Source organism: Tepidisphaeraceae bacterium, assembly GCA_035998445.1.
Lineage (GTDB): Bacteria > Planctomycetota > Phycisphaerae > Tepidisphaerales > Tepidisphaeraceae > DASYHQ01.
This window is the reverse complement of sequence record DASYHQ010000052.1, coordinates 1-230,686: the sequence shown is the minus strand read 5'-3', so window position 1 is coordinate 230,686 and position 230,686 is coordinate 1. Positions and strand designations below refer to the sequence as shown.

At 64.3% G+C, this 230,686-nt stretch carries 184 protein-coding genes and 30 tRNA genes (1 of these 214 cut by a window edge); 72 read left to right on the top strand and 142 right to left on the bottom strand.

Going from position 1 to position 230,686, the window contains the following annotated elements:
- On the top strand, positions 1-255 hold the 3' portion of the coding sequence (locus VGN72_20705; GenBank protein ID HEV7301770.1) for a response regulator. 129 nt of this gene lie to the left of the window's left edge; the window shows 255 of its 384 coding nt (coding positions 130-384); the start codon falls outside the window, past its left edge; the stop codon is at positions 253-255.
- A gap of 476 nt (positions 256-731) precedes the next feature.
- On the opposite strand, the gene VGN72_20700 is transcribed toward VGN72_20705, so the two are convergent.
- From VGN72_20700 to VGN72_20685, 4 genes are all read right to left on the bottom strand, one after another.
- Entirely contained in the window at positions 732-2,519 is a 1,788-nt protein-coding gene (locus VGN72_20700; protein ID HEV7301769.1) for an iron ABC transporter permease, read from the bottom strand.
- Positions 2,520-2,563: 44 nt separating this feature from the next.
- Positions 2,564-4,150: an extracellular solute-binding protein gene (locus tag VGN72_20695; GenBank protein ID HEV7301768.1), complete on the bottom strand. Its 1,587-nt coding sequence runs from the start codon at positions 4,148-4,150 to the stop codon at positions 2,564-2,566.
- A gap of 35 nt (positions 4,151-4,185) precedes the next feature.
- Positions 4,186-5,250, bottom strand: coding sequence for an ABC transporter ATP-binding protein (locus tag VGN72_20690; GenBank protein ID HEV7301767.1), 1,065 nt, complete (start codon positions 5,248-5,250; stop codon positions 4,186-4,188).
- Positions 5,251-5,426: 176 nt separating this feature from the next.
- Complete coding sequence (locus VGN72_20685) at positions 5,427-7,343, bottom strand: tetratricopeptide repeat protein (protein HEV7301766.1); 1,917 nt, start codon at positions 7,341-7,343, stop codon at positions 5,427-5,429.
- 155 nt (positions 7,344-7,498) lie between these two features.
- Between VGN72_20685 and VGN72_20680 the strand changes: the two genes are divergently transcribed.
- Genes VGN72_20680 through VGN72_20670 form a run of 3 tightly spaced genes read left to right on the top strand, consistent with a single transcriptional unit; the run spans position 7,499 to position 10,960 of the window.
- Complete coding sequence (locus tag VGN72_20680) at positions 7,499-8,950, top strand: CHASE3 domain-containing protein (protein HEV7301765.1); 1,452 nt, start codon at positions 7,499-7,501, stop codon at positions 8,948-8,950.
- 3 nt (positions 8,951-8,953) lie between these two features.
- The gene (locus VGN72_20675) at positions 8,954-9,415 is read left to right on the top strand and encodes a response regulator (GenBank protein HEV7301764.1); all 462 of its coding nucleotides are present in this window, start codon (positions 8,954-8,956) and stop codon (positions 9,413-9,415) included.
- A 9-nt stretch (positions 9,416-9,424) separates the two neighbouring features.
- Positions 9,425-10,960, top strand: coding sequence for a response regulator (locus VGN72_20670; GenBank protein HEV7301763.1), 1,536 nt, complete (start codon positions 9,425-9,427; stop codon positions 10,958-10,960).
- Between the two features lie 195 nt (positions 10,961-11,155).
- Here the strand turns inward: VGN72_20670 and VGN72_20665 are convergent, their stop codons facing one another.
- Positions 11,156-12,433, bottom strand: coding sequence for an MFS transporter (locus VGN72_20665; protein ID HEV7301762.1), 1,278 nt, complete (start codon positions 12,431-12,433; stop codon positions 11,156-11,158).
- Between the two features lie 231 nt (positions 12,434-12,664).
- Here VGN72_20665 and VGN72_20660 point away from each other — a divergent pair, with 231 nt between their 5' ends.
- Positions 12,665-13,492, top strand: a complete 828-nt coding sequence (locus VGN72_20660; protein HEV7301761.1) for an ankyrin repeat domain-containing protein — start codon at positions 12,665-12,667, stop codon at positions 13,490-13,492.
- An 88-nt stretch (positions 13,493-13,580) separates the two neighbouring features.
- On the opposite strand, the gene VGN72_20655 is transcribed toward VGN72_20660, so the two are convergent.
- Positions 13,581-16,739 carry a hypothetical protein gene (locus VGN72_20655; protein ID HEV7301760.1) on the bottom strand — a complete coding sequence of 1,053 codons (3,159 nt, stop codon included), beginning with the start codon at positions 16,737-16,739 and terminating at the stop codon, positions 13,581-13,583.
- Positions 16,740-16,903: 164 nt separating this feature from the next.
- The gene (locus tag VGN72_20650; protein ID HEV7301759.1) at positions 16,904-17,899 is read right to left on the bottom strand and encodes a KpsF/GutQ family sugar-phosphate isomerase; all 996 of its coding nucleotides are present in this window, start codon (positions 17,897-17,899) and stop codon (positions 16,904-16,906) included.
- Positions 17,900-18,049: 150 nt separating this feature from the next.
- On the opposite strand from VGN72_20650, the gene VGN72_20645 reads away from it, so the two are divergent.
- From VGN72_20645 to VGN72_20635, 3 genes are all read left to right on the top strand, one after another.
- Positions 18,050-18,916, top strand: coding sequence for a segregation/condensation protein A (locus VGN72_20645; GenBank protein ID HEV7301758.1), 867 nt, complete (start codon positions 18,050-18,052; stop codon positions 18,914-18,916).
- A 208-nt stretch (positions 18,917-19,124) separates the two neighbouring features.
- Positions 19,125-20,510 (top strand): DNA recombination protein RmuC, encoded by a 1,386-nt coding sequence (rmuC, locus tag VGN72_20640; GenBank protein HEV7301757.1) that lies wholly within the window; start codon positions 19,125-19,127, stop codon positions 20,508-20,510.
- Between the two features lie 430 nt (positions 20,511-20,940).
- Positions 20,941-22,815 carry a penicillin-binding protein 2 gene (locus tag VGN72_20635; GenBank protein HEV7301756.1) on the top strand — a complete coding sequence of 625 codons (1,875 nt, stop codon included), beginning with the start codon at positions 20,941-20,943 and terminating at the stop codon, positions 22,813-22,815.
- 105 nt (positions 22,816-22,920) lie between these two features.
- Here VGN72_20635 and queA read toward each other — a convergent pair whose 3' ends face one another.
- Positions 22,921-23,964 carry a tRNA preQ1(34) S-adenosylmethionine ribosyltransferase-isomerase QueA gene (gene queA / locus VGN72_20630; protein HEV7301755.1) on the bottom strand — a complete coding sequence of 348 codons (1,044 nt, stop codon included), beginning with the start codon at positions 23,962-23,964 and terminating at the stop codon, positions 22,921-22,923.
- A gap of 202 nt (positions 23,965-24,166) precedes the next feature.
- Here queA and VGN72_20625 point away from each other — a divergent pair, with 202 nt between their 5' ends.
- Together VGN72_20625 and VGN72_20620 are read left to right on the top strand one after the other, a co-directional pair.
- Entirely contained in the window at positions 24,167-24,658 is a 492-nt protein-coding gene (locus VGN72_20625) for a hypothetical protein (protein ID HEV7301754.1), read from the top strand.
- A gap of 44 nt (positions 24,659-24,702) precedes the next feature.
- On the top strand, positions 24,703-24,921 hold the full coding sequence (locus VGN72_20620; protein HEV7301753.1) for a hypothetical protein: 219 nt from the start codon (positions 24,703-24,705) through the stop codon (positions 24,919-24,921).
- 91 nt (positions 24,922-25,012) lie between these two features.
- Here VGN72_20620 and VGN72_20615 read toward each other — a convergent pair whose 3' ends face one another.
- From VGN72_20615 to VGN72_20605, 3 genes are all read right to left on the bottom strand, one after another.
- The gene (locus VGN72_20615) at positions 25,013-25,918 is read right to left on the bottom strand and encodes a tyrosine recombinase (GenBank protein HEV7301752.1); all 906 of its coding nucleotides are present in this window, start codon (positions 25,916-25,918) and stop codon (positions 25,013-25,015) included.
- Positions 25,869-26,132: a hypothetical protein gene (locus tag VGN72_20610; protein ID HEV7301751.1), complete on the bottom strand. Its 264-nt coding sequence runs from the start codon at positions 26,130-26,132 to the stop codon at positions 25,869-25,871. Before VGN72_20610 ends, VGN72_20615 begins: the two co-directional genes overlap by 50 nt.
- Positions 26,133-26,416: 284 nt before the next feature.
- The gene (locus VGN72_20605) at positions 26,417-28,057 is read right to left on the bottom strand and encodes a ribulokinase (protein ID HEV7301750.1); all 1,641 of its coding nucleotides are present in this window, start codon (positions 28,055-28,057) and stop codon (positions 26,417-26,419) included.
- Between the two features lie 72 nt (positions 28,058-28,129).
- Between VGN72_20605 and trmB the strand changes: the two genes are divergently transcribed.
- Positions 28,130-28,759, top strand: coding sequence for a tRNA (guanosine(46)-N7)-methyltransferase TrmB (gene trmB, locus VGN72_20600; GenBank protein HEV7301749.1), 630 nt, complete (start codon positions 28,130-28,132; stop codon positions 28,757-28,759).
- Here the strand turns inward: trmB and VGN72_20595 are convergent.
- The 5 genes from VGN72_20595 to VGN72_20575 form a co-directional block, all read right to left on the bottom strand.
- Positions 28,756-29,148: a type II toxin-antitoxin system VapC family toxin gene (locus VGN72_20595; protein ID HEV7301748.1), complete on the bottom strand. Its 393-nt coding sequence runs from the start codon at positions 29,146-29,148 to the stop codon at positions 28,756-28,758. The two genes, trmB and VGN72_20595, sit on opposite strands and share 4 nt — an antisense overlap.
- Positions 29,133-29,360 (bottom strand): hypothetical protein, encoded by a 228-nt coding sequence (locus VGN72_20590; GenBank protein HEV7301747.1) that lies wholly within the window; start codon positions 29,358-29,360, stop codon positions 29,133-29,135. Before VGN72_20590 ends, VGN72_20595 begins: the two co-directional genes overlap by 16 nt.
- 34 nt (positions 29,361-29,394) lie before the next feature.
- Positions 29,395-29,517, bottom strand: coding sequence for a hypothetical protein (locus VGN72_20585; GenBank protein HEV7301746.1), 123 nt, complete (start codon positions 29,515-29,517; stop codon positions 29,395-29,397).
- Positions 29,514-30,731: a gephyrin-like molybdotransferase Glp gene (glp, locus tag VGN72_20580; GenBank protein HEV7301745.1), complete on the bottom strand. Its 1,218-nt coding sequence runs from the start codon at positions 30,729-30,731 to the stop codon at positions 29,514-29,516. Before glp ends, VGN72_20585 begins: the two co-directional genes overlap by 4 nt.
- An 87-nt stretch (positions 30,732-30,818) precedes the next feature.
- Positions 30,819-32,021, bottom strand: coding sequence for a Gfo/Idh/MocA family oxidoreductase (locus VGN72_20575; GenBank protein ID HEV7301744.1), 1,203 nt, complete (start codon positions 32,019-32,021; stop codon positions 30,819-30,821).
- Positions 32,022-32,373: 352 nt separating this feature from the next.
- Between VGN72_20575 and VGN72_20570 the strand changes: the two genes are divergently transcribed.
- The gene (locus VGN72_20570; protein HEV7301743.1) at positions 32,374-35,319 is read left to right on the top strand and encodes a hypothetical protein; all 2,946 of its coding nucleotides are present in this window, start codon (positions 32,374-32,376) and stop codon (positions 35,317-35,319) included.
- Here VGN72_20570 and VGN72_20565 read toward each other — a convergent pair.
- Complete coding sequence (locus tag VGN72_20565; GenBank protein ID HEV7301742.1) at positions 35,303-37,216, bottom strand: transketolase C-terminal domain-containing protein; 1,914 nt, start codon at positions 37,214-37,216, stop codon at positions 35,303-35,305. The genes VGN72_20570 and VGN72_20565 overlap by 17 nt on opposite strands.
- A gap of 137 nt (positions 37,217-37,353) precedes the next feature.
- On the opposite strand from VGN72_20565, the gene VGN72_20560 reads away from it, so the two are divergent.
- The 6 genes from VGN72_20560 to VGN72_20535 all read left to right on the top strand — a co-directional run bounded on the left by VGN72_20560 (position 37,354) and on the right by VGN72_20535 (position 43,826).
- On the top strand, positions 37,354-38,217 hold the full coding sequence (locus tag VGN72_20560) for an MBL fold metallo-hydrolase (protein HEV7301741.1): 864 nt from the start codon (positions 37,354-37,356) through the stop codon (positions 38,215-38,217).
- Positions 38,218-38,535: 318 nt separating this feature from the next.
- The gene (locus tag VGN72_20555) at positions 38,536-39,006 is read left to right on the top strand and encodes a Rieske 2Fe-2S domain-containing protein (GenBank protein ID HEV7301740.1); all 471 of its coding nucleotides are present in this window, start codon (positions 38,536-38,538) and stop codon (positions 39,004-39,006) included.
- A 25-nt stretch (positions 39,007-39,031) separates the two neighbouring features.
- Positions 39,032-40,126, top strand: a complete 1,095-nt coding sequence (locus VGN72_20550; protein ID HEV7301739.1) for an amidohydrolase family protein — start codon at positions 39,032-39,034, stop codon at positions 40,124-40,126.
- Between the two features lie 825 nt (positions 40,127-40,951).
- Positions 40,952-41,845 (top strand): formyltetrahydrofolate deformylase, encoded by an 894-nt coding sequence (locus VGN72_20545; GenBank protein ID HEV7301738.1) that lies wholly within the window; start codon positions 40,952-40,954, stop codon positions 41,843-41,845.
- Positions 41,842-42,657, top strand: coding sequence for a lipopolysaccharide kinase InaA family protein (locus tag VGN72_20540; GenBank protein ID HEV7301737.1), 816 nt, complete (start codon positions 41,842-41,844; stop codon positions 42,655-42,657). Before VGN72_20545 ends, VGN72_20540 begins: the two co-directional genes overlap by 4 nt.
- A gap of 5 nt (positions 42,658-42,662) precedes the next feature.
- Positions 42,663-43,826 (top strand): glycosyltransferase family 4 protein, encoded by a 1,164-nt coding sequence (locus VGN72_20535; GenBank protein HEV7301736.1) that lies wholly within the window; start codon positions 42,663-42,665, stop codon positions 43,824-43,826.
- A 210-nt stretch (positions 43,827-44,036) separates the two neighbouring features.
- Here the strand turns inward: VGN72_20535 and VGN72_20530 are convergent, their stop codons facing one another.
- Positions 44,037-45,272, bottom strand: a complete 1,236-nt coding sequence (locus tag VGN72_20530) for a putative sugar nucleotidyl transferase (GenBank protein HEV7301735.1) — start codon at positions 45,270-45,272, stop codon at positions 44,037-44,039.
- A gap of 226 nt (positions 45,273-45,498) precedes the next feature.
- Complete coding sequence (locus tag VGN72_20525; protein ID HEV7301734.1) at positions 45,499-46,416, bottom strand: 2-dehydropantoate 2-reductase; 918 nt, start codon at positions 46,414-46,416, stop codon at positions 45,499-45,501.
- Positions 46,417-46,502: 86 nt separating this feature from the next.
- Here VGN72_20525 and VGN72_20520 point away from each other — a divergent pair, with 86 nt between their 5' ends.
- Positions 46,503-47,576 carry a PA0069 family radical SAM protein gene (locus VGN72_20520; GenBank protein ID HEV7301733.1) on the top strand — a complete coding sequence of 358 codons (1,074 nt, stop codon included), beginning with the start codon at positions 46,503-46,505 and terminating at the stop codon, positions 47,574-47,576.
- A gap of 357 nt (positions 47,577-47,933) precedes the next feature.
- Positions 47,934-48,623, top strand: coding sequence for a DUF2293 domain-containing protein (locus tag VGN72_20515; GenBank protein HEV7301732.1), 690 nt, complete (start codon positions 47,934-47,936; stop codon positions 48,621-48,623).
- Between the two features lie 627 nt (positions 48,624-49,250).
- Here VGN72_20515 and VGN72_20510 read toward each other — a convergent pair.
- Positions 49,251-50,087 (bottom strand): transglutaminase family protein, encoded by an 837-nt coding sequence (locus VGN72_20510; protein HEV7301731.1) that lies wholly within the window; start codon positions 50,085-50,087, stop codon positions 49,251-49,253.
- 205 nt (positions 50,088-50,292) lie between these two features.
- Between VGN72_20510 and VGN72_20505 the strand changes: the two genes are divergently transcribed.
- The 3 genes from VGN72_20505 (at position 50,293) to VGN72_20495 (ending at position 52,969) form a co-directional block, all read left to right on the top strand.
- Entirely contained in the window at positions 50,293-51,141 is an 849-nt protein-coding gene (locus VGN72_20505) for a hypothetical protein (GenBank protein ID HEV7301730.1), read from the top strand.
- 54 nt (positions 51,142-51,195) lie between these two features.
- Positions 51,196-52,305, top strand: coding sequence for a peptide chain release factor 1 (gene prfA, locus VGN72_20500; protein HEV7301729.1), 1,110 nt, complete (start codon positions 51,196-51,198; stop codon positions 52,303-52,305).
- 274 nt (positions 52,306-52,579) lie between these two features.
- Positions 52,580-52,969: a hypothetical protein gene (locus VGN72_20495; GenBank protein ID HEV7301728.1), complete on the top strand. Its 390-nt coding sequence runs from the start codon at positions 52,580-52,582 to the stop codon at positions 52,967-52,969.
- A 221-nt stretch (positions 52,970-53,190) separates the two neighbouring features.
- Here the strand turns inward: VGN72_20495 and VGN72_20490 are convergent, their stop codons facing one another.
- From VGN72_20490 to VGN72_20460, 7 genes are all read right to left on the bottom strand, one after another.
- Positions 53,191-53,460 (bottom strand): hypothetical protein, encoded by a 270-nt coding sequence (locus VGN72_20490; GenBank protein HEV7301727.1) that lies wholly within the window; start codon positions 53,458-53,460, stop codon positions 53,191-53,193.
- A 94-nt stretch (positions 53,461-53,554) separates the two neighbouring features.
- Positions 53,555-54,028, bottom strand: a complete 474-nt coding sequence (locus VGN72_20485) for a hypothetical protein (GenBank protein ID HEV7301726.1) — start codon at positions 54,026-54,028, stop codon at positions 53,555-53,557.
- A gap of 317 nt (positions 54,029-54,345) precedes the next feature.
- The gene (locus VGN72_20480) at positions 54,346-55,425 is read right to left on the bottom strand and encodes a tRNA-dihydrouridine synthase (GenBank protein ID HEV7301725.1); all 1,080 of its coding nucleotides are present in this window, start codon (positions 55,423-55,425) and stop codon (positions 54,346-54,348) included.
- A tRNA-Thr gene (locus VGN72_20475) sits at positions 55,420-55,492 on the bottom strand. Before VGN72_20475 ends, VGN72_20480 begins: the two co-directional genes overlap by 6 nt.
- A 71-nt stretch (positions 55,493-55,563) precedes the next feature.
- Positions 55,564-56,031 carry a GreA/GreB family elongation factor gene (locus VGN72_20470; protein ID HEV7301724.1) on the bottom strand — a complete coding sequence of 156 codons (468 nt, stop codon included), beginning with the start codon at positions 56,029-56,031 and terminating at the stop codon, positions 55,564-55,566.
- A 164-nt stretch (positions 56,032-56,195) separates the two neighbouring features.
- The gene (locus tag VGN72_20465; protein HEV7301723.1) at positions 56,196-56,396 is read right to left on the bottom strand and encodes a hypothetical protein; all 201 of its coding nucleotides are present in this window, start codon (positions 56,394-56,396) and stop codon (positions 56,196-56,198) included.
- Positions 56,397-56,572: 176 nt separating this feature from the next.
- A complete protein-coding gene (locus tag VGN72_20460; GenBank protein HEV7301722.1) occupies positions 56,573-57,400 on the bottom strand; it encodes a phytanoyl-CoA dioxygenase family protein in 828 nt (275 codons plus the stop codon).
- A gap of 92 nt (positions 57,401-57,492) precedes the next feature.
- Here VGN72_20460 and VGN72_20455 point away from each other — a divergent pair, with 92 nt between their 5' ends.
- On the top strand, positions 57,493-58,326 hold the full coding sequence (locus VGN72_20455) for a helix-turn-helix domain-containing protein (GenBank protein HEV7301721.1): 834 nt from the start codon (positions 57,493-57,495) through the stop codon (positions 58,324-58,326).
- Between the two features lie 148 nt (positions 58,327-58,474).
- Positions 58,475-58,870: an ATP synthase F1 subunit epsilon gene (gene atpC, locus VGN72_20450; GenBank protein HEV7301720.1), complete on the top strand. Its 396-nt coding sequence runs from the start codon at positions 58,475-58,477 to the stop codon at positions 58,868-58,870.
- Positions 58,871-59,056: 186 nt separating this feature from the next.
- Here atpC and VGN72_20445 read toward each other — a convergent pair whose 3' ends face one another.
- A complete protein-coding gene (locus VGN72_20445; protein ID HEV7301719.1) occupies positions 59,057-59,926 on the bottom strand; it encodes a hypothetical protein in 870 nt (289 codons plus the stop codon).
- Between the two features lie 479 nt (positions 59,927-60,405).
- Here VGN72_20445 and VGN72_20440 point away from each other — a divergent pair, with 479 nt between their 5' ends.
- The 3 genes from VGN72_20440 to VGN72_20430 all read left to right on the top strand — a co-directional run bounded on the left by VGN72_20440 (position 60,406) and on the right by VGN72_20430 (position 62,029).
- Positions 60,406-61,062 carry a hypothetical protein gene (locus VGN72_20440; protein ID HEV7301718.1) on the top strand — a complete coding sequence of 219 codons (657 nt, stop codon included), beginning with the start codon at positions 60,406-60,408 and terminating at the stop codon, positions 61,060-61,062.
- Positions 61,063-61,273: 211 nt separating this feature from the next.
- Positions 61,274-61,579, top strand: a complete 306-nt coding sequence (locus VGN72_20435) for a hypothetical protein (protein ID HEV7301717.1) — start codon at positions 61,274-61,276, stop codon at positions 61,577-61,579.
- A gap of 69 nt (positions 61,580-61,648) precedes the next feature.
- Positions 61,649-62,029 (top strand): hypothetical protein, encoded by a 381-nt coding sequence (locus VGN72_20430; GenBank protein ID HEV7301716.1) that lies wholly within the window; start codon positions 61,649-61,651, stop codon positions 62,027-62,029.
- Between the two features lie 667 nt (positions 62,030-62,696).
- Here the strand turns inward: VGN72_20430 and VGN72_20425 are convergent.
- From VGN72_20425 to VGN72_20410, 4 genes are all read right to left on the bottom strand, one after another.
- Positions 62,697-63,620, bottom strand: coding sequence for a branched-chain amino acid ABC transporter permease (locus VGN72_20425; GenBank protein ID HEV7301715.1), 924 nt, complete (start codon positions 63,618-63,620; stop codon positions 62,697-62,699).
- A gap of 184 nt (positions 63,621-63,804) precedes the next feature.
- On the bottom strand, positions 63,805-64,926 hold the full coding sequence (locus VGN72_20420) for an ABC transporter substrate-binding protein (GenBank protein HEV7301714.1): 1,122 nt from the start codon (positions 64,924-64,926) through the stop codon (positions 63,805-63,807).
- An 84-nt stretch (positions 64,927-65,010) separates the two neighbouring features.
- The gene (locus tag VGN72_20415) at positions 65,011-66,123 is read right to left on the bottom strand and encodes a M24 family metallopeptidase (GenBank protein HEV7301713.1); all 1,113 of its coding nucleotides are present in this window, start codon (positions 66,121-66,123) and stop codon (positions 65,011-65,013) included.
- Positions 66,124-66,132: 9 nt separating this feature from the next.
- Entirely contained in the window at positions 66,133-67,383 is a 1,251-nt protein-coding gene (locus VGN72_20410) for a hypothetical protein (protein HEV7301712.1), read from the bottom strand.
- Positions 67,384-67,534: 151 nt separating this feature from the next.
- On the opposite strand from VGN72_20410, the gene VGN72_20405 reads away from it, so the two are divergent.
- Positions 67,535-68,674 (top strand): hypothetical protein, encoded by a 1,140-nt coding sequence (locus VGN72_20405; GenBank protein ID HEV7301711.1) that lies wholly within the window; start codon positions 67,535-67,537, stop codon positions 68,672-68,674.
- An 85-nt stretch (positions 68,675-68,759) separates the two neighbouring features.
- On the opposite strand, the gene VGN72_20400 is transcribed toward VGN72_20405, so the two are convergent.
- The 4 genes from VGN72_20400 to VGN72_20385 form a co-directional block, all read right to left on the bottom strand.
- Positions 68,760-71,045 (bottom strand): O-antigen ligase family protein, encoded by a 2,286-nt coding sequence (locus VGN72_20400; protein ID HEV7301710.1) that lies wholly within the window; start codon positions 71,043-71,045, stop codon positions 68,760-68,762.
- Positions 71,046-71,276: 231 nt separating this feature from the next.
- Positions 71,277-72,764, bottom strand: coding sequence for a branched-chain amino acid ABC transporter permease (locus VGN72_20395; protein HEV7301709.1), 1,488 nt, complete (start codon positions 72,762-72,764; stop codon positions 71,277-71,279).
- A 250-nt stretch (positions 72,765-73,014) separates the two neighbouring features.
- On the bottom strand, positions 73,015-73,458 hold the full coding sequence (locus tag VGN72_20390) for an FKBP-type peptidyl-prolyl cis-trans isomerase (GenBank protein ID HEV7301708.1): 444 nt from the start codon (positions 73,456-73,458) through the stop codon (positions 73,015-73,017).
- A gap of 196 nt (positions 73,459-73,654) precedes the next feature.
- The gene (locus tag VGN72_20385; protein ID HEV7301707.1) at positions 73,655-75,355 is read right to left on the bottom strand and encodes a response regulator; all 1,701 of its coding nucleotides are present in this window, start codon (positions 75,353-75,355) and stop codon (positions 73,655-73,657) included.
- Positions 75,356-75,699: 344 nt separating this feature from the next.
- Between VGN72_20385 and VGN72_20380 the strand changes: the two genes are divergently transcribed.
- Positions 75,700-76,623, top strand: coding sequence for an NAD(P)H-binding protein (locus tag VGN72_20380; GenBank protein ID HEV7301706.1), 924 nt, complete (start codon positions 75,700-75,702; stop codon positions 76,621-76,623).
- Positions 76,624-76,659: 36 nt separating this feature from the next.
- The gene (locus VGN72_20375; GenBank protein HEV7301705.1) at positions 76,660-77,685 is read left to right on the top strand and encodes a site-2 protease family protein; all 1,026 of its coding nucleotides are present in this window, start codon (positions 76,660-76,662) and stop codon (positions 77,683-77,685) included.
- Between the two features lie 212 nt (positions 77,686-77,897).
- Here VGN72_20375 and VGN72_20370 read toward each other — a convergent pair whose 3' ends face one another.
- The 7 genes from VGN72_20370 to VGN72_20340 form a co-directional block, all read right to left on the bottom strand.
- Positions 77,898-79,673: a SulP family inorganic anion transporter gene (locus VGN72_20370; GenBank protein ID HEV7301704.1), complete on the bottom strand. Its 1,776-nt coding sequence runs from the start codon at positions 79,671-79,673 to the stop codon at positions 77,898-77,900.
- A gap of 148 nt (positions 79,674-79,821) precedes the next feature.
- Positions 79,822-81,399, bottom strand: a complete 1,578-nt coding sequence (locus VGN72_20365; GenBank protein ID HEV7301703.1) for a sulfatase-like hydrolase/transferase — start codon at positions 81,397-81,399, stop codon at positions 79,822-79,824.
- Positions 81,400-81,467: 68 nt separating this feature from the next.
- Positions 81,468-82,928: an anaerobic sulfatase maturase gene (locus tag VGN72_20360; GenBank protein HEV7301702.1), complete on the bottom strand. Its 1,461-nt coding sequence runs from the start codon at positions 82,926-82,928 to the stop codon at positions 81,468-81,470.
- Between the two features lie 200 nt (positions 82,929-83,128).
- On the bottom strand, positions 83,129-85,252 hold the full coding sequence (locus VGN72_20355) for an autotransporter-associated beta strand repeat-containing protein (protein HEV7301701.1): 2,124 nt from the start codon (positions 85,250-85,252) through the stop codon (positions 83,129-83,131).
- Positions 85,253-85,703: 451 nt separating this feature from the next.
- A complete protein-coding gene (locus VGN72_20350) occupies positions 85,704-87,863 on the bottom strand; it encodes a molybdopterin cofactor-binding domain-containing protein (GenBank protein HEV7301700.1) in 2,160 nt (719 codons plus the stop codon).
- The gene (locus tag VGN72_20345; protein ID HEV7301699.1) at positions 87,860-88,372 is read right to left on the bottom strand and encodes a (2Fe-2S)-binding protein; all 513 of its coding nucleotides are present in this window, start codon (positions 88,370-88,372) and stop codon (positions 87,860-87,862) included. The genes VGN72_20350 and VGN72_20345 overlap by 4 nt, the downstream gene beginning before the upstream one ends.
- Positions 88,373-88,529: 157 nt before the next feature.
- Complete coding sequence (locus VGN72_20340; GenBank protein ID HEV7301698.1) at positions 88,530-91,496, bottom strand: PAS domain-containing protein; 2,967 nt, start codon at positions 91,494-91,496, stop codon at positions 88,530-88,532.
- A gap of 348 nt (positions 91,497-91,844) precedes the next feature.
- On the opposite strand from VGN72_20340, the gene VGN72_20335 reads away from it, so the two are divergent.
- The 8 genes from VGN72_20335 (at position 91,845) to VGN72_20300 (ending at position 106,800) form a co-directional block, all read left to right on the top strand.
- Positions 91,845-91,917 (top strand) — tRNA-Glu (locus VGN72_20335).
- A gap of 79 nt (positions 91,918-91,996) precedes the next feature.
- A complete protein-coding gene (locus VGN72_20330) occupies positions 91,997-92,173 on the top strand; it encodes a hypothetical protein (GenBank protein ID HEV7301697.1) in 177 nt (58 codons plus the stop codon).
- An 811-nt stretch (positions 92,174-92,984) separates the two neighbouring features.
- The gene (locus VGN72_20325) at positions 92,985-95,759 is read left to right on the top strand and encodes a hypothetical protein (protein ID HEV7301696.1); all 2,775 of its coding nucleotides are present in this window, start codon (positions 92,985-92,987) and stop codon (positions 95,757-95,759) included.
- Positions 95,760-95,815: 56 nt separating this feature from the next.
- Complete coding sequence (locus VGN72_20320) at positions 95,816-98,161, top strand: hypothetical protein (protein ID HEV7301695.1); 2,346 nt, start codon at positions 95,816-95,818, stop codon at positions 98,159-98,161.
- A gap of 76 nt (positions 98,162-98,237) precedes the next feature.
- A complete protein-coding gene (locus VGN72_20315; protein ID HEV7301694.1) occupies positions 98,238-100,745 on the top strand; it encodes a hypothetical protein in 2,508 nt (835 codons plus the stop codon).
- Between the two features lie 126 nt (positions 100,746-100,871).
- Positions 100,872-103,364 carry an alpha-L-rhamnosidase C-terminal domain-containing protein gene (locus VGN72_20310; GenBank protein ID HEV7301693.1) on the top strand — a complete coding sequence of 831 codons (2,493 nt, stop codon included), beginning with the start codon at positions 100,872-100,874 and terminating at the stop codon, positions 103,362-103,364.
- 68 nt (positions 103,365-103,432) lie between these two features.
- Complete coding sequence (locus VGN72_20305) at positions 103,433-105,601, top strand: hypothetical protein (GenBank protein HEV7301692.1); 2,169 nt, start codon at positions 103,433-103,435, stop codon at positions 105,599-105,601.
- Between the two features lie 425 nt (positions 105,602-106,026).
- Positions 106,027-106,800 (top strand): prepilin-type N-terminal cleavage/methylation domain-containing protein, encoded by a 774-nt coding sequence (locus tag VGN72_20300; protein HEV7301691.1) that lies wholly within the window; start codon positions 106,027-106,029, stop codon positions 106,798-106,800.
- Positions 106,801-107,150: 350 nt separating this feature from the next.
- Here the strand turns inward: VGN72_20300 and VGN72_20295 are convergent, their stop codons facing one another.
- Positions 107,151-108,473: a hypothetical protein gene (locus VGN72_20295; protein HEV7301690.1), complete on the bottom strand. Its 1,323-nt coding sequence runs from the start codon at positions 108,471-108,473 to the stop codon at positions 107,151-107,153.
- Between the two features lie 369 nt (positions 108,474-108,842).
- Here VGN72_20295 and VGN72_20290 point away from each other — a divergent pair, with 369 nt between their 5' ends.
- Complete coding sequence (locus tag VGN72_20290) at positions 108,843-110,330, top strand: hypothetical protein (GenBank protein ID HEV7301689.1); 1,488 nt, start codon at positions 108,843-108,845, stop codon at positions 110,328-110,330.
- Between the two features lie 201 nt (positions 110,331-110,531).
- On the opposite strand, the gene VGN72_20285 is transcribed toward VGN72_20290, so the two are convergent.
- Together VGN72_20285 and VGN72_20280 are read right to left on the bottom strand one after the other, a co-directional pair.
- Positions 110,532-110,876, bottom strand: coding sequence for a hypothetical protein (locus tag VGN72_20285; GenBank protein ID HEV7301688.1), 345 nt, complete (start codon positions 110,874-110,876; stop codon positions 110,532-110,534).
- A 45-nt stretch (positions 110,877-110,921) separates the two neighbouring features.
- The gene (locus tag VGN72_20280) at positions 110,922-111,515 is read right to left on the bottom strand and encodes a PEP-CTERM sorting domain-containing protein (GenBank protein HEV7301687.1); all 594 of its coding nucleotides are present in this window, start codon (positions 111,513-111,515) and stop codon (positions 110,922-110,924) included.
- 168 nt (positions 111,516-111,683) lie between these two features.
- On the opposite strand from VGN72_20280, the gene VGN72_20275 reads away from it, so the two are divergent.
- Positions 111,684-112,829, top strand: a complete 1,146-nt coding sequence (locus VGN72_20275; GenBank protein ID HEV7301686.1) for a substrate-binding domain-containing protein — start codon at positions 111,684-111,686, stop codon at positions 112,827-112,829.
- Positions 112,830-112,924: 95 nt separating this feature from the next.
- Here the strand turns inward: VGN72_20275 and VGN72_20270 are convergent, their stop codons facing one another.
- Complete coding sequence (locus VGN72_20270) at positions 112,925-117,295, bottom strand: hypothetical protein (GenBank protein ID HEV7301685.1); 4,371 nt, start codon at positions 117,293-117,295, stop codon at positions 112,925-112,927.
- A 393-nt stretch (positions 117,296-117,688) separates the two neighbouring features.
- Here VGN72_20270 and VGN72_20265 point away from each other — a divergent pair, with 393 nt between their 5' ends.
- Entirely contained in the window at positions 117,689-119,818 is a 2,130-nt protein-coding gene (locus VGN72_20265) for a hypothetical protein (protein ID HEV7301684.1), read from the top strand.
- A gap of 274 nt (positions 119,819-120,092) precedes the next feature.
- Positions 120,093-120,983: a helix-turn-helix domain-containing protein gene (locus VGN72_20260; protein ID HEV7301683.1), complete on the top strand. Its 891-nt coding sequence runs from the start codon at positions 120,093-120,095 to the stop codon at positions 120,981-120,983.
- A gap of 121 nt (positions 120,984-121,104) precedes the next feature.
- On the opposite strand, the gene VGN72_20255 is transcribed toward VGN72_20260, so the two are convergent.
- From VGN72_20255 to VGN72_20095, 33 genes are all read right to left on the bottom strand, one after another.
- Positions 121,105-121,926, bottom strand: coding sequence for a phytanoyl-CoA dioxygenase family protein (locus VGN72_20255; GenBank protein HEV7301682.1), 822 nt, complete (start codon positions 121,924-121,926; stop codon positions 121,105-121,107).
- 279 nt (positions 121,927-122,205) lie between these two features.
- Entirely contained in the window at positions 122,206-122,874 is a 669-nt protein-coding gene (locus VGN72_20250) for a ThiF family adenylyltransferase (protein HEV7301681.1), read from the bottom strand.
- A 9-nt stretch (positions 122,875-122,883) separates the two neighbouring features.
- Positions 122,884-123,267 (bottom strand): Mov34/MPN/PAD-1 family protein, encoded by a 384-nt coding sequence (locus VGN72_20245; GenBank protein HEV7301680.1) that lies wholly within the window; start codon positions 123,265-123,267, stop codon positions 122,884-122,886.
- Positions 123,268-123,275: 8 nt separating this feature from the next.
- Positions 123,276-124,148 (bottom strand): hypothetical protein, encoded by an 873-nt coding sequence (locus VGN72_20240; protein HEV7301679.1) that lies wholly within the window; start codon positions 124,146-124,148, stop codon positions 123,276-123,278.
- Positions 124,145-124,858 (bottom strand): hypothetical protein, encoded by a 714-nt coding sequence (locus VGN72_20235; GenBank protein HEV7301678.1) that lies wholly within the window; start codon positions 124,856-124,858, stop codon positions 124,145-124,147. Before VGN72_20235 ends, VGN72_20240 begins: the two co-directional genes overlap by 4 nt.
- 69 nt (positions 124,859-124,927) lie before the next feature.
- Positions 124,928-126,592, bottom strand: coding sequence for a hypothetical protein (locus VGN72_20230; protein HEV7301677.1), 1,665 nt, complete (start codon positions 126,590-126,592; stop codon positions 124,928-124,930).
- A gap of 846 nt (positions 126,593-127,438) precedes the next feature.
- Positions 127,439-127,669 (bottom strand): hypothetical protein, encoded by a 231-nt coding sequence (locus VGN72_20225; GenBank protein ID HEV7301676.1) that lies wholly within the window; start codon positions 127,667-127,669, stop codon positions 127,439-127,441.
- A gap of 29 nt (positions 127,670-127,698) precedes the next feature.
- Positions 127,699-127,770, bottom strand: a tRNA-His gene (locus VGN72_20220).
- Positions 127,771-127,811: 41 nt separating this feature from the next.
- A tRNA-Cys gene (locus VGN72_20215) sits at positions 127,812-127,884 on the bottom strand.
- A gap of 18 nt (positions 127,885-127,902) precedes the next feature.
- Positions 127,903-127,974 (bottom strand) — tRNA-Trp (locus VGN72_20210).
- An 8-nt stretch (positions 127,975-127,982) separates the two neighbouring features.
- Positions 127,983-128,066: transfer RNA gene (locus VGN72_20205), tRNA-Tyr, on the bottom strand.
- A gap of 21 nt (positions 128,067-128,087) precedes the next feature.
- Positions 128,088-128,161: transfer RNA gene (locus VGN72_20200), tRNA-Pro, on the bottom strand.
- Positions 128,162-128,257: 96 nt separating this feature from the next.
- Positions 128,258-128,330: transfer RNA gene (locus tag VGN72_20195), tRNA-Asn, on the bottom strand.
- A 20-nt stretch (positions 128,331-128,350) separates the two neighbouring features.
- Positions 128,351-128,422, bottom strand: a tRNA-Gln gene (locus VGN72_20190).
- A 47-nt stretch (positions 128,423-128,469) separates the two neighbouring features.
- Positions 128,470-128,542 (bottom strand) — tRNA-Gln (locus VGN72_20185).
- 106 nt (positions 128,543-128,648) lie between these two features.
- Positions 128,649-128,721 (bottom strand) — tRNA-Met (locus VGN72_20180).
- 26 nt (positions 128,722-128,747) lie between these two features.
- Positions 128,748-128,820 (bottom strand) — tRNA-Thr (locus VGN72_20175).
- Positions 128,821-128,825: 5 nt separating this feature from the next.
- Positions 128,826-128,896: transfer RNA gene (locus VGN72_20170), tRNA-Gly, on the bottom strand.
- Positions 128,897-129,005: 109 nt separating this feature from the next.
- Positions 129,006-129,079: transfer RNA gene (locus tag VGN72_20165), tRNA-Phe, on the bottom strand.
- A gap of 115 nt (positions 129,080-129,194) precedes the next feature.
- A tRNA-Asp gene (locus VGN72_20160) sits at positions 129,195-129,265 on the bottom strand.
- A 40-nt stretch (positions 129,266-129,305) separates the two neighbouring features.
- Positions 129,306-129,394 (bottom strand) — tRNA-Ser (locus VGN72_20155).
- 27 nt (positions 129,395-129,421) lie between these two features.
- Positions 129,422-129,507, bottom strand: a tRNA-Ser gene (locus VGN72_20150).
- A 53-nt stretch (positions 129,508-129,560) separates the two neighbouring features.
- Positions 129,561-129,634, bottom strand: a tRNA-Leu gene (locus tag VGN72_20145).
- Between the two features lie 12 nt (positions 129,635-129,646).
- Positions 129,647-129,720, bottom strand: a tRNA-Leu gene (locus VGN72_20140).
- Positions 129,721-129,730: 10 nt separating this feature from the next.
- A tRNA-Ala gene (locus tag VGN72_20135) sits at positions 129,731-129,802 on the bottom strand.
- 14 nt (positions 129,803-129,816) lie between these two features.
- Positions 129,817-129,889: transfer RNA gene (locus VGN72_20130), tRNA-Arg, on the bottom strand.
- A gap of 23 nt (positions 129,890-129,912) precedes the next feature.
- A tRNA-Leu gene (locus VGN72_20125) sits at positions 129,913-129,987 on the bottom strand.
- A 21-nt stretch (positions 129,988-130,008) separates the two neighbouring features.
- Positions 130,009-130,082 (bottom strand) — tRNA-Lys (locus VGN72_20120).
- Positions 130,083-130,145: 63 nt separating this feature from the next.
- A tRNA-Lys gene (locus tag VGN72_20115) sits at positions 130,146-130,217 on the bottom strand.
- 34 nt (positions 130,218-130,251) lie between these two features.
- A tRNA-Arg gene (locus tag VGN72_20110) sits at positions 130,252-130,324 on the bottom strand.
- Positions 130,325-130,359: 35 nt separating this feature from the next.
- Positions 130,360-130,431: transfer RNA gene (locus VGN72_20105), tRNA-Ile, on the bottom strand.
- 32 nt (positions 130,432-130,463) lie between these two features.
- Positions 130,464-130,536 (bottom strand) — tRNA-Val (locus VGN72_20100).
- Between the two features lie 595 nt (positions 130,537-131,131).
- On the bottom strand, positions 131,132-132,589 hold the full coding sequence (locus VGN72_20095) for a hypothetical protein (GenBank protein HEV7301675.1): 1,458 nt from the start codon (positions 132,587-132,589) through the stop codon (positions 131,132-131,134).
- Between the two features lie 161 nt (positions 132,590-132,750).
- On the opposite strand from VGN72_20095, the gene VGN72_20090 reads away from it, so the two are divergent.
- The gene (locus VGN72_20090; GenBank protein ID HEV7301674.1) at positions 132,751-133,530 is read left to right on the top strand and encodes a DUF6065 family protein; all 780 of its coding nucleotides are present in this window, start codon (positions 132,751-132,753) and stop codon (positions 133,528-133,530) included.
- Positions 133,531-133,539: 9 nt separating this feature from the next.
- Here VGN72_20090 and VGN72_20085 read toward each other — a convergent pair whose 3' ends face one another.
- The 3 genes from VGN72_20085 to VGN72_20075 all read right to left on the bottom strand — a co-directional run bounded on the left by VGN72_20085 (position 133,540) and on the right by VGN72_20075 (position 137,226).
- Complete coding sequence (locus VGN72_20085) at positions 133,540-134,028, bottom strand: hypothetical protein (protein ID HEV7301673.1); 489 nt, start codon at positions 134,026-134,028, stop codon at positions 133,540-133,542.
- Positions 134,029-134,171: 143 nt separating this feature from the next.
- Complete coding sequence (gene pheT / locus VGN72_20080; GenBank protein HEV7301672.1) at positions 134,172-136,196, bottom strand: phenylalanine--tRNA ligase subunit beta; 2,025 nt, start codon at positions 136,194-136,196, stop codon at positions 134,172-134,174.
- A 763-nt stretch (positions 136,197-136,959) separates the two neighbouring features.
- Positions 136,960-137,226 carry a hypothetical protein gene (locus VGN72_20075; GenBank protein HEV7301671.1) on the bottom strand — a complete coding sequence of 89 codons (267 nt, stop codon included), beginning with the start codon at positions 137,224-137,226 and terminating at the stop codon, positions 136,960-136,962.
- A 467-nt stretch (positions 137,227-137,693) separates the two neighbouring features.
- Between VGN72_20075 and VGN72_20070 the strand changes: the two genes are divergently transcribed.
- Positions 137,694-138,488 (top strand): hypothetical protein, encoded by a 795-nt coding sequence (locus VGN72_20070; GenBank protein ID HEV7301670.1) that lies wholly within the window; start codon positions 137,694-137,696, stop codon positions 138,486-138,488.
- A gap of 527 nt (positions 138,489-139,015) precedes the next feature.
- On the top strand, positions 139,016-139,879 hold the full coding sequence (dapA, locus tag VGN72_20065; protein HEV7301669.1) for a 4-hydroxy-tetrahydrodipicolinate synthase: 864 nt from the start codon (positions 139,016-139,018) through the stop codon (positions 139,877-139,879).
- Between the two features lie 46 nt (positions 139,880-139,925).
- Here dapA and VGN72_20060 read toward each other — a convergent pair whose 3' ends face one another.
- The 4 genes from VGN72_20060 to hisD form a co-directional block, all read right to left on the bottom strand.
- Positions 139,926-140,453 carry a hypothetical protein gene (locus tag VGN72_20060; GenBank protein ID HEV7301668.1) on the bottom strand — a complete coding sequence of 176 codons (528 nt, stop codon included), beginning with the start codon at positions 140,451-140,453 and terminating at the stop codon, positions 139,926-139,928.
- Between the two features lie 26 nt (positions 140,454-140,479).
- Entirely contained in the window at positions 140,480-141,079 is a 600-nt protein-coding gene (gene hisB, locus VGN72_20055; GenBank protein ID HEV7301667.1) for an imidazoleglycerol-phosphate dehydratase HisB, read from the bottom strand.
- A 44-nt stretch (positions 141,080-141,123) separates the two neighbouring features.
- On the bottom strand, positions 141,124-142,197 hold the full coding sequence (gene hisC, locus VGN72_20050) for a histidinol-phosphate transaminase (GenBank protein ID HEV7301666.1): 1,074 nt from the start codon (positions 142,195-142,197) through the stop codon (positions 141,124-141,126).
- Positions 142,198-142,660: 463 nt separating this feature from the next.
- The gene (gene hisD / locus VGN72_20045) at positions 142,661-143,989 is read right to left on the bottom strand and encodes a histidinol dehydrogenase (GenBank protein HEV7301665.1); all 1,329 of its coding nucleotides are present in this window, start codon (positions 143,987-143,989) and stop codon (positions 142,661-142,663) included.
- Between the two features lie 81 nt (positions 143,990-144,070).
- Here hisD and VGN72_20040 point away from each other — a divergent pair, with 81 nt between their 5' ends.
- From VGN72_20040 to VGN72_20025, 4 genes are all read left to right on the top strand, one after another.
- Complete coding sequence (locus VGN72_20040) at positions 144,071-144,868, top strand: hypothetical protein (protein HEV7301664.1); 798 nt, start codon at positions 144,071-144,073, stop codon at positions 144,866-144,868.
- Positions 144,865-145,101 carry a Trm112 family protein gene (locus VGN72_20035; protein HEV7301663.1) on the top strand — a complete coding sequence of 79 codons (237 nt, stop codon included), beginning with the start codon at positions 144,865-144,867 and terminating at the stop codon, positions 145,099-145,101. Before VGN72_20040 ends, VGN72_20035 begins: the two co-directional genes overlap by 4 nt.
- A 193-nt stretch (positions 145,102-145,294) precedes the next feature.
- The gene (locus VGN72_20030) at positions 145,295-146,008 is read left to right on the top strand and encodes an RsmE family RNA methyltransferase (GenBank protein ID HEV7301662.1); all 714 of its coding nucleotides are present in this window, start codon (positions 145,295-145,297) and stop codon (positions 146,006-146,008) included.
- A gap of 289 nt (positions 146,009-146,297) precedes the next feature.
- Positions 146,298-147,011 carry a hypothetical protein gene (locus tag VGN72_20025; GenBank protein HEV7301661.1) on the top strand — a complete coding sequence of 238 codons (714 nt, stop codon included), beginning with the start codon at positions 146,298-146,300 and terminating at the stop codon, positions 147,009-147,011.
- A gap of 321 nt (positions 147,012-147,332) precedes the next feature.
- Here VGN72_20025 and rplT read toward each other — a convergent pair whose 3' ends face one another.
- The 3 genes from rplT to VGN72_20010 form a co-directional block, all read right to left on the bottom strand.
- Positions 147,333-147,713 carry a 50S ribosomal protein L20 gene (gene rplT / locus VGN72_20020; protein HEV7301660.1) on the bottom strand — a complete coding sequence of 127 codons (381 nt, stop codon included), beginning with the start codon at positions 147,711-147,713 and terminating at the stop codon, positions 147,333-147,335.
- A 211-nt stretch (positions 147,714-147,924) separates the two neighbouring features.
- The gene (locus VGN72_20015) at positions 147,925-148,191 is read right to left on the bottom strand and encodes a bL35 family ribosomal protein (protein HEV7301659.1); all 267 of its coding nucleotides are present in this window, start codon (positions 148,189-148,191) and stop codon (positions 147,925-147,927) included.
- A 452-nt stretch (positions 148,192-148,643) separates the two neighbouring features.
- Positions 148,644-149,102, bottom strand: a complete 459-nt coding sequence (locus tag VGN72_20010) for an ANTAR domain-containing protein (protein HEV7301658.1) — start codon at positions 149,100-149,102, stop codon at positions 148,644-148,646.
- 567 nt (positions 149,103-149,669) lie between these two features.
- Here VGN72_20010 and VGN72_20005 point away from each other — a divergent pair.
- The gene (locus VGN72_20005; protein ID HEV7301657.1) at positions 149,670-151,553 is read left to right on the top strand and encodes a HEAT repeat domain-containing protein; all 1,884 of its coding nucleotides are present in this window, start codon (positions 149,670-149,672) and stop codon (positions 151,551-151,553) included.
- A 179-nt stretch (positions 151,554-151,732) separates the two neighbouring features.
- On the opposite strand, the gene VGN72_20000 is transcribed toward VGN72_20005, so the two are convergent.
- Positions 151,733-152,008, bottom strand: a complete 276-nt coding sequence (locus VGN72_20000; protein ID HEV7301656.1) for a NifU N-terminal domain-containing protein — start codon at positions 152,006-152,008, stop codon at positions 151,733-151,735.
- A 266-nt stretch (positions 152,009-152,274) separates the two neighbouring features.
- On the opposite strand from VGN72_20000, the gene VGN72_19995 reads away from it, so the two are divergent.
- Positions 152,275-154,212 carry a glycosyltransferase family 39 protein gene (locus VGN72_19995; GenBank protein ID HEV7301655.1) on the top strand — a complete coding sequence of 646 codons (1,938 nt, stop codon included), beginning with the start codon at positions 152,275-152,277 and terminating at the stop codon, positions 154,210-154,212.
- A gap of 570 nt (positions 154,213-154,782) precedes the next feature.
- Here VGN72_19995 and VGN72_19990 read toward each other — a convergent pair.
- From VGN72_19990 to VGN72_19980, 3 genes are read right to left on the bottom strand one after another with little or no spacing between them, the layout of a single operon-like run.
- Positions 154,783-159,825 carry a hypothetical protein gene (locus tag VGN72_19990; protein ID HEV7301654.1) on the bottom strand — a complete coding sequence of 1,681 codons (5,043 nt, stop codon included), beginning with the start codon at positions 159,823-159,825 and terminating at the stop codon, positions 154,783-154,785.
- Complete coding sequence (locus VGN72_19985) at positions 159,818-161,632, bottom strand: hypothetical protein (GenBank protein HEV7301653.1); 1,815 nt, start codon at positions 161,630-161,632, stop codon at positions 159,818-159,820. The genes VGN72_19990 and VGN72_19985 overlap by 8 nt, the downstream gene beginning before the upstream one ends.
- Positions 161,625-165,692, bottom strand: a complete 4,068-nt coding sequence (locus VGN72_19980) for an NERD domain-containing protein kinase family protein (protein ID HEV7301652.1) — start codon at positions 165,690-165,692, stop codon at positions 161,625-161,627. Before VGN72_19980 ends, VGN72_19985 begins: the two co-directional genes overlap by 8 nt.
- A 623-nt stretch (positions 165,693-166,315) precedes the next feature.
- On the opposite strand from VGN72_19980, the gene VGN72_19975 reads away from it, so the two are divergent.
- Genes VGN72_19975 through VGN72_19965 form a run of 3 tightly spaced genes read left to right on the top strand, consistent with a single transcriptional unit; the run spans position 166,316 to position 170,820 of the window.
- The gene (locus VGN72_19975) at positions 166,316-166,975 is read left to right on the top strand and encodes a MerR family transcriptional regulator (GenBank protein HEV7301651.1); all 660 of its coding nucleotides are present in this window, start codon (positions 166,316-166,318) and stop codon (positions 166,973-166,975) included.
- 15 nt (positions 166,976-166,990) lie between these two features.
- The gene (locus VGN72_19970) at positions 166,991-170,146 is read left to right on the top strand and encodes an N-6 DNA methylase (GenBank protein HEV7301650.1); all 3,156 of its coding nucleotides are present in this window, start codon (positions 166,991-166,993) and stop codon (positions 170,144-170,146) included.
- Positions 170,143-170,820, top strand: coding sequence for a hypothetical protein (locus VGN72_19965; protein ID HEV7301649.1), 678 nt, complete (start codon positions 170,143-170,145; stop codon positions 170,818-170,820). Before VGN72_19970 ends, VGN72_19965 begins: the two co-directional genes overlap by 4 nt.
- Before the next feature lie 1,266 nt (positions 170,821-172,086).
- Here the strand turns inward: VGN72_19965 and VGN72_19960 are convergent.
- Complete coding sequence (locus tag VGN72_19960) at positions 172,087-172,752, bottom strand: hypothetical protein (GenBank protein ID HEV7301648.1); 666 nt, start codon at positions 172,750-172,752, stop codon at positions 172,087-172,089.
- Positions 172,715-173,833 carry a hypothetical protein gene (locus VGN72_19955; protein ID HEV7301647.1) on the bottom strand — a complete coding sequence of 373 codons (1,119 nt, stop codon included), beginning with the start codon at positions 173,831-173,833 and terminating at the stop codon, positions 172,715-172,717. The genes VGN72_19960 and VGN72_19955 overlap by 38 nt, the downstream gene beginning before the upstream one ends.
- Before the next feature lie 185 nt (positions 173,834-174,018).
- On the opposite strand from VGN72_19955, the gene VGN72_19950 reads away from it, so the two are divergent.
- Both VGN72_19950 and VGN72_19945 read left to right on the top strand, forming a co-directional pair.
- Positions 174,019-177,504 carry a DNA methyltransferase gene (locus VGN72_19950; protein ID HEV7301646.1) on the top strand — a complete coding sequence of 1,162 codons (3,486 nt, stop codon included), beginning with the start codon at positions 174,019-174,021 and terminating at the stop codon, positions 177,502-177,504.
- 6 nt (positions 177,505-177,510) lie between these two features.
- Positions 177,511-178,134 carry a DUF433 domain-containing protein gene (locus VGN72_19945; protein HEV7301645.1) on the top strand — a complete coding sequence of 208 codons (624 nt, stop codon included), beginning with the start codon at positions 177,511-177,513 and terminating at the stop codon, positions 178,132-178,134.
- 589 nt (positions 178,135-178,723) lie between these two features.
- Here the strand turns inward: VGN72_19945 and VGN72_19940 are convergent.
- Together VGN72_19940 and VGN72_19935 are read right to left on the bottom strand one after the other, a co-directional pair.
- Entirely contained in the window at positions 178,724-179,632 is a 909-nt protein-coding gene (locus VGN72_19940) for a nuclease-related domain-containing protein (GenBank protein HEV7301644.1), read from the bottom strand.
- A gap of 259 nt (positions 179,633-179,891) precedes the next feature.
- The gene (locus VGN72_19935; protein HEV7301643.1) at positions 179,892-180,137 is read right to left on the bottom strand and encodes a hypothetical protein; all 246 of its coding nucleotides are present in this window, start codon (positions 180,135-180,137) and stop codon (positions 179,892-179,894) included.
- Positions 180,138-180,234: 97 nt separating this feature from the next.
- On the opposite strand from VGN72_19935, the gene VGN72_19930 reads away from it, so the two are divergent.
- From VGN72_19930 to VGN72_19920, 3 genes are read left to right on the top strand one after another with little or no spacing between them, the layout of a single operon-like run.
- Positions 180,235-180,747, top strand: coding sequence for a hypothetical protein (locus VGN72_19930; protein HEV7301642.1), 513 nt, complete (start codon positions 180,235-180,237; stop codon positions 180,745-180,747).
- A gap of 12 nt (positions 180,748-180,759) precedes the next feature.
- Entirely contained in the window at positions 180,760-181,095 is a 336-nt protein-coding gene (locus VGN72_19925) for a hypothetical protein (GenBank protein HEV7301641.1), read from the top strand.
- A gap of 8 nt (positions 181,096-181,103) precedes the next feature.
- The gene (locus VGN72_19920) at positions 181,104-181,718 is read left to right on the top strand and encodes a hypothetical protein (protein ID HEV7301640.1); all 615 of its coding nucleotides are present in this window, start codon (positions 181,104-181,106) and stop codon (positions 181,716-181,718) included.
- 229 nt (positions 181,719-181,947) lie between these two features.
- Here the strand turns inward: VGN72_19920 and VGN72_19915 are convergent, their stop codons facing one another.
- Positions 181,948-182,187, bottom strand: a complete 240-nt coding sequence (locus tag VGN72_19915; protein HEV7301639.1) for a helix-turn-helix transcriptional regulator — start codon at positions 182,185-182,187, stop codon at positions 181,948-181,950.
- 299 nt (positions 182,188-182,486) lie between these two features.
- Here VGN72_19915 and VGN72_19910 point away from each other — a divergent pair, with 299 nt between their 5' ends.
- Entirely contained in the window at positions 182,487-183,749 is a 1,263-nt protein-coding gene (locus VGN72_19910; protein HEV7301638.1) for a hypothetical protein, read from the top strand.
- Positions 183,740-184,732, top strand: a complete 993-nt coding sequence (locus tag VGN72_19905) for a hypothetical protein (GenBank protein HEV7301637.1) — start codon at positions 183,740-183,742, stop codon at positions 184,730-184,732. Before VGN72_19910 ends, VGN72_19905 begins: the two co-directional genes overlap by 10 nt.
- A 455-nt stretch (positions 184,733-185,187) precedes the next feature.
- Here the strand turns inward: VGN72_19905 and VGN72_19900 are convergent, their stop codons facing one another.
- From VGN72_19900 to VGN72_19890, 3 genes are all read right to left on the bottom strand, one after another.
- The gene (locus VGN72_19900) at positions 185,188-185,967 is read right to left on the bottom strand and encodes a hypothetical protein (protein ID HEV7301636.1); all 780 of its coding nucleotides are present in this window, start codon (positions 185,965-185,967) and stop codon (positions 185,188-185,190) included.
- Between the two features lie 600 nt (positions 185,968-186,567).
- Positions 186,568-188,004, bottom strand: a complete 1,437-nt coding sequence (locus tag VGN72_19895; GenBank protein ID HEV7301635.1) for a site-specific integrase — start codon at positions 188,002-188,004, stop codon at positions 186,568-186,570.
- A 138-nt stretch (positions 188,005-188,142) separates the two neighbouring features.
- A tRNA-Arg gene (locus tag VGN72_19890) sits at positions 188,143-188,216 on the bottom strand.
- Positions 188,217-188,340: 124 nt separating this feature from the next.
- On the opposite strand from VGN72_19890, the gene VGN72_19885 reads away from it, so the two are divergent.
- Positions 188,341-189,717 (top strand): hypothetical protein, encoded by a 1,377-nt coding sequence (locus VGN72_19885; protein ID HEV7301634.1) that lies wholly within the window; start codon positions 188,341-188,343, stop codon positions 189,715-189,717.
- On the opposite strand, the gene VGN72_19880 is transcribed toward VGN72_19885, so the two are convergent.
- The 10 genes from VGN72_19880 to VGN72_19835 all read right to left on the bottom strand — a co-directional run bounded on the left by VGN72_19880 (position 189,701) and on the right by VGN72_19835 (position 194,825).
- Positions 189,701-190,045: a hypothetical protein gene (locus VGN72_19880; protein ID HEV7301633.1), complete on the bottom strand. Its 345-nt coding sequence runs from the start codon at positions 190,043-190,045 to the stop codon at positions 189,701-189,703. The two genes, VGN72_19885 and VGN72_19880, sit on opposite strands and share 17 nt — an antisense overlap.
- 23 nt (positions 190,046-190,068) lie before the next feature.
- A tRNA-Met gene (locus tag VGN72_19875) sits at positions 190,069-190,142 on the bottom strand.
- A 359-nt stretch (positions 190,143-190,501) separates the two neighbouring features.
- Positions 190,502-190,864, bottom strand: coding sequence for a hypothetical protein (locus VGN72_19870; GenBank protein ID HEV7301632.1), 363 nt, complete (start codon positions 190,862-190,864; stop codon positions 190,502-190,504).
- Between the two features lie 348 nt (positions 190,865-191,212).
- Positions 191,213-191,299: transfer RNA gene (locus VGN72_19865), tRNA-OTHER, on the bottom strand.
- A gap of 266 nt (positions 191,300-191,565) precedes the next feature.
- Positions 191,566-192,375, bottom strand: a complete 810-nt coding sequence (locus VGN72_19860) for a hypothetical protein (protein ID HEV7301631.1) — start codon at positions 192,373-192,375, stop codon at positions 191,566-191,568.
- 56 nt (positions 192,376-192,431) lie between these two features.
- Complete coding sequence (locus VGN72_19855) at positions 192,432-192,824, bottom strand: hypothetical protein (protein HEV7301630.1); 393 nt, start codon at positions 192,822-192,824, stop codon at positions 192,432-192,434.
- Positions 192,825-192,828: 4 nt separating this feature from the next.
- Positions 192,829-193,080, bottom strand: a complete 252-nt coding sequence (locus VGN72_19850; protein ID HEV7301629.1) for a hypothetical protein — start codon at positions 193,078-193,080, stop codon at positions 192,829-192,831.
- On the bottom strand, positions 193,077-193,292 hold the full coding sequence (locus tag VGN72_19845; protein HEV7301628.1) for a hypothetical protein: 216 nt from the start codon (positions 193,290-193,292) through the stop codon (positions 193,077-193,079). Before VGN72_19845 ends, VGN72_19850 begins: the two co-directional genes overlap by 4 nt.
- A 283-nt stretch (positions 193,293-193,575) precedes the next feature.
- Entirely contained in the window at positions 193,576-193,959 is a 384-nt protein-coding gene (locus VGN72_19840; protein ID HEV7301627.1) for a hypothetical protein, read from the bottom strand.
- A 629-nt stretch (positions 193,960-194,588) separates the two neighbouring features.
- A complete protein-coding gene (locus tag VGN72_19835) occupies positions 194,589-194,825 on the bottom strand; it encodes a hypothetical protein (GenBank protein ID HEV7301626.1) in 237 nt (78 codons plus the stop codon).
- 157 nt (positions 194,826-194,982) lie between these two features.
- On the opposite strand from VGN72_19835, the gene VGN72_19830 reads away from it, so the two are divergent.
- From VGN72_19830 to VGN72_19820, 3 genes are read left to right on the top strand one after another with little or no spacing between them, the layout of a single operon-like run.
- A complete protein-coding gene (locus VGN72_19830; protein HEV7301625.1) occupies positions 194,983-195,354 on the top strand; it encodes a hypothetical protein in 372 nt (123 codons plus the stop codon).
- 24 nt (positions 195,355-195,378) lie between these two features.
- Positions 195,379-196,182, top strand: coding sequence for a hypothetical protein (locus VGN72_19825; GenBank protein ID HEV7301624.1), 804 nt, complete (start codon positions 195,379-195,381; stop codon positions 196,180-196,182).
- 57 nt (positions 196,183-196,239) lie between these two features.
- Positions 196,240-196,458: a hypothetical protein gene (locus tag VGN72_19820; protein ID HEV7301623.1), complete on the top strand. Its 219-nt coding sequence runs from the start codon at positions 196,240-196,242 to the stop codon at positions 196,456-196,458.
- 44 nt (positions 196,459-196,502) lie between these two features.
- Here VGN72_19820 and VGN72_19815 read toward each other — a convergent pair whose 3' ends face one another.
- The 3 genes from VGN72_19815 to VGN72_19805 are packed head-to-tail and all read right to left on the bottom strand — an operon-like array spanning position 196,503 to position 198,538.
- On the bottom strand, positions 196,503-196,994 hold the full coding sequence (locus VGN72_19815; GenBank protein ID HEV7301622.1) for a hypothetical protein: 492 nt from the start codon (positions 196,992-196,994) through the stop codon (positions 196,503-196,505).
- A 22-nt stretch (positions 196,995-197,016) separates the two neighbouring features.
- Positions 197,017-197,418: a hypothetical protein gene (locus tag VGN72_19810; GenBank protein HEV7301621.1), complete on the bottom strand. Its 402-nt coding sequence runs from the start codon at positions 197,416-197,418 to the stop codon at positions 197,017-197,019.
- A gap of 10 nt (positions 197,419-197,428) precedes the next feature.
- Positions 197,429-198,538 carry a hypothetical protein gene (locus VGN72_19805; GenBank protein HEV7301620.1) on the bottom strand — a complete coding sequence of 370 codons (1,110 nt, stop codon included), beginning with the start codon at positions 198,536-198,538 and terminating at the stop codon, positions 197,429-197,431.
- A gap of 322 nt (positions 198,539-198,860) precedes the next feature.
- On the opposite strand from VGN72_19805, the gene VGN72_19800 reads away from it, so the two are divergent.
- Positions 198,861-199,124 carry a hypothetical protein gene (locus VGN72_19800; protein ID HEV7301619.1) on the top strand — a complete coding sequence of 88 codons (264 nt, stop codon included), beginning with the start codon at positions 198,861-198,863 and terminating at the stop codon, positions 199,122-199,124.
- The gene (locus tag VGN72_19795; GenBank protein ID HEV7301618.1) at positions 199,114-200,424 is read left to right on the top strand and encodes a prepilin-type N-terminal cleavage/methylation domain-containing protein; all 1,311 of its coding nucleotides are present in this window, start codon (positions 199,114-199,116) and stop codon (positions 200,422-200,424) included. Before VGN72_19800 ends, VGN72_19795 begins: the two co-directional genes overlap by 11 nt.
- Here the strand turns inward: VGN72_19795 and VGN72_19790 are convergent.
- The 17 genes from VGN72_19790 to VGN72_19710 form a co-directional block, all read right to left on the bottom strand.
- Complete coding sequence (locus VGN72_19790) at positions 200,421-202,631, bottom strand: hypothetical protein (GenBank protein ID HEV7301617.1); 2,211 nt, start codon at positions 202,629-202,631, stop codon at positions 200,421-200,423. The two genes, VGN72_19795 and VGN72_19790, sit on opposite strands and share 4 nt — an antisense overlap.
- Positions 202,632-202,637: 6 nt before the next feature.
- Positions 202,638-202,844, bottom strand: coding sequence for a hypothetical protein (locus tag VGN72_19785; protein ID HEV7301616.1), 207 nt, complete (start codon positions 202,842-202,844; stop codon positions 202,638-202,640).
- Positions 202,841-205,069: a hypothetical protein gene (locus VGN72_19780; protein HEV7301615.1), complete on the bottom strand. Its 2,229-nt coding sequence runs from the start codon at positions 205,067-205,069 to the stop codon at positions 202,841-202,843. Before VGN72_19780 ends, VGN72_19785 begins: the two co-directional genes overlap by 4 nt.
- An 11-nt stretch (positions 205,070-205,080) precedes the next feature.
- Entirely contained in the window at positions 205,081-206,580 is a 1,500-nt protein-coding gene (locus VGN72_19775; protein HEV7301614.1) for a hypothetical protein, read from the bottom strand.
- 29 nt (positions 206,581-206,609) lie between these two features.
- A complete protein-coding gene (locus tag VGN72_19770; GenBank protein HEV7301613.1) occupies positions 206,610-207,644 on the bottom strand; it encodes a hypothetical protein in 1,035 nt (344 codons plus the stop codon).
- 54 nt (positions 207,645-207,698) lie between these two features.
- Positions 207,699-208,220 carry a hypothetical protein gene (locus VGN72_19765; protein HEV7301612.1) on the bottom strand — a complete coding sequence of 174 codons (522 nt, stop codon included), beginning with the start codon at positions 208,218-208,220 and terminating at the stop codon, positions 207,699-207,701.
- 3 nt (positions 208,221-208,223) lie between these two features.
- Positions 208,224-208,655: a hypothetical protein gene (locus tag VGN72_19760; protein ID HEV7301611.1), complete on the bottom strand. Its 432-nt coding sequence runs from the start codon at positions 208,653-208,655 to the stop codon at positions 208,224-208,226.
- Positions 208,655-210,796: a hypothetical protein gene (locus VGN72_19755; GenBank protein ID HEV7301610.1), complete on the bottom strand. Its 2,142-nt coding sequence runs from the start codon at positions 210,794-210,796 to the stop codon at positions 208,655-208,657. The genes VGN72_19760 and VGN72_19755 overlap by 1 nt, the downstream gene beginning before the upstream one ends.
- Before the next feature lie 84 nt (positions 210,797-210,880).
- The gene (locus tag VGN72_19750) at positions 210,881-211,726 is read right to left on the bottom strand and encodes a hypothetical protein (protein HEV7301609.1); all 846 of its coding nucleotides are present in this window, start codon (positions 211,724-211,726) and stop codon (positions 210,881-210,883) included.
- A 92-nt stretch (positions 211,727-211,818) separates the two neighbouring features.
- Positions 211,819-212,373 carry a hypothetical protein gene (locus VGN72_19745; protein ID HEV7301608.1) on the bottom strand — a complete coding sequence of 185 codons (555 nt, stop codon included), beginning with the start codon at positions 212,371-212,373 and terminating at the stop codon, positions 211,819-211,821.
- A gap of 94 nt (positions 212,374-212,467) precedes the next feature.
- Positions 212,468-213,385 (bottom strand): hypothetical protein, encoded by a 918-nt coding sequence (locus tag VGN72_19740; protein HEV7301607.1) that lies wholly within the window; start codon positions 213,383-213,385, stop codon positions 212,468-212,470.
- A gap of 34 nt (positions 213,386-213,419) precedes the next feature.
- Positions 213,420-213,962 (bottom strand): hypothetical protein, encoded by a 543-nt coding sequence (locus tag VGN72_19735; protein HEV7301606.1) that lies wholly within the window; start codon positions 213,960-213,962, stop codon positions 213,420-213,422.
- 14 nt (positions 213,963-213,976) lie between these two features.
- Positions 213,977-214,510 carry a hypothetical protein gene (locus VGN72_19730; protein ID HEV7301605.1) on the bottom strand — a complete coding sequence of 178 codons (534 nt, stop codon included), beginning with the start codon at positions 214,508-214,510 and terminating at the stop codon, positions 213,977-213,979.
- Positions 214,511-214,514: 4 nt separating this feature from the next.
- Positions 214,515-214,874 (bottom strand): hypothetical protein, encoded by a 360-nt coding sequence (locus VGN72_19725; GenBank protein ID HEV7301604.1) that lies wholly within the window; start codon positions 214,872-214,874, stop codon positions 214,515-214,517.
- A gap of 83 nt (positions 214,875-214,957) precedes the next feature.
- A complete protein-coding gene (locus tag VGN72_19720) occupies positions 214,958-215,926 on the bottom strand; it encodes a hypothetical protein (GenBank protein HEV7301603.1) in 969 nt (322 codons plus the stop codon).
- A 161-nt stretch (positions 215,927-216,087) separates the two neighbouring features.
- Positions 216,088-216,471, bottom strand: a complete 384-nt coding sequence (locus VGN72_19715) for a capsid cement protein (protein HEV7301602.1) — start codon at positions 216,469-216,471, stop codon at positions 216,088-216,090.
- A 130-nt stretch (positions 216,472-216,601) separates the two neighbouring features.
- On the bottom strand, positions 216,602-218,254 hold the full coding sequence (locus VGN72_19710; protein ID HEV7301601.1) for a S49 family peptidase: 1,653 nt from the start codon (positions 218,252-218,254) through the stop codon (positions 216,602-216,604).
- 154 nt (positions 218,255-218,408) lie between these two features.
- Between VGN72_19710 and VGN72_19705 the strand changes: the two genes are divergently transcribed.
- The 3 genes from VGN72_19705 (at position 218,409) to VGN72_19695 (ending at position 220,355) form a co-directional block, all read left to right on the top strand.
- Positions 218,409-219,230, top strand: coding sequence for an amidoligase family protein (locus tag VGN72_19705; protein ID HEV7301600.1), 822 nt, complete (start codon positions 218,409-218,411; stop codon positions 219,228-219,230).
- A 72-nt stretch (positions 219,231-219,302) separates the two neighbouring features.
- Positions 219,303-220,022, top strand: coding sequence for a hypothetical protein (locus VGN72_19700; protein ID HEV7301599.1), 720 nt, complete (start codon positions 219,303-219,305; stop codon positions 220,020-220,022).
- Positions 220,023-220,055: 33 nt separating this feature from the next.
- Positions 220,056-220,355 (top strand): helix-turn-helix transcriptional regulator, encoded by a 300-nt coding sequence (locus VGN72_19695; protein ID HEV7301598.1) that lies wholly within the window; start codon positions 220,056-220,058, stop codon positions 220,353-220,355.
- Here the strand turns inward: VGN72_19695 and VGN72_19690 are convergent.
- Genes VGN72_19690 through VGN72_19680 form a run of 3 tightly spaced genes read right to left on the bottom strand, consistent with a single transcriptional unit; the run spans position 220,316 to position 221,940 of the window.
- Positions 220,316-220,534, bottom strand: coding sequence for a hypothetical protein (locus tag VGN72_19690; GenBank protein ID HEV7301597.1), 219 nt, complete (start codon positions 220,532-220,534; stop codon positions 220,316-220,318). The genes VGN72_19695 and VGN72_19690 overlap by 40 nt on opposite strands.
- A gap of 9 nt (positions 220,535-220,543) precedes the next feature.
- The gene (locus tag VGN72_19685) at positions 220,544-220,792 is read right to left on the bottom strand and encodes a hypothetical protein (protein ID HEV7301596.1); all 249 of its coding nucleotides are present in this window, start codon (positions 220,790-220,792) and stop codon (positions 220,544-220,546) included.
- Entirely contained in the window at positions 220,783-221,940 is a 1,158-nt protein-coding gene (locus tag VGN72_19680) for a GNAT family N-acetyltransferase (GenBank protein ID HEV7301595.1), read from the bottom strand. Before VGN72_19680 ends, VGN72_19685 begins: the two co-directional genes overlap by 10 nt.
- 65 nt (positions 221,941-222,005) lie before the next feature.
- Here VGN72_19680 and VGN72_19675 point away from each other — a divergent pair, with 65 nt between their 5' ends.
- A complete protein-coding gene (locus tag VGN72_19675; protein ID HEV7301594.1) occupies positions 222,006-222,227 on the top strand; it encodes a hypothetical protein in 222 nt (73 codons plus the stop codon).
- Here the strand turns inward: VGN72_19675 and VGN72_19670 are convergent.
- From VGN72_19670 to VGN72_19640, 7 genes are all read right to left on the bottom strand, one after another.
- Positions 222,220-222,909, bottom strand: coding sequence for a ParB N-terminal domain-containing protein (locus tag VGN72_19670; protein HEV7301593.1), 690 nt, complete (start codon positions 222,907-222,909; stop codon positions 222,220-222,222). The genes VGN72_19675 and VGN72_19670 overlap by 8 nt on opposite strands.
- A gap of 3 nt (positions 222,910-222,912) precedes the next feature.
- Positions 222,913-224,520 (bottom strand): phage portal protein, encoded by a 1,608-nt coding sequence (locus tag VGN72_19665; protein ID HEV7301592.1) that lies wholly within the window; start codon positions 224,518-224,520, stop codon positions 222,913-222,915.
- 6 nt (positions 224,521-224,526) lie between these two features.
- Positions 224,527-224,847 (bottom strand): hypothetical protein, encoded by a 321-nt coding sequence (locus VGN72_19660; protein ID HEV7301591.1) that lies wholly within the window; start codon positions 224,845-224,847, stop codon positions 224,527-224,529.
- Between the two features lie 46 nt (positions 224,848-224,893).
- Positions 224,894-225,595 (bottom strand): hypothetical protein, encoded by a 702-nt coding sequence (locus VGN72_19655; GenBank protein HEV7301590.1) that lies wholly within the window; start codon positions 225,593-225,595, stop codon positions 224,894-224,896.
- Positions 225,596-225,628: 33 nt separating this feature from the next.
- Positions 225,629-227,725, bottom strand: coding sequence for a terminase gpA endonuclease subunit (locus VGN72_19650; GenBank protein ID HEV7301589.1), 2,097 nt, complete (start codon positions 227,723-227,725; stop codon positions 225,629-225,631).
- Positions 227,694-228,257, bottom strand: coding sequence for a hypothetical protein (locus VGN72_19645; GenBank protein ID HEV7301588.1), 564 nt, complete (start codon positions 228,255-228,257; stop codon positions 227,694-227,696). The genes VGN72_19650 and VGN72_19645 overlap by 32 nt, the downstream gene beginning before the upstream one ends.
- A 116-nt stretch (positions 228,258-228,373) precedes the next feature.
- Positions 228,374-230,635, bottom strand: a complete 2,262-nt coding sequence (locus tag VGN72_19640) for a hypothetical protein (GenBank protein HEV7301587.1) — start codon at positions 230,633-230,635, stop codon at positions 228,374-228,376.
- Between the last annotated feature and the right edge of the window lie 51 nt (positions 230,636-230,686).

Genomic DNA, 230,686 nt, shown 5'->3' with positions numbered 1-230,686 from the left:
ACCAAGCCCGACCTCGTGTTGCTCGACGCGATGATGCCCGACATGGACGGCACGCAGGTGCTGCGCGAGATCCGCAGCGACCCGCTCACCGCCGACCTGCCGGTCATCATGTACACGTCGCTGTCCGACACGGCGTTCCACGACCACCTGCGCAGCCTGGGCGCCAGCGACTGCTGGGTAAAGGCCACGCTCGGCTTCGACGAGATGGAAGAGCGCTTCACGCGCCTGCTGCCGGTCGAGGCGATGATTCATTAGCGACGGGCGATCTGGGCGCGACGCGGATCAGTGGGATGGCCGCGTCGCAAGTGTGTGCGGCGCGAGCGGCGATGACTGCCGCTCGCGCCGCTTTTTTACGCGCGCGGGCGTCCTTCGGATCGGCGAGACCGTAAGCGTTCAGGAACTCGTCATCCTGAGAGAGTGATAAGAACAATGCCGCGCCCCCTCCGACCGTAGCATGGGCGTCTCGCCCATATCCGTCAGCAGGACAATCGATGGGACTCAGGCCAACCCGATTCGACTGAAATGGCTCTGACAGACAATCAGCCTCGGCCTCAAGACAGTCATGGGCGAGACGCCCATGCTACGGTGAAAAACGAGCAGCACCGTGTTCTTTAACGCCCTCTGAGGTACTCCGAAGGATCTCTTCCGTCCCAAGTACGAATACATGGAGATCCTTCGGAGTACCTCAGGATGACGGTTGAGAGCTAATGCCGCCCATGGTTGCAGCGCGGTCACACGCGGAAGATCGCGCCCATCTTCTTGCCGAGCAGCGCGCTGGCCGACAGGATCGTCAGCGTCAGCAGCACCATCGCCCACACGCCGAGGGCGCTGGCGATATAGAGGCCGTCGCCGAGGCGTTGGCTGAGTTCCCAGATGGCTTTGGTGATCGGGTAGAAACGGCTCGTTTGCGCCAGGATCAGCGAATCGCTGACCTCCAGCATCGCGAACGCGAACGCCATGAGTGCGCCGGCCAGCAGGTTAGCCAGGATGAGCGGCACCACGATCCGCCGCAGCACGGTGACGCGCGACGCGCCGAGGTTCGCCGCCGCCAGTTCCAAATCTTGGGGCGTCTGCTGCAAGCCCGCGGCGGCGCTGCGCACGATGTACGGCAAGCGCCGAGCGGCGTAGGCGAGGATGAGCAGGACGACCGGGTTCTTCTGCACGTCGAGCCAGTTCGGGACGTCGCTGCCGAGCTTCTGCTTGAAGAAGTTGCTGATCGACAAATACCCGAACGCCAGCACCAGCCCCGGCACCGCCAGTGGCAGCATGGCGAGCGAATCGATCAGCCCGCGGTACGGTACCTTGCTGCGCACGATGACGACCGCGGCGGCCATGCCAACGACCAGACCGACCAGCGTCGCCGTGCCGGCGTACCGGATGCTGTTCCAGACGCTGGGCAGCGCCAGTTCGTCCTCCAGCGCCTGCATGTAGTGCGACGCCGTGATCTCGCGCGGCAGCACCGACCGGTACCACGCGCCCGTCTCGCTGATGCTGGTGAGAATGACCGACAGGTGCGGAAGCACCGCCAGCCCGAACACGATCACGAACGGCGCCAGCGCCGCCGCGGCGCGCCAGCCGCGCAGCTTCACGGGCGTGAACATCGTGCTGGCCTTGGTGGTGGCAGCATCGAAACTGCGGCCGAGCACGACCTTGCCGATGAGGTACAGCAGCGTCGAGCAGAACAGCATCACCACCACCAAGGCATACGGCAGTGGGTTATCCAGCTCGGTGATCTGGTTGAACACCTGCACCGGCGTCACGTCGTAAAACTGGAACATGAGCGGCGTGCCCAGCTCGGTGAAGCTCCAGATCAGCACGAGCGTGCAACCGGCGAACAACCCCGGCCGAATGAGCGGTAGCGTGATGCGGCGGAAGATCGTCCAGCGGCTCGCGCCGAGGTTGGCGGCCGCCTGCTCCATCGCGGGGTCGATGTTCGCCAGTGCCGCCTGCACGTTCAGCAGCATGATCGGGTAGAGCGACAGCGATTCCACGACCACCACGCCGAACAAACGTAAGTTGCCTAACCAATCGATGCCCGTGCCGTCCCCGCCTCCCACGATCTGCGTGAGTGGCCCGAACCGGCTCAGCACCAGCCGCATGCCGACGGCGCCCACGAACGGTGGCAGAATCATCGGCACCAGCGCCAGCCCACCCATGATGCCGCGGCCCGGGAACTCGTAGCGCACGCTGAGGATCGCCAACGGTAGCGCGATCACGAGCGTCAGCAATGTGGTGAGGACGGCGATGATCGTCGAGTTCATCAGCCCGCGGAGCTGCACCGGGTTGGTCAAAACGAGGCGCAGGTACTCGGTGGTGAAGTCGCCGTTCTTGTCCGTGAACCCCGTCGCGACGACGTTTAAAATAGGCCAGATTAGGAAGACGGCGAAGAAAATCAGCAATAATACCGACAAGAACGTGTGGAACGGCGACGCCCTTCCGACCATCGGCAACGCCGACCAACGAAACCGCGCCGGTGGCTTGATGACGGGGAGCAGCGGTTGCGTGTTGGCGGTGGTCATGGGTGAAAGTCTCGAGGGTGTTGCGCTTGCGGCGCCGGCTGGATCTACCGCGCCGCCTCCGCCTTGGCGGCGACGGCACGGTAGTGGTCGCGGAACTTCTCCGCCGTCGCGATGCGCATCTTCGCCATCCAGATGCGCACGTCCGTCTCTTCCGTGTCCTCACCACTGGTGATCAGCTTCTTACGCGCGCGCCGATCGAGGACGTCCTTCATCTCCATCGGCACGTCGGCAAGCTCGGCGACCAGCTGGGCACGCAGGGCATCGTCCTTGACGGACAGGATCGTCCTGTACGATTCCTTCAGCGTCGACCGCGCGTCGATCCACGATGCCGACCAGATGGGGCGCATCTCGGAGAACAGCATGATCGTCCACTCGGGCCGCATGTTGAAGCCGCCCGACTCGACGAACGGGTCAACGTCATCCGCCCAGCGGCTGCGGTCGGCGTAAACGCTCCGCACGATCGGCAACCGTCGCAAGGCGCGCGGCACGTGCGGACTTTCCCCGGCACGCAGCGCCCAGAGGTGCTGCGTCTCGGGCATCAGCAGCCAGGTGATGAAACGGTTGGCCAGCGCCTCGCGTTCACCCGTGACGCCGTACAGGATCGCGATGGGGTCGGCGTTGATCGCGCTGGCGGCACGGGGCGCGACGTAGCGAATGCGGTCGCGGCCGAGGGCTTCCTCGTTCACGCGCGCGAAGAAGTCGATCGCCACGCCCGCGGCGGCCTCGCCGTTGCCGACGTCGTTGCACGGTTGGCTGCCACTGTCGGTGAAGTATCGCGCGTTGGCCGCCATCAGCTGCAGTGTGCCCATGCCCTTCTTCCAACCCGCAGCGATCGCATCCTGGTACTCGGGCAGCTTCTCGCGCTCGGCCTTCGGCATGGCCTTGACGTCAGGCTGGGCCGTGAAGAGCGCTTCTTCCGCATCGACCATGGCGCGCTGCAGGATCGTGAGGTAGGCGACGGCGATCGACCCGCTGCGCACGGGATCGGACCCCGCGACGAGGCCCGCGAGTTTGGGGTTGGCCAGTTCCTCCCACCGCGTGGGCGCCGGCAGGCCGAGCGTCGCGTACAGCGGTGGGCTGTAGATCAACCCGAACGAGCTGAGCGCGGTGCCGACCCAGCGCGGCGCCGCCCCGGGCCGATCTTTGCTGGCCGCCTCGTATAATGCGATGCCCGCGATGTCCGGCGCCGGGAAGGCCGCGGTCCACACGTCGGCCGGCACGTTCACTGGCTTCAGCAGGCCCTTGGGCTTCAGCTCGACGTCGAACGGAAAGTCACCACCACCCCACATCATGTCGATGTCGGCCGCAAAATCAGATTCGGGTGGCAGCTTGCCGCCCTTGCGCATCGCGTCGTACTTGTCGTTCAACAGGCGCACGATGTCGTTCGTGCCGCCGGGCGTGAGGTAGGTGATGCGCACCGGCCGGCCGTGGTGCTTCTGGTGCCAATCGGAAAACGCCGCGGCGAACGCGCGGCGAATGTCCTGGTTGTGCGGCGTGACGATCGTCAGCTCTAGCGCGTCGCTACCGTTCGCACCGGGCAACTCATCCGCCCGCTTGGCAACCAACTGGCGCACGACGAACGGCGCGACGAGGACGATGAAGAAGAGGATGATCCAGATGTAACGTCGCATGTGCCCTCCAGTCAGCGGAAGTTGGCGCACCCTCCTCACTCGTCGGCCAGCACCACCACGTCCTTCGGGTCGAACTCGACCGCAAGGTCGCCGCGCACGTCGAATAGCGGTGGCGCGGCGATCACCTTCAGGCGCGTGCCGTCGGTCATCTGCAGCACGTGCTCGCTGGCCTCGCCAAGAAACGTGCTCTCGACGGCCTGCCCGGCGATGCGGTTGACGCCGACGGGCTGGCCGTTGCGGGCGATGCGCATCTGTTCGGGCCGAATGCTGACCGTCACCTTACCCGCAGGTGTTGCGCCGTTTTGCTTCGCGGCCGTAACGCGCCCCGCCGCGGTGTCGATCGTCATCGTGTTGCCGTCGACACCCGCGACCGTGCCGGCCAGCAGGTTGGTCTGGCCGATGAAGTCGGCGACGAACGCGCTGTTGGGCGTGTGGTACAGGTCGCCGGGCGTGCCCACCTGCACCAGTTTGCCCGCCTTCAGCACGGCGATGCGGTCGGCGACGCTGAGGGCTTCCTTCTGGTCGTGCGTGACGTAAATCGTGGTGAAGCCGGCGGTCTTGCAGATGCGGCGGATCTCGCTGCGCATCTCGTGACGCAGCTTCGCATCCAGATTGCTCAGCGGCTCGTCCAACAGCAGACAGTCGGGCTTGACCGCCAGCGCGCGGGCCAGCGCCACGCGCTGCTGTTGTCCGCCGGAGAGTTGGTTGGGCTTGCGGTCGGCGTAGGGCACCATCTGCACGAGGTTCAGCACCTCGTCGATGCGCCCGTCTTGCTCGCGGCGCGACACGCCGCGCACGCCAAGGCCGAACCGCACGTTCTCGCGCACGCTCATGTGCGGCCAGAGCGCGTAACTTTGAAAGCACATGACGGCGTTGCGCTTGTCGGTCCCCAGGTGCGTTACGTCGCGCCCGTTGAACCAGATTCGTCCGGAAGTCGGTTCGTGTAAGCCCGCGATTAAGCGCAACAGTGTGCTCTTACCGCACCCGCTGGGGCCCAGCAGGAAGAAGAGCTCACCAGCGTTAATCTGGATGTCGATGTCGTCCAGCGCGACCGTGGAGCCGAACTGCTTGGATATGTGCTCAAAGCGAACTTCCGTCATGACGGGCGGCGATTGTACAGGCTGAAGTGGAAAATGCTCGGAAGATTCGGGGCGCCACAGGGATTAGCGCAGTGCTAACCAAAAGTGCCGGGGGTATTCCCGCAGAGGAACGCGAGCGGCGGCAAGCAATGGCCGGCAATCGATACGTTCGCTCCACATCTGTTGCCATGCGGCAACTACTTTGCGCCCAGCATCTCCAGTTCGTTGCGCGCCGGCGTGAACTGCGGGTTGATCCGTAGCGCGGTCTGAAAGCAACGGGCAGCCTCCTCGTGCTGGCCGGTGCGGGCGAGGGCGATGCCGAGGTTCGTCCACGCCTGTGGGTTGTGGCCGTTCAGTTCCGTCGCGGCGCGCAGGTGCGGAACGGCGTCGTTGAACCGGCCGAGTTGCGCGAAGATCGTGCCGAGGTTCAACTGCGCCTGGGCATTACTCGGGTCGATCGCGATCGCCTTCTGCAGCATCGGTGTTGCGGCGTCGAAGTCGCCAAGCATCGCGGTGGCGCCACCCAGGGCGGCGAGCGCGCGGGGTTCGTTGGGATCGACCTCCACCGCCTTGCGGTACGCGGCGGTGGCGCGGGCCATGTCGCCGGTCATCGCGTAACCGGCCCCCAGCGTCACCCAGGCCTCGGTCATCTTCGGTGCGTGCTGCACCGCGCGCTCGGCGAGCGGGATGGCGTCGGTCGGCCGTCGTTGTTCGACCGCCAGCGTCGCCAGCGAGTTGTAGGCCGTGCCACTGGTGGGGTTGACGCGCAGCACGTGGTTGAACAGCGACGCAGTATCGCGCCACGTGCCCGCCTGCACCGCCGACCGCACCGCCAGCACGACCAGCAGCACCGCGGCCACCGTGCGCCAGATCGGACGCACCGCGCCAGTCGCACCACTTGCCCTCGACATCGCAAACGCGACTAGCAGCGCGACGCCGATCATCGGCAGGTACAGGTAATGGTCGGCCACGTTCGACAGGCGCTGAAAATCGTACGATACCAGCCCGATCACCGGCCCCACGCCGATCGCGAAGATCGCCAACGCGACCAGAGGCACGGCTTGACCGTGCTTGCGCCACGCCCACAGCGCCACTGCCAGCAAGGCGACCGGCACGACCCACGTGACGAACGGCGAGCCGCTGGCGATCGTCATATGCGGTGTGCGGCCGTAGTCGACCGCGAGGTTCATCGGCCACAGCAGCTTGCCGATGTAGAACGCGACGGCGTCCAGCGCCACCAGGGGTCGATAGACCAGCGGCCCGGCGTGACTGACGTCCCCGATCGGTTGCACCAGCCGTGCGGCGATCGCGCACGCGATGCTCAACAACACCCACGGTGCCAGCCACACCGCTGCCCGTCGCACCGGCCGCCCGATGAGCAGCGCGTCGACGACAAACGCCATCACCGGCACGACCATCGCCGTCGGCTTGCTCAGCATCGCCGCGACTAGCGCGAGCGTTGCCCACGCGTACGGCTTAACGAGGTGCGCACGCCTGGCCGTCACCGCGACCCGTTTCGTTGTGTCGTCGTCGACCGATCGCTGCGCCGCTCGCACGTAGCCCGTTAGCGCCAGTACGGAAAACAGCCCGCAGAGAAGGTCCTTCGTGCCCGACGTCCAGCCCACCGTTTCCACCTGCACCGGGTGCACGCCAAACAGCGCCGCCCCGATGGCCGCCGGCCAGTGGGGCAACCGCAACGCGCGTAACAAGCCGAAGACGGCCAGCGTCACGCCGATGTGGATCAGCACGTTGACGCCGTGAAACAGCGTCGGATTCAACGCGATGCCCGTTACGCCGTCCGGCTCGATCTGCGCACCGCCAGCGACCGCCCACCACACCATGTAGGTCAGCGGCACCCACAGGTGCATGTGTTCCGTCGTCCACAGCCGGCCGAGGCTTTCAAACGTCGGCGGGTTCAAATTGGGGTTTCTTGCGATCGTGTCGTAGTCATCCCAACTGGTGAAGTCGGCGCCGGTCAGCCGGGCCATCGCGACGAGCGTCAGCAGGATCACCAGCAGCATCGCGACCGATCGCTGAGTGCGCACGGCGGAATCACCTGGCAGCGGTGGCGCTGCGGGTGCGGTGGAACGGGCATTCTTCTTGCGTCGCGACATCGTGTGCCAGTCAGTTGTAGCGATCGCCCGCCGATCCATAAAGCCTTCATCCGTGGCTGCCGGAGGGGAGGAAGCCACGAAGGCGAGCGGGCGCGAACGGGCACACAATGGAAACGCCCGTAGACGCCGGGATCGTCGCCCCTATCATCACGTCCATGTCTGCCATTCCGACCGCGGCCAGTTTTAAGCAGCTCATCATCAGCGCGTTGCTCGTGCCGATGGGCCTGATGATCTGCATTGCCGTCATCCTCGCGTTTCAGATCAAGGGGTTGATGGACACCGCGATCGCCGTCGAGCGTAGCGACCGAATCCTTGCGCAGGTCAACGCGCTCGAGAAGCTCACGCTCGACATGGAGACGGGCGTGCGCGGCTACCTGCTCACGGGCAATGAGGCGTTCACGTCGCCGTTCGACATCGCGCGCAGCCAGATCGAGGCGGAGACGCAGCAGTTGAGGGACCTGCTGTCCGACAGGCCGGAAGAGTTGGAGCGGTTGAACCGCATCGTCGGCCTGCGCGCCCAATGGCTGGCCTTCGCCCACGAGGTGCTCAGCGCCCGCCGAGGCGGGCAGGACTACATGACGATCGTCAACAGCCTGCGCGGCAAGGGCTTCATGGATGCGTCGCGCGTCGAGTTTGCCGAGTTCATCAAGTTGGAGGAAGCGCGGCGCGACGTGCTGTCGTCGGCGGCACACCAGTCGACACGCAACACGCTGCTGCTGCTGGGCGCGGTGTCGCTGCTGGGTGGCGGGGTGCTGGCGTGGTTGGCGCGCAAGCAGTTCCTCGCCCTGGGCAACACTTACCGCCAGGCGCTCGTCGAGGCGCAGGAACTCAACGCCACGCTTGAGCAACGCGTCACCGATCGCACGGCGTTGCTCGAGAAGCGATCGGCCCAGCTGACGGAGGCCAACCGGGAGCTCGAGGCGTTCGGCTATTCGATCTCGCACGACCTGCGCGCCCCAATGCGTCACATCTCGGGCTTCGCCGACCTGGTCCGCAGGAGCGCCGGCCCAAAGATGGACCCGGACGACCTGGAGAGCCTGACCACGATCTACGACACGGCCAAGAATGCCGGGCGAATGGTGGACGACCTGCTGTCGTTCTCCCGCATCGGCCGGGCGCAGCTGCGCAAGGAACCGGTCGACATGGACGCGCTGCTGTCGCAGGTGCTTCGCGACCTGAAGCCCGAGACGAACGACCGCCAGATTGATTGGACGATCGGCCACCTGCCCCCTTCGGTCGGCGACTCGGCCCTGCTGCGCATGGTCTTGCACAACCTTGTCTCCAACGCCGTCAAGTATACCGGCAAGACGCGGGAGGCCCGGATTCAAGTGGGCGCCAGCACCGACGGGCCCGAAACCGTCTACTTTGTGACCGACAACGGCACCGGGTTCGACATGAAGTATGCCAATAAGCTCTTCGGGGTTTTCCAGCGCCTCCACCGCGCGGAAGAGTTTGAAGGCACGGGGATTGGATTAGCCAACGTAAGACGTATAATCATGCGGCACGGCGGGCGCGTCTGGGCCGACGCAAAGCTGGGCGAAGGCGCCACGTTCTCCTTTACGATTCCGAAGCTGCCCAGCGACGGTACCGACGACGACACGAGGTAGATTTTGAACAAGCTCAAGCGGATCCTCCTCGTTGAGGACAGCGTCAACGACATCAAGCTGACCACAGCGGCATTGCGCTCGGCCGGTCTGGCCAACGAGATCGTGGTGGCGCGCGACGGCGTCGAAGCGCTCGACTATCTCTACCGCCGTGGCCCGCACGAGGGGCGCGGCGACGAGACGTGCCCTGCGGTCGTCCTGCTCGACCTGAAGATGCCCCGCATGGACGGCCTCGACGTGCTGGCGCAGATCCGCAAGGACGACCAGTTCAAGACGTTGCCCGTCGTCATGATCACGTCCAGCGCCGAAGAACAGGACATGGTCAAGAGCTACAACCTCGGCGTGAACGGGTACGTGGTGAAGCCCGTCACGCACGACGAGTTCCTTCAAGCGATCCGTGAGGTTGGCCTGTTCTGGGCCGTGGTCAACCAACCACCCCCACAGCTGACCGCTCGTTCGCAAGCGTAAAGCGACCCTATGACGTCGATCCTTCACGTCGAAGACAGCCCGCTCGATCACAAGCTGCTGCGTGCGCAACTGGCGCAGCAGGGGCTGACGGTTCGCATGTCGCGCGTGGAGACGGAAGCCGCAATGCGGGCGGCGCTGCTGAGCGAACCGGTTGACCTGATCCTGGCCGACTACAACCTGCCGCAGTTCAGCGGCATGGGCGCGATCGAGGTTGCCGCCGAGGTGACGCCCGGGGTGCCGGTGATCATCGTCTCCGGCGCCATGGGCGAGCAGGCCGCGGTGGACATTTTGCGTGCCGGCGCGATTGATTACGTGCTGAAGGACCACCTCGAACGGCTCGGCGGCGCCATTCGCCGGGCGCTGCGCGAGGCCGCCGACCGGCTGGCCCGCCGGCAGGCTGAGGAAGAGGTCCGCAAGGCCCGCGACGTCGCCGAGGCCGCCAACCGTGCGAAGGATCACTTCCTCGCCGTGCTGTCGCACGAGCTGCGCACCCCGCTCACGCCGGTCATGACCGCCGTGCAGATGATGGAGACCGACTCATCGGTGCCCGATCATTGGCGCGAGCAGATCCAGATGATCCGCCGGAACGTGGAACTGGAGGTAAAGCTGATCGACGATCTGCTGGACCTCACGCGCGTCAGCCGCGGTAAGCTCGAACTGCACCTGCAGCCGACCGATCTGCACGAGAAGGTGCGGCAGGTGCTGGCGATCTGCGACGCCGACCTTCGCGCCAAGCGCCTCACCGTCGCCACGCACCTCGAGGCCCGCCATCACCGCGTGCAGGCCGACTCGGCGCGGTTGCAGCAGATTTTGTGGAACGTGGTGAAGAATGCCGTGAAGTTCACCGATGCCGGGGGCAGCGTCGTCATCCGCACCGCCAACGTGCCCGGCGGGCGCGTCGAGGTGAGCGTGACGGACAGCGGTGTCGGCATCGAACTGGATAAGGTGTCGCGCATCTTCGACGCCTTCGAGCAAGGCGGTAAACACGTCACCCGACAGTTTGGTGGATTGGGCCTCGGCCTGGCCATCAGCCGCGCGATCGCCGAACAGCACGGCGGCACCCTGACGGCCGCCAGCGAAGGCGCCGGTCGCGGCGCGACGTTCTCGCTGACGCTGCCCGCGACGGTACAGAGCGACGTCGCGCAGTCCAGCACCAGCCGCGTACCGGGCAGCAGCTCGCTTGCCGATTGCAGCGTGCTGCTGGTCGAAGATCATCCCGATACCGCCCGCGCGATGGGCCGCATTCTGAAGATGTGGGGCTGCAACGTGCAGATCGCCGACACGGTCGCCGGGGCGCTTCAGGTGGCCGACGCCAAGGGGTTTGACGTCATCATCTCCGACATCGGCCTGCCCGACGGCAGCGGCTTCGACCTGATCCGCCAACTCCTGACTCGCCGGCCGGTGAAGGGCATCGCCCTCAGCGGTTTCGGCATGGAAGAGGACTTGCGGCTATCGAAGGAGGCCGGGTTCGCCGAGCATTTGGTGAAGCCCGTAAACCTCCAGCAACTCGAAGCCGCCGTGAAACGCGCGATCGCCAGCGAGTGACCCACAACCGGAAGTTGACCGATCTACAGCATGCCCGCCGACCGTGGCATGGGCGTCTCTCCCATGCGTGTGGACTGGAATAGGAAGTCCAATTCTTCGGGTACCGCGCGGATCAAGCCGCAGCAATGAAATTCGCTCTCTGGACTTATTACGAGCATGGGCGAGACGCCCATGCCACGGTCAAGGCGAGTTCCGTCATGGTGCCACAGGAACAGGCTGGTTGATGGCCATCCGCTCCCTGCGCGTACCGATAAAGTGGATTGCCGTCGCCAGCGCCAAACCGGTCATCGCGGCGGCGCAGACGCCGGGCCACTTGGCGTAGGTCCATGCACTTGCCGCAATCGCCGAGCCGGCGGCGCCGCCGATGAATCGGACGACCATGTAGATCGTGTTGATCCGGCTGCGCGCCTCCGGCACCAGCGCGATCACCTTTGCCTGCGCCGCCACCTGGATCGACTGCACGCCAAGGTCCATCAGCAGCACACCGATCACCAGCGACGCGATCGCCACCCATCCCCACATGAGCGCGAAGGCCGCCATCGACAGCAGCAGCGCCAACAGCAGCGTGAACCCCGGCCCGCGGCGGTCGGACACCCGCCCCGCCAGTGGCGCCGCGGCGGCGCCGGCGAGCCCGATGATGCCGAACAGCCCCGCCTCGCTCGCGCCGCGGCCGAAGTAGTCGCTCATCAAGAACGACAGCACCGTCCAGAACCCGATAAACGAGCCGAACGACAGCCCGCTGACCAGCGTGGCCGGCCAGAGGTTTCGCGTGTGCAGCGACAGGCCGAGCAGCGACCGCATTAACTTCCCGTAGGTCATCTTCAACGTCGGCGCACGGTGCGGCAGCTCGGCGCGCAACACCAGGCCCAGCACGATCATCACCCCTGCTGCCAGCAGGAAGACGGTCCGCCATCCACCGAAGTGGTCGGCGACGAACCCCGCCACCACGCGCGCAAGCAGCAGCCCGCACAACAGGCCGGCCATCAACACGCCGACGGTATGACCCCGTCGCTCGGGTGGCGTGAGGTCGATGCCGAGCGGAATCAGAAGCTGTGAACTGGTGGCGGTAATGCCCACGAGCAGTTGCGCGACGATCAACAGCGCCAAGGTGGGCGCAGCGGCCGTCGCCAGCAGCAGGACGGCGCAGATCGCGACGAGGGTCAGCACGACGCGCCGTCGTTCGACGATGTCGCCGAGCGGTACGAACAGCAGCAGCCCAAGCCCGTAGCCCACCTGCGCCGCCGTCGCGACCATGCCCGCCTGTTGGGCAGTGCCGCCGAACTGCCGGGCGAAGTCACCGAGCAACGGCTGGCAGTAGTAGATGTTCGCCGCCGACGCCCCGCATGCGGCCGCCATCACGTAGAGCGTGTGGGCCGGTAGCTCTGGCGCGATGGGTGCCGTGGCGGTTGAGGGGATCGCGGGTTGCGGGTCGGTTTCGATCGCGGTCAGCGCGTGCTCCTGCTCGCGGGCCATTCCGCATGGGGGGAGTGTAGGAGGCGCGGCGGCACATCGCCAAGTTCCGTCACTCGACAGGGGTGGCACAAGTTTGCGTCACAGGCTGAGTTCGGTGAAAATATTGGGACGGGTTCACCATTCTTGGCCGCCAACAGCGCGCGGCAAAGGGGCAGTATGAAATCGGCTTACATCGCACTTGTCGGGCTCTCGCTAGCGACACACGCCGTCATCGCGACGGCAGGGGAAACAATGACGGACACAACGAAGCATGCCTCGGTCGCAGTGGCGGACAACGCAGGCCTATCGCCTCTTCACTTGGCCGCCAACGCCGACGACCGCAAGGCCGCCGAGGCGCTGCTTGCGAGCGGCGCGGATTTCTACGCGCGCGACGAGAACGGCCAGCTACCGCTCGACCTGCCACCAGGCGGATCGATGAACGACACCCGCAAGTGGCTGCGCGAGGTGAACAAGTCGCGCAACGCCTTCCTCACCGCACTGCACGAAAATCAGATCGACCGCGTCACTGAACTATTGGCGGCCGACAGGTCGCTGGCGAGCACGCGGGACATTGGTGACGGTTGGTCGGCCGTGATGTCGGCGTGCCACTTTGGCAACCTCGAGATGTTGCGCCTGCTGCTCGACGCCGGCGCATCGCTGGACGCCGTCGACTTCAACAACGGCCACGACGCGGTCTTCGTCTGCGCAGAAAAAGGTCAGACCGAGTGCCTGCGCCTCCTGCTGGCCGCCGGTGCCAAACCCGACCGCATGTGGCGCGTGAACTACGGTGCGCTGCCCATGCAGATGAACGCGCTGCACGTGGCCGCTTGGAAGGGGCACGGCCCCATCGTGCAACTGCTGCTGGATGCGAAGGTGGACCCGAACGTGCGATCGAAGTCGTACGCGATGTTCTCCCCCCTACACTTCGCCGCCACTGAGGGCCACACCGCGATCGTGCGTCAACTGCTGGATGCCGGCGCCGACACCACCGCCCGCGACGGTCGCCGCGGCATCACCGCATTGGAAATGGCACGGGCCGCTACGCACACCGATGCGGCCGCCGCGCTCGGTGGAAAGTAGCGTGCGACCGTGGCTTAGGCGCGGCTGATCGTGTCTAACCCTCTGCCGGCGGAGGGGGGGACCACACGCCAGACAGCAACTCCGCGCGCTACTTCCGAACCGTGGCCATAAACCCCTGCATCCGTTCGACGAGACCGGTCTTCATGTTGTAATGCACCTCGTCGGCCGTGCCCGTCAGGGTGCCGGAGGCATCCAAAACGCGCAGCGGTTGCTCGCGCGTGCCCGTGGCGATCACCATCTGCGTGGCCGCGTCGTAGGTCAGATGCGTACCTTCAAACGTACGGCCGGCGCTGCTGAAGGCGATCGGGCCTTTGGCCGTCACGCGCTTCACGCCGGGCAAGGGGTCACCCTCGTTCGCCGTTTCACCCTGCGGCGCAAGGTCAGCCTCTATCGTGGTGGTGAACAGGTCCAGCGGTGCGCCGTCGGCGGTGGCTGGCTGGTGCTTCACGACAACCTCACCATCGATGATCGCCTTGTTCGATCGGCGGTCGATCGTCAGCGTGTTCTTCCACGCCATCGCCACGGCGCCCCGGCCGCGCACGTCCTCGTCGGGGCTGCTGGCGGGACGCACGTCCTCGTACAGGATCCGCCCCGGCACCGGCACCAACAGTCGCTCGGCCTTCAGGTCGTATCGCACCTCGTCGGACAACAAGTGAAACTCGCGCACCGGCGTGCCGTCCAGCGATTCGACTGAACTGACCGACACGTTGCCCAGCAAGGTCACCGCGACCGCTTCCTTATCGCCGAACGCATCGGTGCCGACGGCCATGCCGTCCAGCGGCGTCTTCTTCGACTCCACCTTGCCGGGCGGCCGCGTCGCGGCGGTCCGCGTCGCCGCGTTGGCCTTGGCGTCCGCGTCGTCGTCGACCACGTCAGCGAGCGTGATGCGAACGCGGTCGCTCTTGGCCGTCTCCATCACGCCCGCAGGCGAGGTGGAATTCACGACCACATCGCCGACGATGTCGACCACGTTCTCGTTCGACTTCAGCGTCGCGTCCTTCGCCCACTCGATGTCGACCGGGCGTTGTTCCTTGCCCTCGCCTTGCATGGCACGAATCGAACCGGCCCCAGTGATTGTGGCGGTGCCGGTCTTGGCGTTGATGGTGACGGCCGGGCCGATCAGCGTGCCCTGCGGACTGACGACCTGCACCGACTTCTCGGCCGACAGCTCGATCTGAGGTTGACCATCCACCATTATCACGTGCAGGTCATCCCCAGTGGCCGACGTGTCGTCCTTGTCCGTCAGCTTGACATTGCCGGCGGCCCGCAGGTCCTTCAGCTCGATCTCATCGGGCTTGGCAGCGCTGGCGGCGAGATTGGCGGTAAGCGTGTCGGCGTAAAGGTGCTGCTGCGCGTCGTGCGCGTGGACGTTGCCGCTGGCCTCGAAGCGGTCGGGCGCCGGCTGGCCCTTCTCGTCGGTCTTCGTGAACAGCGCCAGGCGGTCGCTCTCGATCGTGCGCTTCGCTTCCTCAGCTGTGGTGATCGCCTTTACAGCGCCCGTCGCGGTGATCTGCCGCAGGACGGGCTGGTCGGGCTTCTCGCCAGGCTCGAAGCGCAGGCTAAGCGCGTCCGACGTCAGCGATAGCCGTGGATGCTCAACGTGAACGTCGCCCTCGGTATCGATCTGCGACAGCGTGGTCGCGCGCTCGTCCCCGGCCAGCTGAATCATCGCCTGGCTCTTCCACGTCGCGGTGAGGGGTTCGCCTTTCGCAGCGTCCTTCTTCACAGTGTTGTCGGCCGGCCTAGCGGGCGCATTGGCATCGGCGACCACGGTGGCGGCCGGTACGTCGATCTTGCCGGCGCCGCCGAGAATGGCGACCCTCGCAGCGCCGTCGTAGTCGACGCGCTCGGTGGTGATCGTGCGGCCATCAGCATCGGTGATGGTGACGACGGACTCCCCCGCCGGCGGGCGCAGCGTGGCGCTGCCGTCGCTCGTACGGTACTGGGCCGCCCCCGCCTTCACCGTCGCGCCGGCCTGCTGCAGCGTCACGTTGCTGCCCGACAGTTCCGCGACCGCATCGCCCGGCGACAGCGCCGCCAGTGGTGGCTCGGTAAGCGGTGTCATGCGCAATGGGCCAGTCCAGTAGACGATGATCGGCTCACCCTGCGCGGCGGCGTCCGCGGTCGCAGGCTGGCCCGCCGGTGCGGTCGCGGCAGGCGCCGGTGGACCCGCGGGCCCGGCGGTGGCGGCTTCCGCTTCCGCTGCGGGTTGAGACGTCGCGGGCGCAACTGTCGTATCGGCGGCTTCGGCTTCGCTTGAACGCACCGTCGACTGCGTGAGGAAGTCGATCGTCAGTAGGTCGCCGCTGCCCAGCGTCTGGTCGGCCTGCATGATGCGCACCGCGTCGTGCAGCTTGGCGCGGTAGAGCGTCAGCCGTTTCTCGGCTTTGCCCGCTGTCGGGATCGCCTCCGCAGTCGCAGCCGCATCGGTGGATGCGAGTTCGGCCGGGCGGTGCACGGCGCGATGCAGCGAGTCATCCGCACGCCATCGTTGTTGCGCCACCGTGAGGTCGGCACGCTCCACCGCGGCACTGGCGGTCAGGCCGTCCGGCGTCTTCTTGATGACCGCCCGTTCGCCGTGGGCGATCTCGAGCAGTTGGATGACGCCGTTGCGGTCGTCCCAGCGCAGGGTGAGGCCGTAGCCGTCGAAGTCCATGTCATCACCGCGCACCTCGACCTTCACGCGGTCGGCGGGCACGGTTTGGCCGGCGTCGTCGGTGTACTTGTCGGTGTAGATGCGGAACGTGTCGAGGTCGAACGTGACGTTGTTCACCTTCGCCGACATGATGCGCTGGCCGGTCGGCGTCTCGACGTTCACCGTCACGTTTTGCATCGTGCCGCGCGACGGCATCTGTGGCACGTTGTCGCCCAGCGGCGACTTCCGGGCCGCGGGCATGTCTTTGATGACCGCCGTCCCACGGTCGGCCAGCAGGTGAATGATGTTGCCGCCGCGCAACGGGATGCGCGCTTCCGGGTACAATGCATAGACCGTGTTATCCGGCTGCGGTTGCAGGTCGCTGGCACGGAACTGGCTGACGAGGCGCATCTGCGCGTCGTACTGCGACATCCACAGCCCCTCGCCTGGGCCCAGCGCCCGGCCGGTGTCGGTCTCCTGCCACTCGCGCGGCGCGAACGCTTCCTGCCCCACGGGCACGACGCGAATTGTCGGCGGTTGCAGAACCCAGTACAGCGCGAATAGCCCGCCGAGGACGATCAGCGTTCCGATGATGAGGAGGGGACGACGCATAGGTGATTACATCAGGCCGGCGAGCTTTTCCGGTCCCTCTCCCGGTACTCCGGGAGAGGCTAGGTGAGGGTGATTTCGAACTGCTGACGACTCTCGGAAGAACCAATCACCCTCACCTAGCCTCTCCCATGAGTACATGGGAGAGGGACCGGACTCCTTCAGCTTCAATCTTCCTTCACGTCCAACATCTTCAGTACGACCAAATCTTGGACGTCGATCAACCCAATGGGTTCACCGCCGTCGTTGACCACGGGCAGTTCGTCGATGCGGCCCGGATGCATCAGGGCGATCGCCTCGCTGGCCAGTGCATCGGCGTGGATGCGCTTGGGGTTGCGCGTCATCACGCTGTGGATCGGCTGATTCAATCCGTCAACCGCGGCGTCGGTGATCAGTCGGCGGAGGTCGCCGTCGGTGAAGATACCGCTGAGCTTGCCGGTGTCGTCCACCAGCACGACCGCGCCGCTGCGACGCTTGATCTTAGCCACCTCGTGCAGCACCTGCCCAACCGTTTGGCGGTCGCTCGCCACGGGCAGATTCTCACCGAGTTTGAAGCTCATCGCCTCGCGCACCTTGATCAGCTTACGCCCCAACTGCCCCGCAGGATGGAAGACCGCGAAGTCGTCGGCGGTGAAGTTGCGCAGCCGCATTACCGTGAGCGCAAGGGCGTCGCCAAGCGCCATCATCGCGGTCGTGCTGGCGCTGGGGGCCAGGCGCAGCGGGCAGGCCTCTTCGATCTTCCCGATGACGATCGACACGTCCGCGTGCCGTCCGAGCGTGCTGGTGGCGGTCGACGAGATGCCAATTACCGGATGACCCAGTTTCTTTACGATGTTGAGGACGCGCAGGATCTCGTCGCTTTCCCCACTGGCCGACAGCAGGAGGACGACGTCACCCTGTCGCACCGACCCCAAATCCCCATGCGCCGCGTCCGCCGGCGACAGAAAGTGTGCCGGCGTGCCGGTGCTGGCGAGCGTGGCCGCCAGCTTGCGGGCAACGTGCCCGGCCTTGCCGATGCCGCAGGTGAGCACGCTCGCCCCACAGCACAGCACTAGATCGACCGCCCGCTCAAACGCGTCGTCAATCGCGTTCGCCATCGAGGAAACCGCAGCGGCTTCGGTCTCGATTACCCCGCGGGCAAAGTTGCGTAAATCGTCGTTCATCGTGAGCTGTTTAGCGTAAACGGGAACGTCGCGTGCGTCCAACGGCTGCGAGGTAAAGCGATCGCTACGGCGCGTGGCAGGATCTCTCGCTTTTGTGCTGTCCCCCGGCCGCCGGTACCATGGGGCCTTCCCCAGCCGAGGTCGCGTCACTTGGAATATCGTGTAGAACTGGATGTCTTCAACGGGCCGCTCGACCTGCTGTTATTCTTGATCAAGCGGGACGAGCTGGACATCTACGACATCCCGATCGCGAGCATCACGCAGTCGTACATGCAGTACGTGCAGGTGCTGCGCAGCGTGAAGGACCAGGTGGGGCTCGACATCAACGTCGCCGGCGACTTTCTGGTGATGGCGGCGACGTTGATGGAGGTGAAGAGCGCGATGCTGCTGCCGCGCCAGGAGCAGACCCCCGAGTCTGCCGACGGTCGCAGCGCCGCCGCCGAGCTGGCCGACCCACGGTACGAGCTGGTTCAACAGCTGCTGGAGTACAAAAAGCTGAAGGACTCGGCCGCGTTGCTTGACCGTAAGGCCCACGAGCACGCGGCCCGTTTTCCGCGAATACCGGTGAAGCTGGAAGGCACGGAAGACGAGCCCCCGCCGGTGGATCTGGACGAGGTGCAGGTCTGGGACCTGTTGGCAACGTTCGAACGGCTGCTGAAGGAAGTGGGCGTCCGCAAGCCGCGTTACCACGAGGTGACGTACGACGACACGCCAATCGATCTGCACGCCGCCGACATTGAAGACCGGCTAAAGCGTGAAGGCCCGCAAACCCTGCGTGGCTTGCTGCTTGGCCGCAAGAGCCGCAGCGAAATGGTCGGCGTCTTCCTCGCGCTGCTGGAGCTCATCCGCGAGAAAAAGATCCTTGTCGAACAATCCGACGACTTAGCCGACGCCAACATCGTTGAGGCCCCTGAGGAACATAAAAGCACTTACGCCGGGGCGTCGCTGCATTTGCTGGATGAATCAGCCGCTGATCCGATTCCGGTCCCCTCTCCCGGTACTCCGGGGGAGGGCTAGGGAGGGGGTTCTTCGTAACTCGCATAGATGGTTTGACACGGGAACATGGGGTGTCGCCCCCTCCCTAACCCTCCCCCGGAGTACCGGGAGAGGGGACAAGCGCTCCGCCGCTGACGTCGCTCTCTTCCTTTTTATTTGCATCCTCCCTCCCCGCCGCGGTACAACGCGTTAGGCCACTGTTGGGGTGGCTGGGAACGGAGCGATTTGCATGGAAGTTGTCGCGGTCATCGTGGGGATTTTGATCGGCGGCGTCGTCGGTTGGTTGATCGCCGAGCGGCGGGCCACCGGGCGCGCGCAGCAGCATGTCGCGGCGGCGACGGTGGCGGAATCGCGGGTGGCGTCGCTAACGCAGCAATTGGCCGACCAGGGGCGAACGGTCGACGAGCTGCGCGAGCGGATCTCGCTCGCCGAGCGGTCCACCGCCACCGCGGAAGCGAGCCTGCGCGCGGCCGAGGACAACATCGCCGAGCAACGCAAACTGCTGGACGACGCGCAAGCCAAGCTGCGCGATGCGTTTGCCAGCGTTTCGACTGAGGCGCTCGCGAAGAACAACCAGGCCTTTCTCGACCTTGCAAAGGAGCGTTTCGCCACGCTGTCGCAGGAGGCCACCGGTACGCTCGACCAGCGCAAGACCGAGATCGACGGCATGCTGAAGCCGATGCAGGAACTGCTCGGCCAATACCAGACCCGCCTGGTCGACATCGAGAAGAACCGCGTCGAATCGTACAGCATGCTGCGCGAGCAGCTCGGCACGCTGATGGAAGTCCAGCGGACGGCCAACCACCAGACCAACGCGCTTGTGACCGCCCTGCGTCGCCCGACCACGCGCGGCCAATGGGGTGAAGTAACGCTTCGCCGACTGGTCGAACTGGCCGGCATGACCAACCGCTGCGATTTCTTCGAGCAAACCTCGCAGGCGACCGATGACGGCAACAAGCAACGCCCCGACATGGTCGTGCGCCTACCCGGTGGGCGCGAGATCGTGATCGACTGCAAGGCCGTCCTCGACGGTTTCCTGGACGCCGTCGCCGCGACGTCGGAAGACTCGCGCCGCGAGTGTTTGTCGCGCCACAGCGCGCAGGTGCGCAGCCGGGCGCGCGATTTGTCGATGAAGGCCTACTGGTCGCAGTTCAAGCGCAGCCCTGAGTTCATCGTAATGTTCCTGCCCGGCGAGGCCTTCTTTAGCGCCGCCATCGAATCCGACCCCGGTTTGTACGAGGACATGTTCAAGAGCCGCGTGATCATCGCCACGCCTACCACCCTGCTGGCGCTGCTGCGATCCGTCGAGTACGGCTGGCGGCAGGAAGACATGACCGAGAACGCCGAGAAGATCCGCAAGCTGGGCGTCGATTTGTACGAGCGCGTGCGCACGCTGGCCGAGCACATGTCCAAGATCGGCAACAGCCTCGGCACTGCCGTCGGTCATTACAACAACGCCGTCGGCTCGCTGGAGACGCGCGTGCTGGTCTCGGCCAGGAAGATGGGCGAACTGGGTGCACGCACCGAAAAGGAAATGACCAGCGTCGACCCGCTCGACTCCCGCCCCCGCGAGCTGACCACCGCCACCCCCGCCGCGATGATCACCGCGGAGTAACCGTGGCATTTTCCGGTCCCTCTCCCATCTATTCATGGGAGAGGTTAGGTGAGGGTGATTTCGAGTTGCTGGCGATTCGCAATTGAAGAGTTGCCCACGGATGGGCACGAAGGAACACGAATTTAGTGATTCGATGTGACGTCTTCCGCGTCGTGTTCATTCGTGCCCATTTGTGGGCCGTCTTCAGTGCAAAATCACCCTCACCTGACCTCTCCCGGTGTACCGGGAGAGGGACCGGAAAAGCTACCGCCGTTCGGCTAGCCACCCTTAGCAGCCGATTTTGGCGATTGAACGGTTCAATCCCGCCACCATCGCTTTCTAATCCTTGCCTTCCACCGCCCCCGGCACTTCCCCATCCCATTTTCCCTCCACCTGTTCACTTCATTCTTCCGATGAATTATCGGACGCTTAGCCCGACAGGACCCGAAATATGCGCACCTTCTCGCCGGCCCGCGCCGCCTTTGTGATCATCATCCTCTGCTCGTGCTTCGTTGCGCTGGGCACGCGCGTGGCGTACCTGCAGACGTATGGCCGTCAGCAGACCATCGGGCGGGCCGAGCGGCAGCAGCACCAGAACCAGGTGCTGCGGTCGCGGCGTGGCAGCATCTTCGACGCCAACAGCATGCTGATGGCGGGCACCGTGCAGACGCAGACGCTCTACGTCGACCCGAAGTTCATGCAGCAAGTTTACGAGGGTGCCGGCCGCAGCCTGGTTCAGATGGACGACGACGTCGCGGCACTGGCGCGCCTGATCGACAAAGAGCCCTTTGAGATCAGCAAGCTCCTGAGCGACCGCGCGACCAGCCGGTTCGTGAAGGTCGCCGAGAACCTTGATGAACCCACCTGCCGTGCGATCCACGAGATGAACCTGCCGGGCGTGGGCCTGCTGCCCGAGAGCGCGCGCACCTACCCGATGGGCTCGATCGCCGCCCACGTGCTGGGCGGCAGCGGCAAGGACGGGAACGGGCTGGAAGGCATCGAACTGAAGTTCAACAAGGTGCTGAGCGGCAAGGACGGGCAGATCCGCGTGCTGAAGGACGCCCGCCGCCGCGCGATCGCCACTGCCGCCGACGACTATGTGCCACCGCTGCACGGCAAGCACGTCGTGCTGACGATCGACGCCAACATTCAGATGATCGTCGAGCAGGAGCTGGCCGACACCTGCACGAAGTACCGCGCGCAGCGCGGCGAAGCGGTCGTGATGAACCCGACGACCGGCGACGTGCTGGCGCTGGCCAACTGGCCGACGTTCAACCCCCAGAACCTCGAGGACTCCACCGCCGACCGCCGCCGCAACCGCGTGTTGACCGACCCGTACGAGCCCGGTTCGACCTTCAAGCCGTTCATCACTGGCCCGGCGCTGGCGCTGGGCGTCACGCGGGTAAACGAGGTCTTCCCGACCGGCGGCAAGACGTGGCGCACGCCGTACAACCGCACGATCACCGACGTGCATGGCTACGACCGCCTGGCGCTGTGGGACGTGCTGGTGAAGTCGAGCAACATCGGCATGGCCATGCTCAGCGAGCGCATGGGCAACCCGCGCCTGTACAAGGCCATCACCAGCTTTGGCTTCGGCCGCCCCACCGGCATCGAGCTGCCCGGTGAGGATCGCGGGACCGTGCACCCGCTGAACAAGTGGACGAAGTTCAGCACCGACTCGGTCGCGCAGGGTTACGAGGTGATGGTGACGCCGATGCAGCTCGCCCGCGCGTTCTGCGCCTACGCCAACGGCGGGCGCCTGATCACGCCGCGCCTGGTGAAGGGCGTGCTGGACTCCGAAGGCAACATCATCGCCCGCCCGACCAAGCCAAACGCCAACCTGCTGCCCGAGGTCATCGACCCCACCAGCGCCGCCTGGATGCGCCGCGTGATGTGCGACGTGATGATCCGCGGTACCGGCTCGGGCGCGCGCAGCCGAACGTGGAACGTGTTCGGCAAGACCGGCACCGCCCACATCAGCCAGGGCTTGGCCGGCTACGCCGCCGACAAGTACACGAGCAGCTTCATCGGTGGCGCCCCGGCCGAGAAGCCGGAACTGGTGATCGCGTTCATCATCCACGAACCCGACCGCGCCTTCGCCGTGAAGAACAACATGAGCTACTTCGGCGGTGCCGTCGCCGCCCCCGGCGCCGTGGCATCGCTGGAACGCGCGCTTGCCTACCTGCAGGTCCCCCCCAGCCCCGACATCACCCTGCCGCCGCCCCACGTCGCCAGCGTGTTGTTCAACTACAACCCCAAGCAGTACGCCAAGCCCAAGCCCAAGACCGAAAAGAACGAGAAGACAGTGGCGACGGTGAAGGAATAGACTTGCCCACCCGTATCTGCCATATAGCCGCCGGCTTGCCGGTGATCTTCTATTCGAACAATGGAAGACCACCGGCAAGCCGGCGGCTAAATGGCAGCGTCACGATCATTCTACCAACATTGAATCCCCATAGCTGAAGAATCGATATCGCTCGGCGATCGCGGTCGCGTAGATGCGCCGCTGCTCGTCTAAACCCACCATGGCGGCCACCAGGGCGATCAGCGTGCTGCGCGGCAGGTGGAAGTTGGTCACCATCGCGTCCACGTATCGCCATTCGTACGGCGGGTAGATGAAGATGGCCGTCGAACCACTAACGGGTTGAATCGGCTGACCAGACGGTTGCGATTCCAGCACGCGGGCGCTCGTCGTGCCGACGGCGATAACCCGGCGACGTTCCTGTTTTGCCAGATTGATCGCGACGGCGGCTTGGGGGCTGATGGCGTACGTCTCGCGGTGCATCGCGTGGGCTTCGAGCGTGTCGCTGGATAGCGGCTTGAACGTACCAAGGCCCACGTCGAGCGTGACGCACGCCCGCTGTACGCCGCGGGCGTCTAACTCAGCCAATAACTCGGGCGTGAAGTGCAGCGCGGCGGTCGGGGCGGCGACGGCGGTGGCGCGGTTGGCGAAAACGGTCTGATATCGCTCGCGGTCGGCGGCGTCGCGGGCGTCGTGGTCCTTGTCGCGACGAATGTAGGGTGGCAACGGCATGCGGCCCAGGCGGTCCAATACATCCGTTGCGCGATCGGTCGTATCTACGCGCAACACGTAGTTTCCATCCACCATCCGCCCTACTGCTTGGGCCGTCAACGTAGGCTCATCAGCGAACGTGAGCGGCACGGGATCGGTTATCGGACCCAGGTTGCGCAGCATCACCTGCCATTGGCCGGGTGTGTCTTCGGAGACAAACAGACCTTCAATGCGCCCGCCGGTGCTTTTTCGCAACGTGAAGCGGGCGGGGATGACGCGGGCATCGTTGAAGACCAGCAAATCGCCGGCGCGCAGCAGGGACGGCAAGTCCGAGAACGTGCGGTGGGCGATGCTGCGATCGGGCCTGCGATAGTGTAGCAGCCGCGACGCGGTTCGCTCGCCGGCGGGTTCCTGCGCGATCAGTTCGGGGGGCAAGTGGAAGTCTAGCTCGTCGCTGCGCATGAACGCCAAGTTAGCCGAGACGTTGCCCCGACGCGACGCGCGCCTTGGCCATGTTGCCGCGACGCATCATCCGGTGGAATCGGCACACGTTGCCAGCGTCCGATAAAACACAGCCAACATTATTTGGTGCCCTTTTTCTGGGACTTTCGAGAAATGATCTAAAGTCGCTTTGCGCCAGCGCGCGGTTTGCTCCGCAAAGTGCGTGAGCTCGCTCGCCGACGTTGCCAGCCTCGTCATCGCCACGATGGACCTGTCCATCGTGAAGCTGCTGCGCAGCGCGATTCGCACCGCCGACATCGCCAGCGCCAACACCGTCGCGCCGCAAGGCGTCTACGCCCAGCGGCCGGCCGACCGCTACGAGCCAGCGGTCGGGGGTGGTGGATCGTTCGCGGTCCTGCCACCCGTGGGCTACGGCCCCTGCCCCACCACCTGTAGCAACGGGGTCAGCGGCGCTCGAATCGCGACGGCGATCGACCCGACGCGCATCGCGCTGCAGGACCTGGCAAACGACCGCATCGACCGCCGCACCGCCGACGGCACAGTATCGTGCGCCGCCACCACCCCACCGGCCATCCAACCCCCGTGGCGGCAGTTGCCGTGGCACGAACCGATGCCCGCCCCCAAAATCGTTAAGGTTGCCCCACCCGCACCCGATATTGTTCGTACGGGGAAGCTGATCGACTTCTACTCGTGAAGCCGACCGGCCCCATAATGTACGTTCAGGTATCGGAGGCCCCTATGCCCGCCCACGAAATCGAAGCGCTCATCTGTCTCATCGCCTCGCTCGACCGCGAAGGTCTGGCCCGCTACTTCGAAACGTATCAGGCCAACTTCCCCGTCGACTTCACCCCCGAGTTCATCGCCACCCAGCCGCTCGACCGGCTGCGGCATATTTTCCTGGCGATCTGCCTGCAGTCGAAGCGATTGCCGGACGCGCCGATGGCGATCGCAGCGTAGATCGAGCTGTGCGTTGTGCTGCGAGGCGCGCAACTCGTGAAGATTCTGGCCATTGAAGTGGCCAGTCCAGCGAGTGGTTGTGCGTGCGTGCCTACCGTCTTGGATGAAATTTTTCGTGGATCGACTTTAGTCGTTGCTGGTCGACGTGCGTGTAGATCTGCGTCGTGCCGATGTCGCTGTGGCCCAGCAGTTCCTGGACCACGCGCAGGTCCGCACCGCCACCCAGCAGGTGGCTGGCGAAGCAGTGGCGGAGGATGTGCGGCCAGCTGGGGATGCCGCTGCGTTGGCCGTACTTGCTGACGATCATCCAGAGCGCAACGCGGTCGAGCTTCTTGCCGGTGCGGGAGATGAAAATCTCCTCACGCGGCTGTTTCAACAGCTTCGGGCGGCACTCGTCCAAGTAGCGCGTGATCGCCTCGCCGGCGGCCTGGCCGAAGGGGACGATGCGTTCCTTCATGCCTTTGCCCAGCACGCGCACGACCGACACCGACAGGTTCACATCGCGCAACTTCAGCGAACAGATCTCCGACGCCCGCAGCCCGCTGGCGTACAGCAGTTCCAGAATCGCCACGTCGCGCGCGAACAGGGGTGACAGCGGATCGACCGCGTTGATGAGTTGAAGCACCTGCGCGCGACCCAGCACGTGCGGCAGGCTCTGTTCCGGCTTGGGTCGCTCCAGTTGCCGCAGGATCGTCTCGGTCTCAAACCCCTCGCCTTGCAGGTAGCGCAGAAAGACGCGAATGGCGGCCAGGCGCCGAGAGACGGTCTTGGTCGACTGGCCCTTGCGCGTCTGCGCCTGCAGGTAAAACCGGTAATCGTCGGCCGAGGCGTTGGTCAGGCATTTGCCATCGCGATCGAAGTGCGCGTGGGCGTCTTCCAGATCGCGCTGGTAGGCGATGACGGTGTTGTCGGCCAAACCCCGTTCGGTGGCGAGGTGGACCAGGAAGCTACGCAGCTGAGGTGGCCCGAGCGGTTGCCGGCGTGCCGAGCTGGACAAGGGTCGACCCATAATCGTGCTGCCGTCCGTGTGAGGTGCTCTCCACCGCCGCCCGGCGGGTGCGCCGCTCGAGCAGGCGTTCGATGTAGACCGGGCAGGTATTGTACGCGTCGAAGCAGAACTCGAACGCGTAATCGAGCCGGTCGATCTTCAACCGCCCGCTGCAGCGTGCGTCGGGACGGTTCACGAATGGACATTGATGACGTGCTTCCATCGGCCAACCCTCCATGATGCTCCGATGCGGTTTTATCGGTAACGGCATTCACGGAACGTGAGGGGGAATGCGCAATGGATGGGGCCGGAACAGGTATTTGCACGCAGGTTTTGCGCGGTGCTTCTCTTGCTTCGCTCTGGTCCCCTCTCCCGGTACGCCGGGGGAGGGTTAGGGAGGAGGCAGAGCCTCTCAAATTTTGAAGAGAATTGAAGACCCCACCCCAGCCCTCCCCCGCGAGTACGCGGGAGAGGGAGCCGGACCGCTCGATGCGACATCTGACCGCGCTAGATCTCCCGCAGCTTTCGCATCGTCGTCGCGACTGGCCCTGCCGGGTCGGCGATCGTGCGGTACATCGCGTACAAATCGTTGTACTTCGCGACCGCAGCGGCATTCGGGCGATAGACCAGGTCCTGCCGTTGGCGCGCCATGCGGCCAATGACCGTTTTGGCGGCGTCGCTGCCGGAACCCGCTTCGCTACTGGCCAACACACCGAGGATCGCGGCGCCGAGCGCGACGGATTGGTCGCTCTCGGCCAGGCGGATCTCCTTGCCCAGCACGTCGGCGTAGATCTGCATGAGCAACGGTGACTTGGCCGGCAGCCCGCCACTGGCGACGAAGCGTTCGACCGGCACGTCGGCGTTCTGGATTGTTTCGACGATCCACCGCACGCCCATGGCCGTGGCTTCCATCAGCGCGCGGTACATTTGCGCGGGTCGGGTGCCGAGCGTGACGCCGAGGAACGCGCCGGACAGTCGCCCGTCCATCAGCGGCGTACGGCAGCCATTCAACCAGTCCAGCGCCAGCACCCCGCCCGATCCCGGCCCGAGATCGGCCGCCTCACGGCTGAGTTTTTCGTGCGACAGGCCGAACGTTTCCACGAGCCACGCAAACGCGTCACCCACGCTCGCTTGACCGGTTTCAACGCCGTAGAAGCCCGGCAGAATCCCATCCTGCACCACGCCCGCGACGCCGGGGATGGGCGCATCGCCGAGCGCGTTCATCATGTGGCACGAGCTGGTGCCCATGACGAGGACCATGGTCGACGCATCCGCTACGCCCGCGCCAGGCACGCCGGCGTGGGCATCGATGATCGCCGCCGACACCGGCGTGCCAGCGCGCAACCCGAACAGCGCTGCGGCTGCCTCGGTCAGCGTGCCGGCGCGGGCGCCAGGGGCGACCATCTCGCCGGGCATCTTCTCGGCGACCACGTCGCGCATCTTCGGGTTTACGGCCTCGAAATAGTCGGGTGACGGAAAGCCCGTCTCGCCGTTCCACATCGCCTTGTAGCCGGCCTGGCAGGTCGAGCGTGACAGGTTCTTCGTCGAACACTTCGGGAACGGTCCATCGACCAGCTGCCAGACGAACCAGTCGCCCGCCTCCAGCCAGACGTCGGCAATGTCGTAGACGCCGGGCTCGTGGTTGAGCGTTTCCAGCACCTTGGGAAAGAACCATTCAAGGCCGATCGTGCCGCCGTAGCGGCTTAGCCAGGGCTCGTTGCGCTGCCGGGCGACCTCGTTGATGCGGTCCGTCTCGGCCTTGGCGGCGTGGTGCTTCCAGAGCTTGGGGTACGCCAGCGGCACCCGGCCGAAGCGCTCGAACAGGCAGACGGGCGTGCCGTCGGCGAAGGCCGGCATCATCGTGCAGCTGGTGAAGTCGACGCCAATGCCCACCACGTCGGCCGCGCTCGCGCCGCTCTTGGTCAGCGCGTCCTTGCACGCCGCTGCGGCGTCGGTTAGCCAGTCCTGCGGGTGCTGCAGCGCATAATCGGGCGGCAGCTTTACCTCGGCGTCGGGCAGCACGTCATCAATGACGCCGTGCGCATACGAACGTGATGCCTGGCCCGCGACACGACCATTCGACACATCGACGATCACCACGCGGACGCTCTCGGTACCAAAGTCGAAACCCACTGAATATTGCGACATGTTTGCTAGCTCCCGTTCACGCCGGCCCGACGACACCACATCGGGCGGGTCCGCGAGTATACTCGTTGCCCCATGCAATCGTCTCATGAGTTAATCGTCGAACCCGTCGGCCTCGATCCCGACGCGTTACCCAAGCCGTTGATCTGGTCGGAACTGTACGGCAACGCCAATAAGGTGGAACTGGAGGTCGGCATGGGCAAGGGCACGTTCCTGTGCGAACAGGCCCGCAGCCGCTTGGACACGAACTTCTTCGGCATCGAATGGGCCCGCTGGTTCTGGCGCTACGCCAGCGATCGCATGCGGCGGCACAACTGCGCCAACGCCCGCACCGTGCGCGCCGAGGCGAGCTTTTTCCTGACCGAGTTCGTGCCGCCAGCGAGCTTGTCGGTCGTCCACATCTACTTTCCTGACCCCTGGCCCAAGGCCCGCCATCACAAGCGGCGTCTGGTCCAGCCGAAGTTCATGCCCCTGCTGCACCGCGTGCTGGTGCCGGGCGGCCGCGTGCAGATCGTGACCGATCACAAGGGATACTGGGACGAGAACATCGAACCCACGCTGCGCGCCGCTGCGGGATTTACGGTGGTGGATTACAACCGCCCCGGATCGGCCAACGAGGGGGAATTCGTCGGCACGAACTTCGAACGCAAGTACCGCCGCGAGGGGCGACCGTTTTACGCGCTGGCGGCGGTGAAGGAAGGTTAGATCACTTCGACGGGAATTTCGGTGACGCGCGAGAGTTGCCTATCGCCGGTGAGGAATGTGTTGGCGTTCAAACTTACCGCGGATGCGACGTGCAAGACGTCCGGGGTGCGTAGCCGGTATTTAGCGCGAAGGCGCGTTGCAAGATCGATCACGTCCGTCGTCACGTCACCGATCAATAGCTCGTTACCGTCGAAGAACGCGTCGAACTCCCCTAGAACCATGCTGTTGCCGTCAGCCATTGGCTTCGTGCGGCACTCGAGCCGGGTTAGTTGTGACATGCATACCCTGGTGCCTACCAGTCGTGAATGAGGTGCAGCGCGAACCGCAGGCGAGCCTTTTATCAATCTAATAACGACGTTCGCGTCGAGGTAGATCAACGATCGCCCCATTCGGCGCGCTCGGCACGGACCTGCGCGTCAATGTCTTCTGCGGTTCGAGTGCCGGTAGAGCGGGCAACCACATCCCAGATCGAATGCCCGCCCTTGCCCTGAACCGTCGCCGGCTCTTCGAACACGACTACGACTTCCGTGGGCTTAGCGCCACGTAGCTCGGCCGGCACCTCAATCGACTCGCCGTTGAATTTGGTTTTGATGGCTACCATTTGGCCTCCGGATCGGCCCGATTGTAGCAGTTCCTCAAGGCGTGGTCACCACCACGTCACCGTCGTGGTCGTCATCATCGCCACTACGGCACTGGAACGAGCCACCAAAGCTGAAGGCGGCGACGATCACGAGCAGGGTAAGGGTTCGGAAGTTCATTGGGGGATCTCCAACAGTCGCACCCGGTCACCGGCGGCTAACGCCGGGGCATTTTCGGGGTGGACGATCAGCGCATTGGCCGCCGCCAAGGTATAGACGTCGGCCGAGCCGCGCCATTTCAAGGGATGGACCGTTTCACCGTCGAACATCGCGGGTTGATAGAACTCGCGCGGGCCATTGGCGGGCAGGCCGGTGGCAAGCGCCCCCACCCGCCAGGCGGGCTCGGCCAGGCCACCGCTCAACCGGCTGATGAGCCGGGCCGCGAGGCGCAGGGTGCAGACGAAGGCGCTGACCGGGTTGCCGGGCAGACCAAAGGCGAACGTGTCGCCGATCGTCGCAAAGACGAAAGGTTTGCCCGGCTTGATGCGCAGTTTCGTCACCTTCAGCGCAGCGCCCATCTCGCGCAGCACGCGCGGCACGTAGTCGTACTGGCCCATGCTCATGCCGCCGGTGATGAACATCGCGTCGAACGCTCGGGCACGCTCCAGCACATTGCGCACATCGGCCGGTTCGTCGCGAACCACGCCTAAATCGGTCACGTCGCAGCCGAGGCGCTTTAGCAGGCCCGCGAGCATCAGGTTGTTCGCATTGCGGATCTGCCCCGCGGCCGGCGTGGCGTAGATCGGCACGACCTCGTCACCACTGCCGATGATCGCCACCCGCGGCCGCGCGAAGACGCGCACAGTCGCGGCGCCGACGCTGCCCGCGACGGCCAGTTGCGCCGGGCCCAATCGCATGCCGGCCGGCAACAGTGGTTGCCCGTTCCTCGCATCGTCCCCTTGCTTGGCGATGAACCGTGACGGTCGATCGACGCGTTGCAGCGCGACTTGGTTCGCGGACGTGGGATGCGATCGATCAACGAACTCGACGGGCACCACGCCATCCGCCCCCGGAGGCATCGGGGCGCCGGTCATAATGCCCATCGCTTCACCCGACAACACACCGCGCTGGGGCCACGCGCCGGCGGCGATCTCGCCGACGAGGTTCAGCACGGTCACGTCGTCCTTCAGATCGGCGGCGCGGACGGCGTAGCCGTCCATCAGGCTTTTGTCGAACGGCGGGTAGTCGCGATCAGCCGCGATCGGCTCGGCGAGCCGCAGGCCCATCGCTTCCGCCAACGGCAGCGCGATTGGTCGCGGATGTACAGGCTCCGCATCGATGATCGCGATCGCCTGCTCGACAGTGAGAAGATCGGAGACGTCAGGCTCGGTCATGCTGCGACCATTGCAACGCGGAGCGCGTCGCGCTGCAAGGCGCGCGTACCTTCTTGGACATCTATGCGTCGCCTGCCTGCTGCGCGTCTACTGCAGCGCCGCCTCATCCATACTAGACGCAGTCGTCGGCGACGCCTGCTGGGCCTCGCTTAAGCCGCACAGGTCTTCGCCGCAGGCGATCTCCGGTTGGCCGACGGGCACCGGCTCGGCCGGGCACGATTGCGGGCGCACGGGCAGGCCGAACCCGTTGCGCAGGGTGCGGCGATGCTTCAGAATCTCCTGCATCTCACGCTGGGTGCCGACGGCCGGTGGCACGTTGGCGACGGCATCGTTCAGCATGGCCCACGACACTTCCGACGCGATCACGCTGTCGCGCGCCGTGGGGAAGCCGAGGTTCTTGCCCGCACGCACGCTGCGGGCGAACAGTTCGCACATCACGTCGAGCTTCTTGTCGTTGAACAGCGCGGTCTTGGTCTGCGTGTGGTTGACGCCGTGACAGTGAATCGTGGCGTTCTTGAAGTCGTGGGTCATGCGGGCGATGCCCTTGGTGCCGATGACGTCGACGTAGCAGTTGTGCGTCTTATCCTTGGCCAGGTGGCCGTAGACGAAGCCCTGCGTGATGTCGAACGCGACGCCGTTCTCGAACGTGCCGTGGCACTGCACCCACCAGGGGTCCTTATGGTTCCACATGCGCATGCCCTGGGCATGCCAGGTGGCGAACTCGCTCTTGGCGTACCAGCGGGCGACGTCGACGTAGTGCATGCCGCAGTCGTGGAACGGCGGGCCTTCGGGGTCGTGCCCTTCACCTGGCATGTGGCCGGGCGTCATGTGGCAGACGCGGATGATCGCCAGCTTGCCGATCTCCCCTTCCGCAATGAACGCCTGAATCTCGCGGTGGTACCACGCGTTGCGGTTGAACAGGTTCACCGCCACCAACTGCTTGCTGGCCTCGATCTCCTCGACGAGCTTCCACTCGTCGGCGACGTCGGCACCGAGCGGCTTTTCCGCCAGGATGTGCAGCTTGTTGGCCAGCGCCTTGCGGATGAGCGCCGGCCGCACGTCGGCCAAGGTATAGATGCCGACGACGCTGATCGTCGGGTCGTTGAGTACCTCCTCGGGGTCGCTGGCGATGCGGGCGGTCGGCACCGTCTTGGCCGCCAGCTCGCGCGTCGGCCCATGCACGTCGCAGATCGCGACGATTTCCCAATCGTCCGACGCCTGCATCGCCGACACAAAGCCCCTGCCCATCCGCCCGAAGCCGATGACACCGACGCGATGTTTTTGATTCATGGGTGGTTCCCGGGACCCGTCAACCCAGCCGTAAAACGTACGGCCAGTTCGAAACGAATTATAGCACGTTTTCGAGCCAGCATATATCGAGACACGTGTGCGCCAAGCGACACATGGATAAAGCCTATCTCGAAAAACACTTACGTCGCGTTATGCAAGCGAACGAAACGAAGCGACACGTGGACGCGTTGGACGGGAACAGTTGATATGCTGTATTGGGTTCGACTTCTATCGGCAGACGAAAAGGCACGAAAAGGTCTTCAAGAGCGATCTGAGATCGAATGTCGTCATTTCGATCGCCCGGACGGCCACGCGAGTCCGCGGGTCCATGTCCCAGTCGGGAGAGAATAGCTTGAGCACGATCGTCAAAAAAATAGCTGCCGGCGTCGCCGCCGTAGTAGCGGTTGGGTTCGCGGGACACGCGGTGTACCAGTTTCTACAAGCGCCCGAACAGGGGATGCCCACCGTCGACCGCCTGCAGGACCGCGCGCCCACGCCGGACGAGTTGCACGTGTTCGCCCGTGAGGACTCCGAGTTGATGGCCGCGTTGTCGACCCGTCAACGGTGGGTGAAGTTGCCACTGCGCGGCGCCTCGGTCGCGTCGAGCGCCGACGGGACAACTTACTTCAAGATGGCGGCGGGAAGCGCCGAGGCGTTCAAGGGGTCGTTCGCCGAGTTCGCCGCCGGGCGGTCGAAGACGATCCGTGGCAACGGCTCGCTGTTGCTGGTTGACTCGGTCGGGCGCCACTGGGGCGTAGGCAATAGCGCGATGCGCGACATCGTCGCGCACGACGGGAAAAACTGGCTTCCACCACACCCACTACCAGCGCCCATCAGCACCGCCAAGGCGGACCAACCGACGACCCGGCGGGCGTCGCGTGGCAACGGGATGACGTACGTCCGTTCAGCATTGGAGATGCCGGAGACGGGAGACGTCTACTTCGCTACGACGGCCGAGCTCGGCGACGACCGCCCCGCGGGCCTGCACCGCGTCGACAAGGTCGGGAACTGGAGCACGATCCCCTACCCGCCGGGTACGGTCGTGAGTCGTGACGTCAAGCTTATCAGGATAGCGGGTGGGCAAGTTGCGATAGTCCCACTGACCTCGGGCGGTATCGCGAGCCGGCGGATCGTCCAGCATTATGCCCGTTCGGCCGGTTCCGGCGACCTACCTGCGCTTCCGCCACCTGCGGTGCTCCTATGGGACGGGCTGGGCTGGTCATCCTACCGCCCCACGGCCCGCCCCGGGCGCACACTCTCCCGCGTGGTCGCGTTGCCCGATGGGTCAATCTTGACGTACACGGAACACGACGCCGTCGAGTTGGCATGGCCCACCGCTAGCGGTCCGATGGCCGAGGACAACCCCAACCGAGTCGCCGCGCGCAGGTTGATCGAGCGGCTAAGCGAAACGGACGCCGTGCCGATGATGGATGCGTTGGCCGCATTGATGCGGCTCGGCCCCGCGGGCGCGGTGGAGGTAGACGCTGCGCTGGCGGACGAGTCGGCGCACCCGGGGCAGGCTCGCGTGCTCCTGGGGTTCGCCAAGCGCGAGTTGGCTACCCTTCTATCACCCACTGCCGACGCGCCGTCCGTGCCATTGCTAGGTGGCCGATTCAAGGTCCGCTGGCCGCTCTTCCTGTCACATAGGGCTGATGGACAGACCCGCTTCTACGTCGAGGAATGTGCGGACAAGCTGACGGGCCGGTTGCTCGGGGACGGCATCCTGACCGTCACGCCTGCGGGTCAGTGGTCGTTCACCCCGCTCGTCGACAAAGGCACGTTCCACTACAAAGATTCGTCGATTGCTGAAATGTACGTCGACACCGGCGAAGCACTGTTCATCGGCAACAAATCGTTTTCCGTGGGATCGCAGGTTTTGTCCCGGTCGAACAAGCCGTTCGGGATCGAGCTGAAGCGCGTGATGATCGGCGACGACGTCAACGGTGGCCGCATCTTCTACGAAGGCGCCGACGGCGGCACCTACGTCTGCAACCTGGCCATTCCGGATGCGGCGAACGATTACCCACTGGCGTACCTCGATGGCGCCTCTGCGCTGTACCGCACGCGCGCCGGCGCCTCGACCGCATGGACGGCGATGCGTCAGCTGTACGAACTTCGCGCCGATGGCACGGCCACCCCAATAAACATTCCCGGTCCCGCCGACACGATCGCCGAAATGTTATGGCCCCTAGATGACAAGGCCGCCATTGTTTGGCTGCGCCCGCGTGTCATCCGGCAGGACTATGGCTCCTCCGACTGCTTCCTGTATGTCGACGGGCGATGGCTGGGGCCATTCAAGTCGAGCCGCGCGCTGATCAACGCGCACGCCACGGCGTTCGCACGACACGCGCCGCGGGACTTCATCCCACAGCACAACATGGGCAACCGGCAATCCACGTTCCGCATTGGGTCCGACCGCGGCCGTGGGCTGTGGTTTCTTGGGGAAACGGCGGCCTTCATCGCCAACAAGACCGAGACCCTACACCTCATCGAGCGAACGAGCGTCCTTGAGTACTTCGACGGCAAGGACTGGCACGACGCGTGGTCGCCGTTCGCCAGCGACTATGCCACCGTGATGGCCGAACGCTTTGCGCCGCCCGAAACTGGTCAGCCCACATCGAAGCGGGATGTCCCGCCGCAACTGAAGCCGCCGATATCGGATTTCTACACAATACTGGGCAGCTTGGACGACGGGCAGACGGTAGTGATTCACGACTACGGGAGGCGCTGCCTATGGGGCCTAAAATATGAGGCCGGACGGATGATCCGAACACCGTTACCCGGCGGCGAGACAATCGAGGGTGTGCCGACGCTCGTTGACGTGAACGGCCAAGCCGGATGGTTCTCGGTAGCCGGTTCGGACGGGATATTCAGGACCTATCGCTACGCCGCGGGCAAACTAATGCCGGTCAACGTGGCCGGTCAGGGTTTCGCGACCGACCGCGCCGGGCGGTTGTGGCTACGCGACGGCACGACGCTGCGGGTCATCGACGCCACGGGCCGAACGGCGTCGACGCAAATCCAGGATCTAGACCGCTCGACCCGCCTCTTAGAGGCGGAGGCGGGCACCCTGTGGGCCGTGGGCGTGACCGGCGTGTCACGCGTGAAGCTTTCGGCCGATGGCGCTTCGCTGACGAACGAGCCGATGATGACCTGGGCGACGCCGTTCAGCTCGCTGACCGATCCCACCGCAACAGTTTGGGCCGATGCCGCTGGCGGCATCTGGATGCGCGGCGCCGACACACGTATTGGCCGGCTCACGCCCACGTTGACGCCGGCCTCTACGCCAGTTCCTTGATCCCCTTCGCAATCCCCGTGGGGTCAAGCCCTTGGAAGCCCATTTGTTGCCACAGGCCGCCGGGGCCTTCGAGGTGGACGCCGATGTTGTTGTACTTGCCCTTGAAGCCGCGCTTCAGCAACTGCGTGCCGAAGCGGCTGCCGAGGCCGGTCTTGACGTTGTAGCCTTCCACCACCATCACCCAAGGCGCGGCGGCGTACTTCTTCATCATCGCTTCGTCGTAGACGTTCAGCGACGGCTTGTTCACCAGCGTGACGTTCGTCCCCTGCTCCTTCAAGCCGATGACTGCGTCCAGCGAACGGTAGACCGTCTCGCCGACCGCGATCACATAGCCGGCCTTGTCGCCACCGTCGCGAACGACGTAGTCCTTGCCGGGCTCGAAGTCCTTGCCCTGGTACAGCGGCTTGCCGGCGTCGTCGAGCAAATCGGGCACCGGGGCGCGGGTGCTGAAGAGGAAGCGCAGGCCCTTGTCATTGAAGATGCGCTTGATACACGCCGCGAACTGGTGCTGGTCGGCGGGGAAGTAAAGGCGCGTCGTGTCCTCACCGTGGCCGGGCCGCACGCCACCGTCGGCGAAGAAGCTGTTGATGCCGAAGTGGCACGTGTTGTCGGCCATGTCGTCGACGCCGCTGTGGCTGAAGTGGGCCAGCACGTTCGAGAAGTTCAGGCGCGCCATCGTGATCTCGCTGACGCACATCTCCAGGAACGCGCTGAACGTGCCGTAGATGCCCTGCTTGCCCTCCACGCTACCGAAGCCCGCCGCCGCGGCGTAGTTGCCGCGCTCCATGATGCCGGCTTGCACGAAGATCTCGGGGAACTTCTTGTGAATGTGGTGCAGACCGCACGAGCCTTCCAGGTCGTTGTCGAACACGCGCACCGTCGCCAGCCGTTCTTCCTGAGACATCGCGCCGATGATCTCGTTGATCACCTTGCCGAAGTCATCGCGGTTCTTGCCGGCGCCGCTGGAACCCTTGTAGGTGATGGGGCTCTTGTCCATCTTCGGCGCGCTCTTGAGCATCTCGATGGCCTTCGTGTGGCCGCGCTTCTCGAGGTACTTGGCCGCGATGTCGACCTTCAGCACCTCGTGGGCGTGGGGGTGACCCTCGGCCCCTTCGATGCCGGGCGCCATCTTGCGCATGATGATCAGGGCACGCGGCTGGTCGTCCGAGAACGTGCGGGCCAGGCCGGCGTACAGCGAGCTGTAATCCTCACCCAGCACGGTCTCGATCTGCAACCCGTAGCCCGCGAGCGTGCGCGATAGGTCGTAGCCTTGCATGTACTGCTGCGGGTGCCCGCCGATCGTGACGTTGTTGTCGTCGATCAGCATCTTCACGTTCAGCTTCTTGCCGACCGCCAAGCGGGCGGCCTCGGCGTTGTCCCCTTCCATCTGGCTGCCGTCCGACCCCAGCACGACGACGGCCTTGCCCGGGTTGGCCATCGCGATGCCGTTGCAGTGGGCCCACATGTGCCCAAGCCGGCCGGAGCTGAACTCGACGCCGGGCGTCAGCAGCTTTTCCGGGTGACCGGGCAGGCCCTCGTTGAACTCACGGTAATGCAGCAACTTCTCGGCCGGCATGTGCCCGTCGAGCACGCTGTTGAGGTAAACCGTAGCCACGCGGTGGCCGGCCTCGTCGTACAGCTGCGGCACGATCGGCGCCCCACCATCGATGAACGCGCGGACGATCAACGCCTCGGGCACGGTGTCGTACGCCCCACCGGTGTGCCCACTCAGCCCCTTGGCCCCGGCGAGCGCCGTGAAGAAGACGATCGCGTCGCGGCACAGATCGATGTTGAACTGCAGCGTCGCGGCCTGCTCGTCCGTCAGCGTGTTTACTTTGGGGTCGAGCTTGAGGGGCTTGAGGGCTTTGAGATCGATGGGGAAGGTTTCGTTTGCCATGGTTGGCCGAATCTTACAGGGGCGAACCCGCGTGGCAAGGTACGAATGCCTAGGCTCGATTGTGAAAGAGATTGAACCGTCTCTTTCCCACGGCCGCGCTTGCATAACGAAAACGGCATCCCCACAATCCCCTAACGATGACACGGACGTCGGTCGAACTTTCCATCCTGGGCAGCGGGTCGAGCGGCAACGCGTCGGTCCTGCGAACGCCGGGCGGCGTGCTGATGATCGATGCGGGCATCGGGCCGCGCGCGATCCTGAAGCGTCTGCAGAACACGGGTGTCACCGTCGCCGACGTGCGGGCGCTCGTGCTGACGCACCTCGACAGCGACCACTTCTCCTGCAATTGGGTCAACACGCTCGCCGCCAACGGAGTGCGGGTCTACGTGCACTTCAGCCGGGCGAAACAACTGCTGTACAAGGCCCAGGAATGCTCCGGTTTCGATGCGTTCCAAAGGCTCGTCGTGCCGTTCGATGGCGATTTTGAACCGCTGCCTGGCGTGAACGTCTCGCCGATCTCACTGGCGCACGACGAGCACGGCTCGCACGGGTACGTAATCACCAGCGACGGCGTGCGCATCGGCTTCGCGACCGACCTCGGTCGGGTGCCGCCTTACCTCATCGAGCGGTTCACCGGCGTCGACATCCTCGCGATCGAAAGCAACTACGACCCGCAGATGCAGCGGCTGTCTGGCCGACCGATGTTCCTGCAGCATCGCATCACCGGTGGCCGCGGTCACCTGTCCAACAGCCAGGCACTGGCGGCGGTAAAGGCGATCTTCGCCCGCTGCGACGCCACGCTAACCCCGCTGCCGGCCCACGTGGTGCTGCTGCATCGCAGCCGCGATTGCAATTGTCCGGTGCTGTTGCGCGATTACTTCGCATCCGATGCGCGCATCGCCCCACGGCTGACGTTGGCCGAGCCTTTTTCGCCCACGCCATGGCTCGCCCCCGCTGCCCGCGTGCCCGCGGTGGGGGAACAGATGACGTTGGCGTTTTAGACCCTCTGATTAGAGTGGCATCCTCAGAGGGGTGTTGAAGGATAATGCCGCGTCCGCTCTGGCCGTGGCATGGGCGTCTCGCCCATGCCTGTGGAATGGAATGGGAAATGCGATTTGCTGGCTGCTGCGCTGGCCAAGCCGCTGATCCAAATCCAGACCGTTGGCCTTACCACACGCATGGGCGAGACGCCCATGCCACGGTCGGAGCGCGTAATCGTGTTGTATCACAACCCCTGACGAGCCTTCTGGAAGGATATTGAATTTCGGGTCCCGCTAGCGGTTTCGCAGACGGACCAGCGCCTATCATTCCTCAACGTGATGTACGAGTACCCCACCCGCCGACAGTTCCTCATCGCAAGTGGCGCAACGCTCTGCCTCGCGGCGTTCGGTGGCATGGCGCGGGCGGCTGAAATCTTCGCCGCGGCGTCGAAGGAAGAGTCGTACGATGCCGGCCCGCTATCCGACTTTGGCGAGGGGATCGCCGACACGTTCGCCAACAGTTACCCGAACTTCTTCGTCGTGCGGACGAAGGATCGGCTGTTCGTCTCCAGCAGCTTCTGCACGAAGGAGCGATGCGTCGTCCGCAGGACCGGCGCGGGGTACAGCTGCACGTGTCACCGGTGCAAGTTCACGCCCGAGGGCGTGCCGTTGCGCGGGCCGGCGTACAAGCCGTTGCCGCGGTACGCGGTGAAGCTGGACGACCGCAAGCACGTCATCGTCGATCTGACGCGCCAGTTCGAGCAGGACGAATGGGATAAGCCCGACGCATCTGTGAAAGTTGCGCTATAACATCGCCGACGGCGGTTCATAACGCGTGCCGTGGCTTGTCTCGCCCGCCAGTCCACCGCTACCATTCGCCAGCAAGATGACCACCGTCGCCGCACCCACCCTGGTTGAAGCCCCGCCGCCCCCACCGGCGTTCGCGCCGGCGGTGCCTGCCGACTACAACCGCACGCACATCGACTTTCGCGCCCCCATGCCCCGGCCGAAGGTGCGCGGCACCGTCATCGACGCCCACTGTCACCTGTTCGCCGCCAAGCACGCCAAGCCGTGGTTCGAAGCGGCCGACCATTACGGCATTAACACCTTCATCACGATGACGCCGATCGAAGAGGCCCTCACGCTCGCGCGCGATTGGCCCGGCCGGTTGCACTTCATCGCGATTCCGAAGTGGCGCGACCCGTCGCCCAACTTCCTGGACGACTGGCTGTTGAAGATCGAGGCCTTCTACAACCTGGGCAGCCGCATCGCCAAGTTCCACATGGCGCCGGCGACCATGGAGGCTTCTAAACTTCGCCTCGACAGCCCCGCCATTCGCCGGGTGATGGACGAGCTGGTCGCCCGCAAGATGGCGATCATGACCCACGTGGGCGACCCCGACACCTGGTACTGTTCCAAGTACACCGACTGCGGCCGGTACGGCCAGCGCGAGGAACACTACAAGCTCTGGGAAGACACCCTCGAAGCCTATCGCGGTCACCCCTGGCTGGGCGCGCATCTGGGTGGCAATCCAGAGAACCTGCCACGCCTGCAACGGCTGCTGGACAAGTTCCCTGATCTATGGCTCGACTGCAGCGCGACGCGCTGGATGGTGCGCGAGATCAGCGCCCGCCGCGACGCCGCTCGTGATTTTATGATCCGCAATCAGGACCGCATCCTGTTCGGTTCCGACCAGGTGAGCGGCGACGATCGCGACTTCGATTTTTATGCCAGCCGATTCTGGTGCCACCGCAAGCTCTGGGAGACGGCTTACGTCGGTGAAAGCCCGATCACCGACCCCGACCTGCCCCCCGACGCCCAGCCCACCCTGCGCGGCCTGGCGCTACCGGACGAGGTGCTGCAGAAGATCTACCACGACAACACGACCCGCTTCATGGCCCTGCTGGGCGCACGGTTCAGCGGCGAGTGACCCCGCCCGCCGATGTCTCGTCAGGCACTGCCTGCCGGATCAAGTGAGTGCCCACACGCAGGGTTGTCATCCCGAAGGGAGCCTAAGGCGACCTGAGGGATCTCGACCGACTGACGGTGCGGGCCTTGGGAGATCCCTCAGGTCGCAAAGGCTCCCTTCGGGATGACATGGGTTTCGCCAGCGCGTGATCCGTCATACGGTGCCCAGCCCACCCCAATCGCCGACGGCCAATAATAGGGCCACAAAAATCCTTTCCGGCACACTGACGCGTGACAGCACGCCATTCGACATGCATGTGAAGCCATTTGACATGCATGTCAAACGATTTGACATGCATGTCAAACGACCTGACATGCATGTCAAACGACCTGACATGCATGTCAAGCGACTTGGCATGCATGTCAAACGACCTGGCATGCATGTCAAACGACTTCACATGCATGTGAAATGACCTCGCAGACGTCGAATGACCCTCTAGGGTTGTCCGATAACGCAAGCGGCTCGCCGGCTGCCGTGGGGCGTAGCCACGCCCCTGCGGATCGCACGTCGTTCCCGCCGCAGCACGCCCGGTCTACAGCGGCTATCAGTTGATCGCAGCGTGGCACGGGTTTTCAACCCGTGTTCCCCCTCGAGAAAATCACGGGTTGAAAACCCGTGCCACGAAAAGCTGCCGCTACGATGTGCTGGTAGCGGCTCTTACTCGCACCGCGCCCCAATCGCCACCCGACCGCTTACCGGCGATGCGTTGCCGGGTTACACTGGTAACGTCGAAGAAGTGATGGATGCCTGCTTATTCCTGTTATTGACCGCGAAGGAGTTCCAACTTTGCCCGCCAACGTGTTAGCCGTCGTCAGCGTCTTGGGGAAGGACCAGAAAGGCGTCGTCGCGCAATTCGCGACGTACCTCGCCGAGCGCGGCGTGAACATCGAGGACATCGAACAGCGCGTCGTGCGCGGGTTCTTCGTCATGGACATGCTCGTCGACCTGAAGGAGGTCACCACCGACCTGGGCGGCCTGATCACCGGGTTGCTCAGCCTCGGGCAGAAGATCGACATGGAGGTGCGCGTCCACCTGCACTCGCAAGCGCGCAAACGCAAGGTTGCGCTTTTGGTGAGTAAGGAAGCGCACTGCCTCGAACAACTGCTGGAAGATGCCCACCACGGCAAACTACATGGTGAGGTCGCGGTGATCCTCGGGAACCATCCCGATCTCGAACCGATCGCCAAGGCCGCCGGTGTGCCGTTCGCGTGGCAGTCGGCCAGCGACCTTGAGGCGCACTTCAAGTGGCTCGCCGACCAGTTGCAGCAGTACGCGGCCGACCTCGTCGTGCTGGCGCGTTACATGCGCATCCTGCCCCCGACGCTGGTACAGAAGTACCGCCACAAGATCATCAATATTCACCCCTCGCTGCTCCCCTACTTCCCCGGGGCAGCCCCATACAAGCAGGCCTACGAGAGCGGCGTGCGCGTGCACGGCTGCACGGCCCACTTCGTCACCGAACAGCTCGACGAAGGCCCGGTCATCCTGCAGGACGTCTTCCACATCAACGTCGGCCAGGATTCGCTGGACGACGTGAAGCGCAAGGGCCTCGAACTGGAAGCGCATGTGCTGAGCAAGTCGGTGCAGTTGTTCCTGGACGAGGAACTGGTTGTGGTGGACGGCAAGGTGATCTTCAAACCGGGCATCAGCCGGTTCATGAACGCGGGGAACGACGCGTGAGCACCACAAGCCGCGTTGTAGAAGACGATGGTGCGTTCTATCGTGCCGAGTCGGCGTACGCGAGCCTGTTGCGTGACGTGGGCCTCGTGGACGGCGAGAGCGTATACGAACATCCCGACATCAAAGCGTGGCGGATTCTTCCAGATCGCGAGAACTGTACGCTGGATGCGAAGCTAAAGGACGGACGCTCGATTCGGCTTCACATAAAGCGATGGAAGCGGCCTGAAGCGTTGCGCCTGTTCGGACCGAATGCTGAACAAGTCGGCGTAATACTCCTTAAAAGAGCAGGCATTCTCAGCGTCCCCTTCGCTGCAGCCGGTCTACTTCATGACGGCCGAGGTTTCATCATCACCGAAGACCTGCTGGCGATGGGCTACGACGATGCCGAGAAACTGATCGAGCGCAAGCAGATCGCCTTCGACACCGTCCGCGATGCGATGGCCGACCTCGCCGCCAAGCTGCATCGCGCGAAGCTGCGGCATCGCGATTTGTACCTGTGCCACTTCTTCCTGAACACGAACGACCCGACGACCGACATCCGCCTGATCGACGCCGCCCGCGTCTCACCGTTGCCGCGGTTCTTCGCCCGGCGGTGGATCGTGAAGGATCTAGCGCAGTTCTGGTACAGCACGACGAAGCTGCCGATCACCGACGCGCAGCGCGACGCGTGGCTGGCGCGCTACTGCGAGCAGGCCGACGATGACTTCGCGCGAACGAAGAAACAGGTCGTGCGTAAATCGAACTGGATCGCGCGCCACGACGCCAAGCTGAACGCCGCCCAACCCAAGCGCAACGTCTCGTTGAACCACTGACCGCCATGAAGATCGCGCTCGTCATCCTCGATTCCGACAAAGCACGCGGCGGCGCCGAACGCTACACCGTCGACCTCGCCCACGCGCTCGCCGGCGCCGGTCACGACACCACGCTGATCTCGGCGGCCTTATCACCCAAGGAAGAGACCACCGACACCACCAGCCAGCCCTTCGCGCAAGTGAAGCTGCGCGGCGGTGGCCTGACGCGCACGCGGCGGTATCGGCGGTTCATCGACTCGGTCGACGCGCACCTGCTGGCAACGCCGTACGACATCGTCCACGCCATGCTGCCCATCCGCCGGGCCGACCTGTACCATCCGCACGCAGGCGTGGCGACGCAAGTGGGACGCAAGGCCAACGCGATCTTCAACCCCCGCCGCAAGGCGATGGCGGAGGTGGAGGAGGAACTGCTGGACGATGGTGACGTGCCGCCGACGGTGCTGTGTCTGTCCCAGTACGTCGAGCGGCACCTGAAGCATTACTACCCCAACGCATCGACCGCGACGCTGTTCAACGCCGTCGATCTGCAGAAGTTCGATCCCGCGATTCGACCCGACGCCGGCGCGGCGATTCGCCAGAAGTACGCGATAGCAGAGGGTGACGTCGTCGCGCTCATCATCGCCCAGGACTTCGCCCGAAAAGGCGTACGACAGGCGATCGAGGCCGTCGCTGCGACGGCGGACAAGCGATTGCGGCTGCTCGTTGTGGGCGACGGTGCCGTCCGCCGATATGCACGGCTGGCCAGCAAGCTCGGCGTCGCCGACCGCGTCACGTTCACCGGCCGCACCGACGACGCCTACGCGTTCTATCAAGCCGCCGACTTCTTCGTCCTACCGACACGGCACGACCCATGCAGCCTCGTGGTGCTCGAAGCGCTGGCGATGGGCCTGCCGGTCATCAGCACCACGTCCAACGGCGCCACCGAGATCATGAACGGCACGCACGGCTGCGTTCTCTCCGATCCCGGTGATGTCGCTGCGTTGGTTCGTGCGATCGAAGTGGTACTGGACAACGACTCACGCCAACACATGGCCGCCGCCTGCCTGACGCTGCGCCCGCAGTTGGCGTACGAGGCCCACTTGGCCGCGTTGCTGGCGATCTACGAATCGCGACTGGCGGCAAAGGCTCTCTCCGGCCCCGCTTCCGGTACTCCGGGAGAAGTTGGGTGAGGGTGATTGGTGTTTGGGAAGCGCGCCGCGTCGGCCATGCCTTACCGTGGCATGGGCGTCTCGCCCATGCGTGTTGATTGAAATAACGATTTGATTGGTGCCAGACCGCGCCCGCCGCGCAACAGCTCAGAATGAAATCTTCCGCCGCTAACACAAGCATGGGCGAGACGCCCATGCCACGGTAAGGCACGTTCCGTGCCGGCCCGTCATTCAGACCGGCTTCTCGATCTCTTTCGCAACCCGCGCCGCGTACTGGGCCATTTCCTCTTCAAGCGATCCAAACATCAGTCCGCGGCGCGACATCACCTGCGTCATCACCTCGATCGACTTATCCATGCGGTACGGCTGCATCCCGCGATCGGTCAGGAACGTGTAGCTCGGCACGTAGCGCGGCGTGATAGAACTGGCGGCGATCATGCTGCCGTAACCGATGTACGAGCCCGTGTTCAACCGCGTGCCGATCGCGATCTTGGTGTGGTCGCCGATCACGCTGCCCAGGAATCGCCGGCCACTCGGCGTCTCGGTGCCCAGCAGCGGCAGGCTGACGACGTCGTACGTGTTCTTCAGGTTGCTCGTGTTCGTGCCGGCGCCCAGGTTCACCCATTCGCCGATGTAGCTGTCGCCCACGAAGCCCTCGTGAGACTTGTTGCTGCGGCCGATGAAGATGCTGTTGGAGATCTCGCCGCCCACCTTGCACATCGGCCCGATGCTCGTGCCCGCCCGAATGTTCGCCAGTGGCGACACGATCGAATGCGCCCCGATAAAGCACGGCCCCTGCAGCACGGCGTTGGCGCCGATCGAGACGCCGTCGCCTAGAATCACCGGCCCCTTGCTGCCGTCCAGCACCACGCCGGGCGACAGCTTCACGTCCTTGCCCAGGCAGACGTTGCCCTGCTCCAGCACGTGGTACGGCCCCGGTGGCAGCACGCAGTCCCGCTGCATGGCGACGAAGTCGGCCAGCAGCGCTTCCTCGTTCCAGTTCAGCAAATCCCACGCATGCTCGGCCATGCGGCTCTGCGGCATCATGTGGGGCAGGTCCTGCAGCTTCAGCCACTTATCCGACCGCGTGATCGCGTCCTCGTACGACAGCCCCGGCGACACCACGTACGCCGACCGAACGCGGTTCTCGTCGTCCAGGCAGACGGCCGTGTGCGGGGGCACCTCGTAATCGGCAAAGTGCAGCGTGCGACCGCTCAGCACCAGCGCCGGCTCGTCGTCCAGCGGCGCGTTGATCGCGACGGGGATCTTCAGCGACGGCACGACCCGCTGTTTGCAGTACTCGACCATCTCCGGCCGAACCCAGAGCGTCAACTTCGACGGCTTCAGGTAGCGCAGTTGCTTGTCCAGCAGCGTCCCCGTTCCGCTGGCGAGCGCAAACGCGGGCCGACTGAGCGACAACGGAGCCATGTGCGGCCAAAGTTGGCCCTCGAACAGAACGACGTGCATACAGACATCATACCCGCAAATTCGCAGGCTGCTTACACTTGGGGGCCAAACCGCTGAACATTGCGACATCTGTCATCCCGAGGGGAGCGGTAGCGACCCGAGGGATCTCCGGTGGCCCACACTGTCAGCCAGTCGAGATCCCTCAGGTCGCTACCGCTCCCTTCGGGATGACAGATAGACCATTGTGAGTTACCTGTCCGCTACACGTTAGTGAACGATCAACCGCTCATCCCCCATCCACCACCTTCAACAGTTCATCCAGCCCCCGCAGCAGCGGCGCCGCCACCCCACCCGCCTCGGCGACCGCCAGCACGTTGCCGACGATCGACTGCCGTTCCAGTGGCCGTCTCGCCCGGCGGTCGACCTGCATGCTGCTGACGTAGGCCCCCATGGTCGCGGTGCGGTCGATCTGCAGTTGCGCCGTCTCCGGTGGCAAGTGCACGCCCACGCTGGCGGCGGCGGCCATCACCTCGTGCATCAGCCCGCGCACCATCGCCCGGCCGGCGTCGCTGGCGAGCAGGCGGTCGGTCTCCAAGTCCAGAGCGGCCCCCAATCCGTTGAACGGCACGTTCCAGACCAGCTTTTCCCACTGCCCGTACCGAATGTCCGCCAGCGCCGTCGCGGGCACCTTGGCCTGTTGTAGCATCTGCGCGATTGCGGTTGCGCGATCGGTGAGGCCGTCGGTGTATTCGCCAAGTTTGATAAACCCGTGATCGGTATGACGGATGACGCCCGGTTCCGTGCGATTCGTGCAGATAAACGCCAGCCCCGCCAGCACCCGCTGCGCGCCAAACAGGTCGGCCAGCGCCCGATCGTTCCCCAGCCCGTTCTGCAGCGTCAGGATCGCGGTGCCCTCGTGCAACAGCGGGCTGATGAGCTTGCTGAAGCTTTCGTTGGCGGTCGTCTTCAGCGTCACGATGACCAAATCCACCTGCGGCATGGCGGCAGGGTCGTCGTACACGTGCATCTGGCTGGCGGGCAGCTCGAAGTCGCCATCGTGCGAGTAGACGCGCAGCCCATGCTCGCGCACGAACGCGTAGTCGGACCGCATCAGGAAGTGCACGTCGCGGCCATGCTGCGCCAGGCGCGCACCGTAGTATGACCCCAGTGCGCCCGAACCGATGATGGCAATGCGTTGAAACACGCCTGGAACCTATCGCAGATCGTGCGCGATGCCAACTGCGGCAGAGCAACCTGACAAAGTCCGTACAAAACCGCTACAATCTCCCCGTGGCGATTCCCCTGCCCATCCACGGTCGCGGCACGAGCGACAACCCGCGCAACCGCTTCGAGCGGCTCGAAGTGACCGCTGACTTGGAACACGTCGAACACGACGACGAGTACCTCGACCAGCTCGCCCATCCGCAGACGCAGTACTACGTCGACGCGACCAAGACGATCATCGCCACGAACGACAGTCCCGACGTCGGCTTCACGCACAGCATCAACCCGTATCGCGGGTGCTCGCATGGGTGTATTTATTGCTACGCCCGGCCGACGCACGAATTTCTGGGTTTCTCTGCGGGCTTGGACTTTGAAACGAAGGTAATGGTGAAGACGAACGCCGCCGAACTGCTACGGCGGGAACTGTCGTCGCCGCGCTATCAACCGGTGACGCTGTCGATCAGTGGCGTCACCGATTGCTACCAACCGGCCGAGCGATCGTTCCAGATCACACGGCAATGCCTGCAGGTGCTGGCCGAGTTCCGCAACCCCGCGGGCATCATCACGAAGAACCACCTGGTGACGCGCGACATCGACTTGCTGGCCGACCTTGCGTCCCACAACGCCGCGGTGGTGATGGTGTCGATCACCACGCTCGACAAGGACCTGACGCGCGTGATGGAACCGCGGACCAGCGTGCCGCTGAAACGGTTGGAAGCCATCCGCAAGCTGACGGCCGCCGGCATCCCCACCGGTGTGATGGTGGCGCCGGTCGTGCCGGGTTTAACCGACCACGAGATGCCGATGATCCTGAAGGCCGCCTACGAGGCCGGCGCGCGGTTCGCGGGTTACGTGCCACTGCGCTTGCCGTATGCCGTCGCCGGGCTGTTTGAAAACTGGCTGACCGACCATTTTCCGGATCGCAAGGACAAGGTGCTGAACCGCGTGCGTTCGCTGCGTGGCGGGAAGCTGAACGACGCCAACTTCAACAGCCGCATGCGCGGCGAAGGCCAGTGGGCGGAACAACTGAAGGCGATGTTCACGCTGGCCAGAAAGTCTGCCGGGATGACCGGCGATTTCCCAAACCTTTCGACTAATGCGTTCCGAGTTGTCGATCGGCAGCAGATGTCGCTCTGGTAAGATGACTGAGCCGGCGTCTCAAGCGGGCCCAAGTCCAGTTCGCGCCCGTTGCCTCCACGCACCACGGGCGGCCCGCCCATGTGTTGCTTCCGATAGCACGGGCGGGCCGCCCGTGGTACGCGCACGCGGATCGACGGATCGGCATTGGCCGTGGCATGGGCGTCTCGCCCATGCATGTCGATTGGACGGAGAACTCGATTTCCGCCCGTCAGCTTCGCCCAAGTAACTGCAACAAATAATGTCGCTTTGCCTCACCAAGTGCATGGGCGAGACGCCCATGCCACGGCTGGAACGTTTCGTCCTGCACCACTCGTAAATTTCGAAAGCTCCGCGCGGCAAAACTACGATCAATACCCAATGCCATCGCAAACGCGCATCGTCGCTCCCGGTCCCGACCCTCGCTCCGTCCGCACGGTCGATGGCCAGATCTTGCGTCCCCCGACCGACTGGGTCTGCGTCCCACCGGGCGACCCGGGCTTAACGCGCCGCGTGAAGGCGTCGGGACCGACGTGGACGGTGCAGGAGAAGAAGGGCCGTAAGACCTTCTCGCACGGCGTGTGGGCCAGCGCCGCCGCGGTCGAGACGATTCGGGCCGCGTTGACCACCGAGCGCAGCACACCCGCATACGCGAAAAAGCAGGAATCCGCCGCCCGCCGGCGCGATGAACATCAGGCCGCGTACGTCGAGACGTTCCGCGATTCCGTCCTGCGTTACCTGGCCTTCCACTCGCAGTACGCTGATCTGTCTCATCGTCTCGCCGACGCTGTCACCGCGCACGCGACGCCCGTGGGCAGCGGAACGGTGGCCCGCACCGAGCGCATCCCGGTCGAACAGCGTGCCGAGGCGGCCGTCATCGCGTGGATGCGTCACCAGACGACCGCGTACGACCACATGACCTTCGCCCGCGTGAAGGGCCAACGCCGCGAGGTTCGCCGGATGCTGGCGGCCCGCTCGAAGGTTTTGCTAGACGCCTACCGTGCGGGCCGCCCCACCGACCCCGCGACCTGCCCGCTGCAAAAGGCGTTCGCGCGCCCGTTGGCGGGCTGAGGCGGTCGCCCGTTGCGGCGGATTCGATCTTCTGTAGGACAGGCATTCCTGCCTGTCTCTCCCCCCGTCTTACTCTCCCCCGCATTTCTTTCTGCCTATCTTCTGTGGCACAGGCATTCGCCTGTGTCTCTGCGACTGCCCGGTAAGAATGAAGAGAACGCGAAGGCGCGATGGCGCGAAGGAAGCCGCGAAGAAAATCGAAGGGTGTTGCGCGAAGTCCACGTCAATTGCGCAGCGCGGGCGTAGAGATGGATAGCGTGCTCTTTGACAACTGAATACGGGACGTGATGAGCCTTACCGGTGACTGGATCGTCCACGCGATGTTGCACAATGGTGCATAATGGTGCACGGTTTCGCGTTTTGCCTTACCCAGACCGCCGCCGCGAATGTGTTCTGCCTTCTTCGCGGTCCTTCGCGTCTGCCCTTCGCGACGTTCGCGTTCGTATTCTCTGCACTCCAAGCGCAAAGAGAGACAGACAAGAACGCAAAGACGAAGAGACACAGGCAAGAATGCCTGTGCCACAGAAGAGGGAATACGGGGGGAGATAAGACGGGGGGAGAGACAGGCAGGAATGCCTGTCCTACAGAAGATCATGCGGTGAGGGCGTCGGCGGCGTCATCCGCCCCTCACGCCATCACGCCGACCTGCGCGGGGATTTCCTGCACCACTTCGGTCGTCACGCCGAACGACGTAAGCGTGGCCGGGCCGAACTGGGTGGTGAGGGCGACGTCGGCGGCGTCGCGACCGACGGCCATCAGGATCCGACCGATGCGGGGCACGTTGTGCCGGCCGTCCACGTTCCACCATTGCCCGCCAAGGTACACTTGATGCCAGGCGGAAAAGTCCATCGGCGCTGGGTTGTAGGGCATGCCGATGTCGCCGAGGTAACCGGTGACGTATCTCGCCGGCACGTTCAGGCAGCGATGCAGCGCGCAGCACAGGTGTTGAAAGTCCCGGCAAACGCCGACCTGCTCGTGGTAGCAATCCATCGCCGTGCGGGTGTTGCGCGCGTGCTGATAGCCGAACGTGACGTGGCTGTGGACCCAATCGACCACCGCCTTCACGCGCCCCCAACCGGCGGGCAGGTGGCCGAAGAGGTTCCACGCGATGTCCTGAAAACGGTCGGTCTCGATGTACCGGCTGGGCAGCAAATACTGCAGCGTGTCGGGCGGCAAATCCTGCACGTTGTGCTGCAGTTCGTATTGCGGCACAGGGTCGGGCAGGCCGGAATCGCGGATGTGATTCTGACCCCAGATGCGCACCGGTCCCGGCGGCGCGACAATGCGGGCGACCGTGTTGCCGAACGAATCATGATACGTAACGAGATTGGTGTAGGGTTCGACGTGCACCTGATCGGGGCGCACGAGGTCGTGTATCCGCGACGGATGCACGTACAGCATCAAATTCATCGGCAGGTAGGCGCGGGCCTCGAAGGTCAGGTCGTAACCGATCTTGATCAACATCGACGGACTCCGGGTAGCCTCGCTGCCTCGCCCGCCGCCAGTGCTGGAAACGAAAGCGATCCACCAATCCCTCCAACGAACGGGTGGCCGCTCGACGGGACGCAGTCTATTCGCTGGCGAGGGGAACCGCCATGACCAAATTACGATGGAGGGCCACACGCCCCCGTCTCACACTCACAACCGCTTTGCGATAGGATGGCCGATCATGACTTACTGCCTCGGCATCGTCACGAAACACGGGCTGGTGATGGCGTCCGACTCACGCACCAACGCGGGGTACGACCACGTGAACGTCGTGCGAAAGATGCACACCTTCGCCACGCCCGGCGAGCGCGTCTTCGTGCTGCTGGCCAGTGGCAGCCTGTCGTGCACGCAGTCGATCATCACCCTGCTGCGCCGCGAGTTCGACGCCGGCCGCGGGCTCGCGACCGCCCCCAGCATGTACGACGCGGCCCGCGTGGTGGGTGAATGCGTGCGCAAGGTGGGCGAGATGGACCGGGCGGCACTGGAAAAGGACGACTACCGCTTCAACGTCCACCTGATCTTGGGCGGCCAAGTGAAGGGTGAGCCGCCTCAACTGTTCATGGTGTACCCGCAGGGCAACCCCCTGCAGGCGACGGAGGAGTCACCGTTCCTGCAGATCGGCGAGACGAAGTACGGCCGACCGATCCTGGACCGTGGCATTCGTTACGACAAGACCACGCTCGAAGAGGGCTGCAAGTACGCGCTGTTGTCGATGGACAGCACGATGAAGAGCAACGTGACCGTCGGCCCGCCGATCGACCTGCTCGTCTACGGCGTCGACGAGCTCGACATCACCCGCCAACGCCGTTTCACCAGCGACGACCCCGACCTGGTCAAGATTCGCCAGCGCTGGGAACAAGCCTTACGGCACGCGATCCTGCGCCTGCCGGAGATGCGCTTCCGCAAGGGTCCGAAAGCCGCGGGCACCAGCGGTACACCGTCGACGGACGATTCGATCGAGGTTGTCGAAGGCAACTTGGACACCGAGTTGCAACCGCAATCGCAGCAACCCAACCGTGACAAGAACTGAGTGCCCCCCGCACCTGTGCCAACCCGTCCATAACGATTAGAATCGCCCGTCCAAATGGCCACACCCGATCCGAAAAACGCCGCCTTGATCCGTAAGCTCGACGAGCTGCTCCACCGCTTCGGCGAGCTCGAAGCTGCGTTGAACGATCCCGACGTGCTGTCGAACTCGCAGAAGTTGATCGCGTTCAGCAAGGAGCGCGGGCAGCTGGAACCGGTGGTTCAGCGGTACCGCGAGTACCAGCAGGCCGCCGACGCCGCCGCGGAGCTGGCGGAGATGGCGGCCAACAAGGCCGACCCGGAGATGGCCGAGCTGGCCGCCGCCGAGCAGCCCGAGGCGCAGGCCAAGGCCGAGGCGATGATGGAAGCGCTGAAGGACGAGTTCCTCGCCGCCGAGGACAACGCCGTCAACAGCTTCTTCCTGGAACTGCGTGCCGGCACGGGTGGTGAGGAGGCGGCGCTGTTCGTGCGCGATCTGTACGAGATGTACCGCCGCTACAGTGAAACGCGCGGCTGGCGCTTCGACGTCAACGACTTCAGCGAGGCCGAGCGAGGGGGCTTTAAGGAAGTCATCATCAACATCAAGGGCAACGGCGCCTTCCGCCACATGCGCTTCGAAGGAGGTGGCCATCGCGTGCAGCGCGTGCCCGAGACGGAAACGCAAGGCCGCATCCACACCAGCGCCGCCACGGTCGCCGTGCTGCCGGAGCTGCAGGACGTGAAGATCGACATCAACCCCAAGGACGTCGAAGAGTTCGGCGTGCGCGGCGGTGGCCCGGGTGGGCAGAACGTCAACAAGGTGGAGACCGGCTGGCGCATTCTGCACAAGCCGTCGGGCCTGCAGTTCAAGATGACCGAGCACAAGAGCCAGGCCCAGAACAAGGAACGCGCCTGGGCCCTGCTTCGCGCCACCCTCTACGAACGCGAAATGGCCAAGCAACACGCCGAGCACACGGCCAGCCGCAAGGCCATGATGGGCTCCGGCGACCGCAGCGCCCGCATCCGCACCTACAACTTCCCCCAGAACCGCGTCACCGACCACAGGCTTGGCGGTGAAGGCGGCGGTGAGAAAAACTTCAACCTCGACCAAGTCGTCGCGGGGAACATGGAACCGCTAATTGGGGCGCTGCTGGAGTTGGATAAGCAGCAAAGGTTGGAGAGTTTGTAACCACAGGGGATCGGGCAGATGTGCAGGGTTCGCTGCTGACTAACATTTTTGCGGCGACGTCGGTCGCGTTGTTTCGCTTACCATCACGTTCTGGCTGCGCAGCCACGCGATCGGCAATTCGCTCCAATTCTACCGGGAGCCAACCAACCTTGAGCCATACTCGGACGATGGTTAGATCGCAGTCGCCTGGGGCGATCGGACCGTGGGCCCTTGCTTCGCTTTGTCCCACCCGTCACCTCGGCTACAATCGATCTAGAAACGAGGACCACACACCATGGCCAAGAAAAAGAGCGAATCGGCCCCGAAGACGACCAAGAAAGCCGCCAGCAGCAAGCCGGCGGCGGGCGGGAGCAACAGCAGCATGCCGCAGATCGACACCAACCTCGCCGCGGCTGCCGCGGCGAAGGCGTTGGCGGCGGGTCGCGGCGCTGCCGCTACGGGCGCTTCGACGCCGTCCACCGGCGAGTCGTCGGCGTTCAAGCAGATGAAGGCCGGGCTGAACAAACCGACCTTTGGTGGCGCGACCGGCAATCTGCTCAACAACGTGCCGAACGCCAAGAAGTCCAACACCGGGTTCGGTGGTGGCAAGCAACTCGGCCGGAATCAGACCTTCGGCGCCGACGTTAACCGCACCGGCGTGCCCCGCCGCACCAGTGGCGGTTGATCGCGGTGTCCGGGGATTGCGGATGAGATGAATCAGCTGGCTTGACCGTGGCATGGGCGTCTCGCCCATGCTCGCGGTTGGGCAGTTCAATTTAATTCGTGCCTCGCGGCTCAATCGAAGCGGACTGGCACTAATTCAGCTGTCATTCCAATCTAAATGCATGGACGAGACGCCCATGCCACGGCCAATGCTTTGCCGCGCCCTCGCCACTACAGCGGCCGTTAGATGACCTGAACGATCTCTACGTCCGTGATCTGTCGCGGGTCGAAGTCGATCCGCCGTTCGAACTTGCCGGCCAGCCCGGTACGGTCGGTGGCAATGATCCAACCTTCTTCAACGATCAGGTCGTCAATCACCCGCCCGCCGACAAGCGTGACCTTCAGCACCGCGGTGTACTTGCGCTTGGGCACGCCGTTCTGAACGAGCAGTTCGCGCCATTCCAGTGGCAAGACTTTGGCCAGACGGTTGCGTGCGGGGGACTTCGAATGCATGCGAGGATCTCGTAATTCGTTTAGCCGCGAGCTTGCTCGCGGTGCACGCTTCCGCGAGCAAGCTCGCGGCAAAACGTGAGGAGGGCGCCGAGCGCTACGGTCGATCTTCCACCCAAACGATTCCCACCAGCTCGCTCGACACGATCGCGACACCCGCATCCAGCTCCGCGTCGATGCGCCCGCTGGCCCACTTGTGCGGCGACTGGGTGAGGTCGGCCGTCGGTTTGACGTTGGTCAGGAAGATCGCGTCGTTGAACAGCGACAACACGCGATCGGTCAGCGCGGCCGCCACGTTACGCGGCACGCTCGATCGCTCGGTTTCCAGGTCCTCGTGCAACACGGTCGTGATGATGTCGGTCGCATGATCGCGCGACGATTCGCGCCAGTGCAGACCCAGCAACGGCAGGTTCACCAGCGCCAGCATCCCGTCGGCCAGCCGCTGCGCGGTCGGAAAATCAACGGGGACCTGCGGACCGGCGCTGAACTCGATCACCACCCTGCCGCGATCGCGCGCCCCCAGGACGGCGTGACGGATGGAGTGAAGTCGAAGGCAAAGCTCTGGGGTCATTGGATTCCGATTCTACCGCGAACGTGGTCGGAATGCCGAGTGCAGATTGCGGATTACCAACGGCGATTCGGTCGCGCGCGCGTGGTCGGGCCCAATGCCGTTCCAGTAGGAAGCCTAAAGGCTAGCGGAAAAGCCCTTCGTTGGTCAGCGACGTGTCATCCCGATGGGAGGCTTGCCGACCTGAGGGATCTCCCCAGGCCCCGAACCGTCCGTGGCTCGAGATCCCTCAGGTCGCCTAGGCTCCCATCGGGATGACACGGGGTCGGTGGTCGCGCGAAAGGCCATGCACAAACCATCGGGGATCAGAGGACAACGCCTTAAGCGATCTCGCACGTCTGCTCCGCCCCGGCGTTCACCTCATCCACCGCGTCGGCAGCGGGCCAGACGCCCCCTCCGTCGGTGGGGTACCACCGGTCGAGGACGGCCGACCAGTCGCGCAGGCTGGAGGCGTTGATGAACCCCGCCTTCACCTCGGCCGCTGCGGGATGGAATCGGCTGTACTTGATGCCCTGCTTTCGCATGCGGCGGCCGGCCAGCTGTTCGCCGTGCAGTTTCATCGCTTCGGTGAAGTGCTCGTTGAGCGCGTCGCGCTGCTCGAAGATCGTCGGCGGCTGCAGCGGCGTCGTAGGGTCCGCCAGCAACCGAGCAGCCTGCGTGAATATCCACGGGTTGCCGATCGCGCCGCGCGCGATCCAGACGGCGTCGACGCCCGTTTCGTCGAGCATGCGCACGACATCCTGGGCCGTGAAGACATCGCCACTGCCGAGGATCGTCTTAGTCGGGTACACCGCCTTCACGCGCTTCAGGAAGGCCCAGTCGCTTCGGCCAAGATACTTCTGCTCCACCGTTCGCGCGTGGCACCGCACCGCGGCGTAGCCGAGCCGCCACATCTCGTCGGCGAGCGTGAAGAACGAATCTTCCGCCTCGGCCGAGGCGTCGAACGACCGTCTTAGGCTGACCGACAGCGGCACGTTCGCCGGTATGACGTCGCGCACCGCCCGCAGGATGCCAATGCCGCGTTCGGTGTCGCGCAGCATGTGGCCGCCCCGCGCCTTGTTTTTGATCTTCTTCACCGGGCAGGCGAAGTTCAGATCGACGGTGTCGTAGCCCGATTGGTGGATGATGACCGCCGCCCGCGCCATCGTCTCCGCCTCGCTGCCCATGATCTGGCCGGCGATCGGGTGATCGTCGTCGTTGATGTCGATGCTCTTGCGCAGCCCCTCGCCACCGTTGAGCAGGATGGTATCGAGCAGCGCCTCGGTGACCGCGTACGGACACCCCCGCCTGCGCGCCGTCAGCCGCATCGCCCGATCGCTGTACCCCGCCAGGCCCGCCTGGCAGAATGGTTGCGGAATTGTGAGGTGACCGATCTGCATCAGGAACAGGAAGTAAGCCACCTATCGGGCTCGAACCGATGACCTACGGTTTACAAAACCGTTGCTCTACCAACTGAGCTAAGGTGGCGGGATGGATTGCCAGTTTGCGGTTTGATCTGCCGGTCATTCGCAAATTGGCAATCGCAAATCGGCAATTCCTCAAACGATCTCCAGAATCTTAAACTCCATCGACCCTCTTGGCGCCTTCACCTTCACCGTGTCACCGACGCGGGCCTTCATGAGGGCTTCGCCCATCGGGCTGGTGGCGCTGACCGGGAGGATGTCGCTATTGGCGTCGGGGGGTTGGGCTTCGCCGACGATTTTAACGAGTTGTTCGCTATCGTCGTCCAGGTCCAGCAGTTTGACCGTGTGGCCGAGGAAGACCATGTCTTCGGGGATGTTGTCGGTCGCGACGACCGAGACGTTCTTGATCTTCTTTTCCAGGTCGGCCAGCTCGCGGTCGATGGAGCGGTTCTCGTCCTTGGCGGTGTGGTACTCGGAGTTCTCCTTCAGATCGCCCAGGCTCGCAGCGCGACGGATGCGCTCGGTGACGTCGATCTTGGCCTTGTACAATTCCTCGCGCTTCTTCTCGAGCGCGGCCTTCTCTTCGGCACTGACGATCTGCATATGACAACTCCCATAAACGCGAAACACCGCGCCGGCGGCGCGGTGGTCGTGCTGAACACGCGGGGCATTTTACCGCCGACCGTGGGAAAGTAGCAATGGGGAAGGGCGCGAATCTGGCATCTAAATCGCGCGAGACCGCCCACGTGCTCGCCGGTGGCGCAGCCTCAGGCGCGCACCTGCAAGGCGTGCCCCGCCCGCATGCCGCGATCGTCGGCCAGCCAAGCCGTGGTGCTCGACGCGACTTCCCGAACGGCTGCTTCACGCGACGTCGCTGCCGTCAGTGGGCATCCCTTGCACTGGCGCTGGCACACCTTGGGTGTTGGCGTCGCCGACTGGGCCGAACCGCGTCGTTGGCATTGGCTCATGGTTGGATCGCTTTCGTTGTCTCGAAGGAACTGGCGCCTCTGGTCCCTCTCCCATGTACGCATGGGAGAGGTTAGGTGAGGGTGATTTCCAACTGCTGACGATCCTCGTCATTCGAAATCACCTTCACCTAACCTCTCCCGGCGTACCGGGAGAGGGATCGGTCTTCCTACGTCCACTACATCGCGCCAACCGGCACTCGGTTGGGTGCTCGATACGGAATCGGTTCCAAAATCTTCCGTTGCTCCGGCGTCACGCGGGCGAGCAGTTCGTCGGAGTAGCGGTAGCCGTAGCGCGTGCTGCCCCAGCTGACGCCGTAGCGGTAGATGACCACCCGGCGTTCACCGGGGTTGGTGCGGGCGCTGGCGCCGTGACAGATGCCATCGGCGAACAGGATGGCGTCGCCGGCCTTCAGCTGCACCTCGACGGCGCCGGGGATGTCGTTGTGCCCGCGGGCGATCTGGCTCGCCCAGTCACCCTTCAGCGCGGGGTGTTCGTAGTTGCTCTTGTGGCTGCCGGGGATGACCAGCGTGCCACCGTCACCGGGGCCCACGTCGGTCAGCGCCATCAGCACGTTCACCTGACCACAGCGGAAAACGCCGTGCTCATGCATGTACTTCCCACGCAATGCGCCACGAAAATTCCCGCTGTGGAAGGGAAAGAAGCCGCCCGTTCGGCGGATGGAGGCGAAGCATTCGTCGATGAAGAGCCCGTCAACGTACGTCCCCTGCTCGCCGCAATACCGGTGCACGTGCGGCAGCCATGATGGGTTGTCGATCAACCGCTCGAAGGGTTCGCCCCCCTCCACGATGTTCTGCATCTCCAGCCCAGCGTGCTTGTTGTTGTCCAATCGCTGGCAGTTGCCCCACCAGCCCTGGTACGGCAGGTCGGTTGGGAACGAGTCGAACGCCTCGTTCAGGTCCTTAAGATGATCGGCGTCGATCGCATTCTTCAACACGACGTAACCGTTCAGGTCAAATAGATAGTCTTGTAGTTCTTGGTCCATGGGCGAAAGGATGCCCTATTTCCGACGCAAACAAATAGAATTTTTGCGAATCGGCATATAGGATCGTCCTGCCACTGCCGATAGGAGGTGAAATGGCCCGCGCCGAGCAAAACCTGCCCAATGCCTACCCGCTGTACACCGACGAGGACCCCGGTCAGGCGATCGGTTACGGCGCGTACCGCCCGCGCGGCACGCTCGACTGGTTGGCGGTCTTTACGATCGCGGGCCACGGGTACTTCGCGCACTCGAACGGGGTGCAGACGCTGTCGGCGGGCGATTTGTTCGTCGTGCGCCCCAACACGCCCCAGGACTACGGCGCCGAGCCCGCGACGCAGCACTGGCACAACGCGTGGGCGCACTTCGTGCCGCGCGGTGAGATGTTCGACTGGCTCGATTGGCCGACGATCGCGCCCGGCGTGATGTTCGTGCAGCTTCCACCGGACCTTCGTGACGACGTGCTCAACCAGTTCCGCGAGATGATCCGCTTTTACCGTCGCGGCATCGGCCGCAGTTTGGAACTGGGCCTGAACGCGCTGGAACGGGCGCTGTTGCGCGCCGACGAGTGCAACCCCCGCTCCGGCCTGCCGCGCCACGACCCGCGCATCCGCCGGGCGATCGACCATTTGCTAGCCAACCTGACCGACCCACCCTCCCTCGACGCCGTCGCCACTGTCGCCGGGCTATCGCGGTCACGCTTCGCCAAGCTGTTCGAGGAACAGGTCGGCGACACGCCCGGCCGATTCTTAGAACTGCATCGCCTGCAACGCGTTAAACGGCTGTTGGAGTACACCCGCCACACGCTGCAGGACATTGCGGAGGAAACAGGCTATTCCAGCCCATTTTACCTCTCTTTGCGGTTCAAACACCGCTTTGGCATTAGTCCGCGCGATTACCGGTTGAAGTTCGTTCAACGGAGGGGGAGTTAAGCTCCCATCGGGACGACATCACGCGGCAAGCCGCGGCGCTTCTGCTTTGGGACTTGGTGCTCGGTCATTTGAAGGTCACTAAGGCTTGGGATTTTGACTTTCTCCTTCCCTTTGACGCCCCCACCGCCGCCCCTTAAACTCCCGCCCTATGTCTTTCCACTGCGTTATCGTCACTCCCGAAAAGCAGGCGTTCGAGGCCAACGTGACCCAAGCGGTCATCCCCGCGTACGACGGGCAGCTGGGCATCCTGTCCGGCCACGCCCCGGTGCTGGCGAAGCTGGGTGTGGGCTCGCTGCGCGTGGATCTGGTCGGCGGGGGCAGCCGGCACTTCCTGGTAGATGGTGGCGTGGCGCAGATGAAGGACAACGAACTGTCGATCGTCACCGACGACGCCGTCGCCGCCAGCGAGCTGAACGCCGATACCGCCCGCGCCGCGTTGGCCGAAGCCCAGGCCCGCAAGGACACCGACCCGCTGTCGATCCAGAAGCGTCAGCATGAGATGCGCAAGGCCCAGGCCGCGATCGAGTTGGCCGGGAAGGCCTGAATTCGTTTCCGCCCCTCTCCCGGTACTCCGGGGGAGGCTGGGTGGGGGTGATTTCGAACTGCAAACGGCCCACGAATGGGCACGAATCAACACGAAAAGAGAGCAACTGCGCTTTCTTTCCTATTCGTGCTAATTCGTGGGCCGCTTTCTTTCCTCGCAAACGCGCCGCCCGCCCGCCCGCTTCGATCAATACCTGAACCTTAGCCCCACCCCGCCCCACAGCTGCGTGTCCGCCTGCAGATAGCTCGCGATGCCGTCGGTGTAGACCAAATATCCCTCGATCAACCACGTGCCATACCGCGGTGGTAGATCCGTGGCGGCGTTCAGGCTGTAGCTGAGCGTCAGGCCGACGTCGTAGTGCTGGAACCCCGAATCGTCACCGTCGTCGCCACCATCCACCGCGTAAAACTGGTACGACGTCACGTACGCCACGTCGGCGAACAGCCGCAGGCTGAGGCCGGTGTCCTCCAGTTCGGTGATGTGCTCGACGCCTGCCTCGAAGTACCAACCCTTGTAGCGGTCGTAGTCGTATGCCCCGTAGACGTAAGGCGACAGCACCGGCCGCTCGGTCTTCAGCCAGAACGAATCGTCCAGCTGGAACTTCACGAAGTACTCCGACGTGTTCAGGTCTTCCCGCTCAGGGTAGATATACGCGTTCAGCCCCACGTCAATCGTCAGCGGGCGAATCTCCCACTCGGCCCCGAAGAACGGCCGCACTTCCTGAAATCGGCTGATCGGGTCGGAATTGTAGACGTTGGCAAACACGCCCAAATAAGGGTGCGGTGCCTTGCCCAGGTCGAAGTTCACGCGCGTGTCGAACTGGAAGTTCGGCGCGTCCTCCTGCCCGCCCGTCTCGCTGAAGTCGATGCCGCGATAGACGTAGTCGGTGAGATAGCGGAACGTGAAGTCGAGGTTGACCCCGCCGTTGTTGCCCACGCCGATATCGGTTGGATACGACGGGTCCGACGGCTGCAGGTAAACACTGGGCGGCGGTGGCGCCGCCGGCTGCCCTAGGGCTAGCCCATGCACGGACGCAAACGTGGCGACGACAATCATCGGAACGACAAGATGGGATGTTTTTTTGCTCACGAGTGATGCGCCACTCTACCGCCCGTCGCGTTCACGGGACAAGGGGCGGAGGGGGAAAGGAACATCCCAAATCCCGCATGTCGGACAAAATCCCAAACCCCAATGACCAACAAATGACCAAGCCCCAATGCCCAATTGAAGAGAATACCGGGCTGCACAGACCGTCATCCCGACGGGAGGCGTGCCGACCTGAGGGATCTCGATCTGCCGAGAATCGCTCGGCCATTCGAGATCCCTCAGGTCGCCTGGGCTCCCATCGGGATGACATCTCTCTGTGGGTCGCTTTCCCCTCCTGTTGGTCATTGGGATTTGGTCATTTGTTTGGCATGGGGACTTGGGATTTTCCTATGGCCGTCCCAGATTCCCCTGCTGCGTCTCCGGTTCAACTGCGATATGATGCGAGCGGTTTCGAGCAACGAACGTCGCCGTCACCCTGAAATTCACCCATGGCTTCAGAAACCCTTCCGTCTTCCACCGCCACGCCCCCCGAGGCGCTCGGCACGCCCGCCGACACCGCCGTGCCGCAGCGGCTTCCCGCCGGCGACGAGCCCGACCGCATCACCTGGTTCGACAAGGCCGAGGCGTTCATCAGCAAGCTGTCGACGCGCGACAACTTCTGGCACCGCATCTGCTCGTTCATCTGGCTGCCGCTGGCGTTCTTCAGCGGCATCAAGATGAAGCAGCTCGACGAGAAGAGCTACGCCGCCTACCTGCCGTTCCGCAAGTTCAACCGCAACTGGTACAACGCCATGGCCGGCGGCGCCCTGCTCGGCAACGCCGAGATCGCCGGCGGCATGTACGTCTTCGGCGTGGTGGGCGAGGACTACACCGTCGTCTGCAAACACCTCGACTACAAGTTCCTCCGCCCCTGCCTTGGCCCGGCCATCTACAAGATGACCCCGGTCCAGAACATCCACGAACTGCTGAAGACCGCCCAGGAGTTCGACCTCACCGTCGACATGAACGTCGAACAACAAATGCGCAAGAGCGGCGAAAAGGACCGCCGCGTGGGCAAGGCGACCGTGACGTTCCATGTGACGCATAAGCAGCTACATAAGCTAAGGGCAAAGCGGCGGAGCAAGGGGAAGGCGCTGAACGGCTGAGACCCGTCAGTGGTCCGTTGTCCGTGGTCAGTTGTTAGAACGCCCGGCCAACAGGTACCTGTCATCCCGATGGGAGGCTTGCCGACCTGAGGGATCTCCCAGTGCCGAGCGGCGTCCGTCCATCGAGATCCCTCCCGTAGCCTTGGCTCCGCTCGGGATGACAGTTCAACCCTGCTGGACAGCGACCGAGTAGTTCGAAGGGTACACTTCGATGAAGATCCGCTTTTCCCCACTCAGCTTTCTAATCGGATTCGTTATCGCAACCGCGATCGGATTGACGTTCGTTGTTCCTGCATCCAAAATCGCGTGGCGTACGAACATGGACAGCGATGTCCATCGCGGCATCCATGGAGCGCTAGTTTTCATCGAGGAGTCTGCTAACCAAGGCGATTGCGAGAAAGCGGCTGCTCAACTTAATTTGCTCAATAAGCGGTTCGAGGCCTACCGTAATGCTGGCGGGCCGCCCCCGTCCGACTGGATGGAGGAAGTTATCGCGACCACTCGGCCGGCAAACTAGCCGGGTGCCACGGTACGGTACTCCGTGCCGTGCCGAGGGCGGGGCAGAGCACGGCTTGGAGTACCTCGCATGCAATGGCTACCAACCGACGAGCAGGTCATCGAGCGGCTGCGATTCTGGCAACGGCGGCGGCGGATGGTCGGTGTGGCAATGCTGGTGATCGGGATCGCGGTGGTTGGGGGAGCACTGTACGAGGTACGAAAGCTACACGAACAATCAGTGGCCATCTTCGCGGAACTGGACCGGGAGGCCGCGCCGACGACGAAGACGTTCGAAGAGACGATGGATCAGACGCAGTTCAACACCGGCCTGATGCTGGGCTTCTTACTCGCGACCGGCCTGTCGGCCGGCGCTTCGCTGGCGGTAACAGGCTTGGTCTGCGTGATCACCCAGAACCGCAAGGATCGCCTGCTGCTGCAATGCTGGGACGACACGATGAAGTCCCGATGACGGACCGCCCCTCCGGTCCCCTCTCCCGGTACTCCGGGGGAGGGCTAGGGTGGGGGTGGTCTCAAGTGACCAACTACCAAATCCGAATGACCAATGAAATCTCAATGACCCAATGACCAAGTGAGGCCCCACGCATTGGACATTGGTGCTTGTGCATTCATGGGGTCATTCTGGTTTGGTCATTGGTCATTCCAAATGCCCCCACCCAGCCTCCCCCGGCGTACCGGGAGAGGGGCCGGAGGCGTCCGGCTCGTCGCATCGCTAGTCGGTGACAGGGCAGAAAGTCGGTTTCTCGCTAAAGATCGCTGACGACTTGTGTTAGATCGACGCCGCCGCGTCTTGCAGCGTCGACGCTCCGACTTAAGCGGTCGACGGGTCAGTTCAAATGGTCGACGTGCCGAGGCAATCGGTCGACCTTCCGACGTGAACGGTCGACGTGTCGGGTCAAACCGTCGACCGTTCGGTTCAAACGGTCGACGTGCCGGGTCGAGCGGTCGACCTTTCGGGGCAAACGGTCGACCGTTTGCGTTGACGCGTCGACCGTTCAGGTCAAACGGTCGACCGTTCGCTGCGTCTTTGGCACCGTCCGAGTCGAACGGGCGACGGGTTGAGGGGATGAAGCGCGTTTTTATCGGGACCGAGTCAGGGAACGGCGGCGGACGGTCGATTACACCTTCTCAATCGTGTTCTTCCCAAGCAGCCCGCTGGGCTTGACCAATAACACGGCGATCAAAATGACGAACGCGACGCCGTCCTTGTACTGGCTGCCCTTGGGCAGATAGCCGGCGACCAGCACTTCGGTCAGGCCCAATAACAGGCCGCCGCACACCGCGCCCGGGATGTTGCCGATGCCGCCCAGCACGGCGGCGACGAAGGCTTTGACGCCGGGCATTAAACCCATCAGCGGGTCGACCTTCGGGTACTTAATCGCCACCAGCACCCCCGCGGCCGCGGCCAGCACGCTGCCGAGCACGAAGGTGAAGCTGATGATGCGGTTGATCGGGATGCCCATGAGCGCAGCCGTGTCGAACCGGAAGCTGACGGCCCGCAACGCAAGACCCGTGCGCGTGAACATGACGAGGTACGTCAGGGCGCTCATCAGTACGACCGTGACGACGAGGATGAGTGCGTCGACCTTGCTGACCGTCACGCCGTGGATGTTGAACAGTTCACCGCTGATGTTCGGGATGATCTGCGGGAACGAGCGCGGGTTGGGCCCGAAGACGGCCGTCTGCTGGCCGCCGTACTGAATGAACAGCGACACGCCGATGGCCGTGATGAGCGAGTTGATGCGCGGCGCGTCGCGCAGCGGCCGATAGGCGAGGCGTTCGATGAGAAACCCCACGATGCCGCAAAGCGTCATCGCGACGAGCAGGATGAGGAAGAACTTCGGCCAAGTGGGTTCAGCCGATAGCCCGAACCAATTGGTGGCCGCGTAAAACGCGAACATCGCCCCCAGCATGTAGACGTCGCCGTGGGCGAAGTTGATGAGGCGAAGGACGCCGTACACCATCGTGTAGCCGACGGCGATCAGCGCGATGATCGCGCCGTAGGACAGGCCGTTGACGAGCTGTTGGAGGAATTCTTCCATGGCGGGCGACCGTGGTTTTCAAGTGATCCCGATCACCACTCACTGTCATCCCGAAGGGAGCGGTAGCGACCTGAGGGATCTCGACCGGCTGACGGTTCGGGGCCTTGGGAGATCCCTCGGGTCGCTACCGCTCCCCTCGGGATGACAAATGGCCTTCGCTCGGCGATCGAAGGTTCACATCAAACTACGGCTGCACGCTCGTCATGAACTTCGTCGCGCCGTTCTCAATCTTCAACACCACGATCGGCTTCTGCGCGTTGCGCTCCTTATCGATCGTGATCGTGCCGCTGGCGCCGGGGAAGTCCTTCGTATCGGCCAGAGCATCGCGGATGTCCTTGCCCTTGGTGTTGCCGGCCTTCGTGATGGCGGCGGCCATGAGGTTCATCGCGTCGTACCCGAGGATCGCCATGGCGTCGGGGGTCTTGCCGTTGTACTTGGCCTTGTAGGCGTCGACGAACTGCTTCACCGCGGGGCGGTCTTCTTCGGGCGAGTAGTGGTTGGTGAAGTAGTTGCCGTTGACCGCATCGCCACCGATCTTGAAGGTCTGTTCGCTGTCCCAACCATCTCCACCCATCAGCGGCGCGTTCAGGCCAAGCTCCTTCGCCTGTCGGCAGATGAGGCCGACCTCGGTGTAATACCCGGGCACGTAGACGGCATCGGGATTGGTGTTGCGGATCTTGGTCAGCTGGGCCTTGAAGTCGATGTCGTCGGTGCTGTAGCTCTCGTCGGCGACGATCTCACCGCCGGCCTTCTTCACCGTTTCGATGAAGAACTCGCGCAGGCCGTTGCTGTAGGCCTGCTTCACGTCGTACAGGACGGCGAAGCGCTTGGCCTTCAGATCGTTCATCGCAAAGTTCGCCATCGCGGCGCCCTGGAAGGGATCGATGAAGCAGGAGCGGAAGATGTAGTTGCCGACCTGCGTCACCTTGGGGTTGGTGCTGGCGGGCGACAACATCGGCACGCGCGACCGCTGACAGACCGGCGCGGCTGCCAGCGAGTTGCTGCTGGCGACCTCACCCAGCACGGCGACCACCTTGTCCTGATTGATGAGCTTCTGCACGGCCGTGACGGCTTCTTCCGGCTTGCCCTGCGTGTCCTCCGTCACCAGCTTCACCTGCTTGCCGAGCACGCCACCGTCGGCGTTGATCTTGTCGAGCGCCAGGCGGATGCCTTCATCGGTGCTGATGCCGAACGTCGCGGTGCCACCGGTCATGGCGCCGTAGTGGCCGACGACGATGTCCTGCGCCATCGCCGGGGCGATGAATGACAGGATGAGGACGAGCGCGAACGCGATGGGCCTTTTCATATGTTCTCCCGTATTTACCGGCACCGATGCGCGGCGGTGATGACCTGCGCGCACTGTACGAGTTACGTGCAACCGCGGCAATCCCTACCGAACCAGCATGTCCGCCCGGCGGAGCGATTGGCCGTTGAACTCGCCGGTGATCGTGGGCCAGCTTTCGCTGTGGGCGGTCAGAACTTCGATGCCGCTGGGCGTGCAGAGGACGGTGTCTTCGCACTTTACGCCGACCATGGAGGGGTTCCATGCGAAGGCTTGGTTGTCGACCACTTTCACGTCGCTGCTGGGGTTGGCGACGACCTCGCGGCCGGCGTAGCCGGTGCTGCCGCCCTGGTGGTGCAGCTTCCACTGGTCGGCGCCGCCATGGTCGGCGTAGGCCTTCTGCAGGTCGGTGAAGATCTCGCCCAGCGTGCGGCCGGGCTTGGTCGCGAGGTTGACGGCGGCATCCACCTGGCAGATCGCGTGATGCTTCTTCTTCAACTCATCCGACATGGGCCCGAAATGCACGAAGCGCGTCATGCACGAGATGAGCCCGCCGAACTCGGCGCACGATACCAGCATGACGTAACGCGCAAGGCGGCTATTCGTCGGAATCGGATGGCGGTACCGGCAGATCCGCTCGTCGGCGGCGATCAGCGTTACCGTGGGATTAGCCCCTTGCGCGTGCACGTGATGATCGAGCAGGCCGGCGATCTCGTGCTCCGTCATACCGCGTTCAACCTCGCGGCATGCCGACTCCATCGCGCGACTGACGCGGGCGGCGCCGTCGCGATAGCGGGTAATCTCGGCATCGGTCAGCGACCAGCGCAGTTCGGCGAAGTCGTCGGGCAGCGGCTGGAGGTTCAAGCCGGTGGTGTCGGTGTCGGCCGCCACGCGCTTGCCGCCCAGCGATTGGCTGATGACGATCTTGGCGGCGTTGCGGTCGTACCAGGGGAAGTCGATCGTCTCGAGGTCCGTGTCGACCAGTTCCTCGGTGCGCATGCGCGGCGCCTCGATGCTGTTGGCGAAGCAGACGCGCCGATCGCGCGTCGCGAAGACCGCGGTGACGCCCACGGGCGTGCTGTTGGCGATGTGGTTGTCGCGCCCGCCGGTGATCCAGGCGAAGTTGTTGCGGTTCTGCAGCCACACACCGTCCAGCTTGTGGCGGTCCAGAAATGCGGTCAGGCGGTCGGTTTTGATCGAGATTTCGTCGGTGTTGGTCATAGGTTTGTCTCAGGTCGCCGGTTCGTCCGGGACAAGGGTCGGTGGCTGCTTGGGAACCGCCAGTCGCGCCAGCAGCACGACGGCAATGCCCGGCAGCAGCCAGATCTCGCGGCGATCGATAAAGCCAATCCAGAACATCGGCGCCGCGACGAGCATCGCCAGCAGCCACACGATCACCATCCGGCGCGTCGGTGGCATTGGCCGGCGCCACGTGGGCAGCATGCAGATCCAGGCGTAGGCTGGGAAGACGAGCCCGTAGAACGCCATGAAGACGCGGTAGCTGCCTTCGAAAACGTTCATCCCGTTGTCGTCGGCGTTGCGCGAAAAGACGGCGTACATCGCGCCGACGATCGCCGCCGCCAGCAGGATCGGCATCACGCCCCACCTTAGGACGCCCTTCGCCTCCCGCCCGTGCACCGCGATGGTAAAGCCGGTCTGCAGTCCCATGTGCAGCGCAAGGGCGGCGGCGACGGTGGTGCCGACCGTGGCCGCGGTGCCACTGAGGATGCCGGGCAACGCCTTGGCGTAGATCAGCGTGCCGACGATCATCGCAAGGAAGAAAACGCCAAAGCCAAGCGTGAAGGCGGTGCGCGCCGCGAGCGGTTGCAGCGCCTTGCGGGCGCGATGAAACGTCAGATCGAGGTACGGGCAGAGCAGGAAGCCGAAGAGGATGACGGGCGTGAGAAACGCCAGATCGCGCCCCGCGACGATCGCGCCGGGCGCGCCTTCGATCGCGTCGGGTCGATTGCGGTAAACGATCGCCAGCAGCGCGACCGAGATGACCCAGACAAGCGCCGCCCAGAACAGGTCGATGCCCCGCCGCCACGCGCCGAGCAGTGTGAACAGCAGGAAGAGCCCGGCGCTGGTGGCCCAGTTGGACGCTGGTGGCGCCAGTTGCACGAGAACGACGACAAACAGCAAGTGAAACGCGATGGTGACGATCGAGAACGCCACGCACGCCGACCGGTGCGATGCGGTCATGTCCAGGCTGTGCCCCTGGCGCGACAGTACCGACCCCATCGCCGCCGCCCCGATTACATTCGGCACCGCGAACACCCACCAGGCGACCGTCCCGTAATCGCGCACGAGCAACACCGGCAGGAACATGCCGATGCACCACGTCCACGACACCCCTAAAAATACCGCCCACACGAGCGCACGCAGTAATGACGACGACGGTGACGATGATGTAGAGAAGGGTTGCGCGGTCGACACGGCGAGAGTGTACAGGAGTCGCTTCAACCGGACCACGACCAACATTCACAACCATTCTTCCCTCAACACCCCGCCACTGCCGTGGCGGCGCTTTCCATCGCCTCCAACCCAAGTCTCGCTTTATAACGCGTGCCCTCTTCCCTCGCGGCGCGACTCATGTTTCAATCCGCAATATCCCAACAGAAGGAGGACTCGCATGATGGTGAAGTTCGCTACGCTTATCGCGGCCACGTCGCTGGCCCTGGCACCGGCGTTCGTCGGCGCCCAAACCCAACCCGCGGCCGCCGGTGGCGCCGCAGTGCCGACCGAGATGAAGGATGCCATCTCCGGCACGATGGACATCCAGTTCAACACCCGCACGAACCTCGACAGCTCCGGCGACCTGCGCGCCGGCTCGGCGGCGGTCGGCGCGGTCGACAAGTACGACGTGAATCTCACCGTCGCCCAGACCTCGCAGTTCAGCGGCGAGGTCAACCGCCAGCCCAACCTGTACACGAACGTGCTCGGTCGCAAAAAGCAGGACGCCAAGCTCACGTTCGACCTGAACCTGATCGTGCTGAACCCCAACAACCTCTCGCAGAAGCGCACGGTCGGCAAGTGGGTCGGCGTGGTGCCGATCGACACCAACACCGGCGCCTTCATCCTGCAAGGCGACGTGAAGGACGACCGCCCGCTGCGCATTGCGGTCGACACGATGGGTGCGGCCCAGGGCTTCCAGGACAAGTTCGACGGGAAGCTGATCGGTAAGGCCGAGAAGAAGGAAGGCCTCACCAGCTACACCTACAAGCGAATCGTGGGTGGCAAGGAAGTGACCAAGACCGTGCAGCGCGTCGACCCGATGCGTTTCGAGAGCATCACGCTCGCCAAGGGCCCGGCCAACAGCTACCCGCGCACGACCGTCAACGGTCGGCTCGACTACGACTACGAGACCGGCAACTACCTCACCGACGGCATCAAGTTCAGCTACACTGCCGACGGGAAGGAAGTCACCGACACGGTCACCGGCACGATCAAGTGGGTGGAAGACGCCAACCGCGCCAGCAACGGCAAAGGCCAGTACGAGTTTAACCTCCGCTGGAACGAGGAGGCCAACACCCCCGCCAGTGGCGAGGCCGCTGCCTTCGCGCCTGATGCCAGTGAAGATGCCTTCTTCGCCGTCGACAACAGCGTGCCCAGCCTCACCGGCACCGTCGAGTACGTCGACCAGATGTCCGGCGAGACCGTGACCGGCAGCAAGGTCACCTACCACCTGAACGCCAACAAGCTCACCAAGCAGCAGGTGATGGCGTTCGCCAAGCTCTGGATCCTCGCCGTCGGCCCGACCAACGACGAATAGTTCGTTTAGCGATCCGACCAACGACGGCCCGCCCGTGCAGCAATGCACGGGCGGGCCTTTTTATTGCACCGGCGTAGGAAGGGAATTACGGCGCTGCCGCCGGCGCCGCAGACAGTTCGGCGATCCGCCGCTCGATCGCCGCGACCTGTTCAATCGGCAGGCGCTTCGGTTCGTCGGGGGACAGGCCCGCGTTCGCCGCCAGTGCGAGCCGCATCTGTTCGACCGCCTGCTGAGGTTGGCTGAAACGGATGAGGGCCTCGGCGTACTCCAGCCTCATCTCAACCGCTTGTGGGTCGATCTCCACGGCCCGGTCGTACCCGTGTTGCAGGCGTTCGACGTTCGGCTCGGGCAACTGGGCTTCCACCCGTGCCGACAGCAGCAACGATTTCACGCTCATCGGGTTGGTCGCGATCGCGCGGTCGATCCAAGCGCGGAACGGCCCGATGGGCTCTCGCTCGTCCAACAGCGAACGGGCGGTCTGGTAGGCGTAGTCGGCGTTGTAGGAGACGCGGTCATAGGCTTGGCCGTACAGGTCGGCGGCGCCGGGACGGCCAAGCCGTCGCAGTTCGCCCGCGGTGATGGCGTCGCCTTCCGACAGGCCGATCGGCATCACGATCGCGAACAGCAAGACCAGCCACACGACCGCAGCAATGCCAAGCGGCACGATCCGCCGCACGAAAGACGCCGCGTTGCGCGAGACCGCTGACATCGCGCCGGTGCTTATGCCCACCGCGCTACCGGCCAGCAGCGCGAACACGAACATGCCGCTGGACTCGAACATCGAGAAGTCGATCAGGTTCTGCAGCAGGAACAGCAGCGTCGCGATCACCAGCGCCGTGCGCACCCAGCCGCCGTGGCGCGCGACCACGTCGTGGCGAGCCAGCGTGCCGGCGAGCAGGCCGAGCGTCAGCATCACGCCGTACAGCAGTCGTTTGCGCAGCTCGTAGTCGATGTAGTCGGCCGACTGGTTCAAGTCGATCGAGGCCATCGCGTTCAGCACCATCGCGCTGGCCGCGATCATGACCGGGACGATCAGCATCGACAGCAGCGACGTCTGCGGTTGATCCGCATCATCGGCCGGTGGTGGCGGTGGTGGCGTGACGGTGGCCGACTCGTCAGTCAGCCGAGCCGCGGGGCGCGTCATCTCCCATATCAGTCGGCCGATCGCCAGCACACCCAGCGCGCCACCGATGAGGCCCAGTTCGACGAACAGGCGTACGATGAGGTTGTGCGGGTCGCGGACCTCTTCGGACGCGATCGCCAGGCGCTGGCCCAAGTAATGCGGGCCAAAGTTTTCCCAGCCGACACCGAGGATTGGGTGTTCGGTGAAGACGCGGAAGCCACCGAGCCAGTAGCGCCAGCGGAAGGTGAGGCTGTCGTGGAAGAGCGTGCCGGTCGTCGTGCCACGCCAGATGATGACCGCGACCGCGCTGATCGCCACCAGCACGCCCAACGCGAACAGCGGCTTGTGTAGCGTGCGCAATCGTGGGCCCAGAAGCGCAACGAACGCGTACGCCATGCCCGCCAGCAGCAGCGTGCCGATGGCGGCCCGGCTGTGCGTCAGCCAGATGACGATGCAGCCGCACAGGATCGGAATGGCCAGTAGCAGCGTCCAGCTTCTCAGTCGCTCGGTCAGCTTTCCCGACCCCTCGCCCGTGCGCTGCAGCGCTAGGCCGATCGTGAGGATGATGGTGACGACCAGCAGCGCCGCAAACGTGTTGGCCGAGGCGCTGAAGCCGACCATCTCGCCGTTGTAGATCTTCTGAAGGAACTGCCGCGCCTCGAACGAATCTTCCGTCCATCCGCGGTCGGCAAGGATCTTCGCGCGGTTTTCAGCGACGTTGTCCCGTAGTGCCGGTAGTTCAGCGAAGCGGTAGAACGCCGCCTGCGTGATGAAGATCAAGAGCAGCCCGACGCCCACGCCCGCGACAATGCGGGCTCGCTTCTCCGTTCGCACGAGCTGCGCGACCGCCCATGCAAGGGTCATCGCCGACAGCCAGTTGACCGCCGACACAACTGCCAGGAACGCGTCGGCCGCCCAGAGCGCGCTGGCGATCGCCCAGCCGCCCAGCAACAGCAGGCCGAGCAGCGCGAACGAGCGGCTGATGATGAATGTCGGATCAATCACCCGCCGAAGCAGCACGAGCATCGCCGGCACGACCGCCAGCATGCTAAGCACCAGCGCGCTGGTGGCCCCCGCACCGCGCGGCACCGCTTCACCGCCGGCTGCGATCTCCAGGGGCTCGCGGATCGTCTCCAGCATCGTGCAGCGGGCGACGACGATCGCCAACGCAATCAACAACGCCAACCGGTCGATCCAGTTCGCGATCGGTGGGGCATCATCATCGATAAGTAGCGGGGCGCGCGTCATAGTGAGGCTGGGAATCGTATCACGCGGGTGCGATTCGGTCGTGTGGAACGCGTAGCTAAAGAACCCCGAGCCTAACGCTCGCTTCTCCACGTGTCATCCCCATGGGAGCGGTAGCGACCTGAGGGATCTCCCACAGCCCGCACCGTCAGTCAGTCGTGATCCCTCAGGTCGCTGTCGCTCCCTTCGAGATGACAGGCAAGGCGGGCGACCGCGAGAAGGCCGACGGCAACGTTAGGGCAGCGATTGTCCCGTGGCCACCGGCGCCGCGGCCGCCGGTCGCGGGCGGCGCCTTGGCAGCCAGTTGCGGTTGCCGGTCTTGGCGCGGGCGATCATGATCAGGATCAGCAGCAGCGCGTAGATCACCAGCCGGTAATCGCCCACTTGGGCCAGCCGGTCGGTCAGCCAGGGCGACAGGTTTAGCTCGTCGGCCGACGCCACGCCGAACGGCCTCGCGAACAGCGCCAGCCAGCTCGTGGGGTCGCGCAGGAACTCGGGCAGCCACGTCAGCACGATCGCAGCGATGATTGCGCCCGGAATGCTGCCAAGCCCGCCGATCGTGACGATGATGACCAGTTCGATCGACCGCACGAGTTCGAACGATCCCGTGTTGATGTAACCGTACAAATGGGCGAACAGCGCCCCCGCCACGCCCGCGAAGAACGAACCGACGACAAACGCCAGCACCTTGTGGTGCGTGACGTCGATGCCCGTGGCGGCAGCGGCGATCTCGTCCTCGCGCACGGCGACGATCGCGCGGCCCTTCGGCGATCGCGCCAGCCGCCACACGACCGCCGTCGTGATGATGACGGCCGCAAAGACCCACGGCGCGATGAAGCGGATCGGCACGTCGTCGTCATTCATCGCGAAGTACGTCGGCACCTGCAGGCCGATCGCGCCACCGAGCGCCTGCGTATTGAAGATGACGACGTTGATGATGGCGGCAAAACCCAGCGTGGCGATCGCCAGGTAGTCGCCGCGCAACCGCAGCGTGGGCAGGCCGACGATGAAGCCCACCATCGCCGCGCACACGCCACCGCCCAGCAGCGACATGAACATCGCCAGCGGCTCGCGGGCCGCGGTCGGCAGCAGTCCATCGATCCGGCCCGTCGGCGATTGCATCGCCTCGATCATCCAGCTGAACAGGCCGTTCAGGCCAGCGAACCCGCGCGACCAGACAAGGTACGCCGGCACGGTCTCGAGCGGGTAGGCCTTGGAAATATCCCACACCAGCCACGCGAGCGCCGCCAGCAACAGCAACGGTGGCAGCGACCCATGCAGGCGGCGCGACAGGCGGATGAGCGCGAACAATCCGTACAACACCGCTGCTGCTACGACCGCGCAGAGGATCAGGCACGCGAAGAAGCCGGCCATCGCCGCGGGCCGCTGGAAGTCGATCGTCTCGTCATCGGCGTTGGTCGCGGCGCCGTAGGCCAGCGTCGCGTAGCCACCGAGGTAGGCGCCGACCGCCATGAACCCGGCGTGTCCGAGCGAGAACTGCCCGCTGATGCCGTTGATGAGCTGCAGGCTGACCGCCAGCACGATCGTGATGCCGATGCGAAGGATGACGTTGGCCCGGTACGGGTCGACGAGTTCCTCGTTGTCCACCAACCGCCCCACCAGCACCGCCACCACGATCAGCACCAGCAGGAGCCCGTTGTCGAGCATCGTGCGCAGCGGTCGCGGGATGGAGGAACGGGATAGGGGCAACGTGTCGGTCATCAGCGGCGGCGCATGGTACTGGAAGTGAAGGCAGAGGTGAACTTGTGGGCGCGCGACGAATAAGCACTACGGAATCATTGAAACATCGATCGTGGTGAACGAGTGCTTACGAAATCCGGCCCCTCTCCCATGTACTCGTGGGAGAGGGGCCGGAGGAATCTCCTCCACCTATGCGCACAAAAGAGCCGCCGGTTTACACCGGCGGCTCGTAGGTTCAGTCGGATGCGCTCCAGCGCGCCCGTGGGCGATGCTACCGGCCGCGCTTGACGCCGAGCAGTTCGACGTCGAAGACGAGGGTGGCATTGGGGGGAATGGCGCCACCGGCGCCTTGGGCGCCGTAGCCGAGGTCGGGCGGGATGACGAGCTTGCGCTTCTCGCCGACCTTCATGCCGGCCACGCCTTCGTCCCAGCCTTTGATCACCCGGCCGGCGCCCAGCTCGAAGCTGAAGGGCTCGCCGCGGTCGACGGAGCTGTCGAACTTCGTGCCGTCGGTCAGCGTGCCGGTGTAGTGCACCCACACGGTATCACCGGCCTTGGCGGCGCCGTCGCCCTCTTGAACGGTCGTGAACTTCAGACCGCTGGCGGTCGTCTGTTCATGGCCGGCGGCCGGGGCGGTCGTGGGCGATTGAGCTAGCAACAGCGTCGAAACGCTGGCGATGGCGACGGCGGACAACAATGCATATTTCGTTTTCATAAAGTTCCTCGTCAATGAGGGACCACGTTCATCATGGCCCAGGCCGCGAGCATTCGATTCCGTCGTTTAGCCGCGAGCCTGCTCGCGCTTCCGCGCCATCCCGAACAAACCATCGAGCATATCCGCGAGCAAGCTCGCGGCTAAACGTGCCTGCCTACAGCAGTCTGGCTCGTCGGGAAAGTTACACGAACGGGCGTTATTGCGAAACGCCCTGCGGCTGAAGCGCCTTGCGCACTTCCGTCAACAGCTGGTCGACCTTGAACGGCTTGAACAGCACCGCCTGCAGCCCTTCCTGGCTGGCGCGAACGATGCTGTGGTTGGGGTCGTAGCCGAAGCCGGTCATCAAAATCACCGGCGTCTGCTGGCTCTTCTTGCGGGCGGCGGCGAAGACGTCGTAGCCGCTCTTGTCGGGCATCTTGATGTCGCTGATGACCAGGTCGAAGTCGGCGTTCTCCAGGTGCTCGATCGCCTCCTCGCCGTTGCACGAGACGGTTACCGTGCCGTGATACTTGCGGAGGATGTCGGAGATCGTCGTGCGGATGTTCGGCTCGTCGTCGGCGATCAGGATGCGCGCCCCACCGATCGCCGGGTCGGCGTTCTGCTGCTCCTTCACGTCGGCGGCACCCAGGATGCTCGTGTTCGGCCCCTTGGCGGCCTGGTGCAGCGACTTCTGGATCGTGGCGCAGTTGTCGATGATCGCCTGCAGCTTGCTGCGCAGTTCGTCGTGCCCGATGTACTCGTCCATGAGCGCGTTGGCGTCCGACGAGATGTCATTCAACGGCCCGGCGACTTCAGCGCACACGTCGTCGGCCACCTTATGCGCGGTGCCGACACGCTCGACGATCATCAGGTCCAGGATGTTCAACGCGATAGCGACGTAGCGCCCGAAGATCTCGGCGAATTGACGGTCATCTTCGTTGAACGCGGCGCGGTGGCGCGATTCGATGTTGAAGACGCCGATCACCTTGTCGTGCAACCGAAGCGGCACGGTCAGGCTGCTCTTGGCGGCGTCGAGGCCGATGACGTAGCGCGGGTCGCGCTCGACGTCCGGACAGATGTAGCTGCGGCCCGTCGCGCCAACGTAACCACTGATGCCGTTACCGTTCTCGTCGGCGTACAGATCAATGTTCACTGCTTCGGGTGGCAGGCCCTTGCTGATCACCACGTCAAGCTTGTTCGACCGGCGGTCGAGCAGGCGAATCGCGAAATGATCGAAATGCATCAAATCGCGCGTAAAACTGATTATTTTATCTTCTAATAGCTTCAAACGCTGCCCGACGTTCAGCTTCTGAAGCAAGTCCCCTTCCAGGCGCACCAGTTCACGGCCGGCCTTGTCGATCGCGTCGATCTTCTGCTGCAGGCGCCGCGTGCCGGTCGCGTCCCACACCACGCTGACCACCTGCACGACATTGCCGGCTGGGTTGATCACCGGGCTGGCGATCATCTCCAGGAACTGCTGGTCTTCGACGTTAAACGCGTATCGCTTGGAGCGGGAAAAGACGGGGGTCTCGGGGGCTTGCGGGCTAACCTGGCGGCTGAAGAGGTCGTAGGCTTCCTTGCAGGTCTTGCGGATCTTCTCATGCACCGGCGCGGGCCACGCGTGCATCTTCTTGTTCATCCAATTACAGCGGCCCTCACCATCCACGATGCATACGCCTTCACCGATCGTGTTCAGGATCAGGTTGGCCTGCTGGCTGACGAGCGCGCGTTCGAGGGGAAGGAAGTCGGCCGAGTTGGAGAAGATCGCGTTGAAGTTGTCGTGACGGAGCGCCTCGATCGCCTGGTCGATCGAGCTGATCTCGACGACCTCGCAATGCGAGCGTAGCGCGTCTACGGCAGCGTTGTTGCCCGCAGACTGCGAACCGAGGATAAGGACCTTATCTCGCGTACCGCCCAATCAGACCGCCGTTCTTTTAACTGAGCCGCTTCAATGTTAGTCGTTGAAAACCGGTGGCGTCAACGAAAATCGGGTTAGGTCGCTAAGGGTGGATGGATTTCGTCTGACAATGAAGCACATTCCCTAAGCTATGCATTTGTCATCCCTTATGAAATCGGCATCTCCAAGCGACTTCGCGTATAGGTGGAAAACCTGTCGGTAACGTCCCTACTCTGTCACGAGCCGCGCCAGAGGCCGCTTCCCATCCTGCCAACGTCGGCGGAATGTTGAAGCGACAAAAGGATCACCCTACGGGAACGGCGTCGTGCCTCTTAGCCAGTTCGACCTTCAGCCACCGAGTCATCATGTCACGTCGGATTTTCGTCACTGGTGCAAGCGGCTTCGTCGGCAGCGCGATTGTCGCGGAACTGCTAAGCCGCGGGTTCGGGGTGAATGCGCTACAACGTGACGACCGTGAATTGTCCAAGGGCGACGTGACCGCGGTGCGTGGTGACATCCACGACGCCGCGGCGCTCGAGCGCGGCATGGCCGGTTGCGCCGCGGTGGTGCACCTCGTTGGCATCATCCGCGAGCGGCCGGGCGCGACGTTCTACGACATCCACCAGCGCGGTACCACCACCGTCGCCAAGGCGGCCAAGTCGGCCGGCGTATCACGCTTCATCCACATGTCGGCCAACGGCACGCGCGCGGACGCGGTCAGTGACTACCACAAATCGAAGTGGCTCGGCGAGCAGTTCCTGCGCGAAAAGAGCGGCCTCGATTGGACGATCTTCCGCCCCAGCCTGATTCACGGCGCCAACGGTGAGTTCATTCAGTCGGCCGCGCGGTGGGCGCGCGGGAAAGCGGCGCCTTGGCTCTTCATGCCCTACTTCGGTGCCGGTCTCTTCGGCACCGGTGGCGCGGGGCTGATGCAGCCGATCTTCATCGACGATGTCGCCCGCGCGTTCGTCAACGCGATCGACAACGAGAAGTCCATTCACAAAATCTACGAGCTAGGCGGTGGCGAGGCCGTGTCGTGGCCGCAGATGCATCGCGCGATCGCCGAGGCGGTCGTCGGCAAGCGGCGCCCGGTGGTGCCGATTCCGGCGTGGTACGCGAAGGCGATCACCTACGTGGTGCCCGGCGCGATGCTACCGTTCAACCGCGCGCAGGTGCAGATGAGCCAGGAGGACAACACGACGGATCTGAATCCCTTCATCGAAGATTTCGGGTGGCAGCCACGCGACTTTTCGGCGACCCTTGCCACCTACGCCGCTGCGTTGCGGTAAACGAGTTTTGAGCCCAAGACTGCGCTAGAATTTCTGATGACACCGCCCCTCACCGAATGTCCGCACTGCGAGAGCCCGTTGCCGCCAGGCGCGCGCGTCTGTCCCGAATGCAACATGCTGGTCTACAGCGAGCAGTTGAACGCGCTGGCCGCAGAGGCCATTGCGCTCGAGCCGGTCGACCCCACCGGCGCGGTCTACCTGTGGCGGCAATGCCTGGAATTGTTACCTCCCGGTTCACAGCAATATCAGCACGTCGCCCAACGGGTGGCGGCGCTGAACGGTGGCGTGGCGCCGCCCACGTTGCCCTACACGCCCGATGGCCCCCGTCCGGTCGAGCAGGGGTCGGACCCGTTGCCGCTCGCGCTGGTGAAGACGATCGGTTCGATGGCGCTATCGATCGTGCTGTACATGTACGTCTTCCAGTGGGACTGGCGGCTGGCGGTGGGGTTTGTGCTGCTAATTTTGATCCACGAGATGGGCCACGTGATGGCGCTGCGGCACTACGGGTACAGCGCCAGCCCGCCGATCTTCATCCCGTTCATGGGCGCGCTGATCAACCTGCGCCAGCCGCCGCGCAATGCGTGGGAGGAAGCCGTGATCGGCATCGCCGGCCCCATCGCCGGCACCGTGGGGGCGCTGGCCTGTTACGCGGTATGGCGGTCATATCCGACTGGCACCGATCTATCGAACACCGCGATCACGTTGGCCGTCTTCGGGTTCATGCTGAACTTCTTCAACATGCTGCCGATCCCCCCACTGGACGGCGGCCGCATTACCGCCGCCATCAGCCCGTGGGCGTGGATTCTGGGCCTTGCGGGTGTAGGCGCCTGGATGCTGAACGAATGGCGACAGACCGGCCGGTTCAGCTTTATCCTGATCTTGATCCTGTTCTTCGCCTTGCCGCGCATCATGGACACCCTGCGCTCGACCGCGGTCCGCAACCACCCGTACTACCAGATCGGCCGACAGGCGAGTTCGACGATGGGCGTGATGTATATCTGTCTGGCTGCGGTGCTGGCGGTGTTCTACTTTGGGAACAAGGCGAGAGTATTTGGGTCGTAGGATCGGTGCAACCGTACCCGGCATGGTCGCTTAAACGAACTGGTCGGTGGCTTGGGGGCAAAAAGACAAGTCGTCTATCCTATCGCCATGTCATCCCGAAGTGAGCGGTAGCGACCCGAGGGATCTCGAACAGCCGAGCGACTCCCGAACGATCGAGATCCCTCGGGTCGCTACCGCTCCCCTCAGGATGACAGGAGGGGCACCGCGAGCGCTCAGATCTCGTACGTCAGATCCCCTTCATCGTCGGCCTTGAACCGCGACGCATCGATCGAAGTGCCGACCAGCACGCGTGCCCGCTGCAGCGCCAGCTTGGCACCGTCGAACAGGCCGGGGCCGGTCATGAACAGGTTTTCCTTGCTGATGATCTGCTCCAGACCGTATGCCTGAATTGGCTTCAGCGTCTCGTCGCGCAGGCCGCAGAGGATGACGTGGCCGTTGCGCTGGCGCATCTCTTTGGCAAAATCTTCCAGCACGTGCAGGATCGTGGCGTCGATTGAGTGGATCTGCTTCAGCCGCAGGATCGCGACGCGCACGCTACTGCGGCGGATGGCGGTCAATTGCTCGCGCAGCTGGTCGGCGACGGCGAAGTAAAGCTCGCCTTCAAGTTGCACGAAGATCACCTTCTGCTCACCGGCCCGGTCGTAGATCGGCCGTTCCATGAACCCGCCGCCCTCGGTCTGCACCATCTGGGCGATGTGCAGGCGCGAGCTGACGCGCAACACGAACGCGATGTTCAGAAAAATGCCGATGAAGACCGCGTACTGCAGCGGCAGCAGGATCGTCGAAAGAAACGTGGCGGCGAACACCACCGCGTCGGATCGGTTCGCTCTGTACACCCGCGTGAAATAGCTACGCTCCAGCAGCCCCCACGCTACCACGAACAGGATGCCCGCCAGCGTCGCGTACGGGATGAACCGCGCGTAATCGGCCAGCAGGAAGAACATCGCCGCGACGAAGCAACCGTTGAGAATGGCCGCGACGCGCGTCTCGGCGCCGGCATCGTAATCGAGCGCCGACCGCGTGAAGCTGGCCGAGCCCGGGATGCACTGGAAGAAGCTCGACAGCGTGTTCTTCAACCCCTGCGTGAAGACCTCCTGGTTCGGCGACACCTGCTCGCCACTGCGGCCGGCGATGGTCTTGGCGATCGCGATCGACTCGATGCTGCCCAGCATTGCCAGCGCCAGCGCGCCGGGCAGCAACTGCGACCACGCGTCGAGGTCCAACGTTGGCAACGTGAACTGCGGCAGGTGCACCGGGATCGCCCCCACCACCTGCATGCGCTCCTCCCACCCCAGCACCGCCACGAGCGTCGCCGAGATCACCACCGCCAGCAGCGCGCCGGGGAAGAACCGGCTGATCAATCGTGCAACGAGGATGAGCGCGATCGTGCCAACGCCGATCCCGACCGCGTACGGGTTGGTGTCGCTCAGGTTGGGCCAGATGCGCACGAGGTCGCTGGGGACGCCCCAGAGCCGGTTCGCGTCGGCCTTTGGCACGCCAAGGAAGTACGCCAGCTGGCCCGACAGGATGAGCACGCCCGCCCCGGTCGACACGCCGAGGATGACCGACCGCGAGATGAACTGCACGAGGTTGGCGAAGCGGCCGCCCCAGAACGCCAGTTGGATCAGCCCCTTCAACAGTGTGAGCGTGAAGACCAGTTGCAGGTAGACCGCCCCGCCGACGTCCTCGCCCATGCCGCCGGCGACGCGGGTGACGGCCGCGGCGATCAGCAGCGACTGCGTGTTGGTCGGGCCGCTCGTCAGGTGCTCGCTGGACGACAGCAGCGCGCCCAGGATGCCCTGGATGACGGACGTGTAAAGGCCGTACTCCGGCGGCACGCCAGCGATCAGCGCATACGCAATCGCCTGCGGCAGCTCGACGACCGAAACGGTGAGCCCAGCGACGAAATCGCGCCGAAGCTTATGGCGATTGTAATTTCGGAACGTCGCCAGCGCCGGCGCGAGTGGATTGTTGCCGAATGCCGTCATGCTTATAGCTTCTCACTTCGCCGCCATGCCGGCCGTCAACGAACGGTCGGCCAGCCCGTGACCACACGCGGCTTCAAACAAGGTACTGCGCCCCAGCCTCAGAACGAAGCGCGTCAATATGCTCATTAGCAGAAGCGGCGTCGGGCGCTCACGCGTTCGAAATGCGCGGCATGGGCATCGGTTCGCGCACCATCTCTGCCTGCAGCATCTTCAGCATCAACTGCTGCTTGATGCCCGCCGCGGACGGCTCGCCCCAGAGGTTGCGGACCTCGCCGGGGTCCTCCAGCAGGTCGAACATCTCGCCATCGTCGCCGGCGCGGTAGACGGTGAGCTTGTAGCGCGCGTCGACGTACGTGCGCAAATGCACGGTCGTCGGGTTGTGGCGGTTCTCGACGATCACATGGTCGCGCGGCGCGGCGGCCGTGTCTTCGGGCGCGCGCCAGCTGGGCAGCAGGTCGACGCCCTGCATCATGCTGCCCGGTGGCTTGGCCCTCCCCGCGGCCGACAGGAACGTGGGCGTCAGGTCGACCAGCGACTGCATCGCCACCGACGACCGCCCCTTCGGCACGCCCCCGCCCGGCCAGCGCACGATGAACGGTACGCGGATGACGTCCTCGTAGTGGAACGGCCCCTTGCCGATCAGCCCGTGCTGGCCGATGAAGTGACCGTGATCGCTCGTGAAGACGATCAGCGTGTCGTCGGCAAGTCGCATCGCGTCCAGCCGGTCCAAAATACGGCCGATTTGCTGGTCCATGAAGCTGACCATGCCGTAGTAGCACGCGACGTCCTTGCGCAGTTCGGCCTCGTCGCGCAGGTGACTGTGGAAGCCGTGGATCGCGGCGCCACCGTTGGGCTCGCGGTAGGCGGCATAGTCGGGACGCACCTCGCGCGTCTTGCCGAAGTGCGGCGGCATCTTGTCGAACTCGCCTGGCGTGAAGGCTCCGATCGGCACATCTTCAGGCTTGTACATGCTGGCCCACGGTTCGGGGATGATGTACGGCGGGTGCGGATCGAAGAAGCTGGACCACAGGAAGAACGGCCGCTGGCGCGCCGCGCTGGCCTCGATGTTGGCGATCGTGCGCTCGGCGACCCACGTGGTGTGGTGGAACTCGGCCGGCAGCGCCCAGGCCCGCTTGTCGCGCAGGAAGTACGTGCCGGCGCCACCGGCGGCCTTGTCGTTCGCATCTGGCGGGGGCCAAGGCTGGAAGTAATCGCGCCAGTTGGACAGGCCCTTCTCTTCCATCCAGATCGCGTAATGGCCGCCGACATGGCTTTCGTCGGAGTGCATGCGCGACGTTTCCACGTTGTCGAACCCGTACCATGGCCCCCGGAACTTGCGCCAGAAGTCCAGGTCGCGCAGCAGCGGTTGCCGCTCGATGCTGGGGTACTCCGGCGTCTCGTCGAGCGGTTGGAAGTGCGCCTTGCCCACCAGCGTCGAGTCGTACCCCTGCGTTCGCAGCATGTCGCCAACGGTGGGCACCGATTCAGGCAAGCGCGTGCCGAGGCTCCAGGCGCCGTGCATGCTGGGGTACATGCCGGTGATGATGCTCGCGCGCGTCGGCGTGCAGGTGGGGTTGGGACAGTAGGCGCGGTCGAACCGCACGCCCTCGTTGCACAACCGATCTAGTGCGGGCGTCTTGATGGCCGGATTTGTCGTGCCCAATGCAGTGAAGTGCTGCTGGTCGCTTGTGATCAACAGAATGTTCGGCGGTCGATCGCTCGGCATAAAATGCTGGCTCCTCATCGGCAGTAACGGAGGTGACCTCTCGTGCTGCCGCCTTCATCGGCTGCACATCATCCACCACAGCACTTCTTGAACTTTCGGCCGCTACCGCAGGGGCACGGGTCGTTGCGGCCGGGCTTTTGCCGGGCGGTTGGCGTGCCACCACGTCCGCTTGCCTGCGCCGCGGCGGCGGCAGCGGCACGGTCGCGGTGGTGGATCCACTCTATCACCCGCGTCGCGGGTTGGCCGTGGGCCAGTAGGTCGGCCATCACACGCATGTACGGATCGACGTGATGAAAGAACCGCTTGTACGAGGGGCATAGGTAGTTCAACCCCGCCTCGCCGTCGGGCGTGATCGCAAAGCGGTGCTTCGGGCACTCGCCGTGGCACGCGAAGCGCACGTCGCACGAGCGGCAGTAACGCGGCAGCGCGTCGCGCTTATCGAGGCCGAACTTCACCTGCTGCGGCGAGGCGACCATCTGGCCGAGGTCGGTCTGCATCAGGTTGCCAAGACGATACTGCGGGTAGACGTAGTGATCGCAGCTGTAGGCATCGCCGTTGTGCTCGACCGCGATCGCCGAACCGCACGTCTCGGCGAACACGCAGAGGCCGGCGGGCATGCCCATCCATTGCCCCAGCGCCACGTCGAACATCTGCACGAACGTACGGCCGACGTCGCGGCGAACCCATTCGTCGAAGATCGCGCATAGGAACTGCCCGTATTGGCTGGAGCCCACGCTCCACTCGGTCACGCTAGCGTCGTCTCCGGTCGCCCCGGCCGTCGCGTTGCCCATGGCCGGTTCCGGTGGCCCCGCCAGCAGGTGTGCCGCGGCGCGACCGTTGATCGTCAGCGGCACGCCGGTAGTCGCCGTGCCCGCGGCGCGTTCGACCAACGGAATGAACTGGATGAACCCCGAGCCGATGTCTCGCAGGAACCGGTAGACCTCTAATGGCCGGTCGCCGTTGACCCGGTTGACCACGGTTAACGTGTTGAACTCGACGTGGTACTTCTTCAATACCGCCAGCCCGCGCATGACGGCATCGAACGTGCCACGGCCCTGCTTGTCGACGCGGTAGTGGTCGTGCAGATGGCGTGGCCCATCGATGCTGAGGCCGACGAGGAACTTCTGCTCGGCCAGGAACTGGCCCCACTCGTCGTCCAGCAGCGTGCCGTTGGTCTGGATCGCGTTGTAGATCGTCTTGCCAGCGGCGAACTCCTGTTGCAGTTCGACCACCCGGCGGAAGAACCCCACGCCCAGCAGCGTCGGCTCGCCCCCCTGCCACGCGAACGTCACCTCCGGCGCGTCCTGCGACTGGATGTATTGGCGCACGTACGTCTCCAGCACATCGCTAGGCATGCGCCACTTGCGCGTGTCGGGGTAGAGCTGCTCCTTCTCCAAGTAGAAGCAGTACGTGCAGTCGATGTTGCAGATGGGCCCCACCGGCTTGCTCATCGCGTGGAACCCGCGCGGACGAGGCAAGGCGGACGTGACACCAGCGTCGGCAACGGACTTCATAACGGTCGAACTCACGCCGACCAGTATATCGCCGACCGCAGGCGGGGATAGGTCGATCTCATGAAACGAAGCGACACGGACCCTCGAAGGCTCGCCTGCACACAGATCGTGAGCGGGCGAAGTACCTTCGATGATCCGTGTCGCACGGCCCTTTACGGGCCTCGGCCTTCCCTCTCGGCAATGCCCGGCACGACGTTGTGCGCGGGCTTGTGCAATTAGCGACGACGGCGGGCCAGCATGGCGGCGCCGACCGTGGCGAGGACCGCCATCGTGCCGGGCTCAGGCACCGCGACGGCGTCGACGAAGACGACGCCGCTTCCGGTGAAGAACGAATCGTTCACCGTCACGTCGAGCGTGGGGAACGCGAGCGCCGCGGCCGACGAACCGTAGTAACCTCCGACCTGCATCTGGTCGCCCAGGTACAGCCCACCAACTGTCTCGACCAGGCTGGCACCGACGTTCACCGTGCCGTTGAACAGCCCCGTGGCCAGCAGCGACAACGCCGCATCATCGGCGATCACATCGACAACGCCCGCGGCCGTGTCAGACGCGCTGCCGAGGATGCTCAGCGACGCGCTGGTATGCACGGTCACGTCACCATCGCCCAGCTTCGAACCCACCGTACCGTTGCCGACCTGCAACCGGCCACCGCCGACGTGCGTGTCGCCGGTGTAGGTGTTGGCACCGGTCAGCACGAGCGTGCCGAAGCCGCCCTTGGTCAACCCACCACTACCGGTGACGACGGCGCCGATCGTGTTGGTGGCGCTCGTGCTGGTGAAGACCACGCCCTCGGCCGAGCCGAAGCTCAGCGTGCCGGCGTTGGCGCCACCGGTCGTTCCGAAGTTATTGTTGTTGCCCGTGAAGATCAGGCCACCGCTGGCGATAGTCAGCGTTCGCCCCGAACCGATGTTAGAAGTCTGGCTATTATTCAGCCGTAACGAGTTGACCGACGTGTCACTGGCGAGCGTTCCGATCGAGTTGATGGAGACGTTTGCACCTGCGACGAAACTTGCGGAGACCTCGGTTGCGGCCAAGGGGCGGATGCCCGTGCCATCGGCCGCGTACGTGGCGAAGCCCTCGAGCGAAAAGTTGTTGGAACTGCTCTTGGCCGTCATCCAGGGAATGACGCGCATCGATGTGCCGGAGGTCGCATTCGAGCCGACGACGTAGTCGGCGCTGTTGGCAGCAATGAACTGCGCGATGGTGCCAGCCGCGGGCACGATGCGCACGATGGCGGTGGCACCTGCGCCACGTTCGAGAGTCGTCACGGTCAGCTTGTTACCACCGGTGGTATTGTGGGAACCCACCGTCAGCGCCGACGAGCCGCTGTTAAAGTCGAAGTTGGCAACCGTGTCTTGCTGAAGCGTGCCGGAACCGTTCAGTGAGTCCATGCGCACGCCACCGTCAGTCATGTTGCCCGTGTTCAAAGTGATGCGATTCTTGGATAACCGCTGGTCACTCGGCACCGTTTGGCTGCCATTCGTGCCGATCTGAAGTCGGCCGCCGAGGTTGTTGCCAGCAAGGTCGAACGCGCCATTGACGATCATTTCGGCTGCGTTGACTAACGTGCCACCGTTGAGCGAGAGCGTGCCGGTGTTGCCATCCGTGCCAGCCCCTTGCCCGTTGGCAATGATCGTGCCGGTGAAGCTGGTCTTGTTCCCGTTGATCACCATCGGCGAATCGCTGTTGTTGATGATCGTGCCATTGCCAATCAGCGTATCGCCGCCATTAAACGTCATCTGCGTCGTGTCGCTGGCACCCTTGTAACCACCACTGATGACGATCGTCTTACCGGTGGTGGTGACGTTGCCGGTAATGTTCAGCCCCTGCGCATTACCGGCCGTCGTACTGGGGTTCAGGTTGATCAGCAGGCGATCTTGCACGATCGAGATCGGTGCGCTGATGGCATTGGTGGCCGTGCCGACGTTTCCAACGTTGATCTGGGCGGGCGTGTTCACGTTGCCCGTGTCGAACGTGAGGCTGGGGCCGGAGATAATGAACGCGCTGGTGTTGGTAGGCGAGAACGCCGAATCCCCCAAGTTCAGCGTGCCGATCGTGATCGGCACGATCAGGCTGAGGTTGACCGTGTTGGTAATGTCGTTATTGACGTTCGCCACATCGCCAGCGGCGTTCGGGAACGCTCCACCGATGCCGGTGCCCCAGTTATTGTTGTCGTTGCCCGGGAGGGCGTCGTGGGTGTTGTTGTTCCAGTTCTGATCGCCGCTGGTGGGCGTCCAAGTGTACGTGTCGGCCATCGCCGGCACGGTCATCAACAGCGCGGCGACGGCCGCGGCCTGCATCTTGCGCATGTTGCTGCTCATCTTGGAAGTGCGAACCATTCCCTGCCTCCGGAAGTAGACCGACCCGTAACCCGCATGACACGACGGCGACATCTCACCCGACATGGGTAGCGCCTGGCGCAACGCGCACCGAGCCCGGCCATGTGGAACGGCCGACACCATCACTGCACACCTATACCCATCACGACCAAGGCGCACGCATGCACCTCAACCGCTTGGCAATAGTTGCAACTACACGAACCATCGAATTAGAAATGCGGAACTGTTGCGTAGCATACTACGGAATTGCGATCGGTCAAGTTCGCTCAGGGATTTTGGGTAGACCGCTCGTGGACAGGCGATAGATTGGCGGGCCAGACGCGATCCCAGTTGTTGGTCCGGTATGGCCTGCAGAGCGAACTCTCTGCATCGCTCCGATCGATCTAGCGGGATGATGCGACACCCCTTGCTAGCTTCGCCATCGGCCGCAGTCCAAACCCCTTGGAACGGCTTAGTTTGCGCTCGCTGCACGTTGACCACCCGTCGCCGTCGGCAGGCGGATCGGCATCTGCCGTACACGTTGGCCGCACGCGTGGAAGATCGCGTTGGCAATGGCGGGCGCGATCGTGATGACGGGGGTCTCACCGGCGCCCACGCTGCTCAGGTCCGGGCGGTCCAACAGGTCGATCGTGATCGGTGGCACGTCGCTGAATCGCGGCACGCGGTAGGCTCCGAAGTGGTCGTTCAGCACCCGGCCGTCGCGCAGGTTGATGGCCTCCCATAGGGCTGGCCCCAGTGCCTGGATCAGCCCACCCTGCACCTGCGCCAGCAGGTTGTTGGGGTTCATGATCTTGCCGCACTCGTAGGCTTGGTGGATATGGCGGATCGTAAACGTGCCACTCGCGGGATCGGTCGCCACTTCGACGCAGGTTGCGACGAACGAGCCCTTCTCGGTGCCGCACGCAAGGCCGACGCCAACGTTTGGCTGCCGTGCGGTGCGTCGCCGGGCCCAGTCAAACTTGTCCGCAGCGGCCTTCAGCACATTGACCTGTCGCGGTTCGTTCAGGCGGTCGAGCCGGAACTGCAGCGGGTCGATGCCGGCGGCGTGGGCGAGCTCGTCGATGAAGCTCTCGCGCGCGAAGTGGTTGGCCGTCGCGGCCAGCGCGCGGTACGAGCCGTGCCGCAGCGGCGCGTTCGCCTCGACGTGCTCCTCGCGCCAGTCCTTGGCACGGTACGGCGAGCGCAAGCCTGAGCTGCCCGAGTTCACGTTCACGAAGAACCACGAGCTGATCTCTCCGGCGTCGTCCAGCCCCGCCTCGGCCATGATCAGAGCCGCCGGGCGGAACGAGGCCCAGGTGAACTCTTCCTGCCGCGTCCACCGCAGGCTGACCGGCCTGGCGGCGGCCTTGGCGAGCCGCGCGGCTTCCACGGCGCACTCGCCGGTGTGCTTGCCACCAAACGCGCCGCCAAAGTCGGGCACGATCACGCGCACCGAGCCCGCCGGCAGGTCGAACGCCGACTCAAGCTCGCCGCGCACGCGCAGCGGGTTCTGCGTGGCCGTCCAGACGGTCAACTTGCCGTCGGCCCACTCGGCAACCGCAGCGCGCGGCTCCAGGGGCGCGTGCTGCACGTACGCCACCTGATACGTCTGCCGCAGTGCGTGCCTATCGCGTTCCAACCGATCGGCGAGCGGGTTGGCCAGCTTCTCCGGCTCGCGTGCGGTGCGGCGCAGGTGATCGAACAGCACCGCACTGTCGGCCGGCGCATCGTGCTGCCACGTCGCTGCGTTGCTGAGCATTTCCATCGCGTGCCGCACCTGATACGACCGCGGCGCGGCGGCGCCGACGAAGTTCCCGTCGCGCACGACCACGACCTCGCGGGGCAGGTTGCCGGTGGCCGCCAAATTGATCGATGCCAGCTTCGCGCCGATCGCCGGTGGACGCAGGACCTGTCCGTACAGCATGCCCGGGCGCTCGATGTCGGACGGATACTGATGCGTGCCGACCACGATGTCGCGCGCGTTCGGCCGCCCCACCGAGGTGCCGAGCACCGTCCAGCGCTTCACTTCGGTAAGCTGCACGCCCTCGGCCGGCGTTGCCGCGGCGAGCGCGCGCGACAGGTCGTCGTCCACCAATTCGCCATAGGAAATCGACCGCCCGTCCTGCGCATGCACGACCGCGCCGTCCTCTGCCCGCAGCATGTTGGCATCCACGCCCCACCGCGCCGCGGCCAGTTCGATCAGCACGTTGCGCGCGGCGACCGTCGCCTGGCGAATGCTGGGGATCGTGCGCGGCGTGGTGCGCGAACCGACCGTCGGGCCATCATCGGGGCACAAATCGGTGTCACCCATGACCAGCGTGATGCGCTCCGGCGCCACGTGTAGTTCTTCGGCAGCGGCCTGGGTGATCTGGGCACGGGCGCCTTGGCCGCATTCGACCTTGCCGGTCATGATGGTGATCGTGCCGTCGCGCGCGATGTGCAGCCGTGCCGCTACGTCGCCGGCGCCACGTTCGCGTCCCCCACCGCGCTGGTCGCGGCGCTCGCGGCTGTTCTGCGCCTGCAGGTCCGGCCCCACGATTGCCACGAGAAGGCCCGCGCCCAGCGTCTGCAACCACTGCCGCCGGGTGATCGCGCCACCGTCTTCACCGCTGGGGAGTTCGTCGCCGTTCATCGCCCACCTCCTTGCCGGGCCATGGCCGCGGCGCGGCGAACGGTGGCCAGGATGCGCTCGTAGCCGCAGCACCGGCAGAGGTTGGCGTCCATGCCCTTCAACAGCGCCGCATCGTCGGCGTCGGGTTGTTCGTTCAACAGTGCGACGGCCGTCATGATCATGCCCGACGTGCAGTAGCCGCACTGGAACGCGTTGTCGTCCAGGAACGCCTGCTGCACCGGTTGCAGTTGGTCACCGGTGGCGAGGCCTTCGATCGTCGTCACCGACCTGTCTGCCACGTCGGCCAGCGTCGTGGTGCAGGCCAAAGCGCGCTTGCCGTCCACGTGAACGGCGCAGGCGCCGCAGTCGCCGGAGCCGCATCCGTAGCGCGTGCCGGTGAGGCGCAATTCTTCCCGAAGCACCTCCAGCAACGAACAGGTGGATGGCGCGGCGATGCGGTGCGGCTTGCCGTTGACGGTAACGGCCACGGCACTGTCGCCGGTGGCTTCGGCGGGGCTGGCGATCTCCATGCGACGGCACTCCTTTCTCGACGAGCGGGCTAATTATCGTTCCCCCCCGGCGCATCGCAATCAAACCAACGCAGCCCGAGCGAAATTGTTTCGCGCGATCTCGCTTTGCAATGGACCGCGCGACGTGACGCAATGGTGCACAGACCGCAGCACCACGCTACCGATTGCGCGCCGCGAAGCGGCTGACGACGGCGATCAGCTCGACGGGTTCGATGGGTTTGGTGATGTGCATGTCGAACCCGGCAACGATCGCCTTCACGCGGTCCTCGCCGCGCGCGTAAGCGGTTAGCGCGATCGAGGCCACCCGACCGTTCAGATCGGACGACCGGGCGCGCACCTTGCGGATCAGGTCGTAGCCGTCCTCGCCGGGCATGCCGATGTCGCTCAGCAGGACGTCGAAGGATTCCTCCTGCAGGCGTTCGAGCGCCGCAGACGCCGAACCGGCCGTCGCGACGGTGGCGCCGCAGTCTTCAAGCAATCGCTTGACCAGGGCACGGGCGTCGGGCTCGTCATCGACGACCAGCACGTGCACGCCCGTGATGCTCTCGCAGGCTTCCATGTGGTTGGCGTTCGAGTCAGCCGCTGTGTTGTCCGCGGTGGGATGTCGACGTTCGAGAGGGTCGGACGCCGGTTCCGGGTGCACCACGGTTAACGGCAGCGCAACGGTGAACGTGCTGCCCTGCCCAATGCCGGGACTGTTCACGCGCACCGATCCGCCGTGCAGTTCGACCAACTGGCGCACGATGGCCAGGCCCAGTCCAAGCCCGCCGTGCAGGCGGGTCGTGCTGGCGTCGGCTTGGCGGAAGCGGTCGAACACGAACGGGAGGAACTCCGGTGAGATGCCCTCGCCGGTGTCACTCACGCTGACCTCAAGGTGCGAGTTGACGCGCTCCAGCACCACCTGCACGCGACCGTCACGCGGCGTGAACTTCAGGGCGTTGCTCAGCAGGTTCCAGAACACCTGCTGCAGGCGCCCGGCATCGCCACTGACGGGCCCGGCCAGCGGGTCGAGCACGACCTGCAGGCGCACGCCCTTCGCCTCGGCCGCCGGTCGCACCGCCTCGACCGCGGCGCGCACGATCGGGTCCAGGTCCACCCGCTGCACGTCCAGCCGCACCTTGCCGCTGATGATGCGGCTCATGTCCAGCAGGTCCTCGATGATCTGGGTTTGCGCCCGCGCGTTGCGCAGGATCGTGTCGAGCCCGTCGCGCAGGTCGCGATCGTCGCGTTTGCCCCGCGCCAGGATGCCGGCCCAGCCAACGATTGCGTTCAACGGCGTGCGCAGCTCGTGCGACAGCGTTGCGAGGAACTCGTCCTTCATTCGTCCCGCCCGCTCCGATTCCACGCGCGCCGCGCGCTCGCTGGCGAGCAATTGCTCGCGTTCCGATTCTGCGCGCTTGCGCGTCGTGATATCACGGGTGACGGCCAACTGCCCCGTGCGCCCGTCGGACAGCGTCAGCGGGACGGCGTGCGTCTCCATCCATCGCCGCGTGCCGGCCAGGCCTACGATCTCGAACTCCCACGTCAGTCGCTCGCCGGCGCACACGCGCGCGTGCGATTGCACCCATTGGCGACGGTGTTCCTGCACGACCAGGTCGTACGTACAAGCGCCCTGCACCGACTCGATCGAGTCCGCCTCGATCATCGACAGCCCGGCGGGGTTCATGTACGCCAGCCCGCCGTCCGGCGCGACGATTTTCACGCACTCGGGCGTCGCTTCTACCACCGCGCGCAACCGTTGCTCGCTGGCGCGCAGCGCCCGCTCGACCCGCGCCCGTTCGATCGATTCCCAACAACGGTCGGCGACCAGCTGGACCAGTTCGACCTCGGCGGCGCGCCAGTCGCGCGGCGTGCGCTGATGCACCGCCATCCCACCGGCGAACCGTCCACCCTTCAACAGTGGGATCGAGATGACGGCGGTAATGCCGCCCGCCCGATACGCGTCGCGCACGTCAGCCGTTCGCGCATCCGTCATGGCATCGGCGACCACGTACGGTTGCCCCGCTCGCGACGATCGCACGAATTCCTTCCCGAACGCCGCCAACTCGTAGCGCCCCACGATGCTGGACACACCCGGTGCGCCGTCGTCGCCGGTGACGTAGAAGTCGTCGTCGTCCCCCACCACCTCGGCGTACGCGCAGCGGTCGGCCTGCAGGTGCTGGCGCAGCAGTCTCGCCGCATGGGCGGTAAGGCGGTCCGGATCGACCTCGCGGCGCAGCGCGTCATCAAGCGACAACAGGAACCGGTCGCGCGCCTCGATCTCCTTGCGCTCGGTGGCGTCGCGAAAGTAAACGGCTATGCCGTCCGGCGCCGCCGGGTAGGCGTGTACCTCGTACCATCGATCGTGGTCGGGGTAGAACGACGTCACCGACCCCGTCACCCGCTGGACGCCGGCATGACGGTAGACCTGCTCAAATACGGTCCCGATCAGTTGGGGATATTCGTCCCACACGTTCTTGCCGATCAGATCGCCTGGCGCGCGGCCCAGCAAATGCTCACCCCGCGGGTTGACGTAGGTGAAGCGCCAATCGCCGTCAAGCGAGAAGAACGCGTCGGTGATACTTTCAAGGATCGTGCGAGCGCGCTCGTCGGCCTGCCGGCGCTGCTCGGCCATGCGGTCGCGTTCGCGCTCGACCATCACGCGCTGCGTCTCTTCCGTGCAAGCGCAGAACAGCCCGCCGATGCGGTTGGATTCATCGTGGATCGGGCTGTACGACCACGTGAAGTAGGTCTCTTCCAGAAAGCCTTGGCGTTCCATGTCGAGACGTACGCGCTCGTTCCAAGTCGACTCGCCGCGCAACATGACGGCCTCGGCCTGTGGACCGACGGTCGACCAGATCTCATGCCACGTCTGCCGCGCCGGCCGACCGAGCGCGGCGGGATGCCGCTTGCCGAGGATCGGCGCGTAAGCATCGTTGTATATGTTGACCAAGTCCGGCCCCCACCAGACGAACATCGGAAACCGACTGTTAAGACAGATGCTGACGGCCGTCCGCAGGCTCTGGGGCCAGTGGTTCATCGGCCCCAACGGTGTCGTCGCCCAATCGAATGCATGCACGCGGGCCGCCATCTCGCTCGTCGGCATGGCGGGTAGTTCGATGGCGGTACGGCTGCTATCGGGCATGTCGCTCCAAAGGGTGCGGGCCCCCACTGAACGAAGGCGGCGCTGGCGTTCCTCGTCCCGCCCCAGCTGCTGGGGGCGACCCGGGACTATTCTAGACAACGACAGGTCTCAGCGGGGACTTGCAAACTTGAGACGTCTAGATTCACCTTGAGGCGTCACACGAAATGGGCCCCCGACGACATCCGAATGTTGCGAGGCCGTACCGCGACGACTCCGGTAACGCGAGATCGGCGACCGGCACGGTGTAGGTTGCTGGTTTCACCAATTTCGAACCGTTGACGAAACCAAAATGATCTAGATACTGTTTCACCTCCTAGGCACGATCAGTGATGTTGATCGCCCAGACCCGGCCCTGTCGTCTAGAGGCCTAGGACACGGCCCTTTCAAGGCCGCGACACGGGTTCGAATCCCGTCAGGGTCAGTCCCGTCACTTGCACGGACTCGCAAGCAGCAGAACCGCTCGGAATTTCCGGGCGGTTTTGCTTTTGATGGATAGTCACTTGCGACTCGGTGCGGGCTGCTTCGGCTACGTGCTGCGCCGGATTGTGCGCCGCTTTTTGGAAATCGGCATCAATCACTTGCAGGTAATGGCTTTGGGCGACGGCCCGAGAGTTGCCGAGCCAAGCACACAGGAGGTGGATCGGGTGATCGTGGGCCAGTTCGGTTTGACGGGTTGAGCGGAAGTTGTGGAACAGCTTCGGCCAAGGTGCCACGCCCGCACGGCTCAGGATGCGAAGGAGCTACGTCCGCAGATTCGTTGACGGCTGGCGGTAGCGGTTGATGAAGTAGACCGTGCTAGGCGAGGCATCATTGAACGCGTCAAGCAGCGGGCTGTACAGTTCTGGCCAGATCGGGATTTCGCGGATTCCACCGCCCTCGTGGTGTTCGGCATTAAATGAAGCGATGCGGATTCAGTCCTTCGACCACTGCACGTCTTCCAGCTTCAAAGCGAGGTGTTCCGATGGGCACCGCATGCCACCGTAGCGGCTCTGGAGCACGATTAGCCGCCATTCGGCATCTGGACAGGCATCCAGCACCTTTTACGTGTGCTGGCGACTCACGAAGTGCACCCGGCCCTTGTTCGCCTGACTGCCAGCGTGCAGGCCATCGAACGGGTTCTCGGTGATCACCTTCCTCGCCACGGCCTTGCGGAAGAACTGCCGGGCTGTTTTGACTCGCTTACTGATTGTGGCCGCGGACTCGCAACACCACTCCCAGATTCTCCTGCTGCCGATACCAGCCGCTTCCAAACTTCGCGATAGATGCGGGGCGTGTCACTCGCCCGGCCAATCGTGCGTCGGCGGGCAACGGCACCCACGATGAAGAACGGAAAACCAGAGTTCGAAAAGCGACAAACGCACCCACGAGCCCGGTTTCTCGCGGATAATACGTATGGATATGCCACGCCGACGTAAGCGCGTAGGCGCTACGCGCCTGCTGGTCGTTGCACGTCGTCAACGGACGGAAAGAACGTTAGTAGAAGCGTGCATGCCCCACACGCCACCCCTGCTGTCGATTGGTCTTCTGCTCGCCGCTGCCGCCCACGCGGCCCTTCCCGCCACGTCCGCCATCGCGGGTACGATCTGGCGCGAGGGCGAGGATGCGACGACCGCACGGATGAACGCGCACCCCTGGTGGTACGACCAGGTCGACAAGAGCCGCCTCTCCGGCGGCGCGTGGCTGTCGAACTTTGCCGAGGGCGCCGACAAGGTCGGCACCGCCGCCTACGACGTGCAGGTCGCGGAGGCGGGCGACCACCGACTTTGGGTTCGCGCCAACCCGACCGACACGCGCCTGTCGTACCGCATCGACGGCGGCGACTGGACGCCGCTGGCGACCAACCAGGCGCGGGAGATCGAGAACATCGCAGCCGATAAGAAGCCCGACCTGCGGTTCATCAGTTGGGTCGATGGCGGCCAAGTTACGCTGGGTGCCGGCAAGCACACGGTCGAGTTCCGCTTCGACAGCGACAACAGCAACCACGGCGCGCTCGACGCGTTCGTGCTGACGACCGAGGACTGGACGCCGTCGGGCCTAACCAAGCCCGGTGAAGCGCCCCAGGCGTCGTCCGCCGTCGGCCCGGTCGGCCAGCTGTCGCCGGACCAGAAGGAGACCTGGGCGGTGCCGGTGCCACTGCCGACTGCTGAGAACCGCGTGCTGGACCTGCGGTACCTCAATGAGGAGCGGGCCGGCCAGCACGGCATGGTCCGCCTCAGCGCCGACGGCGAGAGCTTCGTGCGCGGCGACGGCCAACCAATCCGCTTCTGGCCCATCATCTCCTACGGCTGGCGCGACCTGTCCCCGGAGGACATGGACCGCCAGTGCCGCTTCCTCGCCGCCATGGGCGTCAACATGGTTCGCATCCACGCCAACATATCCAACGGCCAGGCGGGCGCAGCGATCACCGACGTCAACCAGAAGGAGATCGACGGCATCAAGCGCTACGTCAAGAGCTGCCGCGACAACGGCATCTACCTCACGATCTCCCCGTACTGGCCCTACGAGGCTCCGCCGGCGAGTTGGGGCCTCGAAGGCTTCGCGCCCGACCAGAAACCGCTCGGGCCGATCTTCTTCAATCCGAAGTACCAAGCGGCGTACAAGGCGTGGGTGAAGGCGCTGTACGACACGCCAAACCCGCACACCAGCGTGCGGCTCGCCGACGATCCGACCGTCGCGATCGTCCAGATCATGAACGAGGACAGCCTGCTGTTCTGGACGGTCGACGCAATGCCCGACGCGCAGAAGGCGATCCTGGCGGACCAGTACGCGACGTGGCTCGGCAAGACCTATGGCTCGCTCGACAAGGCCAAAGCCGCATGGGGCACGGCCGAACACGAGAAGGATGACTGGGCGAACGGCCAGCCGGCGTTTTACATCGTCTGGGAACTGACCCAACCGCAGACCGGCGACAAGGCCAAGCGCGTCCGCGACCAGCTCCGCTTCATCGCCGAAACGCAGCATGGCTTCTACGCGATGATCGGGAAGTACTACCGTGAAGAGCTGGGCTGCAAGCAGCTCATCAACGCGATGAACTGGAAGAGCGCCGACAAGATGACGCTCGACGACGTCGAGCGCTGGACCTACACCGCCAACGAGGTCGTCGCCGTCAACCGCTACCTCACCGGCGAACACGAGGGCGAGAATGCCGGGTGGCGCGTCGACCCGGGCCATTACTTCACCGAGACCTCGGCGCTGAAGGACCCTCTCAAAATGCCGACCAACCTGAAGCAGGTGGACGGCCACCCGATGCTGATCACCGAGACGCTGTGGGTGCCGCCGATCGGCTTTCAGAGCGAGGCGATGTTCCTCACGGCGGTCTACCAGTCGCTGACCGGCATCGACGGCACGTACTGGCTGGGCACCGACAAGATCGACTACAACTACCCGGTGTTCCCCTGGGCCGACTTCCCGGGCGGCCAGAAGGCCCACACGAAGTTCTTCGCCGGCGAACCCGACCACCTCGGCATGATGCCCGCTAACGCCCTGCTGTTCCGCATGGGCTACGTGAAGCAGGGCGAGACCGTCGTCCACGAGTCGCGCCCGATCGACGACCTTTGGGACCGCAAGGCGCCGATCATCGCCGAGACCGAGACGTTCGACCCCAACCGCGACGCGAAGAACATCGCCGGCCCCACCGGTAAGACGGACGTGAGCCGCCTGGCGTTCATGGTGGGCCCGGTCGAGGTCGCGTTCGGCGAGGATCCCAGCAAGACGAAGGTCGCCGACATCACGCCGTTCATCGATGCCGACAAGAAGATCGTCCGGTCGAACACCGGCGAGATCGCGCTGAACTGGGACAAGGGCCTTTGCACGGTGAATGCGCCCAAGGCCCAAGGCATCACCGGATTCCTGAAGGACGGCGGCGGCCGCTTTGAAATGGGTGACGTGACGGTCGAGTCGCAGAACGAGTACGCGACGATCACGGTCGTGCCGCTGGACGACCAACCGCTGGCGACGTCGAAGCGCGTCCTGGTGCAGGTCGGCACGCGCGCCGAACTGACCGGCTTTCAGGCCGAGGCGGTGCAGCACACCTTCGGTGACGCCGCGGAGCCGACCGACGCGCTGCGCCTCGTGCGCACCGGTGTCGCACCCTGGCGCGTCGCGAACACGATGGGGACGCTGGAGATTGCCAACGCTGCCTTGACCAAGGCAACGCGCATCGAGCCGAACCTCTCTGCCGGTGGCGACGTGGCTGTTCGTCGCGAAGGCGACCGCCTCATCGTCCCGCTGCCACCCGATGCGATGTACCTGATCCTGGAGTGACGCGGCCCAGCTAACGTCCAGGTGGCCGTCTACCGGCGCGTCACAGAGAACATGATATGATGAACGAGTACTTTCGCGATCCGGAGGTCGAGCCGGGAATCCACAACGTCATCCTCCAGAATCGGTGCGGCAATCGGCTGACGATCCTGGTGCACGAGAACAGCACCGACCTCGAGTTCGTCTACAAGCCCAACGCGTTCCGGCGGAAGGAGTTCCGGGCACGCAACTTCTCGAACCGCGACAACTTCACGACGATCTTCGCGTCAGCTGAACTGCCGGAGGTTGGGACGTGCCTGTCGCCGCAGTTCGACTACGACCCGTTCGTCACCCGCATCGACACCCAGTCCCCCTCGCTCGCGCGCAACGCGGTGACGGTCGTGAACGTCGTTGACGAGAACGTGTTCGCGGTCGCAGCGCGCGCGCCGCTGCTGCTGTCCTTCAAGCCGCACGAGCGATTCGATGTGACCGACGGAATGCTGACCGAGTCGTTCAGCGATCGCGGCGAGGCGATCGTCAGCTTCGTGAAGTTCACGTCATTTGAAGCGAATCGCTACCGACGACTGGCCGACGGACGGCACGTGCTCCAGTTGTTTGAGAACGAGGTGATCCTGATCGGCGCGGAGGAGAGCCAGTACCAGGCCGACCGCGCACTTGCGGCGCTCGAGGGGATGGACCTGCGCGAACTGGTGGCACGAAACGAGCGAGCGTTGGAGGCGCACCTGTCCGTGGGGCGCATCGAGGTAAAGGATGAGACCGTCCAGCGGGTGCTGGACCTGAATCGCCGGATTGTCTACAGCGGGATCGATGAGGGTGGCGCCTGCTTCGGCGCGTTGAACCGCATCTACCACCTGATCTGGGTGCGAGACGGTTCGATGACCACGTCGCACACGGCCATGGCCGGCGTCACCGCCTATGCGCGCCTGTGGACGCCGTTCCTGCTGGCCAACCCATCGGTCATACGAGCAGAGAATGGATCGGTCGTGCGCGAGTACCTGCAGGCCGTGGGCACGCGCTGGACGAAGGCCGAGGACGATGGCATCTACTATGCCGCCCTTAGCCTGTTCACGCTCGCGCAGACCGCGGCCGAACGCGACCTGCTGCACCACGACGACTTCGAGACGCTCCTACGGGCCATCGACCGCGCAATCGAAACGCGATTCGATAATCGCCGTGCCCTGTTCGGCAGCGACACGCGTGGCGAGTCCACGCTCGCGGGTTCCCCCTTGTTCGGTTACGACGCGGTGAACGGGAAGATGGACGCGCATCGCGTGGGCACCGAACAGGACGGACGCCAGATCGCCAAGGCCTACAGCCTTTATCAGAACGTCAACTTCTACAACGTGGCGCGCATGGCCGCCACGCTTCTCATGCAGGCGGATCGGAAGCAACCGGAGCGCGTGGCGCGCTACAACGCGCTTGCTGAGCAGTTGGCCGAGTCGCTCAAGTCTCAGTTCCTGCAGGAGACGGGCATCTACCAGGCCGACCTGCTGGTGTACGCCGACGGCAGCGAAGAATGGGTTGATTTTAAGCACGCGGACTACTGGGAATACGCGTGGGCGGTTTCGCAAGGGCCGTACCATCCCGACCTGACCGCGGCGCTCGCCAGCGCGCGGCACGTCGTGCAATCCTGGCCGATTATCCGCCGTTACGGGTATTGCCCGTGGAACACGCTTGCGCGATTCCTGAAGGAATACGGCCTGCCGAGCAGTGAGTTCGACGAGATGTTCAGAGACGAGGTGCGGGACGCGATGGTGCTCACGGACAAGTATCCGATGCGCGGGGCCCTTACCGAGTACCAGCACGACGTGAACGGCTGGCGCGCCCTGCCGTTTTCGGCCGGCAGTTTCATACTCGCCCACAGCGCGGTGCTCCTGCAGGCCCTGCCGCTGGGCCTTGCGGTGCGCGCGGGTGACTCGGTCGATCGCGTTCATGGATTCCGCCGTGGCGTCTCCATAATTGACGTCGAAGCGACGGGCACCGGCGATTCCGTCGCGCACGTCACACTTAATGGTCACCCGCTGGCCCACTCGCTGCAACTGCCCGAGGGCCGCCTGCGCGTCGGTCGCAATGCGGTTAAGATCACGCGCGGGTCGAACCCAAGGTTGGCACGGCTGTACGGTTCGACCGCCAGCCTTTACTCGATCACTGAACGGGACGGTCTGGTCATCTATGAGATGAACAGCGCGGTCGACGCGCAGTTGATATTCGAACACGTCTCAGCAGAGATGCGGATCGTCGTCACGGGCCGTGCCGGAGAACCGGTTGAGCCGAATCGTCAGCAGATCGAGAACGGTCGATTCACCCTGCTACAGGTATCCGTTCAGGGAGATTTTTCCGTATCACTGAATAGCAGCGCTGGCGATTCTAGCGCCAGGATCGGGTCTACCACGCGATCTGCCTGATACATCGGCGCGGCAAGGCACGAGACAGCCGACCGGCCCCACGGCAGCGGTTCGATGGCGGGCCAGGAGACATTACGTGAATCAATTGAATCTTGACGGGCAATGGCAGGCGCGGTGGTCGGATTACCAGCGCGGTCGGCCGCCTTACGCCGAGCGCGATACGACGGACGCGGCCCGCTATATCCCCGTGCAGGTGCCCGGCGAGATCCACCTGGACCTGATGTCGGCGGGGCTGCTTGACGACGTCTACGTCGGGCTCAACGTCCTTAAGGCCCGGTGGGTCGAGGAACAGATCTGGAGCTACCGCCGCGAATTCGAGGCCCCCGCCGGCGGGCTCGCCACCGGCGCCCGCGCGTGGCTCGAGTTCGACGGGTTGGACTACGCGGCTGAGATCGTGCTGAACGGCAAGAAGGTCGGCGAGCACGCAAACTCCTTCCTCCCCTGCCGCCTCGACGTGACCGGCCTGCTGCGGCCGGGCATGAACGTGCTCGCCGTGCACCTCGACTCCGGCCTCTACGCGGTCACCGAGAAGACGACCCACGGCTGGTATCACGGCAACGCTCGCGACCAGACGCTGCACAAGCGACACTGGCTGCGCAAGCCGCAGTCGCAGTTCTCGTGGGACTGGTCGCCGCGGTTGATCAACGTCGGCATTCACGGGTCGGTCCGCCTGCAGTGGACCGAAGAGCCCGTCCGCTTCGACCGGTTCGTACCGATCGCAAGCGTGTCGGACGACCTGAAGACCGGCATCGTGCGGGCGCGGGTGCTGGCCGAGAACCTGACCGGCGAGCCGGTTGACGTGACGCTCGACGTCCACGTCCATTCACCCACGGGCGATGTCGCGGCGCACGCGGCGGCGACGGTGTCGCTCAAGCCGGGGTCGCACGCGGTCGAGGTGACGGCAAAGGTCGACTCGCCCGATTTGTGGTGGCCCGTAGGGCACGGCGCGCAGCCGCTGTACGATGTCGCGGCGACGTTGTCGGCCGCTGGGAAACTGGTCTGTCTGATCGAGCCAGCCCGCGTTGGCTTCCGCCACATCCGCGTGGATCAATCCAAGCACCCCGAGTCCGGCTCGTACTTCATCCTGGAGATCAACCACCGGCCGATCTTCTGCAAGGGCGCCAACCTCGTCCCGGCCGACATGATCTTCGCCCGCATCGACCGCGCGCGTTACGAGACGCTCGTCGACCGCGCCCTCGAGGCCAACTTCAACCTCCTGCGCATCTGGGGCGGCGGGCTGTACGAGTCCGACGACTTCTACGACCTGTGCGACGAACGCGGCATCCTCGTCTGGCAGGAGTTCATCTTCGCCTGCGGTCGATACCCCACCACCGACGAAGACTTCAACCGCAACGTGAAGGCTGAGGCGCGCCACCAGGTGCGGCGGCTCGCCCATCACGCCTCGCTCGTCATCTGGTGCGGCAACAACGAGAACGAGACGATGCACTGGTCCTGGGGCCCCGGCGAGAAGGGCACCATCGCGCCAGACTACGCGCTCTACCACCTGACCCTGCCCCGCATACTGGCCGAAGAGGACGGCACGCGCTACTACCAGCCCTCTTCGCCCCTTTCGCCCGACCGTCACGATCCCAGCCGCGAAGACATGGGCGACCAGCATCCCTGGGGCGTCGGCTTCGGCAACACCGACTTCCGCGACTACCGCAAGATGGTCTGCCGGTTCCCCAACGAAGGCGGCATCCTTGGGCCCGTCAGCCTCCCCACCATGCGCGCCTGCTTCGGCGACGGCGAGCAGAAGATCCAGAACTTCGCCTTCCAGACGCACGACAACTCCGTCGACTCCTGGCAGGAACCGTCGACCATCGATCATCAGACGATGCAGTGGCTCGGCAAGGACTGCCGGTCGATGACCGTCGAAGAGTACACCTACTGGGGCGGCCTTGTGCAGGCCGAGGGACTGCGCGAGTACGTCGACCACTTCCGCCGGCGAATGTTCGACTCTGCGGCGGCGGTCTTCTGGATGTACAACGACTGCTGGCCCGCCTCGCGCAGCTGGACGATCGTCGACTATTACCTCAACCGCACCCCCAGCTTCTATCACGTGAAGCGGGCGATGCAGCCGATCAGCGTCGTCCTGTCGGAAGTCGGTGAGGAGGTCGCGGTGTTCGGCATCAACGACACGCGCGAGCCCATCATTGCCGACCTGCGCTTCGGCCTGTTCATGCTTGCTGGCGAGTACGTTCTGGACCGCACGGTCTCCGTCACCCTCGCTCCCAACGCATCCACCCGCTTGGCCACCTTTCCGCGTTCATCCTGGACCGACCCGACCACGCAGCTCGCCTTCGCCGTCCTTTCCCAATCGGGTCAGATGCTGGCGCGCAACCGCCTCATCCTCCCGCTCTACAAAGATTTAAAATGGGCCGCGGCCAAGGTGAAGATGTCCCTCGACACGCCCGGCCACGCCGTCTTCACGTGCGACCGCTTCGCCTTCAACGTCTGCCTCGACCTCGACGGCACCGGCCCGCTGCCCGACAACATGTTCGACCTTTACCCGGACCAACCCCACACCCTCCCTTGGTCCGCCGCCACCCCACCGCGAGTGCTCTTCGTCGGCAATGTTTTATGAGGACCCAAGTTCGGATCGGGCAGCTAAGCCGCATCATGCAAAATAGCGAAAAATCACCTTCAAATACGCTGAAATAGTCGCAGTTCGAGAAGCGGAACAGTACCTACGAAAGTCGGAACAGATCGCGTGTTTCGAATTGGCGACGACATCCTGCTCAATGACATAAGGACCCTCATGGCCACGCGCGTGATGATCGATTCGGATCCGTTCGCTTCCAACTACTCCGACGCGCCGGGCACCGGCCGACGCGGGATTTGGCCGGCATCCTGGGTGACCGAGTCGGCCGTGCCGGATCCGCAGTTTCACGTCACCGCGTACCGCCTGCGCTTTACGCTGGCCGCGGCGGCAACGCTGCGCCTGCACGTGACGGCCGACGAGCGGTACGAGCTTTACATCGACGGCGAGTACGTCGGACGCGGGTCGGAGCGGGGTGACGAGCGGAATTGGTTCTTCGAGACGTATGACGCGCCGCTGGCCGCCGGTGAGCACGTGATCGTCGCTCGTACGTGGTGGCTGGGGCCCCACGCTCCCGCGGCGTATGCGCAGCACTCCGTGCGGCCCGGCTTCCTGCTGGCGGCACAGGGGGAAGGCATTTCCCCGGAACTCGCGAACACGGGGAAGGCGGCGTGGGAGTTCAAACGTCTGGGCGGATACGAAACGCGCCCGCACGGCGACGCCTGGGGCGCCGGCGCCAAACTCCGCTTGATCGGCGAGCGCATCGACTGGGATTTCCCGCACGGAAGTGGAGAGGGCTGGCAGGCAGCCCACAAGGCCGATAACGCCCAGACTGCGACGTCGCAAGACAGCGGCACCAGCCCGTGGCTGCGCCCGGCGGTGCTGCCACCCATGTACGATGCGCCGCGCCAAGACGTGGTCGCGCGGCACGTGGCAGCGCCGGAATCGCTCGCCGATGCCTACAAGACGCCCATCCACGCCGCCGATAGCCTGCCGGGCGAGGTCGAGGCATGGAACGCCCTGCTTGCGGCCGGCAAGGCCGTGACCGTGCCGCCACGCTCGTTCCGGCGCGTGATCATCGACGCAGGCACGTACGTCTGCGCCTATCCGCACCTGCGCACGAGCGGCGGGCGCGGCGCGACCGTTCGGCTGTTCTGGATGGAATCGCTCACCGACACCCTGCCCGGCCAAAAGGAATGGATCCACGCGCAACGCAAAGGCGACCGCGCTGCCGTCGAGGGAAAGTTCTTCTGGGGCGCGCCGTACGGCGTCGGCGACGAGTTCCTGACCGACGGTGGCACCAATCGCGCGCTGACCACGCTCTGGTGGGAGGCCGGCCGCTACGTCGAGGTGACGATCGAGACGGCCGACGAGCCGCTGACAATCGACGCCTTCGAACTGCGGGAGACGCATTATCCCTACGACTTCACCGCTGCCTTCGATGCGTCGGAGCCGAGGTTGGCACGCGTCGGGGAAATCGCACTGCGCACGCTGGAGATGTGCAGCCACGAGACGTACATGGACTGCCCCTACTTCGAGCAGTTGCAGTACATCGGCGACACGCGGTTGCAGGCGCTGGTGGCATACGTGTCGACGCCCGACGCGCGGCTACCGAAAAAGGCCATCGAGATGTTCGACGCGTCGCGCGATCCCTCGGGCCTGACGCAGTCGCGTTACCCGTCGAGCCGTTTCCAGCGCATCGCGCCCTTCTCGCTATGGTGGGTTGGCATGGTGCACGACCACGCCATGTGGCGCGACGATCCGGCGTTCGTGCGCGCTCGGCTGCCCGGCGTACGCGCGGTGCTCGACGCCTACGCGCAGCACGTAACGGCGGACGGTGTGCTGGGGCCGGTGCCGGGGTGGAACTACGTGGATTGGGTGCGGGCGTGGCCAAGCGGCATGCCCCCCGGCGCGGCCGATGGCGTCAGCGCGCCGCTCTGCTGGCAGTACGCGCTCGCGCTGCGCCAGGCTGCCGAACTGGAAGATGAGATTGGCGAGCCGGAGATTGCGGCACTGCAGCGCCGCCGTGCAACCGCACTGGCAATGGCGACGGTCGAGCGATTTTACATCCGCCAGCGCGGCCTGTTCGCCGATGACCTCGATTACACGAGCTTTAGCGAGCACGCGCAATGCCTTTCGCTGCTGTCGGGCCTGCTGCCAAGCGATGTCGCCACCTCAGTCGCCGCGGCCCTCACATCGTTGCCTGACCTACACCGGACCACAATTTACTTCTCGCATTACAAGTTCGAGGCGTTGCGGCAGATTGGGCGGACAGACCTCATCCTCGCCAACATGGATACGTGGTACGAACTGCTGGACCATCACCTGTCAACCACCGTCGAGATGCCCGAGCCCACCAGGAGCGACTGCCACGCCTGGGGGGCCCATCCGCTGTTTCACTTTCACGCGACGTTGGCCGGAGTTCGCCCGGCGGTGCCGGGCTTCGCGAAAGTCGAAATCAGACCTCAACCCGGCGGCCTCACATGGCTGCGTGCCAACACCGTGCACCCGCGCGGGCACGTCCAAGTTGAACTGCGGAAAGACGGCGTGCACTGGCACGGAGAGGTGTCGCTGCCAGACGGCGTGTCGGGCGAACTGGTGACCCGTAAAAGTGTTATTCCACTGACCGGCGGCAGGCAACAGATGAAGGATCTTGTCCTTTAGAAGATGGCCGCCTTCCGAAGGCCTGCCATAGTCCTTTTGCGAACTAAGCCCCCTCATAAAGCCATCTTATGAATCCGATCTCCTCGCGCGTTCAGATGCACAACAATCGCCCGACGTTGTACTTGGGTGATGAGCCGCAATCGCCCTTCTTCTACGCCTTGACTGATGTGCCAGGCGGACGATGGTCATGGGAAGAACTGCCCCAACACAATATAGCCCGTTTCGCGGCACAGGGTGTGACGCTGTTTCAACTCGACATCGCGCTCGACCACATGTGGTTAGCCGACGGGCGGTTCTCCGTTGAAATGGCTCAGAAACAGGTGCGTGGTGTGCTGGAAGTATGTCCGACGGCGGCGGTGTTTCTGCGTCTCCACGTTCGCCCGCCGAAATGGTGGATGCTGCGGCATCCTGAGGAAAACACCACCTATTTCGATAGCGATTCGCTTCCCGATCTGGACGGCGGCTTCTACCGGCTGATCGAAGAGGACGCCGCTAACCCGTCGCGCACCAGTCTGGCTTCGCAGAAATGGCGCGATGAATGCCAGCCGATCGTTCGCCGTTTCTGCCAAGAGTTTTCCCAGATGCCCGAAGGCAACGCGCTGGCGGGCGTTCAGGTGGCGGGTGGGGTTTACGGCGAGTGGCACTATTGGGGCTTCATCGGCCACGAACCTGATGCGAGCGTCCCGATGCAGCGGCATTTTCGCACCTGGCTCCAGAACAAGTATGCGAACTCGTCCGCTCTGCAAAAAGCTTGGAATGATCCGGACATCACTTTGGAATCCGCCACGGTTCCCGACAAGGCCGCGCGCCAGCACACAAGCGACGGCGTCTTCCGCGACCCTCAACTGAAAATGCGAGTCGTGGATTACTACCGCTGCCAGCACGAATGCGTCGCCGATTGCATCATTCTCTTCGCACGCACCATCAAGGAAAGCTGGCCGCGCCCGATTGTGACGGGCGCATTCTACGGCTACTTCTTCTCGACCTTCGGGCGCGACGCCGCGGGCGGCCATTTGGAGGTCGGACGCGTACTCGATTCGCCGCACGTTGATTACCTCAGCGGGCCAGCGGCGTACTATCCCGATGTTGAGCGCAACGGTGAGCCGTATCGCTCACGGTCGATCATCGATTCGTGCCGGTTACACGGCAAACTATGGCTCGATGAGATGGATAAACGGACGCATCTGCCATCCCGCTTCCTGGAAGACTACAAGCAGGTCGAGCGCGAAACGGTAATGAACGTCCGGCGCAACATCACCTACCCGCACACGCGCGGCACGGGTTTCTGGTTCTACGATTTCGGGCCCAGCGGCATGGCGTCGGGAATCGGCAAGAACGCCACCGACCACGGCAATCGTGGCTGGTGGGACACCCTGGCGATACAGGAAGACATCGGTCGCGTGCGCGCATTGCTGCAAGAGCGCTATGCGCAATCATATGAATCCGATGCCGACGTACTGTGCGTGTTCGATACGGAAAGCTACTACTATATCGGTAGCGTCGGCTCGAGCGATCCGATCGGCGTTCCGCTCGTCAACTGGATGACGCTCGGCTTCTACCGCGCTGGTGTCGTCTTTGACCAAGTACGTCTGGCAGATCTGGAACGCGTGGACCTAAGCCGCTACAAGGTCGTCGCCTTCATGAACACGTGGAAGATGACCGAGCAGCAGCGGCGGTTTGTCCGCGATCACGTGGCCCAACACGGACGGCATCTACTGTGGAACTACGCCCCCGCTTACACCGATGGCACGCGCAATGACACTTCACTGATGCGCGACGCGACACAGCTGAAGTTGGACAGAATCGCGATCGAAGGTGGAGCACAGATCGTCTCAAACGCGCCGTGGAACGTCGGTTTGAAATGGGGCGTTTCGGCTGAAACCGTCACCCCGCTCTTCGCCGTCACTGATGAGGCCGCCGAGGCGTGGGCACACTACGAGAGCACCTCCCTCACGGCCGTCGCGCGCAAACGCTTTGAAACTCATACCGCGGTTTACGTTGGATTGCCGTCTTATGACCCGAACCTGGGCAAGGAGCTAATGCGTCAAACGCCTGCACACCGCTATACCGACGGTGACGACGTCGTGTATGCGGGCGGCGGCCTGCTGGTCATTGTCTCAGCGAACGGCGGGACGCGCCAGGTCACGCTGCGCGGCGGGAAAACGTTTAACCTGGAAATGGGCGAAGGCGTTTCCACGCGCGTGCTGGACGCGCGCACGGGTGAAGTCTTGCTGTAAAGCACCGCCGCGCTCGCGGGTACCCGATCGTTGTCGTAAGGCACGCCATCGCCACCACGTACCGCTTACTTGCGGCTGGTGGCAGCCATCGTGGTCGCACGGGTGAGGTCAGGACTTGACGGGTCCGTTGCGCCACCCATCTCTAACCCTGACCCACATTTTACCCCTCCGTCGAATTTCGGAAAAACTTCTAACCAATCCAGTCAACCGCGGCTGAAAAGCGTGGGGTATATTTCGTGTACATTAGTGGTCCCGTTGCGGTCGCCCCATCACATTGGCACTCCGACGCGCCACTGACAAGCGAGTTCAGACCACTGTTCAGCGGTCCTCGCCTGCTCGCCCAGGCTCGCATTAGTAACCGCTCATCCTGCGGCACGGCCCGATACCGCCCGTCGCGTGGGGGCACACATCGAACGGAGTGAAACATGAAGCGCCAAGGGTTTACGCTCGTTGAGTTACTCGTCGTCATCGGCATCATCGCCCTGCTGATCAGCATCCTGTTGCCGTCGCTGAACAAAGCACGCGCTCAGGCGAACGCGGTCGATTGTTCGTCCCGGTTGCGGCAGATCGGGCAGGCGATGTTCATGTACGTCAATGAGAACAAAGGCGTCCTGCCCCCAGGTAACGCCGCGCATTCTGGTTTTTGGGGCGAGGGTCACGCAGCCGGCTACCTCACGAAAGTCATGACGAACAAGCGTCCCTGGACTGGGAACCACCAATACTCTCCCGTGTTCACTGACAAAGATACGCCAATGGTGGATGCGCCAAGCGGGGAGAGCCAGAACCATTACAATTTCAACTTACGCCTGTTTCCAGTGTTCGTTGATTGGTCTCCCGATCTTTTTTCGGGGACGCCGATGAAAGTCAGGAAGCTGTCGACTGTGAAGCGGTCCCAAGAGGTGGTTGCTGCGTTCGATGGCAACCTGATCGACGACGGTGGTCGCAACGCTTCTTGGCTCGCGTGGAACCTCACGGCCGCGGGAAATACGGGCGTCTGGTGGATGACTGGCGGCTTGTTCAATGACCGCAACTGGATCGACTATCAGGCCCAACCGATCAATAAAATGGCGGGTCAAGCTGGAAACGTGGATTTCCGCCATAATCAGCAGAAGAGTGCAAACGCGCTGTATCTCGACGGGCACGTCGAGAACAAGCGCGTGAAAGAGCTGACGTTGTGGGAGTTCTGTGTCAACCCGTAGTCAGTTGTTTCTCGTAGAAGTTGCCCCACGGCGTGTTTGGACCCAGTGGACTGTTCCAAAGATCCGACTGCTGTGGAAATGACGTCGAGGATCAGCACAGCCCACCATGGGTTAGCCTGAAATTGCAGCCGCCGCCTTCCTCGAAAGATGTTGGAGGCGGCTGTGTTTTTGGGGCTGGAGGTATTACGAACGGCGGCAGAGTCTGTTTGAGAAAATTACCGGGAGTTGTCGGGTCCTCGTGGACGCTTGGACATTGTAAGTGCCACGCGGGCCTCCAATAGCATGACGGGGATAGTGCAGAACGCTAAGAACATCCTCGGTGCTTAGCTGGTACGCCGAGCCCCAAGTGACTAGTCGTAATGGCCAATCAGATCCCGATGGAGCGACAAACCCTCTTCCACCGCTCGTCGCCCCGCTGGCTTGTCGAGGATCGTGGGATCGCGGTCGACGACCGCCAGGATGCCCTCGCGCGACTGGTTCAATGCTGCACGCGTGAGCGCGTCTGACAACTCCACCGTAGCCGCGCTGATCGCCCGGAGGCTTTGGGGCAATGCGACCTGCATCGGACGCACGCCGCCCGCGTCGGCGGTTGCCGGGGTTTCGACGACCACGCCGCGCGGCAGTTCCGCGATCTGCCCTTCGTTCACGAGGTTCAGCGAGAAGAACGACGCCGGACGCCCCCGTCCCAGCGCCGCGACCAGGTCGAGCGGGTATTCCCATGACCGGTTGCCCAGCGCCGCCGGTACCGCCGCCGGGTCGTGCTCGGCCATGCGTAAGGCGTCGAGCCGGCGGCGTCGCTCGTCCTCACCGCCGTGCCACACCTCGTGCATCGAGTGACTAAACTTCGTCGGTGGCAGGAAGTCCTGGAAGTGGTGGTCGCCGGCGGTGCAAAGGTAGCCACTGTCGTCCAGGATCTGCTTCGTCCACGGCTCGGCGCCCATGTCAGCATCGCTCAGCAGCCGCTCCCGAAACTCTCCCGTCATGTCGCGGCCGGTCGCACGCTCGGTCAGTTTCAGCAGCCACGTCAGGTGGTTCGGCCCGCCGCACGTCGCTTCATACTTCGCCTTCGCCGCGGCCCACGGGAACGACTCGTCCATGCTCAGCATCGCCTTGGCGATCAGGCCGTAGACCTTTTCCGAATTGTTGCAGAACCCCACCGCGTTTACACCGCTCATCGCCGCCGCCTGCGTCGTGCGCGGCAGCGGGTTGCTCGACAGCAACAGCCAGGCGTTCGGACATTGCCGGCGCATGTCCACCGCAATCGACTGGATCATCGCCACCTGCCGCAGCGTGCTCAGAACGCCGACGACCCCGCCGAACTCGGTGATGACATGTCCCGGGATAATGCGATGTACGAGGTCCACGTCCGTGGCGAACCGACGCCGCATGTCCACCGCCGCCGCGCACAGGACGAAGTCCGCACCGTCGAGCGCTGCCTCACGATTCGCGTGAGTCCGCACCGTCGCCCGCACGCCAGCCCGGGTCGCCAGCCCGCGCGCGAACGCCGCCATCGCCTCGACCGCTTCCGCGTTCGGATCGACCAATTCAAGGGTCACGTCATTTAGTTTGTGCCGCTCGATCGCGTCGTGCACCGCGCTGGGCCCGAACACGAAGCTGCCCGCACCAATCAACACCAGTTTCAACTCCCGCCGCGACACATCGCCGTCCGCCATTCGATGAACCTCCCGACGGCCCGTCCCCTCGCCGTCGAGCCGATCCTAGGTTGCGCCCTCGCAGTCGTAAAGCGTCGCCCGCCGCGAGACGGGCCGAGCCCTACGGGCCGTGCTTCGCGCATCGCTTCGACCTCCGTTTTCACGCCGCGAAAGTCCGATCCTCAAATGCTTATCGGGGCTAGCCCGTTAGTTCGTCGATCTGGTCAGATTCTCGTTCTGCGCCTGGAATTTTCGACAACGACTGCGTGCTTCAGGTCGTACAGTGTAAAGCGGGCCCGGGCCGCCGGCATCGAGGGTGACGGCATTCCTGCCTGCGGCCGCGGCAGAATGAGCCGCGACAGCCGACCTATACGAGAGCGAGCGAATACGATGAAAGGTACCTCCGCATTTGCGATCGCGACAACGAGCACCGGATTGCTCTGCGCTGTCGCGCATGGTCAAACCGATCACCGAAATAACGCACCGCCCCCAGCGCCGGCCCCGGCCGTCGCCGCGACAACGCAAGCGGCGTTTCCCGCGCCCGCACCGCCGACGGACGTGTCGGTATTGGGATTGGGCATCCAGCGCACGATGCGGCTGCTGGCCACTAGCACGCCGGAGCGCCGCAATCGCGTGCGCATCCTGTTTTACGGTCAATCGATCACGGAACAGGATTGGTCGAAACAGGTGGCCGATGACCTGCGCGCGAGGTTCCCGCACGCCGACCTCACGATCGAGAACCGCGCGATCGGGGGATTCGCTTCGCAGCTCCTGGTGCGGTCGGCAGAGCACGACCTGTATCCGTTCTATCCAGACCTGGTCATCTTCCACGTCTACGGCGGCCAGGACACGTACGAGCAGATCATCCGCGAAACGCGCGCACGCACGACGGCCGAGGTCCTGATTCAGACGGACCACGTCACCAAGTGGCCCGACCCTACGGCGACCCAGCAGAGCGACACCGGCGCGTGGTGGGACCAGCTGATGAACGGCCACTTCCTGCCTGCCACCGCCAACAAGTATGGGTGTGGCCTGGTCGACGTACGCACGGCTTGGCTGGACTACCTGCGCGCCAACGACCTGCAGCCGTCCGCCCTGCTGTCGGACGCCGTACACCTCAATGCCCACGGCAACTATCTTTTGGCCGAATTGATCTCACGTCACCTGGTGTACCGCCCCGACCTGCCGCCACCTGCCGACCAGCAGCAGCCGGTGCGCGACGTGGAGATCGGGCAAGACGTACGATGGGAACGGGGAAAGCTCGTCCTCGAGTTCGAAGGGAACCGCGTCGACGTGATCACTGCGCCCGCCTCGGCGGCTGAGGTAACAGAGCATCGCAGTGCGCCAGTGGACGTACTAATCGATGGTCGCAAGCCGTCAAGCTACCCCGAATGCTACCGCTTCAGCCGGCCCAGCCCGCAACCGTGGTCACCGCTGTTCATCAAGCGCATCGATCGGGAGACGCCGCTCATCCCCGAGCGTTGGACCTACACGGTGACGACGGTGGAGTCCGATTCCAAATCGTGGTCGTTTCGGGTCGATGGGTCCGTCACGGGGCCCGACGGCATTGGCGAAAGCGGCAAGCCTTTCAAGTCGAATTCCGGTCGGGTGCGCATCGATCCGGCCGACTACTTTCGCGGCTTCAACGCGCCTTTGCCCGAAGGGTTCACGATCACCTGGTCCGCCCTGCCGATGTTCGTCGATCAATATGCTCCGTTCAGCGATGGTGAGGCCGCCGCGGGGCAGATAACGACGCTCGTGCAGGGGCTGCCAAACGGCAAGCACGTGCTGACGCTAACTGCTGCCGCGGCGAACGATGATAAAGTGCCGCCGATCGCGGCGCTGCGGATTTACCGCCCTGCGCCGGCCCATGAGTAGTGCGAAACTCAGGCTGGCCTCAACCGCTGCGGTGTCGAGATCACCAATAATCAGACCAACTGGGTATCGGCGCTGCCGAGAGCGCACCGCCAGCGCTCGGATGACGGTGTTGAAGCGCAAATGAAGACGCCCGGCGAACCGTAAGGTTGACCGGGCGTCTTCATGCCTGTTGATGACGATGCTCTACGTGAGCGCGCACACTTAGAATTCGTTCGCGTCGATCTTCTTCTGTTGCTCGACATGCCCGTCGACAAACCCGACGCTGAACGTGCCGTTGTGACGCCGCGACCCTTTACCGTTCGCGCGGTCGACCGGCCAGGGTGCAAAGTTGCCCCACTGGCCCAGCGGTGGGTTCCAGTTCGGATTGCCGTGGGTCGAAAAGTAGAACGGGTCTGCACCCGGATTGTTGGAGATGACCGAACCATCGAACGTCAGCACCGTGCCTGATCGCACGCGCGTGATTCGTGTCGGGCGCTTGTCCCAATCGAAACCATAAGCGCCGATCGCACTCTGCCAACGGTACAGTGCGCTGAACCGGTCGTTCATTGAGTAGTGCGAACTCCAGCGGTCCGTGAAGTACCAGGCCCCGAGCTACACCGCTGCGCAACGGCGGCGGGCCAGCAGGCCCATCGCCCCGACGCTCAGTAGGCCCAGCGTCGTCGGCTCAGGGACGGCGGCGGCGGCCAGCGTGATGTTGTCGAACTCGGGATCACTTTGATTGCTGAACGTGACGCGCGACAGGCTCGTGAACGACGCGGGAAGCGTGTAGGTCGCCATCGTTCCCGCTAGCGTGAACACTTCAGCCGATCCGACCAAAAAGTCCGCCGCGTCGTAGCCACGCACCGTGACTGAGGGGGGATTACCGTAGCGCGTCTTACCGTCAAATGACACCAATGAGAACAGCTCGCCAGGTATCGTGCTGGTCATCTCGAACCCGCCACCCTCGCCACTGTCACCGCCCCAGCCACCGTCTTGGAGCAGGCCCTGATCGATGTTGATACCGGTGAAGGAGTGCTCGCGGATCTGGAATCCCGCCTCAGTGTATGTGCCGTTGTCGGGACCATTGCTGCCCAAAGTTTGGTCGGGGACGGAGAACGTCATCACGGCACCGTGCAGGTCGGCATGTGCGAAAGACAACGCGGCACCGGCGGACAAGACGAGCGTAAGCAGTTGGGTGCGGACCATGAAAACTCTCCTCCTGAAGCGACGATGTGACAGGGCGCGTGACGCGCCGAATAACTGAGGTGGGCGGCGATCCGCCAACGCTTCAAGAATACCTCCACACTGCAGGATGGCTTGGCTGAAACGCGCAAAAATTTTCCGTAATCGCGACAACGGCTGTATGGTGGGGTCGTGGCACGGTCAATCTTGCTGATGCTGCGGTTGGACGGGGCGTATGGGCGCGGCGTGCTGCGCGGGGCGACGGCATACGCGCAGTCAGCCACGGTGGACTGGGCGTTTCGGCACCTGGCGCCCGAAGACGTGCCGCTCGAGGCGCTACGCCTCTGGAAGCCGGACGCCGTCGTCACCCAATTGGCCGACGCCAGCGTGTTCGATCGTTTGCGTGAACTTGCAGTCCCAGTAGTTAGCGCGTCGCTCGATTACCAAAACGTTCCCTCGGTCGGCACGCCCGAAACGCTTGTGGTGGACTTGGCCGTCGAGCACTTCGCGTCGCGCGGCCTGCGGCATGTCGGTTACGCTGGGTATGGCTGGCACAACAGTTTCTCCCCATTGATGTCGGCGGCAGCGCACGCGGCGGGCATGTCGTTTCACCTGTACGATTTCGAGCGTTACCGCCTTGGCTCCGAAAGGTTTGAGCGACCGGCCGACGCGGTGGCGCTGTGGCGATGGCTGAGCGACTGCCCCAAGCCGATCGGCTTGCTGGCGGCGCACGACCACCGCGCGTGGGAGGTCGCCGAGGTCTGCCGCTCGCACGGCATTCGCGTGCCAGAGGACGTGGCGCTGATCGGCGTGGAGAACGACGAGCCGCTGTGCGCCTCGGCCTATCCGGCGCTCAGCAGCGTCGCGCTGGCGGCCGACCGCATCGGGTACGAGGCGGCAGGGCTGTTGGACCGCCTGATGCAGGGAGCCAAGCCGCCGCGACGTCCGATCGAGGTGCCGCCCATTGGGGTTATCGCGCGCCAGAGCACCGACGTGCTCGCCGTCGACGAGCCCGCCGTCGCCGATGCCGTCCGCTTCGTCCGCACGCGCGCTGGCGACGGGCTGGGCGTGGGCGATGTGCTACGCGCCGTTCCGGTGAGTCGCCGGTGGCTCGAGCGGCGATTCCGCACGTTGCTGGGACGCAGCATCCTTCAGGAGATCCACCGCGCCCGCGCCGAGCAGGCCAAGCGGCTGCTGGCGACCACCGACCTGCCGATGCCCGACGTCGCCGAGCGCAGCGGATACGCAAACCCTAAGCTCTTCAGCGCGACTTTCCGCAAGCACTTCGGCATGACGCCGACGACGTACCGACGGCAATCGCGGTTGCGCGCGACGTGAACGCCGACCAATCGCGGGCGTTTGCGCGCCTAGCCCAGAGGGTGGGGCCGGGCGCATTGGATCACACGCTTAGGCTGTGGCCCCCGGCGTCCCCATCACTGGCTGAAGGTCGAGCCCAGGTTCCGCAGCAGCGCCGAGAACAGCAACTTCTTCTTCGCCAGGTTCTCCGGCAGGTCGTCGCCATCGTAGCGCACCTGGTTCAGCAGAACGCCACCTTTGCCGATCGGGTACTTCACGATTCCGCAGGGCGTCGTGAGCGGAATCACCCGCTTGGCATGGTCTGCCGGCAACTCGCGACGGATGCGCAACTCGTCGAATGTCACCAGCTGGTTGCTGACCTCCTTCGCGGGCGGGTAGGTCGAGAGCAGCTTGATGGCGATCTGCTTCGCCTGCGTCGGCGGGAGCTCGATCGTTTGCCAGCCGATCTGGTCCTTCAGGGTGAACTGCGTCACCGCCGTGCCGTCGAGGAGAACCTCGATGTCCTTCGCCCAAATGTAGGCATCGCTCTGCCACAGTTCGATCGCCTTGATCGTGTCCGGACGATCGAGCTCCAACGTCACCTGTTCCCCGCCGTCTGCGGAGAGATACTGAGTGTAGCGCCAGAAGGTCTGTGCTGTCAGCCCGTCGGTCAGCGGCAGGTCGCTGCCCTCCTTCAAGCTACCGACCTTCGCGAACGAGGCGATCTCGTCGGAGGCGTCCACGACGTTGCTGAACAACTTGCCCGAAACGCGATGCGTGCCGGTCCAAGGCATGATCACCTCCGGATCGATCTGCTGCACGTCGCGGTCGGAGATGCCCATGGTGAGGGCGTCGTCCATCGCGTCGATGAGCGCACTTTCCTTGCGGAATGGGCGGATGCGGTGTTGGATGCCGACCAGCTTGCTGAAGGCGGCCAGGCCCGCTTCATCAAGCCCGGCGAGCATGATCCAGCCGCCACGTTCAGCCATTGCTTGGACGGCCGGCGCGTTATCGAGCAGCGCTCGCAGGTTCGCCGGTGTGGCGGACACGACTAACACGTTCGCATCTAGGGCCAGCGCCGCCTTCACGTCCGGGCTCTTCTCCTGCGCGATGCCAAGACCATCGACGTACGCGGCGAACGCCGGGTCACCGGCGACCACGACCGTCCGCGTCGCCGTGGCGTTTGCGCGTGCGGCGGCCCAGCTCAGGGCGTTGGTCAGCAGGCGATCGGCAACCGGATCCGATCCCAGTTTGTCGCCGACCAGCAATTGGCTCAGCAGATACGATCCGCGACCGACCAACAGTTCGAACATGGGGGCCAGCGACAGGTCTTCACCTGCTTGGATCAGATTGACCGACCCGCTGGGCGGCGTAGCGTAACTCAGACGGTAGTTGAGCTGATCGGCGCCGGCCCACGTGAAGAAGTCGTCGGGGGACAGCCCGTTCAGCACGGGGTGTGCGAGCGCCATCGGGTGAGCGATCGCACCGGTATGGCCGCCGACCTTCTCCCACTCGGGGCGAGCCGCTTTGCCCTTCTCCTTACCGGCGAGCAGGATGCCAGCGACGGGCAAGTCCGCCTCGCGAAGCGGGTTGGCCTGCTCCAGCACAATAGCGGTGTTCCCGGCGGAGACGAACTGTCGCAACGCCGCTGCAACGGACTGATGATTCTCGGCCGTGATGGCACCGGGCCCGACGAGCAGGGTTTTCGCGCCGGCCGGGATCGCGCCCAGATCGTCAATAGCGGCCATCGGCGCCTTGCGCTGCTGGAGCCATCCCACCACCTTGCCTTGGGGATCGAACACGGCCAGCGTCTCGGCCGACAGTGCGGCAGGCGCCGCAGCGGGCAGCACGGCAATGGCCCGGCTGTCTTCAAAGACGCGCGTCTCGCCGTTGAACAACTCGAGAATGAGCTTGCCGTCCGTGCGCTCCTGCACCGACGGCATACGGACCGTTATCGTGTCTTCCTGATTCAGGCCCGCCTTTAACTCGTACGACTTCTGACCTTGGTCGGCGACGTTCCCGTTGAACTCGACGCGCCAGCGGAAGTCGAGCGTCGCGTTCGAGCGCGTGTCGTTGAAGACCTTGATCGTCCGCGTCACCGTTGCCTCAGGATAGAAGGCGCTGTTGTACTCCCGGATGAACACCGCCTGAGCCGCCATCGACTTCTCGATCGTCGGCAGCGGCCCAGTGCAGGGATTCAACATGTACACGTCTTGCCAGCGGCCGCCCTCGGTGTAGATGCGACCATACTTGCCGCCGGCAGCGTCGCGGAACTGCTTGCCGCGGTAGACCTTCGGGCCACCGAACCACGCAAAGTTGCCCATGCCGGGAAAGTAGAACTCCTCGCCTTGAATCTGCGGGCGGTTCCCATCCCAACGGTAGAGGGTCTGCATGTCGCCCTCGCGCTTCTGCGACACCGCACCGATGTTGTACTCGTAGAACTCTCGCGGCGTCCTGAACTCGCCGGTCATATAGTGCCAGCTGTTCACCTCGTTGAGCCCGCCGAAATCGCCGGCGCCGCTCTCGACCGCAAGCCGGGTCGGGTCGAGCTGCCTTGCCACCTCGACGACCTCGGCCATCTGCTTCTCGTGCTTGGCGATCTTGTCGCCGAAGAAGAGCCGGCCGGTGATCATGCCGACCTCGTTACCGACCTCCCAGTTCCAGATGCTCGGGCTGTTCCGATGTGCCTTGACCTGCTGGGCGATGTGGAGCTTCCAGTTCTCCCACATCCGCGGGTTCTCCAGCGCGACGTTGCCGAACATCCCCTCCCACGCTGAACTCATGCGGCCGGGGATGCCGCTGCGGTCGAACACCTCAGTGTCGAGGGCGTTCATGCGCATGCCGCGGTTGTTCCAGCGGAAGTACTCGTCCAGCGCCGCAGCCGAACCCGTGGGTCCCCACGCGTTCCACATGTGCGGCCGCCAGCGAATGCCGTTGATCGTCACGTGTCGGCCGTCCACCGCCAACTCGCGGAAGCCGAAGAGGGTATTGCGGACATCGACGGGCTTGCCGTCCACCAGCAGCGTCGTGCGCAACTGGTAGCATGTGGGCATATCTTTGATCGACTCGGAGGGCCACCAGAGCTTCGCATCGGCCCACTTATCACCGATCGCGGCCGACGCCTTTCCACCGGCTGGGATCGAGAGCGTCCGCGGGGCGAATGTCTTCTCCACCTCGCCGGTGCGGTCGTTCACCGCCTCGGTCTTTAGGGTCACCTCCATCGCCTGGCCCTGTGGGTTCGTGACCTCCACGTCGGCGTCGAGGCGCATGTCCTTCACGCTGGTGCGCACGAAGGCGTCGGAGGTGTAGGCGGGACCGGCGACGATCAGCGTGGCCGGGCGCGTCAGGCCGGTCTGGATGGCCTCGCCACCAATCTTGCCGGTGGGATAGGTGCAGTCGATCCACTTGAAGTACTTGAGGAACTGCTCGGTGCGCGGCTGATTGCGACTGCGATTGAGCTGGCCGGGCTGATGGTCGATGGCGTAGTACGCCCCCTTGATCACCACTTCGATCGTGTTGGTCTGCCCTGGCTTGATGGCGCGCGTGATGTCAAAGTCCATCGGCACCATCGTCGATTGCCGGCCTTCAACGAACTGCCCGTTCACGAAGACGCTGGTGATCCACGCGTGGCCGCCGAAGTGCAGCAGGAACGATCTGCCGTCGAGATCAGACGGCACATCCACCCGCGTCCGGTAGGCCACCCGATGGCCAAACGATAGCTCTGGCCGTTCGGTCCATGCATCGGCCGGCACCTTAATCCCCCGCCAATGCAGCTGCTTTTCCGGCAGCTCCTTGGTGGGCTTGTAGGGGGCCGCATCCATGTTCGGGTCGTCAAAGCGCGCCACCTGCCACAACTCGCTCAACGGCACTTCGATGCGTGCCTCGGCCGACGATGCAGGCACTGCGTGGATCACCTTTGCAGCCTGCTGATCGACGTCGGCGTTGTAGGTCTCGCCGGGCTTGAGCGTGTTGTCCGGTGTCCATTGCAGTCCCTCGGGGATCAGCGCGATGCAGTCGAGCCCGAAGATGAACCGGTCGTTCTTTTCCGGCCGTGTGAAGCGGACCTCCAGCTTGTGCTGGCCGGCCGACAGGTCCAAAACGGGCCCTTGATCCCAGGCGAGTTCGCTCCACACCGCCAGTTCCACCACGTTAGTGGTCGCATGATCGGCCGGCATTTCCTGCCAGGCGCCACCATCGACACGGAACGCCAGGTCGGCGCGCACCCATTCAAAGCCAACTCGGGCCCAGAGCACGTACTTACCGGCCGACTGCACGTTCACGTCGTAAGCCAACGTCACACCGTCGGTCGGGGTGTTATCTTCGTCTGTCGAGAAGGTCATCCACTGTCCCGCCGACAGGATGCCGGGCCGCGAGCTGCCTGGCTTCACGTCGGCGCCCGATACGGCCGTCGCCGACTCGCCCTCAACCCATACCGGTTCCGCCGCCAGACACGCCCCGTGTAGCAGGACTGACGACACGACGCAGACCGCTGCCTGGATACGATTCATGGGCTCTCCCGTTTTTGGCACAAATGCCGCAACCGCCAATTGATGTGAGGCGGCGCACCAATCCTGAGTACCGATACTTGTGCTAAAGCCGTTGTGACGGTCTATACCGGCGGCACGTTGCCAGTGTTGAAACTGAAGATCGCACAATACTTCGACCGAATGATTCGCCTCCGACTCCCGCGTCCGATGACATTATCGTCCGTTGGACGCGCGATGGCTTTCGGTGGCACAATGCCAGCCGCACGCAAACCCGATCGGCCGTGGCCCCCTGCTTCGAAGGACGGTCGTCACCGATGTCGCTGCTTGGAGGTGCGCGGCCGTCACTACGGCGACCGCCTCCACAGCATCGCACGATTGCCTTGATCGATGCACGTAATCCTGGAGTGATGATTGATGAGCGAGTCGACACCCTTCCATGACGACGATCGCCTCCCGCCGGCACACCATTGGCCGCGATGGGAGGCGCTGTCGGGGTACTTCTTCGACGGGCCCATTCTCGGCAACGGCTTGATCGGCGCGGTCGTGCATCGGCAATCGCCCGACCGGTTTGACGGCAACGCGAACACAATCCTGTTCGCGTTCAATCGGGCCGACCTGACGCAGCCGGTGCCCCGCATCCCGGAGGGACCGACGTCGGCGCGGTTCATGGTGGGGCGCTTTACCTTGCGGCCGGCGGGGACCATCGATGCCATCGAGATGGAATTGAACTTGGCGGTGGCGGAGCTGCGCGGAACCGTGCTCACGTCGCGCGGGCGGATCGAGTTGCGAGCGATCGTCCATGCGACGCGGCCGATCCTGATGATTGAGCAAACGGCTTACGGTGATGAGGTACCGGCCGCGATCAACTTCCTGCCCGCGCCCGCGGGTGTCGTCCGCGTGCTTGGCCGGGTCGACTATGAAGAATCGGCAACATACGACCCACATCCACCCGCCCGCCGGACCCAGGAGGATGACATTGCCCTCCACGAGCAGAGCATCGGCGGCGGCCGCAGTTACACCGTCGCATGGACACAGCACAGCACGGCACCGCAGCAAGGCCGCTTCCACGCAACGCTCGCCTACTCTCACCCCGTCGAGGCGGCGGGCGCTTTCGATCCCGTCTCAGCCATTCGTGACGCGCGCGAACGCGATCCCGCCACGTTGGTAGAAGAGCACCGGGACTGGTGGTCTCAGCACTATTCTCGGCTGGCGCTCAAGTTGCCCGATGATCCGCAGACCGAGCGATTCTGGTGGCTGCAGCAGTACAAGATCGGCTGCCTCATGCGGCCGCACCTTCAACTGCTCGACCTGCTGGGCCCGTGGTACTGCCACACGCCTTGGCCGGGCATCTGGTGGAACTTGAACACGCAGATGATGTACCGGCACCTGGCGACCGGAAACCGGACTGAGTTGGCCGCCCCACTATTGCGCATCCTGGAGCGGAACGTCGAGCAACTGCGGCGAAACCTGCCGGAGGATTGGCAGGACACGGGCGCGCTGGCGATCGGCCGAGCCAGCAGCTTCGATCTCGACTCACCCGTGACGATGATCGCCAACGAAGCCGACCCCACGCTAGAGGGGCGCGAAGCTGGCAATCTGCTGTGGGCCCTCCACACCGTCTGGTGGCTGCTGGAGCACGCGGGGGATCATGACGCGATTCGCACTCGCCTCATCCCACTGCTGCGCCGTGGGGTCAAGTTGTATGCGCAGCTGCTGCTGGAGGGAGACGATGGCAAGTGGCACCTGCGAGAGACGTTCTCCCCCGAGTACAAGGCCGCGGCCGACTGTCACTACGACCTTTCCCTACTGCGCTGGGCCTGCGGCCTGCTAGCGGATCGATGCCCAGACGATCCGGACGCGGCCGAATGGCGGGACGTCGTCGGGCGATTGGTCGATTATCCGCTCGACGCCGCCGGAACGTTCGCCGTCGGACGTGGCGTCGTGTTCGACCGCGGCCACCGTCACTTCTCGCATCTGCTAGGGATCTGGCCCGTCGGTGATATCGACTGTGGCCCCCCCGAGAGCGCGGCGAGGGTTTTGCGGTCGATCGAGCACTGGCTGAGCCGCGGCGAACTCGCCGGCTGGTCCCACGCCGTTGCCGCCGCAATGTACGCGCGTCTTGGCAGGGGCGAAGCCGCGATTGAGCAGTTCCGCGACTTCCTACGCAGCCTTACGTTCACGACCCTCTACCGAGAGGCCGGGTTGTGCCTTGAGACGCCGTTCCTGGGGCTCGATGCCCTGTACGCCATGCTCGTCCAGTCCGGACCGGGCGAGATCCGGCTCCTGCCCGCGTTGCCGAAAGCGTGGCGCTCGCTCCAACTAGACGGCCTGCGCCTGTTTGGTGCTGCCACCCTCGCTCTGACCTTGCGGGACGATCGCATCTACGCAACGGTCCGATCTACCACTGGTCTTGTCGCGCGCGTCTCATTCCCCGGAACGCTCCAAGCGACCAGGGGCTCGGCGGAGCAGCAGGCCGATGGCTCCTGGATGATCGACATTCCCGCCCATGGCGGCGAGGTAGAGTTCACTGGCAAGGTACGATGAGTAGAGTGCGACTCGGATCAGCAATGGCGAGATGGCATATGGGGTCAGCGCCCTCGGCGACGTTCACGACCAACGGCCTATGCGTTGTCGAACTCGATGTCAGCTACGACCTCGGGAATGGGGCTGATTTCTTTCGAGGCGGCTTCGCAGGCCGCAGGTTGGACCCAGCGTGCCAAACTCTTATAAAGTATCCGTGTAAGCGATGAACGCGGCTCTGCAAGTGCTACGATGCCCGTTGGACGCCAGCGCCGACCACATCGCGCGAGCTATAGAAATGGCTTTCACGGCAACGCAGACGATTTCCCAGGACGACGTAGCCTTATCGGGCCGTCGGCCCGTGCGCGTGCAGTGGTTGGACGTTCCGAGCGTCGTCGCACGCCACGATCACGCGTACCATGAGATCTGCCTAATTGTCGTGGGGGAGGCGTGGCACGAGACAGCGATGGGACAGACGCGGGTCGCGGCGGGTCAGGTGATCGTGGTACCGCCGCCCGGCGTTCACGCGATCAGGCCCATTACCGACACGAGCGTGATCAACGTCTACTACTTGGCCGAGTGGCTCGCGGCCGATCTCGCACTGCTGTGGACGGAGCCAGGGCTCGTTGAGCTGTTTCTCGCCAACAGCGTGATCGGCATGCAGGGAAATCCCGACGTCGTCGAGTTCGCGCTCACGCCTGCAGAGCGAGCTGCGATCGAGGTGGACCTGCGCGACATCGATGGTGAAGAAGCCGCCGCTGCCACCCAGAACACGTTGGTCCGCGGTGCCTTTCTTAAGGTGCTGGCGCGGCTCAGTCGGGCGTACGCACGCACGGTACCGTCCAAGACGCCCATGCGGGCCGAACTCTGGAAGTCGATTTGCCACGTGGAACGACTTGTGCAGACCGCCGCGCCTCTGGACGTGGCCGCTTTGGCGGAACAGGTGGGATTATCCAGCGATTACCTCAGCAAGCTGTTTCGCAGCGCGACGGGCCGGACGATCAGCGACTACTTTCAGCTCCGTCGGGTTCACCGCGCGTGCCAGTTGCTGATGGACCCGAGCTACTCGGTTACCGACATTGCGTTCATCTTGGGCTACTCCGACGCCCCCCATCTGTGTCGCATGTTCCACCGCCACAGAAACATGTCGCCAATGACGTACCGCGCCGTCTACGGGCACCATAGTTAACGCCCCAACTGCTCCACATTCGGCCCAAGCGAAGCGAGGGAACAGTGATAGCAGATCGGGCGTGGCATCTGAACTTCCGTGGACTGTGAGCGATGCCTGCTACCTGCGGGCACGCGGGAAATTACACTTTATCGGAGACGCGTGGGAACAAGTCCATGTCCAGCGGCTGACCCTCGCGCAGCCCTAACCCGTCCGTCACCATGTGGCCTTTCCCGTTGAAGGTCGTGTCGTGCGGCATGTAGATGATTGCGAACGCCTCGCGCACGCCATCGGATTTGTTTGGGCCGGCGTAGTGGAACGTCAGGCCGTTGTGGAACGTCGCGCTGCCGGCCTTCAGCTCGACCACCTTCGGCTTCACCGGCTTGATGTGCGGCGCGTAGTCGAAGATGTCCTGCGGGTCGCCGAGGTTGATCGCCGGCACGGGGCCGATCTTGTGCGTGCCGCCGACGAACGCCATACAGCCGTTGACGACCGTCGCGTCCTTCAGCGCGATCCAGATCGTCGTCTGGCGCCACATGTCCAGGTGCGGCCAGTAAGGCGCATCCTGGTGCCAAGGCGTCTTGTTGTTGTTCGTCGAGGGTTCCTTGAACAGCGCCTGATCGTGCCACAGGCGCATCGGTACCCCCTCCAGTTGCGCCGCCAGATTTCCCAGCCGCCTTGAGGTGACAAACCGTGCCACGGCGGGATGCCGTTGCCAGAGGTTCACCTTCTGTTTGAAGATCTGCTCGTACGCACCTTTCGGGCGCAGCTTTCCGTCGGGCGTAAACTCTGGCGCGGCCGATTCGGCGTCCACTGCACCGGCCACCACATCGCGTAGTTCCGCCAGTTCGGCCCCGACGAACACATCCGGCAGGTTGATGAACCCATCGCGGCGGTACGCCTCGATCTGCTCGGGAGCTAGGACATAGGACGTCAACTCGGAAGAGGAGTATGTGTTGGTCATAAATGAGATACTGCCACGCAACCGGCCGGCAGGCTTGGACGGTTGGACGAATCGGATTGAACGATTCCGTTATTCGTCCGATGAGTGGCACCACGCGAGACAAACGGCCCCTTTGGCTTGACGCCGTGACGGCAATCCTAGCCATAGTGCCGGGCGAACAATGCAAGCACCCAACTGAGCCGAGCATTGCAAGTTCAGCTTTGGCAGCATGGCAAGGCGTGAGACAACGCCGGACCGTCATGGTTTGAGGAAGCAGCAGCATGCGCCGCCGAGCTTGTCTTAGACTGCAGGTCCGCCGTCGGCGGACCGGTCATTCAGTTGGCTGACTGACAGATCGCGCAGCGTGATCGACCAGTTCTTCCGCTCACCAGCGATGACGAAACGCAGGATGGCCTCGGCCGCGATAGCGACCGTGAGCGTCACGAGGTTCCGGGCCAGCGGGTAGTCGCAGACGTCGCCGGCGACGTTGCGCGGGACGCGATACTGCTCGTCCCAAATCACCTCGCCGTAGTCGGCGAACAGCCCCGCATGCAACGTTGCCACCTTCGCCTGCCGCGCATGATCTTGCACGGCCTGACGGGAGGCGGTGTTGTCGAAGCAATCGACGACGATGTCGCAATCCTTCAACAACGCGCGCGTGGTGGCAGCGTTCAACTCCTTACGAATCGCGTCGACCTCAACGCCGGTTGCGCGGAACAGGTGCTTGCGCAGCGCGTCCACCTTCGGCTGACCGATATCGGATTGGCCGTAGGTCTGCGTACCGATGTTGTGCTCTTCCACCCGGTCGTGGTCGATGACGCGCAGCCGTGCGACCCCCTGCCGCACCAAGGTCTCGGCCAGGTTCGATCCGAGCGCGCCCGCCCCACAGATGACCAGCCGCGCCTGCGCCAGCTTAGCGAGCGCATCGGGGCCACGGTAGATCGCTTCATGATGGAACTTGCCGGCCATGGTCACTCCTTACTCGACCGCCACGGTCAATCCGCGGTCGAACTGAACGATGCGCGCAACCGCATGATGATCGCCACCGTCGAACACGAACCCCGCCATGCAGCGAGGCGCCGCGATCAGGCAGAGCAGCGGCTTGCCGAACGCGTCGGTCCAGGCGCGCATCGTGCGCAGGTCGCGCCGGCTGGGCGCCGCGGGACCGGTTGGATGCGTATGCAGGAAGCCCAGGATGTCGCCGTGCGATTCCTCGCGCGACAGCACCCACGGCGCGTCGAACGCCACCGTCGTCGGTTCGCCGATCGAATGGCGGCGACGGCGGAGCATCCCGACACCGCCGCGCCGCTGGCCGGTGAGCACCCAACATTCCTCAACATGTCGTGCGGTAATCGTGGCCATCGCTCACCTCAAACTTGCAGTCCGTGAAAGATCTCACCCTGCTGCTGGCCGGCGCGTAGCACGCCGACCAAGCTCGCCAAGTCGAACTTTCGATCCTCGCCACTCAAGCAGATACCGGCCGACTGCACCGTCAGGTCGTTCTTACGAATGACGCTCGTGTGACGCCGGCCGTCCACCGTGTAGGTAACGCGGTAGACGTCCTTCAGCTCGCTGAAGGCGCGCATCTCCGCCCCGGCGTGCGCGATTGCCTCGCGCAGGCGGTACTCGCCGTTGGCACGCCGATCGGCGACCTGCCGGCGAAGGCGCTCGGCGTGATTTGCGGTGTACGCCAGCCGCTGCTCGGGCGTCAGGCCCTTACGGTCGATGCGCCGCGGATCGCGCATCGACACGATCGCCTCGCGCAGGTACGCCCCCGTCACCGGGTCGGCAGTGGGGTCGATCCCGTCGAACCAGAAGCGGCTGCCGTCGAACCGGGCAACGACGGTATCGAAAAGCTCGCCATCATCGACGCTGCAAATCGGCACGAGGCCATCGAACGCGAACCGGTCATCGCCCAGCGCGGGCTGGCCGAACCACGTATCCGCGTCGCCGTCCTTCTGCGTGAGAACGAACCGCGCCGAAGGGAACAGCTGGAGGTAAGCCGCCCGCTCGCACAGCGTCGCGGGGCGATCGAGCACGGCCATCGAGTAGGACACCGGCTTAAAGACGCCCCACCCCGTAAACGCGAACGGCCGCACACGCACGCGACACACCGCCCCGGCGATCCGCACCTGCACGAAGCCACCCTGGGCGACGGGCGCCAAGAACCGCGTGCGCAGGAACGCCGCTTCCTCGACCGCCAGGCGGTTGATGAGGTTGAGGATGTTAGTGTTGGTCTTCATCGCCGCACTTGATTCATTTCGCTCAACAGTGTCCGTATCTCTTGCCGGGTCAGCGGCCGCTTTGCGGTTGCGCAGACGGCGCGCCCGTACCTATGCTTCAGCTCGTTCACGTTCACCTTGCGGGATCGGTAGCCGGTCCTGTGGCTGAGCAACACATCCCAGGCGTCGAACGTGTTCGGCTCGACGGGTCGAAGTTGGATCTCGTACCACACGCCATTGATCCGCTTGAACGCCCTGACTCCCAATTCCGTCACGAACGGTGCCGGGAGCGCTCTGGCCACGTGCGAGCGTCGCCCACTCGGACGGGACAATGCAAGCAAGCGTGTTTCCGGATCGACGTAGAGCCAGTCACGTCCATAGTGCCCATAACGCCGTTGCCGTTCCCACTGCTGCTCCAGTTGAATTGGATCGCGGGTCACCTCCCACATCAGGTGCTGCCAGATGTGGAGTTGGACCGCCGAGTTGCGGTTGATTCGCTCGCAGATCTCGCTGTAGACCTTGTCCCATGGCTGACCGACATGACCGAGCAGGAACCGGCGCAACGGCGCGAGGTTCTCGTTCAAGTGTTTCTCGCGGTTGCGGTGAGGCCGTTTAATGGGCTCGCGCGTAGGTCGGTTCTCCAGGCGTTCGCGACCCGCACCACGGGGATACTTCAGGCCGCGCCCAATCCGTGGGCGTTCGACCAATACTTTCGCCATATCTTCGCGCATCGGATGTTCTCCTTCATTTCGTGCCGATGCGGCCGGGCAAGCGCGTTTCCGCGCCTGCCCGGTTCAACATCAGGCCACCCGCCGCTTCGGCAGCGGGTACATCATGATTTCCATCAGCAGTTCGAGCTTGCTCGGACGGCTGATGAGCGGCACCAGGTTCGGCAGCGCGTAGTAGTCGCCGCTGAACTGGAACGTGTCGACCGGCACGCCGGCCGTCTTGCACGCGTTCTCCAGGTGCGTCACCGCGCCCGGGGTACGGACGATGCAGACGTTGGGCTGCACGCGCATCTCGGCGCAGTACCGCTGCAACGTGGGCACGAACAGCGGGCCGCTGTTCTCACCCTCGTCGGTCACGAGGATGATCTGCTCGACGTACTGCCGCCGCTGCCGCAGCACGTCGACACCGACACCACAGCTGGTGCCACCACCGGCGTTGATGCCCGCAAGCGCCGTGTGCCACGACGCCAAGTCGTCCCCGCCGCGGGCCACCGGGTACGCGATCGTGTCGAACGCGTACACGTACAGCTCCGCCTCGGTGATCGCGCTGAGCATTGCGCCGATGCGCTTGCCGAGCTCGATCGCGACCGACATCGAGCCCGACTTGTCGATCAGCAACGCCGTCGGCCGCTTGATCGAGCCCTTCGCCTTCACCTGCGCGTCGGCGACCTGCTCGAGCTTGGCCCGCACGTCGGCCGACACATTGGCCGATGCCATCGCCGTCTCGGCCTTGAACGCGCTCACCCGCTTGGCGCCCTTGGCCTGCTCGAGCTTCTGCTCGATCAGCGCCTTGAGCTCCGGCTGGTCCATCGCGCCGCGCTTGCTCAGCGAGGCGACGTTGTTGATCAGCTCCTGCGGGCTCATGCGGTCGATGAGCGCAGCCAACACGGTCGGCGTCATCTGCCGCACCACCGTGCTCGCCACCCGGTACGGGATCGCGTTGTCGACGATCGCCTGCGCCTGTTCCATCGGCGTCGCCGCCTTGGCCAGGGCACGCAGGGCGTACAGCCGGCTGTCGGCCGGCGGGTTGTCGTCGAACAGGATGCGCTGCGCCCGTTCGCCCGGCTGCACGTGCAACAGGGCGTACATGCGCTTCAGCGACTTGCGCGACGACAGCACCGTGCTGTCGAACCAGTCGGCGTCCGCCTCGCGCTCGCGCAGGTAACGCACGATCTCCGTGCGCATCGAACGCGGCGGGCTGCGGAACAGGCCGAACGATTCCGTTTCCAGACGGAACTGCGGCTTCAGCTCCGGCGCCGGCGTTGCCACCGGTACCTGAACCTCGGCCTGCGCTACCGGAACCGCCTGCTGGTGGCGCAGCTTCCGCGCCATGCGACGCAGGAAACCCGGACGAGCCGGGGCCGCCTGCTGCTGCTGACGCTGCGACCGCTGCTTGGCCTTACCGGTCGGCTTCACCGGCACCTTGCGCGTGGTCTTGCGACCGTTCACGAAATCCAGCACGCGCCCCACCTGGTACGGCGGCAGATCGCGCAGCATCGCCAAGCCAACCTCGCGGTGACCCGGGAAGTCGCTGAGCGACAGCATCGCCACGAACATCTCCTTGTGGTCGCGTACGTCGCCGTGGTCGACGTACCACGCGGCCAGCTGCACGTAGAACCGCGGGTCGGTCTTCACGATGTTCGCGTGCACCGGGTGGATCTGTTCCAACTTGCGGTGCGGCGTGGTGAGCAGCGTGTTCAGCAGCTCGATCCGAATGTCCTGTTCGTTGCGTTCCATGGTGATGACCTCCCTCGTTCAAAAATGCCGAATGCCAAGTGCCGAATGCCGCGGATGCGGGCGTGGGCGCTTGACCTGTACAAAATCAGGCACGAGCTTGCGCGAGTCGCGCAAGCGTGTTGTTGCAGGCTCCTAAAACCTGTGTCCTACCGTTAGACGACACCCCACATGGTGGAGCGGCGGGAGTCGAACCCGCACTTGTGTGTAAGCTTTCGCCGTTGGGCGCTAGCTCGTCCCTGATGTCCGTTTCGTCGTGAACCGTATGCGGGCGTGCGCGCGAGTCGCTTGAGCCACGTTTCTGGCGCTCTACCACTGAGCTACGGACGCGTCTGATCAAGACCAATGCACCCGGCGGGATTCGAACCCGCGACATCCACCTCTGGAAGGGTTTGTATGCTCCGGCCGTTGGGCGCGGACGCACGCATACGGTTCACGACTGTTTTCTCTGTCACTCCTCACTAATTCTGTACCGCATTCTGATCGCGCCCGTGCAAGTCACGTGAGCCGGGTAAACTTTCGAATGCTCTATCCATTTGAGCTACGGCCACTACATAAGCGGCCGGCAGGATTCGAACCTGCAACCACTCGAGTCAATGTTTGTATGCTCATGCCGTTTGGCACGATCGCGATCAGATTTTCCTATCTCATCCGAGGCGGCTGACGCGCTGCGCAAGTTGCGGAAGCGTGTTACCGGCCCCGCGTGATAGCGAGAAGGGGCCGGAAGGAGTCGAACCTTCGACTGACGGCGAATGAAACCGCCAGTCGTTCCGTTTGTATGCTCTCGTCATTGGGCGCAGCGCGCCAGCCGCCTCGGACTCTGTGTGTCTCCTTCGATCGTTGCGTCCTTCATCCAAATACCGCTTCCGGCCGCAGCGTGAGGTTGCCGTTGGTGTGACGGTCGACCACGTACGCGTCGAGCTGGCGCGGGTTCACCTCCAGGTACCCGGCCAGTCGCTGTTTGACCTCGCGGTCGGGCGATGCGCCGGTGAGGTCGAGCGCCTGCAGCGGCACGTCGAAGCTGCGCCCACCGTAGCGGGCGTGCAGCACCTGGTTGTCGTTGATCGTCTGAGTTGCCATGTCGTCCATCCTTTCGGGTTAAAAAGCAGGGTGACCGATGGGAATCGAACCCACGCGGTCCGGATTCACAGTCCGGCGCTCTGCCATTGAGCTACAGCCACCATTGCGCGATCGCTGCGTCCTCGTTCACGTTCCTCTCCGAAAACCGCGGCAGGAATCGAACCTGCGTAGACCGGCTTTGCAGGCCGTCGCCTGAACCACTCGACCACGCGGTCGTCGACTTCTCGTACCAGCACGCCGTGCAGGGATCGAACCTGCCCACTCCGGATTTGGAGACCAGCGTCCCGCCATGGGACTGACGGCGTATCACGAATGCGTAGGGAGGGAATCGAACCCCCGTAGACCCGAAGGCCGGCGGTGTTACAGGCCGCTGCATTTGCCGCTCTGCCACCTACGCGTGGGAACCTATCAGAAACAGTCAGCCTAGAAGGATTTGAACCTTCACCCCCGTGCGCCCGAGGCACGTGCTCTGCCAAGTTAAGCTACAGGCTGATGTCGCAAGCACTCTCGGTGGGACTCGAACCCAACATTCTCCGGTTGAAAGCCGGTCGTCCTGACCTTTAGATGACGGGAGCGATACACGGAAAGCACCCACGGATGGATTCGAACCACCATTGATGCGATTAACAGTCGCACGCTCTACCGATTGAGCTACATGGGTATCGGTCGGTCATCTCAAAGCTGAGCCGCATGGATTCGAACCACGATCTCCGGGATCAAAGCCCAGCATCCTGCCGGTTGGACGACGGCTCATTCGCCGGCGAGGGCCGTCCCGCCCCAGGGGCCCGCGCCGGGTGAAGTTCAGGGAGAAGGATTCGAACCTTCATGGGCCTGGTTCAGAGCCAGGGGTTCTACCGGTTAAACTATCCCTGAGTATTTCAATTGCCGATTGTTGATTGCCGATTTGCGATTGAGGAAAAGCGCCGCCGATGCGTAGGCTTCTCAATCGGCAATCGCAAATTTCAAATCGGCAATCCAATAGGAGACGGTTGGACTCGAACCAACACCCTACGGCTTATGAGGCCGCCGCTCTGCCTTTGAGCTACGCTCCTGTCAATCATCCACAACATGCATGCAAAGCCACAGGCTGGAATCGAACCAGCAACTACCGCATTACGAGGGCGGTGCTCTGCCAATTGAGCTACTGAGGCGTGAAAGCAATGGGCGGGACTCGAACCCGCATTCCCGGTTTGGAAGACCGGCACTCTGCCGTTGAGTTACCACTGCGTGGGGGTAAGGATGAAGGTAGAGGGATAAAGGATGACAAAGATCGGATGGCGAAACTTCGCTCCTCTCTTACTTCATCCTTCACCCTTCCACCTTCAGCCTTACCTAATGCGGACTCCTGGATTCGAACCAGGAACGACGCGGTGCTTCAAACCGCCGCTCTACCGTTGGAGCTAAGTCCGCGGAACGCACGGTCGCCGTGGCCGCATCGTCGCGACGTGGATCGCGTGGCGGGCCGCTGGCAGTACCGTGCAGTGCGCGGGTCGGCGGGCGCTCAACACCCTTCCGCCGCGCGGAACGCCACCAATGGGAATCGAACCCATGCCCACCGGCTGACAACCGGGCGCTCTACCACTGAGCCATGGCGGCAACGAACAAGGACGCAACTTGTCAAAGAACTCACGTTCAGCGGAGGGTGAAGGATTCGAACCTTCGTCCCGATTTTCACCGGGATCCGCGTTAGCAACACGGCGCGATCGGCCACTCTGCCAACCCTCCAGGCGCATCACATCGTGATGCGTTCAGCGGAGGGTGAGGGACTCGAACCCCCAAGGCGAATCGTGCCACGCTCGTTTTCGAGACGAGTGCCTTACCAGTTAGGCTAACCCTCCGTAGGTAGATGATGATGATCCGTCACTACGCATGATCGCGTTCCTTTCACCATTGCCGCAGGCAGGAGTCGAACCTGCACCTGCGCGGTTCTTGAGAGCGCCGCCTCTGCCGTTGGGCTACTGCGGCCATTCGTTCGCATGCTCCGAGCAGGACTCGAACCTGCAACGACGCGGCTCTCAACCGCGCGCCTCGTGCCATTGGGCTACCGGAGCGGCACCTCAGTGGACGCTGGAGGGAATCGAACCCTCATTCGCCGGGTGCAAACCGGCGGTCTTACCGTTAGACGACAGGCCCAGGATGTACTCAGGCGTTGCGCGAAGGACTCGAACCTTCAACCTCGGCCTTCGGAGGGCCGCGCTCATCCGTTTGAGCTTCCGCAACACGAACTCGTTCAAACACTTCGATGGTCCACACAGGATTCGAACCTGTAACAAGCCGCTTCTGAGACGGCCGCCTCTGCCAAGTTGGGCTACTGGACCGTTTCCACCGTCCGTCCTTCATGCACCGGGCGGGATTCGAACCCGCAACCCTCCGGTTAAAAGCCGGTGGCTCTAGCCGGTTGAGCTACCGGTGCGCCGCTAAACCGGCCACCGTTTGCGTCTGATCTCGTTCACGCGAGGCTCCAATACCGATCCAGTGCACCCGACAGGACTTGAACCTGTAACCCTCCGCTTAAGAGGCGGCAGCTCTGCCATTGAGCTACGAGTGCGTTCCCATTAGATGCCACCACCTGTAGCACGTAGTGCACCGGGCAGGATTCGAACCTGCAACCACCGGCTTCGTAGACCGGCGCTCATCCGTTTGAGCTTCCGATGCAATATGGAACGTTTCTATAGAACGCGCCAAACATATGTGCCGTGAAGGGTTCGAGCCTTCGACCTCTCCGTTATCAACGGAGTGCTCTACCTCTGAGCTAACAGCACGCCGGTGCTTCATGGGCGCAGCTTCTCCGCAGTACGCCTGGCTGGACTTGAACCAGCAACCGCCGGTATGTAAGACCGGCACTCTTGCCATTGAGCTACAGGCGTAGCTTGGGCGCGGCGAATCGCGGGAATTTGCCTGATAAAAGGCCATTCCATGCGACTTTCGCTAGCGCGAAACGCAACAAAGCATGAGGTCAGGGCCGACCACCCACCAAATGCTTCCCGGAGAGATAAAGGCGTTGGCTTCAGTCGCCGGGAAGAACTCCCGGCCGCGAGGCGGGGAGTTATGAGCGTAGGCACAGACCGGTGTTATCGATACCGACTGGCATCGATAACCACGCGGCGTGGCGTTCGGAACTATATTGTTTAAATCGCTGCGTCATAACTTTCTTCTCTGCCCGGCGGAATGCCGTGGCGTTCAGTGATTATTCCACGGGCAATCAGAAATGCAAGCGAAAAACAAAATATACTTTGCAACGCGATAGTTCAGGGCTCGGATTATTGGGTCGCGTTCTCACCCTATGCCTTGTCAGTCGCACGCGCACGCAGGCACTCTGCGACTAAGAATCTCTGGAACTGCTTCTTGCCCATCGCGTCACCCCGAGGCACACCGAAGGATCTCGTGCGTCCGACGACCGACACTACACAAGATACTTCGCGTACTTCGGGATGACGCGGGAGCTTTGTCTAGCGCCGCCGCTTACCGCACGTTCGTGAGTGTGACGACCGACTGCGCCGGGACCGTCAGCCGCAGCTCGCGCTGGGCGGCCACGGGCGCGGGCAGCTCGACCCCGTCCTCGGTCGCCGACGTGCGGATGAGCGTCAGCTTCCCAAGTTGTGCCATGCCCGGCCCGCGCAGTGACAACCGAACGTCCTGATCGCGCTGCGAGTGGTTCGTGAGGATTGCGGTGAACCGGCCCGCCACGCCGCCGCGTCCGTTGGTGACGAACGCGCTGACGTTGACGTCACCGTAAGCCGGCTCGGCCGCCACGCGCACCGCGTTGACGGGCACAAACCGGCTGTACTGCCGGACGACCCACGTCTTCTTCGTTGGTCCAGCGGTCGTCGTCAGACAATGTTCGTTGGGCTTGGGCTCGGCGAACTGCCACGGCACCCAGGCCGAGACGTTGCCCGCGACGAACGCGTTGTGCAGTCCGGCCGCCACACCCTTGTCACCGATCACCTCCGCCCACTCGTGCCCGCCGGTGCCGCCCTCGGTTAGCCAGTGCGGCTTGTCGAGTTCCTTCACCAGTTCCCAGAACCCCGCCGCGGCCTCGGCGCCCTGGTCGGCGGCGAAGCCGTCGATGTAGCCGTGCGTTGCGAAGACGTCCAGCCCATCGCGCAGCGCCTTGTCCTGCTGCACGGCGGTCGCGAACGCGCGGTTGGGGCCGCCCATCCAGTTGAAGCCGCTCATCGACTCCATCCCGAAGATCTTCACGCGCTCGAGCTTCGCGCGCTTCAGCTCCTCGGCGATCATCGGGATGATGATCGCCAGGTCCGGCACGGTCCACGTGCAGCTCTCGAAGTCCTGCGTGAACTGCGGCTCGTTCGCCGGGCTGATCGCGTACATCGGCACTCCGTTGGCCTCGTAATGCTTGACCATCTCCACCAGCCACTTGGCAAAGTGCGGGTAGAACTCTTTCTTCACGCGGTCCGTGACCGGCGCGCCGCGCGCAACGTACTCGGTGGCGGTGATGGCCGCCGACTTGCCGCCGACGATGGAGTTGTTCTCCTTCATCCACTTCGGCGGGCTCCAGACCGTGCCGATCACCTTCACGTCGGGGTTGATCTTGCGGATCGCCTTGGCAAAATTGATGAAGACCGGCGTGCGCGGGTCGTTGGCGGCAAAGGCGGGGTCCTTGAAGCTGATGCGCTGGGGATCCTCCACCGGGCCGATCGTGCCGTCGCCCCACAGGTTGCAGCGGAGCATGTTGAACCGCAGTTCCTTCGCGTACATATCGGCCGCGCCGGGGGTCTCGTAGAAGCGCGTCATCTCCGGGTTCCAGCTGACCAGGCACGTGCCGAATCCCTCGATCGTCTGGTGAGTGCGGGCCGTGTCGACCGTTATGTCAGCGGCGCGAGTTATTGTGGTGCTGGCGATAGCCATCGCGAGACCGACAGGACCCAGCCAACGACGGAAAGTGTGCCGAATGGACATGCTGCTGTGCTCCTTGAAGTGGGGACATCGAACCTGCGCCACCATCATGCCAGCATGTCCACCTGCAAGGCAAACCCGTTCACATCCGCCGATCCGTTCTTTGATGCCAGCGGTTCGATGGGAACCTCGACCCGACCGATCGAAAACACCGATGCAGCGTGATGCGACAGATCGATTCAAGTACACTGCCGATCGACATGCTGCATTACTTCAAGTTTCGACAGGAATTGGCCGCGCCCCAGCCGGCGCGGGACGTGTACGTGAAGCGCGGCGCCGGCAAGGGCTGGCCCGAGGAATGCCCGCCCATCCGCGCGGCCAACGGGTTCGGCTTCGATCTTATCGCCAACTTCGACGTCACCTTCACTTTCGCCCGCGGCGCCTGGCGGACCGAGCCAGACACCGTCATCGATAGCGATTTCGACTACGCCTCGCACGAGGGGTCGGAGGGCGCGCCGCTGTCCCAGCAGTTCGCGTGGTTCTGGGAGAAGGGGCAGAAGCTGCCCCACCCCATCACCGACAACGTGTACGAGGTGATCCGGCATCAGGTGAAGGTCAGCAGCTACCTGTTCCTGAAGACCGACCCGAACGAGCTGCTGTACGTCACCGACATCCCGAACTTCCCAAGGCCGTGGCGGGCGGTGACGGCGCTGATCGATACCGACTGGTACCCCGCCAGCTATCCGTGGCACGCCGTCATCGAGCTCGACCCGGCCTCCAAGAAGATCACGATCGCCAAGGGCGAGCCGCTATGCCGCGTGATCCCCGTTCGGCGAGACACCTACTTCGCCAGCGAGATGTCCCCTACCGACTTCGACGCCTTCTTCGCCCGCGGGCAGAAGTGGCTCAGCACCCACGGCAAGTTCGAGCATGAGGGCACGGTCGACATCACCCGCACCTACGTGAAGCAACAGCCGCGAAGCAAGTTCATCGTGATGACGTGAGGAAGATCGCTATCGATCCAGATTGATCTCGTAGTACCGCTGCCCGCGGTCCTTGGTGCGGTCGTCGGCGTCCAGTGTGCGACGTTCCCAGTTGTCGATCCACTTGAACAGCCGTTCGCGGGCCTTGGGGGCGGTGGGCAGTTCCATCACCAGCTGCATCAGCACCTGTTGGCCGTCGACCTCCGTTGGGTCGGTCGCCCACACCTTTACGGCGCCGGCGGCGTACAGGTCGTTCACGTGGTCGCGCACCTCGTCGGCGTCTGTGGTGGTCCAGACCACGTGCGTCTTCTCAAACTTCGGGTCCAGCCATTCCAGCGCCTCGGCCGTGCGCGGGGAGGAGAGGCCCTGCGTGATCTCGCTGTCGATCTGCGTCGTGGTCGGCTGCCGGGGGACGACGGGGACGTCCGGCTGGCCAGCTGCGCTCGGATCCATCGCGGGACGATCGCAGGCGCCGCTAAGCGCCAGGCAGAACAGGATGACGAGTTGCGTGCGATGCATGGGCATTCCAGTTTCGGTCACGTGAAGTTGACGTGACAAGCCAAAAGAACTGGCCGCTGAAGCGGCCAGTCCGGCGAAGTACTTTTAATGCGCCCTCTTCTTTGCGGCTTCGTTCGCGCCTTCGTAGCTTCGCGTCCTCTGGCTTACGTGCGAAGCGTTGCACCGAGGGTCGATCGCGCGGCGTCGGTCACCCGCGTCACGGCAGCCTCGACCTGCTCGCCGGTCAGCGTGCCGGTGGTGGACCGGAAGACCAGGGTGACGGTCAGGCTCTTGGTCCCCTTGTCCAGCGGCTTGCCGCGATAGGTGGTGACGAACTCCACGTCTTCCAGGTTCTCGGGCTTGGCGGTGGCGATCACCTCCCGCACCTGTTCGAAGCGAACCACCTCGGCCAGCACGAGCGACAGATCGCGCCGCACGGCCGGGTACTTCGGTAGCGGTCGTAGTTGCGGCACCAGCCGTGCGCCCGCCAGCAACGGCGCCAGTTCCAACTCGGCAGCGGCGGGCGGTTGCTTCAGGTCGATCTTGTTGGCAACGGTGCCGTCGATCAGGCCGATCACGCCGACCACCTCGTCGCCCCACTTCACCTGTCCCGCGGCGCCCTTGGCATAGCCCGGTGCGTCGGCCGGCGAGACGGTGACGGGCCGGCTGGCGTCGAGCGTGTTCAGGATCGTCTCGACGACGCCGCGCACTTCGCGAAGGTCCTTCGAGCCTACCAGCGCCACGCGCCGGCGCTCGACGATTTTGCCGGCACGGTCGTGCCAGAAGGCGGCGCCGATCTCGAACAGACGCGCGTTCGGCACGTCGTTGGCCTCGTTGTGCCGAACGGCCTGCAGCAGGCCGGGCAGCACGCTGGGCCGCAGGTGCGCGTCGGTCTTCCGCACGGCCGGGTGGGCACGGGGCAGCGACGCGGCCTCGGTCGGCACGAACGCGCCCGCGAGCGCGTCGCTGACGAAGCTGAACGTGACGGCCTCGAAGTAACCGGCCGCCGTCAGGATCGAACGCAACCGGTCGATCGTGCGCAGCTCCGGGTTGGCTGGCGTCACGCGGATGCCGATCGTGTCGCTGACGGGGATCTTGTCGTACCCAATCACGCGCACGACCTCTTCGACCAGATCCGCCTCAATGTTGATGTCCAACCGGTGCGGCGGCACGATCACGTTGATCGCGTCGCCACTGGAGATCGGCGACAACCCCAGCCGCGAGAGCGCCGCGACCGCGTCGGTCGGTGGAATGTCGAACCCGGTGATCCGGCGGATGCGCGACAACCGCACCGCCAGCTTCTTCGGCTCGGCCGGCGCTTGCCCCGCATCCACCGTGCCGGCGAGCACTTCCCCACCGGCCAGCTCGACGATCAGCTCTGCCGCCCGCGCCGCGGCGCGGTGCGGCAGCGTGGGGTCGATGCCGCGCTCGAAGCGGTACGAACCGTCGCTGGCCATCGTCAGCGCGCGGGCGGTGGTGCGGATGGAAAGCGGATCGAACCGCGCCGCCTCCAGCAGCACGTTCACCGTGCCGTCCGACACCTCGCTATCGCGGCCACCCATCACACCGGCCAAAGCAACGGGCTGATTGGCATCGGCGATCACCAGCATGTTGGGCGACAGCGCGCGCTCGTGGCCGTCGATGCTAATCAGCTTCTCACCCGCTCGCGCGTTGCGCACGACGATCTGCTTGCCGCCGACCTTATCGTAATCGAACGCATGCAGCGGCTGGCCAAGTTCGAACATCACGTAATTGGTGACGTCGACGACGTTGTTGATCGGCCGCAGTCCGACGGCCAGCAGGCGCCGCTGCATCCAGGCGGGGCTCGGGCCGATCTTCACACCGCGAATGACGCGTGCGACGTAGTGCGGGCAAAGGTTCGTCGCCTCGATGGTGACGCCGATCGCATCCGCCGTCTTCTCGGTTGCCTCCTTCAACTTCGGCGCCGGCGCCTGGGTCTCGCGCGACAGCAGCGCGCCCAGTTCGCGGGCGACGCCGACGTGGGACAGGCAGTCACCCCGGTTGCTGGTGACTTCGACGTCGATCACGGTGTCGTCCTCGCCTTGGGGCGAGCGGACGGTCTCGATGACCTCGACGGGCAATCCACCAAACGTAAGCGCGTCGGCCGCCTCGGTCGCGGCCAGCGGACCGGGCAGGTAATCGGCGAGCCATTGGAGGCTGATCTTCATGGGACGGATCAATGTAGCCGTGGGCGATGGGAGGTCAAATTCGGTGGCTCCCTGGCGGCTGAGCTGCTCTTCTGTAGGACAGGCATCCCTGCCTGTCTCTCCCCCCGTATTCGTCTTCTGTGGCACAGGCATTCTTGCCTGTGTCTCTTCTCTGCCAGTGGGACGGGTATTCTTGTCTGCCTCTCTTGGCGCTGTTGCGCCTTCATAGATGCGAAAGAGACGCGAAGTCGCGAAGGCGCGAAGCAGGACGCGAAGCAGGCGGAACGAGAGTAAGGCGACCCCACTTGCAACGGCGGTTTGGGTAAAGCAAAACGCGAATTCGTGCACCATTTTGCACCATCGAGTGATGGCGAAGGGACTTAGGCTGGCTCGCGTGTCGTCTATTCTGTTGTCAAAGAGCTCACTATCCATCTCTACGCTCGCGCTGCGCGATTGAGGTGGAATGGGCGCAACGCGCGTCGCTTTTTCTTTGTGTCCGCCTTCGTGTCTTCGCGCGTCGGTGGCTCCCCTTCTTTGCAACAGTAGCAGAGAGACAGACAAGAATGTCCGTCCCACTAGAAAGATAGGAGACAGGAAGAGACACAGAAGAGAGGCAGAGGAATACGGGGGGAGAGCAGGACGGGGGGAGAGAGACAGGCAGGAATGCCTGTCCTACAGAAGGCAAGTCAGAAGCTATCCGGCGTCGACGGTACGCGAACCGCCCCGGGCCGTTCTGGCGACGGCCCGGGGCGGTGGTTGATGCAGGCTGGCTAAACGCGGAGGGCTAATCGTTGCCGGTCGTCTCCTCAAGCATCTTGCGCAAATAGCCGTTCTCGCGGCGGGTGGCTTCGAGGTCGAAGACAAGGTACTTGATGCTCAGCCGCAGGTAGTCCAGTGACTCCTGCAGGCTGCTGACCGTCTGGCGCAGGCGCTCGTGGCGGGCGCGGGTGTCCTCGGCCAGCTTTTCCAGCTTGGCCCGTTCGGTGACCGGCAACGTGCTGATCTCACCCATCAGTTCCGCCAGCTTCGTCTGAAAGTCTTGCTCGTTCATCGGTGTTTCCCTTGGTGCGTTGTTCGACCACTTCATGGCAAAGGGTGTTCCACAGTATCGCCAGCGCAAAAATCCCTTGTGCGCTGGCGTAATTCCTATGACATTGACCCGAACGTCCCCGCTTCGTTGGTTGCGGGTGGCGCCCGTTGTGCCGGATGATGCCGCAAGCGAACGTCGCCGGTCATCCAGTGTCGATCGTGGGCATCGTGCCGACGTGTTATCGGACGCGCCGTCGACGGCTGGCAACGGTGCGAGCGCCGGACGGTGCGGTCGTGAACGAGGGCGACTATACTGAGGCGCGAATATGGCGTAGCACCAGAAATACGCCTGCGACAGGTTTTCTACGAGCGCGTCCGATAAACCGGGAAAAGCAGACCGGTCCTGTCGATCGACGGGATTGACCGGCGAACGGCCCGCGGCGCATCGATCGGCACAGGTGCTACAAAGCGAAAGCGAGCGAGGGACTTATGGCGAAGAAGAACGACGATGACCTGGCAGCGGCGCTGAACGCGATGGCCAGCGGAGACGGTGAGCCCGACGCGTCGCACGACAGCTCAAGCGGCACCCACGTCGAGATGCAGGCCGCGACGCCACCGCCAACCGCGCCGCGCGCGCCGGCGGTCCCACCACGCGCCCGACCGCCAGTTGCGCCGCCAGCCGTTTCGCCGCGCGCCAGCGCGCCGTCGGTGGCCGCATCACCATCCGCCGGCCCCCCTCGCCCCGCGACGCGTGCCGGGGCGCCATCGGCACGATCGTCATCGCCATCGCAAGCGACTCCCCCACCGGCCACGCCACGCGCAACGGGTGACGGCACGCCTGCCGCCCGGGTACGGTCGGCGGCGCCGCAATCGCGCGCCGCGGCGCCATCCGTCCCGGCCGCCCCACCACTGCAAGCGACGGAGAGCGATAGCCCGTTCGACCATGCCCCGCCGGACGATGACGATGCCGTCATCATGCCCGCGCCGGACGAGTCGGTCTTCGCGCCGCGCGCCAAATCGGCGCCGGTCGTTCGCAAGGCGAAGGTGCCCGTCTATCAAACGCTGCACTTCCGCCAGACCGTCATCCCGATCATGCTGACCAGCGGCGTGCTCTCGCTGGTGCTGGCCGGCATCCGGTTCTCCCTGCCCGACGACTCCTTCTTCGCCGCGGTGCCGACGATCGTCGCGATCGTGCTGGTGATCATGGGGATCATGCTGCTGGGCTTCGGCATCATCAACATGCTGATGGTGAAGCAGATGCTGGAGGATGCGAAGAAGGCCTAGGTTCTGTCTGAAAACCCAATTTGGGGCGATCGCCCGTAGGGGCAGGCCTCCGTGCCTGCCCGTTTTTTCGGCGGAAGACGAGGCGGGCAGGCACGGAAGCCTGCCCCTACGAGACCTTTTCAGACAGAACCTAGGCCGCAATGGCAAGCGGTTGACCGAATGAGGGTGCGGGCCGAGCCAAAGAAGCTTCACGTAGCATGGACGCCAGAGCCCATGGTGTCGGTACGCCGACACGTCGGATGGTACGCCATCGGAATCAGCAATGGGCGCCAGCGAAGGAATCGCTCGAAAGTGTGAAGAGCAGATCGCTTGCGCTCGTTACCTCGGACGGCGTACCGTCCGACACCGCGGGGTACCGCGGCTCCATGGGCGGGACGCCCATGCTACGGTGTTCCTTGGGATTTGGTGGTTGGCCATTTGTTTGGCATTGGGGCTTGGGATTTTCCTCCCCCCCTCCCCCAATCCTTGCCAATCCCCCCTTCCCTTCTACAATCGCCCGACTCGGAACAACGTCATAAGGAGCCTTCATGTTCAGCGGCGCGATTACAGCTTTGGTTACCCCGTTCACCTCGGCCGGCAAGGTCGACGAAGCGAAGCTGCGCGACCAGGTCGAGTACCAGATCAAGGGCGGCATCGATGGCCTGGTTCCGGTCGGCACCACGGGTGAATCGCCAACGCTGGACTTCGACGAGCACATCCGCGTGATCGAGGTGACGGTCGACCAGGCCCGTGGCCGCGTGCCGGTGATCGGCGGCGTGGGCGCCAACGCGACCAGCGAGGCGATGGAGTTGCACACCGCCGCCAAGAAGGTCGGCGCGACGGCCGGCCTGAGCGTAAACCCCTACTACAACAAGCCCACGCAGGAAGGCCTCTACCGGCACTTCATGACGCTGGCCGACGCGGTCGATCTGCCGATCGTGCTGTACAACATCCCCGGCCGCACGGGCATCACGATGACCGCCAGCACCGTGGCGCGCCTGAACGGGCATCGTAATATCGTCGCAATCAAGGAAGCCACCGGCCTGCCCGACATGACCAGCGAGATTCGCGCCCTCTGCGACATGCCGATCCTCAGCGGTGATGATTCGCTGACCCTGCCGCTCATGAGCATCGGCGCCCGTGGCGTGATCAGCGTCGTTTCCAACCTGCTCCCCAACGACGTGAAGCGCCTGACCGAGCACGCACTGAACGGCGACTTCAACGAGGCCAGCCGCATCCACTACAAGCTGTTCCCGCTGATCAAGAGCCTCTTCATCGACGGCAACCCCGCCGGCATCAAGCACGCAATGAAGGTTCGCGGCCTAGACAGCGGCGTGATGCGCTTGCCATTGGTGGACGCGAGCGATGCGACGAAGCAGTTGATTGGTGAGTTGGTGGGGAAGCTGAAGTAGGCGGAAGAGCGGACGCCAAAACGGCCAGCCCGGCGGACGAAAATGACTAGCGACAGCGCCGGCAATCGTGTCGGCGATGCTTGTGACAGACACCTCCAACGTCGCGGTCGTCCAGCGTCCAAATCACAAACAAAAGCCCCACCACACTCGCGACGATCAACACCTTGCCCGCGCCATCCGCGAAGTCGGCCAGTCCTTCGCCAAGTTCCGTTCGCTCTTCCCAAGTCGAGTGCCACATGACGTACTTGGCATCGCTCGGGCCGGCGGGCAACCGAATGCGTTCGTCCCCCGCCACGGCCACGATGGCACCGTCAGTCTGCTGCTCGAATCCCACGGTTGTGCCTACGGTGAGATAGCGTGACGTGCCGTGGACGGGCGAGAGCGCGTCCGTCGACGCTCGACGCCAACGGACCTTGTATACCCCAGGCATCTCGACCGTCGCGCGTTTCTCGTCAGCGGCCGCCGGTGAGAACCGTGCGACCTTCTCGGTGTGAACGGTGGCGCAACCAAACCCCATCACAGCCGCCAATACGACCGACCTCGTACTGCGGCTGATGGAAGCGAATCGTCGCATGCGAACCCCTTTTCAACGAGGGACGCCTAAACGACCAGTGAGCCCTTCGTGCTCGGCATGCCGCCGGCGTTCCTTGGATCAAAGCTTACCGCTTGCCGCAGGGCCTTGGCCAGCCCCTTAAAGATCGCCTCGGCGATGTGGTGGTCGTTGGTGCCGTAGGGGACGGTGACGTGCAGGTTCAGCTTGCCGGCCATCGCGATCGACTTCAGGAACTCCTCGACCAGTTCGGTGGCGAAGGTGCCGATGAGCGGGCCGTTGAACTTCACGTGGTAGACGAACGCCGGTCGGCCGGATAGGTCGAGCGCGACTTGGGCGAGCGCTTCGTCCATTGGCAAAAGGGCCCAGCCGTAGCGGTAGATGCCCCGCTTGTCGCCGAGGGCCTTCTCCAAGGCCTGGCCGATGACGATGCCGACGTCTTCCACCGTGTGGTGCGCATCGACGTGCAGATCGCCTTTGGCGGTGACGTCGAGGTCGATCAGGCTGTGGCGGGCCAGCAGGTCCAGCATGTGATCGAAGAAACCGACACCCGTCTTCGCCGCGGCCTTGCCTTGGCCGTCGAGGTTCAGGGAGAGCGAAATGTCGGTCTCGTTCGTCTTTCGGGCGATGGTGGCGGTACGGTCGGGCATAGGGTTCTTCATCGGACTTATCGTGCAAGGGCCTCCAAAGCGTGCTACTGCGCAACAGGCTCCGCGGGCGCAAGCGATTTCAGGCCGCCCAGCAGGGCGTTGTTCTCCTGGCTGGTGCCGATCGTGATGCGGATCTTGTCGCTGAGGCCGGGCTTGTCGAAATATCGGACCAGGATGCCCTGCTCTTTCAACCCCTCGTACGCCTCGCGACCGCGGCCGTCGGGGGTGGTGGCGAGCAGGAAGTTGGCCTGGCTGGGCAGCACCGTCCAGCCCATGTTGGTCAGTTCCTCGGTCACGCGGGCGCGTTCGGCCTTTACGTGGTCCCAGGTAAAGCGGGCGTAGTCCTGATCTTCGATGGCGGCCGTGGCGGCGGCGATGGCGATGGCGTCGCAGTTGTAGCTGTCCTTCACCTTCAGCATCTGGTTGATGATCGCCGGCTGCGCCACCGCGTACCCGAACCGCAGGCCGGCCAGGCTGTACGCCTTGCTGAGCGTGCGCGAGACGACGACGTTCGGATGATCGTTCACGAGCGACAGGCAATTGTCATCCGCAAAGTCGGCGTAGGCCTCGTCCACCAGCACGGCACCCTTGAACTTCTTCGCCAGCTCGGCGATCTGCTTCGGTGGCACGAACGTGCCGCTGGGCGCGTTGGGGTTGGCGACGTAGATCGCGTCGGCCTTCGTCGCCAGCAAACCCTCGATCGGCAGTTCCCAGCCGTTCTCCCACGGCACCGAATCGAACTTCGCATCCTCCAGCTTCGCCAGGATCGGGTAGAGCGAATACGACGGCTCGGGCGATACCAGCAGCCCGCCCGGCGGCACGAACGTGCGCGTGACGATCGTTAAGAGATCGTCGCTGCCGTTGCCGGCGATCAGATGATCGCGCGTGAAGCCGAGCAGTTTTGCAGCGGCATCACGAAACGCATCGGCGGTGGGATTGGGGTAACGGCGCAGCAGTTCCGGTTCGATGTCCCGGATGGCGGCCATCACCTTCTGGCTGGGCGGGAACGGGTTCTCGTTCGTGTTCAACTTCACCACGCGCGAGCCCGACGCCGGCTGTTCGCCCGGCGTGTACCCTTCCATCGCGCGCACCGTGGGACGGACAAATTGCGGAGCCATGTTCGCAAGTCTACCGCGGACGCGCGCGGACGCGAAGGGATTGAACCGCCATGCACGCCAAGATCGAAGGGAAGAATGTGAAAAGGAAGGGGGAGGATGGAGGATACGAAGGTGGGTTCACTTAGGCATCAACTACTTGATGCACGGATTCCGGTCCCCTCTCCTGCGTACTCGCGGGGGAGGGCGAGGGAGGGGGCTGCTCATACGATCGGGAACGTGTCGGCGCTCGCGCCCCCACCCTAACCCTCCCCCGGAGTACCGGGAGAGGGGACCGGAGGGACGCGCGGGCACGGTGTGCGTCAAGTATTTTGTTGCCTTTGCTTAGCCCGATGCCGTCATCCTGAGGTACTCCGAAGGATCTCTTCGTCTTCGCAAGTGGGGACGGAAGAGATCCTTCGGAGTACCTCAGGATGACGAACTGGGAGGGAGGCGCTTCCCTGGCGTTCTTCGAGGTTCAATCTTCTTAACGATTTTCCGCGCGCACGGTCACGCTGGCCGCGTGACCATCGAGGTGCTCGGCATTCGCTAAGGCGACGATGGCGGCCGAGTCGTTTGCCAGGCCCGCCGCGTCGTAGCGGACGACGCTGCTGCGCTTCAGGAACTCGTACACGCTGATGCCGCTGGCGAAGCGGGCGGTGGTGTTCGTCGGCAGGCAGTGGCTGGGGCCCGCAACGTAATCGCCCGCGGCGACCGGTGAATGCGGCCCTAGGAAGACGGCACCAGCGTGTACCAGCTTTGCCAGCACCGCGGCGTCGTCGCGCGTCTGCACGTTCACGTGCTCGGCGGCGAAACGGTTGGCCAGCGCGATTAACTCATCCATCGATTCGCCCACCACGATCGCGCTCACCTCACGAAGCGACTTCTCGATGGCGGCCGACCGCCCCAGTACCGCGGTCTGGTGCGTCAGCTCCTTCGCGACGGCGTCGGCGAGCGGGCGCGACGTCGTCAGCAGGTAACAACTGCCCGGATCGTGCTCGGCCTGCGCGATCAGGTCGGCGGCGATCGCGCGGGGGTCGCCGGTGTCGTCGGCGATCGTCAAAATCTCGCTGGGCCCAAGGTAGCCATCGATGCCGACGCCGCCGGCCAGCAGGCGCTTGGCCAGTTGCACGTAGTTGTTGCCGGGACCGACGATCTTGTCGACCGCGGTGATCGTCTTCGTTCCAAACGCCAGCGCCGCGATAGCCGCGGCGCCACCGGCACGGAAAACGTCGGTCAGGCCCAGCTCGTGGCACGCGGCCAGCACGAGGTCGCTGCGCCCGTACTTGCTGGGCGGCGTGGCGACCGCGATCCGCCGCACGCCCGCCACCTGGGCCGGCACCGCGAGCATGATCAGGCTGCTGGGGTACGACGCCTTGCCACCGGGGAAGTACAGGCCCGCGCTGTCCAACGGCGTGAAACGCAGGCCCAGTTCGACACCAGGTCGCTGAAGCGTGGCCGGCGGCTTGGGCAGGATGTGCGTCTGATACTCGCGCACCTGCGCGATAGACCGCCGCAGCGCCGCCATCAGGTCCGCCGGCACGCGTGCGGCGGCGGCTTTCATTTCATCGGGCGACACGCAAATCTGCGCCGCGGTGAAGTCGGGATCATCAAACTTTCGCGATGACTCGACGATCGCCTCATCGCCGCGCGTTGCGACGTCGTTCAGCGTCGCCAGGACGGTTGCCGCCTCTTTAGCGCGTTCGCCGCGCGACAACGCGAGGTTGGCCGGGTCAAGGTGCAGATGGCTGAGCAACGTCTCCACACGGGCGCGGTCGGCGGGCTGGTTCAGCGACAGGATCGGGATGAGCGACATAAGGTTCGCCATCGTAGGCCAGCCGCCGGGGCCGTCAATTCCGGATCGACGCTAGGCGGATGCGACCCTACAGTCAGCACGATGCCGACCAATGCCACCCTGGCGCGCTACGAGTCGATGATCACATCACTGTTGAGCGGGGCCGTCGCACGTTTCAAGTTTACTGATGCGGCCACCTCCTACGCGCGCACCGTCTTGGAAATCGACTTTCCCCCTACCTCCAACGGGGGCGACGAGGCCCCCAGTAGCCGGGTGATTCATCAGACGCTGAAACATTACGCGGCCCGTCGCATCGGCGAACCTCCGATCACCCCGGTCCCTGCCACACCTGAACCGATACCACCCACCCTCGCGGCGAACGGCGCTGCGTGGATCGACATCGCATGGGGAGCACTTTCCAAGGCAGCGCAGCCATTACGCGTCAATAGCCGCCGGCTCGTGCAGCCATCACTTCATGGGACAGCGGTCCGTCTCTCGACAGATACGACGGCAGCCGGCATCTTCGAGACTTTGATTTCTAATCAGCAGCCCGCCGGCCATTTCCTCAATCCATCGGCGAACGACAATCTGGAATCGTGGTGGTACGCGGAGCTGGTGTTGTTGCACGCCGTCGGCACGTACGCCGCCGAGACGGACGCACCCGCCGCCTACCGCGCCGCCGAGCGGGCGGCCGTCTATCATCTGAACGAGACGCAACCGGACCACGCGACGAACGAGCCGTGGGCGATCTTCCCGTTTTTGCTCCTGTCCGAGACGCGGTCGCTGGCCGACCAGTTGCTGCACAACGCGAACATGATGCCGCCAGACGGCGTGGCGTTGCTGCTTTTGGCCGACGCCTTATACTGCCTGCGGAAATTTACCAGCCGAGGTACCGCATGACGCCGTCGTCCGCTTCGTCCAACATTATCGATGCCGAACTGCTGACCATCTTGCGCTGCCCGGTGACGCGCAGCCCGCTGCACCAGGAAGGCGACTTTCTGATCGCCGAGGTGGGTGGCCTGCGCTATCCCGTGCGCGATGGCATTCCGGTCATGCTCGCCGAGGAAGCGCAACTGCCGCCCGGCGTAGAGTCGCTGGAGGCGTTCAAACAGCAGTACCAGGCCGGGCGATAGACGAAAGATCGCCTACAGGACATTCAGACCGCGTGCATCGACCTTGTAGTTGCGACGCCTGCGTCGCGTTCGATGCGAAGCATCGAAAGTCTCCCCGAGATCAGATTGCGGCTGCGCCGCACCGCGACGCAGGCGTCGCCACTACAACTGCTTTTCGGTTCAGACGTCATCCTTACTGCGCGTACACCTGCCTATGCCACGCCGCTTTCATGTCGCAAACCTGTCGGTCGGCGCCAACGCGCTCGACTCCACGCAGTCGCGCCACGCGCGCGACGTGTTGCGGCTATCGGCCGGTACCCCGGTCGAACTGTTTGATGATGCCGGTCGCAGTGGTGCCGGAGACATTACAGCGACCGACCCCGTGGTCATCGTGCACGTCGCAGCGGTCGATGAACCGGATTCGAACGCGCTTCAACTCATCGTCGCCTCGGCGGTGCCGAAGGCGAACCGGGCGGATTGGCTGGTCGAGAAGCTGTCGGAACTTGGCGTCGACACGTTCATCCCACTGGCTGCCGCCCGCAGTGTCGTGCTGCCCGAGGGGCGCGGCAAGAGCGACCGCTGGCAACGCATCAGCGCCGAGGCGGCGAAGCAATCGCACCGCAGTGGCGTGATGACGATCGAACCATTGACGAGCGTCGCCGAGGTGTTGAAGCGTCTGACGGGTCCGGCTTGGTGTCTATCGACCGAGCCCGGCACGGTTCCCGTCGCGACGGCGCTACAAACACTACCGCGGCTGCCCGGCACGACGCTCACGCTGTTCATTGGCCCTGAGGGAGGTTGGACGGACGGCGAACTGGCCGCGTTCGCCGCGGCGGGCGTGCAGCCGATCCGGTTGACGGCGAGCATCCTGCGCATCGAAACCGCCGCGATCGCCGCGGCGGCGGTGGTAATGACCGCGGGTGGGTGAGCGGTTCTCGCTTAAGCACGCACGTGCCGCGTTGCTTTCGTTCGCGACACTTCGCGTCCAACGCGTCTCTTCCTCCTTCTGCAAAGAAAGACGGAAAGAGAGACATACAAGAACGGACCTAGGCACGTGACGAAACCTCGGCATCCTGAGGTACTCCGAAGGATCTCTTCCTTCACGAAGCGAATACGGGGGGAGAGCGGCGGGAGAGACAGGCAGGAATGCCTGTCCTACAGAAGAGCGCCCTGCGTGCGTTCACGGGGGCAGTCACAGGGTCTACAATGTCGGCTGCATGACACAGCCTTACACGCCACCGCCCTATCCGGCTTACCCGCAGTACCCGATGGCCACCGCCGACCCCCGTGCGCCGATGAAGCGGGCGGCGCTGTTGATGTTTGTACTGGCGGCGATGATGTTGCTGTTCTCGGGCTGCATGGGGGCGGCCGCGGGCATGTCGATCGACGATCTTCCACCGGCGCAGCAGAGCGAGTGGCAGCGGATGGACACGCAGATGCGCAGCGACACCGGCAAGGGGCTGGCGGAAAACTTGCGATCGGTCGCGATAGTCGTCACGGTGCCGGCGGTGTTGATGGCGGCGTTCGGCTTTGGGGTGCGCAGCGGGTCGCGCGGGTGGATCGTGGCGGCCATGGTGCTGACCTGCCTCATCCTGCTGCCCCTGATCGCGCCGATCCTCTTGGCGCTGCTGGGCGGTGGCAATGTGCAGGGGGCGCTCGCAGGAGCCATCATATTGGCCGTGCCGACGGGGTTGTTCATCCTGCTGCTGGTCTGGCTGAAGAACGCCTACGAGGCGACCGGCCGAGCGAGCGCGATCATCCCGCCGTACCCGATCTACGCGCAGTCGTTCCCTCAGCAGCCCTACCCACAGCAGATGCCGCCGCAGCAGTCGCAGGGGTATGGATATGGATACGGCTATCCACCGCAGCAACCGGGACAGGGACCCACAGAGTCCGGCAACGGTCCGAATCCTCCGGCGTCCAACGGCTAGAGCACTCTCACTTCAATCGTAGCGGTCAAGGCACTGTCATCCCGAAGGGAGCGGTAGCGACCTGAGGGATCTCGACCGGCTGACGGTTCGTGGCCATGGGAGATCCCTCGGGTCGCGACCGCCCCTCTCGGGATGACAGGTGGGACGTTCAGGTGGTGAGGTACTGTCGGGAAAACGAGAGCCGCAGACGAAGTCCGGCCTGGTGCTCAAGCAACCAGGCCGGACGGGTTTACTGACTACTCTTCAGGCTCCCCATCAAACGAGAAGGGCGCTCCGTTGCGGGAGCGCCCTCATCCTCTCCAGGAGTATGAAATCTCGACGTTACGCCGCGGCCTTGGGGCTGATGGTGACCAAGTGCGGGCGAACCAGTTCCACGATCGCGTCGAACGCGGCCGGGTCCGAAATCGCCAGGTCGGACAGCATCTTACGGTTCAGCGTCACACCCGCGACGGCGGCGGCGGGGATGAAGCGGTTGTAGCTGACGCCGCGTTCCTTCAGGGCCGCGTTCAGACGCGTGATCCAGAGGGTGCGGAAGTGACGCTTCCGCTGCTTGCGGTCACGGGTCGCGTATGCACCGGCCCTGCGCGTGAACTCCAGCGCCTGGCGGTACAGCGTTCCCGGTCCGCTCACGAAACCGCGGGCCTTCTTCAATACACGTTTACGCTTGCGAGCGTGGGTGGGACCACCCGTTGAACGAGGCATAACACGGACCTTTCCATTGCGGATCCCGGACGACGCCGAGACCCTTTGTGAGACCAGAGGCACTCCCTCAATGGGGGGCTTGGCTGTGCCGTTGACGTCACGGCACTTTGTTGCGCAAAGCGATGCAGAACACATCGCTTGCGGCTAGGTTTCTCATCGTTTGACCAGTCCCAGTGCGGCTAAACCGCAAGCGACAGTCAAACGAGTTTGATTACTCAGTGACCGGCTGGGCGTTGGCCGCGATCTCGCGCTCGGCGGCGATCTTGGCGGGCTTCAACCTGCTGATGCCCATGAACTTGCGCATGCCGCGGGCCAGGCTCTCGGCCAGCACGGCCGGACGGCCGAGGCGACGCTTGAGGCTGCCGGTGCGGCCGGAACGCAAGTGCGAGTTCATCGTGTGGCTGTGCTTCAGCTTGCCCGTCTTCGTCACACGGAACCGCTTGGCAACGCTCTTGCTCGGCTTGAACTTGTAAGCCATTTGAATCCTTCGTCAAAAGAAAAGCACCCCCGACCGCAGGGTCGAGGGGGCGAGGATGGTAACAAGGTACTGGGAAAGTGTAAAGCGCTGGGGAACGGCTCTGACAGGCGGGCCGGCCACAGCGCGTGGGCTGGAAGCGCCGGCAGCCTGTCCTTCCTTATCGCCCACCACGCTTAACCCCCGCCAATCACCTATTTCAGCAGTTCCAGCCTAAAGGTTAGCGGACAAAACCTCCGCGCAATGCGCGATCTGTCATCCCGAGGCGAGCGATAGCGACCCGATGGATCTCCCATGGCCCGTACCGTCAGTCAGTCGAGATTCCTCAGGTCGCTACCGCTCCCTTCGGGATGACATCGGTGAATGGTCGTGCAACAGGGTTTTGTCCGCTAGCCTTTAACCCTCCCATTGGGATGACAGGTGCGCGCGATCCGACAGAGTTTTGTCCGCTAGCCCTAATTCATTTGATTCGGCGACGGCATCGAGTCACCGACCAGAATCTCATCCGACTCGATGATGCGCCTCGCCAGTTCCGCTATGGCGATTCGGCGGTTCTGGCTTTCCTGCTGCAGGCGCTTGTGAGCGGTGGGCTCGTCGAGGTTCAGGCGTCGCATGAAAATCGCCTTGGCGCGCTCGACGAGCTTGCGCGTCTCGATCATCTGCGAGAGCATGTTCTTCTCGGTGGTCAGCGATTCCAGCTGATCGAACCAGCGAACCGCCAGTTCCACCTGGGTCGCGATTGCCTCGGGCGTCGCCGGCCCGCTTAGCCAGCCACCGACACCATTCTCAAACGCGGCCCGGGCCGTTTCGAAGTGGTCTGGTCCGATGCAAACGATCGGCCGCTTGCGGATGCGAAGCAGGTCAGGAATGCAACTGGCCTGGTCGGCCACCCGAAGCACGACGGCGTCGGGCACGCCGCTTCGATAGGCTTCAACGACGTCGCCAAGCGTTGCTGTCGAAATTCTCCATCCGGTCAAGGTCCCCAAGGCGTCGCAGACGGAACGGTCCGCCGATAGCACCATTACGTGCCGTTGCTCATTCATGATGTCGCTCCCCCGCGGCCCCAGATGTGACAAGAAGGGCGGCGGCTGAACAAAACGCAGACGAAGTGTCTCTGCTATTATGAACTACAAACGCTGACGCGTGGTGTTCATTCCGATTTTTCTTAGACGATGCGCGGTACAATGCCAAAAGGCATGTTCATGCGACGGCGTCTCATCATCATCGGCAGTACGGCGTGCATTGCCTCGGCGTGCGTGACGGTCGGCGTGTGGCATTTCTTACAATCGCAACCCTCACCTGCGCCCCGGACAGTCGAAGTTGATCCCGTTGTGCAAGTCACCACGCGCCCCGCGACGCAACCTGCCGCTACGAAACCGAGCGCGCCGGCGACCTATTTGGAGGTTGCGCGAACGATTGACGATCGCATCACGCAAAGCGAACCCTTGCCGATCCCGCTTGACCTCTCCGAAGCGGCGCACGTGCAATTACCACACTCGGCATACATCTGCGGCCGAGGTGATCTGTGGATCACCCACCCCGATGCGCCCGAGACGCCCGCGGTGCTGCAGAAGGCTTACGACCAGCAGACCCACCTGGTCCGCGAGACGATCGAATTCATCTGGTGGCGCCGCGACGACGACGGCCGGTTCAACCCGTGGATCGCGACGCGCACCGCCGCCGGTTACGAGTGGATCACGCCCACCAAACGCCTGCCGATGCCGACCGACGCGACGCTCGACTGGCGGCGAGCCATCTTCTGGACCGACGACGCGATCATCGTCCCCACCGCTACCGGCGTCGCGATCGTGCGCATGACGCCGGAGCCCGTCGTCGAAGCGATCACCCTCCTCGCGCCAAGCGCAGAGACCACGCCGCTGCAGCGCCCGCAGTTCGCCACCGATGGACAAGGCGTGCTGGCGTGGGTTCCCGCAAGCGGGGATGTTGCGCCGGGCACCGGCGTTGCGCGTTACATCGACGGCAAGTGGAGCATGCTCGATGAAAGCGCCTGGCCGGCGAGCGTCGTGCAACTGGTTCCGTTGATCGACGGCAGCGTGCTGCGCATCACCACGGACGGGGCGAAGATGACGCTGTCGCTCGTGCCGCTGTCGGCCAACGCGGTCGACGAGGCACGCGTGACGGCGCTGGTCGAACAGCTCAGCGAGCCCGACCCCCGCACCCGGGCCGCGGCGTTCACCGAGCTGACCCGCTTCGGTCCCGGCGCATGGCCCGTGCTGGAACGGCTGCGCGACGAGCAACCGCCGGAAGCGCGACTGCGCATCGGCCAGTTGCTGCGCGACCGCGCCGAGCCGTCGCTTGGGGGCATGACCGTGGTGGATGGCGAGATGCGCGTCGTGTCGCGCGATCGCACGGGTGGCGTGGTCTTCTATTCCGATAAGGGCGTCTCCGTGCCAAACGCGGCCGGTGGGTCGGACGTCGTCTCGCCGGCCTGGATCTCGGTTCGTCCCGGTCGCGCGCCCGAGCTGCTGCCCGAGGCGATGATTGCCGACCTGCGGCCCGATCGCCACGTACCCGAGGCGTACAACAACGACTGGCTCGTCACCGATTCCGTGAACGGCCCGCGCCGGTATATCGGCCGGCGGTTGACGCCCCTGTTGCGCAAGGACGAGCGCGAATTCGATCGGTTGATCGGCATCGACGCGCGCGGTCGATGGGTGTTCGGGCGATCAACCGCCAACAACTCGGCCACGCGCCCCGCAGACGCTGGCGCGTTGATCATCGACCCGACCTTGCCCGACCCCACGCCCCGCCTGCCCGGCTGGACCATCGCCAATACCCGCGCCGCCGGCTGGACCAAGGAGGGTTGGCCAGCGGTGGATGTCGATGGCAAACACTACAGCCTGCACGAGCGCAGCTGGCAACGGTTGGACCTCAAGAAGGACCCCCTGACGGTCATTCAACCCCCGTCGCCCACGACTGCCCCCGCCCCGCTGACGACGAAGGGCGAAACGTCCTACTTCGACGGCGTCACGGCGATTACGGTGCGCACGGCGAAGGGCGCCGAGACATCGCTCCCCCTGCCCGCCGAGGCCCAAGGTACGCCCCCCGCTTATCTCGCAGCGGTGAACGACGACGTGCTGATGCTGATGAATACGCCGGGCCGAATCGTCCGCCTGAAGCGCACGCCCGCGGCCACCGCAGAAAGCAGCCCAACGCTTGAGGTCGGTGGCATCTTCACCCGCAAGGTGCCCAACGGCACCATCCGCCGATTCTGGATCGACCCCGCCGGCCGCCTGTGTGTCGCCCACGACGAAGCGGCGTTAACCGTCTTCTTCCCCGCCGGCGTCATCCCCCCACCGATTCGCAGGATGATGCCAATCGACGAGCTTGTGGATGAAGAATAAGCCTGAGCTCGCTATGCGACCATGCCGATTTAATCGAAATTGCGAGAGGGAAGCGCAAAAAAGAGCCCCGTACGCGTGGGTGTAACGTACGGGGCAGGAGGGAAGAAAATCGGAAACAATTCTAGGAGGCGTATTCTGCCGTGGACCTTCAAAATCTCAAAATAATTGTGTATCGCGCGTCAATCGACTTGCTTCAGAACCTTCTTCACCTTCGGGGTAATATCGGCCCAACGCGCGTCAGAACTTTTGTTGATCGTGACGAAATCCCCCAACATGAACACGCTGTTCACGCCCGGAACCTCGAATAATCTGCAGGCGATCGGATGATCTTGCCCCGCGGCCGCCTCGAGGAAACTAGTAGGCTGGGCCACGATCTGGCGATCCAAAATGAACTTGAACGCGTTCGGGTTCGGCGTAGCCTGTACTTCTTGCACCGCAAATCCCACCGCATCCACCTCTTATTCCCCAGTATACCTCTCCCCCCGCCCACCGCCACGGAGCGGCACAAAAATTTTGGAAGGTGTCTCCAAAAACCGCCCGAACGGTATGCCACCACCGATTTTGAGGTAGCTGCCCAAATCACCCCCACCCGGCTCAGCCTTGGATCACGCATCACGTCGCCGCACAATAGACCGGTTCGCTTTGCGTCGCCGACGTGCATGGGTAAAGTCATCCGCGACTTACGACAGAACGCGACATCCCGCTGGGAGCCGCCTCGGCCATGACACGTGCCACGCAACTGTCACCGTCGTCGATCCAATCGCCTGCGCCCTCGTTGCCATGGCTCCAGCGTGTCAGGCGTGGCCAGCGGGCTCTCTCTCCTCGCTGGCGATCGGCCGGGCACTACGCGCTGTTGCTCCTCATCACGCTAGTCGGCGGCTCGCTGAGATTTTACGACCTGTCGGTGCCCCCGCTCTGGCGCGACGAGGCGTTCACCTATTGGCGCGTGTGCGGCACGTACCGCGAGATGCTCGACATCCTGCGGTTCGACGGCTTCATGCCGCTTCACTACGAGCTGTACTTCCTCATCAGCCGACACGTGCCGATGACGCCCACGGCGATGCGGTTCGTGCCGGCGTTGGCGGGGACGCTGACGATCCCGGCGATCTACTGGGTCGCGCGACAGCTGTTGACGCCGCGCGTCGCCCTCCTGGCCGCCACGATGGCGGCGGGGTCGGCGTTCTTCATGTACTACGCGCGCGACGCGAAGATGTACTCGCACTTCTGGCTCTGTTGCACGCTCAGCATGGGCGGCCTGCTCTGGTGGCTGCGCACCCGAAGCTGCACCGCCTGGCTCTCGTGGATCGCCGCCTCCCTGGCAATGCTCGGGCTGCACGCGCTGGGCCTGATCGTGATCGGCCTGCAACTGTTGATCTTCTTGACGCACCGCCGGGCGGGCTTGCAACCGGCGATGCTGCTCTTCGTCGGTATCGGCATCATCGTCAGTGGCATCGGGCCCTACGCCGCCGCCTTCAACCGATGGCAGGAACGGATCGAGCAGGACGGATGGCAGCGCAGCAGCGGGCTCGCGTGGATCGACGCGCAGATCAGTGGCGACAGCAGCGCGGACCTGCTGGAGTTCGCGCTGGTGCAACAGGTGTTCACCGGGAACCGCCGCGAGCAACGCATCGACGATCCGGAGCTGAGCGCGGGCCTGCGTGCCGTGCGCTGGTGTGCGATCGGACTGCCGATCGCCGGGTTGTTTCCGTGGCCATCGCGGCGCCGAAAGCGTGCACCGGCACGCGAGCGGGGCTGGCGAACCACGCTGTGGCTCGGCGCGTGGATCGTCGTGCCGGTGTACGCGTTCTACTGCATCTCCGTGCCGGACTTCGCCTGGCCCGGCGAAGCGATACGTGCAGTATGGCACCAGTGGATCTGGCCGTGGGCGATTCCGCTGTCCATCGCAGCGGTCGCGGGCTTCTTCTGTTGCAGCCCAAGCTGGCGCGGTCGATTTGCCAAGGTCGGCCAGCTCCTGCTGGTCGCGGCGGCATTGTGGCTGCTGTGTGTGGCGCTCGCCGCCGCGGTCGAGGATCGGCCGCGACAGCCGATCTGGATGACGCGGTACTTCAGCATGATGTTCCCGGCACTGCTGATCGCGATCGCGGCGCTGCTCAACCGGTTGCCCGGGCCGCTCGCGTGGCTCGGCGTCGGCCTGTTCATCGCGGCGAACGCGCCGCACTTCCCGAGCACGTGGATTGACCCCAAACCCGGCGCGCCACTGGCCGCTTTGGCTCGCGACGTCGCGGCGGCGCAGGGCGACCGTTCCCTGCGAACCTACACGCTGCAGCCGCAATCCTGGCGCTTCGCGCAGCACGCCACGTTTAGCACGCCCGAGAGCCGGTATTACCTGTTCCGTGCCACCGGCCGTCAGACCACGCCGCGCGATTTTTTGACCGGCGACATCAGCGCCTGGTGCGTTGTCGGCGCCAACGCGTCGATGACAAGGATCGCCCGAGACGTACGCAACGATCGCTCGATCGAACGGGTCATCGTCTGGGAGGAATCGTCGCCGTCTCTACACCTCGCTATGCAGGACATGCCACTGGCGGGCTTCGCGCTCGTGTCCAATTCGTCCGTCCCCTTCAGCCCCATGTCCGGCGCAGCCGACAGCGGCGCGCCCTGGGCGCGTCGGGAGTACGCGCGGATCGAAGCGCCCTAGGTCGACTGCAAGTCGACGGAGTGGATCTCATCTAACTGCCGATCGGACTTTGCTTGCGATCGCGGCACGTACTCGCTTCTCCGGCTCGCAAAGGCGCGACGGAACTTGGCAACCCGCTCATGTGGTTGCCAAAGTTCGCCAAATTGACGGGGTGGACACGCGAAGAGGCACCTGACGCGGATTCGCGTTAAGTGCCTATTTCTGCTGTCCTTTTGGGAAAACTGCACTCGGTAGGGCTCGAACCTACAACCCTCGGTTCCGAAGTCGGATTTTCTGCTTGACAGCGTATCAACAGAAAGGGCTGAAATCACCCATTTCTCCGTAGATCCTGCCGATTCCGGTCGTTTCAACTGATAGCGATCAGGAGTCCTGATGTGATATGCAATCGGATATTGATCTGATATGCGAAGTGCGAGCAGGTAATGTGATACGCTGCAGAAGCAGGCGATGCCGACACCGACCCCGGTGTGTAAGCGCACGAGCATGGCCGGTGCAGGTCACAGTAGACCCGCCACCGTACCAGCTGTTGATGGTCGATTGAAACCCAACCTTGAGTGAATCAAGCCGACGCTACTCTCCGGGTTTGAGCGCCACACACACGGGACGCTTCTTCCCCTCCGCGAAGAACAACGCTTCGTATTTCGATAGGGCCTTCAGTCGATCGGCCGTGTGGCTCTTGAGCTCGGCTTCTACGCAGTGCCTAGCGATGGTTTTCGCGTCGTTCTCGGTCACCCGGAGGGACAGGTAATTCGCTACCGCGCTGTAAAGCGAGTCGTCGAAGTCGCGGGCCTCTTGGCTGGCAAGAACCAGCGATATGCCGTACTTCCGGCACTCCTTTGCCATGGTCGGGAGGAGCCGAAGCTTGCTCGCCCGGTGCGCCTCGTCGAAGATCACCGCGTGCGTGAGGCGACCCTGAGGCCCCCGCCGGAACATATCCTTGTAGATACCGTATAGGATCAGCGACGCGAACGCCCGTTGGATCAGCTCGTTCTGGTTCGCGTGGATCTGCACGACAGCCGGCGCGACGTCGTCCAGCAGCCGCCGCCCGTCCCCGGTGCCGGAGAAGACGCCGTAGTCGTCGAGTTCCCCCAGCCTGGCGAGCAGGCCTCGGTCCGGCTTCTCCTCTGACTTGAGGCGCAGGTAAAAGTCTCGGAAGCTCGGCGTGGCGCTGCCAGGCCCCCCCGGTCCCCAGCCTAGTGCCTCGTAGCTCTCCTTGATCGCCGTCCGAAGCTTACCCGTCTGGATGTCCCCCATTTCGGGGAAGATCGCAGAGAAGATGTCCCGCATCATCCCCGCGTTGTCGACGTACGCGGTCGGCCGCGCGTCGCCTACCCTTAGCGGATTAAACCCGAGCGTCCCGTGGTCGAGGAACCGGACGCCGTCCAGCGACTCGGCGAGCTTCTCGTCCAGATCTTGGTGGTAGCTGAACACGACGGGCGTCACACCAGCCGCGGCGAACTGGCGACAGATGTTGACGAGGCACGTCGTCTTGCCCATGCCCGGCAGCCCGACCACCATTAGGTGCGGGTTCGATCGGATGCTGACGGGCCAGACGACGGGATCGCCGGCTGGCAGCCGGTCCCCCAGTACGACCTCGAGCGCCGCAGGCGTGGGGTCATCGCCCTTGGGCTGTACGATAGCCGCTGGTGTCGGGTGCACGGCGGGTAATTCGCCCGCGGGTGGCGGCAAAACGCCCGCACCCTGCGACTCGGGTGCCGACGGTTCCTTGGCACTCACGCTCGATTCGAGCACGACTTTGGCGCATTCGATCACCGTGGCGGGGCCGTCTGTCGGCCGGGTCTGAGGGCGCGCGGGCTCCCGGGTGCCGCCCGCCAACTCCGGTAGCACGTTCGGGCCAAAGACAAAGACCCTGCACTGTGCCCCGTCGCCGACGGGCAGTTCTTTTGGAACGTCACTCGCGAATTCGGGGCAGAAGATGTAGCCCCGGTTTGGCAGGGGCTGGGCCGCGATCGCGTAACCTGAACCAGTGCGGACCATCTTGTCGATCTCCGCGACGAGCCGCTGGTGGGCCTCGTCCGACAGGTCGTGACGCCTCGCTTTGTCGGCATAGAAGCGTATCGCCCGCGCCAGCCGGCCCCGCCTGAGGTTCTGCGTAAGCTCGGGCAGGCTGGGGTCGAAGTACCAGTCCTGCCACCGGCGGGCCGTGCCCGTCGCCTGCGCGACGACGTCGCGGACGAGGCCTGGATCCCCGGCGTCGCCGAGGTGTCGCCGATACTTGACCTCCACGAAGCACAGCCGCAGTCCCCCGCGCCCCGCGGCCGTCACGAATAGCAGGTCAGCGCGGTAGTTCACGTCCTGGTCGTCCCCCTGGCCATTGCGCCGGGCGGCCACCGGGTGCAGGTCGCGGACGTCGTCGAGCGGCACGAAGAACCCCTGCTGGACCCCTAGCCAGTCGTCGGACCCGGGCTCGGCCCGAAGGCAGTTTGCGTAAACGGCGGCAAGGGCGACGAGTTCGCCGGCTGCCGCGTTACGATTTGTCAGGCGGATCGCAAGCCGACCGCTCAGGGCTTTTAACTGGGAGAGTAGAAACCGGCAGTTGCTCGGGTTGCTGCTCAGGCCCATTTGGCCGAGTGTCTCGTTAAGCAGGTCCTGTACCTCGTCGACCCGCACGGTGGACGTGATAAGCTGTAGGTTGCCCAGGTCGTCCCGCTCTGGAACGCAGTCGATCACGTAGGTGTCGTAGACCGCTCCCGCCTCGTGCGGCGAGTCGAAGTACTCGACGCCCGCGTTACGGTCGACAGTGACGACCCAATCGCTCAGGTGGTGCAGGCGGGTCAGCGCAGCCCGGCGCTCTGGCGATAGTCTCGTGACGAGCGCCGGCCACGCGCCGGCGTCGCCCCCTCGGTGGGCGGCGACGGCCTGCAGGACGACCCGTTGGAGTCGCAGCATGCGGTCGGTGAGCACTTTCCCAGCGGGGTGCTTCTCGCCGTCGATGAGCGGCGGCTGGAACGAGACCCACGTCGGCGTTGGGGTGAAGGTCCACCGTCGCTCCGGCTGCGCGACGAGGCCATAGGCCTGTGCGGGCCGGGGGGCTTGGCCTTCGAGGACAATGGCCTCGACGCGGGACTCGAACGTGTCGAATGCGACCGCGAGGTGTGCCGCCCGGTCGGGCAGCGCCTGCTCGCGTTTGGCCCACCGTAGGCGAGGCAAGCTGATCCCGCCCTCGCAGACCATACTCTCGAGCATCCACCGGTCGCGCGGATCCAGACCGCCCGCACCGCTCCGGCGGCGCTCCACGACCTCGGTGAAGAATCTGCCGGTCTGGCCGCGCTCGACCTCGGCAGTAAAGAGCTCCACTACGAACCCGAGCTGCCGAACGTCGGCGGCAGCAGCATCGCTGTCGTCGACGAGGCCGCCTGGCTCGGCTACCTTCCCCAGCGCCCGCCCCAAGGTCATCCCATCTCCCGGCCGCAGGGCGTGGACGTGCAGGAGTCGGCGGATGCTGTGGTGGTCGACGTATTTACGGACCTCCCGCGCTAGCACTTCTGCCGCCTGCGCCCCGACCGAAGGCGCAAGCTCCGGCTGGTCCTTGGCCAGGCACGCCGCAATCTGCGAGATCGCCGCCTTCGGCTCGTTGTCGTCGTCGCGCACCATCGCCACCGCGTGGAAGCCGAGCGTATCGCCGAACACGAAGCTGTACCCCGGCGCAAGCCCTGGAAGCAGCGATGGAAAGTGGGCGGAGTCCAGCGTCGCGAGGACGTCGCGTACGTCGGCCGCAGGCGTGTTAGATTCGTACCGGGCGTGCCTGGCGAGCTGGTCGTAGGCCATGTGCCAGGACACGCGGAGCGGGTGCGTCGGGAGGACCACTAGGCCGATGGTGCGGCCGGAGAGGGACTGCACCTCCACCGTGTGCGAGAGCGACGCCTCCGGCCGCGCCTTGTCGAGCGCGGCCGACCACGCGTTAACGTACTCCTCGGTCGCCGCCACCTGGCCGCAGTACACCTTGGCCACCGCCCCGGGACCTCGCATTACGTCGTCGCAGAACCGCTTCGAGGCCTTTCTCAGGCGGTCGAAGAGGTCTTCTGGACAGAACGCGGGCTCCAGTTCGACGAAGGTCGGACCGCCCACGGGAGATCCGTCCGCCCGCACGCGAACCACCCAACGCCCGACCGACTCAGGGTTCAACGCCCACGACTCCTCCACCGCCTTCAGCAATGGCGGTCGGGGCACCTTGAAGCCGCCACGCCCGGGCTGGGGCCGGTACAGGACATAACCCTTCTTGTCTTCTGAGAAGAGTTCGGCGGGCTCTTTCGAGCAGGCATCATCGAACGCGGCCGCATCGAGTAGCGTTATCGCGCCCTCGACTGCCGCGCGGACGGGCTTTCCGGCACCGGCGGTAATGCCCTTTGACGGCACTTCTTGGCCGAAGTAGAGCAGGAACTCGTCCGACTCGGCCGGCTCTACGCCTTCCGCGCCGACTGCGGTGATCCGCACGCGAGCCTCGAACCGCGCGTCCTCATCGAGGTCGTTGAAATCCTCGTTCGTGAACACGATCCGCTGCGGGCTCCGCTCCGCATGGCTAACGGTCTTCTCAGCTAGCTCGTCTTCGCCGGCCAGAACGGTGACGCGATACTCGACTGTCGATCGCCCCAGTTCCACCGGCTGCGTGTTCCACCGGATCTCCAGCCGGGACAGCTGCTTCGCGGTAGCTGCGTCGGGGTCCATCACAAAGTGAGGCAGACCCTCACCGTGGTCGATCAGGCCACACCACTTCCCAACCGAACCGTTCTTGCCGCGCCAGGTCACCCACTGGATGGCCTGTAGTCGGCCGCCTGCGGTCGCGAGTCGGACCTCGTTCAACCATAGCTCGGCGTGCCCCTCCAATTCCCGCACCGCGTCGTCTAGCGGTCTCGATGCGGCGTCGCGGACGAATCGCTCCAGGGTGGCGCGAGTCTGGGGGCTCAGGTCGTCCAACATCAACGCATCAATCCGGGCTTGTGGCGACCGGCCTCCGGGGCCTCCTAGAAGCAGCTTCTCGACCATCACCGCGGAGAGCCCAAGGTCGTCCTGATTCGGCTTGTTGCCCAGTTTGATCGGCCAAAGACCGAGGCGGGCAAGTGACTGGCCGATGTCGGCGGTACTGAGGGCGCAGCGGGTGAGGAAATCAAACTCACGCCACGGGGATACCCCGCGACGCCCCCCGAGGCGACTGGCGTAGCGGACCGCGGTCCGGGCGAAGCTCGTCCAGCCGTGTTTGATCGACTTGGCGGCGACCTTCCCGGCCTCGTCGAAGAGCTCGGCCTCCTTGATCTCGCGGCTCGCGTTGTAGATGCCGTCCATCCCCGCCCCTGCCGCGGACGGGTCGACCAGGAGGAGGAGTGGCACGTCCCCCTTATCCTCCCGCAGTTCGACGGCCAAGTCGGCCGTGATGTACCGCCTCGCAGGGTCAGCGCTTTCCACGACTGCTCGGATGTCCCACCCGGCGACCTGAAACGCTGGGGTGCCACAGAGCCCCTCTATGACCTCTCGGCTGAGGCAGCGTACGAACGTTACGGTCCCCCGAGTGGGGTCCCCCAACAGCCTGGCGAACGCCTCCGCCATGAACTTTGCGTGGGCTTCGAGAATGATGTCGTCGGCACGTTGTTCACTCATGGTCACCCCCCGCGGGCTGGAATCGCGGTTTAAGTCGTTTCATGGATTCGGCGTCGTTTACCCCGACCAGGACGCCGAGGTCGCGTAGCCTCCGCTCCAGGATCTGGCGGTTGCGCAGCAATAGCTCTTGCGATATGCTCATGCCCGGCGGGGCGACGTCAATGTGGAATCCGTACCGGTCCCGCAGGACCGCCACAAAGTCTGAAAGCGACACCTGCCGTACCTTGACGGAGCCGCCTGCCACGGATTTGCACAGGTGTCGGTGGACGAGGTAATCCAACGCAGTGTTCGACAAGACGATTGAGTGCACTTCCTCAGTCCGACGGCTGGACCCGGCCGAGCGGGCGGCCACGCGGCGGGATCGGGCGATGCCGTGCTCCTCGTTGAGCATCAAACAGCTATCCAGAGCCGTACGCAGTTGCTGACGTTGCAGCTTATCTCCCATCAACAGCGTCAGCGCCTCCGCAAGCCGCCAAGCTGGATTCGGCTGCGCAGTGCTTCGCAGGACGTCGGATGCCACTTGTCCGATGCCCTTCTCGTCCAACTTCTCTGCTAGCACATCGCACTTTTCGGAGAGGTCATTGAGGACGGATTCAGACCTCGCATGGCGGTCGTGTACTATCTCGCCGAGCAAGTTTACCCACTCGGTAGCGTCCGGTCGTGGCTCGGGCGTTACTTGCTTCAAATGCCGATCAAACCGGGCACGGTAACCTAGGATGCGTAAGCACATGAGGATCACCGGCATGTTTGCCACATGCCGGAAACACTCCTCGGTCGACGTCTCCGACACGCGCCTCAGGTCGGGGTCGGCCGAGTTTGAGCAGTCGACAAACAATGGCCAGGCTTGCTGTTCGTCACGGCCGGGCACACGACCCGTGCGCTGCCAAGTTTCCAGCAGGCCGAGAGTTGAAAGCATCAGGTTTGTTAGACCGATTCCCATGCTGACCTCGAGCATGGGTAACAGCGACCGTCGCGGTACTGAGCGACCGTAGCCGGAGATAAAAAGCCGGAGGCCATCGCGCAATTCGTCGGCCGCGCGTCGTGCGAGCGGGTGCTGATTGGGGATTTCGGGCCCGCTGCTGCGGGCGCCTGCGCGAAGCTTTTCTGGAGCTCCCTTGCATGCCAGCGCGGCTCGGATGGTGAGCAGCTGATCGACGCCGACAAAGGCCGATTCGTCGAAGCGATCGGCGGTGAGATTGGACGCTAATCCATCAAGAATGAGCCCCTTGCCCAACAGGTCTAGCAGCAAGTTCTTCTCCAGCCCGACGCCGACTGGAAACCGTGTCTTGCCGTTATCACCGATCGTGATCTGGGTCCCGTTTTTCTGATTCGCCAGCAGCGACGTTAGCATCTCCGGCACATTGCGGAGGTTGGCAATGCTGTCTGGCAGATCAATCCATGATGCAAAGTAGTGCGTGGGGAACACTCGCTGCACCTGCTCGCGACGCCCCAACTTGTGCTTCGAATTTTCCAAGCAGAATGCCAGCAGGAGGTCGCCCAGAATGGCCCGAGCGGAATCGGACGTGAAGCCGGCGAAGTATTGTTCGTCCCCGACCAATTTGTGGGCGACATCATCGATTGTGGGCCTTTCCCCCTGGGCACGCCGGAATGTCTCCGCGAAACCGCCACGCCCGCGGCGGTGTCCCCATCGCGCCATATAGAGCATCGCTGGAAGCACAGCCCCGATCCTGAAATCTTGAAGCGTGAAAGGCAAAGCGAACCCGTAATTTGCCGTCCAGACTTCAGCCGTCATCGCCGGCGTGAGCGTGTCCTGTACCGCCTCCCGTTCGTCCGAGACCTTAGGCATTTGCTTGCTTCTCCCGTGGCTCTGGGACCAATTCTAGTCGCTGTACATCATTGTGGTGCGCGGGCCGCACCTCGTACACCCGGTCTTCTTCAATCGGCGTCCAAACATTTATTGAACGCTCATCCTCCTGTGCGATCCGTTGCGTAAAGATCGACAGGTTCGCGAACGTGTCGTCGCTTCTCGCGTCCGCAATCTGGTAGCCGTCCCGGAGTTCCATTAGCAGGTGGAACAGGTCGCTGTTGAGCAGAAGCACCTCGGTCCGACCATCGGTACCCGCATAGTGATAGATCAGGCGGAGGTGCCGGTGTAGCGTTTCTAACCCCTTCGTGTGCACAAAAGGCTCGGTCAGTAGCTCGAAACGGTCGAGGGGCTTTTCCACCCAGAACGCGCTCTCGACCGGCGTGCGGGGAGAGACCTTCAAGGGGACTCGCCCAGTGCGTCGAAGCACCAACGGCGGCAGGTCCTCAAGGCGGGAGATACCCGCGCACAGATCGCGGCAGAGTGCTGCCCGCTGTTCCGGAGTCATGAACGCTACATCGCGGAAGGTCGAGAGATACCGGCCGTTATGTAGTCCGAGCGAACGTAGGTCATTCGTTACTTGGGCGACACGCCCGTCCGTCCACTCGAAGTAAGCGCGGCGGCGCGCGGATGCTAGCTCCTGGGTCGACGGCTGCCGTCCGGACGACCGTGCCAATGTCTCCAGCTTCAGTTGTCGGTCGATCTGCGGTTGAGCTTCGAGCGCCGGGTCGAGAAGCGAGAGGTCACGGAGCACGCCGCCCTGGCGACGCGGCGACAGCGGCCAGAACGCCATATCCGGGTAGTGCGGGAGGTCCGGGTTGTCGTGGATCTCCGTACAGTAATGGGTCCCGAAGAAGATGTAGCTGAGCGTGCCCCGCAGCTCGCGTGCGGTAATATGGACTTCGCCCCGCTGGTGGACCGCTTGTAGCGCAGCGTAGGTACGCCGCCGCACAAGGTCGTGAGCGAACCCCTCCCGACCGGTCAACCGGTCCACCGACTGTTTGACGGGGCAGTGAAATTTAGCACTGCAGGTGGTGCACGGCGACCACAATTGGTCCGCCGCGCCGCCGCCCAGCATCTTGTCGAGCAGCCGGTCAAGGAACGCGTGCGACACTCCGTTGCCGTCTGAGCCGCCGACGAGCGAACGCACATTGAGATCGATGAACCGGAGACCGTCCGCCTCGTCCACCCCTTCCTTCTCCAATACGGCCCTCAGTCGCCCTGTCAGCCAGGTCTCTCGGTTTCCGCGACGCCCTTCGTAGCTCTCCAGCCACTCCAGCAGTCGGCCGTCGTTCACTGCCAGAAGGTGGCACACGTCGTCGGATGGAGGGCCGGACTGGAACGGCTCGAACAGCTCGTCCAGCAATTCGTCTGCGTTCCGCCCGTCGTACGCTGCCGACCCATCGAGGTTCGCCCTTACCCGCAGTCCATCCGCTAGTACCCCGTCCCTTAGCCGCTGTGAACTGGGCTCATGGCCGAGCCCGAGCCGATTAAGGATGTGCTGTAGCATGGCGGTCTTGCCGTCGCCCGCGTTGCCGCACAGCACCACAAGACGGGCCTGCCGTGCATGGATCTCCTCCAACAACACAGCGTCGAGCGGCGTCTCGACATACGTCTGTGCGGCGAAATCCGAGTCGAGCCCCCGCGTCTCGACGTTTCCGTAGCGGCCCCCTGGGTATGTCTGGAGCAACTGCTTGAGCCAGGGGACCTCGTTGGGCCGCAGTACGGTCATGTCGACCGGCGGGCGCGGCGGTAGCCCGGTTGACTCCCTCGAGCCCAAGTTCGCGCCGCCGCTCGGTGTGCCGCCGTTACCGTCGGTGGCGATCGCGGTGGCGTCGGGCGTGGGCAAGGCTTGTTCGAGCGTTGCTGAGCCAATCAAAGCCGGCACGCCAATAACCGGCGTAAGACGGTCCCGCAGCCATGCCCGTGCCGCCATCGCGTTTGCGAAGCGTTGTTCGGCCGCGGGCGCGGTCGCCTTGTCGACAAAATCCGCGAACGTCGCCCAGGCCTCCCGGTCGATGCCGGCCCAACACGCGCCTCGCTCTGGGAGGTTTGCCCCCGCATGCTCAAAAGCGGACCGGTCGAACGTGACGCGGAAGAGCGACGCCGCCAGTGAGAAAAGGTCGTCCGACGGTCGGGCGGGGCTGCCGACTTGAACGCCGGGAGGGACGAACGACGGCGTCCCTGCTGTCCACCGCGCCTCCCCTTCGCGGCACACCGTGTCGTAGTCCGTTAGAACCACCCGCCCCTTATTTAGAAGGATGTTCTTCGGCGATACGTCACCGTGCACCAGCCCGACCTGGTGCAATCGAGCGAGCCCGTCGCACAAAACGTCACACCAACCGAGCACCATGGCCTCAGCCCCCATCTGGTGTTCCTCGGCGTACGGATCGACGTAGCCCGCCCACTCCCCAAGGTGCTGCCCCTCGATCCACTTCATCACCGCGACGAATCGGTCGGCTTCCCATTCGGCCGCGGTCGCGAAGACCAGCGCCAGTGACGGGTGGTCACTGAGCGGCTTGACCCGTTTATAGGCGCGCAGCGCGCAGGCTGCAGGGTCGCCCTCATAGATCACCTTTGCAACGAACGACCCGAAGTCCTCGTTGTTCCGGCGGTCGACCTCGACAACCCTGAACGTCGTGCCGAAGCCGCCGGAACCGAGTTTGGATTCGATCCGGTAGTCTTGGCCGGCGAACCCGACGATCTGGCCTTCGCTCCAGAAACGGGCAGGCGGAACGGGGACCTCAACCCGCTCGCCGGCTGCCAAGGCCAGCTCGCGCTGCGCATCCGCCGCCGTTGGACGCGCAGCTGGGTCATCGGCCATCGCCCGGCCGAGGACGTCGTTGGCCGCATTGCCTATCGGGTCGGCTGCCGACCGCAAGACCGTTGCCAGCGAGGCGGCGAGCGAAAAGACGTCAGACCGGCGGTCCGCGAGCGCGAGCGAGCTGCTTCGGAGTTCCGGCGCTCGGAACGGATCGGTGCTAGGGCTCGCTGTCGGAGACACGGTGACGCTGTCCGGGACCTTTGCTAGGTGCAGCCCGGTCAGGAGCGGCCGGCCGTCCCCCTGCACGAGGAGTGTCTGCGGGCTAATGTTGCGGTGGACGAGCCCGAGCTGCAGCAGCTCAGCCAACGCCCGGAAGCTCTCGGCCGCGAACTTCGTCCGCTGCGCCGTCGTCCACGTCTCGTCCTTCGCCCGCTCTGACAGAGAGGGCGCGCTCGGGTCGGCCATCGTGAAGTAGTACAGCTCGCCCGGGTACTCGGGCACCTCGCGGAAGGTGTCCATGACCCGTGGCACATACGGCGACACTTGGAATTGCTGGAGCAGTTCCGACTCGCGCCGTGCGATCCGTTCTGCGTTCTCGCCGTCGTGGGCCGAGAGGTCGTACAGGTGTACGAACACGGGCTTCCGTCGAGATGCGTCGCGGCCGCGGTAGACACGGTGAAAGCGATCGTCCTTCGGCGTGAGTAGCACCATCTCGGCGACGCCGGCCAGTCGGCTGACTTCACCCGTAAGCGCGGCCTTAGTCCGCGGCTCTATCGCCTTCACGAACTGATCGATCGTCACGTCGGCGATCATCGCCGGCCCGCCGACGTTCAGCATCTGCTGCCATTCGGACTGGACGAAGAACGTGCTCTGGGCGACCATCGGCCGCCGCTTGCCGCCGAGGGCTTCCCTCTCCTTCGTTAGTAGGAATGTCCCGCCGAGGAACCCGTAGTCGGGGTCGATCCTTCGCACGGCGGTGATGATCTTCTGCACCTTCGAGTGCAGCTTCTCGGCTTCCCGTTGCACGACATCTTTGCGCTCGTTAAGGAACGCGCGGTCCCAGTGCTTCGTCTCGATGACGAACAAGCCCGGGGTGCCGACGGCGACGATGTCGATCTCCGAGGGCATGGCTCGTTCGTCAACCGAATAGAGCACGTTGGTTAGGAGCACCCACCGCTCCACGGCTTGGTGCGCCCGCATTCTCTTGAGAAGATTTTCAAGTGCTGCTCGTTCACTCTCGTTCGCGTACGGGCCGCAAGGAATGTGATCGACTTTCATAACTCCCCGTCTATGGACGATGCGCTCGATGTGTCATCCGTCTGCCCGTTCCCCACATGCCGATACTCTCGCTGGTCGGGCTGTTCTCTATATCGCGACCCGTTATGGACGACCGCCCAAGCAAACCGATCAGCGGGATGTCCTCTTGTACGTGCGATTCACAAGAGGTGTCAGTTTAGAGATCCAAACTACTGGTGCAAAAAATACACGGTCCTTTGTTGGTACGCGAGCCGTTCACTCATGAAGAACCTATATTCTTCGACTCAGGCACTGGGTGTTTAAGGTGCAGATCGGCTGCCCCTCGGAGGCAAGCCACGGCTCGCCACCACTTTGATCCTGATCTCATTTCTTTTTTCCGCTCGTCGTCCTTTTTCTTGTCACTGGACTTCACCAAAGCCTGACCTCCGGATTCGCAGCCCACAGATGGTGCCAGCTTAAGCCTGGCCGCGGACAACCTGAGCCCCTACTCTCAGAAATTTGTCCGGACATGGGTCTGTCATGGGCCCGTGTGGCGCAGTAGCTTGTTTTACTCGATCTAGGATGAACTACACTGGTGTTTTTCAACTTGAGGCCGGACCTCCCTAAAGGTAGTATCGGAGCGCCGTATCTTACGGAGGGAGCAGATGATGGTCTCGCAGCAGTTGACGACGGCGACGGTGTCGAGTCTGACCGGGGCAAGCCTGCGCATGCTCGATTACTGGGCGCGCACGAAGCTGCTGCCGCCCTCGGGGCAGGACGCGCAGGGGAAAGGGTCGCGCCGTCTTTACACGTTCCAGGACGTGGTCGCGATCCTAACGGTCTGCAAGCTGCGGGAGCGGAAATGTCCCCTTCAGCAGATTCGCACCGCAATCCGGTACCTGAAGGCGAACTACCCGGACTCGACCCCCTCGGAGACACTGTCGCGGCTGACGCTGATCACGGACGGAAAGGACGTCTATCTGCTTACCGACGAGCAGCAGGTCATGAACATAGTAATGAAGCAGTGGGTCTGGAGCGTTCCGCTCGGGCTGCTGATCACTGAAGCCAGCCGCAAGGTGGAGTCGCTGCCTCAGGAGTGGTGCGAGACGGTGAAGGTGAACCGGCAGCCCTTCCGGCTGCTGGTGAGCGCCGACGCTGAGGAAGGCGGTTACGTCGCCGAATGCAGGGATCTGCCGGGTGTCCTGCAGCGCGCGCCTAGCCCGGTCGAAGCCGTCCAAGCTGCAAAAGAAGCCATCGCCTCGCTGCTCGACTACCGGGAACGCCGGCAGCGGCACGCCCGCGGGGCGAGCGGCGCGGTCGCCTGATGGAGAGCAGCCGCAATGGCCCGACCAGACCTCCTCCAGCAACTCGGCTTCGAGCGCTCTCCGCACTTTCTGCGCGCGGGCGATTCCGCCCTCGAAACTGCGCCCGCCTATGGGCACGTCTTCAGGCGTGCGAAAGCCGAGCCCGGGCTCCTGGGCGTCTACACCCTGCGGCCCGCCAAGGCTACGGCCAACACGCCCTCGATCCCGGCGATTTACCTATGCCGAGTTGCGTCCGAGGCGCAGGCCGACCGGGCGCACCGGCTGGTTTGGAACCAGGACGTCGTGCCGTTTGTGATTGTGGAGACCCCGAGAGGCTACCGGCTCTATTCCGGCTTTGACTATGACCGCCGTCCCGATCGGCAAGCGAAGAACTTGCTTCGGGAATTCAACTCCGCCTCGGACTTGGCGCAGTCTGGCTTCCACGCTGACGCGATCGATGATGGCATGCTGTGGCGTCGCTGGGGGCGCGAGGTGCGGCCGGAATCGCGGGTGGACTGGCGTCTGCTCGGGAACCTACGGACCCTCGACCGGTGGCTTCAGAAACGCGGGCTGAAGTCCGAGGTGTCGCATGCCCTGATCGGCAAGTACGTCTATCTTTATTACCTTCGGCACCGGAAGATTCTCTCCGAACGCAAGCTGGAGGCGTGGGGCATCCGGGAGCGGGCCGTGTTCGGCCGTGAGGCAACCTCTGCGGGCCTGCAGGCCGTGACGGACCGTTTGGACGAGTGGCTGAATGGCGGCGTGTTTCCGCTCTCATTCGGCCGCCCCGACTCGCCTAGCGACGACCACGTAGCCCACGTCGCTGCGACCTTCGCCGGGGATGAGCCGGCCGATGGCGACGACTGGCAGCTGCATCTAGACTTTCAGGCCTACGACTTCTCGTACATTCCGATCGAGACGCTGTCGGTCGTGTATGAGCAGTTCCTGCATGCCCCATTGGCAGGTGAACGGTCCCGGGGCCGCGAGGCGGGTGCCTACTACACGCCGATCCCGGTCGTGAACTTCATGCTCGCCGAAATGGAAGATCGCAGGCCCCTGGATCGTGGGGTGAAGGTGCTAGACCCCTCGTGCGGCTCGGGCGCCTTTCTTGTCCAGTGCTATCGTCGGCTGATTGAGAAGGAATATCCTGCGACCGGAACGCAGCCCCGTCCGGTGCAGCTCCGCGAGCTAATGCAGCGGAGCATCTTCGGCGTGGACCGCGATCCCGACGCGTGCAGCGTGACCGAACTGTCGCTCGTGATGACTCTGCTCGATTACTGCGACCCGCCCGATCTTGAGGACGGGACACGGTTCAAGCTGCCTTCGCTGCGCGGCGAGAACATCATCGAGGAGAACTTCTTCTCGTCGGACCGGAGCTGCTGGGAATTGTTGGGGCGGCGGCGGTTCGACTGGGTTGTCGGCAATCCGCCTTGGAAGCGGCTCAACGTGGACAATCTCAGTGCGGACGATGAGCCGGTCGGGGCGTGGCTGCGAGGGCAGGGACAACGCGGCACGCCCGTGGGTTCCAACCAAGTCGCGCAGGCCTTTACTTGGGAGGTCGGGCGGTTCCTTGCCGAGGACGGACACGCAGGACTGCTGCTGCCGGCATCGACGCTGTTCGATGAGTTCTCCGCCGATTTCCGGCGCAGTTTCTTCCGCAAGTTTCGTGTCAGTTCCGTCGCAAACTTTTCGAATCTGGCTGAAGTGCTGTTCGCGGGCCGTTCCCGCGTCCCCGCCGCGGCCTTGTTCTACTCAAAGAGAGAGAAGCCGCTAGAGGTGGCAGATGTCGAGCATGTGAGCACCTACTCGCCGCTTGTGGCCAATCAGGAACCGACGCGTCCCGTCGTCGAGAATAAGCGGAACGAAACGTGGGCACTGGCGTTAAATGCGAGCGAGATCCGGGACGTGCCGCTGGCGGAGGTGCTCACCGGCAGCGCCCTGCCGTGGAAGCTGGCGAGTTGGGGAAGCCACCTCGACCGGCGCCTGCTGGAGCGTGTCGCGGCCCGGTACGGCACCTTCCGTGATCTGGAGCGCGACGGGCGCCTTGTCCTGGCCGAGGGCCCGCAACTCCGGCCGCACTCGGGGCCAGGTCGCGAACGATGCGAGGAGGTGGTCGGCCGGCAGGTGCTCGACACCGACGCGCTGGCGCGTCTGCGGCGAATCTTCGTGTTCCCGCCGCATGCCCTGCAAGAGAACACCGATTTTTACCTGCGGCTGCGGGGCGGCCGCAGGGGTCTGACCGTTTGCGGGCCGCCGCACGTGATCGTCAGTGCGGCGCGGAACTTCGCGGTGTACACGGCCGACTATTTGATAGTGCCGCCGCGTCAGGTGGGAATCACAAGCCCCGGCGATGACGAGCTGCTGCTGAAGGCGGTGGCGCTCTATCTCAATTCCGACTTCGCCGTCTATCAACAGTTCCTGACATCATCGGAGCTGGGCGTGAAGCGGCCTCGAGCGAGCTTGGACTCGCTCCGCGGGATGCCAACACCTATCGCGGAACTCTCTCGGACGGCGCTGGAGGGCTGGGCGGCCCTGCATGACCGGCTGGCCCGCGCCTCGGCACGGCAGATGGCGCGCGATGCGGGCGGCGATCCGACGCTCTTCGACACGGCGGTGATGGCGCAGCAGCAGCAGCAGCCGCCGGAGGACCTGGAGCGGCTGCTTGAAGAGTTGAACCGACTTGTCGGTGACGTCCTCGGCTTCCGCACCCGTGAACGGGCTCTGGTCGAGGACCTGGTTCAGATCCGGCTCCAACTCGATGACGGTAAGCTCGGCCGTCCTGCCGTGGAGCCGCCGACCTCTGTCCATTTGAAGCGTTACGCCAAACGGCTGAAGGCCGAGCTGGACGGGTTCATCGGCGACGAACTTCCCAAGCGGTACGACGTGGACATCATTTTCGATGCCCACACCGGCATGATCCAGCTGACGCTCGTGAAGGCCGACCAGCCGAACGAGATCAGGCTGTACGCCGCAGATGACGACACGGCGGCCGAGCTTCAGAAGACGAGGCAGCGGCTTCGCCGCAAGCACGCGCAATGGGTGTATTTCGACCGGAACCTTCAGATTTTCGAGGGCCGGCACACGCTGCTGTTCAAGCCAATGCAACGTTTCCACTGGACTGAGAGCCAGGCAATGTTCGACGCGGCGGAGGTCATCTCGCGCACGCTCGCTTACCAGGGGGCAGGCCGGTGATCGACCCGAGCGTTCGAGGCCAGGACGAAGTCGACGCCGCGGACGCGGCCGAGATTCGCCAGGTGTTTGTCACCCGCGTTCACCAAGTGCTGCAGGAGGGCTACAACCGCCTCGACGCCGCCGCACATTCCGGCACGCCCGAACCCGCGATCACCGGGCGGCTGGTCGAGGCGATGGAGTCCTTCCTCAACGACGCGGTCGCCCCAGACTGGGCGGAGTATTTCAGCGTGCACGACGATCCACCGGTGAATGACGGCAAACGGTTTGGCAAGGACCGCAACCGAATTGACATCAAGGTGCGCGCGTCGCGCCCGCGGCCGGGCACGATCTTTTCGTTCGAAGCCAAGCGGTTGGCCCGTGGTTACACCGTCTCGAAATATCTCGGACCTGAGGGCCTGGGCTGCATCCTCTGCGGGACTTACGCCCGCGACGAGGATGAGGCCGGAATGATCGGTTACGTCCAGGACGATGATGCGGCCTACTGGGCGGGCGAGATCAAAGCGACAATTGAGGCGGACCCGGTGGCGCACGAGGTGGACGCCGCGGACTGGTGGAAGCCGCATACCTTTGGCAATGGTCCTCGACACGTGTTCGTATCGATCCATGAGCGGAAGGCCGTCGGACGGCCGGTGACAATCTATCACTCGCTGCTGATCTTCACGGCCGCGCCGTAGCAACCGTGTGAGGCCGAACCCGCCGCACTCATGACCACTTCCAGAGAGATGTGCGAGGCCGACGCTCTGCACTGGCCTTAAACGGTCGGAGAGGTCTAACTATGCTCCGCCGCTTGACCATCGACCAGGCCTCGCGACAGTTGCCCCGGTTCCCGGTCAGCCGCCAGATCTTCCCGTCGTAGATCTGGAACGTGACGCCTTCTGGTCCTCGATCACGGCGGCGGCGATCCGAGAGTCGAGGTACTCCTCCGCCTTGTCGTCGGTGGGCACATCGTGGAAGACGCCACGCCTTCTCGATCAGGCGGGGGCCCCCGCGCAGCCTCGTGTGGTAGTAGTGACCAGGAGCCACCCCGGCGACGGCTGAGACGCGGGGGAACGTTTGTAACTAAATGCAGGGTGCACGATATATTCACCCTCGTGTCATAGTCCTGCCTGCATGGCGGCTGGAGCCGCGACCAAGTATGCGAGCACCCCAGCGTCATTCATCACCGCGCGCAGAAACAAGCACCGCCACGAGTTCACACCTCGAAGACCCCGTTCCACGAACTCTTCTTCCGCCAAGGCAGCCTGAACGTCTAGCGGCCCCACGTGCCCTGACGCCATCCGTCGCACATACGTTCGTCGGAGCGCGCGAAACCAATGCGCGAACTCAATGCGAAGCGCCTCGGTTACACGGAGGCGTGAGAAGTGTGACTCGCACGTCCGGCGGTCGTCCTGCCCAACCCCTGGTCCATCGAAATCGAATTCAAACAGGGGTACATCGAACCCGAGAACCGCATCGGGACGAATGGTGACGCGGACGTACTCGCCTCCCAAGAAGTTGTCGATGTACGGATGCAGGAAGTATCTCACGCCAGTTCCATCCCACGTGTACTCCTCTTTATTGCGGTTACAGTCGCCGCAGCATGGGATGAGATTCGGTGCGAAAAGGCTGAACTCCGGGAAATTCACCCGGGGCAGGACATGATCAAGCGTCTGCGGCGGCCCAGGCTTCCCGCAATAGGGGCAGCCGTCGGGAGAGACCGCACGGACCGCTTTGCGCACCTCCTCTGCGCGCTCGGTTTACTCTCGTACAGACCGTGTAACATGGCGTCTCGCGCCTGCACCGTGGCCGACGCGGGTGGCAGCGGCCGGAGCTGTGGGGCGGCCGCCTCATATTCACGAAACCGCTCCGCAAGCGCGTCAAGGAAGGCCCGATCCCGCAAAGTGGGACGGCGCTGAGCGAGGATGCGGGCATGGCTGCCCGGCTCGCGAACCCCTGGCCGGTCAAGCTTGCGCATCGTTGCCTGCCTGCTCCACGTTGTCGCGATCCCGCTGCCGTCGCTGCTCCAACTCCTCAGCGACGGCGTTTCTGAGGTAAGTCAAGCTCTCGGTATTAAGCGTTCGGCCATACTCCGCTCGAAGCCGATCGAAGTCCGGGTCGTGGCCGATCAATCCACGCAGCCACCCCTCGAAGGCTTTCGGCGCAGTCAGATTGCCAAAGACGAGATCCGCTATGGCCGTGACGTCGGCACCGAACGTCTCGATGGGCGGTGGCGCAACGACAGGCCGGGCTCCGTCACCCACGGCGAATATTCGTACTAGGCGTGCTGGAACCTCACGAGCGACGAACACCGAATGAGTTGCGACAATAGCGTACGATTCGAAAACTTGGAGCAGGGCGTTCAACATCCTCAAGTAGGCGGTCTCAAGATTCGGATGCAGGTACAGCTCCGGCTCGTCGATCAGCACCAGCGAGTTCCGCTCGACCCCGGCAATGACGCCAAAGGCCATGAACAGGAACATCGCTTGACCTGCGCTGAAGTGACGAACCAAACCTCCCGCCATGAACGCTATGCGACCCGGGATGGAGCCGCTCTCCACCACATTTATTGTCGCAGTACGGTCCGCTTCCTCACCCGCCGACATCGAAATACAAGGTTCCATCAGCATCCACTATCGTATGGGCCGCTAGAAAAGGCGGGAGCGCGGCGTCGCGCTTCAGCTCCACTAACACGCCCACCTTTTCTGCTCTCAAAGCCTCCCCGAGAACCCTTACGAGCGATGCGAACTTGGGGCGACGGTGCGACGGGACCTGCTGGACGTCGTCCCGCAGGATCTTCGCCAGCGCCTCCGAAGTGTGTCGCCACGCAACTTCCTCACCCGAAGCGTCCCGACCGGCGCGGAATCCGCAGTAGGTGTAGCGGGCGTCGGCAGTAAAGCCGGGCCCTGCAGCGACGCCCGGCGCGGCCTTTAGCGGGAACCGCTCAAATGGGCTAAACGAGACGGCTACTAGGCGGGCAAAGTTCGCTGGGGCAGGTGCGGCAGCGCTTGGCGGCTCCGCGAGGTAGCGCTCCACGATCGCGTACAGTGATCGCGTCTTTCCAGTACCGTTAGGGCCAATCAGTACGCTGACGTTTGGTGGTCCGCTCGGGTCGGGGTCGAAGCGGAACTGGATAGCGTGATCCGCAGCAAATTGTGGGACGCGGTATGTCAAAGTGAAATTGAACCGGTCGGGCGCGAGCTCGCTGCTGAATAGAATCTGACGAGCCTGTCCGTAGGCCGACAATTCTTCGGTTCCGCGCAACAGTGACGTCCGGAATGCGTTGCCTGATCTGAGCGAAAGATCCGGGGAATGAGGAGTGCGATGCTCCAGATAAACGACATCATGCAACGCCGCCAGGACGGCATCCCGATCCTCTTGGATTGGCAGCAACTCGTTCAGGCGTTTGTAGTATTCAAGGCTGGTACCTAGGGAAAGAAACGGCCGGTTACCGAGATCAATTCTCCTTCCTCCTGGCGTTGCCGGCGGTGCACCATCTAGAACATCGCTCGTTGTTTGCTCCTTCCCAGCAATAAGTCGAATCCCGCCCAACTCTTTCTGCCCGCCGGGAGTGAGCAGATAGACGCCGAAGCTCGACTTGAAGCTGCGGTCGTCCCAATTGTCCTTCGTGAGTACGAGAACGGGTCCGGCGGCCGCCGACACCCCTTTCGGGTAGCGGCTAGGGACGTAAACCACCTCAGGTATGGGCATGGGCGGAGGTTAATGGATCGGTGCGGACGCCACAATATCTATGCGGAGTACATGGCACGTCTACGCCCGTGGATTTGGGGTGACGCCGCCGATGAAAGAAATCCGTCCATCTCGCATCGTGCCTGCGGCGCATTGGCGTGCCCAATGCTTGGCAACGTTTGCCCGTTCCGTCACAATGCTCGATCATGACACATCGGGCGGGCACTCTCACACCGGATGAATTCGTACAGAAGTGGACCGACGCGCAGCTCTCCGAGCGGGCGGCATCGCACGAACATTTCATCGACCTCTGCCGCCTGCTCGACGAACCCACTCCCGCCGGGGCCGATTCTACCGGCGACGATTACTGCTTCGAAAAGCACGTGAAGGTCGTCGGCTCGGCGTCGAAGGGGTCTAAGGGCGACCACGGTTTCGTCGACGTCTGGAAGCGCGGCCGGTTCGCGTGGGAGTACAAGGGTAAGGATCGCTACAAGTCGCTCGAAGAGGCCTACCGCCAGCTCTACCAGTATCGCGACGACCTGGACAACCCACCGATCAGCATCGTCTGCGACATCCGCACTACCGAGATCCGCACGCACTTCGCGGGATATCCGACCCAGCGCATCGTCCTGAAGCTCGAGCAGATCCCCGCCAACCTCGGGCTGCTCAAGCGGGTCTTCACCGACCCCGACTCGTTCCGCCGCACGCAGAAGACGACCGAGACCGTAACAACGGAACTCGCCGAGGAATTCGGCGATCTCGCCAACAAGCTCATCGAACGATACCCGCCCGACGCGCTTCAGCTGTGGGAATCGGCCGGGTCGCCGGTGGCGCACTTTCTGATGAAGGTGATGTTCTGCCTGTTCGCCGAGGACGTGAAGCTGCTGCCCGATCAGGCGTTCACGAAGATCATCAACCTCTGCCTCATGAACCCCGAGCGGTTCCAGCCGCTGGCCGACCAGTTGTTTAAGCTGATGCGGAAGGGCGGCGAGTTCGGCTTCGACAAGATCCCCTACTTCAACGGCGGGCTGTTCGACGACGCCCCCGCTCTGCCGCTGAAGCACGGCGACCTCGTCGCCCTCCGCCGGGTGGCCGGCGACGGGCAGAACTGGGCGGGCGTGGAGCCGAGCATCTTCGGCACGCTCTTCGAGCGCATCCTCGACCCACGCAAGCGCGCCCAGATCGGCGCGCACTACACGAGCAAGGCCGACATCCTGCTCGTCATCGAACCGGTCATCATGGCCCCCCTGCGCCGTCGATGGCAGCAGGTGCAGGACGAGCTGAAGGACGCGATCGACAAGCACGATGCCGAAAAGGACCGCAAGCGGCGCGACGTGCTCTCCGCCCCCATCAAGGTCGCCGTCGAGTCGTTCCGCCAGTTCCTCAGGAAGCAGCGCATCCTCGACCCCGCCTGCGGGTCAGGGAACTTCCTCTACGTCGCGCTGCAGCAGTTGCTGGATTTGGAGGACGAGGTCGTGCGCTTCTGCGCCCGCCGCGACATCTACGTCGACCCGATCCCCCGCGTGCGCCCCTCGCAACTGCACGGCATCGAGATCAACCTCTACGCCGCTGAACTGGCCCAAGTCGTCATCTGGATCGGCTACCTGCAGTGGCTCCACGTCCACGGCATCGAAGACCCGAAAACCCCGATCCTCGACAAGCTGGATACGGTCGAACATCGAGACGCGATCCTGGATCTTTCGAATAAGAAGCTACCGGTGCCGGCGCAATGGCCCCGCGTTGATTTCATCGTCGGGAACCCGCCGTTCCTCGGCTCGAAGATGTTTCGGAGATTTGGGCTGACTGACGACTACCTACGGGCTCTCTTCCGTTCGTACGACCTTCCCAAGACTTCGGATCTCTGCTGCTATTGGTTCGATAAGGCGCGCGGGCTCATAGAGGAATTCGACACGATTCGTGTAGGGCTTCTTGCAACGCAAGGCATCCGCGGTGGTGACAATCGAACCGTCTTGGAACGAATAAAAGAGTTCGGCGACATCTTTAATGCGTGGGAGGACAAAGAATGGCCTCTTGACGGGGCGATGGTCCACGTCTCGATCGTGTGCTTCGATGATGGGACCGAGACCACACATAATCTGAACGGTATCCCTGTCAGCGAAATCAATGCGGACCTATCAACTGGGGTTTCGACGACGGGGATCCGAAGCCTCACAGAGAATGAGGGCATTTGTTTTATGGGAACGACCAAGGGTGGAGGTTTTGACCTGTCCCCGGCGGAGGCCCGTTCCCTGTTCAGCGAGCCTAACTCGAATGGAGCTTCCACGCTCGATGTGGTCAGGCCGTGGATCAACGGTAGCGACGTAAACGGCCGTCGACGTGGGATGTTCATTATCGATTACGGATGCGAACCGAACCTTCAAGCCGCAACTGGTTACGAGTCCGCGTTCAAGTACGTTGAGACAACGGTCAAGCCGGAGCGCATCAACAATCGCCGGGCGTCATACGCCGAGAACTGGTGGCTTCATGTAGAACCTCGCCCGGCGTTACGCAACGCGACGCAGACATTGGATCGGTTCATTGTCACCACGCGCGTCTCGAAGCATCGCATTTTCGCCTGGTTCGCGAATCCCACGCTCCCCGACTCCGCTACATTCGCTTTCGCGCGGGCTGACGATTACGCGTTCGGCATTTTACAAAGTTCCCTACATGAGGCTTGGGCGCGGCGCATGGGAACCCAGTTGCGCGAAGAGGAATCCGGCTTTCGATACACGCCGTCGTCTTGCTTCGAAACCTTCCCCCTCCCCTGGTCCCCCGGCAAAGAGGACACGAAACACCCAGCTTACCTGCGGGTCGCGGCGGCGGCGAAGGCCTTGAACGAGCAGCGGGAGCGGTGGTTGAACCCGCCGGAGTGGATCGAACCGTTGGCGGCGAAGATCGATGCGGCCGACGCGTTCGACGACGTCCCCGCTGAGGCCCGCGCCCTCGTCCGCCAGTCCGCCATCATGGCCGCCGCCGCCAAGGATGCTCGGTTGAAGAAGCGGACGCTCACGAACCTCTACAACGAACGTCCCACTTGGCTCAAACTCGCCCATGAGCAGATCGACCGCTCTGTCCTCGCCGCCTACGCCGCCGTCGACACCGAGGGCGACTGGTCGGAGGACTGGGCGGAGGTTTGGACGGACACGGGAGCGGGGCAACCGCTGTCGCTCGAGCATCCACTACGCGCGCGGCGAACTGATGTCGATCAAAAGGTTCTAGCTAATTTTCTTAGACTCAATCATTTACGTGCTGGGTTACCGCTGAATGGACTAATTGGGCGAACGGGGGTAATCGGGACGCCTCGAGAGGGTCGTGTCGTCGATGATCCGAAGCTTGCCAAGGCGATGCAGGAGTATCGCGATGGTCTCAGCGACTTGTATGATCCGGGCCGAAAAGAGTCGCCCGAACCTGGTCCGCTTGATGATCCGAAAAAACGGCCTAGGCTGGACAAGGTGGTCCTTTTTGGGTCCCGCGCTCGTGGGACGGCATCTCCTGGATCAGATGCAGATGTCCTCATTGTGCTCAACGGCCCATTTGACCACGCCCGCGAAATTCGCCGTACTAGCAAGCTTACAGCCGACATTTCATTGCAACATGGAGTTGCAATCAATCGAATCATCATGAACCAGAAGGACGCGTTGAAGACTGGACCATTGCAGGCAAACATTTCCAAAGATGCTATAATCCTTTGAAAGCCTATGGTTGCGACTAATCCGTATTTTCTACTCTGGCGCGCCGAGCGTACGACGCGAAATGTCGAGGCGCGCATTGGCGCAAATCCGAGTCAAGCGGATGCGTATTACGCGATGACCGTTTCCGTACAGGCCATGTGGCAGGCGATGAATGCCATGCTACTTGCAGTTCACGTCATACCGGACGATGCGCGAGTTCTGACCCAGATCAATGAGGAAATCATCGGTAGAGGCGTGCTGGACCAACAAGTCTTCCAACGGCTTCTCGATGCACAGTCCACCAGATCGCGTGCAGTCTATGGGGCGGATGATCCCAAATTGCAGGACGTCCAACAGTTGATCGCGTGGGCAAACGAGGTAATCGGATCTACGCAGCGAGCAGTGCGCGAGCGGGTTGCGTCTCCCATCAACAAGACGCCGGGAGTTGCTGGCGGCGATGCATGCATTCGCGATACGCGCATCCCGGTTTGGACGCTTGTACAGTTGAAATCTTTGGGACGAACCGATGAACAGCTGACTGGGGATTTCCCTGGACTGAGTATCGGCGATCTCGACGCGGCGTGGAATTACTACCGTGAGCACGGCGACGAGATAGACGAGGCTATTGCCGCTCAGACTGGGGAGGACTAACCGACCGTGGCCCGACTCTATTCCAACGAAAACTTTCCGCAGCCTGCTGTGGACGAATTACGCCGGCTTGGACACGACGTTCTAACGTCATTAGACGCAGGCCAAGCAAATCAGCGCATACAGGACGATGCGGTTATCCGGTACGCGACGAAAGACGCTCGTGCGGTGGTCACGCTCAATCGTAAGCACTTTCACAAGGAACACGAAAAGTCGCCCGCGCACGCGGGCATCATCACCTGTACAGTCGATTCGGACTACATCGCGTTGGCGACGCGGATACATGACTGCTTAGGTCGGATGTCGGTTCTAACCGGTCAGTTGGTCAAGATCACCAAGCCAGCCTAAAGGCTCTCCAGACGGCGGGTGGTAAAGGTTGGGTACTCCCAACCTGTCGAATCGATTTGCAGACGATGCCCTCTTCAGCAACGTCGACGATGCTGTGCTATGCGACAACCCACGTTGCGAGCCACGACCTGTGCTAGCCGCAAAATAGCTACAATCACAGGCGCCCCAGCATCGACCACGTCGTAGTCGGGCCGGAAAGGGTGTTCTGCGTGTCAACGAAGGCACATCGCGGGCAGGCTCGAGGTCAATCCGATGAAAGGTGCACGGTCGGGCGGTCCGCGTAGAGCGCGACGTCCTCCGGGCCGAGCCGGGGCGGTGCGTTGCCGACCCAGTTTAGGAAGGCCTTGCCGTTCAGAACCCACGTTTGCGGCTCACCGCGGACCTTGCTGCTGTCGACGTACCAGCCGGGGTACAGGACGACAGACCGCACCTCGACATTGCGGCCGGACATGCGGTTCAGGATATCTGCCACGTGGGCGGCGCCCGCCCTGGACTGCTTGATTGGATCGCGGTCGGGCGTGAAGCCGTCAATCAGCACCCGTTCGCCGTCGTAGACGATTTGAGCGTCGTGGTCGGTCGGCTTGGAGACCGTCTTCGTTTCGATCGCGAAGACGCCACCACGGCCGACGATCACGTGGTCGACGTTGAAGCCATTGCCGGGGATGTCGTGAAAGACGTCGTAGCCGTCTCGGCGAAGGCGTTCCAGCATTCGCCCGACTTCGCGTTCACCCTGGCGACCCAGGCGGATCCGTTCCAGTTGCGGCTTGATTCGATAGCCCCGCCACAGCGCGAGTACGCCCATGACCGACCCCACGATGATCCAGTGCCAGGGCGACATGGGACCGCCGATCCAACGCGCGATCAACTCACAGATGCCGACGACCACGAGCGCCAGGGAACATACGAAGTAGATGAAGAACCGGTCGAAGAACAGATCGATCGCTTCCTGGCCCAGCGACTCGCCCGCCTGAGGCAACGAACGGCGTTGGAACGGCGACCTTTTCCCCGGTTTACGCATAGTGCGGGCAGGGTAGGGGACGGCGTCATGGCCGTCAAAGGCATCGCGTAGCCACGAAAGACGGCCGGGTCCGATCATGCCCGTACCGGCCTTCACGTCGCGATTGTTCCGGAGCAACCGGACGATCGTCGCCACGAGCACCGACGCCGCGGCTCGGAATCCTTAGTGTAAGGAGGGGAAGAACGCGCACGCCAGCGGATCATCGGCTTCTGCGATCTCGTCCTCCCCAACCCTTGCCTTGTCGCTGCACAAGTGATGCTCAGGGTCACCCGAAGACGTGGCCTCGGCACGAGTAACTGCTACCGACAGAGCAACGCACTCACAAATCCAAGCGATTGTTCGGCCATGCTCTCGTGCGCCCGAACAGGATAACCACTACTTCGCCATCCCTCGCTCAAGATTTCTTGCCACTTCCTCGACTCTGTGGCGGTTGCAGGAATGGTTCCAGCTTTCCTTCAAGTTCGGCCGTGTAGACATCCTGCAGCACTTGCTTTCGCTCCTCAGGAGTGGCACGGATGAAAAGGGCCATTGCGCCGGCAACACATGCTCCCACCTTTCCCCCATACTGGGCCACAACCTCGCGGAAAGCCTTAGCCACCATCGGAGGGACATTCACCGTCAACGTCTCACGCTTCTTCATGGGGCTTTATTAGAGATGAAAGAGAATCGAGGTACAAAACTTTCACAATGAAATATTTCATCTTGAAATATTTTGATGGCTGTGCTACGGTGCCGTCATGGCCCCAAGCGATGACGAACAGTCAACTCCACAAATAGGCGATATTACGAATCTTGCCGCTCGGCTGGTCACGCCCTTGCACTGCGCGATCGGTGAGGAGCAAGGCAACGCAAGGCAGGATCTGCTCTTGGTTACCCTTGGCGAACCGGATGGCTCGACGGACGTTCTCGCACTGCTCCCGGAGGACGCGTTCAAGCTCCGCCGGATGATTGCGGAGTTTGAGGCTGATGCAGAAGTCTGGAAACCAGACGGCATGTACCCTCGCGAACGCTTCTTCAAAAGTAGTATCAGCCGGTCTGAGCGCTTGGTGAAGTCGTCCGGGGTTGGTGAGTACTTGGACAAGCTCAAAAACAGCAATCCCGCACTGGCAAGCTATGTCGAGGTGCAGCTAGCCTCGTTCTCGCGATCAATTCGACGGCACGTTGCATCCCGCCGAGCCGCATGTCTACTCGAGCGGCGAATAGGTGCAGCAATCTTGACCGCCATTGATTTCGCGATGTGGAAGCCATGATTTGAGGGCCCAATGCACCTAGTTACTGCAGCGACAATCCAGGGTGTGGTTGACCAACTGGAAGTATTGGGCCCGGGACCGGCACTGCTCCAAATGGGCACCATTGAGCCGTTCCTGCAGGAACACATCATCCGATCCGTGAGGCGGCTGTTGAACGAGATGGACGCCGCGTCTGCGGGACGTCCAGAGTTGCAAATCCAGTTGCTCCAGTTTGCCGTCTCCGTGGTCGGGCCAGCTGTTCGAGTTCTGCATCCTCCCAACGAACTGGGTGCAAAGTGGGCGCTGGAGTACAAGGCGCGTCTTGAGGCTATCAATGCAGAAGCCAGGGCGCGAACCGAAGGGAAATGAGGTAACGCATGTCATTTAGCGAGGCCGAAGAAACGGGCCCTGATGATTTCTCGGATTCCGATATTGGCACCGACGACACATCGGATCTTGCCGCCGGTCAAGGCACGGAGCATGAGTTCGTCATTGACAACGAGCATGCGGCAAATTGGTTTGTCCGCCGGATTCGAGAGTTGCGAGACTACGTAGACCGGGTTGAGTGCTGGTCAACGACGGAAGTTGCTCGGTCTCGACGCAGGGAGGCATATCTCTTTGAGCGGTACGGCGGCCAACTCGAGAACTGGCTTCGACGCCGACTGGTCGATGAGGGCGGTCGGCGGCGGTCCATCAACCTACCCGCTGGAAGTGTTGGGCTCCGTGCCACGCCCGCGAAATTGACGGTCGTTGACGAGACCGCACTGTTGCAGTGGGTCAAGCAGAACATGATGGACGCTTTGCAGGTTCAACTTGGTGCTACTGGACCCGACGCGAAGCAACTGCTCGAATGGCATGCAGCGGTTGGATTAGAAGTCCGGATGTTCGAGACTGTTTCAAAACGTCTCGTGAACGCTCATGTTGGTGATACGGGAGAGATACCCGATGGCGCCGTGCTCGAGCCAGCCCGCGATCAACTGCACATTCGTTGATGACTCTTAAGTCTATACCCCATAGTCCGACTCATGTGCCCGTCCTATGTCCACCCGGGGGGTATTCGACATCCAAGGGAAGGGTCCCAGCGGTCGCAGGCGATGGGCAGGTTTACACGAACAATACGGTCCTACCCAATTGGAGATCGGCCCGCACGCCGTCGGTCGACCCGGCAGAAAAAAACGGGGGTGTGCATTGACAGGTTTCGATTTGTGGAGTTCTTGAAGTTCACTCCCCCCGGTCAACCTTACGCAGGATATCGTGAGGGTCGGCCTTTAAGGCTCGAGTGACCTCGAGAAACTCCACGACGTCAAGCCGACGTTGGCCGCGTTCGAAGTCGGATACGAAACTCTGGGGCCGGCGCAAGGACTTGGCTACATCCGCCTGAGTCATGCCGGCCCGTCGTCGGGCTTCGAGAAGAAGGCGACGGAGACGATCGGCAGCCCGCGTGAAACTTGACCTTGGCACTGCCTAGAGGGCATATCCGCCATATCGGAATATCGAAAAATTCGATATATTGTTAGGGATGACGAGTCTGCCGTGATTCGTTCGGAAAGAAGGCCTCTTTTCTGGTCTGCGCGATCACGTGTGGGAGGAGAACCATGGCGGGTACAAAGGTCTGTGTGACGTGTGGTCAAGACGTTATAGGGCAGCGACGGTACAGAAGCGCGTCGGGCGACTATCGCTGCGTTGGATGTGTCAGTGCAGCGCAGCCGCAGGTGGAGGTGGCATTACAGGCAGACATCGTGTCTGGCCAGGCTACCGGCATGGAGTACGACTTAGCGCCTGGATCTGTTCGCGACCATGCCAGATTGCCTGTCGCCCGCAAGCGCCACCCTCAGGATGCTTCAAGCGATCACCGCAAAGTCGATGAACTTGAACGTCTCTATGCGAAGGTTCCGTGGCACCGGCGCAGCAAAACGATGACCGTGTTGCTCGTAGCAGCGCTGTTCCTCGTAGGTACACCCCTCGTCGTGGTGTGTTTTATATCCCTCACCGGCCCAATCTATTACCGCAAGCTTGCGGCACCAGGAGTGCTCAAAGTCTGGTCACCTGCCAACAAGATCTTAGCCGTTCTATTTCTCATCGCATGGATGGCTAGCATCGCCTCGGTACTGCCGCGAGGAACGGGGCAGTCGGATGGGCCGCAGGATGGAACGGCCGCGTCCTCAGGTGCCCTGGGGGATAATGGAAAACATCGGGTGCCGTTACCAACTCGAGGATCACCCGTGGCATACGCAAAAGTTGGTGCAGGCGAAGACGAAACTCGAGACTTAATTGTGGTGAGCACGCCCGCTACGGGACATCGTGACCGCCCGGAAATCAAGCGGGAGACTGTGGCCGCATGGGCCCGGATGCTGGAGAAGCATTTCGCAGCCCGAGATGTGAACGCGATCGTCCGCTGCTTCGACACGCAAGCCCAACTGAAGACGTCGACGGCCGGACTGCCGCTTGAGGCGGAGCAGAAAACGATCGTGCACGAGTTGATAGGCTCTCAACTAATGGAGACCAGTTCGGCTTGGGTTTCGAACCTGAATATTGGTGGACTCAAGGTTCTCAACGCACGCGTCACGTCGAACGGCGAGGGCCACGCGGTCGTTCGCATGCTCAGGGTGGATGGTGGCTACGACTACCTGGCCTTGACCTTGGCCGCGTCACCTGAAGGGGAGCCATTGATCGCAGACAGCTACCAGCTCGGCACAGGCGAAATCTTGACTGAAAGGCTAAGGTTTCATGCCATCCAGACAGTGTTGCCAAAGACTACGCCCGCTGGAAAGCTGTCGAGGGCTGATCTGGATGTGCTGATCAATGGCAGCGTATTGACCCAAGCGACTGGGCGATTTGAGGCGGGGCAAGCCAGCGGAGCGATCCACCTGATTGATCAGTTACCCGAATCGCTAAAGACCAGGAGGTCAGTCAGCCTCTTGCGGGCGAGGGCCGCTCAGATGCTGGGGGAGCGATCGTTTGCGGACGCACTGGAGCGCACCGTTCCCTCTTCGGGAGTGATCCCGGATTGGACATGCTCCTGATCACACGCTGCTGGCGACAGGGACATTGGGCAGAGGCAATAGACCTTATCAATTCAATCCGAGGCAGTGTTGGTGAAGACCCCTTCCTCGTGGGCAAGCTCGCCGAGCTCTACTTGAACACAAACCAGAAGTCGCTGGCGTTGCGGCATGCGCAGCGTGCGGTAGCCGATGAGCCAACTCTCGTCGCTCCGCTGCGGGTGCTGATGTCACTTGCAATTGAAAACAACGATCAGAAAGAGATCACCCGGCTACAAGCCGTGCTGAGAACACTCGGCGAGCGTATACCTGATCCAGGTATCGCTCTATCCGTCCTTCTGCCAGCCACTTCGTCGACTCAGCCGACCCTGGATCCTGATCACTGGAACGATGTTCTGCGTAAGCGTCGGGACGAGCAGCTTGCTTCCTATGTGAGCGGGGCCCAGAAGATCGAAGCAGAGCTTCGAGGACTTGCCAAGGGTCCGTCGGCCACGGGCACCACTCCCGGGGCCACTGCCCAAAGGCGCAAAGAGTTGGCGCAGAAACTTGCCTACGCCAAGCGGGTGGCCAAGGCATTTGAACAACTCGGCCCCAGGGAGGTGGGTGATCTGTTCGTTCAGCTGGACAGCAGCAATGCGAAGCGCATGCGAGCCTTGGCCCTGGCGTACGGTGAGGCAAAAGGCGTTGGCGAGGCCGTCATTCGGCAGCAACAGGACGTTATCGAATGTACGTACAGGGGCTCAAGCGAGTCCCACGTTGCCATGTTGCGTGGTTCGTCGTCTGACTCGGAGATCCGGACAACCTATACGGTGCAGTACCGAGCGCAATCGGGCGTTGTCTTCGCTGGGCAAGCAGAAGTCGAATTGTACAAGGTCGACGAGGGCTGCTGGGTACCGAGGATGTTGATGATGGAAGGGCAGCCACGATCGTTCGCACTGGACCCCAATACTGTCCCTTATGTCGTCGGGTACGATGGGACGCGCTTCGTACCAGCCCAGGAAAAGTGAGGTCGGTCTTTAGACCTAACCCATCAACCCTCTACCGCTAGGATGCTTTGGAAGACGCCACCAACTTGCTCAGTTTCTTGGGTATCTGTGGGTGTGAACCTTCCTCGACCGAAACGGAACGCAAGGTAGTGGCGGATCCTTGGGGGCTAGCGTTGTGCCAGGAAGGACAAACCACGCGTTTGTGCAATATGCACTAGGTTCATCCACACAATACGCAGGCCGTTGGCATTCTCCGATCCCAACATGTTCTGCCACACAACCACCATGGGCAACGCCAAGCGCGCCCCGGGGGCAGGACGACACTGGACCGGCCTCCGTATAGCCTCCTCGCATCCATTCGACCCTTGTCCCAGACCTCTCTGCCCGGTCTCCTACCTTGGTGGGGGCTGAGTCACTCGTTCAGCACACTGCCAGCGACTCCTAGCCCTTAGATGACCCATGGGCGCAGTGTCCCCCTAGTAGAAGGTGGTAGCTGGCTCAGAATTCTGCCACAACGGCTTCGACTGACGGTCCAGAGTGCCTTGCTGGTACATGACAGGGGTGGGATAGGAGCTGAGGACAGGTATACTTACTACGTAGTACTCTTGATGAGGTAGACGCGGCGACACAACCTCGTCAACCATGTCTTCGATCGCGCGATGTTGCTGGTCGGAGAGCCAGCGAAGTACGAAGGGGAGCTTCCCACTCCGGCCCGCAAGGGCCCATCGCTGGCACCGACCTGGCCAATAACGGCCGTCGGTGCAGGTAATCAACTTCATGTCCGCGAGCATGCGCACCAGCGCGGCTACGAAGGCTGGGTAGGCCGGCAGGCAGTGAGCTTTCAGATCGTGGGCGATCGCAGCAGTGCTGGCGGCACCGTCCCTGGAGATGATCTGTTTGATCCTCACTACATGGGCACGAGCGCCGGCTTTGCGGACGATGTCCGGCCTGACCCCTGTATATTGGGCAATCCAAGCATTCGAATGTTGCGCCCAGATCTTCAGAGATTCGATGAAGTCCCGCTCGTCGTACCAGACATCGTCGCCAGCAAGCTTGCTGTCGTAAGTGCGGATCAACTGCCTGAAGGCCTTCGTCAGCAGGTCTTCTATATCCGGACTATCATCCCCGTCCGCTGGTTCCGCTGCGAGCGTTTCTAATAGCTCGCGAGCACGTTCGAAGAGCGCAGCTTCCCGCCGAGGTGATGGCCGACTGCCCCGCTGGTGTTGCGGCAGCAACTCCAAGATGGCCTGGCGCATGACTTCGTAACACAGGCGTCGCATCTCGGGTCGCGGTGTACTCTGCTGGATGCGCCGGACCCGCTCTTCTAAGCAGCGGCCAAGCGTCTGCACCTTTTGTGGCGAGGTAGTAGAACGTGAGCGACGCAGGTGTTCTTGCTTGTGGCACTTCACGCACAGGGATTCCAGCGGCTGTTGCAGGGAACCGCCTTGCCCAACTGCGTTAGGGTGATGTGCATGATTCGCCGGGCTACCGCACCTTACACACCGACTGTGCTGTCGTCGCTGGGCCGCGCTGCGGTCGCCTACTAGCCACGGGCGACGGATAGGACGCTGACGCAATTGGGATAGACGACGGGGTGGCCCGCCTTCTGACCCAGAGGCAGTGTTTGTGCGGCGAGGTTGTGCTGTGCTTCTACGCATCGACCAAAAAAAGAAACCGCCGTTGCGAGCGGCGGTTTCGGTGGGCCGAGTCTGAATAGCCCAGGAACGTTTTGCCTATGTCATGGATCAGACTCTACGGCGGCTCGCAACCGCGACGCTCGTCACGTCAGTTTCCGTATCGGAAGGACGGAATCGCCACCTTCGCCAATTTCTCGTCCCTGATGAAATATGTCTGCGTTAACTCTCATGTATGAGGTCTTTCGCCGGCTCTGAAGTCATGCGGCCTGCGTGGCGGATTCGCTCGACGTCATCCCTGAAGTCCGTTTCAAACATCCCAGCTGAAGTAAACTCGGCGTACATCTGGCGTTGTAGCTCGTTAAATGCACCGAAATCGCGAGCTCTCGTATAATTTTTCGCCAGGATTGAGGTGGGCGCGTGGCTAAGCGCGATCTGTCCGATTGCCTCACCGCCATGACGGACCATGAAGTCGGCGACGAACTTTCGCAGATACTTAAAGCTGAGGGCGGTAGGGACCTGAGCCTTCACTCGGAGGTCGACCCACATTTGTCGTACCGCGTCGCTTACGAGTTTTCCGTTCAGGTAGGTGACAAGCGAGAATCCGTGGGCCGTGTAGAAGGCCAAAGGTCGCTTCCGGTGCTTCTTGAACTCCTCCTTTAGCAATAGGATTAACTCCGGTGGAAGCCAGAAACGGCCCTCGATTTTAGTTTTATTCCGCCAGTGGTGCAGCACTCCTGCTTGCAGATCAAACTCAGACTTCTCAAGCACGGCCAGTTCTCGTTGAGTGCCGGCTGTGAACAGTGCGGTCAGCATGATCGCCTTCTGGTAGTCATTAGCGGCCCTGTAGATCTTCACAAGTGTCGGTAGGTCAAATTGCTCGATCGTATTCGCCTGGCGAAGTTCTGCGGGTGTGCGCAGGTCGTCGAGGCGGACCCTGAAAGGTTTGGTTAGTTTCCTAGGACCTTCCCAGCCCCCGAAGGTCACGTCGTCGCACCACACAAAGAATTGGCGGATGTACGCGAGGTTCGTCTTGACGGTCTGGGGACCGATCGGTTTGCGATTTCTACGCTTGCCCTTCCTGGACTTGGGACGCGACTTGAAGTGGTCCGCGAGCCGGTCGAGCCAAGCAAAGTCAATTTGCTCCATGGGGCAGTCAGGGACCGCGTGCTTGAGCGTCACGCCCACGACTTGTTCCGCACGCCACTTGTGGGCGTCAGAGATACGCTTGCCCTTGATCGTCTGAAGGTAGGTTTCGATCGCTTGATAAAGCGTCTTCGCGGGCTGCTGTTGTACAGGCTTCTCCTCGACCAGCGAAGCAGGCGGTATATGAGCAGTGGTACCTGGGAAGACGATCCCTCGTACTGGGGCAATCATTTCACCCCTGACCTGATGGTCTTGAATGCGGTCTCTTAGAGCACGCTGAGCAAAGTCGATCGTTTCCTTGACCCGCTGCTCCATGTCGGGGGTCCAGTGCTTGATTCCGCAAGCCTGCATTTGCTGCCAACCAGTTCGATAAGTCCATGCAGCAAACCGTGCGTAGTCCTCGTTCTTCCCGAGCCAGAACAGGCGAGGTTTCCCGTCCACCTTACGACCGACAGTTACGCGAAAGCCGTGGACTGGATGTCTTGAAAGTTCACCGTCAGGCAATCTGGCCATGCACTTCTCCTTGCGAATGACGCAGGAGATCATATCGCCACTTTTGCCGTGGATCTGATATTTTATGTGATAAGGCCGCGAGACAGCACAGGTCTGGCGCCACGTATCGTGATCGTAAGCGCTTGGAGATGAATGAATTGCACTCGACAGGAGTCGAACCTGTAACCCTCGGTTCCGAAGACCGATGCTCTGTCCAATTGAGCTACGAGTGCTAATCGCCGTAGTTAGCGGACTTACGACGTTTTCGGGCTGCTTTGCCTGATGCGTTCGACAACCCTTAACGACAACCTTACTTCCACCGAACAGGCCGATATAATCCGGCCGGAGGTTGTCGCCATGACTGATCGTACGGCCCCCCAACGTCCCGTCAAGCGAGGGCGCGGCAAGAAGATCCCGCAACTGCGCCTCCACCCCAACGGTCAGTGGTACATCCCGAAGCGCGTCCACGGCCGGCGAAGGAACTTCTACTTCGGCAAAGACGAGACGGCCGCACGCGAGCGGTTCCTCCGCGAGCTGCCCGACATCCTCGCTGACCGCCAGCCCGTCACGGCCGACGCGTCGCGCGTGACCGTCCTCGAGCTGACCGACCGGTTCATCATTGCCCAGGAGGAGCGATTCCGCGCCGGCGACATCGGCATCCGCGAGTTCGACGACCTGCGCCGCGCCGCCCTGGCGTTCCGGACCTGGGCCGGCGAGGACCGGCTGGCGGCCGACATCCCGCCGCTCGATGAGTACCGGACGCACCTGAAGCGGCGCATGCAGCTGACGAGCTTCAACCGCTACGTCACGAAGACCAAGAAGATGCTCCGCTGGGCCTACAAGCTCAAGCCGCGCCCGCTGCTCACCGTCGCCCGTCACGAGGACGACGCGCTGGCCAAGGCCAAGCAGAAGCACGTGAAGCGCGAGCGGCGCGAGATGGAGGACGAACACGGCATGCCCATCTACTCGCCCCAGGAGTGCCGGCTGCAGGTGATCGCGGCGTGCGAGGCCGAGGAGTGGAACATCCTGTCGTTCGTGCTGCTGGGGCTCAACGGCGGCATGGGCCAGAGCCACATCAGCGACCTGCCCGAGCGGAAGCTCGACTTCGCCAAGCTGTACGTCGATTGGGTTAGGACGAAGACCGAGGAGCTCTTCCAACTGACCGTCTGGCCGGTCACCGCGGAGGCGATCCGCAAGGCGATGGCGATCCGCCCCGACACCGTGTGTGACGACGCGAAGGGCCTGCTGTTCCGCACGCGGTGCGGGCACGCCTGGGTGCGCGAGTTCTTCGAGGACAAGGACGGGACGATCGGCGAGGTCGCGCCGAACGACGAGATCGGCACGGCACACCGGAAGTTCGAGGCGAAGCTGACGGTCACTGAGCCGGACAGCCGAGGCGGGCTTGTGACCCGGCCGATGAAGCGAAAGAAGCGCGCCTTCTACGCGCTGCGTCGGACGTTCGCGACGATCGGCAACGACACGAAGGACAAGGATGCGGTCCGCCGAATCCAGGGGCAGGACCTGACCGGGATGGACCCGCACTACGTGCGAGCGATCCCGATCGAGCGGCTGCGAGCTGTGACGGACTACGTTCATCGGACGCTCTTCGCTTGTGATCCCAACGAACTGACGCTGGAAAACCTGGTCGAGAAACTGGGGGCGATCGACCCGAAGCCGCCGGAGGAACAACCGGCGGCGACTGCTGACGTGCAACCCGTCACCGAGACGACGTGACCGCGCCGCCGTCGCTCCGGCTGGGCCTGTACTTCGGCGTGTAACCGCGCTCGTGCCGTTCATGGGTGGCCGCTGCGGGCGTGCCGGACACGAGGCAACCTTCGAGCGCGGCCTCGACGTCGGCCGGCTTCACCCGGATCTCGTCGCGGCTGCCGGTGCCGATGTCGTAGCGCGCAACGTTGTGTTTTTCGAGCCAGCGGGCGGCCGTCTCGTCGGCGCACGTGAGGCGTCGGCCGACGTCCCTCAACGTCCACAAGTCGCCCTGGCGTGGCTGGCGCCGGCGCGTCGCCTTCGGCTGCTTCGTTTCACTGTCTTTTGCGTCGGCCATCGTCATACCTCACGTTGATTCAGTAGCAGGGGCGGGATTCGAACCCGCGACCTCCGGATTATGAGCCCGGCGAGCTGCCATGCTGCTCTACCCTGCGATATCCCCGACGTCTCCGATCCGTCGGGCTTCGGTCGGGCAGATGTACATTCCGCTCCGACCCTAATGTGTGGCAGCTACCCGCCTCGTCAGGCCTCTCGCTGCTCGGACCACCGCGTTAGAATCCCGTCATCCCGGCTTGGCGCCGCCGAGGATCACCGCGGCGACGACCAGGCAGTACAACACGAACGCCGCCACACCGAACGATTCTGAAACCATGGCGACCTCCAATGCAGCGGGCCGGCTTTCGCCGACGTCGGCACATCCATCGTGCCGCCGCTGCAGTCCGCTTTCGCCATTAAGGTCGCGGCGTTCCTCGTCGTGCTTCCGCAGGGATGGCTTACAGCACGACCGCTACCGTCACCCGAGCTTCGCCCGGACGCAGTTGTCCTTCGCCGTCAGAAGGTCGCGCAGCCCGCACGTCAGATCCGGGCCCTCCGGCAACTCGTCGGCCATCTTGAACGCCAAGTTGGCAAATGGCTGCGACACCTCGCGAAGCTGGACCGGTAAGTGATCGCACCGGAAATGCTTCAACACGCCCGAGGTCGACGGGTGCCGCGGCGTCACGCCGTCGGGCTTGAACATCACGACGTTGCGATCGATCACCTTCGAGTTGATCGGCGACGCAGCGCACGGACCCTCGTGTCCGGCCGGCCGGCTGCACGACCAACCAGGGGGCGGGACGCGGCAGGTATCGGGCTTGTCGCTACTGTAGACGCTCATGAACATTTCCTTTCAGTCAACAAGCCTGATCCGAACGCCGAACGCGGAGTTGATCGCGGCGTCGGAAGCCGAGCAGTCGCACCAGCGACGCCACTTCGTTCGGTAGTACTGCCAGCGTGCCATAACGACTCCTCAAGACAGCGGGCCGGGCTCGAACCGGCGAGTGGCCAGGTGACGGGCAATCCGGTCGTGTCCAACCGGGGCCGAAACCGCACACCGCTGCACGCCCTGCTTTGTCGACGACGGGAACCGGCTCACATTCAGCCGGTCGGGCGCCCGTCGCCCCGGTCGCGTGTCAGGTGCCGCTGAAACGGCCACGACCTATGCACCATGAGCCCGTAGGCCCAAAGCAGCGTGCAGGACTCGAACCTGCGACCTCCAGCGACGCGAGGGGGGAACACGTCGCTGACGCTCTGCCATCTGAGCTACCGCTGCGTAACGGCGGACGTCTCGACACAGCGAAAAGAGAAAACTCCGCGTCGCACATCCACCGTGGGCCGAGAACACCCCGGCCGCAAATGCTGCGAACCGCGTGACCGCGACTCGCGAGCGTCCAACAGGTAACGGCTGTCGGCCCGGCCGCTCGTGAAGCGAGAGCAGCACACCTGCTGGGTCGGCCAGCTCAGGGCGAGATAACGCTCTCGACCGGGCGTCAGTGACCAGCAGCGCGGACCCGAGCCCAGCCGCCGGTCGGACGATCACTATTCGCCACCCCGCACGGCCCCGATGAACGTCGGCACCTTCGTCTGCGCGATGTCGCTCTGCAGCCAGGTCAGCGTCTCGGCCATACCGTTGTGGATCTGCGTCGGGAACGGCGTCACCTCGAATCGCTCCACGTCGGGCAACAGCTCGAGTGCGACCCGAACCCGCACGTCCTGCTTCACGTTCTCGAACACCTGCACGTCCAGCGTGAACTCCTCCGGGAAGTTCGCGATGCCCGACACTTCGCGGATGATCTGGCGCCCCAGCGCCTCGCGCCCGCGCTGCACGTCGGACTCGACGGTGCCGTCGGACTTCCACTTCACGGTGCGAATGAGCGAGATCAGGTTGGAGTCGGTCGGCAGGCTGCCGTCGAACGTGATGCGCAGCAGGCGGATCAGATCCCGCTGGCTAAGGGGCTTCTGGTCGACGCTCAGCCACTTCCACGGCACGCTCATGATCAGCGGGCAGGTGGCCCGGTGCCGGCGGTCCTCGAAGTTGTAGACGTACGTGACGGCCGACTGGCTGATGTACACCGCGCCGTCTTCGGGCTTGACGCCCCGCTCGCCTAGCGAGGTGATGAATGCGATCAACTGCTTCGGATCCTCGAGCCGCTCGTTGTGCCAGAGCGGCCCGGCCGTGCGCACGTCGACATTGATCGGCTGCCCCGCCGGACCCGGCGTGAAGATTGCGTACGTCCCCGGCTTCTCCAGCGGGAGGTTCATTATCTTGGGCTCGACGATCATCGCGGACCTCGTGATCCGCTCGATCTCCTTCACGCCGTCGGCCAGCCAACTTGCTCCGGTTTCCATTTCTGCATCCTTCCCGTGTGCGGGTGTTAATAAGGTGAGTCGTCAACGCGGTGGATTCACCCGCGGTTGCGGTCGCGTTCGCGCAACTCGGCGCGACGCCGTTCCGCTTCATCCATGATCGTCTCATCGTTCGGCGAGTCGGGCAGGTCGCTGTGAAACGCGAGCGTGCCGTCTTGCTGGGGCTGCATGACTCCCCCGCTGCTGCCGATCGCCGGCACCTTCTGGGCGATGTGCCAGGCGTACTCGACCGAGTCGAGCTGCGGGGAATGGCTATTCGTGTTGACGACCGGCTTCATCTCCAGCGTAATCACGATCTTTCTCGCCTTGTTCAGGACCGGCCGATCGGCGAGGTCCTGCGCGAGGAGCTTGAACGCGTTGTTCGCCGCGATCCGCAGCGAGCCCTCGTCGATGTTGCCCATCGTGTCGATCGTCAGCGTTTCCTTTGGCATCTGCCTATCCTTCCCTGCCTGCTGAGCAGGCCTTCTGTAGTGCGTTCACCGGCAACAGAAACGCCGTCTTGCGGCGCTCGCGGCCGATCACTTTCCTGAACCGGACCAGGGCCATGGAGCCCGGCACGTTGCCGCCGATGATCTCGCCGACCTGCTGGGCCCACGTGCCCAGCCGCTTCCGATCGGCCGCCGTCAGCCGGTCCACAACGACGGTCACCTCGTCACCGACCAGCAGCTGCGTCGTCGCGTCGCTCATGCCACCGCCCCACCGGGACGGTCGCCCGCCGCCATATCGAGCACGAGGGCGAGCGGCAGCCGTTCGTCGCACTTTGGGCAGCGCTCGACCTCGGCGCCGTTGACGCCACCGGATCGATACTCGAAGTCGAGCGTCAGGTCGCGCACCACGGAGGTGATGAGGATCGGCCAGCCGCACTCGCACCAAACCGGGTAATCCTTTCGCGCCAACACGTCTCGACTCCCTTCCGATCACCCTGCGACCGCTGTTCGCGATCGCGGGGCCGTGTACAAATGCCGGCGGGTGCAAGAGGAGGGGGGGAACCTCAAGCGGGGATCGCCGCCGGCAAAGCTCAGCACTCGATGCAGGTCGAGTTGATGTCGTCCATCGCGATGTCCATAAGAACCGCGTCGAACAACCGCCTCACCGCCACGTCCTCGATGCCGGTGCGGGTAGCTACTGCCAAGGCATACTGCTGCGCGAGCGGCAGGAATGGGCGATCGGCACCATCGGCGATCAGCCCACCCTGCGCGCTACCGAGCAGCGTTCCGTGAGACGCGAAAGCCAGAGCTTGGCTTTGGACAGCGAGAGGCCCGACGCGAAGATCCGATGGCTCTCGTCGACGTCGATCAGGTTGTCGCCCAAGGCCTTGTTGATCTCTGCCTGGTAAGCCACGGCCCGTTCGGTCACTGCCATCGACGCATCCCGTAGATGCTCCGGCCGCACAACGGACGGGAGCTCGCTGTGGTCGACCGGCGCAATTGACACCCGCCCCGCCGACAGCAGCTGCAGGAAGTCGACCAGGTCCGCGTCGCTCATCCGCCGGCACAACTGCCGCAGATCCTCCGACGGGTCGTTCTTCGGGGGCTCGCCGTGCTTGCCGGGCAGCCAGTTGCGCATGGTCGATTCGTTCTTGCCCCATCGCGCCGCTAGGCCCGATTGATTCGTGTCCGAGCGTGCGATGCACCGCTGAATTAACTCCGCGAACGGCGTCGACATCGGAGGGCCCCTGCCGTGAAACGGCGGTTTTCGTTAGCGTTCCCGCCGTCATCGGCGGAGTCGCGGGTTTAGTCTCTTGATCGTGATGAACAACGAAGCGAATCAGATCATCAGCAACGTCGAAGTGGCCCAGCGAACCGGATACAGCGCGTTCCTCGACCGGACGCACGTTGGCAAACACGCGGACGAAGTAGCCGGGCGCGAAGTCGCAGCAGGCCTCGTCGGCATCGGTCTCGGTCATCGGGCGGCAGTCGACCTGGTCGACGACGCAGAGCATGACGCCGCGAGGACCATACGGGTGCCAGCCGGTGTAGACAGCCGCATCCCAACTTTCGTCTTGTCGCTTGCTGGAGCAGATCAGCAGCGGGCCGCGGTAATGCGAGGGACGGCTCCGGACCTCCAAGGTCTTGGCGCCGCTGGCGATCAGCGAGGCCCACGGTTGACGGACGGACAAGGCTTTCATGGAATTCCCTTTCCTGTAAGCGCGGAATCTCCGCGGCCCCCGAGCGAAACATTGAACGATCGGACGATTAAGCGGAGACGCGTTCAGTACGGCCTTGGCGGCCATCACGAGCAGCAGCACGGGCCAGCCGATCGCGGCGGATGCGTTCCCGCACGGTGCGGGGCAACGAATCCCAGCCCTCCAGGGCGGCACCGATCGAGTCCTTCCGACTCAGCCCGGTGTCGAGCGCGATGTTCTCGGCGCGGTCGTAGTCCGCCGCGTTGATTTTCACGCTTTCCTCGGTTTTTCCCTCGGCCAGTGGCATACAACTCCCGTCAAGTGATGTGGGGAAGATACCACCACTTAGCCCATCGTCAAGAACAAACTAGAACAATCTAGAGCAAACTATCGCCCCCTGCGCGATAACCCTCGGCCAAACCAAATGTTGCGATCAATCACGAAATTTCTTACGGTGGGGAGTTGTGGCGACAAGTAGCGAGGACGCTGTCCGGATTTCCGTCGAAGTGAGCGCCGCTGCGCGTGATCTTCTTGCGCAGATGAAGACAGAGCACGGCGTACCGAATGTGCAAATTATCGCGCGGCTGCTGGAATGGTTCGCCGCACAGGACTTGTCGGTGCGATTAGCCGTTCTCTCCAAGACCGGCGACGCGGGAGCTGCGTTGGCGAAGATCAAGCTGGCTGAGATGGCGGCCGCCGGCGGGATCGCCGGAAGCGAGATCCCTGCCAACGTCTCGCAGGCCTGCGAGTTGATCCGCAAGCTCGCCGACAAGGTCGAGCGGGCTTACGAGAACATGGAGCACGTCGCGGAAAAGGCGACGAAGAAGAAGGACTGAGACACGTCTGACAGTGGGGTGAGCATGAAATACGAGATCATCGGCGCCGACCGGGACACGGCCGACGACGTTCGCATTGAGGTGGAAGCGGCCAGCGAGGCCGAGGCCGTGAAGATCGCGGGTAAGACAGTGCTGATTGAGCGGGTGAAGCCGAGGCCGTCACGCGCGGCAACGGGAGACGCGTTGCCGGTGGTCGTGAGCCGCGTGCCGCGCGATGCCTCGCAACTGGTCAAGAGCCAGCGTGAGGCATCGTTGTCGCCCGCCGCGTGGGCGGCGATCGTCGGGCTGCCGCTGTTGACCATCGTCATCGCGGCGTGGCTCATTTTCTCGGAGCCAGCCACGGTACAGGCCACCACGCCGTCGGCCGCCGCGGCCCCGCTGCCATACGTGCATCCCGCGGTGCCGCGCCAGCCCGGGACGGACGACGCGACGTATGCCCGCCTGATCGCGGCTCACGAGACCGCCGAAGCCAGGGCGCACGCCGAGCAGGAGGCGCGCGAACGGGCTCAACGAATGCGGCGGGCCGACGCGTATCGTGCCGCGTTGGCGGCGGCCGCCCAGCAGACGATTCGCCCGCGTTCGATGTCGATCGGCGACGTCGGGCGATTGCCATCGGAGACGCGCATCGTGCAGGTGATCGACCGCATGCGCACGCTTCTCAGCCTGGACGGGAAGATCGTCATGTTGGACGTCTACCCGACCACGGGGTTGACCGACGACAGCGACTTCGCGTCGGCAGACCCATTCCAAGTGACCGGGACAACGCAGTACGAGACGGTAATGGGGTCGACGCGGACCGTCTTCGTGTTGACGCCGTATATGCCGTGAATTGGCGAGAGTCAGCCTTGGCGGAGGCTGCTTCATAATGAACTGGAAGGACGCACTATGGCAGTTACATCGCAAGCGGACGTGCTGATCGTTGTTTTGGTTGAGATTGACGGGGGCGAGAAAGGAAACTGGACCTATACAATCAAGAACGGCAGCGGCGTTCAGCTGGCGACGAAACTAAAGCCGGAACGGTCCCCGACCAAAGATGAAACAGCTTCTCGAGGCATTGCTTATCTTGAGCACCGAGGGCCTTATCGGCTCTTAGACGTCTTTTGATGCGGGACTAGAGTGATGCGACCATTGGCCCGGGCCGCACATCATCAGAAGGCGGTCGCGTATGATCCGTAAGTGTCGGGCAAGAGCGGCAACCCGTACGCGGTCCGTCGCTTACCTGACGTCATCACCTGGTACGTAACCCACTTGCCCCGGTGCTCAACGCGGTCGACGACGAGCAGACGGCTGACCGGCTTGTAGCCGCGACGTCGCACTCGCACATCTGACAGCTTGGCAACGAAGTCACGATGACGCTCCATCACTTCCGCGAAGTCGCGGTGGAGCACCTGGCCGACGGCCGCGAACAACTTCACGTCGATTGGCCACGGGATCTCGTCGCCGCGCAGCGGCAGCTGCTCGGCAGTCACCTTCCGCTCGCGCAGCTTCTGCGCCGCGTCCCGCGGGTCGAAGAACCAGACCTCGGCGTGCTCGACGCCGGGCAACCGCAGCAGGTCCTGCAGCACGAGCATCACCCACTGCAGCTTGCGCGGGACGGACAACACCGCCGCGGCTCGGACCTCGAACGTTTGGTCTGACATCGTCCCACCCTCCTACTCCGCCTCATCGAACGTACGGGTTCGTCCGGTACTGTCGCGGGTCCCGCGCCGGCGGCGGCGGGAACGGGACCGACGGGAACTCGCGGGCAGTCGGCACGGCCAGGAACGGCTTGGACTCGACATCCGCGCGCCAAGCGACGACGGCGAACGGCGTGTAGCCGGACTCGACCCTCCACCGGCGGGTCACCCCGCACCACTGAACCACGCGTAGCCAGCGGTCGCCCGTGTGATCTTCCAGCACGCCGAGGACGATCGCCTCGTGACGAACGTACGCGTCCGGCGGGTTCCACTTTCCCGACCTCGCTGCGGCGTAGCCGGGGCTCTCGATCGTGATGAACTGCATCGGCAACCGCCGTCCCTCCGTGGACGGCCGGCTGACAAGTTCGAGCTCGCCGATGTTCGGCATGGTCGCCCCCTTACACTTCAGTCAGCGTCTTGGCGCCGTAAACCTGCGGCTTGTCCCTCAGCTCGCGCACGGCCTTCGCCCAGAACTCGCGCGGGCTGTTGGCAGTCAGCCGATCCTGCAGCTGCCGCGTGACGGCCTTGCGTTGAGCGGGCGTCGCGAAGCCCATCGAGATCAACACCGTCCGGAAGCCCTCCTCGCTCGCCGGCGCGTCCTCGTCGGCGTCGTAGTACGGTTCGGGGTCGGTCCAGTCGCGGCCTCCGACGGGGACCGTCGCGCGTTCAGCCTGGCCGCGCTTCGCCTCCGGCGCGGGGCGCGCAGACGCCCGCGCGTTGCGCTGTCGCACGCTTTCCATTTCGGCGCGCTCGTAGAGGTCCGACGCGCGTTCCGGCGCCGCGCGGCGGATCGCGTCGGCCTCGGCGATCTTCGACAGCCACTGCTCAGGCTTCTCGCGCCGGTACTGTTGCGTCGGCTCGCCCTCGGGGTTGTATTCGAGCCACTTGGCGCGTCCGACGAACGGGCAACGCTGACCGTGAACCATCATGTACAGGGTGAACACGCACTTGACCGGGTAGTACGGATCGTCGCCGTACGTGAACTGCGCCTCGTCGTTGCCGGCGGAGCGGCCGGTCTCGTCGAGGATCCGCCGGAAGCCGGCGATCCCGCAGTAGATGACCAGCTCCATGCGGCCGGTCACCTCGTTCGGCTTCAGCTCGGCGAAGATCTCCTTCGACCGCGGGTTGAGCTTCCGGCGGGCGCACTCGGACATGTAGTAATCCCACTCTGCGTCATAGCCGGCGAAGTGCGGGTAAAAGAGCGCGCGGAACAGGTCACCGCCGAGGCGGACCTTGGTCGGCGCCCGGCCGCCGTTCTTTTCTCGGGCATCCTTTTCGGACTCTTCGACCTGGGCCTCCGTGACCTCGTCGTCGAGCCACTTCGCGAACGCCAAACGAAACTGCTCGTTATGGGACGCCTCGCTTTCGCCTGAGAGTTGCGACGCCTGCGCAGCGGTCAGGCGGGCCTTCCCGTCGGGCTCGATCGGCTCGCCCGATCGTGGGTCAAGCGGCCAGAGCGGCATTACGCGACCGGTCTCGGTCACTTCGAAAAGCGGTTGGATCATCATCGGTCTCCAGATAGGGCCCCATCCTGCGGGCGTGGTGAAGTGCCTTCCCGTGGCAATGTTCGCACTTTGTTAGGATGTAACCCCCGAGTGCAGCGGGGGCAAGTCCTATCTGCGCCCGCGACAGGGTTAGTTCAACGTAAAACGCCCCGCCACCGTTACCGGGGCGGGGCGTGGCGGATTTGACGGTGGAATCGCCGTTGTCGGCGGTTGAGATGAGCTACTCTGAATTGACGGCAGCGAACCGTGACGTCACGATTCACTTGCCGGCATTTGGCCCTAGCGGCGAGACGTGGACATTGCGAAGAATGAAGGGCGGCCGAGAATGGAATGGGATGAAGAGATGACCCTGCACCGGGCGATCAACCTGGCACTGAGCCTCGTGGCGGCGGCATTCTCGCTCGTGATGACCTTCAAGTTCTTCTATTCCGGCGTGCCGGCCCAGCACGACACGTATTTCTGGTTGGCGGCCACCGGCATCGGTGTCGTCATCGGCGCTGCCGTCACCGAGTTCTACCTCAGCACCCGCATCGTCAGCGAAAAACGCCAACGCGGCTTTGAAGTCGTGGAGACCCCAAATGAAACGTAACGGCTTCACCCTGACCGAACTCCTGATCTCCATCGCCATTGCGCTCGTGCTCATCATCGGCATCGCGACCGTGTTCAGCTTGACCGGTCAGACGATCGGGGCCGGCATGGCGCTGTCCGCCACCACTCGCGACCAGCGCGCGGCACAGACCGTGTTCAGCAACGACTTTGCCGGCTTGGCGAGCACGAACCCCGGCCTCGTCATCTGGTCCGGCACCACGGCTGGGTACCTGGACCCGGCGACCCGCGATCAGGACCCGACGCGCGACGCAGGGATGACCGGCCGCACGCTGTACCGCACTGACCGGATCGGCATGTTCGTCACCGGTGAGTTCCGCCGGCAAAGCGGCAACGTGAACTTTCTCACGTCCGACATGTCTGGCGAGCAAGCGTACGTGTGGTACGGTCACCTGATGCTGCCGGACAATGGTGGCGCGTTCTTCTACAACGGAAACGCGAGCCAGCCGATCCTGCCGGGCTCCATGAATCCCAACGCCGGTTCTACCTTCTCGACGAACCCCAACAACTATTTCGCTCGGCAGTGGACGCTGGGTCGGGTGGCGCTCCTGATGAAGCAGAAGACGCCGACGAACGTCCCGGTTGGCAGCCGAGTCGTCCTGGACAATCAGAGGGTGGAGCAGGTCTTCATCGACGACGACGCCGCCGACATGAGCCCATTCGAGTACGCCTCGCCCGCGACCAACGACCCCGCAACTGGTCCGAAGCCGCGCGTCGAACAGTCGCGTTACGACCTGGTCGGCCTGAACTCGGATTCCGCAGATGTGTTCCCCTATCTCGTGGCGAAGCTGACCGCCAACGCTTCGTGGTGGGACTCGTTCAACTATCGCTACCAAGCCGACCCCTTCCCCATGCGTCCGCTCGATTCAGCAGGCGCAGCGAAGACCGCGCCCGTATTCCTGCCGGGATGCACGGACTTCCGCGTCGAGTTCGCAGGTGACTTTGACGGCGTGGCGGGAATCGACAAGGCGATGATCGACCCGGACGGACCCGGCGCAGGCACGATTCCCCCGATGGAGCACATCCGCTGGTACGGGCTGGCCCGCGACGTGAACGCCGACGGAGACCTGAACGATCCGGAGGACGTCACGTGGCCCTACGCCAGCGGCGGCACTAGCGCCGCGCAGAACGTCGTGTCCGGCACGCCGACCGTCTTTGCGTGGGGACCGGGCACCGATACCGCCTGGCCATCGCTGATCCGAATCACCTACACGCTGCAGGACGCGCAGGGGCGGCTAAACAACCCGCAGCCGGTCGAGATGATCTTCAGCGTCAAACCTTAGTCGACGATGTAACGGAACCCGCCGGGCACGTCCCACTTGACGATCGTCGTCAGCCGGAACGCGTAGCCGATCAGGTAGTCCGAGTGGCAATGGTAGCGGATCACCTCGGTGCCGACCGGTGAGATGTTCGTGCTGCCCGGTTTAGGCTCGGGCCAGAGGTTCGGCGTCGGCTCCAGCTGCCCGATGCGCCGCCCGCGGATATCGCGGTCCACCGTTAAGCCGATCGTCTGAACGCGGTGCAGGCCGTACTCCGGCGGCACCGCGTCCGGATCGCCAAATGAATCGTACTGGTCGCCGAGGATCTCCGCGCCGGTGGAGACGTAGAACTCGATCGTACGATTGACGACCGCCGGCTGGGGCAGGTCATCGATGTGCGGATAGGCGTACTGCCGCTGAACGACGGCGGCGTAGGCGTTAAAGCCGCTTTGGCCCATTTCCAGCAGGAACAGCCGACTCTGGCTGGACGTCCCGCTGTCCTTGAGCAGCTTCCACTCACCTGCCGACGCCATGGGGCTCGCGCGCAGGTCCGCCGCGAACTCGATGCTGATCTCGCGCGGGCTGAAGGCGCGGCGCACGTCGAGCCATGATCGGCCATCGGCAGTGTAGACCCGGCCGCTATCGCCCTCCTCCGGCAACTCGAGGGGCTGACCGTCGATCCCGATGCCTCCGAGGTAGAGCTTATCGCCGCCGACGGCCTGAAGGAGGAAGAAGCCGTCCCGCGCGAATCGGCCGCCCTCAACGTAAGCCCCGATCGGCGACTCCTCGTTGTTGTAGAGCGGGAAGCTGGTGAAGATCCGCCCGCTCGTGTTCGTCACGCTGCCGTTGACGACGGTGAACTGCAGCCCCCCCATCAGGCTCGGCTTCCGGTAGCTGATCCCGATCCGCTTCATCGGCTCACCGGCGCCGTGCAGGACCGTCACCCGATCTTCAGCGACGTGGACGGCCGGCCCGAACTCGGTCGCGCGGGGCGGGCGCCAACGAAAGAGGTTGCCCCCCAGGTGCTGCAGCTTGCCGACGCCGTGCAGGTTCTCCATCGACAGGGCGAGCGACTGATACTTTGGTCGCTGCCACGGAAGCGACTCACCCTGAATGAGGGTCAGGCCGGGAATCGTGCCCTGGACCCTCATGAACCCGAAGAAGTAGTCCGTGCCCACGGTCGCCGGCAGTTGAACGTACGGGTTGGGACCGGTCGGCCCCTCGAAGTTAAACCCGAGCTCTGAGTTGGTCGGCGCGGTGGATCCGGAGTAGATCGCGACGGCCTGCTGTCGGCGATTCTCGAACGCAGCGGCGGCCTCGCCGGCGGTCTCGAAGTGGACATTCGTGTAGTGATCGCCGGCCGACTCGTAGCGGAACCCGTACCGCCGCGCCGCCTCGCAGCGGTTGGACCAATACGACGCCGGGTTGGTCCAGCGCATCAGGTTGATCGCCCGGTAGATGTCGGCGGCGATCCAGACGCCGAAGATGTCGGCCGTCGCGTAGTGCGGGTCGGTCGGCTGGTTCGTGTCGGTCGTGACGTTGTAGATCCCCTGCGGCCGCAGCAGTCCGAACCCCTCGATCACGTCGGGGCCCTGCCAGTTCAGCGGGTCGAACTCGTCGACGACGATCCACTTGTCGCCGCCGTCGTGCCGCACGATCCGCCCCGACAGTCCGCGCTCGTCGACGGGCGTCAGCGGCCGGATGCCGAAGCCTTGCGGGAAGTCGGTGGCGATGAACCGCGCCACCTGCCCCGCCTCGCCCGGGTTGGCCAGCGCCCACACCTCGCGCGGCCAGCACCGGCGCATCAGCCACCGCCGGAAGCTGTGATCCTGCTCCGGGTCGTAGACCTCGCCCGAAAACTGGGGCTTGGGCCCGTAGAACTCCAGCGACGGACGCCCCTCGTAGTCGATCGGCGTCCCATTTGCCTCCGCGTAGCGCACGTAGGCCCGGCCCAGCTCGTTGACGGCGCTCTGCAGGTCCGCCCAGCCCCAGACCGTCGGTTGGCCGCCGGAGAACGAACGGTAGCCGGCCAGCGCGTTGTTCCCCTCGTCGGGGCGGGCGTAGTTTCCGGGGGTGACCGGGTTCGGGTTGAAGCCGCCCGTAACGGAGCTGTCCAGCGCGGCAACCTTCTCCTCGAACGCGTCGACGAACAGGTTGATGAGCTCCGGATCGAACAGCAGGTGCCCCGCGTCCATGTCGTCGAAGTCGAGCGTTTTCCAGTCGTAGGCCATGGCGGGTTACACCTTCTCCGGTTTCCGGAACCGCACGTCGTCGACGCCGATCGTGTTGTAGTCGTCGATGACCTGCACCACCTGGTACCGCTTGCCGGCCGGCGGACGCCAGCCGGTGTTCGTCGCGAACCGAGCGGGGACGCCCGCCTGCGCGCGGCGCAGCGCCGCCACGTCCTCTTCCACCATGCCCAATCGTGCCTCCGAACCAGTCATAACCGTCCTTTCCGCCGCCGCGGCCGCGATGCTGCAAGCGACAAGTCGAGTTCGCAGTAATCCGTGCGGTAGGTCGTCGTGCCCTGCACGAAGTCCCAAGTGCGGCTGCTGATCGCGCTGTTGACCGGCTCATCGTTCGCCCGGTCGACCATCGACCCGACGAACGTGCCGGCCGGGAACTCGTCGGCCACGTACTTCAGCGTGAACGACAGCGCCGCCCGCCTGCGGCCGTACCACGCCCGCCCCATCGCCGCCACCTGGCGGAGCTGGTCCGAGTCGTCGCGCACCACCTCGTCGGCCTCATGCCGCACGAGCTTGCCGCCGACGACGTCGGTCACCGTGCCCTTGAGCACGAACCAGAATTGCGCGTCGGCCACGTCGATCGTCAGGACGCGCTTCGGGTCGCCGCCGGGCACGTCGACCGCGACGCGCAGCCGCTGGTCGGTCTCGATGGCGGCCGTCACGAGCAGCGTGCGGTAATCGTACACCGGCTCGCGCTTGGACTTCGTGCCGCTGGCCGACGAGAACGTGCCGCGGGCGATCAGGTGGTTCGGCCGCAGGCGTAGCTCGACGCCGAACTCCGCGTCGAGCGGCTGCACGTTGCAGGACGGGTCGCCGTCGCCGCCGGGGTTGTCCAGGAACACGTGCCGCTTCGCCCGGTGGCCCGGCTGGCCGGGCGTGCCCGACTCGGGGCGCTCGACGAGCGCGAACATCTCGCGGTACCCCGGCTCGGCCGTGCCGTCGTCGGCCTGCTTTTGCGGCTTGGGCAGCGGCAGCGACTTGAGGAACACGTGCCCCCAGCTGCGCGCGTCGGCGGGCGCCCGCGGGGACTTCAGCTTGCCGTTGTCATCCAACGCCGGGGCGACCGGAAACGCCAACGCCGGCGTCGCCGGCTCGCCGTTCTTGCTCAGCCAGTCCCAGTCCCGCTTCACCAGGTAGTGCGCGTAGACGTGGCGGAACTTCTCGCTCGCACGCTCGTCGTCCGATGCGTTCGGATCGGCGGTCGCGCCGGGCGCTAGCGTGTCGGCGTACCCGGTCTGTTCGTCGTCGGTCCACCCCTTGACCAACGTCCCCTCGGCGACCGAGAACGTGCAGCAGGAGATCGTGCGGGGCCCGACGGCGACGATGCGGCCGTAGCGGACCGCCGAGCTGGTCTCGATCGAGGGCGTGTCGATCCAGTGGCCGAACGTGTCGGTGTCGAGCACGGTCGCCGCGACGGCCGTCGGGATCGTCACGTCGTCGATCACGACCGGCTCGCCGATCAGGCTCAGCACCTCGACCTCCGCCACCTCGGGCTTGGCGCCGCCCGCACCGCCACCCGCCGGCGCGGCCAGGCCGACGCGCACGCGCCACCCGAACCCGCGCCGCCGGTCGAACAGCCGGTCGAGCAGTTGCTTGAGGCTCTGGCCCTTGCCGGGGTCGAACCGCGGCGGCTTGATCGCCCGCAGGCAGTCGAGCACGTCCTGGGCGCCGGACAGCCGCCAGCCGATGTCCGGATCGGTGTAGTTGGCCAGCAGGTACTCCGCGATGTCGTAGGCGCTCCACGCCTGCGAGACGGCCGGCGCCCCTGCGTCGTCGCTGGCGCTCTCCTTCTGGTTGGCGAACTTGTCGAACGCGTACGACCCGCCCTCGGTGGGAGGGTCGGCCAGCGGGTCGGCGCCGATGCGGTTCAGGCTGCGGTTGCCGTGGTTGCTCAGGCCCCGGATCGTCCGGTCGTTGAAGATCAGCGCGTGTCCGATCTCGAACTGGCCGAAGCCCCCCTGCCCATCGTCTGCGACCCAGCTCGTCGCCACGTCGCGGCGGTCCAGCAGGTGCTCCAGCCCGTAGGCGTCGAGGCCCTGGTCGGCCGAGCCCGGCACGTCGGTGCCGTGCGGCTCGTAGAGGTCGTCGACGATCCGCCCGGTCCACAGCGGCCGGGGCGGCGCCGGCTTGCCCGACGACGCGTCGACCTGGCCGAGCTTCTCGATGCGCACGAACCAGTCGCGGAAGTCCAGCGGGACGAACGTCTCGTACTCGCGCGCGTCCTCCCGCTTGATGTAGCCGGCGTCGTACCGGAACCGCGCCTTGGCGATGCTCGGGGACAGCGGCTCGGTGGCCGAGATCGGCACGAGGTACGGCATCGCCGTCCACGGGTCGGCCCAGCTCCGCTTCAGCAGCACGCGCAGGCGGTCGGGCGGGCGCACGGCGGGCAGCGGTTCGAGGGGCGGGAGTTGTTCACTGGCCATATCGGTCGATCCTACGGGTGCGGCACGGGGTCGCGCGACAATTGCTGTTGCTTGGCGACGGTGCCGAGCAGCGCCGCCGGGTTGGGCACGCCGACCGGCGCGACGGGCAGCGTGGCGACCAGCAGCGGCGAGGCGGGGCCGGTCGGGCCGCCCTGCTCCCCCCGGCGCATGCGCACGATCGCCCGGACGGTCTGCCCCGGCGACAGGCTGCCCACGCGAAAGCTCAGCTTCCCGAGGCCATCGACGCGGGCGAACGGCACGACGTACGACGCGTCGCCGTCGGGATCCGGGTCGGACCCGTCGCGCGTCGCGTAGACGAGGAACCGGTCGGCCGATGCGGTCCCGTCGGCACCGTAGTCGTAGAGAGCGGTGATCCGCACCGCATCGCCGCCCTCGGGCGTCACCAGCGCGTCCGACGGGGCCGACGGTGGGGTCGGTTCGGGCTGCGCGTCTGCGGCGATCGCGATCACGGTCGCCTCGACGCCGCGGCTGACGAGGTTGTACGCGTTGCGGTAGTTGGTGACGAGGTGGTAGGTGCCGCCCGGCGCCAGCGGCACGCTGAACGGTCGGACAGGGCTCGTGAAGGTCGGGGGCAGCGACAGGTCCGGCGGGCCGCCCGCGCCGACGTGCAGTTCGTAGCGGGCCAGCGCGTCGTTGGCGATGCGGGCCAGGCCCGAGGCACCGCCAGCGAAGCCCAGCCGCACCACGTGCCGGCCGCGCGTCCCGGCGGCCATCCGTGTGACGCCGCGCATGTGCAGGCCGCCCCATGCACGGTCGTAGACCTGCAGGCGAGCGTGCCGGCCGATAGAGTCGAGCGAGTACGTGACGATGCCGGCCCGCGCGTGCGAGCCGCCCGTGCCGCCCGCGGCGAACGTCGCCATGTGCCGGAAGCTCCCGCCGAACCCGTGGGCGTAGCCGACGATCTGCTCGACCGCGTACCCGCCCCCGAAGCCCGAGACGATCGACTGGCCGATGCGGTGCCACCCGCTGGCGTCGAGCCCGAACGTGTCGACGGCCGCCACAAGGTAGGCGCCGCCGCCGCCGGCCGAGTAAGCCGTCAACGCCGCGAACGTCCCGCCCGCCCCCGAGAAGAACGACGTGGCCGGCAGGACCGCGAAGTTGCCACCGACCGCGACGGCGATCGGCTGGAGGTAGGCGTGGCCGCCCCGCGTCCCGGTCAGGTACGACGCCGGGCCGAGCCGGGCGTGTCCGCCGCCGGCGTCGAGCGCCAGCGGCACCAGGTACCGGTGCCGCCCGGCGGTGGCGGCAGTGAACCCCGCGACCGCCGCCGAGGCGTGCCGTCCGCCCGTGGCCTGCTCGAAGGCGGACCAATGGAGGAACGCGCCGGCGATCGCGATCGCGAAGGCCTCGACCGCCGCCACAGCGTGGGTGCCGCACGACTGAAGCTCGAACGGTTCCCAATGGCGGTACGCGCCGTCGGCGAGCGCCTCGTAGGACGCGACGGCGGCCACCGCGTGCGTGCCGGTGGCGCTGGACTCAAACTCGGCCATCGTGCTGCTCCGTGTTCAGGCGACCCCGATCAGGCGTCGAACGACGCGCGCAGGCGGTGCCGCACGGACGGCGCCGCGACGGCCGAGGGCGGGACCTGCCGGTGGATCCAGATGCCCTGGATGTTCTGCGACGCCAGCGTGCCGACGTCCAGCCCGTCGGCGGCGGTCGTGCCCAGGCTCCAGGTCACGACGCCGGCCGGCGCGGTGTTCTCGTTGGCGATCGTCGCGAAGTTCCCCGATGGCTGCGAGCTGGGCGCGACGCGGGCGATGCGGATGCCGGGCACCGCGTCGAGCGTGTCGGTCGCCGCGCCGGCCGCGGCGGTCGTGCCGAGCATCGCCCGGCCCGTCGCCGGGACGGTCAGGACGGTGCTGGTCCGCGCGCTGTAGTAGACGACCTCGCGCGTGTTGGCGCCGTTCTTGATGTGGCAGAATCCAGTGTCGGGCCAATCGTCGAACGTGCCGGCCGAGATCGTGACCGTGCCTGCGCCGGCCGCGCCCAGTTGGGTGCTGGCGCTGACCCGTTGCGTGCCGAGCGTGCCGATCCAGACCTTCACCGCGCCGATCGCCGTCGCGTTGAGGTTCTTGATGACGGTCAGCCGGTACTCGCTGTCGCCGGTGCTCGCCTCGGCCGACAGCACGTTGTCAAAGCCGATCACGTTGTTGAACACCTCCGCGAGCGTCACGGTCGCGTTCCCCGCCAGCGGCGTCGTGTTCGTACGCTGCACGCGGATGAACTTCGACGGGTCCAGGAACGATTCCAGCGTCTTCGTTTCGCCGGAGAGGATCGTCACCGCGACCCCGGCCGCCCCGCCGGGCGCGGTCCAGGTGAGCGTGTCGTCGCCGGTGACGGCGAGCGTGCCGGCCCCCGTGCCGTTGTTGTCGCTGGCCGACAGGATCGTGACGTTGCTGATCGGGTTCACGATCGTCCACGAGAGGCTCTGCACCTCCAGCGACGACCGGTAGTTGCCCAGTGACAGGTCCGCGTTGGCCTGCGTGTTGCCGTCGCTGTTGGCACCGGAGCCGTAGAAGCGGATGGAATCGGCGCGCGTGAATTGGTCGGGCATCGGGAGGATCTCCTTCTAAATGGTTAGTTTTGGCTTACCGCGCCGGTCGGCCCGTCACCGGACGGTCATCTGGCCGGTGGCGGGGTCATAGGCGTAGCGGCAGGTGGGCACGTCGGGGCGGCGGACCATCAGCAGGACGACCTCGCCGCCGATGCCCTCCGTGCCGCCGGCGGCGACGGGCACGACTCGGTAGCGATACGTCGTGCCGTCCGCCAGCGGGCGGCTGCGCCACTCGAAGTAGCCGCGGCCGTCGTCGTCGAGCGTCGCCAGCGTGGTCCACCGCGAGCCGTCCAGCCGCTGCACGCGGTACGAGGCTGCCCCGGGCGTCGCGTACCAGTTGACGGTCGCGAACGACGGGAACGCCTGGTCGGGTCGGTCGGCCGGGCCGTCGAATATCTCGATCAGCGGCGACTCGCCCGCCGTGACCGGGATCGTCGCCTCGGTCCGCGTCGTGGTCAGGACCGGCGCGCCGTCGCGGTAGACGTAGAACGTCACCGGCGCTGCCAGCGTCGAGGCCCACGTGAACCGCCACGTCAGGTGACCGGCGCGGACGGCCTTCATGTCGATGACGGCCATGGGCTACCCTCCCCCGTTCGGGGCCGGCGGCAGGATGGTCAATTGCAGCGTGAACCGCACCCATTGCCAGTAGCCGGGCGCGGCGTTGATGCGACGACCGCTGATGCCGATCATCCGGCTCATCGGCTCGCGCCGCATGTTGTGCACCATGACGCTGTCCGACCGGACGCCCATCTGATCGACGTACGTGACGAGCGAGCCCACCAGTTCGCGGTACCGGAGGAGAAAGTCCACCGCCTCCATGACCGACGTGTGATCGCGACCGACGATGATCTCGAACGGCTCCGACCGCTTTCCCTCCCAGCGGAAGGCATGCCCGTTCACGCCCGGGCGCGAGACCTCGCGCACCGACTGTTGCAACGGCTGGGGCGCGTCGCCCTTGGCGACCGTGAACGGGTAGATCGCACCGTCGGCGGAATAGATGTAGGTCAGCATCAGAAGTCTCCGCCGGACGACTCGCCGTGGTTGTTGGTGCCGTCCGTCCAGGCCGCGCGATCGCGGTCCTCGCCGTTCATTCGGTCCGCGACAGCGGAGAGCTTGTCGGCGGCGGCGGACAGGCTCTTGCCGACCTGTTCGAGGAACGCCTTGGCTTCGCCGCCGTTGCCGGCCGCCTGCATCTGCCTGTACTGGGTGTACTCGTTGGCCGAAAGATCGTCGTAGCCGCCCTTCGTGCGCATCTCGATCCAGTCGTCGGCGTCGCGCCTGCTCGTGTACTGTCGCTTTCCGTCCGACCTGGTGAAGTAGCTGCCCGTGTCCTCTCCCCCCATGAGCGTCAGGTAACCGGCCTTCAACTTGTCGCCGGAGTCGATCGCGCCGGCGATCATGTGCGTCAGGCCGCTGCGTCGGTCTCGCGTGTCGTCGTAGCCGAGGTGCCCATCCGTGGCCTCGTACAGGGAATTTGCAGCAGCGCCCATCCAGACGGCCGGCTTGTCGAGCCAACTGAATAGCGGGTTCGACGTGGCGGCGCGGCCAGCCTTGCGAATCTCAAACTCCGTGATCGCCTCGCTCATCCCTGGCAGTTCCGACTGGATCAGCGGCGCGTTTTCCTGCACTTGGCGTGCGCTCTTGATCGTCTCGGCCGTGTTGAAGGCACGGTCGGTCATCATCTGGCCGATCTTGGCGCCGAGCGTGTCCTGCTGTGCGGTGATCTGTTGTTGGGCGGCGATGTACGTCTTCAGCAGCGCCGTGTTGTCGGCGAACATCTTGGCGACGACGAACACGTCGCGCCCGACGAGGTCGAGCAGCTCGGGGCTCTCCATCTTTGCCAACTGGCCGACGTCGGCCGCGAAGTCGCCGGTCTGCTGAAAGCCCTTTTTCTTGCCCTCCATCATCAGCAGCGGCAGGTTGCGCACGCCGGTCGAGAAGGCCTCGGCCCGCATGCCGGTCTTCGACGCCAGCGCCGCCGACGCGAACATGTCGGTGTCCCTGTAGCCGGCCCCCTTGTACGCCTGTCCCATCATGGCCAGGTACGGAGTGACTTGGTCGGGATCGAACGCGCCGACGTCGGCCGAGTGCTGCAGGCGGTTGGCCAGCAGGCGCATCGCCCCACCGCCGCCGCCCAGATCGTCACCGTACGTCGAGTAAAGCGCGCCGAGCCCCAGCGCCGTGCTGGTGGAATCCCGCACGCCCAGCTTGCGGTACTTGATCGCCGCCGACTCCGCCTCGCGCTTGGCGGACGCCGGCATGCTCGCCTCATCGAATGCCGACTCCATACGACCGCGAAGGTCGGCGACGTCCTCCAAGGACATGCCCGCACCGATCGACGTGGCGATCGCGCCTCGCCGCAGCTGCCGGCGCGTGGCGGGGTTGTCGCCGACGCCGTACAGGCCGGCCATCTGATCTTCGGCCTGCACGATCTTGTCGGCGTAAGCGGTCAGCTTCTGGTCCGCCGCCTCAGCCATTCCCCCGACCGCGGCACCCACCGCCAGGGCCCCTGTGGCAACCGACTGGCGACGCTCGAGGAACTTCTGCTTTGCTACACGGTCGGCTTCCATGCGGGAACCGAACACGTCCAGATCGTTGGCCTTGCCTTGGGCAATTCGCGCTTTGCGCTTGCGGTCCAACTCGGCGTAGTGCTCGGCATCGGAGCCGATGTCGGCGACGAGGTTGCCCGTGTTGTAGCCGTTCCGCCCCCCGGCCCCGAGCACGGCAGTTCGATCGAGATCGACGGCAGACCAGCCGGCGTTCCGTTTGGTGATGAACTGTTGGAACGCCCGCTGGTCGCGCAGTTCGCGGGCCTGAAACTGTCGGGCGATCGCGACCGCCCGGTCGTTGCCGGTGTATCCCTGGCCGGTGCGCAGCGCCTGACGCTGCGCCTGGGTGAGGGCCATGCCCGCATCGCCACGCGTTCGGGCCTGGATCCCGCCGACGAGCCGTTGGGATGCAGACACTTGAGCGCGACCGGCTCGCGTGCCGGCTGCCGCCAGCTTTTCCATCTGCAATTCGGCCGCGCGTGCATCGCGCGTGAGCTTGGCGAACTCCAGCGCCGCCTTGCGCTCCTCGGCCGTCATCTTGGCGAATTCGCTGACGCCCTTGCTCGTATCCGCATCGACGATCAGTTTTACGGTCCCGGCCATAGGTAGTTACTCAGCGTCGGTGGGGATAATGGTGGACGACGTCGACGCGGCCGACGGGCGGGGTGCCGTCGATCTCGTACAGCTTCAGGTCGCAGTAGCTGGGGAGGTATTGGGGCAGGTGGCCTCCGATCCATCGCCGATAGACGAGGTCTCGGAGGCCAACTCGTTTCCCCGGCGGTCGATCATGACCCGCCGGAAGTTCGGCAGGTCCACGAGCGCCTGCAGGACGTCCCTGACCGTCGCCGTGCTGAACAGCCGCAGCATCGACGCCTCGATCCGCGACAGTCGGTAGTTGATCGCCATCGCGTCGACGGCCATGTCGGTCGCCTCCTGCCATGGCAGCTCCGGCGGTTCTTCGGTCGCCGTTGTAGACTCGCCCTCCCCATCCGCTTCGCCATCCGCACCATCGCCGCTCGCGGGCGCGACGAGCGGGATGCCATAGAACAGCGGGAAGAGCCTCGCCGCGTGGTTCGACAGCGCGAAGTACTCCGCCAGGTCCGCCTCGACCCAAGCGTGACCGTCGTCCGATAGGACCAGTTCCTTGGGCAACGTGCTTCCCCCCACCGCCGACCGGGCGATCGGCACCGTCCACGCCCGCCCGTCGCGCAGCTTCACGGGCTCGCCGCCTATAAGGTTGGCGCGGCATAGGTCGTCGGGACCGGGCCGCTCACCCTTGTTCAGCCCCACCCAGTAGCGAGCCTCCGGGCCGGGCTTCCAGACCTGCGCATCGGGCTTATAGAGGGTGGCGGACGCCTTGCCGCCCTTGCGTGGCAGCGACACGATCAGGCCGGACTGGTCGCCGGGACCACGGGGCGCGTCCTGGTTGCCGATCGACGTGTTCTCGTCGATCGCGTAGCCGAGCCCGAGCTCCGCCAGCTTGGCCTTGGTAAGTGACTTCTGGCGCGTGGGGACGAAGTAGAGGAAGTTCATGATACGTGGTGTTCCGGGAGCCGGCCCAGGCCCTCCCCCTCGGGGCCCGGGCCGGCGTGTGGTTACTGAATTCGCCAGGCGGCGGTCGCGCCTTAGACCTCGACGACGAGGACGACCGCCACCTTGCACGACGTCGACGTGTCGTCGCCGGCGCCGGTGAACAGCAGGATGTCGTCGGTCGTGGGCGTGATCGTCAGACCGTCTGGGAACGACATGACGAATACGCCGCCGTTCTTGCCGACCTTGACCTTGTCCGTCGTGTCACCGAAGAACTCCGAGAACGCCGCCGAGGCGTGGCCGCCGACGAGCACGTTGTTACCCGGCGAACGGTTCTCGATGATGATCGCCTTGAGCTTGATCGGTGTGACCGCCGAGCCCTGCGGGTCCGTCAGGGCCCCGACCAGGTCGAAGTTGTCGGTGCCGGCCGCGGCGAACTCCAGCACCCGGGCGACGGCATCCTCGGCGAGGAACTCGACCTTCAGCCCCGCGCCCAGCGTGGTCGGAACGGTCATCTTCGACACCTTCGCGTCGTCGAACGTGACGTTGTGCTTGTAGGAGATCTTGCCGGCGTTATCGACCAGGTCGTTGACCTCGACCGTGTCGGACGTGGCGAGCGCGATCGAGAGCGAACCTTTGAACTTCGTCATGGACAGTTCCTTTCGGGAAACGTGGTTGTGCGAGGCGTCGTGAGCCCCGCGGGGTTATCAATGAGAGAGGGACCGGGGGCTGCGCGATCGCGCGTTAGACGTCGATCGTCGCCTCGGTGCTGATCTCGACGGCGAGCGCATCGTCGTCGTTGATGGACGGGTACAGGCAATACTCGGCGTCGAACGGCTTCTTCTCGTTGGCCTTGGCGCTCTCGGGCTTGAGCATGCCGTCGCTACCGGAGAAGCGGATGTGCTCGGCGTCGCCGCTGGCAAAGCGGGTGCTGCCGCGGGCGAGGCGGCGAAGGTGGGCGCTCCAGCTCGTGACCGGCAGGCCTTCGATGCCGAAGGCGTCGCTGGCCATGATGGCCATCTCCTTACCGCTGAACGTGAACTTGGGCGTGCGGGTGCCGATGCCGGACGTCGTCGGGTACGGCAGCCCCTGGTCGCCCTCGATCATCGCGTCGATCGACGGGTCGAACTCCATGCCCTGCAGGCCGTCGAACACCCTGCCGTTGATCACGACGGGCCCCAACGTGAATACCTCGGTCGCCAGGCCGACGTTCGGCAGGTCGACGTCGCGGAAGATCTCCAGCGGGTTCGTCTCGCCGTCGACGCTGATCGCGTTAAAGTCGTAGCCGGCCGTGGCGACGCTGCCATGGTCGGCCTTGATCGTCTTGGGGATCAGCATGCCGGTCGTGCCGCGGATCATGATCGCGTTGCCGCCGTCGCGCGTGCTGCCGCGGGCGACGCGCTGGAAGTAGAAGTCGATCGGCTCGCCCTCGATCGGCAGGCCGCTGAGGCCCGCGACGGTCAGCGCCGAGGGGATCGCCTTCGTCTCGAACGACATCATCGGCTTGCCGCCCATGATCGCGATGAAGCTCGGGTCGACCGCCGCGCTGCCGCGCTCGATGACCTCCTCGAGGTTGAACGCGATGTTCTGGTCGGAGATTTGCCGGATCGTGCCGTTGGGCGTCACGACGCTGCTGAGCATCCAAAGGTTCTGGAGCGACATCGGGTAAGTCCTTTCAGTGGGTTGTGGGCGGGGGTCAGGTCCGGACCGTGCTGGAGGCGCCGGCGCTGTTGAGGACGGCGGTGGCGGCCGCCTCGGCGTACCGTGCCATGTCGTTGACCTCGTATTCGATGACGGTGATCAGCTCGGCGCCCTTGTCCGGCTGCCGAAGGTCCTTGCGGCGCTGGAAGAAGTACTTCGGGAGCGCGGTGAACGTGCCGACGCCGCGCCGCGCGGTGGCGGTGATGACCATCTGTTTCGCGGCGATCTCGGAGCGACCGCTGTAGACGAGCGGCTTGGTGTGGCCCTTCTCCCGCTGCTTGCGCCATAGGTACTTGGGGTTCGCCACCGTCACGTTGGCCAGCTTCCCCTTGCGACGCACGACGCGCGGCGGTTCGCCGGATCCGGATCGCTTCTGGTAGCCGTAGCGGCGCGTCGCCGACTCCTCGAAGTGCAACGGCTGGAACTCGTCGTGCCAGCGCTCGACCGCCGCCTCATTGCCCTCGCTGACCGCCCGATTCACCAGGTCGCGGTCGAGCTTGGGGTAACGGTCGTACCGGATGATGCCGCGGACGCTCATGATTCCTCAGATCCTTACCGGCCGGCTCGCACGCCGACCTCGCCAACGATGCGCAGGAACAGATAGTCGCCCTCGCTCGTGCGCACGTCGGGGTCGCAGCGGCAGATCGGGCCCGTGGTGTAGATGCGGTTGATGAACGGGCGGTTCTCGCTGCCGTCGAGCGACAGGTCGTACAGGTCCCGCATGATGCGCCCCATGCGGTTGTTGAACGCCCGGCTGACCTCGCGGTACGGCAGCTGCGGGCTGATGTTGGCCTGAATCTCGATTTCGACGCGCGTCGTCTCGGTGATCGTGTCGCTGGCGGCCATCCTCATTTCCACGCCGAGGCTCGGCAGGATGTTGACGATGCCGAACGGCCGCAGGGCCTCGATCTGCGCCCGCGTGTACGGCGCGTTGCTGAACGGCAGCGCCGCCGTCTCGTACAGGTGCGCGTCGGCGTCCTCGGGCGTGCCGCCGATCCACTGCCGCCACGCCGGCGACTCTGCCAGCATCGCGCGAAACTGCTCGATCGGTTCGCTGACCGGTCCGTCGGGTTCCTCAATTGCCATGGGGTTACCTTCCGCCGCGCGCGTAACGGCTCATCTCGTGCGTCAGCAGGCGCTGGAGCGTGACGTAGATGAAGCCGTTCTTCGGCTGGCTCGACTCGATCACGTCGTACAGGAACGCGTCGACCTCGATTACGTCCTGCATGCCGATCGACAGGCCGTCCGTCGCGACAACCTCGATCGAGCCCTGCTCGACCATACGAACGCCCGCATCGTCGGTGATCTGCGTCGAGCGGAACGCGCCGACGATCGCCATCGTGGCGACCGAGCCGGTACCGCCCGGCTTCAGCACGACCGGCCGCTGGTGGTACTGCGCCAGCACGGGCGTCGCGTGCGATCGCATGAGGGTCTCGTGAAGGCTGGGCATCGTGTGAGCTCGGAAAGGGGCCGCGGCGGGTGTTCGCCGCCGTGGCCCGCGGGATTGTGTTGTCGTATGGCTGCCCGCCAACGTTACAGGACGTCGGTGATCAGGTAACCGCACTCCTCTACGACTTGGTTCACGTCCACCTGGTTGCGGACGCGGACCACGTCGCCGCGCACGCGCTCGTCACGGTACGTCTCGACGAGGCCACCGATCTGGCTGCCGTCGGCCGTCCAGTGGAACGTGCGCCCGTACGTCGGCAACTGCAGGCGGTTGCGCTTGTCGACGTGACCGACCCAGATCTTGGTCTTATCCCAGAGCGGCCGCAGGTCCAGCTTCGCTTTGGTCGCATCCTGGCTGCGGATCGCGGCGTTGCGCTGGGCATTAGCCACGACGATCTCATCGATCTTCAGGATGCGGGCGATCACCTCCAGCGTCGCGATCTTGGCGTCCTTGCTGTTAGCCGCGCCCAGCTTGTCGATGATCTGGGGCGTCTCGGAGAGGAACATCAGCGCCTCCCACTCCAGGACGGCCATGTTCGGCATGTAGCCCTTGTTGCGCACGGCAATCATCGCCTCGCGGAACTCGCCGACCGGGTCAGCGTTGGTCTGGTCGAGCTTCACCGCCATCGCGTGTGTGCCGCCGTTGTTGGCCGCGTTCAGAGCGTAGGCCACGGCCTTCTGCTCGTTGCCACGTAGCACGACGTCGCGGGCAATCTCGGTGCCGGCCACCTCAGCTTCGAAGTACTCCCGGTACTGTTCGCGGAGGTTGTCGTCGATCGGCACCTCAAAGCCGCGCTCCTTGGTGGTGTATGACTTCTCGCCGCTCGAGAACCCGGCTCGGTTGTACGACCCGTCCGGGGCCCGCTCGGTCGGGTGATCCTGCAGCATCTCGTCGGCGCCGAGCACGCGCCAGGTGCCGGCGACCTTGGCCGCGTCGAACACGGGGAACAGCTTGTGGCCGACGAAGCCCTGGCGACTGGCTTCGAGGTCATACTCCTCGAGCGTCACGGCCAGGTCGGCACGGGGCGTCGCGGTGGAAGAGGAAGGTGAGGACATTGTGGTGCTTTCTCGCCCGCGTCGCGCGCGGGCGTCCAGGCGTACGACGCTCGGTCGACGCGGGTTTCCGTTCGTTTGTCTGAGTTACGTGTGAGGCGGCCGGGAGCCGGCCAGTGCCGACGACGCGTCGGCGGTCGATGCGGGAGGCGTGGGCGAGCTGATTATGCCGGCTTGGGATTGTCGCCGGGCTCGGTGAGCACAGTGATGATGTCGAGGTCGGCCGCGGCTGCGCTCATCGCCGTGCCTTCCTCGTATGCGCCGGTGGCCTGCGTGGCGCTGACCTTGCCGTCGGCGGCGCTGTAGACCTTGGCGCCGACGGCGACGACGCCGGCGGCGACCATCTCTCGCTTGCCGGGCAGGCCGCGGAGGTTGACGGCGACCATCTCGCCGGCGGCGAAGGTCTGATGCTCGGTGGTGCCGATCGCCTTATCGGTGGCGCCGGCCACGACGGCATTCATCGAGCCGTCGAACTTCACGCGGCGGAAGGCCATGATCGCCGCGGCGACCGCGACGGTGAGGGGCCCGAGGGGGTTCTTGTGAGCCATGATACGTGTACCTCGAAAAGTGCCGACGGGCATCGCCCGTGCGGTCGGTTGGATTGGTCAATGACGCGGTGGACGAATGGTGGATGGAGGGTGGAGAAACTGTCGCGGCCGGAACGTGTGCCGTCGACGGCTACCGGAGTGCCTTGATCGCCTCGTGGAGCGCGGGATCCGCTGCGAACACCTTGCCCACCGCCTGAGCACGTCCCATGCGGCCGTTCTCGGTGAGCTTGGCGACGCGGGTGTCGAGCTCGGCCTTCGGGTCGCCGCTGTACGCGCCGGCGCCGGTCTGTTCGGCCGGGGCACTAGCCAGCGCCGCCACCCCAGGCTTTTTCGCCGCGGGCGTGGTCACCGTCGCCGCCGGTGCGGTGGTAGTCGTAGCCGTCGTCTCGGTGGTCGTAGCGGCGGCGGCGGCCTTCTCGCCCCTGAGCGTCGCCAGTTCCTCGTCGCGAGAGCGAATCTGCGCGCCCTGCCAGCCGATGAACGCGACTTGCGCCTGAGCGGCGGTCGCGCCCTTCTCGGACTGCTCAACCAGGAAGTCGCTGGCGGCGCCCGGGCAGGCGGCCTTCAGTTCAGCCATGTTCGCGGCCTTCGGCTGCTCGACGGTGCCGGTTGCGGCCGCCGCTGCGGTGGTGGCGGCGGCGATCACCGCCGCGGCGCTGGTGTTGGGGGACGTGGCCCCCTGCTGCTGCTGACTCATGAGAGTCTCCTCATCTGGGGACACGGCCTCGGCGACGGCGGGCGACTGCGTGCCCGCCTCCTCGGCCCTCGGTTGGCCGGCGGACGTTCCGCTGGCCTGTAGTTCGTTGTTCTGTTGATCGGCGGCGATCTGCAGGCCGCCATCGTCAGCTCGCCGAGCCTGTGACTGGGCTGCCCGCACCGGCATCGCCCGGAGGCGCTGCATCGCGGCGTCGAGCGTCTCGACGTGGTCGACGAGCTTGTGTGCCTTCGCCTCCTCGGCGATCCACACTTGTCCGGTCGCCAGTTCGCGGACCTTCGCGAGCGGGAGCTTGCGCCCCGCCGCGACGCCAGCGAAGAACTCGTCGGCCAGACTGTTGAGGATGTGCCGCCATTCGGCGATCTGCGCGTCGGTCACCTTCGAGCCGGGCGTGCCCGCGCCCTTGTAGGTCTCGGCGCCGTCGCTCGTGAGCACGTGCACCTTGATGCCCTGCTTCATCGCCCACTTCGAGTAATCGACGACGGCGCTCATCGCGCCGATCGACCCGACGATCGACGTCTTGCTGGCGCTGATCACGCTCGCCTGGGAGCCGACCCAAAGGGCGGCCGAGCACATGAGGCCATCGACGAAGACCGCGGTGGGTTTGACCGCGGCGAGCGCCGCGATGTCGTCGGCCAGTTCCTGCGTGCCCGCCACCGTGCCGCCGCCCGACTCGATGATGATAATCGCGCGGACGACGTTGGGGTCAGCCTTGGCACGCCGCACCTGCTGGCGCACGCGGACGGTACTGACGCCACTGCTCATGCTCGACACGAACTTCATCATCGTGCCGCTGATCTCGATGACCGCGATGCCATCGCCGGTCAACATCCCGTTGAAGCCGCCCGCCGGCTGCCCCTCGCCCTCGGCGAGGGGTTGGGCCGCCTGCTGCGCTACGGCTTGTTCCTGCTGTTTGACGTGCAGGCGGACGTTCATGCGCCGGGCCTGCTGGATCATCGCCTCCCCGTAGGGACGGTAGATCGCCCACGCGCCCTGATACTCGTTCAGGTGCATGCCGCCGACGCCGAGCCACGAGGTACGGCGCTCTAATAGTTGGGAATCGCTCATCGTTCTCGGCTCCATCCGGCGAAACTCACGCCAAACCAGCACTTAGGCGAATTCACCGATTTTCGGCCAAATTTCGCTCATTTCGGCTTGACGTAGTAGCCTTACGAGGTATACTTATCGCATAACAGTCAACGAACACGAAAGGGACAGACAGATGAACGCTTCGGAAATCACCTTCGGCATCGAAATCGAGACCACGATCCCCGCGAACACGCTCACGATCGGTAGCTACGGGCACGGCCAGCCCATCCCGCAGTTGCCGGGTTGGACCGCCGCTCGCGACGGTTCGATCCGTTCCGGTCGCGGTCGGGTCGGGTGCGAGTTCGTGTCGCCGGTGCTGAAGGGTGCCGAGGGCGTCGAATCGATCATCGCGGCCGTCGCGTTCATTAAGTCGATCGGTGGGACCGTCAACCAGACCTGCGGCCTGCACGTTCACGTCGGGTTCAACAAGTCGGATGCCATCGCGACCGCCAAGCTGACGACGCTCGTGGCGAACGTCGAAAAGGCCATCTACGCCAGCACCGGGACGCACAGCCGCGAGCGTGGCGACTACTGCCGCCCGATTCAGCGGTACGGCAACGCGGTCGACGCGACGCGCTACGCCCGTGCGGACCGTTACCACGTCTGCAACCTCGCCACCGTCAAGCCCACGGTTGAGTTTCGGGCGTTCGCCGGGACGCTGAACGAATCGAAGATCATCGCCCACGTGATGATGGCCGTCGGTTTGGTGGAACGGTCGTTGAAGGCCGCCCGCGTCACGAACTGGACCGCCAAACCCGTTTCACCGACCAGCCCGATCGCCCGCAAGGGTGAGGGGCAGACGGCCCTGAATCGCCTCTTCTATCAGTTGGGTTGGACAAAGGGCCGCACCGATTACACCTACGGGAACGTCGCTGGAGCACCGGTCACCGTCGTTACGCGCGCCAAGCGGACGCTGATGAAGTTGGCCCGCAAGTATGACGGTTCGACCCGGTAACGGGTCGGGCCGCCGGGGGCCGCGGCACGTGTCGCGGCCCCGTTCGCTCTCACGCTCGGAAAGGAACTGCACATGTGCTCGATTTTCGGATACGTCGCCCGCGAGGGTGAGCCGGTCGACCTGACCATTCTCCGCCGCATCATCAACGTGAACATCAGCCGCGGCCCCCACGCCTTCGGCTTCGCCTGGATCGACTCGCGCGGTCGGCTGCACTGCTACAAGTCGCCGGGCCGGCTGACGAACCACCTGAAGATGCTGCCGATCCTGCGGGACGCCTGCATGCTCGTCGGCCACCTGCGGTTTGCCACCCATGGCGACGCGACCGACAACACGAACAACCACCCGCACCCGGTGGATGGCGGCTGGCTCGTGCACAACGGCATCGTCGCCAACTATGAGGATCTGCTCGACGAACAGAACCTGTTTCCGACCAGCGTGTGCGACAGCGAGGCCATCGGCCAGTTGATCGAGCGGAGCGAGGCATCGGGCTTTGCCCGGCGAACCGCCGAGGCGATCGAGCACACGAGCGGTTGCCTCGCCACGCTGTCGATCTGGACGCGGCCGGCCAAGCTGATCGCCGCGCGACGCGGCAACCCGTTGCACGTCGGGTCGAACCCACGCGGAATCTACCTCGCGTCGCTGCCGCAGGGCCTGCCGGGTGCGGTGCGATCGCTGAAGGACAATCAGGCGATCGAGATCGACGCGGCGGGCATCACGCGCCGGCGCGTCGCCATCGCGGGCGAAACCTACGCAGCGCGGCAGTATGATTTCGCCAGCTACCGCGGCGGCTGAACGCCGCCGCCGCCCCTCAACCGGAGACGAGCGATGCCGCTGGACCGCGAGAAGATCGAGACGTTACGGAAGAAACGCTTCGCCACGATGGAAGCGGCGGGCGAGGCGTACGGCTTCACGGGCAAGCCGAAACAGCAGTGGTACCACCTGGCGAACGGCACGAAGGGCGACCCGAAGCTCGGCACAATCGAGCGACTGTGCGAGATCCTCGACTGCTCGGTGCTGGACATCCTCACCGACGACTCGCCGGCGATGCCGAAGCGGCGCCGGTCAGCGGCCGCCGCGGCCGCGGCTCAGATCCTCAGCTCGCCGTCGGGCTCGGCCGGGTCGTAGGCCTTCCCGTCCTTCACCATGAAGGTCAGGTGCAGTTCCATCTGCTTGCCGAACACGTTGGTGACCTTGATGCACTCGTCGCACTGGTACGTCGGGTACGTGTTGCCCGATTCGTCGGTGATCTCGCCGGACGCCCGGAGCGGGCGATTACATTTGGGGCAGGGAAACGGCTTGGCCATCCCGCCAGATTACTTCAACGCCCGCCAGATTGCAGCCAACTGATCGGCCATGGTCACCGATCGGCGAAACTTGCCGCGGATCGGTTCCACCCTCGGCGGCTCGTAGACGACGCGGGGTGGGGCCGCCAGTTCCAGTGGCATCTGCTTGAACTGCTCAAGGCGCCTCATCTGATTCCTGACGAGCAGCTCCTCCAGGATGCATTGCTCGAAGGCTGCGATCGCCGCGGTGCTGTCGACATCGAACGATATCAGTCGCATTTCACCACCCCGAACTTGCGAGCCTCCTCCGGCCGTGCCGGCCCGACGTACTGAAACCCTGCCGTGATCCGCCCCGTCGACAGCGTGCGCCCAAGGCCGGTCTGCTGGTTCGACTTTGGGCCGGCCGACCCGCTGACGATGCCCGGCTTTCTCGTCACCGCCCACACGGGCGAGCGGGCGCGATACTTGATCATCGCCGGGTGGCTGGTCGTGCTCATGTACGGCTTGCCGGTGGCACGGAACAGCGAGGCGACGTACTCGCTCATGCGGTTGCCCAGCCCGATGCCCTGGTAGTCGGGATGGCACACGGTGCGATGTTCGCGCCAACCGGGCTTCACCGCGTGCGGGAACGGCAGGACCGCCGTGAACGCGGCCGGCTGCCCGTCGACGAACGCCACGAAGCACTTGCTGCTCGCGTGGATCGCGTGGTCTAGATAGTGATGGTGTCGGAAAAGGTCCCATGCCTTTCGATTGACGCGTGCGATTTCCAACTGGATTGGCGGTCGCCGAACCGACCCCCTTACGGCCTGACACCGCACGATTTCGCCTGGGATCATGTCGATGATCCAATCCGGTTCGAAGTATTCCACCGCGTCCGGGTGGACGCAGAGCGCCACGAGCTTGCCGCCCCGCCGGCGGACCGCCTTCGCCGCCGCGGCGGCGGCCACTTGGCGGGCCTGCTGGTGCACGAGCGAGCCGAACTCGTCTACGACGGCCAGCTCGGGCCGCTCGGCGAGCGTGCGGGCGAGATCGACGCGGAACTTGCCGCCGTTACTGAGCGCGCCGTGCGGCTTCTTCCAGTCTGGCGGGCTCGAAAAGCCGACCGCCGACAGCAGGCCGGTGATCTCGTCGATGCCCATGCCGTCGGGGAAGCCGTCGGCAATGCACTTGCCGGCCGGCCAGGGCCAGTAGCCAGCATCGACGACGCTATCGGCGCCGAACAACTCGCGGGCGATCGTCGTCTTGCCCGCCATCGATGGCCCGACGATGACGCCGACGCTCCATTCATCCGGCAGCGTCAGGTCGACGTTCCACTCGCGGACGCTGGTGGCGTCGGTCGGGAGGTCGAACTTGCCGCAGACCTGGTAGAAACGCGGCGTGCGCTCCACAGTCACTTCGCGACGGAGTTGAGAGGCAGCACTGGTCATCACGTCTACTTGCTTTCCGGGTTACCTACGTTTCCAATCCCTTGCACATTCACAGGGAGGTCCAGATGGCTCTAGGCGATGAAGCGGCGTTTCCCCGCAACGGCAAATTGGCAGAGGCACAATTTGACGTCCCCGGCATGACCTACCGTCAATGGGCGGCGGGCATGGCTCTGCAGGGACTGCTGGCCGGACCTGGCGACCTAAGTCCTACCAAAGCGGCTAGGTATGCCGTTGAGGCGGCCGACCGACTCATCGGCGAGCTCGGCCTAGACGAGCCGGCTAAGTGACGTTCGGGGCCGTGAACTGGTACCCGCGCCCCTCGAACTCCTTGATCAGCTCCGCCTGATGCCGCTCGTCGGTGCAGGTGATGATGATCTTGAAGACCGACGGGTATTTCTGCTCGCCCGCGGGCGGATCCTTCGGCGGCGGTGCCGGTGCGAAGCCGTGCGCCTTCTTCACGTCACCGTTCAGTAGCGCCTCAAGCTGGCCCTCGTCGAAACCGATGTCGCCGAGGTCGAAGCCGTCCAGTTCGGCGGCCAGCTCGTCGGTCTGCCGTTCGAGCTCCGCCTGGTCCCACTCCGCCAGCTCGGCGGTGCGGTTGTCCTGCAGGGCCCACCGCATCGCGGCGGCGCCAGTAAGCGCCGTGCGGGCCCGGGCGATGTACTGCCAGCCCAAGGCCTTCGCCTCGGCCCAGGTGCCGTTGCCGGCGAGGATCACGCCGTTGGCGTCGACGCTGATCGGCTTCAACTGGCCGTTCTGCTGCAGCGACTTGGCGATCGCCGCCCGGTTCTTGTCGCCGTGCGTGCGAGCGTTGCGCGGGTCGGGCGTCAGCGAGTCGATCGGCACCGCCAGCGGGCGCAGGTCGGGCGTGATGTGCTCGACGGCCGCCACCGGCACGATCGAGCCGTCTGCCAGCGTCACCGTGTCGCCGGCAGCCGGAGCTGCGGTTGTCTTCTTCTTCGTGGCCATTGCCTACTTCTTCTGCCCCGGCGACGGCGCCGAGGCGCTGCCGTCCTTGATGGCCTTCGTGCTGCTGCCGTCGTTCGGCGTTTCCAGCGTGTCGATGAGCTGGCCACCCTTGAAGTAGTCGCGGTGGTAGAGCTGCGTCCAGTGCACGTCTTTGGCCGCGTCTTTGAACTTCGTCTTGAGCCGCTCGGCCGCCTCGATCGCCAGGGTGATGCCAAACTCGTTATCGGCGACGATCTCGCGTGCGACCTCCTTGAAGTCGTCGCCGTTCTCGGCGTGGCGGCGGGTTAGCGACGTCTGCCAGGTCTGCACCTGCAAAGCGAACGCGGCCGCCTCCTGCATGGGCTGCAGGTACTTCCAGCCCGGCGGGTTCCACTGGTGCGAGAAGATCCGGTCGCCGAGCTTGGCCGCGGCCCGGGCGACGCGTGGATCCTCGGCGATCCACTGGCGGATCTTCCAACGCCACAGCGGCGTGTAGAACTGGCCGATGCGACGGTATTGCTGCTTGACGAAGCCGAGAATCGCCTGGTCCCATGCGACCCGTAGGCTGCTGAATGACCCTTCGCTGGGGTCCAGCAGCATCATGAACAGGGGCACGCCCACCTGAACGCCGACAAGGCTCATCAGCATCCGCTGGTGCGGGATGAAATTGTCGCCGGGCAGGTTCGGGCTGTGGATGTTCAGCTTCGTGCCCGGGGGCGGCTGGTACATCTGCCCCGGGCTCACGCCCTCGTTGATCGCGCGAGTGAACGCGTCGATCTGCTGTTGCTCGCGCTCGCCGACGACGTTGTCAGCACCGTAGGTGGCCGCCGGGTCGCGGTCCCAACTCCATACGGCACAGGCGGCGATCTGCTGTTTCACGCTCGTGGCGAACGTCGTGTCCTCGATCTGCGTCAGCAGGTCGAGGACGCCCTTGAGCCACAGCACGCCGCGCGTCTGACTGAACCGGCTGGGCCGGTATACGTGGAACACCTGCGGGTTGCCGTCGGCGTCGTACGCTGGAACGATCCGCGCGTCGCCCACCTTGGCGAACCGCTGCTGGGGCGAGACGTCCTCGGGAGCGAAGTAGTACCGCAGGCGGCGGCGGCGATCGTCCAGTTCCACGCCGTGGACGATGTTGCGCTTGCTGTTGGCCGGCGTGCGCAGCCGATGGGCCTCGATCAGCTGCAGCGACCCATCGTCGATCGGCAGGGCCAACACATCGCCATCGGCCATGTCGGCCCGCGCAACGCTCCACTCCATCTCGGGGAACGTCTGCGTGCCCGATGCGTCGCACATGTCCTTGTCTGTGGCCCAGGGGAGCCACTTGTCGACGTAGAGCATCGCGTCGACCTCTGGATCGCCGGTGTTGGGCTTGGGCGTGTAACCGGTCTGCGTCTGGTTGTCGGCCGCCCGGTCGTAGAGCATGCCAACGATCGTGTCGTCTCGGTCGGCCGCCCGGCCGTACTCGCGCATCTTGATGAACGCCGCCTCGTTGGCGTAGTGCGTGTCGGCGTGCGTGCCAATGCTGTTGACGCCTGGACGGCGGCGGCGGAAGCGGTTTTCCACCATGCCCTGATATTCGGCCTTCATGGCGCCGAACGAGGCAATCGCGTTGGGGCTTGTGCGTGGCATGGGTGGCTAATCTCGAAAGCGGACAAAACTGGCCCGGACGATGCGCGTCGGTTGGCCCCCGTTGGCGGCGGTGCCGACCGCGTTGTCGCCCGCGCCACCGCCGCCGCCGTTGGCTTCAAGCCACTCCGTGGCATCGTCATACTGCTTTTGGATCAGCTCAAGATTGAAGCTGACGTTGCCCTCGCGCGAGCCCGACGTGGTCGGCATCAGCACCAGAAGTTTCGACGCGGCGCCGATGAACGCCGACGCGCGCGCCACGGTGCGCCACGGGGGCACGTTGGCGAGATAGGCCTCTTGGGCAGCGAGAAGTTCGGCGGCGACATCCATGGCGGTGAGCTACGAGGTGCAGGAGCGACGGGGGACCGGCTAGGCGTCATGCCTGCAGTACTGCGGCTTCGATCTGGTCGAGAAGCCACCCGTACACGTCCGACGGATCGCGGAGCTCCACGCCGTTGCGCACGAGAACCGCGTGGATGCGCGACTGCAGGTTCGCCTGCTCGCTCGTGAGCTTTGGTGCAGGCGACCGCCGCACGTACCCGATCGCCGCAGGTTCATCCTCGAGCTCGTCGATCAATTGTCCCACGCTCATGCGCGGCGCCACGGCCTTCACCGGCTCCGTAGCCAGACTGGCGAGCGGAGGGGCAGGCTGAACGTCGAGGGCTGGATCCAGAGTAGCGTGGGGCGTTTCGAGCACCGCGTTCTCAAAGTCGGCAACGCGATCGGCGTCTTCAAGCTGAGAGGCAACCAATGCTGCGATGAGGTCGAGCTTCGCCGGGTCGGTGGTCACCGGCGGAATGACCAGCGGTGGCGCGTCGTCGCCCGTGGCAACCTCGGCGGCGATGATCTCGGAACGACCGCCATCAGCCGGCGCGTCAGCGGCGGCCGTTGCGGGCTGGGCGAACGGGTCGCCACCAGCCCGTGTGATCAGCTCGTCTAGCTCCTTGATGCGCACGTCGCCGATGCGCGTGTCGGCCAGGCGGTCCTCGCGCGACATCTTCATCCAGTCACCGACGGTAATTCGAAAGTACTTCGTGTCGAGCGTGACGGGCTTGGGTTCAGTGGTTGCCTTGGCCATATTCAGATCCTCTCAAAGTGTTCGTGCTATCGTTTAGCGTCGCGGGGCCAGGAAGGCCCGGCCGTCCGGTGCCCGGAAACCGCCGCCCATGCCGCTACGGGGAGGCGGGGTCGTAATGGCGGCCTGCAGGTGCTGCTGTTGCCGGATGATCGACCGTGGCGTGGGCAGCGCGACGCACAGGCCCATGCCAATCGCCATCGCCATCTGATACGTCTCGCAGTCGTGCAAGTCGTGCCGGGCCCCGGCGGTCTTCGGGATCCAGCGGTCGACGAACGCCTTGCCCGACTTCACGCGCGTCTTGAGCATGTTCGACAGGTGGCGGTTGTAGTGCTCGTCGTCGTTCGAGTCGTTCAGCGACCACTGAGGCACCGAGAGCAGCTCGCCGGTCTCCGCGTCGGGTACCTGCACCTCAGCGGTGAACTGGTGGCTGAGCTGGTCGCGGAAGTTCGCGCCGTCGATCAGATATAGCCGGATCGGGAACGGCGCCTTGCGGTTGTCGATCGGGGCATAGGTACGATCTCGCATGCGCACGCCTGGTGGCTCAAGGGCCTTGCTAGCACCCTTCAGGGCGAGTCGGTACAGCGGATTCCGGTTGCACCACTGATAAACCTGCTCCGTGCGCGACGCGTCACGGTTGAGGCTGTCGACGCCGCCGCCCGAGTCGATGCCGAGCTTGTACGCCCGCAGCGGTGGGAAGCAGTCGTGCTGGTACCGCCACTCGCGACGTTCGAACAGGTCTTCCAATTCCTCGAAGCTGCCCGCGCGGCCGTGGTGGATCCGCTGACTACGCATCGCGTAGCCGTAGGCCCGTACGACGAACCAGAAGTGATCCTTCTGGGTGTCGACCGTGACGAGGATGCGGCTGACCCACGGCGGCAAGATCTGCTGTGGGAACGGGACCGAACCCGTGTCGGGGTCGGGCAGGCACTTACTGCGGAAGATGCTGGTCGTGAGGATCGCGACAGGATCCTTGAAGTCCTCCCCGAGCCAAAGGTTAAAGAACCCTTTCAGCTGCTCGGGCCGGCCGTCGCACTCGATGTACTCGGCGGCGATGTCCGCTAGCGACACGCTGAGGTCGATCAGGGCGTGGATGTGCATCCCGACCTTGCCGCCCTCGGGCTTCTCACCTTCCTCGCTGCCGTCGGTGTAGATCCGCCAGCCCAGGTCCTCGGTTGCCCAGAACCCACCGATCAGCATCGCCCGACGGTGTCGCTCGAGGATCTTCCCCTCGCCGGCCGGATGCATCGTCGCGCACTGCGGGTTGCTGCACTCGACCCACGCAGCGGCACGTGCCTTCACGCGTGCTGCGCGGCTCTTGGCGTCGGGCAGGTCGGCGAACTTTTCCCACTTCAGCCGGTCGAAGGCCGCCCGCTGCGGCGTGCCGCAGTGCGGGCAGTGGCAGTAGTAGGCCAGCTTGACCTGACAGTCGTCGTAACCAACGGCGATGGGCCCCAGCGGCGTCGACGGCGTCGACAGCGCGATCAGCAAGCTGCCCTGCTCCTTGTACGTGCGGAGGCGGACGCGCGCTTCATAGACCGGATCGACCTGCAGGCCGGCCGCCGAGTACTTGTCGACCTCGTCAAGGATGACCAGGGCGTACGGGTCGGACGCCATGGCCGACGGCGAGCCGGCCCAGGCGAGCGACAGCTCGAAGCCGTTGGTCAGCAGGACCGACGTGAGCTTCTTGTCCTTCGTGTTGCCGGTCAGCAGCGCGCGGAGGACCTCGGTGTCCTCGAACAGCGGGATCACGCGCTTGCGGACGATCTTGCGGCCTGACTGTTCGTCGGGCAGCACGAGCATCACCGGCTTCGGGTCCAGGTGGGCGCACCTGGCGATCACGTTGCGGACACCCTCAGATGCGCCGAATTGGGCCGACTTTTTTATCCACAGCTCGCGGACCTCGCGATGTGTGGCCAGCAGCATCAGCCCGACCAGGCCCGGCTGGTTGGCGTTCATCCAGCGACCCGGCCGCGAGCTTTGCCGTTTGGTCAGTTCGCGGTGCTTCTCAGACCATTCCGGGACGTTCAGCTCCTCGGCTGGCGCCCATGCCGCCGCCTCTTCGGCGTCCCAAAGGGAATCGGCCGACGGCGGCGCGGCATCATAGGGTACTACTTGGGGCAGCTGCGTCATGGGCGTCGGGTTGAGCGGTCGTCGCCGACGGCTCCGACGACGACCACTTCCGAAGGATCTCGAGGATCCGGCCCTTGATCATGGTTTTCGTCTCGGCGTCGACCGGCAGGCCGTCGGGCATGTTCAGCATCGCCGTCTTGACCTCGTGGATCTGTCGCAAGCGGCGACGCTTGCACTCCTCGACCGAGTGAAACAGGCCCTTGTCGCGATCGAGCTTGAAGTCGATCGTCTTCTTGCGGGAGACCTTCAGGCCGACATCGACCTGTTTGGCGACGGGCAGGTCCTTCAGCTGCGTGGCCAGGTCGCCGCCCCCACCGCCGCCGGCACGGTCCGAGGGATCATCGGCCAGCGTGTCGGTCGCCCACAGCTTGATGCGGTCGACGTCCGCGGCGGTCCAGGGCCCCGAGCCGAACGTCCACTGTGGGTTGCGCACCCACTTGCGCACGCTCGACTCGCCGCGCCCGACCAGCTTCGCGAGGCTGCGGATGCTATCTGCCGCGATTACCGGGGTTTGCGGTCGTTTGGCGGCCATGGGTGCGCTACTGCGCTACTGAAAATTTCAAACCGGGTATCGCTCGATGCGCGAGATCACCTAACCCGCACGGCCCCCACCCCCCCGGGAAGGACCCACGATTTTCTGACAGAAAACTAGATGGTTTGACCATCCCGCAGTCCGCCCAAAATTTCGTTCAGCGGGAACGATTCGCCGTCAGTCGGCACTGCGAACTCGATCTCCTTGCCGTCGCCGCGGCGGGCGGCGTACCGCGCACCGCGAAGGACCGGAGCCTGCAGAAGGCCGTTGGCGTCGCTCGTCTCGGCGTATGGTGCGGTCGGAAAGCTGCGGCCGGGCTCGGGCACGCCGGTCTGCACGGTCGCGATGAGGCGGAACGTAATCGCCACCCGCGGTTGAACGGCGCCGCGGCGGTCGTACGTCGTCAGCGTGCCGATGATCAGCTCGGGGTCGGCCGCCACCGTGATCGTCTGCGCCGTCATCACGACCGTAATCGTCGCGTTGGCGCCGATCGGCTGCGACGTCGGCACGTACGTGAAACCGACCGCCGTGACGCTCAGCATCCACGTCGCGTCGTCGAGTCCGAAGATCGCGATGCCCTGATCGTTCGTCGTCGCCGAGCGCGTCTCGCCCGGCCGGGAAAAGCGTACGTTTGCCGCCTCGATTTCTTGTTCATCGCCGTCGGTCACGACGACGGTGACCGTCCGGGCGCCGGTGCCGGAGACCGACAGCTGCCCGACCGCGGTCCCGATCGCCTCGACGCTGTCGCTCGTCGCGTCGAACGTCCCGCCGCCGGCGTTGATCTCGCCCGCGGCCGTGGCGTCCGGGGCCGAGCTGCGGACGATCGCCCGCATCCAGTTCGGCAGCGACGTCATGCCGCTGAACAGCGCATCTGTAATGCGGCCCACCAGCGTCGTCGTGTGCGTCGCGGCCGTCAGCGCCGACGTGGCGGCCGACAACGCGTCGGACTCGATGCTTTGTGCCCGCGTCGGTGACATGTCCACCATGTCCCCGGTGGCGATCGTGGCGGGCGATTTGCCCGATGCGTCCACGTCCAGCTTACGTCCGGGGGTCGTGGGACGAAGGGCAAGGTCGGCGCTGGCCTTGGCCTCTACCGCCTTGGCGTAGGCGTCGGCCAGGAACGTCACGTACTGCGATCCGGCCAGCTTCGATGAATCAACAGCGGACCCGGAGACGTAAACCAACGCGCCGGTTGTCTTGATGTCCACCGCGCCCGCTCCGCCGTCGCTGCGCGTCATAACCGACGTGCCGTGAAGGTGAAGGTCGAGAACGGCGTCCTGCACGCCGAACGCCGTCGCCGTGCTGCCCGCCACGGTCGCGGTCGCGAGAACAACGCAATCCTCGAACGTCCAGACCGGAGCGCCGAAATCAATCGAGGCGCTGTTCGTGCCGATGCCCATCGAGTGATTGCCGCCAATCGAGGCAGCACCCGTTATCCGACAGATGGTCCGACGCACGGTCAGGTCGATCTCGTTCTCGCTGAAGATCGCGTCCCATCCGGAATCGAGGATGCAGTCTTCGATAATCTGATGAACCTTGTACGCCGGGGGAGCCACATCGATCGCCTTGACATAAACGCAATCCGTCCGACCCCGAATCCACGCGTTTCGCAGGATCGCGGGACGCGCGTCGGCGGCGTCGGCCCGACGCGTGTACGGAAAGTCGAATCCCGTCGTGGTGACGGTCACGATCTGCAATCCCTCAAGCACCGTGCCGCTCTCCGCCACGAAACACGGTGCGCCTGTGCCCGCATCGAGCACGTCGCTTTCGATGATCGTCTCCGTTCTGCCCTGCCCGACGACGCGAACGCCGGCCGGAATGCTGATCGTCTCGGTCGTGCGGAACGTGCCGGGACCGGTCACGACGGTAGACCGGTTCGTTGCGCTTTCGATCGCCAACCTCAACGCCTCCCCGCTTGTCAGGGCGTTGCCGTCGTGCTCGACGTACGTGACAGAGCCGTTGCCGTAAACAGATCGCGATAATTGGGCGATCGTCAGCGTGCTGGTCCCGAGGCTGGCCGGGAACGTCACCGGGGCGGCGGCGTTGGCGGTCTGGCCGGCGATCTGCGTCACGTTGGCGGGCGACACGTCCGGCCCGTACGTCTCGGCCGACAATGCCTGTGAGAACGTCGTGGCCGCCGCGTCGTACACGCCCACCGAATAGTCGCGGTCGAACGTCAGGCCCGCGGGGATGTCGGCGTAGTAGACGCCCGTCGCCCCGACCTGCACCAGCGCTATGCGGCACTCGGTGAACGTCGCCGATTCGGTCACCCATGCGGGTGAACCAGCGCCCGACACCTGGCGCACCTGTCCCGGCATCGCGGGGTTGTACACGGCGACGTAGCCGGGCGCGTAGTAGGGGCCGAATTCCTTAGCCATGAGTGAACGTCTCTTCGCGAAGTTAGCGGCGCGTGAACCGATCAAGGATCT

What these genes read in the sequence shown, in the direction of transcription:
- VGN72_20075 (HEV7301671.1), bottom strand. Translation starts at nt 137,226, where the DNA reads ATGAACGAGCAAGACTTTCAGACGAAGCTGGCGGAACTGATGGGTGAG.
- VGN72_20690 (HEV7301767.1), bottom strand. Translation starts at nt 5,250, where the DNA reads ATGACGGAAGTTCGCTTTGAGCACATATCCAAGCAGTTCGGCTCCACG.
- VGN72_19685 (HEV7301596.1), bottom strand. Translation starts at nt 220,792, where the DNA reads ATGCGACTGATATCGTTCGATGTCGACAGCACCGCGGCGATCGCAGCC.
- VGN72_19855 (HEV7301630.1), bottom strand. Translation starts at nt 192,824, where the DNA reads ATGCCAAAGGAAACGCTGACGATCGACACGATGGGCAACATCGACGAG.
- VGN72_19905 (HEV7301637.1), top strand. Translation starts at nt 183,740, where the DNA reads ATGCTCCTGATCACACGCTGCTGGCGACAGGGACATTGGGCAGAGGCA.
- VGN72_19720 (HEV7301603.1), bottom strand. Translation starts at nt 215,926, where the DNA reads ATGTCCTCACCTTCCTCTTCCACCGCGACGCCCCGTGCCGACCTGGCC.
- VGN72_19675 (HEV7301594.1), top strand. Translation starts at nt 222,006, where the DNA reads ATGGCTCTAGGCGATGAAGCGGCGTTTCCCCGCAACGGCAAATTGGCA.
- VGN72_20665 (HEV7301762.1), bottom strand. Translation starts at nt 12,433, where the DNA reads ATGGCCCGCGAGCAGGAGCACGCGCTGACCGCGATCGAAACCGACCCG.
- VGN72_20515 (HEV7301732.1), top strand. Translation starts at nt 47,934, where the DNA reads ATGCCATCGCAAACGCGCATCGTCGCTCCCGGTCCCGACCCTCGCTCC.
- VGN72_20295 (HEV7301690.1), bottom strand. Translation starts at nt 108,473, where the DNA reads ATGGCGGACGGCGATGTGTCGCGGCGGGAGTTGAAACTGGTGTTGATT.
- VGN72_20240 (HEV7301679.1), bottom strand. Translation starts at nt 124,148, where the DNA reads ATGAAGACCAACACTAACATCCTCAACCTCATCAACCGCCTGGCGGTC.
- VGN72_19925 (HEV7301641.1), top strand. Translation starts at nt 180,760, where the DNA reads ATGCACCTAGTTACTGCAGCGACAATCCAGGGTGTGGTTGACCAACTG.
- VGN72_20425 (HEV7301715.1), bottom strand. Translation starts at nt 63,620, where the DNA reads ATGGAAGAATTCCTCCAACAGCTCGTCAACGGCCTGTCCTACGGCGCG.
- VGN72_20635 (HEV7301756.1), top strand. Translation starts at nt 20,941, where the DNA reads ATGCGCACCTTCTCGCCGGCCCGCGCCGCCTTTGTGATCATCATCCTC.
- VGN72_19885 (HEV7301634.1), top strand. Translation starts at nt 188,341, where the DNA reads ATGACTGATCGTACGGCCCCCCAACGTCCCGTCAAGCGAGGGCGCGGC.
- VGN72_19800 (HEV7301619.1), top strand. Translation starts at nt 198,861, where the DNA reads ATGGAATGGGATGAAGAGATGACCCTGCACCGGGCGATCAACCTGGCA.
- VGN72_19995 (HEV7301655.1), top strand. Translation starts at nt 152,275, where the DNA reads ATGACACGTGCCACGCAACTGTCACCGTCGTCGATCCAATCGCCTGCG.
- VGN72_20015 (HEV7301659.1), bottom strand. Translation starts at nt 148,191, where the DNA reads ATGGCTTACAAGTTCAAGCCGAGCAAGAGCGTTGCCAAGCGGTTCCGT.
- VGN72_20290 (HEV7301689.1), top strand. Translation starts at nt 108,843, where the DNA reads ATGAAAGGTACCTCCGCATTTGCGATCGCGACAACGAGCACCGGATTG.
- rmuC (HEV7301757.1), top strand. Translation starts at nt 19,125, where the DNA reads ATGGAAGTTGTCGCGGTCATCGTGGGGATTTTGATCGGCGGCGTCGTC.
- VGN72_19960 (HEV7301648.1), bottom strand. Translation starts at nt 172,752, where the DNA reads ATGCTGATGGAACCTTGTATTTCGATGTCGGCGGGTGAGGAAGCGGAC.
- VGN72_20350 (HEV7301700.1), bottom strand. Translation starts at nt 87,863, where the DNA reads ATGAACGGCGACGAACTCCCCAGCGGTGAAGACGGTGGCGCGATCACC.
- VGN72_20565 (HEV7301742.1), bottom strand. Translation starts at nt 37,216, where the DNA reads ATGGCAAACGAAACCTTCCCCATCGATCTCAAAGCCCTCAAGCCCCTC.
- VGN72_19730 (HEV7301605.1), bottom strand. Translation starts at nt 214,510, where the DNA reads ATGGCAATTGAGGAACCCGACGGACCGGTCAGCGAACCGATCGAGCAG.
- VGN72_20555 (HEV7301740.1), top strand. Translation starts at nt 38,536, where the DNA reads ATGTACGAGTACCCCACCCGCCGACAGTTCCTCATCGCAAGTGGCGCA.
- VGN72_20560 (HEV7301741.1), top strand. Translation starts at nt 37,354, where the DNA reads ATGACACGGACGTCGGTCGAACTTTCCATCCTGGGCAGCGGGTCGAGC.
- VGN72_19780 (HEV7301615.1), bottom strand. Translation starts at nt 205,069, where the DNA reads ATGGCCAGTGAACAACTCCCGCCCCTCGAACCGCTGCCCGCCGTGCGC.
- VGN72_20505 (HEV7301730.1), top strand. Translation starts at nt 50,293, where the DNA reads ATGACTTACTGCCTCGGCATCGTCACGAAACACGGGCTGGTGATGGCG.
- VGN72_19840 (HEV7301627.1), bottom strand. Translation starts at nt 193,959, where the DNA reads ATGCGCAACTGGCTGCCCGGCAAGCACGGCGAGCCCCCGAAGAACGAC.
- VGN72_19810 (HEV7301621.1), bottom strand. Translation starts at nt 197,418, where the DNA reads ATGCCGAACATCGGCGAGCTCGAACTTGTCAGCCGGCCGTCCACGGAG.
- VGN72_19980 (HEV7301652.1), bottom strand. Translation starts at nt 165,692, where the DNA reads ATGAAAGTCGATCACATTCCTTGCGGCCCGTACGCGAACGAGAGTGAA.
- VGN72_20325 (HEV7301696.1), top strand. Translation starts at nt 92,985, where the DNA reads ATGCCCCACACGCCACCCCTGCTGTCGATTGGTCTTCTGCTCGCCGCT.
- VGN72_19745 (HEV7301608.1), bottom strand. Translation starts at nt 212,373, where the DNA reads ATGACGAAGTTCAAAGGTTCGCTCTCGATCGCGCTCGCCACGTCCGAC.
- VGN72_19640 (HEV7301587.1), bottom strand. Translation starts at nt 230,635, where the DNA reads ATGGCTAAGGAATTCGGCCCCTACTACGCGCCCGGCTACGTCGCCGTG.
- VGN72_20585 (HEV7301746.1), bottom strand. Translation starts at nt 29,517, where the DNA reads ATGAACTTCCGAACCCTTACCCTGCTCGTGATCGTCGCCGCCTTCAGC.
- VGN72_19835 (HEV7301626.1), bottom strand. Translation starts at nt 194,825, where the DNA reads ATGCCACTGGCCGAGGGAAAAACCGAGGAAAGCGTGAAAATCAACGCG.
- VGN72_20405 (HEV7301711.1), top strand. Translation starts at nt 67,535, where the DNA reads ATGATGGTGAAGTTCGCTACGCTTATCGCGGCCACGTCGCTGGCCCTG.
- hisB (HEV7301667.1), bottom strand. Translation starts at nt 141,079, where the DNA reads ATGCCCGACCGTACCGCCACCATCGCCCGAAAGACGAACGAGACCGAC.
- VGN72_19680 (HEV7301595.1), bottom strand. Translation starts at nt 221,940, where the DNA reads ATGACCAGTGCTGCCTCTCAACTCCGTCGCGAAGTGACTGTGGAGCGC.
- VGN72_19985 (HEV7301653.1), bottom strand. Translation starts at nt 161,632, where the DNA reads ATGCCTAAGGTCTCGGACGAACGGGAGGCGGTACAGGACACGCTCACG.
- VGN72_20320 (HEV7301695.1), top strand. Translation starts at nt 95,816, where the DNA reads ATGATGAACGAGTACTTTCGCGATCCGGAGGTCGAGCCGGGAATCCAC.
- VGN72_19920 (HEV7301640.1), top strand. Translation starts at nt 181,104, where the DNA reads ATGTCATTTAGCGAGGCCGAAGAAACGGGCCCTGATGATTTCTCGGAT.
- VGN72_20460 (HEV7301722.1), bottom strand. Translation starts at nt 57,400, where the DNA reads ATGGACCAAGAACTACAAGACTATCTATTTGACCTGAACGGTTACGTC.
- VGN72_20300 (HEV7301691.1), top strand. Translation starts at nt 106,027, where the DNA reads ATGAAGCGCCAAGGGTTTACGCTCGTTGAGTTACTCGTCGTCATCGGC.
- VGN72_19990 (HEV7301654.1), bottom strand. Translation starts at nt 159,825, where the DNA reads ATGAGTGAACAACGTGCCGACGACATCATTCTCGAAGCCCACGCAAAG.
- dapA (HEV7301669.1), top strand. Translation starts at nt 139,016, where the DNA reads ATGTTCAGCGGCGCGATTACAGCTTTGGTTACCCCGTTCACCTCGGCC.
- VGN72_20255 (HEV7301682.1), bottom strand. Translation starts at nt 121,926, where the DNA reads ATGACCAACACATACTCCTCTTCCGAGTTGACGTCCTATGTCCTAGCT.
- atpC (HEV7301720.1), top strand. Translation starts at nt 58,475, where the DNA reads ATGTCTTTCCACTGCGTTATCGTCACTCCCGAAAAGCAGGCGTTCGAG.
- VGN72_19805 (HEV7301620.1), bottom strand. Translation starts at nt 198,538, where the DNA reads ATGATGATCCAACCGCTTTTCGAAGTGACCGAGACCGGTCGCGTAATG.
- VGN72_19725 (HEV7301604.1), bottom strand. Translation starts at nt 214,874, where the DNA reads ATGCCCAGCCTTCACGAGACCCTCATGCGATCGCACGCGACGCCCGTG.
- VGN72_20670 (HEV7301763.1), top strand. Translation starts at nt 9,425, where the DNA reads ATGACGTCGATCCTTCACGTCGAAGACAGCCCGCTCGATCACAAGCTG.
- VGN72_20230 (HEV7301677.1), bottom strand. Translation starts at nt 126,592, where the DNA reads ATGGAACGCAACGAACAGGACATTCGGATCGAGCTGCTGAACACGCTG.
- VGN72_19755 (HEV7301610.1), bottom strand. Translation starts at nt 210,796, where the DNA reads ATGGCCGGGACCGTAAAACTGATCGTCGATGCGGATACGAGCAAGGGC.
- VGN72_19815 (HEV7301622.1), bottom strand. Translation starts at nt 196,994, where the DNA reads ATGTCAGACCAAACGTTCGAGGTCCGAGCCGCGGCGGTGTTGTCCGTC.
- VGN72_20465 (HEV7301723.1), bottom strand. Translation starts at nt 56,396, where the DNA reads ATGAGCCAATGCCAACGACGCGGTTCGGCCCAGTCGGCGACGCCAACA.
- VGN72_20250 (HEV7301681.1), bottom strand. Translation starts at nt 122,874, where the DNA reads ATGGCCGGCAAGTTCCATCATGAAGCGATCTACCGTGGCCCCGATGCG.
- VGN72_19910 (HEV7301638.1), top strand. Translation starts at nt 182,487, where the DNA reads ATGGAGTACGACTTAGCGCCTGGATCTGTTCGCGACCATGCCAGATTG.
- VGN72_19695 (HEV7301598.1), top strand. Translation starts at nt 220,056, where the DNA reads ATGCCGCTGGACCGCGAGAAGATCGAGACGTTACGGAAGAAACGCTTC.
- VGN72_19705 (HEV7301600.1), top strand. Translation starts at nt 218,409, where the DNA reads ATGAACGCTTCGGAAATCACCTTCGGCATCGAAATCGAGACCACGATC.
- VGN72_20260 (HEV7301683.1), top strand. Translation starts at nt 120,093, where the DNA reads ATGGCTTTCACGGCAACGCAGACGATTTCCCAGGACGACGTAGCCTTA.
- VGN72_20340 (HEV7301698.1), bottom strand. Translation starts at nt 91,496, where the DNA reads ATGCCCGATAGCAGCCGTACCGCCATCGAACTACCCGCCATGCCGACG.
- VGN72_20345 (HEV7301699.1), bottom strand. Translation starts at nt 88,372, where the DNA reads ATGGAGATCGCCAGCCCCGCCGAAGCCACCGGCGACAGTGCCGTGGCC.
- VGN72_19785 (HEV7301616.1), bottom strand. Translation starts at nt 202,844, where the DNA reads ATGACTGGTTCGGAGGCACGATTGGGCATGGTGGAAGAGGACGTGGCG.
- VGN72_19700 (HEV7301599.1), top strand. Translation starts at nt 219,303, where the DNA reads ATGTGCTCGATTTTCGGATACGTCGCCCGCGAGGGTGAGCCGGTCGAC.
- VGN72_20235 (HEV7301678.1), bottom strand. Translation starts at nt 124,858, where the DNA reads ATGCGCGAAGATATGGCGAAAGTATTGGTCGAACGCCCACGGATTGGG.
- VGN72_19765 (HEV7301612.1), bottom strand. Translation starts at nt 208,220, where the DNA reads ATGGCCGTCATCGACATGAAGGCCGTCCGCGCCGGTCACCTGACGTGG.
- VGN72_20445 (HEV7301719.1), bottom strand. Translation starts at nt 59,926, where the DNA reads ATGATTGTCGTCGCCACGTTTGCGTCCGTGCATGGGCTAGCCCTAGGG.
- VGN72_20265 (HEV7301684.1), top strand. Translation starts at nt 117,689, where the DNA reads ATGAGCGAGTCGACACCCTTCCATGACGACGATCGCCTCCCGCCGGCA.
- VGN72_19895 (HEV7301635.1), bottom strand. Translation starts at nt 188,004, where the DNA reads ATGGCCAGATTGCCTGACGGTGAACTTTCAAGACATCCAGTCCACGGC.
- VGN72_19670 (HEV7301593.1), bottom strand. Translation starts at nt 222,909, where the DNA reads ATGGCCACGAAGAAGAAGACAACCGCAGCTCCGGCTGCCGGCGACACG.
- VGN72_20035 (HEV7301663.1), top strand. Translation starts at nt 144,865, where the DNA reads ATGACGCCGTCGTCCGCTTCGTCCAACATTATCGATGCCGAACTGCTG.
- VGN72_20610 (HEV7301751.1), bottom strand. Translation starts at nt 26,132, where the DNA reads ATGGAAGCACGTCATCAATGTCCATTCGTGAACCGTCCCGACGCACGC.
- glp (HEV7301745.1), bottom strand. Translation starts at nt 30,731, where the DNA reads ATGACCGAGCCTGACGTCTCCGATCTTCTCACTGTCGAGCAGGCGATC.
- VGN72_19775 (HEV7301614.1), bottom strand. Translation starts at nt 206,580, where the DNA reads ATGGCCGAGTTTGAGTCCAGCGCCACCGGCACGCACGCGGTGGCCGCC.
- VGN72_20685 (HEV7301766.1), bottom strand. Translation starts at nt 7,343, where the DNA reads ATGTCGCGACGCAAGAAGAATGCCCGTTCCACCGCACCCGCAGCGCCA.
- VGN72_19710 (HEV7301601.1), bottom strand. Translation starts at nt 218,254, where the DNA reads ATGAGCGATTCCCAACTATTAGAGCGCCGTACCTCGTGGCTCGGCGTC.
- VGN72_19870 (HEV7301632.1), bottom strand. Translation starts at nt 190,864, where the DNA reads ATGAGCGTCTACAGTAGCGACAAGCCCGATACCTGCCGCGTCCCGCCC.
- VGN72_20650 (HEV7301759.1), bottom strand. Translation starts at nt 17,899, where the DNA reads ATGAACGACGATTTACGCAACTTTGCCCGCGGGGTAATCGAGACCGAA.
- VGN72_19825 (HEV7301624.1), top strand. Translation starts at nt 195,379, where the DNA reads ATGAAATACGAGATCATCGGCGCCGACCGGGACACGGCCGACGACGTT.
- VGN72_19955 (HEV7301647.1), bottom strand. Translation starts at nt 173,833, where the DNA reads ATGCCCATACCTGAGGTGGTTTACGTCCCTAGCCGCTACCCGAAAGGG.
- VGN72_20030 (HEV7301662.1), top strand. Translation starts at nt 145,295, where the DNA reads ATGCCACGCCGCTTTCATGTCGCAAACCTGTCGGTCGGCGCCAACGCG.
- VGN72_20660 (HEV7301761.1), top strand. Translation starts at nt 12,665, where the DNA reads ATGACGGACACAACGAAGCATGCCTCGGTCGCAGTGGCGGACAACGCA.
- VGN72_20420 (HEV7301714.1), bottom strand. Translation starts at nt 64,926, where the DNA reads ATGAAAAGGCCCATCGCGTTCGCGCTCGTCCTCATCCTGTCATTCATC.
- VGN72_20590 (HEV7301747.1), bottom strand. Translation starts at nt 29,360, where the DNA reads ATGGTAGCCATCAAAACCAAATTCAACGGCGAGTCGATTGAGGTGCCG.
- hisC (HEV7301666.1), bottom strand. Translation starts at nt 142,197, where the DNA reads ATGGCTCCGCAATTTGTCCGTCCCACGGTGCGCGCGATGGAAGGGTAC.
- VGN72_20270 (HEV7301685.1), bottom strand. Translation starts at nt 117,295, where the DNA reads ATGAATCGTATCCAGGCAGCGGTCTGCGTCGTGTCGTCAGTCCTGCTA.
- VGN72_20390 (HEV7301708.1), bottom strand. Translation starts at nt 73,458, where the DNA reads ATGAAAACGAAATATGCATTGTTGTCCGCCGTCGCCATCGCCAGCGTT.
- VGN72_19665 (HEV7301592.1), bottom strand. Translation starts at nt 224,520, where the DNA reads ATGCCACGCACAAGCCCCAACGCGATTGCCTCGTTCGGCGCCATGAAG.
- VGN72_20070 (HEV7301670.1), top strand. Translation starts at nt 137,694, where the DNA reads ATGGCGAAGAAGAACGACGATGACCTGGCAGCGGCGCTGAACGCGATG.
- VGN72_20245 (HEV7301680.1), bottom strand. Translation starts at nt 123,267, where the DNA reads ATGGCCACGATTACCGCACGACATGTTGAGGAATGTTGGGTGCTCACC.
- VGN72_20495 (HEV7301728.1), top strand. Translation starts at nt 52,580, where the DNA reads ATGGCCAAGAAAAAGAGCGAATCGGCCCCGAAGACGACCAAGAAAGCC.
- VGN72_19975 (HEV7301651.1), top strand. Translation starts at nt 166,316, where the DNA reads ATGATGGTCTCGCAGCAGTTGACGACGGCGACGGTGTCGAGTCTGACC.
- VGN72_19655 (HEV7301590.1), bottom strand. Translation starts at nt 225,595, where the DNA reads ATGGCCAAGGCAACCACTGAACCCAAGCCCGTCACGCTCGACACGAAG.
- VGN72_19850 (HEV7301629.1), bottom strand. Translation starts at nt 193,080, where the DNA reads ATGAGCGACGCGACGACGCAGCTGCTGGTCGGTGACGAGGTGACCGTC.
- VGN72_19930 (HEV7301642.1), top strand. Translation starts at nt 180,235, where the DNA reads ATGGCCCCAAGCGATGACGAACAGTCAACTCCACAAATAGGCGATATT.
- VGN72_19770 (HEV7301613.1), bottom strand. Translation starts at nt 207,644, where the DNA reads ATGCCCGACCAATTCACGCGCGCCGATTCCATCCGCTTCTACGGCTCC.
- VGN72_19650 (HEV7301589.1), bottom strand. Translation starts at nt 227,725, where the DNA reads ATGACGCAGCTGCCCCAAGTAGTACCCTATGATGCCGCGCCGCCGTCG.
- VGN72_19945 (HEV7301645.1), top strand. Translation starts at nt 177,511, where the DNA reads ATGGTTGCGACTAATCCGTATTTTCTACTCTGGCGCGCCGAGCGTACG.
- VGN72_20365 (HEV7301703.1), bottom strand. Translation starts at nt 81,399, where the DNA reads ATGCCGAGCGATCGACCGCCGAACATTCTGTTGATCACAAGCGACCAG.
- VGN72_19790 (HEV7301617.1), bottom strand. Translation starts at nt 202,631, where the DNA reads ATGGCCTACGACTGGAAAACGCTCGACTTCGACGACATGGACGCGGGG.
- VGN72_19860 (HEV7301631.1), bottom strand. Translation starts at nt 192,375, where the DNA reads ATGGAAACCGGAGCAAGTTGGCTGGCCGACGGCGTGAAGGAGATCGAG.
- VGN72_19900 (HEV7301636.1), bottom strand. Translation starts at nt 185,967, where the DNA reads ATGCGCCAGGCCATCTTGGAGTTGCTGCCGCAACACCAGCGGGGCAGT.
- VGN72_20470 (HEV7301724.1), bottom strand. Translation starts at nt 56,031, where the DNA reads ATGCAGATCGTCAGTGCCGAAGAGAAGGCCGCGCTCGAGAAGAAGCGC.
- hisD (HEV7301665.1), bottom strand. Translation starts at nt 143,989, where the DNA reads ATGTCGCTCATCCCGATCCTGTCGCTGAACCAGCCCGCCGACCGCGCC.
- VGN72_20370 (HEV7301704.1), bottom strand. Translation starts at nt 79,673, where the DNA reads ATGACGGCATTCGGCAACAATCCACTCGCGCCGGCGCTGGCGACGTTC.
- VGN72_20620 (HEV7301753.1), top strand. Translation starts at nt 24,703, where the DNA reads ATGCCCGCCCACGAAATCGAAGCGCTCATCTGTCTCATCGCCTCGCTC.
- VGN72_20575 (HEV7301744.1), bottom strand. Translation starts at nt 32,021, where the DNA reads ATGAATCAAAAACATCGCGTCGGTGTCATCGGCTTCGGGCGGATGGGC.
- VGN72_20085 (HEV7301673.1), bottom strand. Translation starts at nt 134,028, where the DNA reads ATGCATCGCACGCAACTCGTCATCCTGTTCTGCCTGGCGCTTAGCGGC.
- VGN72_19690 (HEV7301597.1), bottom strand. Translation starts at nt 220,534, where the DNA reads ATGGCCAAGCCGTTTCCCTGCCCCAAATGTAATCGCCCGCTCCGGGCG.
- VGN72_19970 (HEV7301650.1), top strand. Translation starts at nt 166,991, where the DNA reads ATGGCCCGACCAGACCTCCTCCAGCAACTCGGCTTCGAGCGCTCTCCG.
- VGN72_20040 (HEV7301664.1), top strand. Translation starts at nt 144,071, where the DNA reads ATGCCGACCAATGCCACCCTGGCGCGCTACGAGTCGATGATCACATCA.
- VGN72_19740 (HEV7301607.1), bottom strand. Translation starts at nt 213,385, where the DNA reads ATGTCGCTCCAGAACCTTTGGATGCTCAGCAGCGTCGTGACGCCCAAC.
- VGN72_20430 (HEV7301716.1), top strand. Translation starts at nt 61,649, where the DNA reads ATGCAATGGCTACCAACCGACGAGCAGGTCATCGAGCGGCTGCGATTC.
- queA (HEV7301755.1), bottom strand. Translation starts at nt 23,964, where the DNA reads ATGCGCAGCGACGAGCTAGACTTCCACTTGCCCCCCGAACTGATCGCG.
- VGN72_19950 (HEV7301646.1), top strand. Translation starts at nt 174,019, where the DNA reads ATGACACATCGGGCGGGCACTCTCACACCGGATGAATTCGTACAGAAG.
- VGN72_19735 (HEV7301606.1), bottom strand. Translation starts at nt 213,962, where the DNA reads ATGAGCGTCCGCGGCATCATCCGGTACGACCGTTACCCCAAGCTCGAC.
- VGN72_20485 (HEV7301726.1), bottom strand. Translation starts at nt 54,028, where the DNA reads ATGACCCCAGAGCTTTGCCTTCGACTTCACTCCATCCGTCACGCCGTC.
- VGN72_19935 (HEV7301643.1), bottom strand. Translation starts at nt 180,137, where the DNA reads ATGAAGAAGCGTGAGACGTTGACGGTGAATGTCCCTCCGATGGTGGCT.
- VGN72_20095 (HEV7301675.1), bottom strand. Translation starts at nt 132,589, where the DNA reads ATGTCCATTCGGCACACTTTCCGTCGTTGGCTGGGTCCTGTCGGTCTC.
- VGN72_20605 (HEV7301750.1), bottom strand. Translation starts at nt 28,057, where the DNA reads ATGTCGCAATATTCAGTGGGTTTCGACTTTGGTACCGAGAGCGTCCGC.
- VGN72_19660 (HEV7301591.1), bottom strand. Translation starts at nt 224,847, where the DNA reads ATGGATGTCGCCGCCGAACTTCTCGCTGCCCAAGAGGCCTATCTCGCC.
- VGN72_20090 (HEV7301674.1), top strand. Translation starts at nt 132,751, where the DNA reads ATGCGACAGATCGATTCAAGTACACTGCCGATCGACATGCTGCATTAC.
- VGN72_20025 (HEV7301661.1), top strand. Translation starts at nt 146,298, where the DNA reads ATGACACAGCCTTACACGCCACCGCCCTATCCGGCTTACCCGCAGTAC.
- VGN72_19880 (HEV7301633.1), bottom strand. Translation starts at nt 190,045, where the DNA reads ATGGCCGACGCAAAAGACAGTGAAACGAAGCAGCCGAAGGCGACGCGC.
- pheT (HEV7301672.1), bottom strand. Translation starts at nt 136,196, where the DNA reads ATGAAGATCAGCCTCCAATGGCTCGCCGATTACCTGCCCGGTCCGCTG.
- VGN72_20655 (HEV7301760.1), bottom strand. Translation starts at nt 16,739, where the DNA reads ATGCGTCGTCCCCTCCTCATCATCGGAACGCTGATCGTCCTCGGCGGG.
- VGN72_20060 (HEV7301668.1), bottom strand. Translation starts at nt 140,453, where the DNA reads ATGCGACGATTCGCTTCCATCAGCCGCAGTACGAGGTCGGTCGTATTG.
- VGN72_19715 (HEV7301602.1), bottom strand. Translation starts at nt 216,471, where the DNA reads ATGGCTCACAAGAACCCCCTCGGGCCCCTCACCGTCGCGGTCGCCGCG.
- VGN72_20380 (HEV7301706.1), top strand. Translation starts at nt 75,700, where the DNA reads ATGTCACGTCGGATTTTCGTCACTGGTGCAAGCGGCTTCGTCGGCAGC.
- VGN72_20680 (HEV7301765.1), top strand. Translation starts at nt 7,499, where the DNA reads ATGTCTGCCATTCCGACCGCGGCCAGTTTTAAGCAGCTCATCATCAGC.
- VGN72_20355 (HEV7301701.1), bottom strand. Translation starts at nt 85,252, where the DNA reads ATGGTTCGCACTTCCAAGATGAGCAGCAACATGCGCAAGATGCAGGCC.
- VGN72_20410 (HEV7301712.1), bottom strand. Translation starts at nt 67,383, where the DNA reads ATGTTGGTCGTGGTCCGGTTGAAGCGACTCCTGTACACTCTCGCCGTG.
- VGN72_20510 (HEV7301731.1), bottom strand. Translation starts at nt 50,087, where the DNA reads ATGTTGATCAAGATCGGTTACGACCTGACCTTCGAGGCCCGCGCCTAC.
- VGN72_20400 (HEV7301710.1), bottom strand. Translation starts at nt 71,045, where the DNA reads ATGACGCGCGCCCCGCTACTTATCGATGATGATGCCCCACCGATCGCG.
- prfA (HEV7301729.1), top strand. Translation starts at nt 51,196, where the DNA reads ATGGCCACACCCGATCCGAAAAACGCCGCCTTGATCCGTAAGCTCGAC.
- VGN72_20415 (HEV7301713.1), bottom strand. Translation starts at nt 66,123, where the DNA reads ATGACCAACACCGACGAAATCTCGATCAAAACCGACCGCCTGACCGCA.
- VGN72_20280 (HEV7301687.1), bottom strand. Translation starts at nt 111,515, where the DNA reads ATGGTCCGCACCCAACTGCTTACGCTCGTCTTGTCCGCCGGTGCCGCG.
- VGN72_20225 (HEV7301676.1), bottom strand. Translation starts at nt 127,669, where the DNA reads ATGGCAACTCAGACGATCAACGACAACCAGGTGCTGCACGCCCGCTAC.
- VGN72_20700 (HEV7301769.1), bottom strand. Translation starts at nt 2,519, where the DNA reads ATGACCACCGCCAACACGCAACCGCTGCTCCCCGTCATCAAGCCACCG.
- VGN72_19820 (HEV7301623.1), top strand. Translation starts at nt 196,240, where the DNA reads ATGGCAGTTACATCGCAAGCGGACGTGCTGATCGTTGTTTTGGTTGAG.
- VGN72_20395 (HEV7301709.1), bottom strand. Translation starts at nt 72,764, where the DNA reads ATGACCGACACGTTGCCCCTATCCCGTTCCTCCATCCCGCGACCGCTG.
- VGN72_20440 (HEV7301718.1), top strand. Translation starts at nt 60,406, where the DNA reads ATGGCTTCAGAAACCCTTCCGTCTTCCACCGCCACGCCCCCCGAGGCG.
- VGN72_20595 (HEV7301748.1), bottom strand. Translation starts at nt 29,148, where the DNA reads ATGGGGCGATCGTTGATCTACCTCGACGCGAACGTCGTTATTAGATTG.
- VGN72_19760 (HEV7301611.1), bottom strand. Translation starts at nt 208,655, where the DNA reads ATGCTGACCTACATCTATTCCGCCGACGGTGCGATCTACCCGTTCACG.
- VGN72_20490 (HEV7301727.1), bottom strand. Translation starts at nt 53,460, where the DNA reads ATGCATTCGAAGTCCCCCGCACGCAACCGTCTGGCCAAAGTCTTGCCA.
- VGN72_20455 (HEV7301721.1), top strand. Translation starts at nt 57,493, where the DNA reads ATGGCCCGCGCCGAGCAAAACCTGCCCAATGCCTACCCGCTGTACACC.
- VGN72_19795 (HEV7301618.1), top strand. Translation starts at nt 199,114, where the DNA reads ATGAAACGTAACGGCTTCACCCTGACCGAACTCCTGATCTCCATCGCC.
- VGN72_20535 (HEV7301736.1), top strand. Translation starts at nt 42,663, where the DNA reads ATGAAGATCGCGCTCGTCATCCTCGATTCCGACAAAGCACGCGGCGGC.
- VGN72_20305 (HEV7301692.1), top strand. Translation starts at nt 103,433, where the DNA reads ATGAATCCGATCTCCTCGCGCGTTCAGATGCACAACAATCGCCCGACG.
- VGN72_20375 (HEV7301705.1), top strand. Translation starts at nt 76,660, where the DNA reads ATGACACCGCCCCTCACCGAATGTCCGCACTGCGAGAGCCCGTTGCCG.
- VGN72_20695 (HEV7301768.1), bottom strand. Translation starts at nt 4,150, where the DNA reads ATGCGACGTTACATCTGGATCATCCTCTTCTTCATCGTCCTCGTCGCG.
- VGN72_20285 (HEV7301688.1), bottom strand. Translation starts at nt 110,876, where the DNA reads ATGAACGACCGGTTCAGCGCACTGTACCGTTGGCAGAGTGCGATCGGC.
- rplT (HEV7301660.1), bottom strand. Translation starts at nt 147,713, where the DNA reads ATGCCTCGTTCAACGGGTGGTCCCACCCACGCTCGCAAGCGTAAACGT.
- VGN72_19750 (HEV7301609.1), bottom strand. Translation starts at nt 211,726, where the DNA reads ATGAACTTCCTCTACTTCGTCCCCACGCGCCAGAAGTCACTTACCAAG.
- VGN72_19645 (HEV7301588.1), bottom strand. Translation starts at nt 228,257, where the DNA reads ATGGCCGCCAAACGACCGCAAACCCCGGTAATCGCGGCAGATAGCATC.
- trmB (HEV7301749.1), top strand. Translation starts at nt 28,130, where the DNA reads ATGCAATCGTCTCATGAGTTAATCGTCGAACCCGTCGGCCTCGATCCC.
- VGN72_20435 (HEV7301717.1), top strand. Translation starts at nt 61,274, where the DNA reads ATGAAGATCCGCTTTTCCCCACTCAGCTTTCTAATCGGATTCGTTATC.
- VGN72_20530 (HEV7301735.1), bottom strand. Translation starts at nt 45,272, where the DNA reads ATGCACGTCGTTCTGTTCGAGGGCCAACTTTGGCCGCACATGGCTCCG.